Origin of the sequence: Flavobacterium sp. W22_SRS_FK3 (genome assembly GCF_052113665.1) — a bacterium.
GTDB lineage: Bacteria > Bacteroidota > Bacteroidia > Flavobacteriales > Flavobacteriaceae > Flavobacterium.
Window position 1 is genome coordinate 1 of sequence record NZ_JBGQOF010000003.1, and the last position, 230,686, is coordinate 230,686.

Genomic DNA, 230,686 nt, shown 5'->3' on the forward strand with positions numbered 1-230,686 from the left:
ATGCGAAAGTAGCTCAGTTGGTAGAGCTCCAGCCTTCCAAGCTGGTTGTCGCGAGTTCGAGCCTCGTCTTTCGCTCTTCAAAATCCTCAAACAATTTGTTTGAGGATTTTTTGTTTTATGGCTTATTTTAAATGACTCAAATCGCTTTCGGATTCTAATTCTTTTGGCTCTTGGTTCTGTTGAAATAAACGTGCTGATAAATTTCCTTTTAAAGTAATTTTTTCTCCTTTTACTTCAAGCCAGCTGCCTTCTCTTAATCCTATAACCGGGATAGTATTAAAAGCGTGGAATTCTTTTATTCTTGTTTCTCGGGTTTCTCCCATATGCTTAGATTGTAAGTCTGGATCTAAATAATGTGGATTGAGATTAAAAGAAATTAATCCTAAAGTTTGAAAACTAGGAGGGTAAATAATAGGCATGTCGTTTGTAGTCTGCATCGAAAGACCACAGATATTACTTCCGGCACTGGTTCCTAAATAGGGTGTTCCATTTTTTACCATTTCAGAAAGAAGCTGCATAATATTGTTTCTGTATAATTGTGTTACAAGTAAAAAAGTGTTTCCTCCACCGGTAAATATTCCATGGGCGTTTTTTAAAGCTGTTTCGGGATTTTCAAATTCGTGAATCCCTTTTACTGAAATATTGATGGTTTGAAAAGCGGAAGCTACTTTTTGAGTGTACTCATCGTGAGAAATTCCGCCTGGACGTGCATACGGGATAAATAAAATGCTCTTACAATTTTTAAAATGCGACTGCAAAATAGGTAATAAGTATCCTAAATAACTCCCTTCGTGCAAAGTAGAAGTACTTGCAATAATGATGTTTTTCATAAAGTTTAACTCATATTGTTCTGGTTAAAGGTATTAAAAAGCAAGTTTTGATGTTAAAACCTATTTTAAATTAACATATTTTTACCAAGCTGTTAGTATTAAATTTGGAACACATTAGGATATTTTTACATTTTTAAGAATAATTCTAATTTTTTGATTTTGATTAACAAGATTTTCTGTTTTTTTATGATGTTTTTGAGTCAGTTTGTATGGTCTCAGGACAATGAACGTAGTGTCTTAAATGGAAGAATTATTTCTAACACAAATGATTTAGAAGGGGTTTATGTAGTAAATGCACAAACTGAAGCAATGGTGTCGACTGGCACTGATGGATCTTTTTCTATTATGGCTAAACCTGGAGATGCGCTTGTTTTTTCTTCAATTCAATTCAAAGAAAACAGGATTTTGTTGGTATCTGAAAATTTTTCAGATCTAAATTTTATAGTGAAATTAAATCTTGTGATGCATCAGCTGCAGGAAGTAATTATAAAAAGATACGACAATATTAATGCTGTTGCATTAGGTATTGTTCCTGCCGGACAAAAAAGCTATACCGAAGCGGAGAGAAAATTACATACTGCCACAGCCTTAAACCCTACTGCAAATGCGGGAACAATGGCTGGAGGGTCTATTTCTGCGGATCCGTTATTTAATTTCTTTTCCGGACGTACAGCAATGTTGAAAAAAGAAGTTGCTGTAGAGAAAAAAGAGCTTTTTATGCGACTTTTGGATAATATGTTTACTTTGGAACATTTTGTTGAGAGGTTAAAAATTCCTCTTGAATATGTAAAAGGTTTTAAGTATTATGCGGTAGAAAATGATAAGTTTACGGTAATTTTAAATTCAAAGAATAAGACTTCGACAGAATTTTTGTTAGGGGAATTGGCTGTTAAATACAAAGAAATAATTGCAAGTGAAGCTAAATAAAACATTATATATCATCCTGTTTTTTGTTGTTCAGATTAGTATTGGTCAAAATAAGGTTTCGAAAGAAATTTTTGGACAAATTTTGGAGCAGTCTACTTCTGTAGCGGGTGTCAATATTATTAACAACAATACACAAGTCACAGCTGTTTCAGATGAAAGCGGAACGTTTTCTATTGTAGTAAAAGAAGGTGATGTTTTGGTCTTTTCTTCAGTAAATTTAGAACCTTTAAAACGTAGGATTACTCTTGAAGACTTGGCTTCAAATTCACTTACTATAAAAATGTCGGCTAAAGAAATTGAGCTGAAAGAAGTAATTGTAAACGAGAATGCCAATATCACAGCAGAAAATCTCGGAATTATTCCAAAAGGGCAAAAAAAATATACTCCTGCAGAAAGGAAGGTTTATACGGCAACATCAACTTCACTTGATAAAATATTAAATGGAATTTCCGGGAGAACTTCCATGCTTAAAAAGGAGATAAAAGTTGAGCAAAAAGAAACTCTTTTTAGAAAATTAGAATATCTTTTTGAAGAAGCTTATTATACAGATCGGCTTAAAATTCCGTCAGAACATATAAAAGGATTTCAGTTTTACTGTGTGGAAAGTCCTGAATTTGCTGTATCTTTGAATACAAAGAACAAAACCATGAGCATGTTTTTAATAACTGGTTTGGCTCAGGAATATCTAACAATTATAGAGCATGAAAAATAAATTAGGAATATTTGCAGTGTGTTTGTTTTGTCAATTTATAATGGCGCAAACCAATTCGAGAAAAGCATTGCATGGTCAGGTGGTTAACAGTTCTCTTCCTATAGAGACAGGAAATGTGATGAATATAAATGCTAATATTAGAACTTTTATTGGTTCAAACGGATTGTTTGATATTATGGCAAGACCTAAAGATACTTTGTTATTTACAGGTATGGCTTTTCAGTCTAAAAAAGTAGTATTAACAGAAAAAGATTGTGCAGAAGTACTTTTTTCAGTGCCTTTGAATTTAGTTAATATTGAATTGAAAGAGGTTTTAGTGCACAAAGAATTAAAAGTGAAGTCCTTGCAAGGCGGGTCACAGGGTATAGTTGATATGCAGTTTGAAGATGATCAGCAATCTACAGCAAAAAATAGTGCAATGTATTCTGATCAAACCATTAAATATGGAACCGATTTTGTCAGGATATTTAAGGATGTTAAAAAGCTTTTCCGCAAAGATGAGAGTGTCGAAGAGGAGACTATAAGTGATATTGCTTTTGTTGCCTATTCGAAGGAAAATTTTACTCCAGATTTTTTTTCAAAAACATTAGGTTTGAAAGATGATGAAATAGATTTGTTTTTGATGTATTGTTCTAACGATTCGGAATCTAAAAAACATTTAAAACCAGAAGAAAAGTTTGAATTAATGGACTTTATGATTAATAAAAATAAAGAGTTCAAAAAAGTTGAGATGAAACAGAAATGAAAAAGATTGTAGTTTATCCTTTAATTGGAATATTATTTTTGGCAGTGTCATCTTTTACCTTTCATAAATTCTATATGGGCGTTTTTCAGGTAAATTATGCTGCTGAAAAAAAAATGATTCAAATTACTTCAAGAATATTTGTTGATGATCTTAATAAGGGAATCGAAAAAAAATATAATAAAAAGACATTTATAGGAACTGACAAGGAAACGCCTGCGGATATTGATTTATTAAAAAAATACCTTTCTGAAAATTTCACTATAAAAGTAAATGGCCAGCTAAAACCTATTAGTTTCCTGTCTAAAGAACTTGAGGCCGATGATGTTTTGGTTTGTTATTCCAGAATTACAGCTATTGAAAAATTTAAAATATTAGAAATTTCAAACACTGTTTTGGTCGACTGGCATGTTGAACAGCAAAATATTACACATGTTACAGCATTCGGTACTAAAAAGAGTGTTCTTTTTACGGATTCTTCAAGGAAAGAAGTGTTAAAGTATTAACAAATAAACAAAATTATTGTTTTAATTGCTATTTTCACAGCCTCAAAAAAAACCAAAAACATTTTATGAAAAGACTTTCATTACTATTGCTTTTTCCTGCTATGCTGGTAGCTCAGGAGAAAAATACGTCTGTTGCCCCAAAACAACAAGGAAAGTACGATACGAACAAGTTTAGCCAGATGTATGATTTGATGGCTACGCCTAATATGTTCCGTACAGCATCGGGAGCACCAGGTCCTGCCTATTATCAGCAACAGGCAGATTATAAGATCGATGTTGAATTAGATGATAAAAATTCAAAATTAAGCGGATCTGAAACTATTACCTATTCAAACAATTCTCCTGATAGTTTAGAATATTTATGGATTCAATTAGATCAAAATCAGGCAAAAGCTAATACGCAATCGACTTTGGCTGAGAGCGAAAAAATTAATCAGGTATTGCCTTTAGAAGGTTTTTCCGGTAAATATTTAAAGAAAGATTTAGAGCGTGGTTTTAATATCGAATACGTAAAAGACGCTAAAGGAAATCCGATGTCTTATACCATCAACGAAACCATGATGCGTATTAATCTGGAAAAACCTTTAAAGCCAGGAGAAAAAATGTCACTTGCTATAAAATGGTGGTACAACATTAATAATTATAGAAAAGAAGGAGGACGTTCAGGTTATGAATTATTCGAAAAAGAAGGAAATAAATTGTATGTAATCGCTCAGTTTTATCCAAGAATGGCGGTTTATAATGATGTAGAAGGCTGGCAAAATATGCAGTTCTGGGGAAGCGGAGAGTTTGCACTCCCTTTTGGAAATTTTGATGTAAACATTACTGTTCCGGCAGATCACATCATAGACGCAACTGGAGAATTGACAAACAGAAGCGAAGTTTTTACTGCTGAACAGGTAAAACGTTACGAGCAGGCTCAAAAATCATTTGATAAACCTGTTGTCATTGTTACGCAGGCTGAAGCCGAAGAAGCTGAAAAAGGTTTCTCTGAAAAGAAAAAAACATGGAAATTCAGTGCAAAAAATGTACGTGATTTCGGAATTGCTTCTTCAAGAAAATTCATTTACGATGCAATGGCAGTGAAGATGGGAAATAGAGTAGTAATGGCAGAATCTGTTTATCCAAAAGAAGCCAATCCGCTTTGGGGAGAAACTTCTACAAAGGTTGTAGCTCATACTCTAAAAAGTTATTCTTCTCACACATTCGATTATCCTTATCCAAAAGCAGTATCCGTTTCAGCAGAAGATCAGGGAATGGAGTATCCAATGATTTGTTGGAATTTTGGGCGACCTGATGAAAATGGAGTAACAAGCAAAGAAGTGAAAAACGGAATGATTGGTGTTGTAATCCATGAAGTTGGTCACACTTTCTTTCCAATGATTGTAAATTCTGATGAGCGTCAATGGACATGGATGGACGAAGGTTTGAATTCATTTATGGAATATATGGCGGAACAGGAATTAGACCCAAACTTCCCTTCGAGACGCGGGCCGGCAAAAAATATTGTTCCTTACATGAGTGGAGATCAAAAGTTTTTAGAGCCAATTATGTCTAATTCTGAAACTATCATTCAGTTTGGAAATAATGCTTACGGAAAACCGGCTACAGGACTTAATATTTTAAGAGAAGTAGTAATGGGAAGAGAATTGTTTGATTATGCTTTTAAAACCTATGCAAACAGATGGAAATTCAAACACCCGACTCCCGAAGATTTCTTTAGAACAATGGAAGATGCTTCTGCAGTAGATTTGGATTGGTTTTTGAGAGGATGGTTTTACTCAACTGATTTTGTTGATATCGGAATCAAAGAAGTGAAACAATATTATGTTTCTGAAACTCCAACTACTGATATCAAAGACGTTAAGGTTAGAAAAGGACGTTTTGGTTTCGATAAAGGACCATTCGTTTATTTAGTAGCAGGTGAAAATTCAGAAGTAAGTAGTTCAAACAAAAAGCCCTTAAAAGTAGAAGAATTTAAAACACTTTCAGATTATGTAAATCAAACTTTTACTGCTGAAGAGAAAGCAAGTTTAAAAGCGCCTAAATATTTTTATGAAGTAGAATTTAATAAACCAGGCGGAATGATTATGCCAATTCTTGTTGAGATCACTTACGAAGATGGTTCAAAAGATAATTATCAGTATCCTGCGCAAATCTGGAGAAAAAATAATGAGACAGCTAAAAAGGTATATGCGACTGAAAAAGCAATCAAAAGCATTCAGATAGATCCAAAATTAATGACTGCCGATATTGATGTAACCAATAATTCCTGGCCAAAAACAGAACAAAAATCAAAATTTGATTAAATACAAACTGGAAAGACTCTGAAAAGGGTCTTTTTTTTTAAGTAAATTTTAAAACACATGGCTACAAAATTTAATACCTTTGTGACACAAAAAATAAAAGATATGTTTGGTATAGGAGGAGGAGAATTAGTTTTCATACTGTTTATAGTACTAATGCTTTTTGGTTCAGACAAAGTACCTGAAATTGCCCGTACAATGGGTAAAGCAATGGCACAGTTAAAAAATGCAACGAACGATATTAAAAGCGAGATTCAAAAAGGAGCCGAGGCAAACGGTCTTGATACAAAATCGCTTACAGATATGACAGGTAACATCAATGCACAGATTAATGATGCCAAATCGAATTTATTAGGAGATACAACCAATTTATTGGGCGATACTGCAACAGAAATTGACAAAGTAAAAGAAGATATTGATTCCATCTCAGGACCTGTAAAACGCCAAAGATAATATGCTTGAAAAAATACAAGAATTAGATAGTCAGCTGTTTGTGTATCTAAATAGTTTAGGATCTGAAACATATGATCAGCTTTGGTTGATTATTACCAAACAATTATACTGGACACCTTTTTTTTTATTAATGTTTTTTCTTATTTATAAAAAAATAGGTGGAAAACAAACTTTGTATTTATTACTTTTTATAGCAGTTTTAATTTCTTTTACAGATCAGATCTGCAATTTATCCAAAAATACTTTCCAGCGTTTAAGACCTTGCAATAATCCTGAAATCAATACCATAATCAGAGTTGTGCAATCTAGATCATCATACAGTTTTTTCTCAGGTCATGCTGCTAATACAATGGCGGTTGCCACCTTTTTATACCTCGTTTTTAAATGTCATTTCAAGTATTTAGGACTCTTGTTTCTATGGCCATTAATCTTCGCCTACAGCCGTATTTATTTAGGCCTACATTATCCTGGGGACATTCTTAGCGGTTATTTCTTCGGAGCACTTTTTGGTTTTGTAACTTTTAAAATTTATCAAAATTTAAAAACCAAATATTTTCCGGGATAATTTTCAGGAGCTATTTCCAGCTATCCGTTTCAATCTTTTATGCCGAAAACCGGCACAAAAGGATTTTCACTTCTATCTGGGCTAGGACAATCGCTTTCAAAAGAAATTTAATTTTAAAAAATTGTTTTTTCACTCCATTCTAACTCAGAAGGAAGTTCCTGATTACTAAACTCAATATGAATAACTCTTCGTCTTTCATTATTTGTAGTTTTGTTTGAAGCATGAAACAATAAAGGTTTCATAATCATGATGCCGCCTTTTTCAACTTCACAAATCGTTTCGTTTTTTGTTTCCAGATTTTCAACCCTGAAAATTCCTTTAGAATGTGAATTATTAATTATTTTCAAAGCACCATTTTCTTTAGTTGTTTTATCAATATGAATTCTAATGGTAAAATTCTTTTCTAAAATTGCTGTTGGAGGCTGAACAGCAAACTGATTTTGTTTTGTCGTCCAGTTTTCAAAATTTTCTACTTCTATTTTTTTGTCAACAGAAATAGTCAAGTCCTGATGATAGGCCACAAACCAATTTGATTTTTCAGGTTTGTCAAAATAAATTGATTTCGTAATAAAGTACCCTTTTCCAAAGGCAGACTCTACGATATACTGTAAATTCTGATTGAAAATAAAAGGTAGCGTTTCAGGAATTTCCTTGTGAAATTGCCTTATAGCAAATAAATCCTGAGATTTTCTAAATGTTGCCATTTTTGCCTTGTTTTTCGTAATGTTTTCAATTAACGAAATAAGCTTTTCAATTTCATTATCGGTATAAACATTATTTATAATTGTAAAACCTTCAGAGCTTATTTCTTTTAAAGAATTCATTTGAAATCAAACTTTATATATTATTGATAGAAAACCTGGCTTCATATCTTTAAAGCACTCGACTAACAGTCAGCCCATCACGAATTGGTAATAAAACTGTTTCAACCCTCGGGTCATTTTTTAAAAGTAAATTGTATTCTAAAAGCACTTTGGTGCTAACATCATTAGGATGAACCGGTTCCAGAATTTTACCGCTCCACAATACATTGTCAGACAAAATGATGCCGCCTTTGTTCATTTTCGGAACAATCATTTCCCAATAATTCAGGTAATTTTCTTTATCGGCATCAATAAAAACCAAATCAAATTTAACATCAAGAGAAGGAATAATGTCTATTGCTTCCCCCAAATGCTGAAAAATTTGTTTTCCCCAGGGAGATGCGTCAAAATATTTACGCTGAAAATCAACTAATTCTTCTTTAATATCAATTGTATGAAGTTGCCCGTTTTCCTGCATGCCTTCACACAGACATAAAGCAGCATAACCTGTATAAGTTCCAATTTCCAAAATATTCAATGGGCGAATCAATTTAGATAACATGCTTAGAACACGACCTTGAAAATGACCGCTTAACATTCTTGGCAAAAGAATTTTCTGGTATGTTTCCTTATTTAGTTTCGCTAATAATTCCGGTTCTTTTTCAGAATGTTGCTCAATGTAATCTTCTAAGTCTTGTGAAATAAAGTGCATCTTGTAGTATCTTCTAATTTGATTACAAAAGTACAAAAATATCAGCTTGCTTTTTTGCATAAAAAAACCATCCGTTGTGACGAATGGTTCTCTTCTAAGTTCTAAAAAAAATTATTTTTTCAATGCTTCATTAACGTCCTTAGCCGTCTGTACAGTTCCGTCTTTTGCAGCTTTTGCAGCAGCTTCTACTTTTTCAGCTCCTTTTTTAGTCGCATCTTTCACTTCTTCTACTGTTTGTTTTGTTTTTTCTTTTGCTTCCTCACTTGCCTCTTTTGCTTTTTCGGCTGCATTTTCAGCTTTGGCAACAGCGCTGTCTCTTACTTCTTCGATGTCTGATGTCAGAGAGTCAACTTTGTTTCCAAGAGTTAATTCGTTTTCTGGTTTCGTTTCTTTTTTGTCGAAACAAGATTGAACACTAAATGCTAATAAAGCGATAACGGCAAAACTTAAAATCTGTTTTTTCATGATTAAATTAATGTTTTAAAATTGATAAAATATAAAGGTTATAAAGCTGAAAAACTAAAAGTACAAATTTAAAATTAAGCGCTATTTCTAAGATTGTTTTTCTTTCGGATGCAAGACAATTCTCATGCCAAAAAAAAACAAATTTGAAAGATGCATCTAAAGTTTTTTCAGAATGAAAATGTTTCCATAAATACTTAGTAACTTTGCAGTATGCAAATTGAGAAAAAAGACATAAGAGCCTTATCAAAAGATCAGTTACGTGAGTTTTTTGTCGCAAACAACGACAAAGCTTTTCGTGGAAATCAGGTTTATGAATGGCTATGGAACAAAGGGGCGCACAGTTTTGAAGACATGACAAATGTAGCAAAACCTACAAGAGCCATGCTGGAAAATAATTTTGTTATTAATCACATTAAAGTTGATACCATGCAGCGAAGCAGTGACGGAACGGTGAAAAATGCTGTTCGTTTGCATGATGGTTTAGTGGTTGAATCGGTTTTGATTCCTACCGATACCAGAACTACTGCTTGTGTTTCTAGTCAGGTAGGCTGTAGTCTGGATTGTAATTTTTGTGCTACTTCTCGATTAAAGCGCATGCGAAATCTGGAGCCTGGAGAAATCTACGATCAGGTGATTGCGATTGATAAAGAAAGTCGTTTGTATCACAATCATGCGCTTTCGAATATTGTTTTTATGGGAATGGGAGAGCCTTTGATGAATTATAATAATGTCATTAAAGCCATTGATATGATTACTTCTCCGGAAGGATTAGGAATGTCTCCAAAACGTATTATGGTTTCGACTTCAGGAATTCCTAAAATGATTAAAAAAATGGCCGACGATGATGTAAAATTCAAATTGGCAGTTTCATTGCATTCGGCTATCGATGAAATTCGTGCCCGAATAATGCCTTTCAGTAAAAATTTTCCTTTAGCAGAACTGAGAGAATCATTGGAATATTGGTATAGAAAAACCAAAAACAAAATTTCCTACGAATATGTGGTCTGGAAAGGAATAAACGATGATAAAGCTTCAATTGATGCCTTAGTTAAGTTTTGTAAATATGTGCCTTGCAAAGTAAATCTAATTGAATACAACCCAATTGATGACGGTGAGTTTCAGCAAGCTTCAGAAGAATCTATTATGGCTTACATAAAAGCGTTGGAAAATATAGGGGTAGTAGTAAAAGTACGCCGAAGCCGTGGTAAAGATATTGATGCAGCTTGTGGACAATTAGCCAATAAAGAAGGTTGAAATTTTAGTTCTAAAAAAAATAAAAAGCATTAAAAATAAGATTCGTACTTAGTTTTAATGCTTTTCTTTTTGGGCAAAAAAGGCTATTTTTTTAGATCTTTTCCGATGCTAATACTATCTTTTTTAGAAGTTGCTGTTATTATTTCTTTGTTTGTTTTTTCATCAGAATTATAATTCATGAAAGAATCGAAAATGATGCATGTTCCAATTAATAAAAAATTTGTTTTCATAATAAAAAATTTAAGTTTTACTTTAATTAAAGAATTCAAATTAGAGATTGGAATTAGACTTTTTTGGTGTGTTTTTGAATTAGTGCACAAAATGTTGATATACTAACTTAAAATAAACAACGTTTTTTTATTTAAAATAGTATATTTGAAAGCGAAATGAATATTACTTCTCAAATAAAACAGCCCATTTTTAACGAAATGGAACTTTTTGAAAAAAAGTTCCATGAATCAATGACTTCAAAGGTTGCGTTACTAAATCGTATAACCTATTACATTGTAAATCGAAAGGGAAAACAAATGCGTCCTATGTTTGTTTTTCTAACTGCAAAAATGGTTTCAGAAGGGATTGTAAATGAAAGAACCTATCGTGGTGCTTCGGTAATTGAATTGATTCATACAGCAACTTTAGTACACGATGATGTGGTGGATGATAGTAATCGCCGTCGCGGATTTTTCTCTATCAATGCACTGTGGAAAAATAAAATTGCTGTTTTGGTGGGGGATTATTTATTGTCAAAAGGATTACTGCTTTCGATAGATAATGGCGATTTTGATTTGCTTCGAATTATTTCTGTTGCCGTTCGTGAAATGAGCGAAGGAGAATTACTTCAGATAGAAAAAGCCAGAAGACTCGATATCACCGAAGATATTTATTATGAAATCATTCGCAAAAAAACCGCTACACTTATTGCGGCTTGTTGTGCGCTTGGTGCAAAATCGGTAATTGAAGATGATATTCAGGTCGAAAATATGCGCAAATTCGGCGAGCTTATCGGAATGGCTTTTCAAATCAAAGACGACTTATTTGATTATAGTGAAGAGGCTATCGGTAAACCAACCGGAATTGATATTAAAGAGCAAAAAATGACGTTGCCTTTAATTCATGTTTTAAATACGTGTACTCCGCAAGAAAAAAAGTGGCTGATAAACTCCATCAAGAAACACAATAAAGACAAAAAACGAGTTAAAGAAGTAATTGCATTTGTAAAAAACCATAATGGTTTGGCTTACGCCGAAAATAAAATGCTAGAATTTCAGCAGGAAGCACTTTCGTTATTAGAGAATTACCCTGACTCTGAGTTTAAAGATGCTCTTGTGCTGATGGTGAACTACGTTATTGAGAGAAAAAAATAATTAGGAATTTACCAATTATAAAATTGTTTTTACTTAATTGTAAATCAGTTTTTTATGTGTTTTATTTTGGAATTTAGAACTTATTTTTTGAAATTTTTACAGCCCCATGCAACCATTTTGCAACCTTACTCGTCTATGCTAATAGAAGTCTTTTAGTAAAACAAAATCTGAACGCTTATTAATGAAAATTATTCATTTACATCAGGAAGAAAACAAGATCATAAAGCTGGCTGTCGAAAATAACCGACAGGCACAGCAGCAGATTTATAGTCGGTTTTCTTCGAAAATGCTGAGTGTTTGTCGTCAATATATAAAAGACATTCAATTGGCAGAAGATGTAATGATCACGGCTTTTATGAAAGTGTTTACCAACTTAAGCAAATTTGAACATAAGGGAAGTTTTGAAGGCTGGATTCGCCGAATTATGGTTAACGAATGTATTTCCTATTTAAGGGTTCAGAAAAAGGTAAAATTTGCTGAAGATGAAATTTATACTGAAGAAAGTTTTAATGCTATTGACAGTCAGTTTTCGATAGATCAGATTCAGTTTTTAATCGATGCTATGCCAGATGGATATAAAATGGTATTCAATTTATATGCTATCGAAGGTTATAAACACAATGAAATTGCAAAGATGTTAGGAATAAATGAAGGAACATCAAAATCACAATTATCGCACGCCAGAAAAATGCTGCAAACACAAATTAATATATTAAAAAAACAAGATAATGGAACCGAATAATTTTGAAAAGGATTTCCGTGAAAAACTAAACCAGCGTAAAATTGAACCAAGTAACAAAGCCTGGGATCGACTAGATGCGATGTTGAGTATTGCCGAAAATAAAAAACCAAAAAAGAAAAACAAATGGCTGTATATCGCAGCAAGCCTAGTTGGGTTTTTATTAGTTGGAACTTTCTTCTTTAATAAAAACAAAAACACAATCGAAACACCAAAGAATGCTATTGTGATTGAGGAAAATACGAAAGTTTCAGTTGAAAAAATAACTTTAAATGTGACAGATTCGGTTAAAATAGAAGTTGCAATTTCAGAAAAAGAATCAATTCAAAATTCAAATAAAAAAGAGATAAAACGAAACCCAAAACCTAATAAAACCATTAAAAATGAAAACAATCAAATAGCGGAGTCTTCAATCATCATCAAAAAAAATCAAGAAAAACAATCAATCAAAAATCAAACTTCAATTATCGAAACTTCAATTGTAGAAACTTCAAAAAATAAAAATGTAGATCAATTGCTGAATTCGGCTGAGAAAACAATTGTTGCAGAGAATTCGACTAAGCCAAAATTAAAAGTAAGGGTTAATGCTAATGATTTATTGAATCAGGTGGATGGCGAACTGGAACTTTCATTTAGAGAAAAAGTAATAGCAAAAGTCAATAAAAATTACCAAACGGTAAAAGTGGCCGTAGCGAATCGAAATCAGCAGGAATAAAGTAAATAGAAAAAAGAAGAAACAGTCAAGATTAGATAATTAACCAATAATAAATAATTAGAAAAAATCATCAATCATCAATAAATTAAAAAAAATCAATCATGAAAAATTTTACCATTTACCTTGTAGTTCTAATCTTTTTATTTGTCAGTAAAGTACTCGGTCAGGAAACTTTTGAGTCACGGGCTAAACAAATTGCGAATAAAATAGAGAAGATTACAAAAGAAGAAAAAGAGACGCTAAAAGAAGAAGTTGAAGCCGTAAACGTTCAATTATCTGAGGGAAAAATAACCAAAGAACAAGCTGATAAACGCAAAAAAGAATTAGCAGAAGCCAGAGCAGTAATTATCGAAGAAAAAGTGACTTTGGCGCAAGAAGAGCTGAATGATCTGGTACAGCAAAAGGTGGACGGAAAGATAAAAGAACAGGATTCAATAAAGAAAAACAGGTTCGTTATTTACTGGGATAAAAATGACTGGAATAATAAAAAAGGTAAAGATTCTATTCATGGAGAAAAAAGAACTACTTCGCAATTTGTATTTGCAATGGGACTAAATAATATGATGGTCGACGGCAAGCTTCAGGATTCGAATTACGGTTTTATAGGTTCGCATTTTTACGAATGGGGTTTTACCTATAATTCCAGATTAATGAAAAACGATAATCTGCTGCATGCTAAATATGGCCTTTCATTAATGTATAATAATATTCGACCAAGTGATAATCGCAGTTTTGTAGTTAACGGAGAACAGACAGACTTGGTTACTAATTCAGTAAATTTAAAAGAATCACGTTTTAGAAATGTATACTTAGTTTTACCTGTGCATTTAGAATTTGATTTTACCAAACCGCAAGAAAGCAACGGAAAAACGTATTTTAAAACACATAAAAGTTTTCGTTTTGGAATTGGAGGATACGCCGGAATCAACGTAAAATCAAAACAGATTTTAAAATTTGAAGATGACGATTTAAAATATAAAACGATAATAAAAGGGGATTATAATGTGAATAATTTTATTTACGGATTGAGTTCTTATATCGGTTACAAAGAATTGAGTTTGTATTTAAAGTACGATTTGAATCCTTTGTTTCAAGATAATTTAATCAAAGAAAATAATATTTCATTAGGGCTCCGTTTCGATTTTAATTAAGAATACAATTGGGTTAGTTAGTAGAAAAAGCGCTTCGAAAGAGGTGCTTTTTTTATGCAAAATCAGTAAATTTCAAGATGGATTTATGTACTTTTACAGGCTTTCAACTTTAAAAATATTTTACGTTTTGATCTCACAAAGTACAATTGATTCTGTTTTTGAAACTGCTCGTGTAGAGGAGGTTATTGGTGATTTTGTTAATTTAAAACGTGCCGGAAGTAACTTTAAAGGATTAAGTCCTTTCTCCGATGAGCGATCTCCGTCGTTTATGGTATCGCCTGCAAAAGGAATCTGGAAAGATTTTAGTACAGGAAAAGGAGGGAACTCTGTTAAATTTCTAATGGAGCACTCGCAATTCACTTATCCTGAAGCTATTCGTTATTTAGCCAAAAAATACAATATTGAGATTGAAGAAACCGAACAGACAGATGCCGAAAAAGCAATAACAGATGTTCGGGAAAGTATGTATCTGGTTTCGGAATTTGCAAAGGATTATTTTCATAAAACACTAATAAATTCTGAAGAAGGAAAAGCTATCGGGCTTTCCTATTTTAAAGAAAGAGGATTTACAAATGAAACCATCAAAAAGTTTAGTTTGGGATATTCTCCTGAAACTTGGGATGCTTTAACTAAAGAAGCTTTAGGTAAAGGATATAAACTGGAATTTTTGGAAAGTACAGGTTTGACAATTCCAAGGGATGACCGCCCTTTTGATCGTTTTAAAGGTCGTGTAATGTTTCCGATAGAAAGTATGTCGGGACGTGTTTTGGGATTTGGAGGACGCATTTTAACGAATGATAAAAAAGCGGCGAAGTATCTAAACTCGCCGGAAAGTGATATTTACCATAAAAGTAAAGTGCTTTACGGAATTTTTCAGGCCAAACAGTCCATTGCAAAACAAAATAATTGTTATTTGGTTGAAGGGTATACCGATGTGATTCAGTTTCATCAGGCCGGAATTGAGAATGTTGTGGCCTCTTCAGGAACCGCCTTAACGCCAGATCAGATTCGATTAGTCAATCGTCTTACCAGAAACATTACGGTGCTTTTTGATGGTGACGCTGCAGGGCTTCGTGCTTCTATCCGTGGAATCGATTTGATTTTAGAAGAAGGAATGAACGTACGTGTTTGTGCTTTTCCTGACGGAGAAGATCCGGACAGTTTTGCCCGAAAAAATTCTCACGATGATTTAGTCGCTTATTTAGAAGAAAATAGTAAAGATTTTATACAGTTTAAAGCTTCCCTTCTAATGAAAGAGGCTAAAAACGATCCTATAAAAAAGGCCGATTTGATTCGCGATATGGTTGTTAGTATTTCGAAAATTCCGGATCGTATTCAGCGTGAAGTTTATACCCAGGAATGCGCACGAATTATGGATATCTCTGAGCAGGTGCTTGTTAGTACGTTGGCGCAGTTGATTCAAAAAGATATTACAGAAGCTAATAAAAAGCAAAAGCAGGAACAAAAACCTTTTGAAGTTGTTAGAAATCAAAAAAGCTATTCAGGAGGAGATCCGGAAGATCCAAGAAATGGACCACAGGATGATTATTATCCAGGGGAGTCAGGATATCCGGGACAGCAACAAGCTGAAAAGGTTGATATATTATATCGACTAGAGCGAAAAGTAATTGAAATTCTATTGCTTTATGGTGATAAAACCGAAGAATTTGAAGATGTGCTTCTAAAAAATAATGAAGAAGGAGAAGTTGTAATGGTTTCTGAGAAGAGACAATACAAAGTTTTTCAGCGAATTTATTTGAGCTTGCAGGAAGATGAAGTAGAACTTTCGAATAATCTATTTCGGGATATTTTTACTGATTTAATTGGATTCTATCATCAAAATGAAAAGTTTAGTTTAGAGCAATATTTAATGCGTCTACAGCCAGATTTTGCTCAGGAAGTTACAGATATTTTAATGGAAGATGAAAGGTTAGCCTTGCACGATTGGGAGGGACAGAATATTTTCACAAAAGGGAAACACGAAACTATAGCGCAATATGTAACTGAAACGGTTATGTCTATGCGTTGGTTTTTGGTTGGAAAAATCATTGAGGAATTAAAAAGCTCTATACAACCTGATAATTCAGATAATACAGAGCTTTTGTCTATGGTAATGGATTATTCAACTTTAGTTAATTCTTTTTCGAAAAAACTCGGAAGAGTAATGTCACGATACCATTAAATAATTTCTAAAGTCTTTGCTTTGTTAACCAGGTCAACTAAGTTAGTGACATTTAGTTTTGTCAATAATCTTAATTTGTAAGTACTGATCGTTTTTTCGTTCAGGTTTAAAATTTTAGAAATTTCATTGTTTTTCTTACCGTCACTTAGGTAACGTAAAACTTCAATTTCACGGTTAGAAAGTTTTCTGTACAAACGTTCACTTTTGCTTTGTTTAGCAATAAGTGCCATGTTTTTACGAACCGTTTCATTGATGATAACTTTTCCTTCGTGTACTTTAATAATTGAAACGCCTAATGTTTCAAGTTTTTCTGTTTTGTGCACATACCCGGAAACTCCAGCTTTAATTGCATTAGGAGCGTACATTTGTTCTGCCAGATCGCTGAAAATTACAATTTTCGTTTTTGGAAAGTTTTTCAGAATCGACTTCACTTCAAAGATACTAGAAAGACCTTCTAATTCCAGATCCAGAATTAGGATGTCGATCTCCTTCGTTTGAAGAATGTCTCTTACCATTGAAAAATTACCTACGTTGGCGACAATCGAAATTTGGTCATGGTCTTTAAAATACGACTTAACGCCAAAGTGAGTCACAGGGTGGTTGTCTGCTAGACATACTTTAATCATAATTTTACCTTTTTAGAATTGTTCATTGTTTTTGGAGCTGTAAAATTAATAAATAAATTCTGTAATTAATCGCAGTCAAATGTTAAAAATGTTATTTTAACGTTTTTGGTATTTCACAAACGGGTATTGCTTCCATTTTATGTTTGTTGTTGGTATTTAAACGTTTATAAATTTCAAAGACAATTTTTTCACGTCCTTTCAAATCAGCTCCCGTATTTCCTGCTTCTTCTGCGAGCATAGCCCATTCAAGTTCGTCATAACTTGCCCCTAATTGGTCTTCATCAGTTCTGTTATCTCCAAATAAACCATCTGTAGGCGCAGCTGTTAAAATTGAACTCGGAATTGTTAAAAATTCTCCAAGTGCATATACATCAGATTTCATCAAATCGGCAATCGGGCTTAAATCAACTCCTCCGTCTCCGTATTTAGTATAAAAACCAACACCAAAATCTTCTACTTTGTTACCAGTTCCGGCAACCAAAAGGCCGTGAATTCCAGCTAGATAATATAAAGAGGTCATTCGTAAACGAGCACGTGTGTTTGCTAATGAAAGATTTACTTTTGCTTCATCATCAGATTTTGTGACAGTTGTTTTAAATGATTCAAATGTAGCCGTTAAATCAGTTACTGTGCTGGAGACATTCGGATAACGTTTTTTCAATTGTTCAATATGTTCCCTTCCTCTTGAAACCTGACTTTCTGCCTGATGAATAGGCATTTCAACACATAAAACCTTTAGACCTGTCTGAGCACATAAAGTAGAGGTGACTGCAGAATCAACTCCGCCGGAAATTCCAATTACAAAACCATTCACTTTTGCTTTATTCGCATAATTTTTCAACCACTCTACAATGTGGGCATTTACTTTTTCTGTCTGAATAGTGCTTTTTTTAGCCATAATAATTCAAGTTTTAAGATGTAGGGATGTATATTTGCACAAATATTTTTAAGTATATGTTTACTTAAGATAAGTAACACAAATCTAACTAAAATAAAATGAAAATATATCGCTTTTTAGTGCTTCTCTCTTTGTTTTTTTTATCATGTAATCAAAAAAACAAAGTAGAAAAAGCTGTTGAAGAAATTCCGGTTGATATTAAGGTAGAACGTTTTGATAAAGTCTTTTTTGAAGCAGAACCTGAGGATTTAGCAAAAATTAAAAAACAGTTCCCTTTCTTTTTCCCTGCAGGTAATGATGATAATGTTTGGTTAAGCAAAATGCAGGAGCCAATCTGGAGAGAGGTTTATACGGAAGTTCAAAAAAAATACTCCAATTTTGAGCCAGTTCGTCAGGAATTTAATACACTTTTTCAACATGTAAAGTATTATTTTCCAAAAACTAAGACACCTAAGGTTATTACAGTAATTGGAGAAATGGATTATAATGCCAAAGCTATTTATGCAGACAGTCTGGTTATAGTTGCGTTAGAATTGTACTTAGGTAAAGATCATAAATTTTATCAGTTTCCAAATTATCTGAAACAAAATTTCGTGCAAAAACAAATTATGCCGGATGTTGTATCCAGTTTTGCTTACAGAAATATTCCGGCCTATGCTGATAAAGATCTGGTTTCTCAAATGATTTTTGAAGGCAAACAATTATATGCTAAAGATTTGCTTTTACCAGAATATACAGATGCCGAAAAAATAGGATATACACCGGAACAGATAAAATGGTGTGAAGAAAATGAAGCATATATGTGGCGTTATTTTGTTGAAAAAGAAATGTTGTATAGCGTAGATCCTAAGCTTACAACCCGATTTATTTCTCCTGCGCCTTTTTCTAAATTTTATCTGGAAATAGATAATGACTCACCAGGAAGAGTTGGAGCCTGGATTGGATGGCAAATGGTACGTTCGTATATGAAAAATAATACTGTAACTTTGCCAGAATTATTAAAAACGAATGCAAAAGAAATTTTCGAAAAGTCAAAATACAAACCTAAGAAATAATGTCAGATACAATAAAATCAGAAATTAAATTTAATATAGAATTAGATGAAAACCGTGTTCCGGAAAAATTATCATGGACCGCTAAAGATGGGGGCGTAGAAGCTGAAGAAGCAAAAGCAATTATGCTTTCTATTTGGGACAGCAAAGCGAAAGAAAGCATGAGAATTGATTTGTGGACAAAAGATATGCCTGTTGATGAAATGAAAATTTTTTTCCACCAGACATTAGTAGCAATGTCTGATACTTTTAAACGTGCTACAGATGATGAAAAAATGGCAGATACAATGAAGGATTTTTGTGATTATTTTGCAGAAAAACTGGATTTGACGAAATAAGCCTTCTATAAAAATTTCAATAAAATCCCAAATTCCAACTTTAAATTGGCGTTTGGGATTTTTTGTTGTTCTTGCCATTGAAGTCGAAGGATTGAAATTTTTATTTCTTAATTGATCAATTTCTGATATTGGAATTTAAAACTGCGAGTTGTTTTTAAAAACTTCTTCATTTACTTCATCTATATAATTTAAAACATCATCTTTACCGGTTAATTCTGTAGCTGATGTTACAAAATAATGTGGCATTTCTTCCCAGTTATTGGCAAACATTTGTTTTTTGTACGCAGCAATATGTGAGTCAATTTTTGTTTTACTAATTTTGTCTGCTTTGGTAAAAATAATACAAAACGGAATTTCGCTTTCTCCCATGTAAGACATAAATTCAATGTCGATATTTTGGGCTTCATGACGAATATCGATCAAAACAAAAGCGCAAACAAGTTGTTCTCTGGTTTCAAAATAGTCTGTAATAAATTGCTGAAAAACTGACTTTGTTTTTTTAGATACTTTAGCATAACCATATCCGGGTAAATCGACCAAAAACCAATTGTTGTTAATCTTAAAGTGATTAATTAATTGTGTTTTTCCAGGTCTTCCCGAAGTTTTGGCTAAATTTTTATGATTGGTTAGCATGTTGATCAAAGACGACTTACCTACATTTGATCTTCCTATAAAAGCGTATTCCGGCAAAAAATCTGCTGGACATTTTGCCACTTCAGAATTACTAATAATGAATTCGGCAGTATTAATTTTCATGTTTTTTGGTTTTAAAACCTCCTTAAAGTCGAAAGTTAGTGCTATAAATTCTTTTCAGTAAGCCATTTTTCAAGAATTACATTAAATTCCTGAGGATGCTCCATCATAGCAGCGTGTCCACATTTGTCTATCCAATACAAAGTTGAATTAGGCAATAATTTATCAAATTCTTCAGCAACATTTGGAGGAGTAACAGCATCATTTTTACCCCAAATAATACAGGCCTCAACTGTCATTTTTGGCAAATCTTTTGCCATATTATGACGAATAGCACTTTTGGCAATTGTTAAAGTTTTTATAAGTTTAATACGGTCATTAACGGTGGCATATACTTCATCAATTAGTTCAGGAGTTGCAATTTTTGGGTCATAAAATACATCTTCAGCTTTTTTTCTAATGTACTCATAATCACCTCTTTTTGGGTAGCTGTCTCCCATTGCGCTTTCATAAAGCCCTGAGCTTCCTGTTATTACAAGTCCTGCTACTTTTTCAGGATACAACTTAGTATGGTAAAGGGCAATGTGTCCTCCTAAAGAATTCCCTAATAAAATTACCTTGTCAAAACCTTTAAATGTAATGAAATCTTTAACGTATTTCGCAAAGCTTTTTACGTTCGTTTTTAAAATGCTTTGAGTGTAAATTGGCAAATCAGGTATGACAACTTTGTATCCTTTCGTTGGAAAATATTCTGCTACAGCATCAAAGTTACTAAGGCCTCCCATTAAGCCATGTAAAATAACGATAGGAGTTCCTTCTCCAGCTTCATAATAGCTGTATTTGCCTTCTTTTTTGTAGTGTTTATCCATTTAATTTAATGCCAATTTCAATTTTGACAAATATAGGGTTTAATAAATAAAAATGGATTTTTGCTGCCATTTTTTAACTACATAATTTTTGTAGAAGATATAAGTGTTTAGAAATCAGGTTTTATACGGTGTTTTTGTAAATGTATCAAATGTTAAGAAACTAATATAATAGTTACTTTTTTAAGAAAAATGATGCGTATTTTTTTTGATTAATTAGTGTAATTTAGAATTCATTAATAATTGGTTAACATATTGATTTGCTATAAATTAAAGGTTCCTTAGTTAAAGTGGTTAAACTTATTAACAAAGTGGTATATTGTGGTAAAAAGTGGTAATATTTTTTATATTTTTGCTGTATAACATGTTAATGAATTTTTTTTGAACACAATTGTAGGAACATACGAGTGTAAAGTCGATGCTAAAGGGAGGCTAATGATGCCTGCGCCTTTAAAAAAGCAATTGACTTCATCTCTTCAAAACGGATTTGTTTTGAAGCGCTCTGTTTTTCAGCCGTGTTTAGAATTATATCCGATGGAAGAGTGGGACTTGATGATGCAAAAAATCAACAAGCTGAATCGATTTGTAAAAAAAAATAATGACTTCATTCGAAGATTTACTGCCGGAGTTAAAATGGTAGAGATTGATGCATTGGGAAGATTGTTGGTTCCGAAGGATTTGGTTGCATTTTCAAATATTTCGAAAGATGTGGTTTTTTCATCTGCGGTTAATATTGTTGAGATTTGGGATAAGGATTTATATGAAAAATCAATAAGCGGCGAAGATATGGATTTTGCAGATTTAGCCGAAGAAGTAATGGGAAATATTAATGACGACGACAATGGAATATCATAATCCGGTTTTGCTTCATCCTACAGTTGATGGTTTAAATATTAAACCTGACGGAATATATGTAGATGTAACGTTTGGAGGCGGCGGTCATTCAAAAGAAATTTTGAAACGATTGGGGCCAAATGGAAAGTTGTTTGCTTTTGATCAGGATGAAGATGCACTTGCGAATGCATTGCCGGATGAAAGATTTACCTTGATTAATGAAAACTTTAGATTCATAAAAAGATTTTTACGTTTTCATGGTGTAAAAAGTGTAGACGGAATTTTAGCAGATTTAGGTGTTTCATCACATCAGTTTGATGTTCCGGAAAGAGGTTTCTCAACCCGATTTGATGCCGAACTGGATATGCGTATGAGTCAAAAAAATGATTTGAACGCTTATCGGGTGGTTAACGAATATGATGATGCTAATTTAAGAAGAGTGTTTTTAGACTATGGTGAATTGAAAAATGCGCCAGTTTTAGCAAGAACAATTGTAGAAGCGAGAGAACACAGACCAATCAAAACTACTGATGAGTTGAAAGAAGTTTTGGCTAAATATTTACCGGAAAGAGTTCGAAATAAAATATTAGCTCAGATTTATCAGGCGATTCGTATTGAAGTGAATCAGGAAATGGATGTTTTAAAAGAGTTTATTGAACAATCATTGGAAATTTTGAATCCGGGCGGAAGATTTTCGGTAATCTCTTATCATTCATTAGAAGACAGACTGGTAAAAAGATTTATAAAAAACGGCATGTTTGAAGGAGAGCCGGAACGTGATTTTTATGGAAATTTTTCAGTTCCCTTTAAAACAATAGGAAAGCTGATTGTTCCGGATGATGCAGAGATCAAAATCAATAATAGAGCAAGAAGTGCAAAATTGAGAATTGCTGAAAAGATATAATATATAGGTAGAAAATGAAAAGTGGAGTATTTGGCATATTAAAAGCAAAATTTCTGATAAATGATGACGCTGTTAAAAACTGGCGGTTTATTGTTTTTATCATTATGCTTGCTATAATAATGATTGCCAATACACAGCGATACGAACAAAAGGTTTTTGAAATTGCAAAACTGAATAACCAAGTAAAAGAATTGCGATCAGAATTTGTGGATAGAAGATCAGAATTAATGAAACTGAAAATGGAATCGACAGTTTCTGAGAAGATGTTAGAAAAGCAAATTTATCCATCAACAGTTCCTCCAATAAAAATAGAAGTTAAAAGAGAAGAACAAAAAAGTTTCTTTAAAAGAATATGGCAGTAGACGATAAACATATATCCTACAGAATTTACCTCGTAGCAGTTTTCATCTTTTTGATGGCAATTGCTATTGTTGTTAAATTAACCAATATACAATGGGTTGAGGGTAATTATTATAGGAAATTAGCCAAACAGCGTACCGTACGTAATTTTGTAATTCCTGCTAATAAAGGAAATATTTATTCGGCTGATGGGAGTTTATTGGCAACATCTATCCCAAATTATGAAATTAGGTTTGATTCAAGAGCTTCAAAAAAAGAAAATTTTGAAAAATATATAAAGCCACTTTCAGATTCTTTGTCTGTTGTTTTTGGAAGACCAAGTGGTTTTTATCAAAATGAATTAAGAAAAGCCAGAGAAAATCAAAACCGATATTATTTGATTGCACGTAATTTGAGTTATACTGAATATGTGAGAATTAAGGGATTTCCGTTATTTAATTTAGGAGCTTTTAAAGGGGGAATTATCGTTGAACAAGAAACGGTGAGAAAACATCCGATAGGTAAAATTGCAGAAAGAACGATTGGTTACGATCGTGTAGATGCTGCAACAGGAGTTGAAGTTGGAAAAGGAATAGAATGGGCATTTAAAAATTATCTGAACGGAAAAGACGGTAAGATTTTAAAGCAAAAAATTGCCAAAGGGCAGTGGAAGCCAATTCGTGATTTAAACGAAGTCGATCCTATAGATGGTTACGATGTAATTTCTACAATTGACGTTTTTATACAGGATATTGCGCATCACGCTTTGTTGAAACAGTTAGAAGACTATGAGGCAGATCATGGTTGTGTAGTGGTTATGGAAACACAAACGGGTCATGTAAAAGCAATTTCTAATTTGGGAAGAGCAGAAGATGGATCGTATTATGAAACTACTAATTATGCTATAGCAGAATCTCATGAGCCGGGATCTACTTTTAAATTAGTGGATTTAATGGCAATTTTAGAAGATAAGGTTGCGGATACCAGTACTGTTTATGACAGTCATGACGGAGTAATAAAATATTATGGACGTTCGGTTCGTGATTCGCATAAAGGTGGTTACGGAAAAGTGTCATTAGCGAGAGGTTTTGAGCTTTCTTCAAATACAGTAATGGCTCAGGCAGTTTATGACAATTACAAAAATAATCCTAAAAAGTTTGTAGACCATATTAGAGATTTTGGATTAGATAAAGGATTAGGATTACACTTTAAAGGAGAAGGCAGGGCTTACATTCCTTATCCTGGCGAAAAAGGTTGGTCAGGAGTTTCACTTCCTTGGATGGCTTTTGGTTACGGAGTTTCGGTTACCCCAATGCAGACTTTGGCATTTTATAATTCAGTGGCCAATAATGGTGTAATGGTAAAACCTCAGTTTGTTTCTGAAATCAGAGAATGGAACAAATCTATCAAGAAATTTGATGTAGAAGTTTTAAATCCAAAAGTGTGTTCACAGGAAACCATTAAAAAATTAAAAGCAGTAATGCTCAATGTGGTTAAAAAGGGAACAGGTTCAAAGCTGTATTCGAAAGATTTTTCAATGGCAGGAAAAACAGGAACGGCTAAGGTAAATTATGGTAAAGGAGGTAAAGAAGATTTTTATTACGCATCTTCGTTTGTTGGATATTTTCCGGCTGATCATCCTAAATATTCGTGTATAGTGGTTGTTCATAAACCGAATACATCTAAAAATAATTATTATGGGGCAGACGTTGCGGGACCGGTTTTTAAAAGAATTGCCCAAAAAATATTTACAGATGCGCCTTCGACAAATAAAATTAAAAGACTGGATTCCAGAATTCCAAAACAAGATTCCAGTTATGATAAATATACTGTAGAGGTTAATAAAAAATCCAATAAAATTCCAAATTTAAAAGGAATGCCCGGAATGGATGCAGTGGCTTTACTGGAGAATCTTGATTTGAAGGTAAAAGTTATTGGAGTGGGAAAAGTAAAAAAACAATCTATTGAGCCCGGACAAAACATTAGTAAAAACACTATTATAGTATTAGAATTATCGTGAAAATACTGAAAGACATATTATATAAAGTAGCTATTGAGTCTGTAACAGGTTCGACAGAAATTGCTATTCATAAAATTGATTTTGATTCAAGAAAAATTGAAGAAAATGATGTTTTTATAGCTATTCGCGGATCACTTTCTGATGGGCATGATTACATCGGAAAAGCAATCCAGTTAGGTGCAACTGTGGTTATTTGTGATACGTTGCCAGAAAATATTGAAAAAGGGATTACATACATACAAGTAAAAGATACCAATACAGCATTGGCTTTTATGGCTGCCAATTATTTCGGTAATCCTTCTGAAAAACTGAAACTGGTTGGTGTTACAGGTACAAACGGAAAAACAACAATTGCTTCATTATTATTTCAATTATTTCAAAAAGCAGGTTTTAAAGTTGGTTTATTATCAACGGTAAAAATCATGGTTGATGAAACAGAATATAAAGCAACACATACTACTCCGGACTCCATTACTATTAATCACTATTTAAAAGAAATGATTGAAGATGGCGTGACACATTGTTTTATGGAAGTGAGTTCGCACGGAATTCATCAAAAACGTACAGAAGCTTTGCATTTTGTAGGTGGAATTTTCACGAATCTTTCACACGATCATTTAGATTATCATCCAACTTTTGCTGAATACAGAAATGTAAAAAAATCATTTTTTGATTCATTACCAAAAACTGCCTTTGCTTTATCAAATATCGATGATAAAAATGGCACTGTGATGCTGCAAAATACAGCGGCCAGGAAATTTACATATGCGTTAAAAACTTACGCAGATTTTAAAGCGCAGATTTTAGAAAGCCAATTATCAGGATTGTTGTTAAAAGTAAATGATAATGAAGTTTGGGTAAAGCTAATTGGAACTTTTAATGCTTACAATATATTAGCTATCTACGGCACTGCCATAGAGTTAGGATTAGATAGCCTTGAAGCGTTGCGTTTACTGTCTGATTTAGAAAGTGTTTCAGGTCGTTTTCAATATATCGTTTCAAAAGGAAATATCACAGCCATTGTTGATTATGCGCATACGCCGGATGCTTTAGAAAATGTTTTAAAAACAATTGAGGACATCCGTACAAAAAACGAAAAGTTGATTACTGTCGTGGGTTGTGGTGGAAACAGAGATAAGACAAAAAGACCCATTATGGCACAAATTGCTACAAATTTAAGTGATAAGGTTATTTTGACTTCTGATAATCCCAGAAACGAAGATCCGGAAGTAATTTTAAATGAAATGGAACAGGGAGTTGAGCCTCATAACTATAAAAAAATCCTCAGAATTACTGACAGGAAGCAAGCTATAAAAACAGCTTGTCAATTGGCTGAGTCTAATGATATAATATTGATTGCCGGTAAAGGACATGAAACGTATCAGGAAGTAAACGGTATTCGTCATCATTTTGATGATATGGAAACAGTTAAGGAAATTTTAGAACAACTAGGAAAATAAAGTTTAGCCGGTGAATTGATTATTCGTTTAACCGAATAATTATTAAATCAAAAAAAAACGAATAAACAAATCAACGATTAACCAAATAAACCAAGATATATGCTATACTATTTATTTGAATATTTAAACAAAATACTTGATGTTCCCGGAGCAGGAGTCTTTCAATACATTACTTTCAGGTCAGCTTTAGCTTTTATGCTTTCATTGCTTTTGTCAACTATTTATGGAAAGCGAGTGATCAATTTTTTGCGCAATCAGCAAGTTGGAGAAACTGTTCGTGAATTAGGTCTTGCTGGTCAAAATGAAAAGGCAGGTACTCCAACTATGGGAGGGCTGATTATTATTTTTGCAACTTTAATACCGGTTTTGTTATTTGCCCGTTTGCATAACATTTACATTGTATTGCTTATTGTTACTACGCTTTGGATGGGGACAATTGGGTTTGTGGATGATTATATTAAAATATTCAAAAAAGATAAAGAAGGACTTAAAGGAAAGTTTAAGGTCATTGGTCAGGTAGGTTTAGGATTAATTGTAGGTACTGTTCTTTATTTTAATCCAGCTGTTACAGTTAGAACCGATACCGGAAGAATGGATGTATTTAGAACAAATACTGTTAATACAACAGTAATAGTGCCTGCTCCAATCGAAGAAAAATCAACTGCTACGACAATTCCTTTTGTAAAAAATAATGAGTTTGATTATGCTGAAATTTTAGCATGGACAGGGGAAGGTTATGAAAAATGGGCTTGGTTGATTTTTATTCCGGTTGTTATTTTTATTATTACTGCTGTTTCTAACGGAGCAAATTTGACCGATGGAATTGATGGACTTGCGGCAGGTACATCAGCAATATCTGTACTGGCTCTTGGTATATTTACGTTTGTTTCTGGGAATATTATTTTTTCGAATTATCTCAATATCATGTATATCCCCAATTCGGGAGAAATGACTGTTTTTATATCTGCTTTTGTAGGGGCATTAATTGGCTTTCTCTGGTACAATTCCTATCCGGCATCAGTATTTATGGGAGATACTGGAAGCTTAACCATTGGGGGGATTATTGCAGTTTTGGCAATTGCGGTTCGTAAAGAAATATTGATTGTTTTATTCTGTGGAATTTTCCTTGCAGAAAGTGCTTCTGTAATTATTCAGGTCGCTTATTTTAAATATACAAAGAAACGTTTTGGTGAAGGTCGTAGAATCTTTCTGATGTCTCCACTACATCATCATTATCAGAAAAAGGGGTACCATGAGAGTAAAATTGTTACCCGATTCTGGATAGTTGCTATTATGCTGGCCATATTATCAATCGTTACTTTAAAATTAAGATAGATGAGATTGGTAGTTTTAGGAGGGGGAGAAAGTGGAGTAGGCACTGCAATCCTTGGAAAGAAAAAAGGTTACGATGTTTTTGTATCGGATTTTGGAAAGATAAAAGAAAGTTACAAAGAAGTTCTTATAATTAATGGAATTGCCTGGGAAGAGGAGCAACATACTGAAGACCTGATTTTAAATGCTGATGTAGTCATGAAAAGTCCTGGGATTCCAGAGAAATCTGTTATAGTAAAAAAGCTTGTTGCGGCTGGAGTTAAAGTGATTTCGGAAATTGAATTTGCTAAACCGTTTACAGAAGCTTTAACAATCGGAATAACAGGTAGTAATGGAAAAACTACCACTACAATGCTGACACATCATTTACTGAAATCGGCAGGGTTGAATGTAGGATTAGGAGGAAATATCGGAAAAAGTTTTGCATGGCAGGTAGCCGAAAATAAATATGATGCTTATGTACTGGAATTAAGCAGTTTTCAGCTTGATGGAATAGTTGAATACAGACCCGACATTGCTATAATAACAAACATTAGTCCGGATCATTTAGACAGATACGAATATAAATATGAAAATTACATTAATTCTAAATTTCGAATAACAATGAACCAGACTGAAACCGATTATCTCATTTACGATGCAGATGATGAGGCAATTGCAGAATGGTTAAAAAATAATAAAACAAAAGCAAAATTAATTCCTTTTTCATTGTCTGAAACATTCGATGAAGGGGCTTCTATAAACAACAACAAAATGGAAATAAAGATCAACCAGGAAGAGTTTACAATGGAAACAGAATACATTGCATTAGAAGGAAAACATAACATGAAAAACGCAATGGCAGCAAGCTCTGTAGCAAAATTGATGCAAATTAGAAATGCAACAATACGCGAAAGTTTATCAAATTTTCAAGGTGTTGAACACCGTTTAGAAAAAGTATTGAAAATTCAAAATGTACAATATATCAACGATTCAAAAGCAACAAATGTAAACGCTACTTTCTTTGCTTTAGACAGTATGAATGTTCCAACAGTTTGGATTGTGGGTGGTGTTGATAAAGGAAATGATTACAACGAATTGATGTCATTGGTTCGCGAAAAAGTAAAAGCAATTATTTGCTTAGGGGTTGATAATCATAAAATTATAGAGTCTTTTGGCAACGTAGTCGATATTATGGTAGAAGTAAATAACATGAGTGATGCTGTAAAGACAGCACAAAGATTAACAGAAAAAGGTGATGCCGTTTTATTATCTCCAGCCTGCGCAAGTTTCGATTTATTCGAAAACTATGAAGATCGTGGAAAGCAATTCAAGCAAGCGGTACATAACTTATAAAAAAATTTCAAGTTCGATAACGTGAAACTTAAAACAAATAAAACCTGAAACAAAAGATTATGAAAGAACTAGTAAACAAACTAAAAGGAGACAGAGTAATATGGTCATTTGTGGCTTTATTAGCATTGTTTTCGTTTATGCCTGTTTTTAGTGCAAGTAGTAATTTAGCATACATAGGTCACGGAACAGGAAATACTTTAGGGTATTTGGTAAAACATCTGGCTCATATCTGTATTGGTTTTTTGATTATTTATTGGGTTCATAAAGTGCCGTACCACTATTTTAGGGCTATTTCAAAAATAGCTTTACCTTTTGTTTGGTTTTTGCTGCTTTATACCTTGTTAAAAGGAACCGTAATTGCCGGAGCAAATGCGAGTCGTTGGATTCAGGTGCCTTTTATTGGTATTACATTTCAGACTTCGACTTTAGCATCTATTGTTCTGTTTATTTTTGTAGCACGTTATTTATCTAAAACTAAGGAAGAAAACGAACCTTTTCAGGTCTCATTAATACAGCTTTGGATTCCTGTTTTTATAACTCTGGCACTTATTTTACCTGCAAACTTTTCGACAACAGCTTTGATTTTTTCAATGGTAATTATGCTGACTTTTATTGGTAAATATCCATTAAAATATATCGGTTTTATTATAGGTTCTGGTGTTGCAATGCTGATGTTTTTTTTATTGGTAGCAAAAGCGTTTCCGGATTCAAGATTTTTTAGCAGGGTATCAACCTGGGAAAATCGTATTATGAATTTTACAACAGACAAACCTGACGAAGATGATTATCAAATTGAAAAAGCAAAAATTGCAATTGCATCAGGAAGATTAGGAGGATTAGGACCAGGGAAAAGTGTTCAGAAAAACTTTTTACCTCAATCATCTTCCGACTTTATTTATGCAATTGTTGTAGAAGAATATGGTCTTGTGGGCGGAGTTTCAATTTTGCTTTTGTATTTATTGCTTTTGTTCCGATTTGTAATTGCATCACATAAGGCAAATACTCTTTTTGGAAAATTAGTAGTCGTCGGACTCGGTTTTCCAATGATATTTCAGGCTATGATCAATATGGCGGTAGCTGTTGAGCTGTTGCCGGTAACGGGACAAACGCTTCCGTTAATAAGTAGTGGGGGTAGTTCAATCTGGATGACTTGTTTTTCTCTTGGAATCATTATTAGTGTAACTAAAAAAGACGAAGAAATTGTAGAAGAACAACAAGAAAAAGAAAGAAGAAAAGAAGCGCTTCAGAGGTTAATTGATAAAGAATTATCAGAAGAAGATTTACCTGCTGATGTAATATATCAAGAAGAGGGAATGTATTCAATCGAAGATAATTCAAGAAATCCGATGAATGCAGTATTAAATAAATAAAATTCAAAAGAGAATAGTTTTAAATGCTATAACCTTTAAAAAAAATATGACAAAGTATAAATTCATACTAAGCGGCGGTGGGACAGGAGGACATATTTATCCTGCAATTGCGATTGCTAATGAGTTAAAATTACAATTTCCTGATGCTGAATTTCTTTTTGTAGGTGCTAAAGATAAAATGGAAATGCAAAAAGTGCCTCAGGCTGGTTATGAGATAAAAGGACTTTGGATTGCGGGTTTACAAAGAAAATTAACCTTGCAAAACTTAATGTTTCCTTTAAAATTGGCAACAAGTTTATTAGAATCAAGAAGGATTATTAGGCAATTCAAGCCAAATGCAGTAATAGGAACAGGTGGTTTCGCAAGTGGGCCTTTATTACAAGCTGCAGGTCAGGCGGGAATTCCGACATTAATTCAGGAACAGAATTCATTTCCCGGAATTACCAATAAGTTGCTAAGCAAAAGAGCAAATGCAATTTGTGTCGCCTATGAGAATTTAGAGCGGTTTTTTCCAAAAGGAAAAATTGTTTTAACTGGAAATCCGGTTCGTCAGGATTTAATTGATATTGAAAGCAAACGTGACGAAGCAATAGCATTTTATGGCTTAGATCCGGATAAAAAAACATTGTTAGTTTTAGGAGGAAGTTTAGGTGCGAGAAGAGTCAATCAGTTAATTGAAAAAGAATTGCAAAATTTTCTTTCGCAGGATGTTCAAATATTATGGCAATGCGGGAAATTATATTTTGACGATTATAAAAAACACAATCAGCAAAGCGTAAGAGTAGTCGATTTTATTGAAAGAATGGATTTTGTTTACGCTGCAGCGGATGTGGTTATTTCACGTGCTGGAGCATCATCGGTTTCGGAATTATGCATTGTTGGAAAACCGGTAATTTTTGTTCCTTCTCCAAATGTAGCTGAAGATCATCAGACTAAAAACGCACAGGCAATTGTAGATGCAAAAGGTGCTATTTTATTGAAAGAATCAGAATTAGAAAGTCAGTTTAGCATTGTTTTTGAAGCTTTATTGAAAGATTTTGGAAAACAAAAGCAATTAAGTGAAAATATCAAAAAGTTAGCAAAACCAGACGCTGTAAAAGTTATTGTAGAGGAAATTAAAAAGTTGTTATAATATAACTTTTTACGAAAATTATAGAACAGAATAAAAAAATTAGAACGCTATTTTTAAGCGTTTTGAGTTATTAAAGTAAGAAAATTACAAAGGCTTAATTACTAGTTTTTTATGAAATGGATTGACGGGTAAATAGCTCAAAATTAAATAGAAATGAATTTAAATCAAATACAAAACGTTTATTTTATCGGTATCGGAGGCATCGGAATGAGTGCTTTGGCCCGTTATTTCAAATATATTGGAAAACAGGTTACAGGTTATGACAAAACGCCTTCAATGCTTACAAATGAATTGATAAAAAGTGGTATTGATATTCATTTTGAGGATAATATTAGCTTAATTCCAAGTGATTATTTCGTTGAAAATACGTTGGTTATTTTTACACCTGCTGTACCTATGACACATTCAGAGTGGAATTACTTTGTAGAAAGACAATACCAAGTAAAAAAGCGCGCTGAAGTTTTAGGAATCATCACAAAAGACACCTTTTGTTTTGCAGTTGCTGGAACACACGGAAAAACAACAACATCTAGTATTTTGGGACATATATTGCATGAAAGTGGTGCTGATGTGACCGCTTTTGTGGGAGGAATTGTAGAAAATTATAATTCAAATTTAATTGGAAGCGGAAAAACCGTAACGGTTGTAGAAGCAGACGAATTCGATAGGTCATTTTTACATTTGCATCCAAATATTGCCTGTGTAACATCGATGGATGCAGATCATTTGGATATTTATGGAACAAGTGATGCGATTGAAGCTTCGTTTGTAGACTTTGCCTCTAAAATTGAAGATAAAAAAAATCTCTTTATAACCAAAGAATTAGCTCTTGATGGAGTACAATGTGCTATAAATGAGGATGCTGATTATAAGGCTTTTAATGTTAGAATTGATAATGGGAGTTATGTTTTTGATGTGCTGACCCCATCAGAAATCATGAAAGATTTACGTTTTGGATTGCCCGGAAAGCATAATTTAATGAATGCATTGATGGCTATTGCAATGTCAAAAACTTTTGGAACACCAACATTTTCTATTGCAAAAGCGCTTGCTTCTTTCAACGGAATCAGAAGACGTTTTTCATATCAGATTAAATCTGAAAATTTAGTTTATATAGATGATTATGCACATCATCCAACTGAAATAAACGCTGTTCATCAGGCAGTTACAGAGTTGTATCCAGGAAGAAAAGTATTAGCTGTTTTTCAGCCGCATTTATTTAGCAGAACAAAAGATTTTGCAGATGGATTTGCAGAAAGTTTATCAGCTTTTGATGAAGTACTTTTAATGGATATTTATCCGGCGCGCGAGTTACCGATGGAAGGAATTACATCAGAATGGCTGTTGGGAAAAATGACAAATTCGAACAAAAAAATTGTTGCAAAAAATGATTTATTAGCGCAAATTAAAATCAGCGATGCGCCAATAATTGTAACAATTGGAGCTGGAGATATTGGAGAAATGGTTCCATCAATTAAAAAAATGCTAAATGAAAATATTTAATTGGACAAATATTCGATTGGTTCTCATTTTTGGGCTTGTTCTTTTTTTGTATTCGTTTGCTCAGCATCGTAACGGAGAAAGAAAATTGAAAAAATCCATGGTTGTTTTTGTAGGGGAAAATACGCTTTTCGTGAAGCCGGAAACGGTTAATAAATTGTTGATAGAAAATAAAAGTGACGCTTCCAGTATCCGAAAAGATGAGTTAGATTTGAATAAAATAGAAAAAAGCCTTGATACGCAAGACATGATTGAAAAGTCGGATGTTTTTGTAAGTATCGATGGAGTTCTCAAAGCGCGGGTAAAACAGAGAACACCAATAGTAAGAGTTTATGATGGTGTGAGCTCTTTCTATATTGACTATGAGGGAAATAAAATGCCTTTGTCAGACAATTTTACAGCGCGTGTTCCTCTTGTTTCGGGAACAATAAATAAAAAAAATAACGAAGATTTAGCTACTTTATTTCGCACAATTTATGACGATGCGTTTTTGAAAAAAAACATCATTGCAATAGAAATTATGCCTAATGGTAGCTTAAAAATGTTTAATAGAAATTATAATTACTTCATTGATTTTGGAAGGACAATGAATGTGGATGAAAAATTCAGGAATTATAAAGCCTTTTTTCAAAAAGCTGTTTTAGATAGTTCGTTATATAAATATAGTAAGATTGATCTCAGGTTTACGGAACAAGTAGTTTGCACAAAATAATAGAAAATGGAAAAAGATAATATTGCAGTAGGTCTAGATATTGGAACAACCAAAATAGTTGCCATGATAGGCAAGAAGAATGAGTATGGAAAATTGGAAATTTTGGGTATTGGTAAATCCAAAAGTTTGGGTGTTGCTAGAGGTGTTGTAAACAACATTACGCAAACTATTCAATCGATTCAGCAAGCTATTCTTGAAGCCGAAACTAACTCAGGTTACAAAATTAAAGATGTTGTTGTGGGCATTGCCGGCCAGCACATTAGAAGTATACAGCATACCGATTACATTAGCCGAAGCAATCCGGAAGAAGTAATTGGTGAAAAAGATATTCAGCTTTTGATTGACCAGGTAAATAAACTGGCCATGTTACCGGGAGAGGAAATTATTCATGTTTTGCCACAAGAGTTTAAAATTGACGGACAATCTGAAATAAAAGAGCCAATTGGAATGTACGGAGGAAGATTAGAATCCAGTTTTCACGTAGTTGTTGGTCAGGCTTCCTCTATCAGAAATGTTGGAAGATGTATTCAGAGTTCAGGAATTGAATTGTCCGGTTTGACATTAGAGCCATTGGCCTCTGCCGATGCCGTTTTAAGTCAGGAAGAAAAAGAAGCTGGTGTAGCCCTTATCGATATCGGTGGCGGAACAACAGATTTAGCCATTTTTAAAGATGGAATCATTCGTCATACAGCAGTAATTCCTTTCGGAGGAAATGTAATTACAGAAGATATTAAAGAAGGATGTTCTATTATTGAAAAACAGGCTGAGCTTTTAAAAATAAAATTTGGATCTGCATGGCCAGGAGAAAATAAAGACAACGAAATTGTTTCTATTCCGGGTTTAAGAGGAAGAGAACCAAAAGAAATTTCACTTAAGAACCTATCTAAAATTATTCACGCACGTGTTGTGGAAATTGTTGAACAGGTTTTTGCTGAAATTAAAGCTTATGGGCACGAAGATCCACGTAAAAAACTGATTGCAGGAATTGTGCTTACAGGTGGTGGTGCACAACTAAAACATATCAAACAATTAGTTGAATACATTACTGGTATGGATACCAGAATTGGATATCCTAATGAGCATTTAGCAGGTAACTCAAGTGAAGAAATTTCCAGTCCATTATTTGCAACTGCGGTTGGATTGGTAATGAATAGTATTGAAAACAGTACAGAAAGTGCTGTTAGAGTGGAGGTGGTAAACGAGCAGCCAAGAGTTGTTTACAAAAATGTTCCTCCTGTAACGAAACAGCGATACGAAGTTGAAGAAAACTACGTTGAAAGAGTTGAAACTTTTGAGCAATCAGGAGATGTTAAAAATAATGTTGCCGTTGAGGAATCTACAGAAGTAAAAATCAGAAGATCATTTTTTGACAGATATGTTGATAAAATCAAAGATTTTTTAGACAACGCAGAATAATATAGTGAGAGAAAAGGATTACTTTTTTGGCCCCAAGTCAAGAAGTAAAAAATGTATTAAATAAGAATTTCAAAAACCAAAAAGATGATGAGCAACTCAGAATTTGGAAGTATTTCATTTGATTTACCAAAAAACCAATCAAATGTAATCAAAGTAATAGGTGTAGGAGGAGGCGGAAGTAACGCTATTAACCACATGTTTCAACAAGGAATAAAGGGTGTGGATTTTATCGTTTGTAATACAGATTCACAAGCATTACAAAATAGTTCCGTGCCAAATAAAATTCAGTTAGGGGTAAATTTAACAGAAGGTCTGGGAGCAGGAGCAAATCCTGATGTTGGACAGCAATCTGCTATTGAAAGTATTGCTGACATTGAAAAAATGTTAGACCGTAATACTAAGATGGTATTTATTACCGCTGGTATGGGTGGAGGAACAGGTACAGGAGCAGCTCCGGTAATTGCGCAATTGGCAAAAGAAAGAGAAATTTTGACAGTTGGTATTGTAACAATTCCTTTTCAGTTTGAAGGCAAAGTACGTCAGGAACAAGCGCTTTTGGGTATCGAAAAGTTACGTAAGCAAGTAGATTCTCTAATCGTAATCAATAATAATAAGTTAAGAGAAGTATATGGAAATCTTGGTTTTAAAGCAGGATTTTCTAAAGCAGATGAAGTTTTAGCAACAGCCTCAAGAGGTATTGCTGAAGTAATTACGCACCACTATACTCAAAATATCGATTTACGTGATGCAAGAACTGTTTTGGCAAACAGTGGAACTGCGATCATGGGATCTTCTGTTTCTGAAGGTGAAAACAGAGCAAAAGATGCTATTATTTCAGCATTGGATTCTCCATTGTTAAACGACAATAAAATTACAGGAGCCAAAAACGTATTGTTGCTTATCGTTTCTGGATCAAATGAGATTACGCTTGATGAAATTGGAGAAATCAATGACCATATTCAGGCAGAGGCTGGTTACAACGCGAATATCATCATGGGAGTTGGTGAAGACGAAACTCTTGGTGAAGCTATTGCTGTAACGATCATCGCTACTGGTTTTGATGTTGAACAACAAAATGAGATCGTAAATACAGAGCCTAAAAAAATTATCCATACGTTAGAAGATGAGCAAAGAAGTGTTCATAATTTAACAAATAGATCAGTTACTTCTTTCGACTTAAATGCTGAAACACCTTCTGTAAAATCAGAGGAAAAAATTGTTTTCGATTTAATGGGGGATACAACAGCTCCGGTAGTGCCAAATTCTGTACCTCCAGTTGTGGTTTCCCCGACGATTAATCAGGAAGAATTGGTGGTAATGTCTGAGTTTATTAAAAATCTTGATGTTACTTTTGAAATCGTTTCGCCAATTACAGATATCGATTTTACTATTTCTACTCCGGAAGTGCAATCTTTTCAAGAGAGAAAACAAGTTGAACAAAGAATTTTTGAAAGAGAAGAGCAGACTACTTTTTCATTTGACTTACCTCTATTTAGAGCTGAACCGGAAGTAAAAAAAGAGCCTATTGTTGAGGATAATAAAATTTTATTCGAATTGACAAATGAAACCCGTAATATAAAAGTAAATGAACCGGTTTCATTTGTACCGGTGACAGAACTTTCTGAAAACGGAATCATCAAATATTCGTTAGAAGAATATATGGAGGTTGAGAATGATTTAATGGCATCGAAACCAGTTGAAAAAGTGATGGAAGATGTTGTTCCTGAGGAATTAAATATTACCTTGAAACCAAGAGTTGAATTTGCCAGCGAACCTGATGTTTCATCGACTTCAAATGCTTCTCCGATGGAATTGACAATCGAGGAAACTTTACGCTTAAGAGCGGAAGAAAGAAGAAAGAAATTAAAAGAATTTAATTATAAATTTCATAATAATGTTTCCAGAATTGATGAGCTTGAAAAAGAACCGGCTTATAAAAGATTAGGAATCGATTTATCGAATTCACAATCAAATAACACCAATTCAAGAATCTCAGTAGGAACAGACAGTAATAATGATTTGCAATTGCGTTCAAACAATTCTTTTTTGCACGACAACGTAGATTAATTGTACATTCATAATATTAGGATAACCCGAAAATTGGATTTAATTTTCGGGTTATTTTTTTTATCTTCGCACAGAATTTCAAAACCTAACATTTATATCTGGCTGATAAAATTAATTTTATTGTCAGTTCGAGAAGATTAGGAGCGAATTTTAAAATCTAAATAATTTTTAAGCATTGCTTATTTAAATAAAAAAATAAAATGAGTTTACAAACACTAATCATGGACGAGATTAAAACCGCCATGAGAGCAAAAGACACAGTTGCGTTAGAAGCATTAAGAGCTATTAAATCTGAAATGTTATTAGCCGCTACAGCTTCCGGCTCTAAAGAAGAATTAACAGAAGACGACGAAGTTAAATTGCTTCAAAGATTAGTAAAAACACGTAAAGAAAGTGCAAGAATTTTTACAGAACAAAATCGTCCTGACTTAGCTGAACCAGAATTGGCTCAGGTTGCTGTAATTGAAAAGTTTTTACCAGCTCAATTAAGTGAAGAAGAAGTAGAGGCAGTAGTAGCAAAAATCATTGCTGAAACTGGAGCTTCAGGAATTGCATCAATGGGAAAAGTCATGGGATTGGCTTCTGCACAATTAGGCGGAACAGCAGAAGGAAAAACTATTTCTGCAATTGTAAAGAAGCTTTTAGTATAAATTTGTAAATTAAATATTTTGACCGCGTAGTTCAACTGGATAGAATATCAGATTTCGGCTCTGAGGGTTGGGGGTTCGAACCCCTCCGCGGTCACTTTAAAGGACAAAGAAGAATTTCTCTTTTTTGTCTTTTTTTATTTAGAAACTATTTTCAGGCATCCGCTATATCTTTTCTTTTTATAAAAGAAGGCATTCAAAGAATGCTGCTTCTGTCTTGGTTTTGGCTTTTGGTTTTAAAAGGTTATCTATTCTTCAAAAACTTTTTCTGTATCAATGATATTACTTTCCTGATATAACTTTTTGCCAATTACACCTTTATCACCTAAAGCACGGCCTTTTATAAGCCAGGCTATTCCAAAAGCAAAAAGAGAAAGGGATTCAAAAACCAAAGTTGAATATGGAAACAGTTTTAGTTGTTCTGAAACAGGGACCATAATTATAAAAAACAATATGGAATAACCACAGAACCTGTAAATATTATTTTCGTTCAGTATGCTTTTTGGGTCTCTCGTTTCGTTTTCTTGTCCAATAGTAAAAACATTAATAGCCTGTAAAGCGAATAGTAAAAACAACAAAGCTGCAAATCCATAATGACACCAGCCAATCCATCTTTCGGTAAAAGGAATAAGGGTATATGTTTTATCGAGTTTGATCTCAGGATTTGTTGGAACTAATGCTACACCCAATGCCATAATTCCGGCAATATTGGTCAGCAGATTGTCGTTTTTCCAAATAGAAACATTACCATGACCTTTATAACAAATCAAAAATAAACCGACAGCACATAAAGTTCCGGTAAAAATTTCCCGGAGATTGGTATAATAATAATGACTAATAGAGGGTTGAACCGGAGTTTGAAAAAAGGCAATAAAAGATAAACATAATAAAAGTATCGGCAGGCTAATTCCTAGGTAACCAATGGCACGCCGAATTCTTCTGTATGTAAAAATATGATAACTCTCAATCTTAATTTCTTTATTATCCGTTTTCATTATTTTTTTTTTAAAATAAAGCTATCTCATAATATCGGTATCAACAGGAGTATACCCTAAATGCCTGCTTAATGATAAAATTTGTCCCTTGTGGTGGTATTCATGTGTAATGACATGGCTGAAAAGCCTGAACGGTTTTGTTGAACGTTTGATGTTTTGTATTTCATATGATATCTCGTTTTTAAAATAATTCATTTCTGAAATAAATTTAAACATGAAATCATCTATAGCCTCAAATAATATAATAACATCTTGTATGTTTTTGAAGTTTTCATATTCAGCATAGAGTATGTTGTTTTTAAAAGTAATATTGGCTATCCAGTATTCGTAAGTGTTTGCAATATGAACTAAAAGATTTCGTATGCTTCCTCCGCGGCCAAATGATGTATTTTCGTTAACGAAATCTTCAGGCGAGATTGTTTTACAAAATTCAAACAATACTTCTCGTGATTCTTTTACGAATTCATATTGTTCTTTAGAATATATTGATGAGCATTCCATAGCGAAATATTAAATGTTATCTCAAGAAGATTGTTTCTTAGAAAATAAATTTTCCACAACCCAGGCCGGTCCAATCATTAAAAACTGAAGGTCTTTTAAAAAAGAAGGTTTTTTGCCTTCAATTTTATGTCCATAGAATTGCCCGATCCAGGCGATGATAAATACGCCAACTGAGAATATCCATAAAGGTAAAACCTGCCCAATATAATAATTAGCAACCAAACAAATTGCCGAAAAAAAAGCAATTTTAATAGCCATGGCAACAGACAAACGGATGTAAAAAACAAGTACAAAAAGCAATACTGCTACAGCCCAATTTTCGATTATTGGGGCATTGAATTTTAAAACATTGGCAATAAGACCACTCGGAATACTCATTAATAATCCTACTATCGAAAAGTAAATGGCCGGAACACATATATAATGTATTGCTTTATTTTTTGGGTTTTGATGACTTACGGCATATTCATTAAACCATTGTTCTAATGTTCTCATGTTTTGGGTTTAAGTTAGTTTAGTAAATCTAATAAAAATTTTGAATTTTATACAGGTAAATTTTAAATAGTAATTTATTGAAAAATAGCCGTTTATGTTTGTTGTTATGACGAAATGTTTTGCTGGAAACAGTTCGATTTCTTTTTGTTTATTCAGCCTTTTTTGTAATTTTATTCCTTATATGTTAAAAGTCTGTAAAAAAGCAAATAATAGGTGATTTACACTTTTATTAAAAAAAATAAAATTTAAAGATATGAAATGGCTTAAGATCCTCTTATTATTAGTGTTGTTGTCGTCTTGTTCTTCTTCCAAAGTTATTGATTTAGGAGGCGCAACAGCAACAAAGGGTATAGACGTTTCGCAAAAAGCGCTAACCGTCTATTCGTCATTATTGGATCAGTCTGGTATTGATAAATCGCAACAGGACAAGATTAAAGTGCTTACAAATCCAAATCCTTCAACAATGAAATTGCCGGATACAAAAGCTTCGGATTTCTCAAATCAATTGCAGCCAAGAATAGAAGCGTATCAAAAATTATTAACCGTCTATACAGAGTTTAATCTGCTGACAGATAGTAAATTTTCCGATAGATCAAAAGAAGCTTTGATCTCTTTGGAGAATAGTTATAATGCAATAGCTAAAATACCTGATTTGCCGGAAGATATAAGAGGCAAACTCCCCAATATTTTTAGCATCATTACACAAACGGTTCAGGCCAAAGAAATAAAAAAGCATAACGAAATATTGTACAGTCTGTCTCAGGTTTATTTAGAGTTATGGAATGACGATAAACCCATCTGGGACGAATATCTGGATCTTGTATATAATTCTTATTCTGACGGATTAAGCACGGTTGATTCTAAACGATATGATGTAAATAAAATTTCTCAAAGCAGTATGGAACCTTATAGTGACAGTGCTACGATTATTTTAATGTACAGATTGAGTAACAGAGATGAAATAATGAAGCAGAAAAATGATTTGAAACAACAATTAACAGCTTTTGGAAAGGCGCTTCAAGAACTAAATAAAACCCATGCTGAAATGTCTAAGCAAGCCACGGATATTAGCAGCGTTATTTCATCATTAAACAAAATTGAAGAACTTCTAAAAGATAAGCAAGATGCAAACTGAACTAAAAAAATCATTGTCTGCCGCTATTAGTCAATTTAATAGCAAAAGAAGCCAGCTTTTGCAAACCGCCTATCAGGCAGGAGGAGAAGCTGCCGTCGAAAAACTGGAAGAAGAATATGACGCGCTTCGTGACTCTTATTTTAAAATTTTGCAACGAGAACTTGACGAAAACAATCATCGTTACATACAACTTACAACTGTTGCAAAAGAAGAAGCCGATAATTTAACCAAGAGTCTCAAAAAACTTAACAACGTTAATGAAATTGTGGATTTGACAACCTCAGTTATCAATCTGGTCGGGAGAATTTTAATTGTTCTCGCAATATAAAAGTCTTTTTGGTTGTTAATTAATGAGTTCCAAAACCAGAAAAAGTTCAGTGCTGGAAATCATCTCAAATTGTGAATATCTATTTTCTGAAATTCAGGTTTTTTCTGCTTTAAAATCTATCTTTGACTTCCTTAAAAAATAGAGAAAAATGAGCGCGATTTGGTACGAATGCAAAGTAAAATATAGAAAAACTGATGATATTGGATCACAAAAGGTTACAACAGAGCCTTATTTGGTAGATGCAATATCGTATACAGAAGCTGAAAGCAGAATTAATGAAGAAATGAAGGCTTATGTGAGTGAAGAGTTTAAAATCACGAATATAAAAGTGGCAAATTATGCTGAAATTCATCCTTTTGAAAATGCAGACCGTTGGTTTAAATCAAAAGTTTCTTTAATAGCCTTTGATGAGGAAAGCGGAAAAGAACGTAAAACAAATATGTACCTGCTGGTACAGGCAAATGATTTGAGAGAAGCTTATGATAATACTGTCAGTGTAATGAAAAACACTATGGGTGATTATACTATTCCGGCAATTTCAGAGTCGCCAATTATGGATGTATTTCCCTATTTTAGTGGTGAAGAAGAAGAATTGGAGCAGTTAGAAAGATTCAATACTCTGAAAGCATCTAAACCTGAATTGGTTTCTGCAGGAGAAGCAGGAGAGGATTTGATTGAAGCAGAGACTGAATAATTTCCAAATAGATAATATTTTAGATGGATAAAAAACGTATAAAAGAAAAAAGAGAACTTTAAAGTTCTCTTTTTTCTTTAGTAAGCATTTTATATTGTTTGGGGGACAATGTTAAAATGGTTTTTAACAAGAATGCATTGTAAACTACATAATTTATAGTTTCATCCATTTTTCCAAAACAAGAACAAAAATTGCAACTAAAAGAAATGAAATCCAGAGACTGAGAAGCATTTTTTTTGTCATAGTTTTGTTTTTTAAATTAAATATTTGTTAATTATATTTGAATAAATTTTTGTTTTAACTTTTATTTTAAATATCTTGTTGTTTAAATAGATAAAAAACGGAAATATTTTAGTTTAAAATCATTTTTTAATAAAAATTATTCATTTTTTTAACGAGTCAATATTACGAATTAAATCGATAAACTGCAAAATAAATCGATAAAATACACTATTTTTTTAAGTTAAGATTTTATTTGACCATATTACAAGTGTTTGCTAATGATGGCATAAGATTTAAGATGATTTATAGCAAAAAATAATGTGCAATCAAAACAATTGCACATGAGTTGAAAAGAACTTCAGAGAATTATCTTTGATTATAATCAAAGGCATTATCCCACAATTCATCAATTTGAATTAGTGCTTTCTCTAAGGGAATAACTTCCCATTTGCCATTGGATTCTATACCAAGGCCAATGTTTTTTAATTTCAATAGAGCATCTTTTACATCAAAATCAAGTTCTGTCTGTAGTTTAGTTTTAAACCAGGACTCAATTTGATTATCAATTTCTTCAGCTGTTAACGGATTTTTACTTTTGTGTAAAAAGGCATATGCTAAAATAGTTTCCTTAAGAACTTCTTCTTCAGATGAGTTTAAAAGAGAATAAAAAGCACCGCTATTATTTCCCAGATTTTTAAAGTACAGACTATCCGAAAGCATTTTTGAATATCTGATTTTCTTGTTTACAAAATTGTTGTACTGGCGAAAGCAATAAGCAGATAAAATACCCAATGCAATTAATCCCTGATTTAAGGAAGTTTTGCTGTTTAATAAATCAATAGCCTCGCCCGTTTCATAAGCTCCATACATATTTATTAAAGCCGGAATTACTTTTGCGCTCAATAATGAAATTCCACCAAAAATTCCAGGTACCCAAAGCAGCAGTTTATCAGTTGTGGACATTCTCGGAATCGCATTTGGAAAAATGGTTTCTAAGTCATTTTTGGGTACACGCTTAAAGATTTTTAGGACAATCGATCCCGGATCAACAGGCATCTTTCCTAATTTTACTTTTTCTTTTGAAAGATAATCAGCTTCATTATAATTCAGGTAAATCATAACTCGATCATAGTATTCAATCTCTATTTCTTTCTTCCAGAAAATATATTTGGTAACTTTTTCTTTTGCTTTGTGATGTCCGCGAACATACAATTCATATTCTTTGTAGGCATTAAAGTCTATCGAAAGTTTTAAACCAATTAAATCTGAATCATTAAGAGCTTTGTCTAAAGTTTCCTGATTTACAATACGATAGTTTCCATTTTCTAAAACTTTTTGAAGTGTTTGTTTAAATATTGAAAAATCACTTTTGCCCGTAAAACCTTCACGTTCTTTATCGCTTAAATCAGGATCGAATAAGGCGTAGTTTTGTTTTAGATTTCGATTAAGATTAAAAGCTTCATAATGATAATAATGTTCGATAATGTCGAATAATTTTTTAAAATTTTCTGCTTTTCTTTGATCTTCTCCAAAAGCAGCTATTTGTTGCTCGAGTAAGAATTCCTTGTTAAAGGGAATGTAATGTTCTCGTGTCATATTGATTTGGGCTTTTATTTGTCGCGGCATTTGAAAAGCAAAAATACCATCCGAAATTTGATTTAAGTGTGGAAATTAAGTATTTTTTTAAATGAAAAGATACGACCCTTTAGATTTAGGTAAATCAATTTTTAGGCAATGTTTTTAATACAAGGAGAGGATTGTTACAAGAGATTAGTAAATATGGAGATTACAAAACAATTTTATGAAAACAATGCAAAAGTTTATGAATTGTTATTGGTAAATTTGAGTAAGATTATTTGTTAATAAAATGTTCTAATTATATAAACAGCTGAAATGGAAAACATACAAACTACCAAAACTCAAAATTTCTTTAGAATATTGCTGGGAATCTTTATGATAACGGCCGCCATTGGTCACTTTACTTTTCAGAGAGCCGATTTTCAGGCACAAGTCCCAAATTGGGTTCCAATGAATAAAGATCTGGTTGTCATACTTTCCGGAATTGTAGAAATTACTTTGGGTCTTGGTATACTGTTTCTAAAAAAATATCGGGTATATTTCGGAATCGCACTGGCTGTATTTTACCTATTGGTTTTTCCGGGTAACATCGCGCAATATCTAAACGGAACATCTGCTTTTGGTCTCGATACAGATCAGGCTCGTTTGATTCGGTTGTTTTTTCAGCCTGTTTTGATTTTTCTTGCGTTGTGGTCTACCGGAGCGATTACTTTTTTAAAAGAAAAAATTTCTTAAAGGAGGCAATCAGTATCATGAAATTTCAAAGACTTAAAGTCTGTAATTTGAGTTTTATAATCATAATAAAAATACTAATCTGGCATAAGCCATTTCTATTAGTCTACCTTACACAAAAAAGATGGCGATAGAAGCGAAAGTTAAACAGGTTGAAGCATTATTTGATCGTCTTGAAATTGAAATTACTGCTTTTAAATCAGAGTCACGCCTATATTGTAACGCCGGCTGTGGAAAATGCTGTTCTACACCCAACATTGAAGCTTCGCCTTTAGAATTTTTGCCTTGGGCATTTCATTTGTTTTTGAATGGAAAAGCAGAAGGAACACTAGTTGAACTAAGAAATAATAACGAAAATAACTGTCATTTATATAAGTCAATTTCCCTATTTGAATATCAAAAAGGAAGTTGTAGCAATTATCGTTACCGAGGTTTAGTATGTCGCCTTTTTGGCTATGCAGCAAATACCGACAAGTTTGGCAAATTGCGATTAACTACTTGCAAAATAATAAAAGAGCAGCAAACTCAAAATTTTACCAAAACGGAAAAAATGATTAACAAAGAAATATATGTACCTATTTTCTCTGATTATTATATGCGACTGGCACAAATTGATCTTAGAATGGGAGTTATTCTATTACCCATAAACGAAGCATTAAAAATGGCGATTGAAGAAGTGTTATCGTATTATGCTTATCGACCTTTTCCAAGTGGATTAGCAAATATTGCTTAGAAGTTAATTTTACGAAATGATTTGATAAAATTGAGATACAATAATACTGCAGATTTACAATTTGTCGACGTTAAGTTTATTCTGGGTGTGAATTCCTCAAAGTTTATGGCTTCATCAAAATATGCTTTGAATTGGTTAGATAATTTTTTATTTTTAAATTTAATTATAGAGTATGAGCTCAAACGCTATAATTTCACTAACAGAATTTTGAAGCTGAAAATTTTCATTTTTCCAAGTTAAATTTCCTTCGCATAAGGCAAATCATTTTCATCAATTATGATTTCTTCATTTTTTGGGAAACCACAAACCAAAAGTCATAGTGGATTAAAATATAACTTTATTTAGAAATAACATGTGATGCACTAAATAAAGTTATTACTATTTTAAGTCAATATTAGAGATCGAACCATAAAAAAAATTAAAGGTAAATTTAGTTTAGGGCTGTATAGTTTCATCGTAATTGCCAAGACTTTCTATGTAAATAATATCCGTGAACGGAATGTTCATCATTTGGCCTTTTGCACAAATAGAAAGTGTTTTTCCGGTCATATTTTCTTCTTTTTTCACGTGTTTCTTTTCCCTTTTTCTATTACTTAGAGAATTTTTCGAAAGAAATAGGTTTTAGTAAATAATCCATCGCATCGTTTTGTTTATGCCGGAGCGCAAAATCAGAATAAGAGGTGGATACAATCTTTAAAGGTCTTTTGGGCTGTAATTCTATTAACTCAATACCGGAAATTACAGGCACATTAATTGTTTCATTTCTAAAACTATATTATTCCATATACTTTTTAATAAATATAATTTCTTCATCTAACAAAACGTAATACCTTTTGTAGTTTGAATTTGTTATGGAAGGATGTTATAAATGTTTTTTTATTTTATGCGCCATTATTTTCCTAAATTTGTGCCCTATGAAAAAAGCTTTACAACTCTTCGACTTTACTCAAAAAATCAATTACAAAAACGAAATTTTAGCAGGTTTAACTGTAGCAATGACTATGATTCCAGAATCCCTGTCGTTTGCTATTTTAGCAGGATTTCCACCTTTGGTTGGTTTGTACGCCGCTTTTATTGCAGGTTTGGTAACCGCTATTTTTGGAGGAAGACCCGGAATGATTTCCGGAGGTGCTGGAGCAACTGTTATTGTTTTAATTGCTTTAATGAAATCACACGGCATAGAATATGTTTTTGCAGCCGTCGCACTTGGCGGCATAGTCCAAATTTGTATTGGACTTTTTAAACTCGGTAAATTTATTCGATTAGTACCACAGCCCGTTATGTTTGGTTTTGTAAACGGCTTGGCAGTGATAATTTTCATGTCACAATTAGAACAATTTAAAACCATAATAAACGGACAGGTTTCGTGGTTACAGGGAGTTTCTTTATTTATAATGTTAGGTTTAGTAGCGCTTACAATTGGTATTGTGTTGCTTTTTCCTAAAATCACAAAAGCCGTACCGGCTTCTTTAGTCGCTATTATGGTAGTTTTTGCCATTGTGCTGATTTTTAATATAGACACCAAAACTGTCGAAGATATCGCTTCTGTTCAGGGAGGATTTCCTCCGTTTCATATTCCGAATATTCCAATTTCTTTTGAAACTTTAAAAGTGATATTTCCGTATTCTATAATTGTTGCCGCTGTTGGCTTGACAGAAGGTTTGCTTACACTGAATTTAGTTGATGAAATTACCGGAACGCGAGGAAACAGTAACAGAGAATGTATCGCTCAGGGAGGATCAAATATTCTGAACGGTTTCTTTTTTGGAATGGGAGGCTGCCCAATGATTGCACAGACTTTAGTAAATTTATCAGCTGGGTCAAGAGCCCGGCTTTCAGGAATTATTGCCGCTTTAACTATTTTGATAATTATACTTTTTGGTGCCCCTGTAATCGGAAAATTACCTATGGCTGCTTTGGTTGGTGTTATGATGATGGTAGCTATTACAACCTTTGAATGGTCAAGTTTCAGGATTATCAACAAAATGCCCAAACATGATATTTTCGTCGGAATCTTAGTAGCTGTTGTTACGATCTTGCTTCATAATTTGGCTTTGGCCGTATTAATTGGAGTGATAATTTCTGCATTGGTTTTTGCATGGGAAAGTGCGAAAAGAATTCGGGCCAGGCATTTTATTGATGAAGGAGGAGTAAAGCATTATGAAATTTACGGCCCATTGTTTTTTGGTTCGGTTACCGCTTTTACAGAAAAATTCGATTTACAAAACGACCCTTCTCATGTTATTATAGATTTTAAAGAAAGCCGTATAGCAGATATGTCGGCCATTGAAGCCTTAAATAATCTGACCAAAAAATACAGTCAGTTAAATAAAGTAATTGAACTAAAACACTTAAGCGAAGATTGCAGGGTTTTACTTAAAAATGCCGATGCTGTTATTGATGTGAATGTTATTGAAGATCCTACATATAAAGTTGTTTCTTAAATGTGGCAATTTGCTAATTAGGCAATTCTATAGATTGCTCATATTTATATAATGTTCAAATTTACTCTCGGTAATCCCGACAGGTTTATAAAATCTTTCGGGTTAGTTGTATACTGATAGTCCGTATAAGGCTCAAAACAGTGTGTCTATACAGATTTGCATTGGTTTATCTAAATAACTGCAGAAAATGATTTCATTATCAAATTAATACCTTATCTAATTGGAAATATTGATTTTTGTAACTTTACAAAATGAAACTCACAGAAACCTTAGAAGATTTTTATACTATTAAAGTGAACGGAATGCCCGAGAATCTTAAAAAAGAAATCGGACATTTTAATGTTTTTAAGTTGGATGATTTTGTTGGAAATATCTGTAAACCATTCCCTTATACCAGAAAAGACTTTTATAAAATCAGTTTAATCATCGGGAAAAATAAAGTGCATTATGCAGATAAAATTTCTGTGATTGAAGATCAGGCTTTGTTTTTTGCAAATCCGCAAATTCCATATAATTGGGAACAGGTCGATGAAAACCAAACAGGCTTTTTCTGCATTTTTACCGAAGCTTTTTTTAGTCAGTTTGGGAATTTAAAAGAATATCCTTTATTCCAGCCTGGTGGAAATCCAACAGTTCCGATTTCAATGGAATTAGCAGAATCTTTGAAAACAGTTTATTTAAAAATGTTTGATGAGATCAATTCCGATTACGCTTTTAAATATGATGTACTCCGAAATCTAGTTTTCGAAATTATTCATCTGGCTTTAAAAACGCAAACGATAACTACTTCATTATACAGTAAATCGAATGCAACGATTCGGGTTTCTTCTTTGTTCTTAGAATTATTAGAAAGACAATTTCCGATAGAATCAATATCACAACAAATTAATTTTCGATCGCCTTCAGAATTTGCAAGTCAGTTAAATGTGCATGTAAATCATCTCAATAAAGCGTTGAAAGAAACGACCGGAAAAACAACTTCGCAAATCATTTCTGAAAGAGTTGTTCAGGAAGCTATGATTTTGCTCAAACAAACCAATTGGAATATAAATGAAATTGCCTGGTGTCTGGGCTTCGAAGAATTATCTCATTTTATTAACTTTTTCAAGAAAAATGCGAAGGTTTCGCCAAAAAAATATCGATCGAATGAAATTGTTTGATTTTCGTAACTTCTTACTTGATTGCTTCAATATTTGACAAGTACTTCGCCAATACCTTTGTCCTGTAATTAAACGTAAAAATTTAAAATCATGGAAAATAACAAAGTTTGGTTTATCACAGGTGCTTCAAAAGGACTTGGATTGCAATTAACAAAAAAATTATTGTCAAAAGGGTATAAAGTAGCTGCAACATCAAGAAATGAAAAAGCATTAGTTGAGGTGGTTGGAAATCCATCAGCCAGTTTTCTTCCTTTGGAAATGGATTTAACTAATGAACAAAGTGTGAAAAATGCAGTTGAAGTAACCATAAGTCATTTTAAAACGATTGATGTTTTGGTAAACAATGCCGGTTACGGTTTATTAGGAGCATTAGAAGAATTAACAGATGCCGAAGCCAGAAAAAATTACGAGGTAAATGTTTTTGGATTATTGAATGTAATTAGAAATACAATGCCTTATTTGCGTGCCAACAGATCCGGACATATTTTTAATATTTCGTCTGTTGGAGGTTATTACGGAGGTTTTCCGGGCTGGGGAATTTACTGTTCAACAAAATTTGCGGTTGCAGGTTTAACAGAATCTTTAGCAGCAGAAATAAAACCTTTTGGAATTAATGCTACTATCGTTTATCCGGGTTATTTCAGAACCGATTTCTTAAAAGACAGTTCATTGTTATTGCCTCAGAACCCAATCGCAGATTATAAAGAAGTAAGGCAATCTGAAAATGCTCATAAAGAGGATATCAACGAAAATCAGCAAGGAGATCCTGAAAAATTAGCTGAAGTATTAATAAAAATGAGTCACGAACAAAATCCTGCACTGCATTTATTTTTAGGTGAAGATGCTTATAACATGGCAAACCAAAAAATTGAAAGTGTTCAAAAAGAATTAGCGCAATGGAAATCAGTTTCTGTTTCTACAGGGTTTTAATAATTAACTTAATATTTTTTGACGGTGCAATAAACCCCAGTAGTGCAATTCATTGAGGACATTCTCTAAGGACTTTCCATGCTCTGTAATTGAATATTCCACGGTGGGAGGAAAAGTATCATAGACAGTTCTTTTTATTAGTTGATTACTTTCTAAACTTTTCAGTTCTTTGGATAAAGTTTTGTCGGTAATTCCGCTAACAGCTTTGGATATTTCTGTAAAATGTTTGTTTTCTGTGGAGAGCGAAAATAAGATTAGCAATTTCCATCTCCCTTCAAGGGCTTCTAAAGCATCTTTGATAGAAAGTGCTGTTTTGGGACAACCACCTTTAATTAGCATTTGATCTGTTTTTGATTTAAATAGTATGTTACTTCCATTTTGGATAGCACTATCCAAAGAGGAAGTACTGTAAATAAGCACGTAAATATAAATATTTTTGAGGTCTAATTTAATAATTTATCTCAAAATGAAAGATCGTCAACATTCGAAATCTATTACTATTACGCTTTGGTTAACACAAATTATTTTAGCTGTTTGTTTTATTTAGGGAGCGGCAATGAAACTATTTTTGCCTATTGAAAAATTATCCGCTATGTGGCCTTGGACAACTGAAATTTCTATTTTATTAGTAAAGTCTACAGCAATATTGGATTTATTATTAGGTATTGGAATCATACTGCCCACATTATTTCGGATCTATCCCAAAACTGTTTTATTTACTGCTATTGGAACAATTATTCTGATGTTTTGTGCCAGTATTTTTCATATTTGCAGAGGAGAAGTTTCTCAAATAGGCATAAACATTTTCATTGCAGTTTTAGCAGCTTTTATAGTTTGGGTGAGAAATAATTTATAAAAAAAACGCCAAAAAGCAATTGCTTTTTGGCGTTTCAAATTTTAAGAAGTTAAGAACGATTACATCATTCCCGGCATACCGCCACCCATTGGCATACCGCCACCGGCATTTTCTTCTTTAATATCAATTAATGCACATTCTGTGGTAAGAATCATTCCGGAAACAGATGCAGCATTTTCTAATGCAACACGAGTTACTTTTTTAGGATCAATGATTCCAGCTTTAAGCATGTCTACATATTCGTCAGTTTTTGCATTATATCCAAAATCACCTGAGCCTTCAGATACTTTTGCTACAACAACAGAACCTTCAAGACCTGCATTTTCAACAATTGTTCTTAATGGAGACTCAATAGCGCGAGATACAATCTGAATTCCGGTTGCCTCGTCAGCGTTATCTGCTTTTAAGTCAGCTAAAGCAGCTTTTGCTCTCAATAAAGCAACACCACCACCGGCAACGATTCCTTCTTCAACAGCAGCACGAGTTGCGTGTAAAGCATCATCAACTCTGTCTTTTTTCTCTTTCATTTCAACTTCCGAAGCAGCACCCACATACAGAACAGCAACACCTCCGGCTAATTTAGCCAAACGTTCCTGCAGTTTTTCTTTATCATAATCAGATGTAGTAGTTTCCATCTGACCTTTAATTTGGTTTACTCTGTTTTTGATAATGTCAGCTTCACCAGCACCACTTACAATTGTAGTGTTGTCTTTATCGATAGAAACTCTTTTTGCAGTTCCTAACATTTCGATAGTTGTATTTTCAAGAGTATATCCTCTTTCTTCAGAAATTACGGTTCCACCAGTCAAGATTGCTATGTCCTCTAACATTGCTTTTCTTCTGTCTCCAAATCCAGGAGCTTTTACAGCAGCGATTTTAAGAGCTCCACGAAGTTTGTTTACTACTAATGTAGATAAAGCTTCTCCGTCAACATCTTCAGCAATAATTAATAATGGTTTTCCTGATTGAGCAACTGGCTCTAAAACTGGCAATAATTCTTTTAAAGAAGATACTTTTTTGTCGTATAATAAGATATATGGAGAGTCAAGTTCAACTTCCATTTTCTCTGGATTTGTTACGAAATAAGGAGAAAGATATCCTCTGTCAAACTGCATTCCTTCAACAACATCTACGAAAGTGTCAGTTCCTTTGGCTTCTTCAACAGTAATAACTCCTTCTTTTCCTACTTTAGCAAAAGCAGTAGCGATTAATTCACCAATAACTTCGTCATTATTTGCAGAGATAGAAGCAATTTGTTTGATTTTGTCAGAATCGCTTCCAACCACTTTAGCTTGTTTAGCCAAGTCAGCGACGATAGCCTCAACAGCTTTGTCGATACCGCGTTTCAAATCCATTGGGTTTGCACCTGCTGCAACGTTTTTCAAGCCTTCTTTTACGATAGCCTGTGCTAAAACGGTAGCAGTTGTAGTTCCGTCTCCCGCTAAATCATTGGTTTTAGAAGCAACTTCTTTAACCATTTGCGCGCCCATGTTTTCTAATGGGTCTTTTAATTCGATTTCTTTTGCAACCGAAACACCATCTTTAGTAACCGTTGGTCCACCAAATGATTTCCCGATAATTACGTTACGACCTTTTGGTCCAAGCGTTACTTTTACAGCATTTGCTAATGCATCAACACCACGTTTTAATCCGTCACGTGCTTCAATATCAAATTTTATATCTTTTGCCATTTTTTAATTTTGTTTAAAGTTTGTTTGTTTCAAGTTTGAAATATCTTAATTCGTAATACTCAGAACTTAATACTTGTATTTTTTTAGATTATCGCTAAGATATCATCTTCACGCATGATCAAATAATCAGTTCCTTCCAGTTTTAATTCTGTTCCGGCATATTTACCATAAAGAACAGTGTCGCCAACTTTTACGGTCATAGTATGGTCTTTAGATCCGTTTCCTACTGCAACAACAGTTCCTTTTTGTGGTTTTTCTTTGGCAGTATCCGGAATAAAAATCCCTGAGGCAGTTTTGGTTTCAGCTGCAACAGGCTCGATAAGTACGCGATCTGAAAGCGGTTTAATGTTTAAGGCCATGTTTTTATATTATTATAGTTATACGTTTTTTAATGTTCTATTTAGCTTTCAGAAATTGTGCCATGCTGTTTTAACTGACATTTTTTCCTAAAAAAAATGCCAGCTTTGACAGGCTGGCATTTTATATTTATATTAAAATTATTATTTAGCTGCTGGAGTTTGTGGAGCTGGAGTTTGTGGAGCAGGAGCTGCTGGTGTTGTAACGGGAGCTTCACTTTTTTCAATAATTTTAGAATCAGTATCACTTAATGATCCTGTAAAACTTAAGCTTGAAAGCAATATTAAAGAAATCAAAATAGTAGCTAATGTCCAGGTACTTTTGTCTAAAAAGTCAGTTGTTTTTTGTACTCCGCCTAACATTTGAGTTCCGCTTATAGTTGACGATAATCCGCCTCCTTTAGGATTTTGAACCATGATTACTACGATCAATAGAAAACAAACTATTGTGATTAAAACTAAAAAAATTGAAAATGTGCTCATTACTTAATTATTGTTATTGTTATTTTGTTGTAAAATCTTTATATCCGATATGCGGTCTGCAAAGAAAGTAATTTTTTCTGGATATTTCAAAATTAATATTTCATATGCTTGTATCGCCTTTGTATATTTTTTTTGCTCCAAATATACTCTGGCTAAAGTCTCTGTCATTAAATAAGAATTATCTTCCTTATAAGAGTCGGATTGGATTGCTGGAATTATAGGAGTTTGTTTTATAGGTGGAATTTTTGGGTTTGTTTCAATGAATTTATTGATGATTTCTAACTTTTTCTTTTTCTCTTCATCAAGCATTTCATTTTCGACTACATTATATACTTTTGCTTCAGTCTTTACTGTTTCTCTTAAATTTTCTTCACTATCTTCATTTGTTCGGTCAATTGGTTCTGGTCTTGCTAATTGCAGCCATTCCTGAAAAGAGTGTTTTTCATTAAAAGAAAAATCCAATGGTTTTCCTATTTCCAGATTTTCTTCGGCAGCTTTTACAGTTTCTGGAATTTCAATTTTTCCTTGTTCCTCAACTGCTGCAGGCGTTTCCTCAAAAACTACTGTTGATGCTTCTTGTAATGAAATGTATGTTGATTGTTCAATTGGTTCAACTTTTACTTCCGGAATTTCATCTTCAACAATTTCATCAAAAAAAGTTGGAGTTGTTTTAATAATAGGAGATTCTTCAATAGTTGGAGTTACTTGTTTAAAAGAGTCTAAAGTAGGTTGCTGCGTAATTGAATCAATTGGATTTTCTTGAATTTTTGCAGGCTCTTCAAAGGGAATGGTTGTCACTTCTTCAAAAGAATCTAAAATGGATTGCTCACTAACTGACTGAATTGGTTTTTCTTCAGTTTTTGGAGATTCTTCAAAAGTAGTGGTTGTTACTTCTTTAAAAGAGTCTAAAGTAGGTTGCTGCGTAATTGAATCAATTGGATTTTCTTCGATTTTTACAGGCTCTTCAAAAGTTACTACAGTTGTAGCTTCTTTAATCGAATCTAAAATTGATTTCTCAATAGGATCAATACGAATTTCACTCAGTTTTTTCTTTTCTTCTGCTAAGACAATTTCACTGTCAAAGACTGTTATATCTAAAAGATCTCTAAGTTTGCGATCATAATATTCTCCCTGAATAGAAGTGAAAGTTTCAGAAGTTATAAAATCAAACAAAACTGAACGGTCTGCTGTATGTGCAGCTGTAACTTTTAAAGCGTAATTATACTTAAAGCTGTTTTGATTATAAAGTCCTTTTAATCTTAATGCACGTGCACTTTGAAAATAAGGAAACTCATTCAAAACACCTCCTAATGCTTCTGTCTGCTTTTCTGTAATGGCATCAGGTTTATTAATTAGGTAAGTATAAGTTGTTACATTCATTGTTATTTGTTTAATCGTTTATTGTCTAATTGATTTATTAGTTAAATTAAACTACCATTTTGCCAATGACTCATTAAAGATGTCTTGCGTAATTCTTTCGAATATAACCTTGATAGCTTCGTTTAAAACAGTTCCAACAAGTTGTGATTGGGCAGGGTAATCATAATAAAATTCGAAGCTTTTCTCAAAATCATCAGTTTCTTTTTTTCTGTTTGAAAAGCGAACGTTTACACGAATTGTTAAACGGTTTTGCGAAGCCTGCTGATCAGCTGTGGCTGTCATTGGCGTAATTCTGTAATCTGTAATTTCACCTTCATAAAGCAAGTCACCATTAGAGCTGACTAAGTTTAAATTAGTCTGATTCATGATTAAATCCTGTAAAGCTAAAGTGAACTCTCTGTCGATTCCCGGTTCAATCAAATCAGCATTATTCTGGAAAAAGTTAACCTGAAATGTTTTTCCGTCAATAGCAGATGCCCCTGTGAAATTATATACAGAACAACCGCTAAATGTTGTTGCTATCAACAGAATAAAAATATATTTTAAGTTTTTCATTTTTTATTTTAAGAGTTGCTTCGTCAGTTCGCTGACGCTTGGGTCAAAGATATTTATTTTAGTTTAAAGCATTTTGTGTCTTAGTGGTAAAATTACAAATCAAATTGTTTAATTTTTCGATATAAAGTTCTTTCTGAAATACCTAATTCATCTGCTGCTGCTTTACGTTTTCCTTTGTTTTTTTCTAATGATTTTTTAATCATTTCGATTTCTTTTTGTTCTAAACGTAAAACCTCTTCTTCTTCAATGGTTTCGGCGTCCAAATAATTATTGTCATCTTGTATGTGATAATTATCCTCGCGGGTTGCCGGAGTCATTACTGCAGTTCTCGGTTCTTCTTCAAAGTCAATTTCGCTTTCATTTTCCTGTGAACCGTATATTTTCTGAATTAAATTCGGATTAATGTCCTGGACTTTTGAACTGCCATTTTTCATTAATTCTAAAGTGAGTTTTTTCAAATCATTCAAATCACTTTTCATATCAAAAAGCACCTTGTACAAAATGTCTCTTTCCGTGCTAAAGTCACTATCTTTTTTCTTGTCGCTAATTACAGACGGGAGATTGCTTCCTTCTGTTGGAAGGTAAGAAGATAAAGTAGCGGCTGAAATATCCCGGCTGGTTTCTAAAACCGAAATTTGCTCGGCCACATTTCGAAGTTGACGAATGTTTCCGTTCCATCTGAATTTTTGCAGAATATTTACAGCATTATCATCTAATTTTAACGGAGGCATTTTATATTTGTGCGCAAAATCGGCAACAAATTTTCTGAATAACAGGTGTATGTCTTCATTTCTTTCGCGTAAAGGCGGTAAAGTGATTTCAACTGTGGTCAAACGATAATACAAATCTTCACGGAATTTTCCTTTTTCAATTGCATTAAATAAATTCACATTCGTTGCAGCAACAATTCTCACATTCGTTTTCTGAACCTGAGATGAACCTACTTTTATAAATTCGCCGTTTTCAAGAACACGAAGTAAACGAACCTGAGTTGTTAATGGCAATTCTCCTACTTCATCAAGAAAAATAGTGCCTCCGTCAGCCACTTCAAAATAACCTTCACGAGTACTGGTAGCACCTGTAAAAGCTCCTTTTTCGTGTCCAAAAAGCTCACTGTCGATTGTTCCTTCCGGAATAGCTCCACAGTTTACAGCAATATATTTCCCATGTTTTCTGTGTGAAAGTGAGTGTATAATTCTCGGAATATTTTCTTTACCAACACCACTTTCTCCAGTTACCATTACTGAAATGTCAGTTGGAGCAACCTGAATGGCTTTTTCAATGGCGCGATTTAATTTTGGATCATTTCCAATAATTTCAAATCGTTGTTTTATTGCCTGAACTGTTTCCATGTAAAATTTTGTTTCAAGTTTTTATTTGTTTCAAGTTAAAGAAAGAACCTGAATTACTTAACTTTTTAAACTCTTTTTTATGTCAATCGAATTAAAAAGCTGTTTTAATTCGTTGTTTTGATTATCTGTTAAATCTTTTTTCTGTAAAATAATCGCTCTGTTTTTAGTTGTATAGAATAAAAACATGTCTTTTTTCTCAACAATTTTAAAAAGATTTTTCCAAAAATGCTTTACTTCAAATGTATCTCCTTTTTCCAGAAAACATTCATTATTAAAAATATACCGAATATCTTCTTTTAAACGTGGATTTTCATTTATTTGTTTCTTAGTGCCTCTGTATATTGAAAAGCTTAGAAAAAGTGGAAATAAAATAATGAATACAGCAAAAGTGGGAAAGCCATCATTTGTTTTGTCATAGTGACTGAATACGTTTAAATATGAATCCAAAAAATTAAAAACACCAACAATTAAAAGAAAACCCAGAAAAAAAATATACCATGGCTTTAAAAGAATATAAAATGTTCCCTTCATTGTACTACTAATGTTGAAACTTGGCTTTACAATAATCTCTTTTTCCATATCTTAATTTATAGGTTTAACTTAAATTTTGCTAATTTGGTTATGTATTTCAACTTATAAGTTTTTTTTAAAATTGAAATAATTTTCTTAATTCATGTGTGAATATCCCACAGCTTCACCTTTTAGTGTTCCACTGGTACAAGTTGTAATTTTTACATTTACGAAATCTCCAATTTTATAGTTTTCTTTTGGAAAAACAACCGTGATGCTTTGAGAATTTCTTCCTGAAAATTCAGCTGTCGACTTTTTTGAAACCTTCTCAACTAAAACTTCTACAACTTGTCCAACATATTCTTCGCTTCTAAACCAGGCATGTTTTTGTTGCAAGTCAACAATTTCCTGTAATCTTCGGGCTTTGGTTTCTTCGGGAACATCATCTTCCATCTTCCTTCCAGCCAAAGTTCCCGGACGTTCAGAATAGGAATACATATAACCAAAATTATATTTTACATATTCCATCAAACTCATAGTGTCCTGATGATCTTGTTCTGTTTCTGTTGGAAAACCGGCAATCATGTCTTGCGAAATCGAAGCATTCGGAATAATAGTCCTGATTTTATCAATCAAAGTGATGTATTCTTCACGAGTGTGCAGACGATTCATTTCTTTTAAAATTCTGTTGCTTCCAGACTGAACTGGTAAGTGAATGTGTTTACAGATGTTCGGATATTTCGCAATAACATGCAAAACACTTTCGTGCATATCCTGCGGGTTAGATGTAGAAAATCGAATACGCATTTTAGGAAATCCAACAGCAACCATTTCAAGCAATTGATCAAAATCGACCGCAGTTGCTTTTTGCATTTCAGAAGCATTTACGAAATCTTTTTTCAGACCGCCTCCGTACCACAGGTAACTGTCAACGTTTTGTCCTAAAAGCGTGATTTCTTTAAAGCCTTTATCCCATAAATCCTGAATTTCGCTCATAATACTTTGAGGTTCACGGCTTCGTTCGCGTCCGCGAGTAAAAGGCACTACGCAAAACGTACACATATTATCGCAGCCACGTGTGATCGAAACCAATGCGGTAATTCCATTACTCATCAAACGAACCGGCGAAATATCTCCGTACGTTTCTTCTTTCGATAAAATTACATTGATGGCGTCGCGTCCTTCCTCAACTTCTGCCAGCAAATTAGGCAAATCTTTGTAAGCATCAGGTCCAACAACAAGGTCGACTATTTTTTCTTCTTCGAGAAACTGACTTTTCAAACGCTCCGCCATACAGCCCAAAACTCCCACTTTCATTTTAGGATTAATCCTTTTTACCGCATTATATTTCTCCAAACGTTTACGAATAGTTTGTTCTGCCTTGTCCCGAATCGAGCAGGTGTTTACCAAAACTAAGTCCGCTTCTTCAAGAGTTTGGGTAGTGTTATATCCGTTGATCGATAAAATAGAAGCTACCACCTCGCTGTCCGAAAAATTCATCGCACAACCGTAACTTTCTATAAATAGTTTTTTAGTATTCTCGGGTTTATTTTCTAAAACAAGACTTTCGCCCTGCTTGCTTTCTTCAATAATCTTTTCCATTGTAAAATTTCAAAGTGCAAAGATAACGTAAAAGGTATAAAGATGACAAGATGTCAGATAAAGAATTAACAATGTTTTCAGAAAATGGTAAAAGTAATTTACAATTGAATTATAATTCACATTTAAGATGTAGCTATTTCCAGCTTTCCGTTTCAAGTCCTCATAAAAAAAGCTATTTTTCTATGCCATAAAACGAGCTTCCGCCTGGTCGCTGTTTTCCGGCAAGAAAAAATCAGCTTTTTTTACTGCGGGCTTTTCACTACAATCTGGGCTAGGGCTAATGGTTTTTAGAAGAAAAATTTTTGTCTAAAATTAAGTAGTTTGTAAGAACTAAGATTCAATTGTATTTTTGCAGATTACAAATAAATATAAAATGGGAGAAGTAAAAATGTTTAAGTATATGTTGAATTATAAGGAATGATTTCACGTTTAAATACTAGAAAAGAGCCACGAGATGCTCCCAGAGAAATAAATTTTTATAATATTAAATATAAGTCTTTAAGCGAATAGTTGCATCAAAAGTAAAGAACATTTCTTGGTCTTCAACCTTTAAAAATTATACCTATATATATAATCAATCTCTTTACAGATAAATCTGCAATTTTTAGAATCATAATATCAAAATACCTCAAAAATAAATTATCAGGGTTGATATTTAAAAAAAACTTCTACTTTTGTTGCAGAAAAAAAGAGCAATGGCAAAGAATTTAGTAATAGTGGAGTCACCTGCAAAGGCGAAAACAATCGAGAAATTTCTCGGGAGTGATTTTCAGGTGGAGTCAAGTTATGGTCACATAGCTGACTTACCATCAAAGGAAATAGGAGTAGATGTAGAAAATGGATTTAAACCTAAATACGAAGTTTCTCCTGATAAAAAAGCCCTGGTAAGTAAACTAAAGACCCTATCTAAAAATGCCGAAATGGTTTGGTTGGCAAGTGATGAGGACCGCGAAGGAGAAGCTATTTCATGGCACTTGGCGGAAGAATTAAAACTGGATACTAAAAAGACCAAAAGAATTGTTTTTCACGAGATTACTAAAACTGCGATACTTAAAGCAATCGACAATCCAAGAGAAATAGATTATAACTTAGTAAATGCACAGCAGGCACGTCGTGTTTTAGACCGTTTAGTAGGTTACGAATTATCTCCGGTTTTATGGAGAAAAATCAAAGGCGGACTTTCTGCAGGACGTGTACAATCTGTTTCTGTTCGTTTGATTGTAGAAAGAGAAAGGGAAATCCAGAATTTTAATGCAGTTGCAAGTTATTCTGTCGTAGCAGAATTTGTCAATGAAGCCGGAAAAACGTTCAAAGCCAAATTGCCAAAGAACTTCAATACTAAAAAAGAAGCCGAAGATTTCTTGAAACAAAATATCGGATCACAATATAAAGTAGGAGATTTAGAAACTAAGCCTACCAAAAAATCTCCAACAGCACCTTTTACAACTTCGACCCTACAGCAGGAAGCTGCGAGAAAATTGTATTTACCTGTAGGAATCACCATGCAGCTTGCACAACGTTTGTACGAAGCCGGACTTATTACATATATGAGAACGGATAGTGTAAATCTTTCTAAAGATGCAATGGATGCCGCTGAAGCTGAAATTATAAAATCGTACGGAAAAGAGTTTTCAAAACCTCGAACTTTTGCCAACAAGAGCAAAGGTGCACAGGAAGCGCACGAAGCAATTCGTCCGACAGATATGTCACGCCACACGGTAAACATAGATCGTGATCAGGCTCGGTTATATGATTTGATCTGGAAAAGAACATTAGCATCTCAAATGAGCGATGCACAACTGGAAAGAACAAATGTAAAAATTGAAGCGAGTAACCACAGTGAAATTTTTACAGCTTCTGGAGAAGTTTTACTTTTTGAAGGTTTCCTTAAAGTATACCTTGAAGGACATGATGATGATGAGGAAGAGCAAGAAGGAATGTTGCCAGCGTTAAAAGTAAACGAAAAACTGGCTAATAACTATATTACTGCTACAGAACGATATTCAAGACCGCCTGCTCGTTACACTGAAGCATCTTTGGTAAAAAAACTAGAAGAATTAGGAATTGGTCGTCCTTCTACCTACGCGCCTACTATTTCTACTATCATCAATAGAAATTATGTTGAAAAAGGAACGCTTGAAGGTCAGGAACGTAATTATACACAACTTACTTTGCAGGCTGATAAAGTAGGGGAGAAGTTGCTGAAAGAAAATACAGGTTCTGATAAAGGGAAATTAGTTCCTACAGATATAGGAACGATAGTTACAGATTTCTTAGTTAAAAATTTCGGAAATATCCTAGATTATAATTTCACTGCCAAAGTAGAACAGGATTTTGATGAAATTGCTGAAGGAAATATTGACTGGGCAACCATGATGCAGGAATTTTACGATAAGTTTCATCCTAATGTTAAAGATGTTGAAGCAAATGCTGAAAGAGAAAGCGGTGAAAGAATTCTGGGGAAAGATGCAGATGGAAGGCAGGTATCTGTTCGTTTAGGAAAATTTGGTCCTATGGCTCAAATTGGAGAAGCAGATGATGAAGATAAAAAGTTTGCCAGTTTAATGGCAGATCAAAATATTGGAAATATTACTTTAGAAGAAGCTTTGAATTTATTTTTATTACCTAAAAATTTAGGTGAGTATAAAGGAGAAGAAGTAGAAGTAAGTAATGGACGTTATGGGCCTTACGTGCGTCATGGAAGTGTTTTTATTTCATTACCAAGAGGCGAGGATCCGTTAGCAGTTACAAAAGAAAGAGCTCAGGAATTAATTGACGAAAAAGCACTTGCTGATGCACCAATTGCAGTTTACAAAGACGAAGCAGTTCAAAAAGGTGTGGGTCGTTTTGGTCCTTTTATCAAATGGAATGGTCTTTTTGTGAATGTAAGTAAAAAATACAATTTTGATAATTTATCGCAGGCTGATGTTGAAGAATTGATTGAAGATAAATTGCAAAAAAACATTGATAAAGTGCTTCACAATTGGGAAGAGGAGGGTATTTTGGTTGAAAAAGCGCGTTGGGGTCGTTCTGTTATCACAAAAGGAAAAATCAAAATTGAATTAAGTAAAGATGTTGATGCAACAAAATTGACTTTAGCACAGGTTCAGGAAATGATTGCGGCTAAAACGCCGGCGAAGAAGACAACTGCAAAAAAAGCAACAACCGCAAAGAAAGCTCCAGCTAAGAAAACAGCTGCTAAAAAGAAATAAAAAATGGAATTTGATTTTCTCGAACCAGTTAATGAAGCAGTTTTAAAATTTATTAATTCGTTGTCTTCTCAAGAATTGGGTAGTAAAATTGTTATGCATACTCAGGATCAGTTTCCTGATATAAGCAAAATTAATATTGCTATTGTTGGGGTTTTAGAGGATCGTAGAAATATTGATATTGTTAATGAAGTTAACCTGACAGCGGTTCGTAAAAAATTGTACAGCATGTTTCCTGGTAACTGGGATGCGTCAATTGCTGACTTAGGAGATATTTTGGCAGGCGAATCGGTAGAAGACACTTATTTTGCATTAAAAAAAGTAACTTCTTCATTAATAAAAAATAAAGTGATTCCGATAGTTCTGGGAGGTTCGCAGGATTTGACTTATGCTCTCTATCGTGCTTATGATGATTTAGAACAAATGGTTAATATGGTTTCTGTAGATAACAGATTTGACTTTGGTAAAGAAAATGAAACGGTATCATCTAATTCTTATTTGACAAAAATTATAATTGATGAACCAAATAATCTTTTTAACTATTGTAATATTGGTTATCAGACCTATTATAATTCTCAGGAGGAAATAGATTTAATAGAAAAGTTGTTCTTTGATGCGTATCGTTTAGGTGAAATTTCAAATAAAATAGCTTTGGCGGAGCCCGTTTTTAGAGATGCTGACTTGGTGAGTATCGATTTAAATTCGGTAAAATCTTCTGATTCAGGAAATAACGTTTCTTTTGAACCAAATGGTTTTAATGGAAAAGAAATTTGTTCTTTAGCACGTTATGCGGGAATTAGTGATAAGGTTTCATCATTTGGAATTTTTAATCATAATAGTACGATACATGAATCGGCTATGATTGCTCAAATAATTTGGTATTTTGTAGAAGGGTTTCATTATCGTTCTAAGGAATATCCTTTCGGAAGCAGAACAAATTATTTAAAATATATAGTTCCATTAGAAAATGAAGAATTGATTTTTTACAAAAGTGACAAAACAGATCGTTGGTGGATTGAAATTCCTTTTTTGTCAAATGGGAACAATAAATTAAAAAGGAATACGTTGTTACCTTGTTCTTACGATGAGTATTTGTGTGCTTGTAATCAGGAATTACCTGAAAGATGGTGGAAAGCACAACGAAAAAATGCTTTGTGATGAATATTTTTAGTTAAAAATCTTAAATTTTAGATTTTATTAAGATTTTTAAAGTTTTTTATTAGTAAGAATTTAGCTATAAAATATAAAATATAATGTTATACGTCGATTTTTTTTAACACTTTATCGATAAAATATTTTTTTTTTTATTTTTTTTAACATTAATTTTGACCAGTGAAATAAATATAGATATAGTATTGTTTTTTTAAAAAATAATAAATACGTTTACGACTTAAAATAATGAATAGAAATCCCAAATTTATATGAAGAAGTTTATTGCATTTGCGACAATGTTAACACTAGTAATTGGCTGCGGTAAATCCGGAGATAAAGGCGAATTAGTTGGTGTGCAAGGAGGAAAGTGGCATCCTGAAAAGCCGTATGGAATGACTTTGGTTCCTGGTGGATCTTTTATCATGGGTAAATCAGATGGTGATTTAGCTGCTGTAGAAGATGCTCCTACTAAAACAGTAACAGTTCGTTCTTTTTATATGGATGAAACAGAAATTACTAATTCGGAATACCGTCAGTTTGTAGAATGGGTAAAAGATTCTACAATGAGAGTTCGTTTAGCTATTTTGGCTGATGAAACGGGTCAGAAAGGTACAGGTGATGCTAAGGGCAAGAAAGCTGGAAGTATAGCTGATTATGCATTTAATGATTCAGAACCTGATAAAATGACAGCGTATGATAAGTATATGTATGATAATTATTATAGCGTAGGAACAAAAGACGATCCTTATGCTGGAAGAAAATTAAATAAAAAGGTTAAATTAATAAAAGATACAAAAGCTTATCCTGATGAGTATTATGCTGAGGTGATGGATTCTATGTATTTGCCAATTGAAGAATCATATAATGGTTTAAGAACAATTGATGTGAATAAATTGAAATTCCGTTATTCCTGGATGGATATTCAGGCTGCAGCAAAGGCCAAAGTTGGTAAGAGAAAAGATTTTGTGAAAACAGAAGAGGTGCCGATTTATCCTGATACTGCTGTTTGGATTAAAGATTTTTCTTATTCATATAATGAACCAATGCATAATGATTATTTCTGGCATAAAGCTTACGGAGATTATCCGGTAGTTGGTGTGACTTGGATACAAGCTAAAGCATTTTGTGCATGGAGAACTTTAAATAAAAACAGCTATATTAAATCCAAGAAAAAAGGACGTGACTTAGTTAATGCTTTCAGGTTGCCAACAGAGGCAGAATGGGAATATGCTGCAAGAGGAGGTCTTGAATCAGCAACTTATCCATGGGGAGGTCCATATACAAGAAGTGATAGAGGTTGTTTCATGGCTAATTTCAAACCAAGCAGAGGAGATTATGCTGCTGATGAAGCTTTATATACAGTTGAGGCTAAGTCATATGAAATGAATGGTTACGGATTATATAATATGGCAGGTAATGTTTCAGAGTGGACAGATTCAGCTTATAATCCAAATGCATATGAGTATGTTTCTACAATGAATCCAAACGTGATTGATGGGAAGAATCAAAGAAAAGTTGTGCGTGGAGGTTCTTGGAAAGATGTTGCTTACTTTTTACAAGTAGGAACTCGTGACCATGAATATGCAGATTCTGCAAGGAGTTACATTGGTTTCAGAACTGTACAGGATTATATGGGAACTCAGGCTACCGGAAGTAAAAAATAAAAATTAAATTCAATTCAAATAACCTAAATCTATTTTAAAACCTAAAAAAAATTATTATTATGGCATTATTAAGTAAAAAAGCAATGAATTTCGCTTATGGTATGGGAGCGGCAGTGGTAATCGTTGGAGCATTGTTCAAGATTACTCACTTTGAAATTGGACCGCTAACAGGTACAGTTATGTTGTCAGTTGGTTTGGTGACTGAAGCATTAATCTTTGCTCTTTCTGCTTTTGAACCAGTTGAAGATGAGTTGGATTGGACTCTTGTGTATCCTGAATTGGCTAATGGTCAGGCTAAAAAGAAAGTTGATAAAGTTGAAACGCCATCTGATGCTCAGGGATTGTTGTCTCAAAAATTAGATGTAATGCTTAAAGAAGCTAAAATTGACGGAGAATTAATGTCAAGTTTAGGTAACAGTATCAAAAATTTCGAAGGAGCTGCAAAAGCAATTTCTCCAACTGTAGATTCTATAGCAGGTCAAAAGAAATATGCAGAAGAAATGTCTATGGCAGCTGCACAAATGGAATCATTAAACAGTTTATATAAAGTACAATTAGAAAGTGCTTCAAGAAATGCACAAGCAAACAGTGAAATTGCTGAAAACGCTTCTAAATTAAAAGAGCAAATGCAATCTATGACTGCAAATATTGCTTCTTTAAATAGTGTTTATGGTGGTATGCTTTCTGCAATGAGTAACAAAGGATAATTAGTTTTTGACTATTATATTAAATTTATTAATAAGAACTAATTAGAAAAAAATGGCAGGAGGAAAATTAACCCCTAGACAGAAGATGATTAACCTGATGTATCTGGTTTTCATCGCAATGTTAGCAATGAACGTATCAAAAGAAGTTATTTCAGCTTTTGGTTTGATGAATGAAAAATTTGAAGCAGCAAACACTTCTTCTATTACAACAAACGAAGGTTTAATATCATCTATAGATCAAAAAGCTTCTGAAGCAAAAGGAGAGTTTATCAAAGCTGCTGAAACAGCCCACAAAGTTGAAGCAATTTCAAAAGAATTTTTCGATTATATTGGAACCTTAAAAGCTCAATCGATCAAAGGTTTTGAAGTAGAAAAAGAAACTGGAAAATTGCCTTATGAGGCTATGGACAGAGGAGATAATATTGACGACTGGTTTACGGGAGACGGTTACACTAAAAAAGGTAATGAAATTATCGCTAAAATTGAAAAATATAAAGCAGATATGAAAGTTGCTTTGACTGATCCTAAAAATAAATATGGCAATATCATTGCAGAAATTGAAAAGAAATTTGACGTTTCTGAAGTAAAAAACAAAGACGGTATAAAAGAAAAATACTTAGCTTACCACTTCAAAGGTTTCCCCGCAATTGCAACAGCTGCAAAACTTTCAGCTTGGCAAAATGATGTTAAAAAGGCTGAAACGGATGTTTATAACAGTGCTTTAGGAAAAGCTGCAGTTGCTGCTGCTTCTTATAGCAACTACCAAGCGATCGTTGTTTTAGATAAAAATGCTTACTTCCAAGGAGAAAAAGTAACAGGTAAGGTAGTTTTAGGTCGTTACGACGAAAATACAAAACCAACTTCATTCCAAGGTCCGGGGCAAATCGTTAACGGACAAGCTGTTATCTCATTAACTGCTGGAGGTGTAGGTGAACAGGATATTAATGGTCAGTTTACATTCTTAGAAGATGGAAAAAACATTCCACTTAAATTTGCAGGTAAATATGTTGTAGTTCCCAGACCAAATTCTGCTACAATCTCTGCAGATAAAATGAATGTTGTTTACAGAGGAGTTGTAAACCCAATTTCTGTTTCATTTGCTGGTGTTGATGCTAATAAAATTGTTGCAAGTGCACCAGGTTTAAATTCTGCAGGAAAACCAGGTAAATATAACATGAGTCCGGGTTCAGGAACAGAAACTACAATTTCTGTTACTGGAACATTACCAAACGGAGACAAAGTAACTGATAAGAAAACGTTCAGAATCAAGGGTATTCCTGGCCCAACAGGAACAATTAGGGGAGAAACAGGTGTTGTTAAAGGACCTAAATCTAACTTAGAAATTGCTTCTATTGGTGCTAAGTTAGAAGATTTCGATTTTGAAGTTGGTTTAGATGTTGTTGGATTTAATATGAAAATTGCTGGTCAGCCTACAGTTGTTGTAAGTGGTAACAGATTAAATGCACAATGTAAATCGGTTCTTGCTAAAGCAGGTAGAGGAGATCAGGTTACTATTTCTGAAATTAAAACTAAACTTGTTGGAGCCGGTAGTTATTTATTACCAAGAACTGCTCCGGTAATTTACGAAATACAATAATAAAGTAGGTCAAACTACGTTCAATATCTTATAATGATATCATGATGAAAGTAAGAAATTTTTTAATAGCTATTGTTTCTATCGCGGGAGCGTTTGCTTCAAATGCACAATCAAATTTGCTTAATGCAAAAACACCTGATCAGATAGGACTTAAAACTCCTGCACAGCTTATCTCAGACAATGACAAGCCTTTGGCTTATGGCTACGTAGATGATAGAGATGTATTAATGGGAAAGACTACTTGGGAAATTATTGATTTGAATGAAAAAATCAATTTTCCTTTATATTTTCCGGTAGATACAGCTAATATTGGTTCTGATAGACGTTCTCTTTATGACGTTTTGACGAAGGCTATGAAAAATGGCAAAATAACTGAAGTTTATGCTGATAGTTATTTTAATACTAAAAAATCTTTGAAAGACATCGAAGGATCATTGTCGCGTATTGATACTACAGATGCAGGTAGGGAACTAATTAACCAATATCCGGATGATTACCGAAGCCATGTTGTTAAGAAAAAAGTTGTTACTGGTACTGGTAAAAAGAAAGTTGTTACTTATGTTGATGAAGTAGTTGGTGCCACAAGAACGGTCCCTGCTGAATACATCTTGAAACAGGATCTTACTGCTGCAGATGTTTCTCAATATAAAATAAAAGGATATTGGTACTTTGACAAGCGCCAAAGTGAGTTGAAATATCGTTTACTTGGAATTTGCCCAATTACTCCTGATGTCTATACTATGAATAGTGATGAAAAGGATTATATTGAATTATTTTGGATATTTTTTCCAAACGCAAGAGCTGTTTTGCACGAAGCAAAAGCTTTTAACGACAGTAATTCAGCACTTCCAATTTCATTTGATCAAATCCTTAATTCCAGACGTTTTAACGCTGTAGTGTATAAAGAAGAGAATATGTACGGAGATCGTGAGATTAAAGAATATATGAAAGACAATGCACAAAATCAGTTGTTAGAATCTGAAAGAGTAAAAGAGAAGATTCGTAATTTTGAACAGGATATGTGGAACTACTAAGTATCTGAATTATAAAATAAAAAAAACTCTTACTACCTTTGTAGTAAGAGTTTTTTTTATTTTATATCTATCCTTCCTAAAAATGTCCTGTATGAGATATTCATTTTGCATTTTAATTTGAAATTAGTTTAGGCTCTTTTTCTAAGTTGTATTAAAAAAATCATACACTGAACTCTTAATTTTATTTTGAAGGATTAATAAAAAATAAAGAATTTATTAATTTATTATAAATAATATTATGATGAGAAGAAATTTTTTATTAGTTATTGTTTTTATTTCCGGATTTCTGAATGTAATTGCACAATCTAATCTGTTGAATGCAAGAACAGCTGATCAAATTGGTAAAAAGTCAGCTGCACAGCTAATGTTAGATAATGATAAACCTTTAGCTTATGGATATGTTAATGACAGAGATATTTTGATGGGAAAAACTATTTGGGAGATTATAGATTTGAATCAAAAAATTAATTTTCCTTTATATTTTCCTGTCGATACTGCAAATATTGGTTCTGATAGGCGTTCTCTTTATGATGTATTGATAAAAGCTATCAAAAGAGGTCAAATAACAGAGGTTTATGCGGATAGTTATTTTAATACTAAAAAAACTATGAAAGATATTGAAAGTTCACTATCTCGTATTGATACTACAGATGCAGGTAAAGAGTTAATTAATCAATATCCCGATGATTACAGGACTCATGTTGTTAAGAAAAAAGTAATTACGGGTACCGGTAAAAAGAAGGTAGTTACTTATATTGATGAGACTGTTGAACCAACTAGAACTGTTCCAGAAGAATATATTCTAAAGCAAGAACTTACCGCTGCTGATGTTTCACAGTATAAAATAAAAGGATATTGGTATTTTGATAAGCGGGAGAGTGAACTTAAATACCGTTTAATTGGAATTTGCCCTGTTACACCTGATGTTTATACAATGAATAGTGAGGAGAAAGATTATATAGAGTTATTCTGGGTTTTTTTTCCAGACGCGAGAGATGTTCTACATGAAGCAAAAGCTTTTAATGATAAAAATTCGGCAGCTCCCATTTCATTTGACCAGATTCTAAATTCTAGACATTTTAATTCGGTTATTTATAAAGAAGAAAATATATATGGAGATCGTGAAATAAAAGATTATATAAAAGATAATGCTCTATATCAATTATTAGAATCTGAAAGGATTAAAGAGAAAATTCGCAATTTTGAACAAGATATGTGGAGCTACTAATTTGCTATACCTAATTTTTATATAAACTCTTACTACATTTGTGCTAAGATTTAAAGAGATATTTCATGTTAGATTATATTATTATCGGTTCTGGATTGGCTGGGATTTCATTTGCTGAAGTTGCACTTAAAAATAATAAATCCATTTTAGTGATTGATGATAAATCTAAGGTATCATCCATAGTGGCTGGGGGATTGTATAATCCTGTGATTTTAAAGCGATTTAGTGAAGTCTGGAACGCTGAAGAACAGTTAGTTTTAATGGAAGAATTTTACAATCAAATTGAAACCAAGTTACAGGTAAAAGTCAATTTTAAACTGCCTATCTTAAGAAAGTTTTTCTCAATTGAAGAACAAAATAATTGGTTTTCAGCTTCTGATAAGCCTCTTTTATCACCGTTTCTTTCGACTAAATTAATCTTCAAAAAGTATTTCGGAATTGATTCTCCTTTTGATTATGGTGAAGTTTTGAATACTGGCTATGTTGATACGGCTCTTTTATTAGATAAATATCAGGAATACTTGATTGGACAAGAACAGTTACTTCAGGAATCTTTTCAATATGATAAATTAATTACAAATAATGATTTTGTTCAATATAAGGATTTCCAAGCTCGAAATGTAATTTTTGCAGAAGGGTTTGGTATGCATTCCAATCCTTTTTTCCAGAATTTACCACTTGATGGAACGAAAGGAGAGCTTTTTATTATTAAAGCACCAGAACTTGCTTTAGATGTAATTGTTAATACTAGTGTTTTTATTTTGCCTTTGGGAAATAACTTATTTAAAGTTGGAGCAACTTACAATTGGAAAGATAAAACAGATACTGTAACGGAAGAAGGCAAAACAGAATTAGTTGAACGTATCAAGGAAATTCTGAATTGTGATTTCGAAGTTGTTTCCCATTTTGGAGGTGTACGGCCAACAGTACGTGACCGAAGACCAATAATTGGAACGCATTATGAACATGAGTCACTACACTTGCTAAATGGATTAGGTACGCGTGGTGTAATGCTTGGACCTGCAATGGCTAAGGATTTATTTGATTTTATAGAAAATAAAAAACCTTTAGATCCAGTAATTGACATTCAGCGATTTTATAAAAAAAGAAAATAGGATTATTTTTTTCCGGCGTATGGATCATAAGAAACGAACATATTGATGTAAATGTTTCTTGATAATCTTAAAATAAAAGGAAGCAGAAGAATTAAGGTTACAATTATAGATATAAAAGCGTAACCGATACTGGCTCCAAAAAACACAAATGACACAATAAAAGCTGCAATTCCTACAGCGACATTTAGTCCGTAACTTACATACATGGCACCATAAAAAAATGAAGGTTCTAATTGGTATTTCAATCCGCAATGACTACAATTTTCGTTCATTTTGAGAACTTTACTCAGATGAAGCGGATTTTTGTCTGAATACATGCTCTCATTTTGACATTTTGGACAACTTCCTGTTAAAATACTATTTAGTTTGGATCCTTTTTTTAACATTTGCAAAAAAATTAGTTTACTATTATTTCGGTAGTACAAATTTACAATTTTCATTCTCTGTTTGAGGTTCAAAAACTTGAAACTTTAGAGGTTAAATCATAATTTAATGCTTAATATACACAATCTTTCGGTTTCTTTTGGTGGAACATATTTATTTGAAGAAGTTACTTTTCGTTTAGGTGCGGGAGACCGCGTTGGTCTTGTTGGTAAAAACGGAGCTGGTAAATCGACAATGCTTAAAATGTTAGCAAGAGATTTTGCTCCTGATTCAGGAGTTATTTCTCAGGAGAAAGATATCAGAATGGGATTTTTACGTCAGGATATTGATTTTGAACGTGGGAGAACGGTATTAGAGGAAGCTTATGAGGCTTTTACTGAAATTAAGATTGTAGAAAAAAAATTAGAAGAAATAAATCATCTATTGGTTACCAGAACCGATTATGAAAGTGAAGAATACGGACAGATTATAGAAGATTTATCTGATTACACGCATCGTTTTGAGCTTCTTGGAGGTTATAATTATGTGGGAGATACCGAAAAAATTCTTTTAGGTCTTGGATTTAAAAGAGAAGTTTTCAATAACCAGACTGAAACATTTTCTGGAGGCTGGAGAATGCGTATCGAGCTTGCTAAACTATTATTGCAATCAAATGATGTATTGCTTCTGGATGAGCCAACCAACCACTTAGATATCGAAAGTATTATATGGCTTGAGAGTTTTCTTCGTAATTATCCGGGAGTAGTTGTAATTGTATCGCATGATAAAATGTTTTTGGATAATGTTACCAATCGTACTATTGAAATTTCTTTAGGAAAAGCATACGATTTCAACAAACCGTATTCTCAATATTTAGAGTTGCGTCATGAAATTCGTGAAAAGCAATTAGCAACTCAAAAGAACCAGGCTAAGAAAATTGAGGAAACAGAAAAACTAATCGAGAAATTCCGTGCAAAAGCTTCAAAAGCTTCGATGGCACAATCGTTGATTAAAAAATTAGATAAAGTAGAACGAATTGAAGTTGATGAAGACGACAATTCGGTAATGAATATTTCTTTTCCAGTTTCAAAAGAACCTGGAAGAGTAGTGGTTGAAGCAGAAAATGTTACGAAAGCATATGGTGATAAGACCATTTTAAAAGATATTAGTCTATTGGTGGAACGCGGAAGCAAAATTGCTTTTGTGGGGCAAAATGGTCAGGGTAAATCAACTTTCATCAAAGCTATAGTAAACGAATTTGAATACGGAGGAACTATTAAATTAGGTCATAATGTTCAATTAGGGTATTTTGCTCAAAATCAGGCTGAATATCTGGATGGTGAAATCACGTTACTTCAAACTATGGAAGATGCTGCAATGGATACGAACCGCTCTAAAGTTCGTGACATGTTAGGATCATTTTTGTTCCGGGGCGATGATGTAGAGAAAAAAGTAAAAGTACTTTCAGGGGGAGAGCGTAACCGTTTAGCACTTTGTAAATTATTATTACAGCCAATCAACGTTTTGCTAATGGATGAACCTACGAATCACCTGGATATCAAATCTAAGAATGTGTTGAAAGCAGCGCTTCAAAAATTTGGCGGAACTTTATTATTGGTATCTCACGACAGGGATTTTCTTCAGGGAATGTCAAATATCGTTTATGAATTCAAAGATCAGAAAATCAAAGAATATTTAGGTGATATCAATTATTTCTTAGAGCAGCGTAATCTTGAAAATATGCGTGAAGTCGAGAAAAAAGATGTTGCTAAAGCGGCTGCTCCAAAAGAGACAAATAAAACTTCATACGAAGATCAGAAAAAAGGTAAAGCATTACAAAACCGATTGAGTAAAGTGGAAAGTCAGATTAAACAATTAGAAAAAGACATTCAGCACGACGATAAAATGCTGGCTTCAAATTACGATAAACATATCGAAGATGCTTCTTTTTTTACAGCCTATAACAAAAAGAAAGCAGATCTTGATCAATTACTTTTAGATTGGGAAATTGTTCAGGAAGAGATTGACAATTTCAACGCTTAAGATATTTTTCAGGAGCTATTTCCAGCTTTTCGTTACAAGTCCTCACAAAAAAAACTATTTTTCTATACCATAAAACGAGCTTTCGCTGGTCGCTGTTTTCCGGCAAGAAAAATTAGTTTTTTTAGTTCCGGGCTTTTCTCTTAATCTGGGCTATGACAATCGGTTTCAATTGAAATTTAGGCAGCAGGTTTTAGTCAACAGTTTTCTATAAGCAAAATAAGATCAGTTTTATCCGTGTTTCAATCTACACAGTCTCATACACAAAGGTATTCACGTAGCAGATCATTTAATAAGCCCAATAGACTTAGAATGCATAATGGCCTGACTGCTGTCTTTAAAATAGCAAACAGAAACTTCTAGATTTTCTAAGTTTTTAAGAATTTTTTTTATTGTTTCTTTCTGGTATTTTCCGGTTTGTCTAATGTAAACTGCTTTTACTGTTACAGGAAAAATTTTGCAGATTTGTTCGTACAAAAACGGATCATGTTGAGAATCATCTCCCAATAGAACATACTTAAGATTTGGATAAAATTCTAAAACATGCTTTATTTTATCAAATTTATGATTGTGATTGCCTCTTCCGCTCATGAAAAAATCAGTAATGCCACGTTTAATGTCTTTAAGTAAAATAACAGCTCTTGGTAACTGATGTATTTTAGTGAATTTTACAATAAACCGATACAGATTCCATTCACTGCTTGAGATGTAAAAAAAAGCGTTTTGTTCGTCCTTATTGTTTCTTCCAGCCGAGCTCAAAGCTTGATAATGCGGAACAACATCTTTAAAAACTTTCCTGTCATTTACATTTTTAAACAAAAGAATGTATAATTTTTTAAAGAAATTATGTGTGTGGGAAATTAAAAAAGTGTCGTCAATATCAGAGATTATTCCAAGATTTCCTTTGTGCGGTCTAATAAAACTGCCTTTGCTAGTTATGATTTCTGTTTCGTGTTTTATGCTGACTTCATATTCTTTCCATCCAAAATTAAATTCTTTTTCAAGCGGAATACAAAATTTAAAATAACCGTCATTCAGTGTTTTAGTGTGTATTTCCTGTCCTCCAAGGTTAAGATAAACATCAAAATTTTTAAGAGTTCTTATCCTAAATTGATTCACAATTGAGCGCGCGTTCCTTAAGTTTTTCTTCTGAAAATCATAATCATAATTTCTTTTAAAAACATGTCCCATTACAATTAATTCTTCTTCATTAGCATAACCTCGATATAATTGTAGGATTGGTTTCATTAATTGTGTATTTTTATAGGAGACTGTAAATTAATTATTTTAATTGACTTTAAAAATAAAATTTTGAAAAAGAATATCATATTCGTTGTAAACCCTATTTCAGGAGATCTTGATAAATCAGATTTAATTGAGGCCGTTCAGGAGTTTGCAGCTACAAATCATTTTGATCTTGAAGTGTATGAAACTATAGGAGGAAGTGATGAAAAAGAAATACAATCGCTTTATAATCAATATTTGCCAGAACGAATTATAGTTGCCGGAGGAGATGGAACTATAAAAATGGTAGCGGAAGCAATGGAGCAATTCGATGTAATTATCGGAATTCTGCCTGCCGGTTCTGCAAACGGTTTATCTGTTGATTTGAATTTACCCACAACAATTGAAGAAAATCTTAAAATTGCTTTTTTACATCATTATATTGAGATGGATATGATTTGTATTAATGGTAAAAAAAGTATCCATTTGAGTGATATTGGCCTTAATGCAGATTTGGTTAAAAATTATGAAGCAAGTAATTTGCGGGGATTTTGGGGCTATGCCTTGCAGGCTTACACAACTTTGGTAGATTCTAATGAACCATTTGTTGCAACAATCACGGCAAATAAAAAAACGGTCGAGCATACTGCGAGAATGATTGTAATTGCCAATTCTCAAAAATACGGAACCGGTGTAACCATTAACCCGAATGGGGCTACGAATGATGGTAAATTTGAATTGGTTATCCTAAAAAACCTTGATTTATTACTGATTGGAAAAATTATTACAGGTAATATGCCAATTGATACTGATGATGTTGTAATTATTTCAACAGACAAGGCTACGATAGAAACAGATTATCCTGTTAGTTTTCAGATTGATGGAGAATATTGTGGCGCTCAGACTTCACTGGAAATTCACATTCTGCACAAACAATTAAAAATTGCGATTCCTTAAAAATTAGTTTTTATTTGAAAGGATTTCGTTCCTGCCAGTCAGTTTTGGGTTCCAGATAATTAAAAAAGCGGGCAATATTATGATTGATCAGAGTATTGCTATGCGTAATTAGCCCATACATTTTAAGCGGTTTTGCACCTACAGAACTTTTAATTTCAAGAGCAGTTCTTGCGAAAACAATTTTCTGAAACCCTTTTTTGATAGAATACCCAATCATGTCATATAACATGTTTAAATATAACATTTTTTCACGTTGGATATTTTCGTCATAGCCTAAAAAATAAGTATCCATGACATCTCCATTTTTTATTAAGGTATTAAAACCGATTAGTTTCTCCTCTAAAAAATAACCGTACAGCAAAAAATCATCTTTCATGATTTCCTTAAAAAAGCTAAAATGATTACGGGCTAAGAAAAAAGTATTGAAAGGGGCATTTTTGGCTACGTTAAAATATAAATCATAAATAACATCTTCATATCTTTTAATATCTGATAAAGACATTTTTTGTTTTTTGATTCCTTCAGATTTTTTTCGTGAACGTTTGTATTGATCGCGGTATTTTTTGGATAGCGCATCAATATAATCCTGTTCTGTTTTCCAATTTTGATTTATTTCAAAAATCATATTGGGCTGTGTCGAAAATGTATAATTGTTTTTAAATTCAGCTTGTAAGGGTTCAATTTCTTTTTCTGTAAAATCTTTTATGCTGGTTATATGAACTTTTCTTCCTATAGCTTTCAGATCTTTTTTAAGCTGATTAATTGCTTTATGAAGTGTTTTAATTGCTTTTGATTGCTTTATGTTTTTATCAAAAGCAAAGGCATTTTGTCCTGTTAGCATGTTGTTACCAACGAATAATACGTGAGAAGCGAAATTTTTAAGGGCAAAATTTCGAACAGAAGTTTTTAAACACTGATCGCGTTCTCCAAAGGATTCCAGTTTTTCTGCAAATAAAAATTGGGTTATAACAATTCCAACGAGTTTCTTTTCTTCAAAAATTCCAATAAAATGGCAAATCATGTTTACCGGACAAGAATTTTCTAGCACTTCAAGATATTTTTTGGTCAAAAAAATGTTGTCAATAGCCAGTGAATTCCATTCTGAAGGAACTAATGAAGCATTTTTATATATTTGAAAAGAATAATTTGTATTCAAGAGATTTGAGCTAATTTCTTCAAAATTAGATAATATTTAGGATAACTTACTTTCTTTAAGTTATTATTAAGAAAATCCGTTTGAATTCCGGCTCAAACGGATTTAATTTATGTTTTTATGCAAATGCGCAGATAATACCTCCCATAAAAGTTAAGCATACAGTCCAAAAACCGGCATGAATTAAGATGTATTTCCATGACTTTCTTTCGAAAAGTGCATTGATTCCAATCATTGGAAAAGCAAAAAACAAACCAGACATAAATCCGTGAAGAGCTCCGTGTTTAAAGGTGCGATATGCCATTCCGTAATCAGCCATAAATGCAGAAAAAGATGGTTTTGCACTGTCGATTAGTGGTGGTCCCCCTACCATTCCAACTGCGCCTGACTGGTGAATTGTTAAGGACATCAGTGTCATGGTGATCATCAATGAAAACAGATAGGTCAATCCAAAAATTTTGAGCATATTTCCGGATTTAAGCTGATCCTGAGTAAGGTTGTTTTCTCTCATCCAGATAGTTCCAAATACTTTTGGATTATACCAGATAAATCCAACTACAAGTGTTACTAATGCAGCAAGCAGCAAAGCAATAAAATTAATTTCCATGATTATAAAGGTTTTAAAATTAGTTGATTCAAATTTAATTAAAATTTCAGAGTGAAATAGGTTTTTGTTTTTGAGCTTTAAATCCCTATTAACTTATTAACACTTTGTTAACATTTCTTGCCCTGTAATTATTAAACCTATAATTTTGAAACCGAAATTATTTGTGTAATATGAGAAAAACAGCCTTTTTTTTATTAATGCTTTTTTTATCACGTTCAGCATTTGCAGATACGGTTTCTGATAAAGAGAAAGCTGCTCTTGTTAAAATATATCATGCAACAAATGGGGCAGAATGGAAAGTAAAATGGGATTTAGCATTATCAGTAACTACCTGGTTTGGAGTTGAGACAAATAATGGTAAAGTTGTTGGACTGAATTTATCGGATAATAATTTGAAAGGTGAATTATCTGATGAGTTTTCGGATCTTGTAAATTTAAAAATTATAGATTTTTCAAATAATAAAATATCAGGTGAATTACCTTCTAATATTGGAAGTTTACAGCATCTGGAAGTTTTTTCTCTTTTTAATAATGAGATAGAAGGTTCATTGCCAGCTTCCTTATATGAGATCTCGACTTTGAAAGTACTTCTTTTAAACAATAATAAATTATCAGGGAATCTGAGTAATAAAATAAGAAATTTCAATTCTTTAGAGAACCTAAGTCTATTTGATAATAGTTTTACAGGAGAAATTCCAAAGGATTTGGAAAATCTTCAGCATTTATCTGAAATGAATGTTTCCTATAATCAATTTGAAGGAACGGTATCCAAAAAAATTGCTTTATTGGATTCTCTAAATATGACAATGCTTGATAAAAATGGAAATCCTTTTTTATTAGAAATAAATACAGAAAAAGAAATTATGCAATAGTTACAGAAAATTAATCGTGCTTATGAATGAATTTTACTCGTGAAAAAAGTTGATTAAATATATTTAGTTAATTGTGAAAAACCGTAATTTATTGCGGTTTTTTTTATGTAAAAAATTAATATCTGGAATTTCAGCTTTTTGTTTTTTTTTCATAATTTTAAATACTGAAACAGCAAACTAATTTAAGTCAAAAATAAATAAATTTTTAACCTTTAATAATAAAGTCATGGTAATACATTATCAGGGTAAACAACACGGACATACTACTAAATTTACAATCAGAATAATTGGTAATAACCTTTCGAAAAGCAGCTCAAATTATCAATTGGATTTGTTGGCAGGAGATAATCAATTACCATTATTTACATCAGAAATACATCAAAGCTTATCAAATTGCCTGAAAGAAATTTACTTATTCAAAAAGTACAACGGAATCAGTTTTGATGCCTCTTCAGAAAAAATAGAAACACTATTGGTACCTTATGACAAGGTGCTGTACGATTATAATAAGTATGCTTTGTTTAGGGCTTAACTGGTAATGAATTATAAAACTAAAAAAGACTGCCATTGTAAAACAGGCAGTCTTTTTTTTATACTTTTAATTGAGACCTAAATAATTTGTTTCTCTTTTCTGAAATTCATCCAGCCAAAAGAAATTAATAATAAATTGAAAAAAAGAAAAGGCACAAAAGCGTTAGTAAAATTAATATTTGATATATCGTTAAATGTTTCAACTTTAAAATTTGACCATTTTTCCTGATCAACAGCCGTATTATTAAATATCTTTGGATAAAAATGTAAACGCTTTTTTTCGTGAAATTCTTTCGTTTTCTGCATAAACAATAGTTGATTTCCTAAATCAGATTTTGCGATTTCATTGAGCTGAATCTGAGTATGTAAAGTGGGAATAAATTGAGCAATTGTCTGACTTGCTTTATTTCTCTGTTTCAGTTTTGTTTCTAATTCTTTTGATTGAATTGCCGATTCATCATCTCCCATTTGTTGCATAGCATAATACCAAAGCCAGCTGAATTCCTTATCAGGTAAAACATAATTTTTAAATTGCGGATAATGTTTGTAGAATTTGTCGAGTGTTGTTTGCTTGTCCATATCCCATTTTTCGTGATAGGCATTTCTCTGTTTCACGGTTAATTCTAAAGCCTCAGGAACGGGATATTTATTTACGATATATGTGTTGATTATTGCCGGCAAAATGATAATCAGAAATAGCCAGATCGTCAATAAAATAACAGCATTGAAGCTTGAATTTTTCTGCAATGAAACAATGTAGAAACAAACTGCAAACCAAAATAGAATGTACAAAACACTAATGGTGTAAAAGATAAATAGCGATTTGTCTAATGGAATATTGAGTAAGAAAACTGCAATTAAAATTACAATTGTCAGCATGGCAATTAAGCTTAAAACCCTAATGCAGAATAGTTTAATGATGTATGAAAAAGTATTTTTGGTTTGCGTAGCAACAATTTTCCAGGTGCCGCTTTCTTTTTCTTCAGAAACAATATTGTATGTAAAAGTGATAATCAAAAGCGGAAAAAGATAAACGAGAACAAAGCTAAAATCAATGTTTCCTAACAAAAGGTTACTCGGATTATTGAGTTCCGAATCATATTTCTGTGCTTCCAGGCCACGAATTGTAACACTTTGAATGGACGGATTTACATCGCGCTGCCCAATTGCCAAACTATTAATGGGCAGCGTTTTATTGATCAAAGAAAACTTTATGTAATAAAGTAAAAGTCCAATTTCATCTTTATGGTAAGAGGCATTTCTGGCAATATGTCCTTTTTGATAAACTGTTGCTTCTGTTATGTTTTTGGTTTGTTTTTCCTGAAATTGTTTTCCAATTAAAAGGCTTATGAATCCGATAATAAATAGAAACAATAATCCGATTTTTGTTCCTTTTGATCGAATGAAATTCTTAAATAATAATGCTAACATATTAAATGGCTTTAAGGTTTTTTGATGCTATTTTGATGAAAACAAATAGCAGACTAATCCAGAGGAAAAGGGAAATGATCGAAGTAATTTCATTTTTTAAAACAGCACAGATGCCTTTTGGATCATAATGAAATTCAGCTACTTCTGCCCAATGCTTTTTACCAATTACTGCCGGTTTATTTTTGTCATTGCTAATGTATTTAATTTGTAAAGCATTCATTTTTTGCGCCATATCATAACGATACGTTTCAGCTTGTTTCTGGAAATCGATATACGAATCATAATCGGTATTGGATAAAGCCATCGAGAGGTTTTTCATGGCGATATACGGATTTAAAAGTGACATGGCTCTTGAAAAACTGTTTTGCTTTTGGTAAACATGGAGCAAAGTATCCAAATGTCTGTTGTAAATATTCGAGCTTATTTTTTCGCCCCGTGTCATTACAAAACCGGAATAATTAAAAGGTAATTTCTGAACAGAATCTACTTTGTAAAGTTTGAGCAAAGAATCTTTTATCGCTTTGTAATGCACGTCATTCGGATTATGACTGTCACCTTGTTTGAGAATATCTTTTTCGACATTGCTGTTAAATAGAATTTTTGACGGCGCTTCATAAATATAAGCACCAACGGCCTGCGTCACTCTTGGTAAAATAATCGTAAAAAGCAACCAGATTCCGATAAGGGAAATCAGCGCTTTTTTTGAGGTTTTACTTAAAGCAGAAATCAGAACTGCGATTACGCAAAAGAACATCAGATACAGAAAATGAAACCCAATAAACAAGATCATTTTTAAAGTTTCATCTGAAGAAATAGTAAAATCCTGAAGCAATAACCAAATGAAAACCAAGATAATGATAGTTGGTAGAAACAATGTCATGATAACTGCAGCGATTCCCATGGTTTTTCCTAATAATAATTGTTTCCAATTAATTCCTTGGCTCAAAAGCAGTTTTAAAGTCCCGCTTTCTCTTTCGGTTGCGACCGAATTAAATCCGAAGAAAAAGATTAATAATGGTAATAAAATTTGTAAAACCATTGCAATACTGATTTCGCCAAAACGAAGCATACTATTTGAGAATCCGGCTTCAGAAAAATTGGCGGTATTTTGTTTGTGGGCTTCAAGGAAAATGGCATTTCCAAAAAACGGTTCCATTCCAAACTCAAAAACACTTAACGGCGTATTTTTGCGGAAAGCGAAATTGCCATAGTGCGCCATTCTGTGTGGATTTTTGTCCGGATTTTTTAACCAGTCTTCGCGGGATTCGTGCTGGTATTTTTCGCTGTTTTCGTTTTGACTTTTGTAATTTTTCCATCCGGAAAAAATGGCGTAAGCTAGCAAAATACCAATAAATAGGGTAATTATAAAAACAGCCGAATTCTTAAAAGCTGAATTTTTTAAGTGTTTTGCAATTAAAATTTCTACGTGTAAAGACATGGCTTTTTTAAAATTTATAAGTTAAAGTAAGCGTTGCATTTCGAGGCGCACCCGGAAATAAGCGCAGGTAATTTTGTGCCCCAAGCCAATAGGTTTTATTGAAAATATTACCCGCATTTAAGGCGATTTGCATATTGCCTTTGTTGGGTTTGTAATATACAGCTGCATCAAAAACGGTAAAATCAGGAAGTGTAAAATCTCGGGTAAACCATGGAATTTTGCTGCTTTGATACTGCATTCCCAAACCAACTCCAAAATCTTCTATAACAGAATCAGGATTGAAGTTGTAGCGTGTCCATAAATTAGCACTGTTTTTTGGCGTGTTTTGTTTTCTTGCGCCAATTAACGAAACGTCGCGATCGTTGACAATTTTAGCATCGATATAACTGTAAGAAGCGTTAATTTGCCAGTTAGAGGCAATATATCCTGCTAGATCACATTCGAAACCACGGCTTCTTTCAGCACCTCTTGTTACCAATAAATCAGGATTTGCAGGATCATTGGCATTCATCAGAATATTTCGCTGATTGATTTCGTAAACCGCTGCGTTAAAACTCATGGTGTTGTCAAAAAAGGTAGCTTTTAAACCTGCTTCTTTCAAATTACTTTCGAGCGGATCAAATAAACTTCCGGCTGGTAAAGAACCGGTTTGTGGCATTAAAGTAACGGTATTCGATTGTGGCTGATAGCCTTCGAGATAGGTTGTGTAAATATTAATATTTTGATTTATAGTATAAGTAAAGCCAACACGCGGTAACAAGACTTGTTTTTTTACAGTTATTTCGTTGTTGGTTTCATAATTGGTAATATCTTCAAACCATTCATTTCTTAAGCCTAATAAAAAAGTAAATCTTTCCCACTGAATCTGGTCCTGAATGTAAATTGCATTGGTTGTTGTTAATGCCGATGGAAGCGCCGTTCTCACATTCAAAGTATAATCTTCGGCACTTCGAACCGTATAAACTGGATTGTTTAAATTGAAGAAATTTACGTTGGGTTTTGGTAAAACAATGTCGTCAACCGTTATCGTTTGGTAATTTGAAGCGTTTGCAGGAATAAAAGTATTGGCAACACTTCCGTCGTTTAAAAGATACCCCCTTGCCGCATTTTGCCCGCCGCCTTTGGTTTTGTTCCAACTGCTTAAATCGTATCCGGTTAGTAATTTATGATTTAGTTTTCCGGTTTTAAATTCAAAATTTAAATAAGAGCTTAAATTGTCTACGTTCCAATATTGCTGACGCTGTACAAACTGCATCATCGCTAAACTTGTAACGGGCTGGTTGTTCAAATCGACCGCAAAAGCATTTGTAGTTCTGTGTTCCTGAAGATTTTCTGTCCAGGATTGCTTCATATACTGGGCGTTAAAACCAATTTTTGAAGTGAATTTATGCGCTAAATTGGTCATCAGAATTACTTCTCTCGACTTAAAAAAATCATTTGGCGCACCCAAATTTAAACTAATTGGTGTTTTGTTTAAATTGGTTACTCCGGCAACGGCGCCAAAAATTGGCTGTCCACGATCCAGAATTCCAGTCATATCACTTAAAATTAATTCGGCGTTAATGGCCGTTTTTTCATTGGGAATATAACTGAACGATGGAGAAACCAAAAACGATTTATTGCCTACTAAATCACGAAACGATTTGGCCTCCTGATAGGCACCGTTTACACGATACAAAATTGTTTGAGATTCGTTTAAAGGTCCCGTAAAATCCAAAGTTCCGCGGAAAGCACTAAAACTTCCAACGCTTAAATTCACTTCTTTTCGGTCTGTTTCCAAAGGTTTTTTGGTGACCAAATTGATACTTCCACCCGGATCTACAGATGAAAAAGTTGCACTCGACGGACCTTTTATTACTTCAACACGCTCGATATTATTCGTTAACGGTTGTAAAAAATAATATTGTCTAGTGCGCATTCCGTTAATGATTTGGCCTTCCTCATTTTGGCTGATTCCGCGAATCGTATATTGATTGTAATAACTTGCAGGGATTACGCTGCTTGTCATTTTTATGGCATCGGCTAGGTAAAAAGTGGCTTTATCTGCAATTAATTCTTTGGTTACTGTCGAGATAGACTGCGGAATATCTTTGTTTAATACCGCCGTTTTTGTGGCTGCAAACGAATAATCGCTGTTGTATTTTTTGGTAGGACGGCCTACAATTTCAACGGTTTGCAATTCATTTATTTTAGCCAGTTTTTTTATAGAATCTTTTGCGATGCTGTCATGAACTTTTTTATTAATTGTTTGTGATTGTACAAATTGCGAACTGATTAATAGTAGTACTATAAATATATGTTTCATTTTTATGTGGATGGAAATCTTTCCTTTTTAAACCGTTTGTAAATACAAATTTTCCAATTCATTGGCTGAGATTTTATCAGCTTCAATGATAGTTACAAGATTTCCCTGTTTCATAATTCCGATGTGCGAGGCCACTTCTCTGGCTCTGAAAATATCGTGTGTTGCCATTAAAATTGCGGTTCCGTCTGCTGAAAGTTCTTTTAGTATTTGAGAGAATTCGTTGGAAGCTTTAGGATCTAAACCACTTGTAGGTTCATCCAGTAATAAAACTTTTGCTTTTTTAGCGATTGCAATGGCAATACCTACTTTTTGGCGCATTCCTTTAGAATATCCTCCTAAATTTTGGTCGTGAGCTTTTGCCTGCAAACCTGCTTTGCTTAGAAAATAAGTTAGTTCTCCTGTTGAATATTTAAATCCGGCAAGAGAAGAAAAGAATTTCAGGTTTTCCAGACCCGTAAGATTTGGGTATAACATTACCATTTCCGGAATGTAGGCCACATCTTTTTTTGTTTTATCAGCATCTGTTACAACCGAAATATCATTTATTTTAATTTCGCCCTGCGAAGGTTTTATAAATCCTAAAAACAGATTGATTGTTGTGGTTTTTCCTGCGCCGTTTTGTCCTAAAAGAGCAAAGATTTCGCCTCTTTTAATGGTTAAATTTAAGGCGTTTAAAGCGATATGATCGCCATATTTTTTGGTCAGGTTTTCTGCTGTGAGCATAGTTATTATATTTAGTTTGGAATTATTTTTCTGAAAAAAAAATAAAAAAGACCTGTGCCAAAAACTTCTTTCAAAGCTTTGGTTAGGTAGATTTTATTTAAAAACCGGAAGTTTATTTACTAAGAAAACAACATTAAAAAAGATATAAAAGGCGTATGCTTTTGTCTTTATTTTACAATAAGACAAAAGATAATTTTGAATTTTTAATGATAAAATAGTAAACTAAAAAAGGGCAGGAGGTGCTCTTAAGGCAAAGAGGCTGCCTTTGAAAAAAGGTGACGTAACTGTTTTGTAGAAAAATACAGTTGAAGTTACCTGCTTTACTTTTTGAAAAGTTAAACTATGAAGTTGGTTTGAAATAAAGGTACTAAACGAAAAATGACAAACAGGACAATTATTTTCTACGCTATGAATGTGTGTAATTTGGTTTTTGTGAGCGCCATAGTTATGATCGCAATGTTTCTCGGTTAATTGCCTGTAAACATGCTCGTAAGAATGTATCGTTTGAAACAGCATGGCGAACAATACTGTCAACGACATCAAAAGGTTAATTATTAGAATTTTCTTTCTGCTCATTCTTGATTTTAGAAATCTTGTATCGCGATTTATTCTGTAATTAAACGCAACGTTGTTGCAAATATAGATATCTTATTTGAAAATGAAGCTAAAATTATTTTAGGACGACAAATTATTCTCTAGCGATTTCGTTTCTATATAAATTTCACCAGTCTTTTAATGTTGATATAACCATTTAGCTTGGATTTTTTTAAAGTATTTTTTATTTCTCAATAATCATTGTAATTCCTTGTCCGCCAGCTGCACAAATCGAAATAAACCCTCTTCCGGATCCTTTTTCGTTTAATAGTTTTGCCATTACACCAATAATTCTTCCTCCGGTGGCAGCAAAAGGGTGTGCTGCTGCCAAACTGCTTCCTTTTACATTTAGTTTTTCCCTGTCGATTGGCCCCAGAGCTTTTTTTAAACCAATTTGAGCACTCAGTTCAGGACTTTCCCAAATTTTCAGGGTTGCTAAAACCTGAGCAGCAAAAGCTTCATGAATTTCATAATAGTCAAAATCCTGTAAATTCAATCCTGTTTTTTCAAGCATTTTACTGGCAGCAAATAGCGGTGCTAATAAAAGATTTTGCTGGTTTTTGACGTATTCAATTGCGGCGACTTCTGCAAAAGTGATATAAGCTAAAATTGGAAGTCCTCGTTCTTTTGCCCATTCTTCACTAGCTAAAAGAATACATGAAGCTCCGTCTGTAAGTGGTGTTGAATTTCCAGCGGTTAATGTTCCGTTTGTTTTATCAAAAGCAGGATTTAGTCTGGCTAATTTTTCTATACTGGTGTCTTTTCTCAGATTATTGTCTCTCGCAAGTCCACTAAACGGAGTAATCATATCATCAAAAAAACCTTCCTCATACGCTTTTGCCATATTCAAATGACTTTTAAGCGCCAGATTATCCTGGTCTTCTCTGGATATTTTATAATATTTTGCGGTAATTTCAGTATGTCCACCCATAGAAAGTCCGGTTTGTGATTCTTCGTTTCGAGGAACTAATGGCGTTAAATCTTTAGGCCGAAGTTTCAAAAACAACTTGATTTTATCGCCTAGTGATTTCGCTTTTCTGGCGTTCAATAAAATTTTTCTGAGTTTTTCACTTACAGCAATCGGCATATCACTGATTGAATCAACACCTCCGGCAATTCCGGATTCGATTTGTCCGAGGGCAATTTTATTAGCAATATAAATGGCACTTTCTATTCCTGTATCGCAGGCTTGCTGTAAATCGCAGGCAGGAGTTGCAGGGTCAAGAGTTGTTTTCATGACACATTCCCGAATCAAATTATTGTCATAAGTATGTTTAATAACCGCACCGCCGGCCACTTCGCCTAACAGCTGGCCTTTTAAGTTATATTTGTCAATAAGGCCGTTTAAGGCAGCTGTCATCATTTCCTGATTTCCAACTTCGGCGTAGGCCGTATTTGCCCTTGCAAACGGAATTCGGTTATACCCCACAATGGCGACTTTTCTAATGACATTGGTTGTATTCATATCTGAGTTTTGTTTTATAAAATTTTCGAACAATAAAGATAAGAAGGAAATCTTAAATTTTATCACCTAATAAGTGTGAGATTATTTCAAGAAAAGCAGTAGAAAAACATATAATGGAATTTTGTAATCAAAACCGGAAAAATGGCATATTGTTAATGCTTCAGAATAATAATTTCAATCTTGGTTTTTTCTTTTTTCCGAATAATAAAAACAGGACGTTTTTTATTCTTTCTTCAAGCGATGAGCGCAAAATAGAAAATGCTTTTGTAATCTGTGCTTCTACTGTTTTGATCGATACATCAAGGTGTTCGGCAATTTCAATATTGCTCAGACCTTCTCTTTTGCTTAATATAAAAACCTCTTTGCATTTTGGCGGCAAACTTTCAATCTCTTTATTTACTACCTTTAATATGCGCTGAAAAGATTCATGGTCATCCTCAAGAACAACAGAGTTTAGAGCATCATGATACGTTTTTTCAAGAGAAAACAAAGATTGGTTTTTTCGATATAAATCAATAAACTCATTGTAAACTAATTTATACAGGAAGCTTTTGATGGCATGATCTGATTTTAATCGAGCTCGCTGCTCCCAAACTTTAATAAAAACATTTTGAACGATGTCTTCGGCACTATAAATATTCTTTACAAGGCTGTTGGCATAAACGCAAAGTTTATGGTGATAAGAGTCGATGAGATAGGTGTATGCTTTTTCATCTCCATTTTTAAGAGATTCAATTAGAGCATGGTTATCGCTGTAATCATCGGTTTTCATAAAAACAAATATATAAATTTATAATTTTTGAGGTCTAAATAATATGTCGTATTTCTTAAAAACATCTCATTTTTTGACTTTCTATTTGAATTTTATTACAAATAAGAAGAGATAAAAAAGACAAATATAAAGTCATAAACATATTAATTCTATAAAATAAATATGGTTTATAATTTTTCTGTTGAAAGAAAAACCGTGTAAAAAATAAAAAAAATCAGTAAAATGAAAAAAACTTTATCAAATTGTTAGGGTTTTGTTTTTTAGCTTCGTAATAATATTAAAAAGAGATAAAATGACAATAAAAAAGTCAGAACGATTAATTGTGAAATTTATCACAAATCAGGCAAGTCAGGATGAAATTGAAACGCTGACAGAATGGTTGAAAGATGAAGGAAATCAAATTGTATTTCGGGATTTTATAAAAACCAATTACGCAATTGATACAGCTGTAAATAGTTTTGATTCTGCAGAAGTTAAAAAGCAGATTTCAGAAAGGATTCAGAGAGAGAATACTGTTTTTTATAAAAGAAGATTTTCTTCTTATTATAAATATGCGGCGATTTTAGTGGTTGTTTTTGGCGGGTTCTATTTTTATAAAAATTCGAACGTAATTCAGCAAAGACAAAATGTCATTATTCCGAGGCAGGATGAAATTGTACTGCAATTAGAAAATAAATCAGAAGAAACAATTGATACTGCTGATACAAGAAATATAGCGGATAAGGATGGAAAGATAATTGGAAGACAGGAAAAAAACAGATTAGTATATAACAAAGCGTATGCTGAAGGAAAATTGACTTACAATACGATTAAAATTCCGTATGGTAAAAAATTTGAAGTACAGTTATCAGACGGTACTATTGTGCATCTAAACTCAGGAACTCAATTGACCTATCCGGTACAGTTCCTGAAAAGCCAAGGCAGAAAGGTACAATTGACAGGGGAAGCTTATTTTGATGTAGCGAAAGACAAGGCGCATCCGTTTACGGTAAATGCACAGGAAGTAAGTGTTGAGGTCTTGGGAACCAGGTTTAACGTAGATACTTATCTGGAGAATTCAAGTACTGATATTGTGTTGGTTGAAGGTAAAGTTTTACTTTACAAAGGTCAGAAAACAAATGAAAATCAGGTGTATTTAAAGCCGGGTTTAAGAGGCTCAAATGCTAAAGGAAAGTCTGCATTTACTATAGAAGAAGTCAATACAGATTATTATACGGCCTGGATAAAAGGAAGTTTGGTATTTAAAAATGCTTCATTTAGCGAAATTATCAAAAAACTGGAACGTCACTATAATCTGACTTTCATCAACAGAAATAAAATGCTAGGAAGAGAAATTTTTAATGCCCGTTTTGATAATGAACCAATTGAAGTTGTCCTGAAATATTTTAGTGACAGTTATAAAATTGATTATACGATCAACAGAGATAAAATTATTATAAATTAACAATTATTACGCCTATGTAACAAAAAATCCAAAATGAAGGATTGCTGTTTATAAAAAAACCGGAAAATGCGCCAACATTTCCCGGCAGTATGAATGCAATCAGTTTAAATAACCAATTACACTAAAAAACATTTTAAAAGTATGAAAAAACTCTTGAACAAAATCAGGTTCGATAAGCCTTTTTTGAAATTTGATTTAAAAATGAAATTAACCACATTATTTTTATTGACCACTTTATCTGTTATGCATGCGGGAGCTTCGTATTCTCAAAAAGCTATCGCTTCTTTCAGTGCTGATAATATGACCGTTGCGAAGGTTATAGAAAAGATTGAATATACTACAGATTACAGATTTGTATATAACGTGAGATCAGTTGATTTAGATCGTAAAGTTGATTTTCATGTAACGAATGTTTCTATGGAAGCAATACTGAATACGCTTTTTAATAACACGGGTACCGATTTTAAAATTAGTGGATCACATATTATTTTAACTCCAAAAAAAGCACCCATAGAAAAGCCAACTGTGGTAAAAGAAGATCAGGATTTTATTGTAAAAGGTAAAGTAACCGATGAAAATGGAAATCCACTGCCAGGAGCAGCTGTTTCGGATAATGGGTCGGGGAGAGGTGTGCAGACCGATTTTAACGGAGAATATCAGATTATTGCAGTAAATAGTGAAACTACATTAGCTTTTGCTTATCTGGGCTTTGTAAGACAGGAAGTAAAAGTTGCAGGCAGAAGTGTCATTAATATTACACTTAAAGAAGATACAGTTCAATTAGGTGAACTTGTATTAACAACTGGATATCAAGATATTAAAGCAGAGGAAGCTACAGGATCGTTCTCAAAATTAAAATCGGAGGATTTTAAAGAGCAACGCTTAAGTGGTTTAGATAAAATATTAGAAGGTCGTATAGTAGGATACCAGGACGGGAAGATTCGTGGAACCACTTCTATGAGCGGACTTACTACTCCTTTGTATGTTGTCGATGGTTTTCCGATAGAAAATACCAAGTATAATGCAACGTTTAATTTAGAAGAAAATCTTCCTAATTTAAATTTAGAAGATATTGAAACAATTACGGTTTTAAAAGATGCTGCGGCTTCTTCTATTTATGGTGCACGTGCTGCAAATGGCGTTGTAGTTATTACGACTAAAAAAGCGAAAGCGGGGAAAACAACTATTTCGTTTTCTAGCAATTTAACGGTAACACCCTACAGGAATTATACCGATAATCTTACGGATTCAGGAGATGTTATTGGGCTAGAAAGAGGTTGGGCTACCAATAATCCTAATTTGCAGGGAGCTAATGCAAGTACTTATGCACAATCGCTATTAAACAATGCAGCCTTTACTAGTTTAGGTATGCAAACTATTTTAAAGGGGTATTCTGGCGCAATTTCACAAACGGATGCAACAAATCAATTGAATCAATTGGCTGCTAATGGTTATAAATATTATGATGATGTGGCAAAGTATGCTAAGCGCGACCAGTTTTTTACGCAACACAATATTAGTTTGGGAACAGCAACGCAAAAGAATAGTTTCAATGCTTCCTTAACTTATAAAAACAATAAATTGGAAGATATTTATTCCGAAAATGAAACGGTTGGTATTAACCTTAAAAATTCAACAGAAATTAATAGTTGGTTGTCTTTAGATTTAGGTACGTACATCAATTTTGGTAAAGGCGATACACAAAGTTATAACCCTATTAATTCATCTTCAGGTACATTTAATGCTGGTTATAAACATCAGCCATATGACCAATTGGTTAATAATGATGGAACTTATTTCACCTCAACAGCTGCGTCACGTTACAATAATTTCACCCTTCAATCTATGCAGGACTATGGTCTTTATAGCATGGACATTACACCAATTGAAGAGTTGGGAAGAAACGTTAGCAATACCAAAAATTTCTTAAACAGATCTTTTGCTAAGTTTAATGTAAAATTCAGTAAAGCATTTACCTATACTGCCATGTTTCAATACGAGTATGGTTCAGATCGTACCAGTTATTTGAGAGAAAAAGAGTCGTTTAGTGTAAGAAGTCAGGTAAACGGTTTGGTAACTCTAGCCAATAATGCTGCAGTTTACAATTTACCTTATGGCGATATTTTAAAAGAAACCAATCAATTTACAAATGCCTACAATTTCCGTCAGCAGTTAAATTTTGAACAAAATTTTAAAGCAAAACATAATGTATCCGCTATTGCCGGTATGGAGGTGCGTCATAATAAAACAGAATACAGAGACGATACTCGTTACGGTTGGGATGAGCAAACCTTATCTTTCACTCCCATAAATCAAGCCAACTTATTGAAAGTCTACGGTAACGTGTTTAGTGGTTATATGAGCCAAAATGACTTCTCTGCAGAGAGAGAATTGGTCAACCGTTACATTTCGTTTTATGGTACGGGTGGCTATACTTATGATAAAAAATACATGGTAACCGGAAGTTTACGTTGGGACCGTTCTAACCTTTGGGGAACGGATAATAAATACCAAAGCAAACCTACATGGTCTGCTGGAGCTGCTTGGAATATCAATAAAGAATCTTTTTTTGATGTGGCTTGGGTAGCTATGCTTAAACTACGAGGATCCTATGGTATTGGGGGTAACGTAGCCAAAGATTCTGCTCCTTACTTAACTGCATATTACATTGCCAATCCTAATGTAGGAGGAGTACAGGGCAGTGTGAATTCAAGACCAAATCCAGAGTTGTCCTGGGAAAAAACCACTACAACCAATATAGGGTTGGATTTCTCCTTATTTAAAAATCGCTTGAATGGAACGTTTGATGTGTACAACAAAAAAGGCGAGGATTTGTTAGCAAGTAGTACTGGAGTTCCAACAGAAGGCTGGGGATATTCAACCTATAGAATCAATAATGGAGAAATGACCAACAAAGGTTTTGAGGTAAGTTTAAGCGGTACCATTATTAAAACGCCTTCGTTTGCCTGGGATGCTTCGGTTTTATATGCTAAAAATAAGAACGAAGTTACTTATGTCGATGTAGAGGCTCCTGTTTATTATCTCCAATTGGACTATGCTTCAGCTTATCCCAGAGTAGGTAAAAATTACAATTCCATTTATGGTTACAAGTGGGCAGGCTTGAGTAGTACTGGTTTGCCTCAGGTTTATGATGCTTCTGGAACAGCAGTAATTTATAACCCAGCGGATTTAGAGGCTATTGAAGATTATGGGACGACAGTACCTATCCAAAGCGGTTCTTTTCACACCTCTGTGAGTTATAAAAACTTCTCACTTTCTGCACTTTTTATTTATGAATTGGGACATAAAATGAGAAATACTTTTTTACCTATGTTGAACAATAATTATTCAAGTGCAATGGGAAGCTACGTAGCTGATATTACTGTTGTAAATAAGGACATAGTAAACCGTTGGCAACAACCTGGTGATGAGGTTTTTACGAGTATTCCGCGTGCGGTATATGAATATGAGGCAGATTTTAATTACGATTCCCGTAGTATTTATTCCTATGCTGATATTAATATTTTGGATGCATCCAATGTTCGTTTAAGTAACGTTTCATTAGGGTATCAGTTGCCTAAAAGTTTTATAAGTAAAGTGAAGTTAGAAAATATCCGCTTTAATTTAAATGCAGAAAATGTTTACACATGGGCGAAAAGTAGAGATGCAAAATACATGTTAGGTGGTTTCCAGTCTCCAAGTATTGTAATGGGTGTCAATATTAATTTTTAATTTAAAAGACTACACGATGAAAAAAATATATATAAAGATACTGTGCGTCCTGGTATTAGGATTAACTTTTACAGCTTGTGATGATTATTTGGATGAGGTACCAAAAGGATCAAAAGTTCCTACTACATTAGCCGACTATGAAGCTTTTATACGAGATGAATATGGTAATCAAATAGTAAATATTGAGCAGGCAATAAGTTTGTTGAACGACAGATATCAAACAGAAGCTAATTTAGCCTATTACCGTTTGACAAAAGCAAACTATATGTGGGATGAAACTGCGGATAGAATAGCGTTGAATCAGGCTGATGAAACGACGTATTATGGACAGTATGCAGGAATTTCAACATTCAATTTGATTATAGAGAATGCTTTAACCACCACTGAAGCTACCGAAACAGATCAAAGAAATCTTTGGGCACAAGCCAAAATATTGCGTGCCATGTCGTATTTTAATTTGGTTAATTTTTATGCCGATACGTATACTACGGCTAATGCTAGTAAATTGTCTGTCCCTTTAATAACAAGTGCTAGCATTAATGCGCCTAGTAAACAAGTTACGATTCAGGAATTGTATGATTTTATTTTAAAAGATGTGCAAGAAGCAATTCCTTATTTACCAAAGGTTTCCGTAACTGCTTTGCATCCCAATTTAGGAGCTGGTTATGCCTTTTATTCAAGAGTGTATTTACAAATGAATAATTATACTGAGGCTTTAAAATATGCAGATATGGCTTTGGGCGAAAATAATAAGTTGTATGATTGGGTAGGTTTTTATAATGACAATAAAGCATTAATTGAGGTGCCAAACTCTTACACAACAATAGCCTCTCCAATGGGATATAATTATAGTGAAAATTATACTTTTAGACATGGTTCCAGCCGTTCATTAGCTAGAGAATTAAGTATACCTGTAGAAAGAGCGCTACGTTTTGAGACCGGTGACGCTCGTTTTAAGTCGCGTTGGAAAATCAGAACCGTTGGGGCTGAAAGCTATTATTACTCCACTTTATCAGGTATGTATAATTTTGGAGGAATTACCACAGTGGAAGTATATTTAATAAAGGCAGAATGTTTGGCTCGTGCCGGACAGGTGGCCGAGGCTATGAACGTTTTAAACACAGTTCGTAAAACGCGTATTCTTGCAAGTGAATATACTGATGTTGTGACAGCTGATAAAACGACAGCTTTAAATGCTATTTTCAAGACCAAACGTAACGAGCTAATTTTAACAATCATGCCATTTGCCGATGCAAGACGTTTGAATGCTGAGGGAGAATATACCTTTAGTTTATCAAAAGTAGTAGATGGAACAACCTATACTTTGTCATCAGATTCTCATTTATGGACAATGCCTTTCCCCCAAGGAGCTACTAATAATCCAGGGAATGGTACTCTAACACAAAATGTAAATAAATAGCAAAGAACAAAAACTTCCTGATTAGTTTTTGCGAAAGGGAAGTTTATTTAAAACAAAAAAAAATGAAAAATAAGTTTTTAAAATCAGGTTTATTGGCTGTAACGCTTGCAGCATTAATTGTTTCTTGTTCTAAAAAAGAAGAGGGCTACACTATAAGCGGAAAATTTGTTGATGTAAAAGAAGGAATGGTTTATTTAGAATTCATGGATGGCGATAAAAAAATCATTGATTCAACTACAATTACTAACGGAAGTTTTACTTTTTCAGGAAAAGTAGAGGAACCGCTACTGTATACCATAAAATTGAAAGGAGCAGACTATGGAGCAGGTTTTTTATTAGATAATGAAAACATAACCTTCGAGGCTAAAAAGGATTCTATGTATCTGGCTAAAGTTTCGGGCGCAACTCAGGATTCAATTTATAAATCATTTTATAAAAATGAATTCAAAAAGATCTCTGGTTTAGCAGGTCCTATTTATAGAGTTTCCGATTCATTAAAGCAAGGAGGTAAAGTAAAGCTTACCCCGGAACAAAATGAAATGTTGGACAAACGTTGGGCAGATTTACAAGTTTTTGCAGATGATTTAACTGATAAATATATCAGAAGTCATCAAGATAAATTGGGAGCAGCATTGGTAATTGACGAGCGCATCGTAACATATGGAGCTCCTGAAAAAGTAAAAGAATATTATGCTATTTTGACTCCAGAAATTCAAAAATCTTTCTATGGTAAAAAGCTAAAAGAAACGATAGATCTTAATGCTAAAACAGCTGTAGGTTCACCCGCACCGGAATTTTCTCAAGCGGATGTGAATGGAAAAATGGTGAAATTGTCGGATTATAAAGGTAAATATGTTTTGGTTGATTTTTGGGCTTCATGGTGTGGTCCATGCCGAAAAGAAAATCCAAATGTAGTTTTAGCTTACAAAACATATCATGATAAAGGATTTGATGTTTTGGGAGTTTCATTGGATGATAAAAAGAATCTTTGGGAAAAAGCGATAGAAAAAGATGGTTTAACCTGGACTCATGTTTCAGATTTAAAAGGCTGGAAGAATGATGTTGCTGTTTTATACGGAGTAAAATTAGTTCCAACCAATTACTTGATTGGACCTGATGGAAAAATTGTGGCTAAAAATCTTAGAGAAGAGGCACTTCAGGTTAAATTGAAAGAAATTTTCAGTAAATCATAATTTTTTTTCAGTCTCAGTCTCAGTGAAAACTGAGACTGAGCACTGCAAACTTTAAATAATATCACAAAAAAATGAAAAAATACATCTTTCTGGGCTATTGCTCATTAGCTTTCTGTACGCTTATTTCAGCCCAAGATAAATCAGTCAATTTTAAGAAAATCAAAGAATTAGGTGGTATAGAAGAATATTTGTATCAGCCAAACGGAATGAATGTTTTGCTTTTACAGGACAATGCATCCCCAGTTGCAACGGTTCAAATTGTATATCGCGTAGGTTCTAAAAATGAAGTTTTAGGAAACACAGGTTCAACACATCTTTTAGAGCATTTAATGTTTAAAGGAACGCCAACGTTTAACAAAAAAAGCGGCACTACTATTACTGATGTACTTCAAAATACAGGAGCACAATTAAATGCCACAACCTGGTACGACCGAACCAATTATTTTGAAACACTGCCAAGTGACAAAATCGGCCTGGCCTTGCAGATTGAAGCCGACAGAATGCGCAATTCTTTATTGACAAAAGAAGATAAAGAAGCTGAAATGACAGTAGTTCGCAATGAATTTGAACGAGGCGAAAACAATCCGAATAGTTTACTGGATAAAGAAATCTGGGCATCGGCTTATATTGCGCATCCGTATCACCATTCTACAATTGGATGGAAATCGGATATTGAAAAAGCGCCAATTGAGGTGCTGCGTAATTTTTATAACACCTATTACTGGCCAGATAATGCAACTTTAACGATTATTGGAGATTTTAAAAAAGACACTATTTTTGAATTAATCGAAAAGTATTTTGGTGGAATTACAAAAGCGCCAAACCCAATGCCACAGCCTTATACCGAAGAACCTCAGCAATATGGGCCTCGCAAAATTATCGTAAAAAAACCGGGAGAATTAGGAGTAGTGAACAAAGCGTACAAAATTCCGGGAGCTTTACATGAAGATTTACCTGCTCTGAATATTTTAGGTGAAATTATCGGTTCCGGGCCTTCGGCAATTTTAAACAAAACTTTTGTTGATACTCGTATGGGAATTTATAGCTATGCAAGTGCTACAAATTTTAAAGAAGTTGGTCTTTTTACCATTGGTGTTGGTTTTCCAACTACTTCAAAACATGAAGATATAGACGCTAAAATAAGTGAAGTTGTTGCTAAAATTCAAAAAGAAGGTGTCACTCAGGATGAGGTAAATCGTGTTGTAGCCAAAATTAGCGCACAGACTATTTTAGGTCGTGATGGTTCTGGCGTAATTGCATCAGAATTGAATGAAGCGATTGCGGCAGGCGACTGGACAGATTTTGTTACAGGAGTTGACAGATTAAAAAAAGTAACTCCTGCAGATGTGCTTCGCGTTGCACAGAAATATTTAGTTGAAGATCAAAGTACAACCGGATATTTTATTCCGAAACAAAGCGGAGTACAAAGCCAGGATACAGCACAGGCAAATAATTTTATTCCTGAAAATGAGCCATTTTATTACAGACATCCGGAACATAACGATTTTGAAAAAGCTTTTGAATACACATCTTTTGAAGACGAAACGGTATTAACAACCGTTGCTATGGAAGATAAAAATACCTTTGAGAAAGAGTCTTCTGTATACAAAAGAGAAAAAGTAGCCGGAATTGATGTGGTTTCAGTAAAAACGTCTGCGAAGGATTTCGTAACCGTTGCTGCCAGTATTTCGTTAGGAAATTTTGTAAATGAAACCAAAAACCCGATGATTTCGTCTTTAACGGCTTCTATGCTGTCAAAAGGAACTACGCTTAATGACAAGTTTAAATTCTCTGAAAAACTTCAAAAATTAGGTGTGAACCTGAATGTAAATGCTTCTACAACCAAAATAAATATTGGTTTTAAATGTCTGAAAAAAGATTTAGATCAGGTTATTACATTATTGGCAGAAGCGTTAAGAAATCCATTATTTGATGCTAAAGAATTCGAAAACCTGAAACAACAGTTCATCGGAAACATGCAGCAAAACTTAAATGATCCAGGTGAAAGAGGCAGTATTGCTTTGTCTCAGGCAATTTATTCAAAAGGAAATCCAAATTACAGTTTGAGTGTTGAAGATAATTTAGCCAATATAAAAAATGCAGGTCTTGATGAGGTTAAGGCATTTCATAAAAAATATTTCGGTCCGCAATCCATGCATTTAGTAATTGTTGGAGATACAGAAGGAGATAATTTGAATACCTCTCTAAAAAAATCATTTAAAAATTGGAATGGAGGCGTTACAGAAACTTTAAAATTTGAGGAAGCTGTAAAAGCAGGTTCCAAAATCGAAGTTGTTACCATTGCAGAAAAACCAAGTGCAGAATTATATATTGGTCAATACACCGGTTTAAAAAGAGCTGATGCTGATTATATTCCATTTTATATTGCAAATTACACTTTAGGAGCCGGTTTTGCCGGTCGTTTGATGCAGACTGTTCGTGATAATGATGGTTTAACCTATAGTATTTCTTCCGGAATGGGTGGAAATATCACTACCGGAGGGTATTGGATGGTAAACGCTTCTTTCAACCCTAATTTATTTCAAAAAGGACTGGATGCCACCATGGTACAGGTAAATAAATGGGTAAATGATGGTATCACACAAACAGAATTAGAGAACAAAAAGACCAATTTAATTGGGAGTTTTAAAGTGGGTATGTCCACCACAAACGGTATGGCAAGAACGATTTTGAGTTTTGTAGAAAGAGGTTTAGAGCCAAATTACATCGAACAATACCCAAAAGATATTGAGAAAGTGACTTTACAACAAGTTAACAATGCGATAAAAAAATATATTCAGTTAGACAAAATGATTATCATCAAATCAGGTTCGCTTAATCAAAGTGGAAATCCGTTGAAATAATTTTATAAACACATAGAAACATAGGTTTTTATTTTTGGCTGAATATAAGAGAAACCATTCCTCAACACATAGCTCTGTGTTTTTGAATAAGTGAAACGACTTTTTAAGCTTGCAAAAAACTATGAATCTATGTGTTTAATAATTGGTAAAAAACAAATGCCAGTAATTTAAATCAATACTCTACAATAATTTTCATAATTGTCTTTCATTATTTCATTTTTAGAATCTGAATTAGTAAGCCATTTTCTATGAAAGACTTAAAGAGCTGTTTGCTGACAGCTCTTTTTTAAATATCAAATCAAAAAAATGAAAAATATCATAATTAGCTTAATGCTGCTGCTGAGTGTGGGCATGTCCGGTCAAATGTATAATCCTGTAAAATGGACAACTTCGGTAGAGAAAATTTCTGAAAAAGAATATATTTTAAAAGCTGAAGCTAAAATACAGTCGGGCTGGCATTTATACGGTCAGTATATCGAAGAAGGCGGACCATCGCCAACTGCTTTTAACTTTGAAAATGGACAAAAAAACTTCGAGTTAATTGGTAAAACTAAGGAGGGAAATGGACATGAAGTTGTGGATAAAATTTTCGACATGAAAATTAAATATTTTGAAGATAAGGCACTTTTTACACAAAAAATTAAATTCACTTCTGATGATGTTTACAATATAGCAACCGAAGTCGAATTTATGGTTTGTGATGATACCAATTGTTTACCACCTTCATCTGAAAAATTAACATTTAAGTTTCCAAATGCCAAAAAAATAGCTGAAAAGAAAACTACAATTGAAACAAAGCCATTAGATACAGATAAAAAATCATCTGCAAGAGGATTACTGAGCATTTTTATCATTGCCTTTTTATCAGGTTTTGCAGCTTTGCTGACACCTTGTGTTTTTCCGATGATTCCGATGACGGTAAGTTTTTTTACCAAACAAAGTAAAACCAAAGCAGCAGGGATTAGAAATGCATTAATTTACGGATTTTCTATTATCATTATTTATGTTTTATTGGGATCTATTGTAACAGCAGTTTTTGGTGCAGATTCGCTTAATGCGCTTTCAACGAATGTTTGGTTCAATTTAATATTCTTTGTTTTATTGGTGATTTTTGCCTGTTCCTTTTTGGGTGCTTTCGAAATTATGCTGCCAAGCACATTGGCCAACAAAGTCGATTCGCAGGCAGACAGGGGAGGATTAATTGGGATTTTCTTCATGGCTTTGGCTCTGGCGATTGTGTCATTCTCGTGTACTGGACCAATCGTTGGAACTTTATTGGTGGAAGCAGCTTCAAAAGGAGGCATTGCGCCAATTGTTGGAATGTTAGGATTTTCCATTGCGATTGCATTGCCGTTTTCATTATTTGCTGCTTTTCCGGGCTGGCTGAATGCCTTGCCAAAATCTGGCGGCTGGCTGAATACAGTAAAAGTTGTTCTGGGATTTTTAGAATTGGCTTTGGCTTTCAAATTTTTATCCAATGCCGATTTGGTTCTGCAATTACATTGGCTGGAAAGAGAGGTGTTTCTAACGATTTGGATTGCTGTTTTTGGTATTTTGGCCTTTTATTTATTTGGTAAAATTACGTTGCCTCATGATTCTCCAATAAATCATATTTCGGTAGGAAGATTAACTTTTGGACTACTTGTTTTGAGTTTCACCATTTATCTGATTCCGGGACTTTGGGGAGCACCTGTAAAATTAATCAGCGGTTTTCCTCCACCAATGCAGTACAGTGAATCTCCTGATGGATTTGGAGCTTCTAAAAGTTCGGGAGAAACAAAATCAGTTTTGCCGGAAGGAGCTGTATTTGGCCCACAGAATATCATTACGTTTCACGATTATAAAAAAGGAATGGAATTTGCCAAAAAAGCAGGAAAACCAGTGTTGTTGGACTTTACCGGATATGCCTGTGTTAACTGCCGCAAAATGGAAGAACTGGTTTGGTCTGACCCAAAAGTTCTAGGCGTTTTAAATAATGATGTGGTTTTGATTTCGCTGTATGTGGATGATAAAAAAGAACTTCCTGAAAGTGAGCAATATGTTTCTGAAACGACCGGTAAAAAAATTAAGACAATTGGTAACAAATGGAGTGATTTACAAATTAAAACGTACAAGGCAAATGCACAGCCGTTTTATGTAATGGTAGATCATAACAGTGCTAATTTGACAGCACCTTCTGCTTACAATCCTGATATTGAAGATTATTATAATTGGCTGAACACAGGAATTAAAAATTTTAAAAAATAAGCTCTTTTAAAAGAAATAAAGTAATGAATGCTATTCTAAACAAAACGGAGTTAACCCAATTAGAGCAACATTTTTCAAAGTTTAGGGAAAATATAATTGGATTGAATCATACTTTCGAATCGGTCTACGGGAAACAAAAATTATGTTACGCTGACTGGATTGCCAGCGGAAGATTGTATATTCCGATTGAAGATATTATGCTCAATAAAATAGGACCGATGATTGCCAATACGCATTCCTTTTCTAGTGAAACAGGTAAGGCATCAACTTATGCGTATCAACATGCAAGACATTTGATAAAGAAACATATTAACGCTAAGGAGTCGGATGTTTTGGTGACAACCGGAACCGGCATGACGGCTGCTTTAAATAAACTTCAGCGCATTATGGGTTTGCGCTCTGCAGATAATATTTACAATGTGAATCTGAAATATGATGATGAAAGACCGGTAGTTTTTATCACGCACATGGAGCATCATTCGAATCAGGTTCCGTGGTATGAAACCATTGCGGATGTAGTTGTTTTACCTGCTGGAAAAAACAATTTGGTTGATCCCAAAATTCTTTCAGCAGAACTAAAAAAATATTCAAATCGTTCTTTAAAAATTGGTTCTTTTACAGCTTGTTCAAATGTTACCGGAATCATTACACCGTATTATGAATTAGCCAAAATCATGCACCAAAACGACGGATTTTGTTTTGTCGATCTTGCAGCTTCCGCGCCTTATGTCAAAATCGATATGCATCCTGAAGATCCTGAACAGCAATTAGATGCAATTTTCTTTTCACCCCATAAATTTTTAGGAGGGCCGGGAACTTGCGGTGTTTTGGTTTTTAATGAGAAGTTATATAAATCCAATTTTCCTGATAACCCGGGTGGTGGAAATGTAAAATGCACGGATCCATGGGGTGGTTACCATTATAGTGATGTGATAGAAGTGAAGGAAGATGGTGGAACCCCAGGGTTTTTGCAGGTCATGAGAACCGCTTTGTGTCTGGAACTGAAAGAGCAAATGGGTATTGAGAATATAAAAAACAGAGATAGAGAGCTATTGGATATTTGTTATTCGGAACTTCAAAAAATCGAAGGTTTGTCAATTCTTGGAGATATTAAAACGGAGCGAATTGGCTGTGTTTCTTTCACTATAGAAAATATTCATTATAATTTAATTGTGCGACTTTTAAATGATCGTTTTGGAATCCAGGTTCGTGGCGGCTGGTCTTGTGCGAGTACGTATGCACATTATTTGTTTGATATTGATGAGCAGCAGTCTAAAAAAATTACAAGTGGAATTCTTCAAAAAAATCTAAGCAATAAACCGGGTTGGGTCCGTGTTTCATTACATCCGACAATGACTAATGATGAATTGTTTTTTATTTGTGATGCTATACAAAAAGTGGTTCTTCACTATGATGAATGGCAAAAAGCGTATGAATATAACCCTTTGAATAATGAATTTGAAAATATTTTAAAAGCAGAAACTATTTCTGAGGATGTTAAAGATTGGTTTTGTTTGGACTAACAATTATGATCTGGTAATCCTTTTCTGAATAAGAAAGAAAGCACTCTTTTTTTGGAGTGCTTTTTTAATTAAATTCAGATAAAAATCATTCTAACTTTGAATTGTTTAATAAAATAAATGCCGTGTGCCAGCACGGTTCAGGATAGTTATATAATTTGAATCGAATAAGTTTGTAATGAAATTGATTAAAAAAGCTTTTTAATTAAAAAAATTTGATTAGCAAATTGTCATTAATTTTTTATTAATTCAAAACGATTAGTTATGAATAAGGTCACAATTGATTGTGTTGTTTTTGGTTATGATGAAGGTATTCTTAAAGTACTGTTATCAAAAGAAAACAATAGCGTAGGAACTAAATGGAGTCTTATATCCGGAGCAGTAAAAAATGTAAAAAATGCTGATGATGCTGTCTTGGCTTTACTTAATGAATTTGGCAGCTATGAAAATGTTTTTTTAAAACAGTTGACACAAGGGGTAAATTTTAATTCTCAAGCTTTACGATATTACACGGTTATAAATATTGAAGATTACAGAGTGAAATTTGGTGTAATCGATTTATACCAAAGATGGTTTAAAATTACGGATATACCTGATTTGATTCAGGATCATAATCAAATATTAGATTATAGTTTGTATCAGTTGGAGATGTGTGTGCGTCAGTCACCTGCTGGTTTTAATCTTTTGCCTGAAAAGTTTACCATATCCGAATTGATGGATTTTTATCAGGGAATTTTGGGCATAGAAACGGACAAGGAGAACTTTAGAAGAAAATTTTTAAAAGAAAAAGTCTTAGTTGCTTTAAAAGAAAAAAAAGAGAATGTTTCTGAAAAAGCTGATAAACTTTATAAATTTAATGCTGCTTTTTTTTGATAAATCTATTTCAAAGGAGTTTGTTTTGGATTTTTGATCCTCAATCGTAATTTTTGATTAAGCTCTTTTTGAAAACAGCTGCCCTAGCCCAGACAGGAACGGCATCCTTTGACTGCTTTCTTAAAGCAGGCAAAGATATAGTGGATGGCTGGATTAGCTCCTTAAAAGCAAATAGCTCCAGATTTCTTCTGAAGCTATTTATATCTTTTTTTTTGAATGCAAGGCGCTATCTACCAATTAAAAGGCAAATACCAATTATTGACATTCATTAATTTAGAGCGTACTTCGTCTGCTTTGGTATTTCCTTCGCCTTTTAGTTTTTGGTATATTTTTTCAGCTAAAAAGGAAGGGTCATTACGGCGTAAAGAAACACGTACCAGATCTTCCCAGCGATTTCCTTCATACGCTAATTCTAAAGCAGCTTCATCAATGATATTATTTTCAATAGAAATCAAAATATCTCCAACAATTGGAGCTCTTTGAAGTCTTGCACGACCACGAATGCCAGCACCACGGTGCCAGGTTGCTCTATAAGAAGGGAAATCGCCCTGGCGGGCATCAAAATCATACGGAAATGCTTGTTTGGTTTGCATGATATCTGTTGCATCTCCTGTACTTAGATTATAACCTTCGGGGGTGTAGGCCTCTTTTATTCCAAAATTTAAAAGGGCATCAGCAATTTTATGTTGATTATCTCTGTTGGCCGCTTCTGCATAGCGCAAATGTAATTTGGCTGCACGATATAAAAACCAATCACCATCTGTTTTAAATGTATTCGCAGCAGCTTCATATTTATAAATATATTTCATAATTACAGGTTCTCCGCCAACCATTTTATAAGTGAATTTTTGTCCACGCGCATCATAAGGAAAGCCATTGCTTTGTGTATTGCTTTGCCAAAGATCCATTGCCCATTTAGATGGTTTTGCTAAATATTTTCCACCTGTTTTTGAAAAAATTTCAATAAAAGGATTACCAGGTGCAAAATCACTATCAAAAGGCAATGACCATATCCACTCTGTGTTCCATAATACATCTCTGTCTCTTCCAAAAATGGATCTCCATCCTTGTGTATTATTATCTACCAATGTGGTAGCATCCTGTTCATAATATCTTAAATAACCAACTGCTAAATCATTATTCGTAATAACTTCAGCAAATTTTATTCTATACATATCAACATCGTTTGTTGGAGTACCTGTTTCCATTACATTTTTGTAATGTGAAGCCGCTTCCAGATAATTCCCTTTCCAAAGTTGTAAATCGCCCAATAAACATTCTTTATTGATGAAAAATTTCTCTGTATTATAGCCGTCCACAGTTACTAATAAACTGCTGTCGGAATCGTATATTTTTTTATACTTTAATGCTTCAGTAAACCTAACCAGTTCATCAAGAAGTTCATTAAAGGAAAGTCTAGGAAACTTATTAATATTCTTAACGTCCTCAATATTTGCTAATGGCTCCGTAATGTAAGGCACAGTGCCATACTGAATTCCTAATTGTAAATAAATCCATGAACGAATGCAGGCAACATCTGCATAACGCTGTTCATATTGCGATTGCGTAAATTTCTTTTCAGCCACCATAATATCGAAATTTTTAAGGGCATCATTACAGTTTTGAATAACCAGATAGAAATCTTTTGGATTTACATATGGATTCTCAGCTGAAACATTTTGCTCAGAAAGTTCTTTTAGATAGGGATCAGAGTTATTTGTTGTTGTCATGAGATCTGCACGCATTTCATTCAGGATGACGTATTTCTTTGCAAGTCCCATAAATTTCCCATAAATCCCCATAACTGCAGCATCGGCATCATATACATTGCGATACATTTGTTCTTCGGCCACTTTATCCTGAGGTTCTACATCCAGATATTCCTCACAAGAGCTTAGGCTAAGTAATAGCACTGACATCCATAACAAGGCTTTGGCAGATTTTTTTGTTTTTGTTCTTATTGTTGTCATTGGTCTGTTCTCTATGTTGTAAAAATAATTTTAAAGTCCTAAACGTAATCCAAGTTGATAGTTTGCAAACTGAGGAACCAATCCTATATCTGTACCCTGACCATAAATAGATGATGTAGCACTAAATTCAGGATCGTATCCAAGATATTTGGTAAAAGTTACCAGGTTGTTGGCAGTAGCATACAATTGAATATATTTGATATGTTTACTATTATTTATCGGAATGTTATATCCTAACACTAACGTTTTCAGTCTCAGGTAAGAACCGTCTTCAATCCATCTGTCTGAAAATTCTGCATTGCCCATTGGATCTCCCCAGGCTGCTTTAGGCATATCTGTCTGCTGTCCTTCGGCTCTCCATCGGTTTGCAACGGCTATACTTTGATTTTCATATCCGCTCATTTTTTCAAGATTGTAGCGTACACTATTATAAAGATCATTACCTACTGAGAAATTAAACAAAGCTTCAAGGCTAAATCGTTTGTAAGTAAAATTGGTATTAAAACTTCCTATTACATCCGGATTTGGGTTGCCAATAACTACACGGTCCTTATCATCAATAACCTTATCTCCGTTAGTATCTGTAAAACGAATATCTCCGCCACCAAAAGGAACTAAGTCGCCATTTGTTAAACGTCTTGACAATCCGGCAGCATTGGCTTCTGCAGTTGTACTGTATACTCCATTACTGTCTAATCCGTAAAATAAGTTGGCATCATGTCCTACTGAAGTTAAGTAAGTTGCACCTCCAAATTGGGTAAGTATATCACCACTTGGTAAATTTTGTACTTTGTTTTTATAATGGCTTATTTTAAATCCAAAGTCAAAAATAAAATCCTGAATATTTATAACACGGGCATTCAGGGCAAATTCAGTTCCAAACGTACGCATTGCGCCACCGTTGGAAACAACATAATCAAATCCACTTTCAGCACTGATTGTTTCGTATGTAATCATGTTGGATGTTTTATTATGATAGTAGTCAACAGAAAGATTAATTCTTTCCTTAAACAAACTTAAATCCAATCCCAGATTTTTTTTCAAAACTGTTTCCCATTGCAAATCAGGATTTCCAATATTACCACGAACCAAACCTTGCATTCCAAGCAAATTTTGAGAAACATAATACGTCTGAGCAGTATAATTACCAATATCATCGTTTCCGCTTGTGCCAACCCCAACTCTAAGCTTCAGATAATCTATATCTTTTATATCTTTCATAAAATTTTCGGAAGAAACTAACCAGGCTCCTGAGATTGAAGTCATCAGTGCATATTTACTTTTTCCTGTTGAAGAATCATCTCCAAAACGGCTTGAACCATCTACAGCATAACTTGCGGTTAGAAAATATTTAGTACGGAAATTATAACTTCCATTAGCATACATATTCATCCAATGCGATTCTCCTAAAGATCCTCCTACTATACGTAACAAATTGGAACCTGCTCCTACGCTTGTAAAATCATCAGTTGAAGAATTGTATCCCAAACCTAAATCACTTTCTGTTTTATTACTTTGAGCCCTGAATCCAAAACGAACCTCTAAATTATGGTCATTATTAAAGTTTTTCATGTAATTGGCAAAAGTATCCGTATAAAGTCCATTATAAATCTGAACTTCACTTCCTGATTGATTTTTACCAATAGCAGTAGGCAAAATAAGATCTGCAACTCCTAAATCAGGAAGAAAAAAGGCTTCTCTTTCTTTGTTAAAACTCAAACCAGCTATTGAAGTAATATTCCATGCTTTATTTAAAGCATAATTAAATTTTAAGTTACCAAAAAAACGATAGTTGTTATTAGTAGCAAATCCGTTGGTCAAAATAGCATTAGGGTTACTTACATTGAAATAGTCCGTATCGGCAAGATTAGGAGAAATTTCACCGGCATCACTAACATCATGATAAGTTAAAAAAGGAGATTTCGTTAAGGCTAGATATAACGGACTTGTTTTATATGCTAAACCTTGGTTCCACTGATTTTGCTGGTTATTGATAAAAGAAAGGTTGGCATCTACAGTCAATTTTTCTGTTAATTTTAAAGCAGCATTTAAACGAACGCTATAACGTTTTGAATCTGTAGCTTTAATAATACCCTTGCTGTCTAAGTAACCAACAGACAAACCAAACTTTGCAATATCATCACCCCCACGAACTTTAAGAAAGTAATTTTGATTATAACTGGATTTAAAAACCTGATCCTGCCAATTGGTCTGGTTATGGTATTTGTAATATCCAACTGAACCTGCCTGATCATTCATATACGGTAAACTGGCAACTTCTTGCTGTGATAAACCGCGGCTGGATTCTAATTGGGAGATATGAGTACGATAGGCATCAGCACCCAGCAAAGGCAATTCGTCCGGGGTTTGATTGACTCCTCCATACATTGTGAAATCGATTTTAGTAGATAGCTCGTTAGCTCTTGTAGTGGTAATGTTTATGACCCCATTAGCTCCTTTGGTTCCGTATAACGAAGTACCGTCTTTAATAATAGTTACGTCTTCTATATCTTTAACATCAATATTGGTTAAAGGAGAAGAGCTGTTGTTTTGTATGATTCCGGAACCATAATCTTCATCGTCATAAATCATTCCGTCTACAACAATTAACGGTCTGTTGGTTGCATATAAAGAATTAAAACCTCTTAAAGCCAAATAACTTCCTGCATTTGGTGCACCGGAATTTCTAATACTATTTAACCCTGTTGCCTTACCCTGAAGAAATCCTGCTACAGATTCGGTTACAGAACTCGACCATTGATCTTTTTCGAAATCAACTACACTGGCAGCATTTGTATTATTATACTGCATGAGATCTCCAGATGGTAAATTAGCGATTTGGTAAGCAGTAGAGTAGTTGGCTTCATTTAATAATATCTCTAAACCAGTCTTTCTATTTTTAACAGCATACACTTTGGTTTGAAAATCCTGACCACTCACAGTAAGGATTGCCCCTAAATTGGGTACTCCAATTTCGAAACTACCGTCGTCATTTGTAATGGCTGCCGAAAATCCTTCGACAGAGACGTTGATTCCTGATAATCCCGTATTTGTTTTTGCGCTTTTAACAACACCCTGTACTAAAATTCCCTGTGCTTTTTTCTGAGGAGCTATTGCAGTTGAATCCTGAGCGTCCTGAGCATATAATTGATTTTCAAGACTACCCGCAAAAAAGAGGCTTAAAAGGCAGGTTAGTTTTATAATTTTTAACATAATTAATTTTGTATAAAATATTAATTTTTAACTTCAGGAACGAATCTCAAATAATCTAGGGTTAGGGCACTGGTTGCTTTTGTCCCGCCTATTAGAGAAATCAGTCCACTATCACCTGCGGTATTATATTGGAATTCTCCGATCTCCACCTCTTCATAATTATTAAGAGGCACTATAACCATTGGGAAGGTTTTCGTAATATTTTCAACAGGGAATCCTGTAGCAGTTAGATTGATTTCTCCGCCAATAGCCAATTGTTGTTCAAAAAGATTGGCTGTTCTGTCGTTTATTGCTCTCCAATAGATTTTGTATTTTGTGCTAAACATGTCATTTGCACGATAAAACAGGGTAAACTTAGCGAGGTTAGGAAGCTCTACCATAAGATCGTTGTAAAGCTGACCAGATGTTAGAAGTTCGCTTAGTGGCTCTTTTTTGTCTCGATAAAGCATTCTGCTTCGAAACCCATAGTATCCTCCATTATTTTTTTCTCCTTGTATTATGGTAGTAACCAAACGTTTTTCAAGCTCAACAGCTACTTTTTTCATAATGTAAACAATCCCGTTACTTAATACAATTGGCTCACCAACAATTTTTGTCTTGTCAACATCAAACTTAACACCAAATCGGGATGTTAATTCATCAGGGAGTTCCTCTTTTGTATACGCTTTTGGAAAAACCATGTCTCTTACTGTAAAATATTTTGAATAAATAGCAGTTGAGTCAATATCCGGATCATTTGTTGATTTATTTAAATACGGTTTCATTTTGATTACTTCGGCATCGTAGCCTTCATCTTCCATTAAGAAAAGTGTGTAAGAATTTTTCTCGTTGTTAAGATTGTAAACATTTTTTAAATACGAATTTGACAATGAATCTGCAAGAAATCCGGGAGTAGAGGTAAGTTTGGCATCAGCATCACTTTTGTAAATACTAAACGCTGTCAGGCTTACTAAATAATTACTCATTGACGAAGTGCCTGCCTGAGAATTAACATATTCCCAAATATTCAGTTTCGGAGCTTGTGCTTTATTAATGATATGATACACACCATTGGCTGCATAATGATCAGCAGTCACTATAGTTGCATCGCCTATTGTTGTACTTCCTTTGAATGTTAGATATTTATCACTCAGCATTTGGATTCTTTCTTCATCCGTATTTCGTACAGATGAAAAAGATGTTAATGCAATATGGTTTTCAACAAATTTCTTAAGTGCTTCAGGGTTATTCAATAAAGTTGTACTCACCGCTTTCATCGCTTCATTTGTGGGTACAAAAACAGTATAGGTTTTTGAGGCTGCTAATATTTTGTCATACCCGGTTTGACTTAGTAATTTACCAAATTCAGCTGTTTCCGGTGTAGTACTAATGGCTTCATTTAAGGTTACATTTAAATTTTCATCCCCAGTATTCTCTTTATCATCCCACGGACTGGAACAAGAAGCGAATCCTATTGCGAGAATGACAAAAAGGAGTTTTTTATATTTTAATTTTAATAAAGTCATTTTATACTTAATTAAGTTTTGAAATTAGATTTTTGATTTACCCTTGAATTATGGATTTGGTGGATAGTAAAAACCATCTCCGCCAGAATCAAACTGAGGATACAGCTGGTCCATATCTATCGGGCGAAACTCTGCCACATCAAACCAGGCCTGTGCTGAGAATGACGATTGGGATTGTAAGGTCAGTTTGTGTCTTCCTGTAGTGGTAATATCTACTGTACCCACTAATCTGCAATTCATTTTGGTAGTATGAGGGTAAACATGACGCTTGTAACCTTGTGACTCTAATACTCTTGGTTCTATGCTAGAGAATTTGTTTCCATTTTCCAGCAGATTTATTTGTCGGGACATTTCTACTCCATCCACAAACACTTTTACCAGTCCTACTTTTGTATCTTGTCCTCTGTAGGAAATCCATAATTTGTATTTTCCTTTAATAATAACCGGAGTATTAAAGGTGATATTTTGACAATTTCCATCTCTAAAGCGATTAATTTCAAGACAATCACCATGCCAGCCAAAGCCTACCGTTCCGCCTCTGGCAGCATCCTTGAAATACGTAATAGGATCATTTGAATCCCAGGTAACATCTTTAAATAAAGCTTTTGCCAAAGATGTTTTAGGGGCTGCTCCGGGTATTCTAAAAACAGAAGTTAACTGTCTAAATTCATTTTGATCACAAAAATCAAAATAAACAGGAGCTGGTAAACGTTTTTTGATTGAAAAATTTGCGGCTGCAAGATGCAATACACCGTTTGATGCAGTTACATCACTTTTTTCTCTAACAATTGCTACTCCTTTTTCCAATACGCCATTAAAAACCTCTTCGTTTAACAAAATCACATCTTTATCGAGTTTCGCACTGATAACCTCAAGTGGTGCTTTGGTTACCAGAGCCGGTGATACGGCTATATCTGCTAAATATTGTAATTTTGGTAAAATACGGTAACTCACAAATAAATTTAAGCTGTCTTTTAAATCTAGAGGATTATGTAAATGACTATATTTTTCTTTTAATTCGTCTATATTATTAATTCCTGCTGCTTTAAATGCATCATTAGTTTGGGCTAAAACGGTAAGATAGCTATCTATATCATTTGTTGTATAATCAATAGGTTTGTCGAGTACATCAAACCATCCAGTAATTTTTAAGGCTTCTGTAAACAAAGAGAGACTTTCATCTTGTTCAATAGTCTGTGCCAATGTTTTATCGGCAACACGCAATACTTTATCTATAACATGAATTACTCCATTTCCTACTTCAACATTAGACTTAAGGATACTGGCTGTTTTATTGACTGTTGTACTGGATTCGCCATTTTTATTTGTAGCTCCGGTTACTAAAAACTGACCATATAAACTTGGAGTAGCTATTTTTCCGTCGGTAAAAGAAGTTGTATTTATTTTTTGGTTTAAGATGTGAAGTTTAACAATATTCTGTAAATCTGCTAACGGAACATCTTTTAATGAATTGACACCTACATCGTTTAAATAGTCTTTTACCGCATTATTAGTGGGAAGAAATAAAGTATATGTTCCATACGTATTCATAAATGGAGCATAATTAGTAATCTCCAAAAGTTCTAAAAACATAGAATATTCTGGAGAATCTCTTAAATAATCGGTAATATTCAGCGTTTCATCTGTACTTTCCTTAATTTTTTGCTCAGTGCAATTTTGAAACACTAAAGCGATCAAAAACACTAAAGTAAATCTCAAGAGGATAGGTAATCTTAATAGTCTTTTCATGTCCTTATTATTTATTTATAAAATGGATTTTGTACAAGTGCTTTATTAGTATAAAGTTCATAAGTATTAATAGGCAAATAATGGCTGTTTGGGTCTTTTAATTTTGCCACAATGGATTGCTGTTGTTCAGCAGGTGCGCTTACAAGAGCAGCACTAATTAAAATATCCAATCGGGCGTAATTGTTTCTCCGGGCATTACGAAGCATATCAAACCAGCGTTTGCCTTCAAATGCAAGCTCACGTGCACGCTCGGCTAATATATAGTCAATAACTTCGTTTTTATTATCAGTACCAATCGACTCAGTTGTCAGTTCGATTGCTTCACGTTGTAATCGAATAGACTCAATAATTGCAAGGGCTTCCGGTCCTCTGTTTAATTCAGCAAGTGCCTCAGCCTGCATAAGCAACACATCAGCATAACGATATACAAACCAATGGGTATCGGCATCCTGCAATTCTTTTCTGGTATCGTTATCTAAGCCTACGTATTTGTAAATTTGATTACTTCCGGCTACCAGAGAAGTACGATCACCCCGAATGTCTTTATTGTTTGGATCATCAAAATCAACTCCAAAAACATCTTCTAAAACAGTAGCTGAAGCCAAAAACTGAGGTCTTTGGAAAAATATATTGTAAAATGGACCTAGATTTGTGGTAGTATATTGAAATTCAAAAATGCTTTCAATAGAATTTCCTTTGGCATAAACGGTATTAAACCATGTATTGTTTGAAACTTTGATCAAACCAAATTTACCTGGTGTAATTATTTTTTGAGAGGCATCAAAAGCTTCCTGAAAATTATCATTCCATAGATAAACATCTGCCTGCATCGCGTTAATAGCATAAACGGTTATACGTCCCTTGTCAGATGCTACATTACCATAAGTCAGCACGGCATATTCTTCGGCTAATTTAAGATCTTTGATTACCTGAGCAAATACATCTTTCTGTGGAGTAACAGGCAATTGAAAATTATCCTCATCGGTAAGTGTTGCTGTTAATTTTAAAGGTACATCTTTAAAAGTTCGAGCCAAAGTAAAATACAAATAGGCTCTTATTGCTAAAGCTTCTGAAAGATAATTATTTAGCTGAAGCTGAGTTAATGTTGGATCTTTTTCTTTTACAGCAGGTGCAAGATCAATTATGGTATTGCAATAATTGATGGTTCTGTAAAAAATTGCCCAATTTGTCAGACTATTTGAAGCCATAATATTAGAGTTCATAATGTCTCTTTGATCCTCAGTAACATTTGGACCAGCAGCAATCATATCACCTCTTAATTCTCCATACATGAATAAATATTGAGACATTGGTAAATCACTTACTCCGGGAGGCGAATTTAACAGAGAAGAGTACATCCCTATAACAGCGGCCTGGATGTCTTCTTTAGTTTTCCAAAATTCTTCACGAATTATTCCGTCCTGAGGTTTTAAATCTAAATAATCATCGCACGAAGTTGTAGAAATAAACACGATGAAGAGGGCTAGAATTGTTTTTATTTTAGTTTGCATAATTCAAATTTTATTATTAGAAACGAACTGAAGCTCCTAGTGTAATACGTTTTGTTGGAGGAGTACTTGAGTTATCTGTTGCGATAGCAAAAGGATCTCCGGATTTCATACTTACTTCAGGATCCTGACCTCTATATTTGGTAAAAGTGATTAAGTTATCTGCCGTTATGTAACAGCTTAAGTCTCCAAGCTTTAACCTTTTTATTAAATTTTTATTAAAATTATAACTGAAAGTAATAGAACGAAGACGGGCAAAGGAAGCATCTTCGACATAACGATCTGAACCTAGCCAGTTATAACCCGCTCCATAAACTGCTCTTGGCATATTGGTTACATCGCCAGGGTTACGCCATCTGGATAAAACAGCAGTACTTTGATTGCTGTATCCATACATATTAGTTGCTTTCATATCGGCACCATTCACTACTTCATATCCTAATCTATAGGTAAAATAAAGCAGCAGTCTGAATTGGTTATTAAAACTTACTGTGGGACCAAAACCGCCTGAAAATTTAGGATTACTGTTCCCTAAATACACTACATCACGGCTATCTATATTTCCATCATGGTTGATGTCTTCATAAATAGCATCTCCGGGTTGAAATACATAATCTGTGATTGGATAATTGAAACGCATAAATACCTCTTCACCATTAGGACCTACAATTGTATTTCCACTGGCATCTTTTGCTTTGGTTGCATCCAGATCTGTATAAACTCCTTTAAAACGGTACCCATAAAATGAACCAAAAGGATTGTTAACCTGAAGGAAACGCTTATATTCTCCATTTTTGTCTGTATTTCCACTCTCACTTGGATAATATTCAGAAATTTCTTTAACGGTATTTTCATTACTTGAAATATTGAAATTGAAATCAATTTTCCATTTATTTGACTTTAAAGGAGTTGTGTTAAGGGATATTTCGTATCCTCTGTTTTGTAATGTTCCAACGTTTTGATCGACACTATTGTAACCGGAAATACTGCTTAACTGAAGATTGTCAAAAATTAAGTCTTCGGTGGTGTTCTTGTACAAATCTACATCAAGTGAAACACGGTTTTTAAACAGTTGTAAGTTGAAGCCTAAGTTTAATCCTTTTAAGGTCTCCCAGCGCAAATTACTCAATTCAATATTAGAAGGAATAACACCATTGAGCCCTAAATACTGTGTACTATAGTTTGAGTACGTGTTAAAATATGTATAGTCTGATTTTGGAGCTCTGCCAGATTCTCCGTAACTAGCCCTGATACTCAATTCATTAATGAATGTAACGTTTTTCATAAAGGGTTCCCCGGAAACTCTCCAGCGGCTCGATATTGAAGGGAAATAACCATATCTGTTTTCCGGGCCAAATTTAGAGCTCCCGTCTACACGTATCCCTACATTAAGAATATAGCGATCCAGTAAGCCGTATTGTGTACTTATTAAGGCGCCAACGGTTCTGGCCTGCCCATTATTAGTGTATAAAAATAAATCCGAATTTTGAGTTCTTGACGGAACCGATGGATCTGTTAATACAGAGGAAGCCGTATTGGATGTCATTGAACGGTGAGTGGTATACATAAAATCATTGGTTTGCAATGATAATAAGGTTTGCAAAGTTTGTTTTTCTCCAATATTTGGTGTCCAGATAAAGTTTGTTTTGGTTACAATATTAGATTCATCACTATCAGCATCAGAGGCTCTGTTTACAGTAGTTTCAGTAAAAGGGCGGCCTGTTGCGTTTTGTGGCAAAAACGACTTAGTTTTGGTGCTTTTATAATCAAATTGTAAATCAAAAGTCGAAATGAATATTTTAGGTATAATATCCACATTTACATTAAAATGGGGAGTTATACGATCCTGTACCTGATCATTCATGGCAAATTCAGCCATTGCCAGTGGATTATAGGTTCCGGAATATGTACCCTGTATATTTTGAGCCGGCGAAAAATAATTTGGTGTAAGATTTCCCATTTCATCATATTCATAAATACTCATATTTGGCATTTTAATGAATGCAACACCACGCAAACGGTCACCATCTTTATCATCAAAACTATTCACATAGTTCCGTTCGGTTTTAGTATGTGTATAAGCAATATCAGTTCTAAATTTAATGCGGTCAGAAACGATATAATCCAAATTCAATCTGGCATTTAATCTTTCCAAACCAGTTCCTACAGTGACTCCTTTTTGTTTGTAATAACCAACAGAACTAAAATATCTCGCTTTCTCTCCTCCTCCTTGCAAAGAAAGGTTGTGCTCATGTGTTATACCTGTTTGTGAAATAGCACCTACCCAATCTGTATTTTGACCGTAATTATTAAAATTGTAAACATCAAGAGGGTCATATTGAAATTCTTTTACTTGCCAGGTATTCAAGGGTACTCCATTTCTATTCATATATTCTTCAGGAATCAGTTGAGAATACTGATCTCCACTTAACATCGGAATAGTTGAAGGTAATTTAGAATAAGTTGATTTATAGGTATAAGCAATTTTAGGCGCACTTACACCCCCGCGTTTGGTTGTGATTAATAAAACCCCACTGGCAGCACGTGATCCCCACATTGCAGTGGCGGCAGCATCTTTTAAAACAGTGATGCTTTCAATATCTGTAGGAGCAATATTCAATAAAGCAGAGTAACTTTCTGAATCTGCTGTACCAAAGTTAAAATCATCAGGAACGGCTGTCTCATAAGGCATTCCGTCAACTACAATTAAAGGATCTGAAGATCCGGAAATAGATGAAGTTCCTCTAATTCTGATTTGCATTCCTGCACCTGGATCACCACTGGTAGAGGTAATATCTACACCTGCCAAACGCCCTTGTAAGGCCTCATCGATTGTAGGTGCCTGTGTGTAAGCTAAATCTGCTGCATTTATGGTAACAGCACTTGTAGTTCTGTTTCTGTCATCAATTTTCAATAAACCATTGTCAGATTTTTTTGCACTGATAACAACTACCTCAGTAAGAGATTCTACCGTAGAAACGAGTGCAATTTTAATTGATTCTCTGCCTTTAATTTCAATGCGTTGGGATTTATATCCTATGGTAGAAATAAATAATTTGTTATTTGGATCTTTAACCCGAATGGCAAAATTTCCATCGATATCAGTGATTGCTCCTGAAACGGTACGATTTTCAGAATCCTGTTCTGCAATTGTTGCTCCGGGTATGCTTAGTTTATCGCTTGAGTCAATAACCTGGCCACGAACTAAAAAGGTTTTATTTCCTTGCTGTGCCAGAGCTGGAAAAGCAGCCATTATAATTAAGGCAAAAGTAAAACCGTAAAATATATTTGTAATTTTTTGTCTCATTTTATTGTTGATATGTAAGATAGTTATCTACTAAATGAATTAAGGATCTGTCTGCAAGGTTATTACTTTGGGAGGGGATGTAGTGAGCCCAGTTTAGATACGAATCCCTGAAAGATAAATTTCCGGGAGTACTCTCAACCAGCACATAGATTTTTTCTCCAAAGTCATCTTTTCTTTGAGTTTCAAATTCCCCCGTAGTCAATCCGTCATCAGAGGCTATTTTATTAACTATAATGTGCGCACGGATAAAGCCTGCAACCATTTCCTTTTCGTTTTGAGTTTGAAGACTTTGTAAAACAGATCCAGGCAAAACTTTTTTGGATACTGCCTTTGCAATTGCAGCATTATTAGGAATTATAAAAGTGTAAGATGTTCCTAAATCAACTCCCTGGATTTTACCTGTAACAGGATCATATATCGTAGAATTTTTAAGATAATCAAAAAAGGCAAGATATTCAGAATTAGGTTGTTCAGCTAAGCGTTTTATTTTTAACCCCTGCATTTCCTCACTATATTGAAGCAAATTATCAACATAATAGGTTCTTCCATTTTGCTGATCTTCGTAACCTGTAATTCCAACTGGCGTACCATCCGGTACTTCATTTCCGGCAGCATATAATTTATTATTTTTCCATTTTATATATTCTCCTGGAAGATCAAGATCTCCTGTTCGAATAATTCCGGAACCCGACAAATCATTTAATTCTCCGTTTGGGGTTAATACTATTCCATTATACAGTATACGCAATAAACGAGCCCTCGCAATAGCACTAGTAGCAGATGATCCGCCAACTGCGGGATCCACATATGTCCATAATGAAAGGGTCGAATTATATCCAAACCCCATTTCCATAAGCTTGGCATCCGAAGGTAAAAACAGGGTGTACCTTGTATTGATATTACTAATCATTTCCTTTAGCCCGGATCCATCATTCATTAATCTTGTAGCCATAGTGAACTTCGGATCTAAATAGGCTGAGGTATAAACGCTGTAAAATAAATTCGATTTTTGAACTTTATTACTGCCATAGAAGAATCCGTTACTTAGAATTTTAGCATCAACAATATCACTATTAAAATCAAATCTTAAATTTTCATTTAAAGCATTACTATTGGATGGTCCTTTTGATGGCCAAACAGCATTTTGAACCATGTGAGCATTGATGAAGTCACGAAAAATGTATTGGGGAAGCACATTAAGAGAAGGATAATTTTTAAGCAGCACATTATCAATAAATTCTTGTAGAACTCCATTTTCCGGAACAATCATGGAGTACAGATCACTTTGTCCATCATTATCAGCTTGTTTTAAATAATTCTCATTATTAGGAGAAAAGGATAATAGAGGGTCATAAAGCTTAATGTCTACATTGTCTGATTTACCTGTAAAATTATGGTAGGTATTTGTAGCATCCTGACTAAAAACGTATTTAACAAGCCCATAATTTTCGAGTAATTCGCGAAACTTACTGTATTGTGGTTTTTGTTCTAAATATTGATCAAGTGTAACTAAAGGAAGATTTACCTTATTAACCTCATGGATAATTCCGTTTTCAGCAACAATGTCAGCTTCAGTTACTTTTGAATCAAAGACATTAAATCCGGTATATTCAGCATTCGGATAGAAATAATTAAAGTCGGCAGCACTTAAGCTCTTTGCGGCAAAATACTCATCAGTAAAATAAGTGATGTATTTATTGTTATTATCCCCGGGAAGATAACCACCATTACGATTAGAACCCATGATCACTTTAGGCTGTCCATTGATTGTTTTAGTTACAAATCCATCATAATAGGCTGTTCTTCTTCTAAAAGCATTATCAACCACCCAACCCGTTTGCGATTGATAGTCTGAAAGCTGTTCTTGTCTAAAAGCATTGTAGACAAGAGCATATCGAACAATTTTTGCAGCAGTTTCACCATCAACTTTATTTACATCTGAAATTCCCTGCTCTTGAAAAAAATTAGTAAAGGCATCATCATTAGGAGCAAGCATAGTCCAATAACCAGCTTTACCCAATATATCCTTATATCCTGCTTTCTCAATTAAAACTAAAAGATTCTTAAAATTACCACGTGCTTCCAGTTGCTGGTAAATAGGAGGTTCCAAAGTTTCAGGTCGCGCATAGTAATCATCATAGGCATCCTTGCTGCAGCTGGACAGAAGCACTAGAAATGAAAAGACAAGTAAATGGTATATTTTTTTTTTCATTCTTGTTGAAATTTATATAATGGAAGAGGTTAATATTTTTTAACTTTTTTTTTGTAAAATATAATATATCAAACCTAAAGGGTTCTGTTACTAATTCTATCCTGCACTATCCTGTTTTTTTTTATATGTGTTTTTTTAAGTATTATTAAATACGAATAATATAATTTATATGTTAATGTTTTGTAAATGATTAAAATGCAGTATTTGTAAGGCTTTAAGCCTTAATTGGTTTTTATTAACATAAATGTTTTTGGAAACACTTGAAACAGATTTTTTTTAGAAATTTATCCAAAAGAATAACTAAGGCGTATTCATTTATAAAGGCAGAAGGTTTTTTTTTAAAGAAAAATGCTACATGTTTTTCTTATGAAATACAATTGTTTAAACAAAACTTTAAAAAAAAAGTATAGAAAGCCTTTTTCGGCAGATAAAAGATATGGTTTTTTGCTTTTGTAGCAAATTAAGTGATTGTGTATGTGTTAAATTATGATTTGGTGGTTTTTAATAAAAATACATAATGCTGAATAAGGTTTTTTTTAACATTTTTATGTTGATTTTATTTGACAAATGTTTAATAAAACGCCAATGTTTTCAGAAATCCAAAACCTTGATGATGTTTGGCAGAACAATTCAAACAACATCATTAAATCTGAAATCTTTTGATGATCTTACTAATTCAATTTCAAGATTTTCCGTGATTATTATCAAACTTCAGAATTTAGAGTAGCTGTATGTTACTTCTGAAAATCCTGACAGAGAATACCTTTTAGAACATGTTATTACTATGAAAGAAATACTGCCAAATTGTATATTATATATCAATTATGAAGTTATGAATAGAAATATATCTAAATAATTCTTTGTTAAATGATAATTTTATTTCTTGTTAATTTGTTATTAATATGTTGATAAATAATGTTTTGCGTGTTGTTTTAATCATTGTTTATAAACTTTTAATAATTATATTTGAATTGATTAACTGCTTATTAATTTAAAAATATTTATTATGGATAAAGCTATAAAACTAAAAGTTCGAAAGGAGCTAAATGGTCAGCAACAGGTAAATATAATTAGGTTAAAAGGGAGTTTAATTTCTAAAGGATATACAGAAATAATACATATTCTGGATCAGGATGACGAGTTTCATATCAATTCATTTGCTACGCCTGTTGAAACTACTAATGAAGTGCAGGAATATATTACAGCATTTATCAATAAAGAAAATTTAACTGATATGATAAGCTTGTATAAATAATTTTATAGTTGAGTTTTTTAATGTTACAATATTTTGATAATGATGTATTAGTGGTCGATTATTCCAGATAACATTTGTATGTAATAAGATAATTATATTAATATCGCAGAAAAATTAAAACAACCTTGGGTTTTTATTTTATAATGTCTTAAATCGAAAGAATGACTTCAAAACTACTTGGTTTTGCAGATGTGTTGGTAAATTAAATGCATGATAAAATATGGAAAAAAAAGTCGGATAATCAAAAATATATTTGTCCGTTTCATAAAAAAAAGAGGTGAAAATTATACTTATCTAGCTTACAAACCTTATGAGATGAAAGTATCGTTAAATTGACGAAAGAATTTTTTAGAAATATAGGTACAGCAAGAATGCTGAAAATATCAGCGATAACATTAATAAAAAGGAATCGTTTTTATCGCTCGAAATATCACCGAACCACTTATAATAACAGGAAACCGATGAAGTAGATGAATTTTACACTTATATACCACAAGATAAATTACATCTGGCTGGTTTGCCCAGATTTTTTAAGTCTACTTAAAGTTGTTGGAATGCGCTCTGCAAACATCTCTGCCTTTGCAGTTTCTTTAAAAGTTCTTGCAACGTGTAAAGGAGAATAAAAGTCTCCTGACTTTTTCTGTGAATATTTTTAGAATTAGCGAGGTTTTTTTATTACATCAAACTTATTTTAGCAGACTTTATAAAGGGTCAACTGTAGGTAAACATTCCTCGATCAATTTCTAAAAAAAAAGCTTCAGATTTCTCTGAAGCTTTTAACGTTGTAGCGGGAACAGGACTCGAACCTGTGACCTTCGGGTTATGAGCCCGACGAGCTGCCTACTGCTCTATCCCGCGATGTTTCGGGTGCAAAGATACGCCCATTTTTTAGAAATCCAACCAAAATATTAAAAAATGTTTTATTTTATGTATTGACTTGATATGACTACCTTTGCACAATAAATTAATACACAAATGTCACATAAAGCAGGTTTTGTAAACATCATCGGGAATCCAAACGTTGGAAAATCAACATTGATGAACGCCTTTGTTGGAGAAAGATTATCGATCATTACATCAAAAGCACAAACAACTCGCCACCGTATTCTTGGAATCGTCAATGGCGAAGATTTTCAACTTATATTATCGGATACTCCCGGAATCATCAAACCGGCTTACGAAATGCAGGAATCGATGATGAATTTTGTAAAATCGGCTTTTGAAGATGCTGATATTCTGGTTTACATGGTCGAAATAGGTGAGCAGGACTTAAAAGACGAAGCTTTCTTTAATAAAATCATTCACGCTAAAATTCCGGTTTTATTGTTGTTGAATAAAATCGACAATTCAAATCAGGAACAATTAGAAGAACAAGTGGCGTTTTGGACAGCAAAAGTCCCAAATGCAGAAATTTTCCCAATCTCGGCTTTACAGAATTTTAATGTACCGGAAGTTTTCAGTAGAATTATTTCTTTGTTGCCCGAATCGCCGGCGTATTACCCAAAAGATCAGCTGACAGATAAGCCAGAACGTTTTTTTGTAAACGAAACAATTCGTGAAAAAATCTTATTGAATTACAGCAAAGAGATTCCGTATGCAGTAGAAATCGTTACAGAAGAATTTTTTGAAGATGAAAAGATTATCCGTATCCGTTCGATCATTATGGTGGAACGCGAAACTCAAAAAGGAATTATCATCGGACATAAAGGTGCTGCTTTAAAAAAAGTAGGAACCGATGCTCGTGCTGATCTGGAGAAATTCTTCGGAAAACAAATTCATATTGAATTGGTCGTTAAAGTGAATAAAAACTGGAGAAGCAACGCCAATATGCTGAAACGCTTCGGTTATAATCAGTAATATAGTTTGGGCGTGTCCCTCCGGGCCGGGCTATTCGTTGCAATCTTTTGTTCCATTTCATTACACAAAAGGATTTTCACTGCTATCCCTCACGCAAACAGCACTAAAAAGAAAATTAAAAAATAAATAGGATATTGGGCAGGTTAAGAAAAGAGTAATAATTTAAAATTTTAAACTAAAATATTCTTGAACCCTTGAAGCCCTAGCCCAGATGGAAGCGACATCCTTTTTCTGGCTCCTTTAGCCAGGAAAAGATATAGCGGACAGCTGGAAATAGCTCCTAAAATAACCAGAAAAATAATAAAAAACTTAGGTACTTAGAAACTTAGCGACTTAGCCACTTTTTTACCTACCTTTGCAAAAAATTAAAATTAAGTATTTTGGACAACAAGTGATTAGGTTATTAGGGAACTAAAAATCTAAAACCTTGAATCTAGAATCTAAAATTCAAAAAAATGAATAACATTGTTGCGATAGTAGGAAGACCTAATGTAGGGAAATCAACCCTTTTTAATAGGCTGATACAAAGAAGAGAAGCTATTGTAGATTCAGTATCTGGGGTTACCCGTGATAGAAACTATGGTAAAAGCGAGTGGAACGGAAAAGAGTTTTCTGTAATTGATACCGGCGGATATATTCGCGGATCTGATGACGTATTTGAAGGTGAAATCCGCAAACAAGTAGAGCTTGCTATCGACGAGGCCGATGTTATTATTTTTGTAGTTGATGTAGAAGAAGGAATTACACCAATGGATGAAACAGTAGCTAAATTGTTGCGTAAAGTGACAAAACCGGTTTTACTGGCTGTAAATAAGGTTGATAACGCAATGCGTGAGAAAGATGCTGTTGAATTTTATAACCTTGGTTTAGGAGAATACTACACATTTGCCAGTATTTCAGGAAGTGGAACAGGAGATTTACTAGATGCTTTGATTGACTCTTTCCCAGAGAAACCAGAGCCGGTTCAGGAAGAGGTGGTTTTGCCTCGTTTTGCTGTGGTAGGTCGTCCAAATGCTGGTAAATCAAGTTTTATCAATGCCTTAATTGGTAAAGATCGTTTTATGGTAACTGATATTGCAGGAACTACTCGTGATGCTATTGATACAAAATTTGACCGTTTTGGTTTTGAATTTAACCTGGTTGATACAGCGGGAATCCGTCGTAAAGCTAAGGTGAAGGAAGATTTGGAATTTTATTCTGTAATGCGATCAGTTCGTGCGATTGAGCATGCAGATATTTGTATTTTGGTAATTGATGCAACCCGTGGATTTGAAGGACAGGATCAGAGTATTTTCTGGCTTGCTGAGAAAAACCGTAAAGGTGTTGTAATCTTAGTAAACAAATGGGATTTGGTAGAGAAAGATACCATGTCGACCCGTGATTACGAAGAGAAAATCAAAAAAGAATTAATGCCTTTTACAGATGTGCCAATTTTGTTCGTTTCGGCTTTAACGAAACAACGTTTGTTGAAAGCACTAGAAGCTACAGTTCAGGTTTTCGAAAATAGAAAACAAAGAATTTCTACTTCAAAATTCAATGAATTTATGTTGAAGGTGATTGAAGCATATCCGCCGCCAGCAACAAAAGGGAAATATGTGAAAATTAAATATTGTATGCAATTGCCAACTTTAACGCCTCAATTTGTGTTTTTTGCCAACATGCCACAATATGTTAAAGAACCTTATAAAAGATATCTGGAAAATAAGATTAGAGAAAATTGGGATTTCTCAGGAGTGCCAATCGATATTTATATCAGAGAAAAATAAAATTGAAATCCCCGCTGAGTCGGGGATTTTTTATGCCTTTTTTTAATTGAAAAATAAAACGCGTTCAACCATTCCCATCATATTTGAATAAATGTGAAACTCACAATTAAACCTTTTATTTTATTTACAGTCTTACTGCTTTAACCAACCATTTTATGACCAGATTATATTATTTTTCACTACTTTTTATTTTTGCTTATTCAGCTAATGCCCAAAATGACATTGTTCTTAAAGGAACTGTAGTTGATATTAATACGCAATTGCCACTTGAGCTGGCCACCGTTTATTTTACCACTGTTAAAGACTCTACTGTTATTGATTATACTACAACAGATAAAAACGGTTTATTTAGATTAACTACAAAAAAATATGATAAACCGGTTTTTCTAAAAGTGAATTACATGGGGTATCAAACGTATCTTGAAGAACAAAAAGAACTTTTAGAAAGTAAGGATTTTGGTAAATTATATTTGCTTGAAAGCGTAAATGCTTTAAATGATGTTGTGATTAAAAGCGAAGCGCCACCAATCCGAATGAAACAGGATACCTTAGAGTTTAATGCTGCCTCGTACAAAGTTCGTCCCGATTCAAACGTGGAAACATTGCTGAAACAATTACCGGGATTTGATATTGATGACGCTGGAAAAATCACGGTGAATGGCCGCGAAGTAAATCAGCTTTTAGTGAATGGAAAACCCTTTTTTGATAGAGATGGGGCCATAGCATTGAAAAATCTGCCTTCGGAAATTATACAAAAAGTTCAGGTTTCTGATTATAAAACCAAAAAAGAAGAATTATCCAAACAGGAATCTACTTCAGATTATTCGAGTATTAACCTGACTATTGATGAAAAGAAAAACAAAGGTTATTTTGGTAAAGTTCTTGCCGGATATGGTTCTGATGACCGCTATGAAAGCAGCCTTATTATGAATTTCTTCAATAATAAACAAAAAATAAGCATATTAGGATCTTCTAACAATATCAATTCGACCGGTTTTGCTCAGGATGAAGTATTTGATAATATGGGTGGTGGTAGAAATAGCAAAAGCGCTAGAACGACCGGAGGTAAAGGAATTACACAGTCTAACTTGCTTGGAGTCAATTATTCTGATGACTGGGCTGAGAAATTACTGGCATCGGGAAGTTATAATTTTGATAATAAAATTAATAATAACCAAAGTAAATCTAACGAATTGAGCATTTTGCCAACAGGAAATAACTATACTGTTGCAGATTCAAAAACCCGAAGCGAAAGCACCGGAAACAAAGCGAACTTTGAATTAGAATATAAAATAAATCCAACTACACGTCTTGTTGTTACTCCAAATGTAAGTCAAACTCGCTCTAACTCCAATTCAGATTCTCACAGTAAGACAACAGAGGATGATGAAAACGGACCGCTTTTAAATAATAGTGATGCAGAATCTTATAAAGAAAGTACAGCTACAAATTTTGCAAATACAATTGTTTTCAACAAAGCTTTCGAGAAAAAAGCCCGAAACATGAGTTTTGTTTTTTCGAATAATAATACTAACAATGATTCGGATGGACTTAATGATTCAAAAACCATTTTTACTCAGGAACCGGATAAAAATATTGATAGATATCAAAAAACAACCGGTCGAAATGTTTCAGACTCTTATTCGATGGATTTAGAATATACCGAACCAATTACAGATTCTTTGAGAGTGAGATTTGGTTCTGATTTTGATTGGCAAAATTCTTCAAATGACCAGAAAACTTATGATGTGGATCGGTTAACAAATGAAATTTTAGGATTGAATTCTTCATTAACAACATATACCACGTCTATGCAAAATGCGTTTACACCAAAAGTAGGTATTACGCTGCGAAAAAATAAATTTACATTAAATTTGGATTCAAAGACATCTATTATCAATTTTGATAACTATTCGTTGTATGCGGGCAATGATACACAGTTAAATAAAAAATACGCTTTGCCTTTTGGTTCTGCTCAATTGCGATATAAATTTAGCAGGTCTAAGAATTTGACATTAAAATACGATTATTCGAATGCTACACCTTCAGCAAATTATTTAATGCCAATCGCCAATTTAAATAATCCATTGAATAGTATAATTGGTAATCCGGATTTAGATCCGATTGAGAAAAATTCGATGAATTTCAATTTTAGAAATTTCGATTTTAGAACTCGTTCAGGTTATGCTTTTTCATTAAAAGGAGATTATTATAACAGTGATATTGTATCTACTTCTGTTTTTGATGAAAATGGAAAAAGAACCACAACTTATGTAAATATTTCAGGAAATTATTCCATTTCAGCTGGTGCAAACTGGAATCAGTCTATTAAAAAAGACGCACATGTTTTTCGATACGGAATTGGTTTAAATGGAGGTTATAATTTTGATAAAGGGTACACAAATGCTGTTTTGTATAATGCTAAATCAACTTCAATTTCACCAAAATTATATTTTACTTATGAATATGGTGAATTGCTGACCATATCTCCATCTTACGGTTTATCGTTTAATGAGACTCACTATGAAAATACTTCTGCAAGTTCAACATCAACTGTAGTACATAGAGCCAATTTACAAACGACAACCTATTGGCCAGAAAATTTAGTTTTTGGAAATGATTTTGGATACACCTACAATTCGAATATTTCAGATGATTTTAAAAAAGATTTTTACTTATGGAATACCAGTTTATCATATGGTTTCTTAGATAAAAAACTATATGCAAAAGTAAAAGTTTATGATGTTTTAAATCAGAACCAAAGTGCTGTCAGAACAATTTCGGCAACTTCTGTGCGTGATGAACAAAATACAGTTTTAAAGCGCTATATTATGTTTTCTGTAGCTTATAAAATTGGAAATTTCGCTGGCGAAAAAGGCTCGAAAAGAAAAGGGGGAGGAAGAGAAAGGGAAGAATAAGTTTTTTTTAGCAATAACTTATTTAGGAATCTAATAATTAATTATAAAAAATCCCAAATCACTTTAAAATCTGATTTGGGATTTTCTATACATCTAACATCTAACTTTTTACAATTTTACGATTAATTCTATGATAAACGGTAAAACGAATAATATTGCGATCATAAAAATCTACACCGCTTGCACGTCTCTGGAAGCTTTTTAAATACCCTAATTCTAAACCAATATTGGGATTTAAATTATAACGCAAAGCAGTATAAATGCGGTTTTGATCAAAAGTATTTCGCTTGTTGTCTTTTCCGTAATTCAGTAAAATTTCATCAGAAATAATTCCTTTTAAGCTTCTTTTTTCTTTTTCCAAAATTGTGAAAGTTGATTGTAAGCGATATCTGATTCGGAAAGAAAATGAAAAATCGTTTAATATTTCTGTTTTATTTACTTTTTGTATAAAACGTTCTTCGAGCTGAAAACGGTTATGAAAAGTAATTTTTACAATATCATTTATAAAAGTTATATCCTGTTGCGCTCTGTATTCAGGAACTGTAAAATCAGGATCAACGCGAGGAGTTTGTGTATTTACATTAAAAAAAGTAAATCCTCCGCCTAAATCTATATTCTGATTGACACGATATCTTCCCTGCATTCTTAGTAGCCATAAATTTTCGAGAACAGGTTTTACAAAGTTTCTATTGTCTAATTCTGAATGTAAAGCCCATTTTTCAGATAAAGGCAAAATGTTGTAATATCGAATCCAGGTTAAGGTTTGCTGTTCAATATTTTTTTCGCTTTGTGCTAAAGAAAACTGACTGAAAATAGCGAAAAAGAAAAGGAATCTGATAAACTTCATCAATACGGTATAAATTCAAGCAGCGAATATATACAAATGAGAGATGATTTTAAGAAAAGTATTGGGCTTTTAAATTTGTTTTAATTGCTATTTTGTGATTTATAAACAGTTGATTTATAAAAAAATGAGATACGCTTATTAAAAAACGCATCTCATTCAACCAAACTAATTTTACTCATTTATATTATAGAGAATATTTTAAAGTAACTCCGTAAGTTCTTTGATCTCCTAATACAGCAGCGTATTGTCCTGCATTTCCGCCAGCTGGCAATAATTGCTCATAGTAATCTTTGTTTAAAAGATTACGCCCCCAGAAGTGAACTGACAAACCTTGCGATGCCCGGAAACCGAAACGGGCATTAAAAATTGCATAACCCGGAACGATTAAGTATTTTGAAGCAGAAGGGCTTGATGAAAATTCAGAGCGCGCAAAAGAATCAAGACCTAAAAATATTTTTCCGCTATTGCCAAAGAATTTTGCATTATCAGAAAGCTCTCCGCCAAAAGATCCTGCCCATCTTGATGCACCCGGTAAATCTGTTCCTGAAACATCTTTAAAGGCTACTGTGGCTCCGGTTTCTTCTAATGGAAGTGGGGCATTTGTGAATCTTACATATTTACCATCTGTATATGTTGCTGCGGCATTTACAGTTAAGTGTTGGCTAAAAACAAAACTGGCATCCAATTCGGCACCTCTTACACGTACTTTATCAGCATTTGCTAGGTATCCACGGTTTACACCTAATTCTGCAGCCTGAACGTTCGTCTGAAAGTCTTTAATGTCTGTATTAAAGAATGTCAGGTTAAATATTGAATTTTTAAAAGGAGAAGTTTTTATTCCTACTTCATAATGATTTACTTCTTCTGGTTTAATTACGGCAAGTTCAAGAATTGGTTCACCAGCCAGAGTAGGTAATCCGGCAACATTTACACCAACCGGTTTATAACTTTTGGCAAAAGTAGCATATCCATTAATCTTATCAGAAGCTTTGTATGATACTGTTAAATTTCCTGAAAAATCGGTGTCATCTGTGTTTGATGTAAAAGCCTGATCTGTATAAACTAATTTTTTCAATGCAATTAATGCAGGATCGGCAGTCTGAAGTCCACCATATGTAGTACGTGAATAATCAGCATCTTTTTTATCGAAATTATATCGTAAACCTGGTAATACATGTAGACGTTCTGTAACTGCCCAGTCTAACTGTCCAAATACTGCAGCACTTGAAGCTCTGATTCTGGCATCAGTTTTTATTCCGTATCCTTCAAAAAGATCTGGGGTTTTCCATAAGTCACTTGTAGTGCTTTGAGAAAAACGCCATTGCGCATTTCCTGATTCTTCAGTACCATTCGTTTGTGAGGTCTGATCTATAAAAAATACACCTGCAACACCACTTATTTTAGAGGTAAGCTGACCAGCATAACGAACTTCCTGTGTTATTTGTGTTTGTCTTGTTGGATTTTGTGATTTTGCCAAAACTTGTAATCCTGTAAAATCCCTGTCGTTTGATGGATCCCAATTCCAAAAGCGCCAGGCTGTTGTTGAGGTTAAAGTTCCTCTTCCAATTTTTGTATCAATATTAAGAGAGACACCACCCATATCCTGATTTGATCTCCATGGCGTATCCTGGTCAATTTTACGATCGAATGCGTTTTTGCTTGGTAACTGGTAATTTAAATCGGCAATAATAGCATCAAACTGACGGTAAGAAGCTCTTTGTGTTGGCGCAACACCTGCAATTACCTGTGCGTATCCGTCAGGACGCTGCGTTGTGATATCAGTAGCGAAAATAATATTAGTATTTTCTGATGGAGTCCAAAGTAATTGTCCTCTGATTCCCTGATTGTTTAAGGTGTTTGTAGCTCTTCCTGTTGCTATATTGTCGATTAATCCATCACGTTGCGTGCCTGAAAAAGACAGTCGGCCTGCTATTTTTTTACCTAACGCACCTGTAACCGAAGCTTTGGCCTGAAGAAATGCATAATTTCCATAACTTACTTCAAAATCTGCTCCAGATGTAAAACTCGGTCTACGGGTAGTAATATTAAAAGCTCCTGAAGTGGTATTTTTACCAAATAAAGCTCCTTGCGGGCCACGCAAAACTTCAACTTGTTCTATGTCAATAAAGTCTAATGTTGTAGCAGCCGGCCGTGCATAGTAAACACCGTCGACATAAAAACCTACTCCCGGATCGATTCCATCATTGGTAAGACCAAAAGGAGAACCAAGGCTTCTAATGTTAATTCCGGTATTTCGTGGGTTGGAAGAATACAGTTGTACAGATGGTACCAGCTCTTTTATACGATTTACATTAAAAGCGCCTGTTTGTTCTGCTTGTTTACCAGTGATAACCGAAACAGCTATTGGAATATCCTGGACTTTTTCTATTCGGCGTCTTGAAGACACAACAACTTCTATAAGTTCATTTTCTTCTTTAAGTGGTATTTGTAATAGAGGTATTGGTAGTGAAGTGACTTCTATTTCTGCAGTTTTGTAACCTACATACTGAGCCAAAAGTGTGAAAGGTAGTTTTCCTTTTGAATCTATGGAGAATTTTCCGCTTGCATCTGTGATTGTATTAAATGTTGTTCCTTTTATAACCACATTAACTGCTTCCAAAGGAATATTTTCTGAAGTTGTTATTGTACCCTCAACGTTTTGTGCAAATGATAGCGAGAAGATTAAAAAGAAAAGTATTGTAAATATATTTTTTATTGATTTTTTCATTTTATAGTATGTATATGTAATTAGTAAAATTTAAATTAAAATTTTTTTACCAGCATATACACATTATAAAAGAATATCTTTTCACTGTTGTGAAATTCTTGCTTTCATTTTTTTGTAAAAGATTTTTTGTTACTCCTGACTTACTTAATTTTACTTTCATGGTTTAAATTTTGTAAATATTTGCTAATTATTTTCGGCAAATATACACAAGTTCTATAAATTTAGTAGAATTTAAAATATATTTTTTTATTTTTTTATTAGTGATGCGATAGTAATGTTCTGCATTGCTTTTAAAGTTTCGTCCCGAATGATCATTAAGCCATGGCGCAGACTGCATTCTTCTTCGGTTTTACAATCAGAACATGGCTCATAGAAATTTAATGATGCACAAGGCAAAAGTGCAATTGCACCGTCAAATAAACGGTGAATTTCTGCCAAAGTAATGTCATTTTTAGATTTTATCAGATAATATCCGCCAAATTTTCCCTGCTTACTGCTCACAAAACGTCCTCGTTTAAGATCCAGTAAAATTTGTTCTAAAAACTTTTTAGGAATATTAGCTCCATCAGCAATTTCTATTGTTTTAGAAATGTGATCCTGATCTTGCTCTGCTAGATAAAGTAAAGCCTTAAGGGCATATTTTGCTTTATGTGATAACATCTGTTTTTATTATGAATTGTAAATTATTAAACTTGAAACAAAAAAACGTAATTAAAGGACAGTTTACCAGCCTCCGCTCGAACCTCCACCAGAGAATCCGCCTCCACCAAAACCTCCGCCGAAGCCTCCGCCTCCAAAACCACCTCCGGATGATCCGCCTCCGAAACCTCCGCCTCCGCTTCTTCCAAGACTGCTTAAAAGAATGACATCCATCAGGCTTGGACCTCCACCATTACTGCCTGAATTTCCTCCGCCGCCTTTTTTATTTCGAGACAGTAAAATTAAAACAATTACAACAATTACAATAAAAGGCAGGATCGGAAAATCTTTTCCTTTGGTTTGTTTGCGCTCACCTTTAAATTTTCCTTTAAAGACATCAATTATGGCATCAGTTCCCTTATCAAGTCCGTTGTAAAAACTTCCGGCCTTGAATTCCGGAATAATAATATTTCTGATGATTGTTCCGCCAATTCCGGCTGTCAAACGATCCTCAACGCCGTATCCAGGATTAATGGCTATTTTCTTTTCGGCTTTAGCCAATAAAATAATTACACCGTTATCATCTTGCTTTGTTCCGCCAATTCCCCAAGTTTGCCCCCATTTTGTGGCCAACTGACTTACATCTTCGCCTTTTAAACTTTCAATTGTAATCACTACAATTTGAGTCGTGGTAGAATCTGAATAGCGAATTAGTTTTTCTTCGAGTTGTGTTTTTTCGGATGCGTTTAAAACATTAGCATAGTCATAAACAGAAGTTTGTTTTTGGGGTATTTTAGGTATTTCAAATTGTGCAAAAATACTATTACATATAAATAACGCTATTACCAAGAAGGAAAACTGAAAAAATCTGTTGTAATTTGATGTTTTATTTTTTGAAATCTTCATTATTTATCCTTTTGATATTTCGTTAGATAGTTCGTTGGTGTCATCTTCAGACCATGGAAAATATTTTTTCAATTGTTCACCGGCGTTCAAAATACCGTCAACAATGCCTTGCTTAAAGTTTCCTGATTTAAATTGTTCCACCATTTTGTCTTTGGTACAATCCCAAAAGTCGGTTTCTACAACATCGTTTATACCTTTGTCTCCACAAATAGCAAAGCTTTTATCCTCAATTGCAAAATAGAATAAAACACCATTCTGAAGTTGGGTTTCATTCATTTTTAATTCATAAAAAACTTCTAAAGCCCGGTCGAGAGGAATTTTAGAAGTTGTTTTTTCGATATGTACTCTAATTTCGCCAGAAGTATTTTTTTCAGCAACACGAATAGCTTCAACAATTGTTAGTTCTTCTTCCGGGGTTAAAAAATCTTCTACTTTTGACATTGAAATTGTTTTTAAATGAAGATTAACGATTTTAGACTCAGATTAATCTGCAATCAAAAATCGTTAATCTAAAATTTTGAATCTTTATTTAGAATTTTACTTCAACGGGTTTATCTGCACCTGTAACAGCTTCAAAGTATGGTTTTTCTTTATAATCTAAGAACCATTTGTTTGGGATAGAAAGTATATAGCCATTATATTCCTGAACAGCTTCATTAAAACGTGTTCTTGCTGTTAAAATTTGGTTTTCAGTACTTGCCAGTTCATCTTGTAATTTTAGAAAGTTTTCGTTTGCTTTTAGAGTAGGATACTGTTCTACAGATACTAATAATCTTGACAAAGATGAAGATACTCCGCTTTGCGCCTGATTAAACTGAGCTAATTGTTCTGGTGTTACATTACTTGGATCAATGGTTACAGCTGTAGCTTTTGCACGCGCTTCGATTACTGCTGTTAAAGTTGATTTCTCAAAATCTGCTGCTCCTTTTACTGTATTTACTAAGTTTCCAATAAGATCATTTCTTCTTTGGTAAGCTGTTTGTACATTTCCCCATTCTTTATTAACTGCCTGATTGTATTTTAAACCCGTATTTTTAATTCCAATTGACCAAAACGCAATAATAGCGATAAGCACTACAACAATTCCTACTGGGATTAACCATTTTTTCATATCTGTTTTATTTAAGTTTATTTATGATTTATTTTAATTACAATTCGTTTTTAATTTCTGTCAATTGTGTCTTTATGGTTTCTAATTTACGTATTATTTCGAATTTATCCAATGTTTTCTTTTGTCCTTCTTTCAAATGTGTTTTAGCTCCTTCAAGTGTAAAACCACGTTCTTTGACCAAATGATAGATTAATTGTAAATTCGTTATATCTTCTGGCGTAAACATTCTGTTGCCCTTAGCATTCTTTTTAGGTTTCAGGATGTCAAATTCGCTGTCCCAAAATCGTATCAAAGAAGCATTGACATTAAAAGCTCTGGCCACTTCGCCAATACTGAAATATCTTTTATCTTTAGAAAGCTCGATATGCATGCTCTTTATTTTTCTTTTTTATTCAAACTTACTACTTTTTACAGGATTAATCTAATGATTGGTTTTCCTGATTTGCTAAATGTGAAATCGCAACATATTCTACTGCCGAAATATTTCCGTAATAAAAATTTAACGGATTCACGACTTTACCATCTTTATGCACTTCGTAATGACAATGAGGACCTTCAGATCTTCCGGTACTCCCTACATATCCTATTACATCTCCACGTTTGACACGCTGTCCTGGTCTGCAGTTGTATTTGCTTAAATGCGCATACAAACTTTCGTATCCAAATCCATGCCTGATAACAATATGGTTTCCAAAACCGGATGCCGAATTGTCTGCCCTTGCAACCACACCGTCGCCGGTTGCATAAATCGGTGAACCTGTCTTGGCAGTAAAATCCATACCATTATGCATTTTTCGTACTTTCGTGAAAGGATCAATTCTGTATCCAAAACCGGAAGCCATTCGTTTTAAATTTTCATTTTGAACTGGCTGAATGGCAGGAATTGCCAATAATAGATTCTTTTTTGTACTTGCCAGCTTCAAAATATCATCTAAAGATTTCGACTGAATAGCCAATTCTTTCGAAAGCCTGTCAATACGTTTGGTTGTGTTTAATACCAATTGCGAATTATTATAGCCCTCTAAATTTTTATATCTGTCATTGTCTCTAAATCCTGATTTTCTGATAGAATCCGGTATTGCGTTTTTATTAAAATAGGTCCTGTAGATGTTATTGTCCCTGTCTTCTAATGCTTCAGTAACATTATCAATTTCGTCCAGCCTTTTGTTCAGAAGAGCATATTGTAATTTTAAATTTTCAATTTCTCGGGTCTGCAAACGATCTTTTGGTGTTTCAAAATAAGGGGTGTTAATTAAAAGTACAAATACTAAAAATCCGAAAAGTGCTGAAGCCAGTAAAAACAGTAAAGCATAACCAAATTTGATTCTTTTTTTTGTTTTAATTTTTGTATAAGCCAGATTTTCTGAATCGTAATAATATTTTACTTTCGCCATATTTTAAAATACCCTATTTTTGCAGCTTGTAAAAGAGTTAGTCGGACAAATTTAATAAATGTTTCAGTTGTTCGACCCTTTTTTCAAGTAAAAAACAATTAGATAATTAGATAATTTAGTCAATTAGATAATGTATTAGTTTAGTAATTTATTGTTAACAGAGATAATTTTTTAAGCAAAAATTATCTAATTCACATATTATCAAATTAGCACATCAATAAATTGTCACATTAATAAAAGATATATTTTCTTAATTAAATATGAAATCACAAGACGTACGTAAACAATTTTTAGACTTTTTTAAAAGCAATGGACACTTAATTGTTCCTTCGGCTCCAATCGTTCTTAAAGACGATCCAACTCTTATGTTCAATAACTCGGGTATGGCCCAGTTTAAAGAATATTTTTTAGGAAACGGAACGCCAAAAAGTAAAAGAATAGCCGATACGCAAAAATGTCTACGTGTTTCAGGAAAACATAATGATCTTGAAGATGTTGGTTTTGACACTTACCATCATACCATGTTCGAAATGTTAGGAAACTGGTCTTTTGGAGATTATTTCAAAAAAGAAGCCATCAATTGGGCTTGGCAGCTTTTGACTGAGGTATATAAAATTCCAAAAGAAAATTTGTATGTTTCTGTTTTTGAAGGAAGCAAAGAAGATAATGTGCCTTTTGATCAGGAAGCTTGGGATATCTGGAAAACATTAATCGATGAAGACCGAATTATTCTTGGAAATAAAAAAGACAATTTCTGGGAGATGGGAGATCAGGGACCATGCGGACCTTGTTCTGAAATTCACGTTGATTTACGTCCCGAATCTGAAAAAGCATTCGTTTCAGGAAAAAGTTTAGTTAATAATGATCATCCCCAAGTAGTTGAAATTTGGAATAATGTATTCATGGAGTTCAACCGTAAAGCTGATGGATCTCTTGAAAAACTTCCTGCACAGCATGTAGATACCGGAATGGGATTTGAGCGTTTGTGTATGGCTTTGCAAGGAAAAACATCCAATTATGATACCGATGTTTTTACACCGCTTATTGAAAAAGTAGAACAAATTACAGGCTTAAAATATACATCTGATGAGGAAAAAAATATCTCAGAGGAACAAAATAAAACCAATATTGCCATTCGGGTTGTGGTAGATCACGTTCGCGCGGTTGCTTTTGCCATTGCTGATGGACAATTACCATCAAACACAGGAGCAGGTTATGTAATTCGTAGAATTTTGCGTCGTGCTATTCGTTACGGATTTACATTTTTAGGTACAAAAGAGCCTTTTATCAATAAATTGGTAGAAGTTCTGGCAAACCAAATGGGAGAATTTTTCCCAGAAATCAAATCGCAGCAACAATTGGTTACCAATGTAATTCGCGAAGAAGAAGCTTCGTTTTTAAGAACTTTAGATCAAGGTTTGCAATTATTGGATAATGTTATTGCTCAAACTAAAGGAAATGAAGTTTCTGGAGCAAAAGCATTTGAGTTGTATGATACTTTTGGTTTCCCGAAAGATTTGACGGCTTTGATTTTGAAAGAAAAAAACATGTCTTTCAATGAAACAGAATTTGATGCCTCAATGCAGGAACAAAAAAACCGTTCGCGTGCAGCATCCGAAGTTTCAACAGAAGATTGGTCGGTTTTGATTCCAGGAAACGTAGAAACTTTTGTAGGCTATGATCAAACAGAAAACGAAGTAAAAATCACTAGAATTCGTAAAGTAGATTCTAAAAAAGATGGAATTTTATACCAAATTGTTTTAGATAATACGCCTTTTTATCCAGAAGGTGGAGGACAAGTGGGTGACAAAGGAACGTTGGTTTCTGCAAACGAGACCATCGAAATCATCGATACAAAAAAAGAAAACAACTTGATTTTGCATTTTGCAAAACAATTACCAGAAAATATACAAGCTGGTTTTGCTGCAAAAGTCAATACCGATTTAAGAAGTTCAACTTCTAAAAATCACTCGGCTACGCACTTAATGCATTTAGCTTTAAGAAGTATTTTAGGAACGCATGTGGAGCAAAAAGGATCGTTGGTAAATCCAAATTATTTGCGTTTTGACTTTTCTCATTTCAGCAAAGTTTCTGATGAAGAATTACGTCAGGTTGAAGCAAGTGTAAATGCGCAAATTGAAGCACAATTGCAATTGGTAGAACACAGAAACATTCCGATTAAAGAGGCATTGCACAAAGGTGCAATGGCTTTATTTGGAGAAAAATACGGTGATAATGTTCGTATGATTGAATTTGGAGAAAGTAAAGAACTTTGTGGTGGAATTCACGTAAAAAACACGGCAGAAATCTGGCATTTCAAAATCATTTCTGAAGGAGCAGTTGCAGCCGGCATTCGTCGTATTGAAGCAATTACTGGTGATGCGGTAAAAGACTTCTATCAGAATCAGGAGATTACTTTAGCTGAAATAAAAGAGACATTAAAAAATCCACAGGATATTTTAAAATCAGTGACTTCTTTACAGGACGATAATGCAAAACTGAAAAAACAAGTAGAGCAATTGTTAAAAGAAAAAGTAGGCGCTTTAAAAGCTGAATTAGAAAAAGATTTCCAAGAAGTAAAGGGCGTAAATTTCCTTGCCAAACAAGTTGATTTAAGCATGGCTTCGACAAAAGATTTAGCTTCAGCATTGGGAAGTTCAAAACCAGATTCATTCGTGTTTTTAGCTTCTGTAGAAGATGGATTGCCAAATATTCATTGTTACATCGCTAAAGAATTGGTTGCAAGCAAAAGCTTAAATGCAAATGCGGTTATCAAAGAATTAGGAAAATATATTGAAGGAAATGGAGGAGGTCAGCCTTTCTTCGCTTCTGGAAAAGGAAAGAATGCAAACGGAATTAAAGAAGCTTTGGTTCATGCAATTGATTTTGTGAAATAACAGCTGTTTTTAATCGCGCAAAGACTGAGAGTCGCAAAGTTTTTTAAGCTTTGCGATTTTTTTTTAGAAAGTTATATTTGTAACTCTATACTTTAGTTTTTTAAGTATGACTGAAAATGAAATTTCAGCTATTGTGGTTGATATCTGTTATAAAATGCATGTAAAACTTGGCACCGGCTTGTTGAAATCGGTTTGTAAAGCAATTTTATATTATGAATTAACTAAAAAAGGATTATTTGTAGAAAGACAAAAAACTCTGCCCGTTTTTTGGGATGAAATGAAACTTGATATTGGTTTTCGAACCGATTTAATAGTTGAAAATAAATTGATTTTAGAAATTAAATCAATTGAAAAAATAACAGAAGTTCATGCGAAACAAATTATGACCTATTTGAAAATTACCAAAATAAAATTAGGTTTGCTGATAAATTTTAATGTGCCTTTGATTAAGTTTGGTATTACAAGAATTGTTAATAATCTTTAGGTTATTCTTAAAAAATGAGTAAAAGTTCAAGTCAAAAACTTTGCGGCTCTGCACCTTTGCGCGATTTTTTTTTCTTTTTTCAAAATTAAAATCTTATGTAAAACAAAAAGTCGCAAAGCATTAAAAAAAAACTTTGCGACTCTGCGTCTTTGCGATATTAAAAAAAGCTCTTACTTTCTCTCTCCAATTTGCTGACGCCACATAGCGTAATACAAACCTTTTTCTAAAATTAAATCTTCGTGTTTTCCTTGCTCGATGATTTTACCTTGTTCCAAAACAAATATCTTATCTGCATGCATTACAGTTGATAAGCGATGTGCGATTAAAACCGTGATTCTGTTTTTATCTGAAATATTTCTGATTGTTGCGTTAATTTCTTCTTCGGTAATCGAATCTAAAGCGGAAGTAGCTTCATCAAAAATCAATAAATTTGGGTTTCTTAAAATTGCCCGGGCAATAGACAAACGCTGTTTTTCTCCGCCTGAAACTTTAATTCCACCTTCGCCAATAGTGGTATTTAATCCATCTTCGGCACGTATGAGTAATTTTTCACAGCTGGCTCTTTTTAAGGCATCATAAACTTCTTCATCGGTTGCATTTGGTTTTACAAACAATAAATTTTCACGAATTGTTCCGGAGAATAACTGGGCATCCTGGGTTACAAAACCTAATTGTTTTCTTAAATCCAATAAATCAATCTCGGCTGAATCAATATCATTATATAAAACCTGACCTTCTGCGGGAATGTATAATCCAACTAATAATTTAACCAAAGTTGTTTTCCCTGATCCCGAAGGGCCAACAAATGCGACAGTCTGCCCTTGTTTGATTTCGAAATTAATATTTTCAACCGCTTTAAATTTTGCTGTTTTATGTTTGAAACTTACATTCGAAAATAACAATGACTGAATTGCTCCCACATGTTTTGGGTTTTTTGGGCGGAATTCCTTCGGCGCACTCAGTAAAGTTTTGAAATTTTCCATCGACACTTTCGTCTCGTTGACTACAATAATAAAGTTTCCTAATTCCTGTAGAGGACCAAAAATGAAAAAAGTAAAAAATACCATGGTCAGTAAATCTCCCACAATAATTTTATTTCCAAATAAGAAATAGTACAAAGTAAAAACAACGCAGGTTCTTAAAAAATGAACCGTAGTTCCCTGAATAAAACTTAAACTTCTGATAAAACGGATTTTCTCCAATTCCAAATGCAGAATTTTAAAGGTATTTAAATTCAGACGTTTTTCTTCCTGATACGTTAATCCAAGACTTTTCACCAGTTCAATATTTCGTAAACTTTCTGTTGTTGAACCGGCCAAAGCATTGGTTTGATTGACGATTTTCTTGGAAACAATTTTAATCTTTTTACCCAAATACGAACTTACTAAAGCAATAATTGGAGCGGTAATTAAAAAGATAATCGAAATACGGTAATCAATTTGGGCAACATAAACGATTACAAATACAAATCCGATTACAGTTTGAAAAATCAAAGAAATCGAAAGTGTGATTAGTTTTTCAGAATCAGAACGTACTTTGGTTAATTTGCTCAAGGTTTCGCCACTGCGTTGGTCTTCAAATTCGGCAAAAGGCAAATCGAGAGATTTCTTGATTCCGTCTGTATACATTTGGGCGCCGGTTCGCTGAATAACAACATTGGTAAAATAATCCTGAAAGTTTTTGGTAATTCTCGAAATCATCGCGGCACCAAGTGAAAGTCCAAGCCAAAAGGATAAAGATTTGATAAAGCCCATTTCGTTTCCTTTGTATTTCGCCAGACCAACACCGCAGTCCTGCATTAATTTACCGGTAATAATTGAGTCTGATAAACTGAAACAAATGTTTATGGTAGCCATAATCAAAGCAAAAAATAAAAGCATTTTATGTTTGACTATATAGGAGTATAATAATTTCATAGATGAATTTAAATTTATGGAAGATGCAAAAGTAGTGAATTGTTTTAGTTCGTAAAGTTGATTTATGTTATTAAAAACCTAATATAATTTATTTTCGTAAAGCTTTGAATTTGGGTTGAATTTTACATAAAGATGCAGATTTAAAACTTTACCACTTTGTACGTTTTTTTTCTTTTTGTAAATTCTATTAAAGAGTCGTCAGTAATTTCTAAATTTGTTTAAAACTACATTTTATGCAATTCAGAACCCAAATACCAATTTCAAAAACCAATAATCCAATCGATTATAATTCGAAGATACTTTCTTTTGGTTCTTGTTTTGCAGAAAATATGGCGGGGAAATTTGATTATTTTAAGTTTCAAAATGTAACCAATCCGTTTGGGATAATTTTTAATCCGGTTTCGATTGAAAAAATAATAGAAAGAACCATTCAGGAAAAATGGTTTACAGAAAAAGACGTTTTCTTTCATAACGAACGCTGGCATTGTTTTGAAGTACATTCAGATTTAAGTAATTCAGACAGGGAAGAATTACTGGAAACTTTAAATAAAGCGATTTCAGAAACCCATAAAAAAATACAAGAAGCGACACATATAATTATTACGTATGGAACTTCGTGGATTTACAGAAATATTGAAAGTGATGAAGTAGTTGCCAACTGCCATAAAGTGCCTCAAAAACAATTTTCAAAAGAATTATTACCTGTGGATGTAATTCAGAAAAGCATTCAAAATACTATCGATTTAATTCAGGTTTTAAACCCAAACATACACTACATCTTTACGATTTCACCCGTACGTCATATCAAAGACGGTTTTACAGAAAATCAATTAAGCAAATCACATTTGTTTACTGCATTGCACAAAACCATCAACCATCAACTATCAACCATCAACTATTTTCCTTCTTACGAAATTATGATGGACGAGCTCCGTGATTATCGCTTTTATGCTCAAGATATGTTGCACCCAAATCAGGTAGCGATAGATTACATCTGGCATAAATTCAGTGAAAACTATATTGCCGAAAACAGCTTTTTGACGATGCAGGAAATTGAAGAAATACAAAAAAGTCTCCGCCACCGAAGCTTCAATCCGGAATCAGAGCAACATCAGAAATTTTTAGCTAAACTTCAGCAAAAAATTAACTTTTTAGAACAAAAGTGGCCTCATATTAAATTTTAAGCATTATAAAATAAGTAAGAAAATAATTATTTATACGTAAAATTTTAGAATAATTGCGTGTAATTATGTAAATTGTTAGAGTATAAATTTTCCAATTTTGTACACTGTAGAAATACAGCTTTGTAATAACGCAATCCTAATCTAACGTGTTTTATTGACGCATGAATACGAAAACAATTCATTTTTTTAAAAAAACACTACGTATACTGCTTTGGTGCGTGGGTTCGGTAATTGCACTTTTACTTCTTCTCATTATTTTAATTCAGGTTCCTTCGGTTCAGAATTTCGTTAAGGACAAAGCGATTACTTATCTGCATAAAAAGATTAAGACTAAAGTTTCATTAGATCATATTTCAATCAAATTCCCTAAAGATGTAGTGCTGGAAGGTTTCTATTTTGAAGATCAAAAAAGAGACACTTTACTGGCCGGAAAACGTTTAGAAGTTGATATAGATTTGTTTAAATTGGCAAGCAGTGAACTTGAAATTAACTCAGTTTCTTTAGAAAATACCACTGCAAATATTTCCAGAAATAAAGAAGGGGTTTTTAATTTCGACTATATCATAAATGCATTTGATTCGAATGAACCAAAAGATCCAAACGCTAAACCTTTCAAGATTTCAGTAGTAAAAGTTAATCTGGATAACATTCGATTCAATTTTAAAGATGATTTTGAAAGAAATGATATAGGTGTGAAACTGACCCATTTTGACACTAAATTCAATAATTTCGATTTGGATAAAATGAATTTTGATATTCCGAATATTAATTTAAATGGATTAAAATTAGTTTTAGATCAGGATGATGTAGAAAAAATTGCTGAAGTTTCTGTTGAAACAGTAGATACAATTTCTAAGAGGAAAGATTTCAAACTAAAATTAAACAAAATCAGTTTATCAAAAATTGATGTTTCTTATGACAACAAAGATTCAAAATTAGATTCCGGAATAAAGCTGGGATACTTAGATTTGACAGTGAATGAAATTGATCTGAACAAGCAGTTTTTAGATTTTGATTCTTTCGAATTAAAAAACTTAAAAGGAAATTTACGATTAGGTACCAAAGACAAACAAATTAAATCGCCAAGTTTAGATACCACTGCAATAAAACAATCGGGTTGGAAAGTAAAACTTAAAGATGTTGATATTCAAAATGTAGCTTTCAAATTTGATGATATGAAGTCCAAACCCATTCAAAAGGGAATTGATTACAGTCACTTAGATTTAAGTGCTATCAATCTTAAAGCCGAAAAAATATATTATGGAAACGATACCATTTTCGGAAATATAAAATCGCTTACCGCTAATGAAAAACGTGGACTTGAGATTCAGTCTTTGAAAACAAATTTCTTTTATAGCACTAAGAAGGCGTCACTTGAAAACTTATATGTCAGAACACCGCAAACGCTTCTTCAAAATAAAATTAAAGTCACTTATACTTCTCTTAGTTCACTAAAAAAAGATTTAGGAAATCTTTCTATAGATGCAAATTTAAAAGACTCTAAAGTTGGCTTTAAAGATGTTTTATTATTTGCACCTGATTTGCAGAAAACAAATCCCTTTAAAGATAATCCGAACGCTATTTTATATGTGAATACACGTGTAAACGGAAAAATAGAAGAGTTGACTATTCCGCAATTTGAAATGAGTGGAATTGGAACCACAAAAATTTCCCTTTCTGGCAAAATCAAAGGATTACCTGATGCTCAAAAAGCCTATTACGATTTAGATATCAAGAAACTTTCAAGCACTTCAAAAGATATTTATTCGTTTGTGCCGGCGGGAACAATTCCAAAAAATATTCAATTACCTTCTCAGTTGAGTCTGCAGGGAAAATTCAAAGGCTCGGTGCAGAATTTCAAAACGAACCTGGCTTTAAACAGCAGTTTTGGAAATGCAAAAGTCGATGCTTTATTTGATCAGCGTTTTAAAAAAAGAGAGAAATACGATGCAACCGTTTATTTATTAGATTTTGATTTAGGCCGATTAATCAAAAATGATTCGATTGGGAAAATTACGCTTAAAGCGAAAGTAAAAGGCAAAGGTTTAGATCCAAAAACGGCTCAGGCAGATTTTGATGGTTTGGTAAATAAAGCGGTTTTTAATAAATATACCTATAGAGATTTAGCTTTAAAAGGAAATATTGAAAACGGATCATTCGCAGTAAAATCAGGAATGAAAGACCCGAATTTAAATTTTGATTTAACAGCAAGCGGAAATACCAAAGAAAAATATCCGTCAATAAAATTAAAATTAAACCTTGACATTGCCGATTTAGAAAAATTACATCTCCACGCCGGGCCAATGAAATTACGCGGAAATGTTGATGCTGATATCGCCAATAGTAATCCCAATTTTTTAAACGGAAAAGTGTTTCTTTCAAATGTTCAGGTTTTACAGGATGCAGAACCAATTGTTTTAGATTCGGTTCGAGTAATTGCTTTTTCAGATGAAAGCAGAAATAATATCAAAATCTCTTCTCAATTTTTGAAAGCTGAAGTGGATGGAAAATACAAATTGACGACTTTAGTTTCAGCTATAAAAAAATCACTTTCTAAATACATCGATTTAAAAAACCCAAAGGTAAATGGAGAATCTGATGAGCAACGTTTGGCTTTCACGCTAATGGTTGATAACGATCCGATTCTCTTTAGACTGGTTCCAAAATTAACTGGTTTAGAGCCTGTTAAAATTGAAGGAAAATACAATAACGTAACCGATTCTTTAGAAATAAAAGGAACGATTCCGAGAATCGTGTATGCAGATAATACTATCTCAGATGGCAAAATTAATATTGAAGCCAAAGAAAATGCCTTGGAATACCAAATTTCTGTTGCGACAATTGAAAGCGGTTCTTTAAAAATTCCGTTCACGAGTTTATCAGGAAAAGTCGAAAATAATATTTTGGAATATGCATTAGAAGTAAAAGATGCCAAAGACAAACAACAGTATTTTATTGCAGGAGAATTTAAAGCCGAAGATTCTAAAAACATCTTTAAAATTGATGCAGAAAATTTCGTGCTGAATTATGACAAATGGAACATCGATCCTGAAAATGCCGTTGAATTTGGAGCAAAACAACTTTATATCAATAAATTTTTTTTAGAGAATTCTGGTAATGAACTTAAAATTCAATCACAAGGGAATCAGGATAATGCACCACTTCAGCTTGATTTTGTAAACTTCAAAATCGAGACCATTATGAATATTGTCAAAAAAGACAAATTATTGATGCAAGGTTTAATCAATGGAAGTGCCGTTGCTGAAAATGTAATGACAAAACCAACTTTAACAGCAGACATAAAAATAGATGATTTTGCCTTTAAAGGAGAGCCTGTTGGTGATATTGGGGTTAAAGTCGATAATAAAACGAATAATGTACTAAATGCTGATGTAGCGCTTACCGGAGAAGATAATGACGTTAAACTTACAGGAACGTACAGTATCGCTGATGGAAATATGGACTTTAATGTTGATTTGAATAAATTGAATATCAAAAGTGTTCAGGGATTTAGTATGGATAATATTAAAGAAGGAACAGGTTACTTATCCGGAAATTTTAAGATCACAGGGAATGCCAGCGCACCACAAGTGAATGGCGAATTGAATTTTAATGATGCTGGTTTCAGAGTAACTAAATTCAATTCGTATTTTAAAACAGGTGATGAAAAAATCACACTCCAAAATGATGTAATTACATTTAATAGTTTCACATTTAAAGACGAAAATGATAACGAACTAACAATAAACGGAACTATTAAATCGGCAGATTATACCAACTTTGATTTCGGTCTGACCGTTATAGCTGATGACTTCAGAGCGATACATTCTAAAGAAAAAGACAATGATTTATTTTATGGTGATTTAATTTTAGATACGAAACTGAATATTAAAGGAACACTTGAAAATCCTGTTATAGACGGAAATATTAAAATCAAAGACGAAACTAAATTCAGCGTTGTTTTACCGCAATCAGACCCTTCAATTGCAGACAGAGAAGGAATTGTCGAGTTTGTAGACGAAGATAATATGTATTTGAAACAAACGGTGGCGATGAAGGAAAAACTCAATCAATCTGAGTTGATTGGTATGGATGTAAGCGTAGCAATTTCAATTGATAAAGAAGCCGAACTTACTTTGGTAATAGATAAAGGAAATGGTGATTATCTGAATTTAAAAGGTGAGGCTGAACTTACCGGCGGAATTGATCCATCAGGAAAAACAACTTTAACTGGTAAATATGAATTTTCAGATGGCGCGTATGAAATGAATTTCAATATGATCCGAAGAAAATTTGATATTCAAAAAGGAAGCTACATCATCTGGAATGGCGAGCCAACCATGGCAAATTTAAATATTACAGCAATCTATAAAGTAGAAACAGCACCAATAGATTTATTAGGAAATCAGTTAGGTACACTGAGTCCAACAGAAAAAAACACCTTTAAGCAGAAGATTCCATTTCAGACCCATTTGAAAATGAATGGCGAATTATTAAAACCTGAAATCACCTTTGACATTATACTTCCTGAAGGTAATTATGGCGTTTCATCGAATATTGTTGATATGTCCCGAACAAAACTGGAACAATTGCGTCAGGAACCGGCTGAATTAAATAAACAGGTATTTGCCCTTTTATTGTTGAATCGATTTATTGGGGAAAACCCATTTGCTAGCGAGAGCGGCGGCACAAGTGCAGAATCATTAGCCAGACAAAGTGTAAGTAAAATTCTTTCACAGCAATTGAATGATTTAGCTGGAGAATTAATATCCGGAGTACAGTTAGAATTTGATTTGGAATCTACTGATGATTATACTACAGGAACCAGAGAAAACAGAACAGATCTGAATGTTGGTGTTTCTAAAAAACTTTTAGACGACCGTTTGAAGGTTACTGTTGGCAGCAGTTTTGCTGTGGAAGGCCAGGAGCGCGCAAATGAAGAAAGCAGTAACATTGCAGGTGATGTGGCAATAGATTATATGCTTACAAAAGATGGTCGTTATATGCTTCGTGCTTATCGAAAAAATGAATACCAGGTAGCAGTCGAAGGACAGGTAATCGAAACAGGTATTGCATTTATTATAACCATGAGTTATAATAAATTCAGAGAGCTTTTTCATCGAACAGAAGCAGAAAAAGAAATCATCAGGGAAGAGAAATTGCGTAAGGAAAGAAAAAAACTCAAAGAGCAAGAAGAAAAGGAGAAAGAAGAAAATAAAACCGAAGGAAATGATCAAAAAACATAGCCATATAAAAGAAGAAACTATCAGATATTTTATTGCGCTTTCCTTATTTTTTGTTTTTGGATGCAGTAACACAAAATATCTCCCAGAAGGTGAGTTATTGTACACAGGCAGTTCTGTTACGGTAAAAGATTCTGTGATTAAAAAGAAAGAAAGAAAAGAACTAGAGAACCAGCTGGAAGATTTATTGCGCCCAAAGCCAAATAAAAGAATTTTAGGATTACGTCCTAAATTATGGATTTATAATATTGCCGGGGAACCTAAAAAGGAAAAAGGAATTAGGTATTGGCTGCGTACAAAAGTAGGAGAACCACCTGTACTTTTTAGTAAAGTCGATTTAGATTATAATGCATCAGTACTGAGAAATTTTACGGAGAACAGAGGGTACTTTAAAACCCGTGTCAGTGCCGACTCTACCGCTAAAAATAAAAGAGCAACAGCCGAATATACAGTTGTACCAAAAAAGCAATATATAATTAAGAGTGTTACTTTTCCTGACGACTCTTTGGCAATATCGAAAATCATTGGCAGATCCAGCCGAAGAAGTTTATTAAAAGTGGGTAAACCTTATGATTTGGATATTATTAAAGCCGAGCGCGAACGTATAGATACAAGACTTAAAGAACGCGGCTATTATTACTTTAATCCGGACTATATTTTAGCGAAGGTAGACAGCAGTAAAGGGGATCACGAAGTAAGAATTAAACTGGTAATTAAAGATGATGCACCGCCAAAAGCACTAACAGCTTATAAAATTAATAAAATCATTGTGTATCCCAATTTTGCTATTTCAAAAGATAGTCTGAAATACAAACCTGAAGATATTGTGAAGTACAAAGATTTCACGATTATCGACACAGCAAATACTTTTAAACCGAGAGTTTTTGACAGAACAATTTATTTTAAAAAGGGAGATCTTTATAATAGAAAAGATCACAATTTGACATTGAATCGTTTTGTTAATTTAGGTACTTTTAGTTTTGTAAAAAATGAATTCAAGCCTTCAGACAGCTTACCGAAGACTTTGGATTCCTATTATTACTTAACACTTTTGCCTAAAAAATTTATTCGTGTTGAGGTTTTGGCAAAAACCAATTCTGCCAGTTATACCGGTACAGAAATTAACGTAAACTGGAATAACAGAAATTTATTTCGCGGAGCTGAATTACTTACGGTCTCCGTTTTTGGAGGTGCTGATTTCCAGCTTTCAGGAGCTAATAATGGAAAGAATATTTACAAATTAGGAACGGAAACCAGTTTAACCTGGCCAAGGTTTATCATACCTTTTTTACATTTGGAAGGCTCGAGTGAATATGTGCCAAGAACAAAAGCAACGGTCCGATACGAATATCAAAACAGAACGCAATTGTATGGTTTAAATTCGTTTAAAACATCGTTTGGCTATTTATGGAAAGAGAATATTCGAAAAGAACATCAATTAAACGTCATGGACATTACGTATGTGAGTCCAAATCATGTCACAGCAGAATATTTAGCTGATGCTGAAAACGATGAATCGTTAAAAAAGGTTATCGAGAAACAATTAATTTTTGGTCCCACTTACACTTATACTTACACCAATACGATGCAAAAGCGTAAAAAAAACACGTTTTATTTTAATGGAGAAGCAGATTTGGCAGGAAACTTAACGGGGTTAATTACGGGCGCTAATGTCAAAAAAAATGATACCATTAAAATATTTGATGTTCCATTTAGCCAATACGCTAAATTTAAAGGTGATTTCAGGCATTATTTAAAACTCGGGAAGGAAAGTCAATTAGCCAGCAGGATTATTGTAGGAGCTGGGATTCCTTATGGGAATTCAGGAGTCTTGCCAACATCAAAACAATTTGTAGTGGGAGGGACAAATAGTATTCGGGCCTTTAGAGCAAGGTCAATTGGTCCGGGAAGCTATATTAACACAGAGACAACAAACAATTATCTGCCAGATCAATCTGGAGATTTAAAATTAGAGTTTAGTACCGAATACAGAGCAAAACTTTTTAGCATTGTAAAAGGAGCAGCATTTATTGATGCTGGAAATATTTGGCTTTTAAATGCTGATCCAAATAAACCAGGAGCCGAAATATCCAAAGATTTTATGAAAGAAATTGCCGTAGGAGCAGGTGTTGGTTTACGATTCGATGTATCGTTTTTTATTTTAAGAACAGATTTGGCATTTCCTTTAAGAAAACCATATTTACCTGAAAATGAAAGATGGGTTATTGATGATATTAATTTTGGAAGCGGATCATGGAGAAAAGAAAATTTGATTCTAAATATTGCGATTGGGTATCCGTTCTAGTATTATCTAAGAAATAAAATGATTTTACTTTAAAAAGTCAGTATAAGCTTTAAATTTGCATTTTCGAAAGTTGTTTTTGAAAAGCTGCACTTAAATTATGAATCTTAAATATTAAATCAAATTGACATTTACTGCTATAGATTTTGAAACGGCAACAGCTTATCATCCTTGTTCCGTTGGAATCGTGACTGTAGAAAACGGAATTATTACAGATGAGTTTGTTACTTTAATCAAGCCGCCTAATAATGAATACAATCCTTTTACAATTCAGGTTCACGGAATATATCCTCAAAATACTGTAAATGCAAAATCTTTTTTGCAGGTGTATCCTGAAATAGAAAAACGTTTGAAAAATAGGGTAATAGTAGCTCACAACGAAAGTTTTGACCGTAATGTTTTGATTAAATCGATGGCACTTTACGGCTTAAATTACGATGATTTAAATATTGCCAATAGATGGGAATGTACCGTAAAAATCTACAAAGCTAAAGGTTTTAAACCTACTAAATTGAGTGATTGTTGCCGTGAAATGAAAATTCAGCTTAATCATCATGAAGCATTATCTGATGCCAGAGCTTGCGCAAAATTATATTTATTAAGATGATTTCTTATAATTTTTAAATGAATACATGTTAATTGTAATAATAATACTATTTTTTTTGTACTTTTAAATGTTGTAAAACTAATATAAAAGTATAAAAATGAAAGAAGATTTTCTTCATTATCTCTGGAGGTTTAAAAAATTTGACACACTAAATTTAAAAACTGTTAATCAGGAAGAGATTACGATTATAAATACAGGAAATTATTTAGAACTTGCGGGACCAGATTTTTTCAATGCACAAATAAAAATTGGAGATCAAAAGTGGGCAGGAAACGTTGAGATACATTTAAAAGCTTCTGACTGGTATTTGCATCTTCACGAAAAAGACGCTGCTTATGAAAATGTTATCTTGCATGTTGTGTGGGAATATGATGCCGATATCTACAGACAGAATAATGCAGAAATTCCGGTATTGATTTTAAAGAACTATGTGTCTTCAGAAACTATTTCAAATTATAATAATCTGAGATCTCCTAAATCTTGGATATATTGCGAAAAGCAAATTTCCAAAGTACCAGGTTTTGTTTTTAAAAACTGGCAAGAACGTTTGTTTTTTGAACGATTAGAAAGAAAATCACAATCTATTTATGGTTTGCTTAAAGAAACAAATCAGGATTGGGAAGCGGTTTTATTTTGTTTGTTAGCTAAAAATTTTGGTCTAAATGCCAATGGAAATTCATTTTTGCAACTGGCAAAGGCAATTCCGTTTTCAATTATCCGAAAAGAAAGTTTTGAAGTCGAAAATCTGGAAGCCTTATTTTTTGGAGCAGCAGGTTTATTAGATTCAGATAAAGAAGATGTTTATTTTAAAGATTTGAAATTTAGATATTTTTATCTGTTGCATAAATACCAGATTGAAAAAGTTTATACAGAACCCGTCCAGTTTTTTAAGCATCGTCCGGATAATTTTCCAACTATTCGTCTTTCACAATTAGCAGCTTTATATCATCGTCATCAAAATTTATTTTCTAAAATAATAGAACTGAAATCCGTTGACAGTATTTATAAAATATTTGATATTTCTTCCAGTTTATATTGGCAAAACCATTATCAATTTGACAAAGAAAGTACAAAAAAAACAAAATCATTATCCAATTCGTTCATAGATTTATTGGTAATAAATACAATTATTCCGTTACAATTTGCTTATGCTAAAACTGTAAATGAATCAATAGCTGAAGATTTAATCTCGATTCTGGATACTATTGATCCTGAAAAAAACTCAATTATTGAAAAATTTAAATTTTTTGGAATCTCTGCTGAAAATGCTTTTGAGACACAATCGTTATTACAGCTTAAAAGTCAATATTGTGATCTCAACGGCTGTATGAAATGTGCTGTTGGTATAGAATTATTAAAAAGCAATTAGAAATTAGAAAATGGGTCAATTAGAAAATTTTGTATTTTTGCTTATAATTCATAATCCATAAAAATGTCACTCATTTTACAACTAAAATTTTTTTTCGAAAAATATGGTTTTCATGTATCTTCCAGATTAGCTGATAAACTTGGAATGCGTGTAACCAGTGTTCGATTGTTTTTTATTTACATCTCTTTTGTTACTGCTGGTTTGGGTTTTGGAGTTTATCTTACTTTAGCATTCTGGATTCGTCTAAAAGATTTAATTAGGGCAAAAAGAACATCTGTCTTTGATTTATAAAATGATTTTCGATCATAATAAAAAAGGATTATAAAGCTTTAAAAACTTTACAATCCTTTTTTGTCTTAAAAAAAACTGTATTATTTATTTATCCGGGTTATTTAATTTACTGTTTTTCTTACCGTATGTAAAGTAAATTAAAATTCCTAAAGCCATCCAGATTACTAACCTTGCCCAACTCTCGTTAGGCAATGAATACATCAGTGCTAAACAGATAACTACACCTGCAATTGGTACAAAAGGAACCCATGGAGTTTTAAATTCTCTTGGAGCATCAGGCATTTTTTTACGCATTACCATCACACCAATACATACTAAAACGAATGCTAATAAAGTTCCAATACTTACCATGTGGCCTAAATCACTAACAGGAACAAGTCCTGCGAATAAGCTTACAAATACTAAAAAGAAAAGATTTGTTTTCCATGGAGTACGAAATTTTGGATGAATTTCACTAAAAAAAGAAGGTAGTAAGCCATCTTTACTCATAGTATAAAACACACGGCTTTGCCCCATTAACATTACAAGCATAACAGAAGTGTAACCTGCTAAAATAGCTACAATTAAACCTGTTTGTAGAAAGTCATAACCTGTTACGGCAAAAGCTGTTGCAGCTGGCTTCGCATCTCCTGCAAATTTATAATAAGGAACAAGGCCAGTCATGACGTGAGAAAATAATACATACAAAATAGTACATATCACAAGTGAACCCAAGATACCAATAGGCATTCCTTTTTGAGGGTTTTTAGCTTCTTGTGCTGCAGTAGAGACCGCATCAAAACCAATGAAAGCAAAAAACACTGTTCCGGCTCCGGCAGCAATTCCTGACCATCCAAATTTGCCAAAAACACCTGTATTTTCAGGGATATATGGGGTATAGTTATTAGTGTCAATAAATTGCCATCCTAAAACTATAAAAACAATTACTACAGCTACTTTTACAACAACTAAAAAGTTATTTAAAGAAGCTGATTCTTTAGTACCTCTAATTAATAATAAAGAAAGTATAAAAACAATAAATATTGCTGGTAAGTTTACAATTCCGCCATTAATAACAGTTCCGTTACTAAGTGTTAAGGTTTCCCAAGGAGAGCAAATTAAATCTGGTGGTAAGTGAATGCCATATTTTGCAAGCAGTTCAAGTAAATAGCGAGACCAGCTTACCCCTACGGTTGCTGCACCTAATGCATACTCCAAAACTAAATCCCATCCTATGATCCAGGCCATAAATTCTCCCATAGTTGCATAAGAATAGGTGTAAGCACTACCTGCTACCGGAATCATGGAAGCAAATTCAGCATAACACAATCCGGCGAAAGCACATCCTACGGCAGCTAAAATGAAAGAAATTGTTACTGCAGGCCCAGCATGATCAGCAGCAGCGATTCCGGTTAAAGAAAATAGCCCTGCACCAATGATGGCGCCAACTCCAAGTGCAACAAGTGAACGTGAAGATAAAGTTCTTTTTAAGCCTTTTTCGGATTCGGATGCTTCTCCAAGCAATACCGAAAGTGGTTTAGTTTTCCAAATTGACATATAATTATATTGGTTTATTGTTATTAAGCTCCAAATGTATTGCTTTTTATAAAAAATAAAAACAATTATATAGTTTTAAGTTATAAAATATTTATTTTTTACAGCTAAACTATAAGAAAAGTTAGCTGTCACATGAAATATATTACGTTATTGGTAAATAATAAGTATAGTGAAATATTTTTATTAAAAAATTATAAGCATTTTTCTTAATAAATTTATACTTTTATGAAATGTTAAAGAAATTTTAGTTTAGTATGAATTTTAAAAGTATATCTCCTTATTTTAAGTTTACAAATCATCAACGCAAAGGAATTTTTTCTCTTTTCATTATAATTATTGCATTGCAGTTCTTTTATTTTTTTTCTGATTTCAACCAAGCTGAAAAAAATTGTCCCGAAAAACAGGAATGGTTGGCTTTTCAATCTGAAATCGACTCGTTAAAAGCAATCAAATATAATGAGAAGCCAAAAGTTTATCTTTTTAATCCAAATTTTATTTCAGATTATAAAGGATATAAATTAGGAATGTCAATTCAGGAGATAGATAGATTGTTTGCGTATAGGAAAGAAAATAAATATGTCAATTCTCCAGAAGAGTTTCAGAAAGTGACAAAAATATCAGATTCCTTATTAAATGTAATTTCGCCTTATTTTAAATTTCCAAATTGGGCTCAGAACAAAAAAACTTTTAAAACTTATACAGCCAAGTCATTTTCTAAAAAGGAAAATTTTACAGTATTGGATATTAATGAGGCAAGTAAAGAAGATTTTATGAAAATCAATGGAGTTGGAGAAGGATTATCAACACGAATTCTAAATCAAAAAGAAAGTCTGGAGGCTTTTGTTTCGATGGAACAAATGAGTGATGTTTGGGGGCTTTCTTCAGAAGTTATAGATGAATTAAAAAAACATTTTAGAGTGTTGTCCTCTCCGAAAATTAAAAAAATACCCATAAATGATGCATCTTTAAAGGAGTTGGCCTTGTTTCCATATTTTAGATATGCATTGGCAAAACAAATCGTAACCTATAGAAGTATGAATGGGGATATTCGAAATATTGAGGATTTGATAAATATTAAAGGCTTTCCTGTTGAAAAAGCTAATATAATTGGTTTATATTTGGAGTTCTAAAAAAGATTACAAATGAATTTTGAATACAATGAAACGCAATCTATGATTGCCCAGTCGATAAGAGATTTTGCTGAAAAAAATATAAGACCATATATAATGGAATGGGATGAAGCTCAAATATTTCCAATTCCACTTTTTAAGGAATTGGGAGAAATGGGGTTTATGGGTGTTTTGGTTCCTGAGGAATATGGTGGTTCTGGTTTAGGATATCATGAATATGTTACTGTTATCGAAGAAATTTCAAAAGTTGATCCGTCGATAGGATTGTCGGTTGCAGCCCATAATTCGTTATGTACCAATCATATTTTGACTTTCGGAAATGAAGAGCAAAAGAAAAAATGGTTGCCCAAGTTAGCGACTGCCGAGCATATTGGTGCTTGGGGTTTAACGGAACATAATACAGGTTCTGATGCTGGAGGAATGAATACGACGGCAGTTAAGGATGGGGATTTTTGGATTGTAAACGGGGCAAAAAACTTTATAACGCATGCCGTTTCAGGAGATGTTGCTGTAGTCATTGTTCGTACCGGAGAAAAGGGAGACTCAAAAGGAATGACGGCTTTTGTGTTTGAAAAAGGAATGCCGGGGTTTACTTCAGGAAAAAAAGAAAATAAATTAGGAATGCGCGCCAGTGAAACTGCCGAATTGGTTTTTGATAATTGCCGCGTACCGGATGTGAACAGATTAGGTGAAGTAGGGCAAGGATTTGTTCAGGCAATGAAAATATTAGATGGAGGAAGAATTTCGATTGGAGCGTTGTCACTCGGAATAGCAAAAGGTGCTTACGAAGCTGCACTTAAATATTCAAAAGAAAGACATCAGTTTGGTCAGCCAATAAGTAGTTTTCAGGGGGTTTCATTCAAACTGGCTGATATGGCAACCGAAATCGAAGCTTCGGAATTGTTGCTCCACAAAGCGGCTTTCTTGAAACAACAGCATAAACCAGTAACTACATTAGGTGCTATGGCAAAGATGTATGCTTCTGAGGTCTGTGTGAAAGTGGCTAACGAAGCCGTTCAGATTCATGGAGGTTATGGGTATACAAAAGATTATCCGGTAGAAAAATTTTACAGAGACTCTAAACTATGTACAATTGGCGAAGGAACTACCGAAATTCAGAAATTGGTGATTTCCAGAAATTTATTGAAAGAATAAAGAATAAGGAAAAAAGCATGTTCTTAATTCTCTCTTTTTTTACGATCGGTTTCAGAGAAGTCTATTTTCTTTTTTCTATCTTCTATTTTCTTTAAAATAATTTAGAATTTATAACTCATAATTCATAATTAAATATTACTTTTGCATCCTTAACGAGAGGAGGTGTCAATATTATGTTAATTATACCAATTAAAGACGGAGAAAATATCGATAGAGCATTAAAGCGCTATAAAAGAAAATTTGATAAAACAGGAACTGTTCGTCAATTAAGAGCACGTACTGCTTTTATTAAGCCTTCTGTAATCAAAAGAGCTCAAATTCAAAAAGCTGCTTACATTCAAAACATGAAAGATGGTTTAGAAAGTTAGTAGATAGCTTTTCAAAATAATTACCGTTAGTCATCATAAAGTTATAACTTTGGTGCTAGCGGTTTTTTTGTGCCTGATTTTTAAAATATATATGATTAAGGTGCGGGGGTAATATTTAATTTTTTATGAAATCAAATAAAGAAGCTTTTCGAGATTATCTTCAGCTGGAAAAAAAATATTCGGCTCATACCGTTAATGCTTATTTAAAGGATATTGTGTTTTTTGAAACGTTCAATAAAGCCCATTTTGAACAGGATGATATTGATAAAGTAAATTATGGTCAGATTAGAAGCTGGATTGTTTCTTTGGTTGATGAAAATATTTCTAATGTTTCGGTAAATCGAAAAATGGCTTCTTTAAAAGCGTTTTATAAATTTCTTTTGAAGATAAAGCAAATCGAAGTAAATCCGATGTTGAAACATAAGGCATTAAAGGTACCTAAAATTATTCAGATTCCATTTTCTGAAAAAGAACTTGTTGATTTGATGCAGTTGGTCAATTCTCCGGTTGGTTTCGAGGAAATAAGAGATAAGTTAATCGTAGATCTTTTTTATACAACAGGGATGCGGAGAGCAGAGTTGATAAATCTAATGATGTGTAACGTTGATTTGTCTTCAAGTGTGATAAAGGTTTTGGGAAAGAGGAATAAAGAGCGTTTAATTCCGATTCTGCCAATTATTATCAAACAGTTTGATTCTTATCTAAGTGAGCGGGCTTCAATTGAGAATATAGTAGATTCGGGTTATTTTTTTATTTCAAAAAAAGGGTTAAAATTGAGCGAATCCTTTGTGTATCGTTTAATAAATTCATACTTTAGTAAAGTCTCTGAAAAGGTAAAGAAGAGTCCGCATGTACTTCGACATACGTTTGCGACTCATTTATTGAATAACGGGGCAGATTTGAATTCAGTTAAGGAATTATTAGGGCATTCGAGTTTAGCGTCTACGCAGGTTTATACTCATAATAGTTTATCAGAACTTAAAAAGGTATATACTAATGCGCATCCAAGAAACAAGTAATAGTTCTGAAATGTTTAACCCAAAAATTAGTATTATGAAGGTAGATGTTCATGCCGTTAACTTTGCTGTTGACAGAAAGTTGGTAGATTTTATTCAGGAAAGAATGGATAAATTAGAAAAATATTACGATCGGGTTGTCTCGGCAGATGTTTTTTTAAAGGTTGAAAGAACAAGTGATAAAGAGAATAAGGCTGTGGAGATTAAGATTAATGTTCCTGGTGATGATTTTTTAGTTAAAAAACAATGTAAGACTTTTGAGGAAGCAGTAGAGCTTTCTGCAGAATCTTTAGAACGTTTACTGGTAAAAAGGAAAGAAAAAATAAGAGCACACATATAATTCAAAAATTTTTTCAAAAAATGTTTTGATACAAAGATAAAATAGCTACATTTGCAGTCCGTTAGAAATAGCGGACTTTTTTATTGATATTGCCAGCGTAGCTCAGTTGGCTAGAGCAGCTGATTTGTAATCAGCAGGTCGTGGGTTCGAGTCCCTCCGCCGGCTCTAAATATTTCAAATGCGATTTGAAATTGTTCATGTAATTATTGATAAAAAGGGGAGATACTCAAGCGGCCAACGAGGGCAGACTGTAAATCTGCTGTGTGAACTTCGCAGGTTCGAATCCTGCTCTCCCCACAAGAATGAAGTTGAGGTTTTGGAATGTAAATTTCAGATCACAAACAGAACTCTCTGCCGACTTAGCTCAGAGGTAGAGTGCTTCCTTGGTAAGGAAGAGGTCACGGGTTCAATTCCCGTAGTTGGCTCAAGTAAGTAGGAAATTGAATTAATATATAACTAAGATTAAAAATTAAGTAAAATGGCAAAGGAGAATTTTAATCGTTCCAAACCGCACTTAAACATAGGTACAATTGGACACGTGGATCACGGAAAAACTACATTAACTGCAGCAATTACAAAAGTATTGTCTGATGCTGGTTACTGTCAAGCAAAATCGTTTGATCAAATCGATAACGCTCCAGAGGAGAAAGAAAGAGGTATTACTATTAATACATCACACGTAGAGTATGAAACAGCTAACCGTCACTACGCTCACGTTGACTGTCCAGGTCACGCGGATTACGTAAAGAACATGGTTACTGGTGCTGCTCAAATGGACGGAGCTATCTTAGTAGTTGCTGCTACAGATGGTCCAATGCCACAAACTCGTGAGCATATCCTTTTAGGTCGTCAGGTTGGTATTCCAAGAATCGTTGTTTTCATGAACAAAGTGGATATGGTTGATGATGCTGAATTGTTAGAGCTTGTTGAAATGGAAATTAGAGATTTATTGTCTTTCTACGAATATGATGGGGATAATGGTCCAGTTGTTCAAGGTTCTGCTTTAGGAGGATTGAATAATGATCCTGTTTGGGTACCAAAAATCATTGAATTGATGGAAGCTGTTGATGCTTGGATCGAAGAGCCAGTGCGTGATGTAGCTAAACCTTTCTTGATGCCGGTTGAAGATGTGTTTACAATTACTGGTCGTGGAACTGTTGCTACAGGTCGTATCGAAACAGGTATTGCTAATACAGGAGATCCAGTTGAAATTATTGGTATGGGAGCTGATAAATTGACTTCTACTATTACAGGAGTTGAGATGTTCCGTAAAATCCTTGATAGAGGTGAAGCTGGAGATAACGTAGGTTTATTGTTAAGAGGTATTGATAAAGAATCTATCAAAAGAGGAATGGTTATCATTAAGCCAGGATCAGTAAAACCACACGCTACTTTCAAAGCTGAGGTTTATATCTTGAAAAAAGAAGAAGGTGGGCGTCATACTCCATTCCATAATAACTACCGTCCACAGTTCTACGTACGTACAACTGACGTTACAGGAGTTATTACTTTACCAGAAGGAGTAGAGATGGTAATGCCTGGAGATAACTTAACTATCAATGTTGCTTTGTTAAGCCCAATCGCAATGAGTGTAGGTTTACGTTTTGCTATCCGTGAAGGAGGTAGAACAGTAGGAGCTGGTCAGGTTACTGAAATAGTAGGATAATCCTATAAATATTATAAGAAGCCAGTTGATTTTTCTTAACAGAAGTCACTGGCTTTTAATTACGGGCGTAGTTCAAGGGTAGAATAGCGGTCTCCAAAACCGTTGATGGGGGTTCGAATCCCTCCGCCCGTGCAATAAAAAATATATCAAATGACAAAAGTTACTAATTATTTATCAGAGGCTTTCGAAGAGTTAAAGTCAAATGTTACTTGGCCTGATTGGGCTGAGGTTCAAAAATTGACAATTGTTGTGGCTGTATTTTCGATTCTGTTCGCTTTGGCAACATGGGGAGTAGACGAATTTTTTGCAAAAGCTTTGGCTGGATTTTTTAACTGGTTAAAAGGATAATTTTTTTGTGATGACAGATAATAATGTGAAAAAATGGTATGTAGTTAGGGCAGTAAGCGGACAAGAAAATAAAGTTAAAGCTTACATCGAAACTGAAATTGCCAGATTAGGTATGGGTGATTATGTTTCCCAAGTTTTAGTGCCTACAGAAAAAGTAGTTACTGTAAAAGACGGAAAGAAAATGTCTAAGGATAAAGTTTATTTTCCTGGATATGTTATGATCGAAGCGAATTTAGTTGGTGAGATACCTCATATTATTAAGTCTATTACCAGTGTTATTGGATTTTTAGGTGAGATCAAAGGAGGAGAACCTGTTCCTTTGAGACTTTCCGAAGTAAATAGAATGTTAGGTAAAGTAGATGAGCTAGCTGTAAATACAGATACTCGTGCTATTCCTTTCAACTTAGGAGAAACTGTAAAGGTAATAGATGGTCCTTTTAATGGTTTTAATGGAACAGTTGAAAAAATCAATGAAGAGAAGCGTAAACTTGAGGTTATGGTTAAGATTTTCGGAAGAAAAACACCTTTGGAATTGAGTTTTATGCAAGTTGAAAAAGTATAATTTTTGTTACATCTATAATAACCACTGCAATTGCTTCCAATAATTGTGGTGTTAAATTTTTTAAAAATGGCTAAAGAAATTAGTAAGGTAGTTAAACTACAAGTTAAGGGAGGTGCTGCGAATCCGTCGCCACCGGTTGGACCTGCTTTAGGAGCTGCTGGGGTTAATATCATGGAGTTCTGTAAGCAGTTTAATGCTAGGACACAAGATAAACCTGGCAAAATATGCCCAGTACAAATTACTGTGTATAAAGACAAATCATTTGATTTTGTTATTAAGACTCCTCCAGCTGCTGTCCAATTATTGGAAGCTGCAAAGCTAAAGTCTGGATCAGGTGAACCAAATCGTAAAAAAGTAGCTAGCGTTACTTGGGATGTTATCAAAGCAATTGCTGAAGATAAAATGGTAGATTTAAATGCATTTACAATCGAATCTGCTATGAGTATGATCGCTGGAACTGCTAGGTCTATGGGTATAACTGTATCAGGAGACGCTCCTTTTTAATTAAAAGAAAGAAATGGCAAAATTGACAAAAAAGCAAAAAGAGGCTGCTTCAAAAATTGAAAAGAACAAACTATATACTTTGAAAGATGCTGCTGCATTAATTAAAGTTATAGCTTCTGCAAAATTTGATGAGTCTGTTGATATCGCAGTTCGTTTGGGCGTAGATCCAAGAAAAGCGAATCAAATGGTTAGAGGTGTAGTTACATTACCTCACGGAACTGGTAAAGACGTTAAAGTATTAGCATTGGTTACTCCGGATAAAGAAGCGGAAGCTAAAGAAGCTGGAGCTGATTATGTAGGTCTTGATGATTATTTACAAAAAATTAAAGATGGTTGGACAGATGTTGATGTTATCATCACTATGCCGGCTGTTATGGGTAAATTAGGTCCATTAGGTCGTATTTTAGGACCTAGAGGTTTAATGCCTAACCCTAAAACAGGTACAGTAACTATGGATGTTGCTAAAGCTGTTGCAGAGGTTAAAGCTGGTAAAATCGATTTTAAAGTTGATAAAACTGGTATTGTACATGCAGGAATTGGTAAAGTTTCATTTGGAGCTGAGCAAATTTATGACAATGCACACGAAATTATTCAAACATTAATCAAACTTAAACCAACTGCTGCTAAAGGTACCTATATTAAAGGTATTCACCTTACAAGCACTATGAGTCCTGCAATTGCATTGGATCCAAAAGCAGTATAATTGGTAGTTAATAATTTTTAGTATGACTAGAGAAGAAAAATCAATCGCGATTGAAGATTTAACTGCACAGTTAGCTGGTACAAATATTATTTATGTATCTGATATTTCTGGATTAAATGCAGAAACTACTTCAAGCTTGAGAAGAGCTTGCTTTAAAGCAGGTATAAAATTAGAGGTTGTAAAAAATACTTTGCTTGCAAAAGCAATGGAAGCTTCTGCTAATGACTATGGTGATTTACCTTCAGTATTGACTGGTAACAGTGCTATATTTATTTCGGATGTTGCAAATGCACCTGGAAAAATAATTAAAGATTTCAGAAAAAAATCAGCTAAGCCTGTATTAAAAGGAGCTTATATTAATTCTGAAATTTATATTGGAGATGATCAATTAGATGCATTAGCAACTATTAAATCTAAAGAAGAACTTCTTGGAGAACTTATTGGATTATTGCAATCACCAGCACAAAGAATTATTTCTGCTTTACAAAACAAATTCGCTGGTAGCGAAGAACAAGCTGAAGCATAATAATTCATGCAGGGAATTCTATTTCCTTGTGACTTAATTAGCGCACAATAAATAAATTATATTTTACAAATCATTTTAAACGATAGAAAAAATGGCAGATTTGAAACAATTCGCAGAACAATTAGTTAACTTAACAGTTAAAGAAGTTAACGAATTAGCAACAATATTAAAAGATGAGTACGGTATCGAGCCTGCTGCTGCAGCTGTAGTAGTTGCTGCTGGTGGTGGAGAAGGTGCTGCTGAAGAAGCACAAACTGAATTTACAGTTGTATTAAAAGAAGCTGGAGCTTCTAAATTAGCAGTTGTAAAATTAGTTAAAGAACTTACAGGTTTAGGTCTTAAAGAAGCTAAAGATGTAGTTGACGGTGCTCCAAGTAACGTTAAAGAAGGTGTTTCTAAAGAAGAGGCTGAAGGTCTTAAAAAATCATTAGAAGAAGCTGGAGCTGTAGTTGAGCTTAAATAATTCAACTCGGTTTTAAGAACTAGGTTTAGGTCTTGAGTTAACTCAATGACCTAAACCATTTTTCGTATAATAAAATATATCCAATTTTATTATCAAATAGTTTAAAATACGAAAAAGTTTTTGATCAATACGAAGAAAAAAAATAAACTAAATTTAATATTTATTTTTAAAGATGTATTGATTATAATAAGAAAGTATAGATTAAACAGTGTGTGTTTACACAAAAAATTACTTTTTTTTAATCAAAATTTTGTCCATTGATGATAACAAATCAGACTGAAAGATTGAATTTTGCCTCTACAAAAAATATACCGCAATATCCGGATTTTCTTGATGTTCAGGTAAAATCGTTTAAAGATTTTTTTCAATTAGAAACAAAATCTGACGAAAGAGGCGACGAAGGATTGTACAATACCTTCATGGAAAACTTTCCAATTACAGATACCAGAAACAACTTTGTATTGGAGTTCCTTGATTATTTTGTAGATCCGCCACGTTATACCATTCAAGAATGTATAGAGAGAGGTCTTACGTATAGTGTGCCTTTAAAAGCTAGGCTGAAATTATATTGTACAGATCCGGAACACGAAGATTTTGAAACTATTGTACAAGATGTTTATTTAGGTACAATTCCTTATATGACTCCAAGCGGTACCTTTGTAATCAATGGTGCTGAGCGTGTAGTAGTATCTCAACTACACCGTTCTCCTGGGGTTTTCTTTGGGCAATCATTCCATGCAAATGGAACTAAACTTTATTCTGCCAGAGTAATTCCTTTTAAAGGTTCCTGGATAGAATTTTCTACTGATATTAACAGCGTAATGTATGCTTATATCGATAGAAAGAAAAAATTACCGGTTACAACTTTATTCCGTGCAATTGGTTTTGAAAGAGACAAGGACATTCTTGAGATTTTTGACCTAGCAGAAGAAATAAAAGTTTCTAAAACTGGTATTAAGAAATATATTGGAAGAAGACTTGCTGCACGTGTATTGAACACTTGGCATGAGGATTTCGTTGATGAAGATACCGGAGAGGTAGTTTCTATCGAACGTAACGAAATCATCCTTGATAGAGATACTATTATCGACAAAGATAATGTTGAAGAAATCATCGATTCTAACGTTAAATCTATTTTGTTACACAAAGAGGATAATAATCAGGCTGATTATGCTATTATCCACAACACCTTACAAAAAGATCCAACAAACTCTGAAAAAGAAGCTGTAGAGCACATTTACCGTCAGTTGCGTAACGCTGAACCGCCTGATGAGGAAACTGCTCGCGGTATTATAGATAAATTGTTCTTCTCTGATCAACGTTATAACTTAGGTGAAGTTGGTCGTTACAGAATGAACAAAAAACTTGGTTTAGATATCCCAATGGAAAAGCAAGTACTTACCAAAGAAGATATCATTACCATTGTAAAATATTTGATCGAATTGATTAATTCTAAAGCAGAGATTGATGATATAGATCACTTATCAAACCGTCGTGTTAGAACAGTTGGTGAACAATTGTCTCAACAATTCGGTGTTGGTTTAGCACGTATGGCGAGAACTATTCGTGAGAGAATGAACGTTAGAGATAATGAGGTGTTTACACCAATCGATTTGATCAATGCTAAAACATTATCATCAGTTATCAACTCTTTCTTTGGTACTAACCAGTTGTCTCAATTTATGGATCAAACAAATCCATTAGCTGAGATTACACACAAAAGAAGGCTTTCTGCACTTGGACCTGGTGGACTTTCGAGAGAAAGAGCTGGTTTCGAGGTTCGTGACGTCCACTATACACACTATGGTCGTTTATGTCCGATTGAAACTCCTGAGGGACCAAACATTGGTTTGATTTCATCTCTTGGTGTTTATGCAAAAGTAAACGGAATGGGATTCATTGAAACTCCATACCGTAAAGTAACTAACGGTGTAGTTGATTTAGAAAGTACACCAATTTACTTAAGTGCTGAAGAAGAAGAAGGAAAAATGATTGCTCAGGCAAACATTGAAATGGATGAGACTGGTAAGATTACAGCTAGCAATGTTATTGCTCGTGAGGAAGGTGACTTCCCTGTTGTTGAACCATCTGTAGTTGATTACACTGATGTTGCTCCGAACCAGATTGCTTCGATTTCTGCTTCATTGATTCCTTTCCTAGAGCATGATGATGCGAACCGTGCGTTGATGGGATCGAACATGATGCGTCAAGCTGTACCATTAATTCGCCCAGAAGCTCCTATTGTGGGAACAGGTTTAGAGCGTCAGGTAGCTTCAGATTCAAGAGTATTAATCAATGCTGAAGGGCATGGAACTGTTGAATATGTTGATGCTAATATCATTACTATTAAATACGATCGTACAGAAGACGAGAGAATGGTTAGTTTTGATGCTGATGAAAAAACATACAACCTAATTAAATTTAGAAAAACCAATCAAGGTACAAGTATCAACTTGAAACCAATCGTAAGAAAAGGTGATAGAGTTATTCCCGGACAAGTATTGTCTGAAGGATATGCTACTCAAAATGGAGAATTAGCTTTAGGTAGAAACTTAAAAGTTGCGTTCATGCCATGGAAAGGGTATAACTTCGAGGATGCGATTGTAATTTCTGAAAAAGTAGTTCGTGATGATATTTTTACTTCTATCCACGTTGATGATTATTCATTAGAGGTTAGAGATACTAAGTTAGGAAATGAAGAGTTAACAAACGATATCCCTAACGTTTCTGAAGAAGCTACTAAAGATTTAGATGAAAATGGTATGATCAGAATTGGAGCAGAGGTTAAACCTGGCGACATTTTGATCGGAAAAATTACACCAAAAGGAGAATCAGATCCTACTCCGGAAGAGAAATTGCTTCGTGCAATCTTCGGGGATAAAGCAGGTGATGTAAAAGACGCTTCATTAAAAGCTTCTCCATCTTTACACGGTGTAGTTCTTGATAAAAAATTATTTGCTAGAGCCGTAAAAGATAAACGTAAACGTACTCAGGATAAAGATGCTTTAGGAGCTCTTGAAATGGAATTTGAAACTAAATTTGTCGAATTGAAAGACAGATTGGTTGAAAAATTATTCCTGATCGTTAACGGAAAAACATCTCAGGGTGTAATGAATGATTTGGGTGAAGAAGTTTTACCAAAAGGTAAAAAATATACTCAAAAAATGCTTTATGCAGTAGAAGATTTTGCTCACTTAAGCAAAGGTCAATGGGTTGCTGATGATGCTACTAATAAAATGGTTAATGATTTAATTCATAACTATAAAATTAAGCTAAACGACTTACAAGGATCTTTAAGAAGGGAAAAATTCACTATAACAGTTGGAGATGAATTGCCATCTGGAATCTTGAAATTAGCGAAAATTTACATCGCTAAAAAACGTAAACTGAAAGTAGGGGATAAAATGGCGGGACGTCACGGTAACAAAGGTATTGTTGCCAGAATCGTTCGTCATGAAGATATGCCTTTCCTTGAAGACGGAACACCAGTAGATATCGTATTGAATCCACTTGGGGTACCTTCACGTATGAACATTGGTCAGATTTATGAGACTGTTCTTGGATGGGCTGGTATGAATTTGGGTAGAAAATTTGCTACTCCAATTTTTGACGGTGCTTCTTTAGATCAAATTAATGAATTAACTGATGAAGCTGGAGTGCCACGTTTTGGACATACACATCTTTATGATGGTGGTACTGGAGAGCGTTTCCATCAAGCTGCAACTGTAGGTGTAATTTACATGCTTAAACTAGGACACATGGTTGATGATAAGATGCACGCACGTTCTATCGGACCATACTCGTTGATCACTCAACAGCCACTTGGAGGTAAAGCTCAATTTGGAGGTCAGCGTTTTGGAGAGATGGAGGTTTGGGCACTTGAGGCTTATGGAGCATCAAGTACACTACGTGAAATCTTAACAGTTAAGTCGGATGACGTTATTGGTAGAGCTAAAACTTACGAAGCTATCGTTAAGGGAGAGTCTATGCCAGAACCAGGATTACCAGAATCATTCAATGTATTAATGCATGAATTGAAAGGTCTTGGACTTGACATTCGTTTAGAAGAATAATAAGTATTAGACAGTAATCAGTCCCGATTTTATCGGGGCTGATTACTCATTTATAGAAGTTTTTAGGATTTATACCCGTAAACCGTTCCGATTTTTTATATAAACCCTAAGTGTTTTATAATTAGCACTTCAAAATAAAAAGGTTTGAAGTTTAGAGAAGTAATCCGAGGTAGTTTTTTAGTCATAAAGTCAAATGTCTTAAAGTGTTAAAGTCTTATCATGACTTTTGACTTCCGATTTTTAAACTTTCGACTAAAGCGAAATCAATTTTTAATTGCAAATAAATCAATAGTAAAAACTATGATGAATAATAGAAATAATAATAAAGATAAAAATCCTGTAAAAAGATTTAATAAAATCTCTATTGGATTGGCTTCACCAGAATCTATCTTGAAAGAATCAAGAGGTGAGGTGTTGAAACCAGAAACTATCAACTACAGAACTCACAAACCAGAGCGTGACGGACTTTTCTGCGAAAGAATCTTCGGACCTGTTAAGGATTTTGAGTGTGCTTGTGGTAAATATAAAAGAATTCGTTACAAAGGTATTATCTGTGACCGTTGCGGTGTCGAAGTTACGGAGAAAAAAGTACGTCGTGACAGAGTAGGGCACATCAACTTAGTTGTACCTATTGCTCATATCTGGTATTTCCGTTCTCTTCCAAACAAAATTGGTTATATCCTGGGTCTTCCTTCTAAGAAATTAGACATGATCATTTACTACGAGAGATACGTAGTAATCCAAGCAGGTATTGCTAAAAATGCAGATGGAGAATCATTACAAAGATTAGATTTCTTGACAGAAGAAGAATATTTGAATATTTTAGATACTCTTCCACAAGAAAACCAATATTTAGATGATATGGATCCTAATAAATTTGTTGCCAAAATGGGAGCAGAATGTATTATGGATTTATTAGCACGTATTGACTTAGATGAGTTGTCTTACCAATTGAGACACAGCGCTAACAACGAAACATCTAAACAACGTAAAACAGAAGCTTTAAAAAGATTACAAGTTGTTGAGTCTTTCCGTGAGTCTAACTTAAACCGCGAAAATCGTCCAGAATGGATGATTATGAAAGTAGTTCCTGTTATTCCACCAGAATTACGTCCGCTTGTGCCACTTGATGGAGGCCGTTTTGCCACGTCAGATTTAAATGACTTATATCGTCGTGTAATTATACGTAACAACCGTTTGAAAAGATTAATGGAGATCAAAGCTCCGGAAGTTATATTAAGAAACGAAAAACGTATGTTGCAGGAATCTGTAGATTCATTATTTGATAACACTCGTAAAGCTTCTGCTGTTAAAACAGAATCGAACAGACCATTAAAATCATTATCTGATTCCTTAAAAGGTAAGCAAGGACGTTTCCGTCAAAACTTACTTGGAAAACGTGTGGATTATTCTGCTCGTTCGGTAATTGTTGTTGGACCTGAATTGAAATTGTTTGAATGTGGATTGCCAAAAGATATGGCAGCTGAATTATACAAACCTTTTGTTATCCGTAAATTGATTGAAAGAGGTATTGTTAAAACAGTAAAATCTGCTAAGAAAATCATAGACAAAAAAGAGCCTGTAGTTTGGGATATCCTTGAAAATGTAATTAAAGGTCACCCAGTATTACTTAACCGTGCTCCTACGTTACACAGATTGGGTATTCAAGCTTTCCAACCAAAATTAATTGAAGGAAAAGCGATCCAATTGCACCCATTAGTATGTACGGCTTTCAACGCCGATTTTGATGGGGATCAGATGGCAGTTCACTTGCCATTAGGACCTGAGGCTATTTTAGAGGCACAATTATTAATGTTGGCTTCTCATAATATCCTGAATCCTGCAAATGGTGCTCCAATTACTGTACCTTCTCAGGATATGGTCTTGGGTCTATATTATATGACCAAAGAGCGTATCTCTACTCCAGAACACATAATTTTAGGTCAAGACTTAACTTTTTATTCTGCTGAAGAAGTAAACATTGCCTTAAACGAAGGAAGATTGGAATTGAATGCTCGTGTGAAAATTAGAGCAAAAGATTTTAATGAAGCTGGAGAATTAGTGTACAAAATTATTCAAACAACTGCAGGACGTGTGTTGTTTAACGAAGTAGTACCTGAAGCAGCTGGATATATCAATGATGTATTGACTAAGAAAAACCTTAGAGATATTATCGGACACATTTTAAGTGTGACTGATGTACCTACAACGGCAGCTTTCTTGGATAATATGAAAGATATGGGGTATAAATTTGCATTTAGAGGAGGATTATCATTCTCTTTAGGTGATATTAGAATTCCAGAACAAAAAACGAAGTTAATTGCAGATGCCAGAGAACAAGTTGAAGGTATCTCAACTAACTATAACATGGGTCTTATTACTAATAACGAGCGTTACAACCAGGTTATTGACGTATGGACTTCAGCAAATGCTCAGTTAACAGAATTAGCAATGAAAAATATTAGAGAAGACCAACAAGGTTTCAACTCTGTATATATGATGCTTGACTCTGGGGCGAGGGGTTCTAAAGAACAGATTCGTCAGTTAACTGGTATGCGTGGTTTGATGGCTAAGCCTAAAAAATCTACAGCTGGGGGTGGTGAGATTATTGAAAACCCGATTCTTTCTAACTTTAAAGAAGGTCTTTCGATTCTAGAGTACTTTATTTCTACTCACGGTGCTCGTAAAGGACTTGCAGATACGGCTCTTAAAACGGCTGATGCCGGATACTTGACAAGAAGACTTCATGACGTTTCTCAAGATGTTATTGTAAACATCGAAGATTGTGGAACATTAAGAGGTGTTGAAGTTTCTGCTTTGAAGAAAAATGAGGAAATTGTTGAGTCATTAGGAGAAAGAATTTTAGGACGTGTTGCATTGCAGGATGTTATAAACCCACTTACTAATGAAGTAATGGTTCAATCTGGTCAACAAATTACTGAGGCAATCATGAGAACTATTGAAGCTTCTCCGATTGAAAGAGTAGAAGTTAGATCTCCATTGACTTGTGAAGCTACAAAAGGTATTTGTGCAAAATGTTATGGTAGAAATCTAGCCACCGGAAAAATGACACAAAGAGGTGAAGCTGTTGGAGTTATCGCAGCTCAGTCTATTGGTGAGCCGGGAACACAGTTAACACTTCGTACATTCCACGTTGGAGGAGTTGCCGGAGGTATTTCTGAAGAGTCTAGTATTGTTACAAGATTCAATGGTAGACTTGAAATTGAAGATTTAAAAACGGTTAAAGGTGAGGACAGTGAAGGTAATGCAACAGATATTGTTGTATCTCGTTCTACTGAGTTAAAATTAGTTGATGAGAAAACTGGTATTGTCTTAAATACACATAATATTCCTTATGGATCCAGCATTTTTGTTAATGATGGAGATGTAGTTACTAAAGGAACTGTAATATGTAAATGGGATCCATATAATGGTGTAATTGTTTCAGAATTTACTGGTAAGATTGCTTATGAAGATTTAGAACAAGGGCAATCATTCATGGTTGAAATTGATGAGCAGACAGGATTCCAGGAAAAAGTAATTTCTGAGGCCAGAAATAAAAAATTAATTCCAACTTTATTAGTTTACGGTAAAGAAGGCGAATTGATTCGTTCTTATAACTTACCGGTTGGAGCCCACTTAATGGTTGAAAATGGTGAGAAAATTAAAGCGGGTAAAGTATTGGTTAAAATTCCACGTCGTTCTTCTAAATCTGGGGATATTACGGGAGGTTTACCAAGAATTACAGAGCTATTAGAAGCTCGTAATCCTTCGAATCCTGCTGTAGTTTCTGAAATTGATGGAGTAGTTTCTTTTGGAAAAATTAAAAGAGGTAACCGCGAGATTGTAATAGAATCTAAATTTGGTGACGTTAGAAAATACCTTGTTAAATTATCGAGCCAAATCCTGGTTCAGGAAAATGACTTTGTAAGAGCAGGTGTTCCATTGTCTGACGGAGCAATTACTCCGGATGATATTTTGAGAATTCAGGGACCGGCTGCTGTTCAACAGTATTTGGTAAATGAAATTCAGGAAGTATATCGTTTACAAGGGGTAAAAATCAACGACAAGCACTTTGAGGTAGTTATCCGTCAAATGATGCGTAAAGTAAGAGTTCAGGATCCGGGAGATACATTATTCTTGGAAGATCAATTAATTCATACTAAAGATTTTATCGTTCAAAATGATAAATTATATGGTATGAAAGTAGTTGAAGATTCTGGAGATTCTGCTGTGTTAAAACCAGGTCAGATTATTACACCTCGTGATTTACGTGATGAAAATTCATTACTTAAGCGTAATGATAAAAATTTAGTTGTAGCCAGAGATGTTATTACTGCCACGGCAACGCCAGTTTTACAAGGTATTACAAGAGCTTCGTTACAAACTAAATCATTCATTTCTGCTGCTTCATTCCAGGAGACAACTAAAGTACTTAACGAAGCTGCAGTAGCAGGTAAAGTTGATGATCTTGAAGGATTGAAAGAAAATGTAATTGTTGGACACAGAATTCCTGCTGGAACTGGAATGAGAGAATACGACAATACAATCGTAGGGTCTAAAGATGATTACAATGAAATGATGGCAAATAAAGAAGAATATATTTATTAATTCTTATCAATTCCCTCTTTTTCGAAGGAGGGAAATTGAAAAAATATTAAAATTATGAGTAATCCGAACAAACAAGAGCAAATTAATATTGAGCTAGATGAAACTATAGCTGAAGGAATTTATTCTAATCTAGCAATAATCAATCACTCATCATCTGAATTTGTATTAGATTTTGTAAATATTATGCCGGGTACTCCTAAAGCTAAGGTGAAATCAAGAATTGTCCTGACGCCACAACATGCTAAAAGATTATTGAGAGCAATTGGAGAAAATATTCAGCGATTTGAGGCTGCACATGGCGAAATCAAAGAAACTGAACAAGCACCAATTCCGCTTAATTTTGGTCCGGCAGGACAAGCATAAAATTTTAAAAGCTCCAGAAAAGGAGCTTTTTTTATAAAATAAATTAATGGAATTGTATTTAATCTGATTTAATTTACTTTCAACGAATATGTTTTAATTGGTTATTAATTAACCATACATTTGAATTAACATAAAATAAAGAAAATTAATTTTTCCATAAAAAAGGTTAATTTAATTCTTAAAAAAGCGACAACTTTCAAAGTTGTCGCTTTTTAATTTTGTATTAATAAGGAAGTATATTTATTCAAATTCCGAAGTAAAAAATAACTTGACATTGGGATATTTACTTTGTGTCATCTGAATTGTAAAATCAGAATCGGCTAAAAATACTAACTGTCCATATTTGTCATGAGCCAGAAACTTCTGTTTGATTCTTCTAAATTCTTTAAATTCATCACTTTTAGGATCGTTCGGCTTTACCCAACATGCTTTGTGAACCGGAAAGTTTTCATAAGTACATTTTGCTCCATATTCATGCTCTAAGCGATATTGAATAACTTCGTACTGCAAGGCACCAACAGTTCCGATAATTTTACGATTATTCATTTCTAAAGTAAATAACTGAGCAACTCCTTCATCCATTAACTGATCAATACCTTTGTCCAATTGTTTTGCTTTCATTGGATCTGCATTATTGATATATCTAAAGTGCTCAGGAGAAAAACTTGGTATCCCTTTGAAACTCATTAATTCTCCTTCGGTTAATGTATCCCCAATTTTAAAATTTCCTGTATCGTGTAAACCTACAATATCACCGGGATATGAAATATCAACAATTTCTTTTTTCTCGGCGAAGAATGCATTAGGACTTGAGAATTTTAAATTTTTCTTTTGACGAACGTGATAATAAGGCTTGTTTCTTTCAAAAGTTCCTGAAACAATTTTGATAAAAGCTAAACGGTCGCGATGTTTAGGATCCATATTAGCATGTATTTTAAATACAAAACCGGACATTTTTTCTTCAGTAGGATCTACCAAACGAGTTTCAGAGTCTTTTGGTCTGGGAGATGGTGCAATCTGAATGAAGCAATCTAATAATTCGCGAACCCCAAAATTATTTAAGGCAGAACCAAAAAATACAGGCTGAATTTTACCGTCTAAATAATCCTGACGATCAAATTTTGGATAAACTTCATCGATCAATTCTAATTCTTCACGAAGCTTGTCTGCCGGCTTTTGTCCAATAATTTTTTCTAATTCCGGATTTTGGACATCTGAGAAAGCAATTGTTTCTTCGATGTTTTTTCGGCTATCACCACTAAAAAGATTGATATTTTGTTCCCATAAATTATAAATTCCCTGAAAGTCATATCCCATTCCGATAGGAAAACTCAAAGGAGTAACTGTTAAACCCAGTTTTTGTTCTACTTCATCCATTAAGTCAAAAGCATCTTTTCCTTCACGGTCTAATTTATTGATAAAAACAATCATTGGAATGTTACGCATTCTACAAACTGCAACCAATTTTTCAGTTTGTTCCTCAACCCCTTTTGCAACGTCAATAACTACAATAACACTATCAACAGCGGTTAAGGTTCTAAAAGTATCTTCTGCAAAATCCTTGTGTCCAGGTGTATCAAGAATATTGATTTTTTTGTCTTTATAATTAAAAGCAAGTACAGATGTTGAAACCGAAATACCTCTTTGGCGTTCGATTTCCATGAAATCACTTGTTGCTCCTTTTTTTATTTTATTATTTTTTACGGCACCTGCTTCCTGAATTGCACCTCCAAAAAGTAATAATTTTTCTGTTAGTGTTGTTTTACCGGCATCGGGATGCGAGATAATTCCAAAAGTTCTTCTGCGTTGTATTTCTTTTAAAAAGCTCATATTTTGTATAAATAGGTTGCAAAAGTACTATTAATTACGGCTTAATAAAAATATTAACTTCTATAATTTAGAGTCATTATCTTAATTATAAAAACCTTTTAAATAAAAAAAGACTGCTCTTTTAGGACAGTCTTTAATGGTTGTTTGTAGGAATTATTGATTAATAGACCAAACTGAATATCCCTTTGGAGGACATTGAATTTTTAGCCATTTATCTGCTTGTGTAGTTGGATACCAAGCAGAGTTGCCTGTAAAATCTTTAATTTGAGTGTTAGCCCAATTTGTCTGTATCCATCTTTCCTGCCAGGATGTTGAGTTATTAATGTAAACTATCAATCCAGGATTTCCGTTATATCCATTTCTTCTTGCTACATATTCATCATTATCTGAATATAAAATGGATGTTGTTCCGGTTGCTTTGTTGTTATGAATCCAGATCAGATTGTTTAGTTTCGTTTTATCAAGCCATTCTTCGTAATCTCTGTAGAAAATTGTTGGATAGCCTTCATGTGTTAAGATGTATGAATAAGCTAATAATTTATTTGAAATCTCATCAGTATCATGATTTGTAACAAAGGTTACGGCTTTGTACGGATTTCTTTTCCACATCATATCATCATTTAAAAGAGCTAGATTATTTCCGTCAAAAGCGTCATTCATTTTGTAGTAACAAGCAAAATCAAACACAGAACTGTTTGCATTATTGGCCCAGTCATTTAATATGTTTACATTAGAATCCCACAATTCGCCAACAGAAAACCCACCTACATTTGCATTCCAGTCCTTTACCACCCATGCCCCAAAACCTTTTACATAGTCAAATCTCCAACCATCAAATTTCATAGTGTTTTTATAATATTTACCAACTCCATCAGCTCTTTTCCATAGCCAATCTTGCACGTATGGATCGGCATGACATAAATCTGGAAAACCTCCAAAAGAACCTTCGTCATTATTACCATAACTATTTTTATAAAAATTCACATAGGTACGTTTAAATTTTCCAGATGCAATTCCATTAAAATTAGTCCAGGTATTGGTTCCTGTAAACGGGTTTGCTTCTGATTGTCCTCCGCTGTTATGATTAATTACAATATCTGCATATACTTTCATGTTTTCAGTATGTGCTTTTGTAATCAGAGTTACTAATTCAGCTTTAGAACCAAATCTTGTTTCTGTAGTTCCATTTTGGTTGTAATCTCCAAAATCAAAATAATCAGTTGGATCGTATCCCATTGAAAAAGGACCATTTTGTGCTTTACAAGCAGGCGGGAGCCATATTGAACCAATTCCAGCGTTCGACCATGCAGTTACTTTGTCGGTTACAGTATTCCACCAATTTCCGCCTGCCGGAACATCCCAATAAAAGGCCTGCATCATAACTCCGCCACCAGGATTATCGACATATTTTCCTGTTAGGGATGATTTAATTTCTGTGCTAAAAGGCTTTCCATCATGATGTGTCACATTAATGATTTCAAACAGTTGACTTTCTTCTATTGAATTGGCTTCGAAGATTTTATCTGAAGAACAGGAACAAAAAAGTGCCAAGATTGCAGCTATTCCATAGATTTTTGCATTGTAGTTTTTCATAATTTGAATTGGTTAAGTTAATAAAGTTTTTAATTGATAATTTTGAAGCTTAAAAAAAAGATATTCTTAATTTAATAACCTAAAAATTGTTAATCATGCATCTAAAGTATAAGTTTTTCAATTTGATTCGTAATTACAAAAAAATAGTTATACAGCGAAAACGTTGTAGTGTTTAAAACTTTTTTTGATATTAACTATTTAAGCTTCTGAATTTTTACAAAAAGCTATTCACGAATTTTAAAGGTAGGTTTGGCTCTGCTTTAGTTAATAATTGGAAGGAAATGGGTTCAATTTGTGAAATCGAAATGCATCCCATATAATTTTTTGTTAATAGTATGGCTGATAGTTGTATTATGTGATTGAATTGTTATTTTTGTTCGTTATAAGTTAAAAAGAATTAAATCTTATTCGTTTAATGATTTTTAGTTTAAAAGGAAAATACGAAGGCAAGATCTTTACATTCAAATTAAATTTAAAATAATGTTATTAAAAAAATTACAGCTAAAAACTATTGATTACAAGTTGGTGCTAACAATATGTTTTTTACTTTTTTTCAATTCAATTATTTCTGCTCAGGAAATTATTAAAGATGTTGTAGCTGAAAAACCTGTTGAAACGAGTTCAATCAATAGACAAAAGATTGATGGTATTATTGCTACAGTTGGAGATTATATTGTTTTAGATTCAGATATTGATAAAGGTTTTCTTGAAATTACTGCTCAGGGAGGATCGGTAAAAGATGTTACCAGATGCCAGATGCTTGGTAAACTTTTAGAAGATAAACTATATGCCCATCAGGCGATTCAGGATAGTATTATCGTTAGTGATGCAGAAGTTAAAAGTATGATGGACGAAAGGCTTAATTATATGATGCGACAAACCGGAGGAGATATAAATAAAATTGTAGAATTTTATAAAAAAAGTTCGGTTGAAGAATTTAAAACTTATTTTGCAGATATATTAAAGGAGCAAAAATTATCTTCAGAAATGCAGAAAAAAATTGTTGATGCTGTAGAAATTACACCTGAAGAAGTTCGTAATTTCTTTAAAAAAATACCAAAAGATGAATTGCCAACTTTTGGAGCTGAGATGGAAGTGGCTCAAATTGTTGTAGAACCTAAAGTTTCAAAAGAAGATAAGCAAAAAGTAATTGACAGATTAAACTCCATTAGAAAAGATGTTTTAGAAGGTTCCAGTTTTGCTACAAAAGCAGTTTTATATTCTCAGGATCCAGGTTCTTCACCTGCCGGAGGATATTATAAAATGACCAGAAAAACTCCGTTTGTTAAAGAATTTAAAGATGTTGCTTTTAGTTTGGGTGAAGGTGAAATTTCAGAACCTTTTGAAACTACCTATGGCTACCATATTATTATGGTTGATAAAATAAAAGGCCAGGAAGTTGAATTGCGCCATATTTTAATTTCGCCAACTGTTTCTGAAGCAGCTTTAAAAGAAGCTAAGGAAAGAATTACAAACATTAGAAATAAGATTGTAAATAAAGAAATTTCTTTTGCTGATGCTGCAAGAACAGAATCTGATCAAAAAGAAACCAGAGCAAATGGAGGAACGTTGATTAATCCGAATACTCAGGATACACGTTTTGAGCTGACGAAGATGGATGCGGCATTATACAGTCAGGTTTCGAATTTAAAAGATGATGAAGTTTCTCAGCCACTTTTGGATACAGATGACAAAGGCAAAAAAACGTACAAATTAATTACTGTAACGAACAGGATTGATCAGCACATAGCTGATTATGCTAAAGATTATACCAAAATTAAAGATTTGGCATTAAAAGAAAAACAAATAAACGCTATTGGAAAATGGTTTGATACTAAAATAAAAGACACCTATATTAAAATTATTGGGGAATACAGAGATTGTGATTTTACAAACAATTGGTTGAAAAAATAATTTTTAAAAAATAGATAAAAAGAGTTAGTTTTATGAATTCATAGAACTAACTCTTTTTTAATTAAAAACCATATTTAAATGTCTGATGTAGCAGCAATTCATAATTTAGTTCAAAAACGTAATGAATTAAAAATAGAAATAGCAAAAATTATTGTAGGCCAGGATGCAGTTGTGGATCAAATTTTATTGTGCATATTTTCAGGAGGGCATGCACTTTTAATTGGCGTTCCCGGTTTGGCAAAAACGTTAATGATAAACACTTTATCTCAAGCTTTAGGTTTAGATTTTAAAAGAATTCAGTTTACTCCGGATTTAATGCCGTCAGATATTTTAGGAAGTGAAATTCTGGATGAAAACAGGCAATTTAAATTTATCAAAGGACCTATTTTTTCCAATATAATTTTAGCTGATGAAATCAATAGAACACCTCCTAAAACACAAGCGGCTTTGCTTGAAGCAATGCAGGAACGTTCTGTAACAATTGCGGGAGAAAATCATAAATTAGATTTGCCATATTTCGTATTGGCTACTCAAAATCCAATTGAACAAGAAGGAACTTATCCTTTACCAGAAGCCCAGTTAGATCGTTTTATGTTTGCGGTAAAACTAGAATATCCAAGTTTTCAGGAAGAAGTTCAGGTAGTAAAACAAACTACTTCTGATGTAAAAAAACAAATAAATCCATTGTTTTCAGCACAGGAAATTATTGATTTTCAAAATTTGATTCGTAGAATTCCTGTGGCAGATAATGTAATTGAATATGCTGTGACTTTAGTAAGTAAAACACGTCCAGACAATCCTTTGTCGAATGATTTTGTTAAGAATTATTTAGATTGGGGTGCAGGACCAAGAGCTTCTCAAAATTTAATTTTAGCAGCAAAAGCACATGCAGCATTTAATGGTAAATTTTCTCCGGATATTGAAGATGTAAAAGCAGTTGCAACGGGTATTTTGCGACACAGAATTATTAAAAATTACAAAGCTGACGCTGAAGGAATAACCGAAGAAATTATTATTCAGAAGTTGATGTAATAGTAGAATTCAAAAAAATATATGGTGTAGACCTAACAGACTTTAAAAGCCTGTTAGGTTTTTTTATTTTAAGGAAGTTTTCAGATAAATTCGGAATTGATTAATAGAATATTTTGAATTGAAAAAGAAAATTTCATTTTTTAATTGTAACTGCTTTACGTAAAAAACTATAACGATATAAATACTTATTTAGAAAAGTTCTTTCTTAAAAATAACATAAAAATCTCACTTCCTTTATAACATATAATTTCGACTTTGTTAAAGAAGAGATATTAAATTATTGATAATTTAATATTGAAGGCTTAAATTGGTTTATTAGCAAAGAATAATGGTGAAATTCAATATTTTGCAATAATAATTTTTCAAAAAGGGTCATCTATTATATTTTTTTTAATTGTCAGCTTTAATTCCTAAATTTGCGAACAAAAAAATAAAAATACCTAATTTACTATGGCTTTTGATAATACTGTTTATAAAGATTACCTTAAGGAAATTGAAGAGCGTAAAGAACAAGGGCTTAACCCGAAACCTATTGATGGTGCCGATTTGTTAAGTGTAATCATTGCTCAAATTAAGGATGTAAATAATGAATATAGAGAAGATTCTCTAAACTACTTTATTTATAATGTTGTACCCGGGACCACTCCGGCTGCTAATTTGAAAGCTAAGTTTTTAAAGGAAATTGTTCTAGGTCAATCAGTAGTTGTTGAAATTACGCCTGCTTTTGCTTTAGAATTATTGTCTCATATGAAAGGTGGAACTTCTATCGCCGTTTTACTTGATTTAGCTTTAGGTAATGATGTTGCAATAGCAAAAGATGCTTCGGAGGTTTTAAAGACACAGGTTTTTCTTTATGAAGCTGATACAGATCGTTTAGAAGCAGCTTTCAAAAGCGGTAACGAAATTGCTAAAGAAATTTTAGAGAGCTACGCTAAAGCTGAGTTCTTTACTAAATTACCTGAAATTGCAGAAGAAATAAAGGTAATTACCTATATTGCTGGTGAAGGAGATATTTCTACAGATTTACTTTCTCCAGGAAACCAGGCACACTCCCGTTCAGATCGTGAACTTCATGGAAAATGTTTAATTTCGCCAGAAGCACAAGCAGAAATCAAAGCATTGGCAACTGCTAATCCTGATAAGAGCGTGATGTTAATTGCTGAAAAAGGGACAATGGGTGTTGGTTCTTCCAGAATGTCAGGTGTAAACAACGTGGCACTCTGGACTGGAAAGCAAGCAAGTCCTTATGTTCCATTTATTAATATTGCCCCAATCGTTGCAGGAACAAATGGTATCTCTCCGATTTTCCTAACTACTGTTGATGTTACTGGTGGTATTGGTTTAGATCTTAAAAACTGGGTAAAAAAGCTTGACGAAAATGGAAAACCTCTTCTTAATGAAAGTGGCGATCCAATTTTGGAAGAAGTTTATTCTGTTGCTACGGGTACTGTTCTTACGATCAATACAAAAACTAAGAAACTTTACAACGGAGACAAAGAATTAATTGATATTTCTAAAGCTTTCACTCCTCAAAAAATAGAATTTATAAAAGCTGGTGGATCTTATGCTATTGTATTTGGAAAAAAATTACAAACATTTGCTTCAAAAACTTTAGGGATCGATATTGTTCCTGTATACGCACCATCAAAAGAGGTTTCTATAGAAGGACAAGGGCTTACAGCTGTTGAAAAAATATTTAATAAAAATGCAGTAGGAACAACTCCTGGTAAAGTGTTACACGCTGGTTCTGATGTTCGTGTTACTGTAAATATTGTTGGTTCGCAAGATACAACTGGATTGATGACTTCTCAGGAATTAGAGTCTATGGCTGCTACTGTGATTTCTCCAATTGTTGACGGTGCTTACCAATCAGGTTGTCATACTGCTTCAGTTTGGGATAGTAAATCTAAGGCAAATATTCCTAGATTGATGAAATTCATGAACGACTTCGGTTTGATCACAGCTCGTGACCCGAAAGGCGTTTACCATTCAATGACTGACGTTATCCATAAAGTGCTTAACGATATTACTGTAAACGAGTGGGCTATCATTATTGGTGGTGACTCTCATACAAGAATGTCTAAAGGTGTTGCTTTTGGTGCTGACTCAGGAACTGTTGCTTTAGCTTTGGCTACTGGTGAGGCTTCTATGCCAATTCCAGAATCTGTGAAAGTAACTTTCAAGGGAGATATGAAAGGGTATATGGATTTCCGTGATGTGGTTCATGCTACGCAAGCTCAAATGCTAAAAACATTTAGTGGAGAAAATGTATTCCAAGGAAGAATTATTGAGGTTCATTTAGGAACTCTTAATGCAGATCAAGCGTTCACGTTTACAGACTGGACTGCTGAAATGAAAGCAAAAGCATCTATCTGTATTTCTGAAGATTATACTTTGATTGAATCTCTAGAGATGGCAAAAGGTAGAATCCAGATCATGATCGATAAAGGTATGGATAACAAAAATCAAGTTCTTAAAGGATTGATTGCTATTGCTGATAAGAGAATCGCTGAAATTATTTCTGGTGAAAAACCAGCTTTAAGGCCAGATGCAAACGCTAAATATTATGCTGAAGTTGTTGTAGATCTTGATCAGATTGCTGAGCCAATGATTGCTGATCCAGACGTTAATAATGCAGATGTTTCTAAGAGATATACCCACGATACTATTAGACCTTTATCTTTCTATGGTGGAGTTAAAAAAGTAGATCTTGGATTTATCGGATCTTGTATGGTCCACAAAGGAGATATGAAAATTTTAGCACATATGCTTAAGAATATTGATGAACAAGAAGGTAAAGTAGAATTCAAAGCACCACTAGTTGTAGCTCCTCCTACTTATAATATTGTTGATGAATTAAAAGCAGAAGGTGACTGGGAAATTTTACAAAAATATTCTGGTTTCGAATTTGATGATAATGCTCCTAAAGGTACAGCACGTACTTCATATGAAAACATGTTGTATTTAGAGCGTCCTGGTTGTAACCTTTGTATGGGTAACCAAGAAAAGGCTGCTAAAGGAGATACAGTAATGGCAACATCTACTCGTCTTTTCCAAGGAAGAGTTGTAGAAGATACTGAGGGTAAAAAAGGAGAGTCATTGCTTTCTTCTACACCAGTTGTTGTTCTTTCGACTATTCTTGGTCGAACTCCTACCATAGAAGAATATGTAACGGCAGTAGAAGGTATTAATTTAACTACGTTTGCACCTTCTCATAAATTATTGGTGCAATAATCAAATTATAATTTAATCATAAAATTCTAAAGCCTGAGAGATAAACTCAGGCTTTTTTATTAGTAACTGCTCATTTTTTTGTACCTTAGAATGTTCAAAAAAAATAAATAAAAACAATTACACAATTATGGCATTTGATATAGAAATGATTAAAAGAGTGTACACAAACATGCCTGGTCGTGTTGATAAAGCACGAGAAATTGTTGGTCGTCCACTTACATTGACTGAGAAAATTTTGTACAATCACCTTTGGGATGGAAATCCATCTAAGGCGTTTGGAAGAGGATTAGATTATGTTGATTTTGCACCGGATCGCGTGGCATGTCAGGATGCTACAGCTCAGATGGCATTATTGCAATTTATGCACGCTGGAAAGAAAACAGTTGCAGTGCCTACAACGGTTCACTGTGATCACCTGATTCAGGCAAAAGTTGATGCTGCAACCGATTTAGCCAGAGCCAAAACACAGAGTAACGAAGTTTTCGATTTCCTATCGTCAGTTTCTAATAAATACGGAATTGGTTTCTGGAAACCGGGAGCCGGTATTATTCATCAGGTAGTACTTGAAAATTATGCTTTTCCTGGCGGAATGATGATTGGTACCGATTCTCATACTGTAAATGCAGGTGGTTTAGGAATGGTAGCCATTGGTGTTGGTGGAGCTGATGCTGTAGATGTGATGTCTGGTATGGCGTGGGAATTGAAATTTCCTAAATTAATCGGAGTAAAACTAACTGGTAAATTGTCAGGTTGGACTGCTCCTAAAGATGTTATTCTTAAAGTTGCCGGTATTTTAACCGTAAAAGGTGGTACAGGTGCAATTGTTGAATATTTTGGAGAAGGTGCAACTTCTATGTCTTGTACTGGTAAAGGTACAATTTGTAACATGGGTGCTGAAATTGGAGCTACCACTTCAACTTTTGGTTATGATGATTCCATGAGTCGTTATCTGCGTTCTACAAACAGAGCTGATGTTGCTGATGCTGCTGATAGAGTAGCTTCTTACTTAACAGGCGATCCTGAAGTATATGCGGACCCGGAAAAATATTTTGATCAGGTTATTGAAATCAATTTATCTGAATTAGAGCCGCATTTAAACGGTCCTTTTACACCAGATTTGGCTACTCCAATTTCTAAAATGAAAGAAGAAGCAATCAAAAACAACTGGCCATTACAAATTCAGGTTGGTTTAATTGGTTCTTGTACTAACTCTTCTTACGAAGATATTTCTCGTGCAGCCTCTTTGGCCAGACAAGTAAGTGCTAAAAACTTAAAAACAAAATCTGAATTTACAATTACTCCAGGTTCTGAAGTAGTGCGTTATACAATTGAAAGAGATGGATTTATAGATACCTTCGAAAAAATTGGAGCTACTGTTTTTGCTAATGCCTGCGGGCCATGTATTGGTATGTGGGATAGAGAAGGAGCTGAGAAAGAAGAAAGAAACACAATTGTTCACTCTTTCAACCGTAACTTTTCAAAGCGTGCAGATGGTAACCCGAATACTTTAGCCTTTGTAGGTTCTCCTGAATTGGTTACTGCTATGGCTATTGCAGGTGATTTAGGTTTTAATCCTTTAACAGATACTTTGATCAACGAAGATGGAGAAGAAGTAATGTTAGAAGCTCCAACAGGAGACGAATTGCCTCCAAAAGGATTTGATGTTAAAGACCCGGGATTTCAGGAACCGGCATTAGACGGTTCAGGAGTTCAGGTTGTTGTGAGTCCAACGTCAGAACGTTTGCAATTATTAGCTCCGTTTGATGCCTGGAATGGTAAAAATATTACGGGTGCAAAATTATTAATCAAAGCATTCGGGAAATGTACTACGGATCACATTTCTATGGCAGGGCCATGGTTGCGTTTCCGCGGACATTTAGATAATATTTCAAACAACATGCTGATTGGCGCCGTAAATGCATTCAACCAAAAAACAAATTCGGTTAAAAATCAATTAACAGGAATATACGATGCAGTTCCTGCTGTAGCACGTGCGTACAAAGCTGCTGGGATTCCGTCTATTGTTGTGGGTGATCATAATTATGGTGAAGGTTCTTCTCGTGAGCATGCCGCTATGGAGCCACGTTTCTTAGGAGTTAAAGCGGTATTGGTAAAATCATTTGCCCGTATACACGAAACTAACCTTAAAAAACAAGGCCTTTTGGGACTGACTTTCGCAAACGAAGCAGATTACGATAAAATTCAGGAAAACGATACTATTAACTTTATTGATTTAACTGAGTTCGCTCCGGGAAAACCACTAACATTAGAATTCGTTCATGCAGATGGTACTAAAGATGTCATTTTGGCTAACCATACCTACAACGAAGGTCAGATTGGCTGGTTCGTTGCGGGTTCTGCATTAAACTTAATTGCTGCGGGAAAAGCTTAGTTTTTAAGATTCAATTATAGTACTAAGCGCTCTGTGAATACAGGGCGTTTTTTGTTTAAGAGGTTATTTCCAACTGTCCGCTATATCCTTTTGTTTTTTTAAAGAAAAAAACAAAAGGATATAGCGCTTCCATCTGGGCTGGGCTTCAGTTTTCAATATTATCCATAACATAAATTTAATGTATTAAAATAAATATATAACTCACACAAAAACTTTAAGTTACACTTAAAAAATGTTCAGTGTTTGTCAATCCGGAATGAAATTGTTGTTAAAAAAAGTGTTTTTATTGCTTTAAAAAGTTAAATTCGCATTATTTGTAATATTGTTTTTTTTTGACGTTTATAATTAGGAACAAATAGTATATAAAATTCAAAATTTCCAAATAATGATTTTCAGGTTCGTCTTTATATTTTTGCTTTTTAGTGTTAGTGTTTTTTCTCAGGAAAATTATATCAAACATACGATCTCAAAAGGAGAAAATCTTACCATTATTGCAAAAAAATACGGCGTGAAAACCAAAGATATCTCTGATGCAAATCCTGATGCTCCTAAAATTTTAAAACTGAATTCAGTTTTATTAATTCCCAATAAAAATCATTCCACTGTAATAAAACCAAGCGAATCCATTACAGAAATAAATCCAGATTCGCATGAAGTTTTAGCAAAAGAAACACTTTGGGGAATATCAAAAAAATATAAAATTTCAGTAGAAGACTTAAAAAAGGCAAATCCATTATTAGAAACCGAAGGACTTAAAATAGGACAGCAAATTGTTATTCCATCAAATGGAAGTTCCGTTTTGCAAAAACCAGTTGAAAATATGCAAACATTGCTGGTTGAGGTTATAAGGGAAGTAATGCCGAAAGAAACTAAATATGCTATTGCTAAGGAATTCGAAATTAGTGTAGCCGAATTAGAAAAGCAAAATCCTGAAATTAAGACCACATTGCCTATTGGTTATAAATTAAAAATCCTCACTTCAAAAGAAAAAGCCGTAGCATATCAAAATATAAATTCTCAGGTTACTTCTCCGGAAAAATCGTTAGATAATCCAATTGTAAAATCGGAAACTTCAGTTGTTGTAGTAGATTCTGGAATAGTGAAATTTTCCAATCATTCAGAATTGATAGATCAATTGGTTTTTAATGCTACCGATAACATTGGTATTCGTTATCGTACTGGAGGAACATCAAAAGCAGGTTTTGATTGTTCCGGATTGATGTATACTTGTTTTGGGAATTTTGATATTAAATTACCCAGAACTTCACTGGAACAATCCAGAATAGGTATAAAAGTCAATACAGAAGAAGCGAAAAAAGGTGATTTGATTTTCTTTAAAACAAACGGAAGACACCAGATCAATCATGTTGGAATGGTGGTTGAAGTAACAGATGAGGAAATTAAATTTGTTCACGCCTCAACTCATGGCGGTGTTATGATTTCTTCAACTAAAGAAGGATATTACGAACGAACATTTTCGCAGGTAAATCGGGTGTTACAATGATTTTTGGGACAGTGTCTGTTTTTGCTTAAATAAATAGCTTTAAAATGTTCTGGTAGCATTTTATTAAATTTCAATCAATTGCAATTCATTATTAGAAATTCATTTAAAAGTTCCAACTACAAAATCCTTATTCTGTAAGGCTGTTTTTAATTCATTTCAATGACTATTGCAATCTATCTCAATCTGGTTTAGTAGCTTATAGACGGAATTTTCACGAATAAAACTTATTCATTTATCTTTAAATTAATATAGAAGAGAGTTTTATTATCCACTTCCTCAATTGACATTGAATGTGTGTTTCATGCAATTAAATGACAATGCAAATTCTAAGGATCTTTGGTTATAATTTTAATAAAACTAAAAAAAGTATATCTTTAACCAACTCAAAATCTAAAAACAATGCACGAAAATGACCAGGAAAATTTTAAGAGAGAACTCGGCTTACTAGACGGAACCATGCTTGTGGTAGGTTCTATGATTGGTTCGGGGATATTTATTGTGAGTGCCGATATTGCTAGACAGGTAGGTTCAGCAGGATGGCTGACATTGATTTGGCTGATTTCAGGATTAATTACGGTTATTGCTGCTGTAAGTTATGGCGAGTTGAGTGCTATGTTTCCAAAAGCAGGCGGGCAATATGTGTATCTCAAAGAAGCATATAATAAACTGATTGCTTTTTTGTATGGCTGGAGTTTTTTTGCGGTAATTCAGACCGGAACAATTGCGGCAGTTGGCGTGGCTTTCTCAAAATTTGCGGCCTATCTTTATGAACCTTTTAGCGACGAAAACATAGTATTTGAATTAGGATTTTTTAAACTCAATGCTGCTCAGATTGTTTCGATTATTACTATTGTTTTTCTTACCTATATCAATAGCAGAGGTGTAAAAAACGGAAAGATACTTCAGACTGTACTTACTATTATCAAGATTTTATCTTTATTAGGGTTGATCGTTTTTGGATTAATACTTGCAGCAAAAGCTTCTGTTTGGGATGCGAATTGGGCAGATGCCTGGACACCACGTTTATATAATGGAGATAATGATTCATGGTTGCCAATTAACGGAACTGCTTTAATAACAGGAATATCGGCTGCGATGGTAGGTTCCTTATTTTCAAGTGATGCCTGGAATGGTGTAACTTTTATTGCAGGGGAAATTAAAAATCCAAAGCGTAATGTGGGTTTAAGTCTGTTTCTGGGAACTTTTATCGTTACCATTATTTATGTGCTCACAAATCTGATGTATTTAGCTGTAGTTCCGTTTAACGAAATTGCAACAGCCAAATCAGATAGGGTAGCAGTAGTGGCTTCTCAGTATATTTTTGGTAATATAGGGACATTGGTTATCGCTGTCATGATTATGGTTTCGACTTTCGCCTGTAACAATGGATTGATTATGGCAGGCGCAAGAGTTTATTATACAATGGCAAATGATGGATTATTCTTTAAAAAAGCTGCCCTGCTTAATAAATTTAGTGTGCCCTCCTGGGCATTGTGGGCGCAATGTACTTGGGCTTCGATGTTATGTCTTACAGGAAAATATGGAGCTTTATTAGATTTTGTGATTATCATCGTTTTGATTTTTTACATCCTGACAATCTACGGAATTTTTATATTGCGCAAAAAAATGCCGGATACTGAAAGACCTTATAAAGCATTTGGTTATCCATTTTTACCAATGCTATATATTATCGTTGCTTCAGCGATTAGTGTTTCATTATTAATTACAAAATTTTCAACTTGTGGTTGGGGAATCTTAATTATGCTTATCGGAATTCCGGTGTATTATTTTACAAAACCAAAAGAGAACTAAATTTTAAGATTTAATAAATTTTCTAAAATAAATAACAAGATGCCTTGTAGTAGAATGGCATTTTGGTTTGTGTCTGTTTTTATGAATTACACTGAAGATAACGAATTTTAAAAAGTTTTTACAAAGCTTAATCCGTATTGATGACCATTATAAAAAGGCATTATCATAGAACTTGAATTACTTTCAGAAGATGATCTGAATATTTTTTTAGTAATATATGGATTCATCCAGTAAGCTAATTTCGTGCTTAGAATACCGATTCCCGCACCGGCAGCAACATCAGTTAGCCAATGGCGGTTATTATAAATTCTAAATAATCCGGTTCCGGTTGCTACGGCATAACCTGTAATTCCGTACCAAATTGATTTGTCTTTGTATTCCTGCCATAAAAATTCGGCACCTGCAAAAGCAGTTGCGGTATGTCCTGAAGGAAAAGAATTATTTGAACTTCCATCCGGCCTCTCTTCTTTGACAATCGATTTTAAACTCAAAACTGTTGAAGCCATAATGACATACGAAGTCACAAATATTACCGAACGGTCTCTCATAGTATTCTTGCCTTTTACACCGAACGCATTCAAAGCATAAACCGTTGCTGCAGGGGCATATTGTGAGAAATCATCAATTGTAATTTTTTCATCAATATCTTCTTTTACCTCATCCTTGATTTGAGAATTAAAACTTAAAAGCTGATCGCTTTCAAGACCAATTACGCCATAACTAATTAATGCTGTTGGAATAATTAATTGCTTGTAGTTAAACTTTAAATGACTTGAAGTACTGTCAATTTTAATAATGGAATCATTTTGCTGTGCACTTGTATTCCAGAAAGAAAATAAAAAAACTAGAGATATTACTTTGTAAACCATCTTAGGTTGTTATTATGAGATGCAAGAATAACGAATTTGTAGTCAAACTATTTTTGACTTAATGTAACCTTAAGTAAATATTAAATTTTTAGTTTTCAAATGATTACTAAAGTTACGAATGATTAGAAGGTTTTGAGTGTTTAAAACATTATAATTCTATTAACATCACATAATTTAGCTTTTGTTGCAAATGAAGTAATTTTGTAAAAAGACATTTATTACATGAAAGAACAAATTTCAATCTCCATATTAGAACTTGCTATTATTAATAATGATAGTAATGCCACAGAAACATTAAATAAAAGTAAAGAAATTGCACAGTTCACAGATCGCTTAGGATATAAGCGTTTTTGGCTAGCTGAGCATCATAATATGGCACACGTTGCCAGCACTGCAACAGTAGTTTTGATAGGCTATATAGCAAGTCAGACAAAAAATATAAGAGTAGGTTCAGGCGGAATTATGTTGCCGAATCATTCGCCTTTAATTATTGCAGAGCAATTTGGAACATTGGAAACACTATATCCAAACAGAATTGATCTTGGTTTAGGAAGAGCCCCCGGAACTGATCAGCCAACTGCTGAAGCTATTAGAAAAGATTTCTTCGAGCAGGCACAGCGATTTCCTCAAAACGTGTTGAAACTTCAGGATTATTTCTCAGAAGAAAATGCTACTGCAAAAGTGCGTGCTTTTCCTGCCGAAGGAACAAAAGTGCCTATTTGGATTTTGGGTTCAAGTATGGAGAGCGCTTCTTTGGCTGCTTCTTATGGTTTTCCGTATGCCTTTGCAGGACATTTTGCACCGCGTCAAATGTTGCAGGCCTTTGAATTTTATCGGGATAATTTTCAGCCTTCGTCCACTTTAGATAAACCGAAAACAATGGCCTGTGTCAATATTATTGCAGCGGATACAGATGAAGAAGCCGAAAAACTATCGACAAGTTTGTATCAGATGTTTCTGAATTTAATTCGAAATGATCGTAAAGGACTTCAACCACCAGTTGACTCTCTTGATGCTATTATGAGCGAAGAAGAACGTTTTCATGTCAATCAGATGACAGGCGGTTCTTTTGTAGGAAGCAAAAAGCAAATTGGGGCAGCTTTAAGAAAATTTATTGATTACGCCAAAATTGATGAACTGATGATCACAAGTCCTATTTTTGATCATCATGCTAAATTGAAGAGTCTGCAATTGACTAAAGAAGTGATAGATGAATTGAATCAAAAATAATCAGATTCTATTTTATATAAAAAATGCCTCAAAAGTTAAAACTTTGAGGCATTTTAATTTTGGAATATTCTTGGTTTATATTTTTAATTTTCCTTCAACACCAATATCTGCGTTATTTCCAAATATTGCTGAACCTGCCATTTTAATTAATGAAATTATTTTTCCATCTTTAGTATCCCAATAGTAAGCATCGGATGGTGTTACCTTTATAACAGTAACCTTTGGGTCTTTTTTACCTTCCTCAAACCATGCCTTAGCAACCGGAGTCCATAATTCATCTATTTTTTGCTGATCGCTGTAGATAGTAGCGTTTCCGTATATAGAAACATATTCTGAAGTCGATTTATTGGCAAAGAAAAGCTGAACCTGGCTGTCTTTTAAAATTTCAAAATTTTTATTGCTTGTAGCAGAACTAATAAACCATATATTTCCTTCATCATCTACGTCCTGAACGCTCATTGGTCTTGATTGAAGTGGTGTTTTGGTGAGTTCTGTACAAAAAATGGCTACATTAATACTTTTTACTAATGTTGTCAATTTTTCAACTGCTTCTTTATTATTTAAATTCTCTTGCATGATTGCTGTTTTTTAAATTAATCCAAATCGATTTTTTCTGCTGTCCAGTCAATTGCCAGTAAGTAGTCTTCTTTTTTAAAACCTTTAAATTCTCCCGGCATTATTTTATTAAAAACTTTGGTAAAATTGATCATTCTCTGGCAATCTGTTACAATTGCAGCACGTGTCCATTTGGTAATGTTTTTAAAACTTAACAAGGCTTCGTGTAACCAGGCGCCTAGAGTAAAATCAGTTGGTGAGTTGTCAAAAAACAACAAATAATTAAGCTTATGGGCGTCCTCGATTAAAAGTCTTACTTCAGAAGTAACAAAATCAACATCGCCTTTGATAATATGTCCGGCTGTTTTAAAACCAATCATATTTGGGGGTAATTCTTTAATTTTTTCAATCATGACATTTATTTTTTGCAGGTTAAATTTATTTTGTACAAAAATACTTTAAAGCCTGATTTTTCAGTTATGTAAAACATTGATAATCTTACATAATTCCAATGTTATGATTATTTTTAATAAAAAAATATAAAAGAAAGGTTTTAAAAAATACTTAAGAATTTTTATCAAAAAGAAGTAAATTAGCTATATCATTTATATTCTTAAATCGAAATTATGCTGAAAAGAATTTTAGTTGTTACCGGTATTATAATCGCAATATTCCTTGCTTTTAAATATTGCGAATTTAAAAAAGGGGATGACTCAACAATTGATTATAATACTAATCTAATACAGCAGCAAATTCTGAATGTAGGTAAATTGGTAGTTACTGAAGGGCATTTTTCTGAAGTTATTACTTATAAAAATCAACAAAAGTATTTAATGAATATGCTTTCTTTTGAAAAGAAAGCTCTTGTGGTTGTGAATGCAAATGTTACAGTTGCCTACGATTTACATAAAATAAAATATGATATTGATAAAAAAAACAGGACCATAACAATTCTCAATATTCCGAAAGAAGAGATTGCAATTAATCCTGATATTCAGTTTTATGATGTTGAGCAAAGTAAATTTAACCCATTTACAGGAGATGATTACAATAAAATCAATAAATCAGTAAAAGCCAATCTGGCAAAGAAAATCGAGAAATCTTCCTTAAAAACAAATGCTCAAAACAGATTGATTAGTGAATTGTCTAAGATTTTGATTCTGACTAATACTATGGGGTGGAAATTAAAATATGAAGGAAAAATGATTGAATCAGATAAAGATTTTAATCAGAATTTGAAACTTTAGTTAAATATTTAAACCACCTTCTTATCAAAAATCAAATCCAATCCTCCGGCAATTAAATGTGCCACTTCAGGACGTTTTTCTTTCAGTTGATCCAGATAAACCAAGACTTCCTGTAAAAGTTGTTTCTCGTTTGAATTTTTTATAAGTTCTGTGATTTCAACAGAAAGCAGCCAATCAGATGGATGATCGTTTTTTAATTTTTCAAAAACAGCTTTTAGTTCTGCTTTAGAATTTTTATTTTCTCTAATCGAGCGAACAGTTTGGTATAAAATTTCCAAATCATCACGTTCGTTTGTATGTTTTGCTTTGATGGTTGTCGTTTTTGGAACGTTATTAATCAGATCAAAACTATTTACATCGGCAGGGCCGGAAAATGCCGAAACTATTTTTTTTCCAATGGCCATGTCGTAATTTCCCCATTCAGGCTGAAACAAAATCGTTTCGCCATGCGTCACGGTACAGTTTCTAAAACTGATCAGAATAATTTCGCCGTGTAAGTTTCTAGAGCCTGTAATAATTTCTCCTTCTACAATAATGTTGCCTTCGAATTCCAGTTTAACGGTTTCGTTTTCAACAATGCTGTAGGCTTGTAAATCCATCGGACTCATATCTTCAATGGCTAAATTAAAGCCTTTTAGTTTTCCAATTGGACTTCCAAAACCTTCACGATGCGTTAAAGTTCCGTGTCCTACCAATTCTTTTTCACGATACGATAAAGCCGTTTTTCCGGTTGTTTGAATGTACACCGGTTTTCCTTCTTGTTCTAAAACATTGGTAAAAATACCTGAAATTTGTAAACCGGTACTCAATTCAATTGTTCCTAAAGCATTTGAATGAATCAGTTTTTGAATTCCCGAAAGACCTCCGGTTCGTAAAGCCATTTTATTAGCAAATTCTTCTAAAATTAAACTTAAATGCGAAAAAGTTGGCGTGACAAACAGTTGTGGCTGTAACTGTGTAATATCAAAATTTTGATTCGCAGCCGAAATATCATAAGGGATTTTCTTCACGTTATCTGTCATACACCACGCACTTTCTCCGATCGAGGAAAGCAGTCCGGCACCGTATATTTTTGGATTTTCAACAGTTCCAATCAAACCGTATTCTACTGTCCACCAATGTAAGTTTCGAATCTGGGCCATCTCTGATAATTCGCCCATATTATTTTGTAAATCAGCAACCGCTTTTTCGGCTTTGTCAATTTTTTCCTGAGGTGTATCTTCGGCTTCTTTTAAAATGGAAAGCAACCGAATCGCTTCATACATCTGATAATCTTTGTGTGATGAAATAGCTTTGCATCCAATCTCTCCAAAACGACGTAAATATTCTGCATATTCAGGATTGGCAATAATAGGAGCATGGCCGGCACCTTCGTGAATAATATCCGGAGCGGGAGTATATTCAATGTGTTCTAATTGACGAATGTCTGATGCGATAACTAAAACATTGTAAGCCTGAAATTCCATAAATGCATTTGGCGGAATAAATCCGTCAACAGCAACGGCAGCCCAGCCTATTTCGGTTAAAATACGGTTCATGCCATACATACTCGGAATAGAGTCAATTTCGATTCCGGTTTTTTTCAAACCATCCAAATACGAATGATGCGCCACTTTCGATAAATAATCTACATTTTTACGCATGACATAACGCCAAACGGCCTGATTAATTGGCGTATAATCGCTATAATCCTGAGGTTTAATGAATTGCTTTAAATGTTTTGGCAATTTTTCCAGTAATGGATTTGTTTCAATTCGTGCATTCATATCGGAATCGTTGTAGATTGTAAATGCGAATTTACGAATTTTAGGAGCTATTTCCTGCTATTCATTACAATCTTTTTAGGTAAAATCTTTTTTTATTGCACTTTCATGAGCTTCCGCTGGTCGCTCTCAAAAGTCCATAAAAAATAGATTTTCCGTAAAAAGGATTTTCATTGCTATCAGGGCTAGGGCTTTTGTTTTCAAAAGAAGCAATTTTTATTATTGATTCCCCAGATTTCTAAAATATTCAATTTTGTAATTAAACATATACGCCATATTTGCAGCACGTATTTTTGCTTCTTCGGCAAGTTTTCCAACAAATAAAGAATCAACTGTTGTAGTAAAAATTTCCATCCAGCGATCAAAATGAGATTGGTTTACAGGTAAGTGTTTGTGTGGAGGAAAAGGGCTTCCGGAATAGGTATGTTCTACTAAAAGTAATGTCTGCCAGAAGCGATACATTTTTTCCAGATGTTCAGGCCATCTGCCCATCATTTTTTCATTAAAAATAGGTCCGATTAAATCATCGTTCTGTACTTTTTCATAAAAAGTATTTACCAAAAGTTTGATGTCATCGAGGTTTAAAATATCTTGAGTTGCCATGTTTTTAAAATAAAATAAAGAAATTTTCTTTGCAAATCTTAGCAAAAAACTTTGTCAATCTCTATGGAAAAGCAATTATGCAAAGTTACACAAAGAACGCGCAGAGAGGCTCAAAGTTAAAGTCATTTTTACCCAATTAACTGCGTAAACAAATCCTGATTGTCATTTAAATATTGAAATTCAAAGCCATTTTTGGTCATATTAAGTTTGATAGCCATAATGTCTTTTTTGTTTTTTAATTCTAATCCCACTACAACAGAACCCATTTCACGACTCGTTTTTTTCGCAAATTGAAAATAAGTAATATCATCATCTGGTCCTAAAATGTTATTTACAAATTCTTTTAAAGCACCTGGACGCTGTGGAAACTGAATCATAAAATAATGCATCAGGCCTTCATAAAGTAAAGAACGTTCTTTTATTTCTGCGGTTCTTTCAATATCATTATTACTTCCGCTGACTACGCAAACTACAGTTTTGCCTTTTATTTTATCCTTATAAAAATCCAAGGCAGCAATTGTCAATGCGCCTGCAGGTTCAACTACCATGGCTTCTTCATTGTATAATCTTAAAATTGTAGTACAGACCTTTCCTTCTGGAACCAGAATGATATCTTCGAGATTATAACGGCAGATTTCAAAAGTTTTATCACCAACTTGCTTTACAGCTGCGCCATCCACAAATTTGTCTATTGTTTTTAAAGCTGTATTTTTATTTTCTTCAATAGCAGTTTTCATTGAAGGAGCACCTTTTGGCTCCACCCCAATGATTTTGGTATTAGGACTTAGATGTTTGAAAATTTCAGATAAACCAGAGGCGAGTCCGCCACCGCCAATTGGCACAAAAACATAATCAATAGGTTCTTTAAAACTTTCTAAAATTTCTAATCCAACGGTTCCCTGGCCTGCAATTACTTTTTCATCATCAAAGGGATGAATAAATATTTTATGATTTTTGATGGCGTCAGCAGTTGCAGAAGCGTATGCATCATCAAAAGTATCTCCAGTTAAAACAATTTCTACAAACGATTTTCCAAATAATTGTACTTGTTTTACTTTTTGTTTTGGAGTGGTTTTCGGCATATAAATTTTGCCTTTTATATGAAGCAGATTACAGGAATAAGCCACGCCCTGCGCATGATTTCCGGCACTTGCACAAACAATTCCAATTGCTTTTTCTGTTTCATTTAACGAAGAAATCTTGTTATAAGCTCCTCTTATTTTATAAGAACGGACAATTTGTAAATCTTCTCTTTTTAATAAAATAGTAGATTTAAATTCGTCCGACAGATTTAAATTTTGTGTGAGCGGAGTAGCTGCAACTACATTTTCGAGCTGCTTTTTGGCATTGAGTACTTCGTTGAATAAATTCATGAGTGTTCGTTTTTGTAAAATAAAAAAACCTCCCGATTTAGGAGGTTTAATAAATTATATTTGTTTACTTAATTTATATAACACCTCGCTATTACTGCTGAATTGCAATAATATTGATAGCGATAATAATGTTATTTAAGTTTGTCATTCTTGTCGTTTAAAATACAAAAGTATTAATTATTTTTTTACCTGAGGTGGATATTGAGCCAAAACTTTGCTAACGATTTCCTGCACTTTCGCATCTTTTTTGTCAACGTTTTTAGTTAAAGTTCCAATACCTTCACCTTGCCAGATCATTTCTTTCTTTTTTGCGTCAATTAAATCGATGTATAAAGTTCCTTCTGTAGAAGTTGAAACGGTAGTTTGTCCTCCGTACATCATGTAAGGATTCCATCCCCATCCCCAACCGTAGCCCCATCCGGCGCTAAATTGGTTTACATTTACTTGTTCTCTTGATTTCGTAAAAATATTTACTAATAAATCAGGGTTTTCGCTTTTGGTAAAACCTTTTGCCTGCAACTCAGTATCAATTGCGTGAAGAATTCGTCTTTTATCCAAATCAGAAATTTCAACCTTGTCAATTCCGGGCTTAAAGAAAGCATACGTTTTATATGGAGCAAAATCTACGTTTTTGTCGTAATCGGAATAAACGCTAACCGTGCTGCAAGAGGCTACTAGTAAAAGCAAAAAAACGGGTACTAATTTGAATGTTTTCATATAATTAAATTTTAATGTTCTCATTTTAAATAATAAGAAAACTTTAAACTAAAATAGATTTTCGTCGACTATATTAGGCAAAGTCACTTTTAATAAAGGCTGAATTTTCATGGCTCTTTTTATAGCAAAAATAGCTTCATTATTTCTAGCCCAGCTTCGTCTTGAAATCCCGTTGTTAACATCCCAGAAAAGCATTGATGTTAAACGCTTTGAAGCCTCTTTAGAACCATCAAGAACCATACCAAATCCGCCATTTATAACCTCTCCCCATCCAACCCCGCCACCATTATGAATTGATACCCAGGTTGCACCTCTAAAGCTGTCTCCAATCACGTTTTGAATCGCCATATCTGCCGTAAAACGAGATCCGTCATAGATATTTGAGGTTTCTCTGTAAGGAGAATCCGTTCCGGAAACATCATGATGATCGCGGCCTAAAACAACCATTCCAATTTCGCCTTTGGCAATCGCCTGATTAAAAGCTTCTGCAATTTTAATTCTTCCTTCGGCATCAGCGTAAAGAATTCTGGCTTGAGAACCAACCACCAATTTATTTTCCTGTGCGCCTTTGATCCATTTCATGTTATCCTGCATTTGCTGCTGAATTTCATTTGGAGCCGTTTTTGCCAATTCGTCTAAAACTGCACTGGCAATATTATCTGTTTTTTGCAGATCTTCTGGTTTTCCAGATGTACAAACCCATCTAAAAGGACCAAATCCGTAATCAAAACACATAGGTCCCATAATATCCTGAACGTAACTCGGATATTTAAAATCGATATTGTTTTCTGCCATTACATCTGCTCCGGCACGTGAAGCTTCTAATAAAAAAGCATTTCCGTAATCAAAAAAGTAAGTTCCTTTTGCAGTGTGTTTGTTGATTGCTTTAGCTTGACGACGCAAAGATTCCTGTACTTTTTCTTTGAATAATTCAGGATCATTGGACATCATTTCGTTGGCTTCATCAAACGAAATCCCAACCGGATAATAACCGCCCGCCCAGGGATTATGAAGCGAAGTCTGATCTGAGCCTAAATCAATTCTTATGTTTTCCTTGTCGAAACATTCCCAAACATCAACTACATTTCCTAAATAAGCAATCGACACCGCTTCTTTATTGGCTTTCGCCAAAGTGACTCTTTTAACCAATTCTTTTGTCGAAGTTACAATTTCATTAATCCATCCCTGTTCATGACGAATTTTAGTAATCTTCGGATTCACTTCAGCGCAGACTGTAATACAACCGGCAATATTTCCGGCTTTTGGCTGTGCTCCAGACATACCTCCAAGTCCTGAAGTTACGAATAAATTTCCTTCAGGATTTAGTTTTATTTTTCTGAAACCATTTAAAACGGTGATCGTAGTTCCGTGTACAATTCCCTGTGGACCAATGTACATATAACTTCCTGCTGTCATTTGTCCGTATTGCGAAACACCTAGAGCATTCATTTTTTCCCAATCATCCGGTTTAGAATAATTAGGGATTACCATTCCGTTGGTAACCACAACTCTCGGTGCTTCAGGATGCGAAGGAAATAATCCCATCGGATGCCCAGAATACATTGTTAAAGTCTGCTCATCTGTCATTTGAGACAAATATTGCATCGTTAGTAAATATTGAGCCCAGTTTTGAAAAACAGCTCCATTTCCGCCATAGGTAATCAATTCATGAGGATGCTGTGCCACAGCGTAATCCAGATTGTTCTGAATCATGTGCATTATAGCTTTTGCCTGCACAGATTTTCCAGGATATTCGTCAATTGGTCTTGCGTACATTCTATAATCCGGACGCAGACGATACATATAAATCCGGCCGTATTTTTCTAATTCTTCTGAAAATTCGGTAATTAATTGGGCGTGATGTTTTGGATCAAAATAACGCAATGCATTTTTTAAAGCCAGTTTTTTTTCTTCAGCCGAAAGAATATCTTTTCGTTTTGGCGCGTGGTTAATCGCTGCATCATACTCTTTTTTGGGAGGTAATATAGAAGGAATTCCTTGTTGTATTTGTTCTTTGAAAGTCATTTCTTTTAGATTTTTAGATGTTAGATTGTCAGACTTCTTAGATTTTTTTAAGTCTATTAAATAAACATCTCATTTTGCAAGTTTGTTTTAATGTAAAGACTTAAGAAAATTATCTAATTCTAATTAGCAAATTCTCGAATTAAAACTAGGGATAACGGATGTCCGACCTGTGATAGGATTTGTGGATTTTAATCCTAAATTTTCGTGAGCGAATATCCATTTATAATTTTGGAGTTTAGATTGTTGTTTCAGATTTTTTGAATTATCTAATTGTCACATTGAATGGACTATTTAGACTTCATAATTCTGCCAGTTTTTTTATCAAACCCATACGGACAATTACGGCAGCCACTTTTACAGCAATGTCCCCTTTTTAGATGATGTTTTTCGGTAAAGCACTTATAACCTTCCGGCGTATAATAAAAATCTTCGCCTTCGATTAATTTATTTTCATTACTTTGCTCTTTCATAAATCTGTTTTGGGTCAAATTTCAATTTCTTTACAATCAAAAACAACTCTTTGATTGTCATTTTAATGAAATCGAACAATTTTATATTTACAAATTTATAAATTTTACAGCCAATGTTTCTGATTGTTGCCAAATATTTAATTCCGAGAGGATATCGAGGAATGGCAGTATTTCCGTTTGTACTGGTGAAATATGATTTTGATAAAGTGAATAAGATTTTTGTCAATCATGAGAAGATTCATTTGAGACAGCAGTTAGAAATGCTGGTTTTGCCTTTTTTTATCTGGTATTTTTTTGAATATTTAATTCGGCTGTTTCAATATAAAAACAAAGATTTGGCTTATCGAAATATTAGTTTCGAAAGAGAAGCTTACGCAAAAGAAACCGATTATGTTTATCTGAAAAACCGATCTTTTTTTCAGTTTCTAAAATACATCACTTTAAAATAAAACCAATTTTGAACCAGGATATTCCTATCAATTACCCGAACGATATTTCTTTGGCCATAAAGCGCGAAGATTTGATTCATCCTTTTGTTTCTGGAAATAAGTTCCGGAAACTAAAATACAACTTGCTTCAGGCGAAAGCTGAAAATCATAAGAATATATTAACCTTTGGCGGCGCTTTTTCCAATCATATTGCGGCTGTGGCTTATGCAGGAAAAGAACAGGGTCTTACCACTATCGGAATTATTCGTGGTGATGAACTTTCAGAGAAAATCCAAGAAAATCCAACCCTAAAATTCGCACAGGAAAACGGAATGAAATTTGAGTTTGTTTCCAGAGAAGAGTATAGGTTAAAAGGTGAAATTTCCTTTATAGAAAAATTAAAAGAGAAATTTGGAGATTTTTATTTAGTTCCTGAAGGAGGTACAAACAAACTCGCTGTAAAAGGTTGTGAAGAGATTTTAACAAATGAAGATGCTGTTTTTAATTACGTTTGCTGCGCAGTTGGAACGGGCGGAACGATTTCCGGATTGATTAATAGCGCCCTGCCTCATCAGAAAATTTTAGGATTTCCTGCCTTAAAAGGTGACTTTTTACAAGATGAAATTCGTATTTTTGCCCAAAAAGAGAACTGGAATTTAATTTCAGACTATCATTTTGGAGGTTATGGCAAGGTAAAATTGGAATTAATTGAATTTATTAATGCTTTTTTTGATAAAAATAAAGTGCCTTTAGACCCAATTTATACAGGAAAGATGGTTTTTGGCGTTATAGATTTAATCAGCAAAAATTACTTTCCTGCACATTCAAAAATATTACTCATTCATACCGGCGGATTACAGGGAATTGAAGGAATGAATATGAAGCTGAAGCAGAAAAAATTACCAATACTAAAAAACAATGGTTAAAAAAATCGTATTGCTCTTTACCATACTAGTTCTGGCAAGCTGTTCTTCCAGTAAACCGACTATCGCAACCACTAAAAAACAAGCAGCAGTTCAGAGAAACAGAACAGTAGCCGCTAAAAAGCAGACTCCGGTTAAGCCAATCGGCAAAAATTATCCTACGACAAACAACACAACGGAGGTTATTCAATCTACTTCAAAAACAGTTGTAACCAGCAGTTTAATTAGTGATTATGTTTTGCAGTATAAAGATATTGCTGTGGGAAATATGCAGAAATACGGCATTCCCGCCAGTATTATTTTGGCTCAGGGAATTTTAGAGTCAGGGGCAGGAAGAGGAGATCTGGCAATTAATGCTAATAATCACTTCGGAATAAAATGTCATAAAGACTGGCTGGGCGAAAGTGTACGTCATGACGACGATGCATCTCAGGAATGTTTCAGAAAATATAAAGAAGCATCAGAATCATATAAAGATCATGCTTTGTTTTTAGTTGGGAAAAACAGATATGCTTCTTTGTTTACGTACGAAAAAGACGATTATAAAGCCTGGGCAAAAGGATTAAGAGCTTGCGGTTATGCAACAGATCCTAATTATCCGGATAAATTAATCAGTTATATTGAACGCTATAATTTACACCAGTACGATTGTCAGGTTACAGGGAAAACCTACAAACCTTTTGGTAATTCGGTTGCGGGTTCAAATTCAGATTATAATGATCCAAATTTATACGAAGTCCAAAAAGGTGATACTTTGTATTCCATTTCAAAAAAATTCAACTTATTGGTTGATGATTTAAAACAAAAAAATAATCTTTCAGATAATACGCTTTCCATAGGGCAGAAGTTGAAGGTGAAGTAATTAATTATCAATTGTTAATGAAAAAGAAGATCTTAATTGGAGTTTATATTTTTGCATCGGTTTTAAGTATCAGACTTTTTTGTGGAGTTTATAAGGATGATGAATTTGCAGAAAATAATCTTTTTATAAAACACCGGCCAACCTGGAAATGGATGTTTTATTCTCCACAAGGACAATCGGATATTAAATTAGAACAGCTTTCTAAACAAAGACAAATTGAGCAACAATATTTTAATGAGTTTATAAAAGATCAGGGTTTAAGCAGATAGTTTAAATTTAAGATCAAAAATTTAAGATCAAAAAATGATATATAAAAGAAGTAGTCAGCTTTTTGCTGAAGCAGAAAAAGTAATTCCGGGAGGCGTAAATTCACCAGTAAGAGCCTTTAAAGCAGTAGGTGGAACTCCTATTTTTGTAAAAAGTGCCAAAGGTGCTTATTTATATGATGAAGACGGAAACAAATTAATCGATTATATCAACTCCTGGGGACCAATGGTTTTGGGACATGCGTATCAACCCGTTGTTGATGCTGTAATCGAAAAGGCAAAACTGGGAACTTCTTTTGGAATGCCAACAGAATTAGAAACTGAAATCGCTGCTTTAGCTGTTTCTATGGTTCCTAATATAGATAAAATCAGATTTGTAAATTCCGGTACAGAAGCTTGTATGAGTGCGATTCGTCTGGCTCGCGGCTTTACAAAAAGAGATAAAATCATCAAATTTGCAGGCTGCTATCATGGACATTCTGATTCATTTTTGATTCAGGCCGGAAGTGGAGCTATAACTTTTGGTTCACCAAATAGCCCTGGAGTTACAGAAGGAACAGCAAAAGATACTTTATTGGCAAAATACAATGATTTAGATAATGTAAAAACGGTAATAGAAGCCAATAAAAAAGAAATTGCAGCCATAATTATTGAGCCGGTTGCCGGAAATATGGGCTGTATTCCACCTCAAAAAGGATTTCTAGAAGGTTTGCGAGATTTGTGTACGGCAAACGGAATTTTATTAATTTTTGATGAGGTAATGACAGGTTTTCGGTTGGCTCGTGGCGGAGTTCAGGAATTGTTTAATGTAAATGCAGATATTGTTTGTTTTGGAAAAGTAATTGGCGGCGGATTGCCGGTTGGTGCTTTTGCAGCACGTGCTGAAATCATGAATTATTTGGCACCACTTGGCCCCGTTTATCAGGCAGGAACATTATCAGGAAATCCCTTAGCAATGGCGGCTGGATTAGCGATGTTACAATCGTTAGATAATGATCGTGCTATTTTTGATCGTTTAGACAAAAAAACAGCATATTTAGAAGCTGGAATTGATAGAGTTCTTAAAGCTAATAATATTGTTTTTACCATCAATAGAGTAGGGTCAATGATTTCGGTACATTTTGATGCCAATCCGGTAGTTGATTTTAAAACGGCAGCAAAAGGTGATAATGAAACGTTTAAGAAATTTTTTCACGGATTATTACAAGAAGGTATTTATATTGCACCTTCAGCTTATGAAACATGGTTTATAACAGATGCTTTGACATATGAAGATTTAGACTTTACGATTAATGCGATTGATAAAGTTTCAAAGACATTTTAATTTAGAACTTAAAATACATTTAAATAGAGGCTTAACTTTTTAATTAAAGTTTAGCCTTTTTTATTGCTTCAGATTTTAATTCATATTAGTTAATAAAAAGTTAATAGATTAATGTTTGATTGTATAATTGTAATCTAAAATTATTTTTGTTTATCAAATAATCACTAAACCTACATTAAATGAAGAAATTATTCATTTTATCTACAATAGCAGCTTTTGTGCTATATCCAAACCATCAATTTGCCCAATCTAAAAAGAAAAAGTCTAAAAAAGAAGAGACTGTTGTTGTTGCTTCAGAGAAAAAATCAGATACAACAATTAAAGAATACAGTAAAGTAATTACGAAAGATGCTATATCTGACGAAGGACTTTTTACAGTTCATAAAGTTGATAAAAAGTATTATTTTGAAATTCCAAATAAGTATTTGAACAAGGACATGCTTTTAGTAAGTCGACTTTCTAAATTACCATCAAATTTAGGAGGAGGATATGTAAATGCAGGTTCTGAAACCAATGAACAATTAATTGTTTGGCAGCGCTTTCAAGATAAAATTCTTATCAAATCAAAATCCTATAATGCTGTTGCCAATGATAGTTTGCCAATTAGTATTTCGGTAAAATCAAATAATTACGAGCCCACATTATTCGCTTTTGATATTGTTGCTTTTAGTAAAGATTCAGCTAACACCGTCATCGATGTAACCAAATTTTATAGTACTGATGTAAAGGCAATAAGCGGTATATCTGCAGAAATGCGTGAAACATATAAAGTAAAAGGACTTGATGATTCGAGAAGTTTTATCAATACAGTCAAAAGTTTTCCAATGAATATCGAAGTCATTCAGGATATGACTTATAATGCTTCAAAACCATCAGTGTTAGAAGATACAGAATCGATTAGTATTCAAATGAATCAATCGATGATTTTATTACCGGAAGTCCTTATGAATCCTCGATTAGCAGATCCTAGAGTAGGCTTTTTTACGGTAAGCCAATATGATTACGGAAGTAATGAATTAAAATCAGATCTTAAAACGTATATCCGCCGCTGGAGATTAGAACCGAAGGATCCTGAAGCATATAACAGAGGGGAATTGGTTGAACCTATAAAACCAATTGTTTATTATTTAGATCCTGCAACTCCTGAGAAATTAAAAAAATACATCAAACAAGGAATTGAAGAATGGCAAAAACCTTTTGAAACGGCAGGGTTTAAAAATGCTATTATAGCAAAAGATGCACCAACAAAAGAAGAAGATCCAGATTTTAGTCCGGAAGATATTCGTTATTCAGTAATTCGTTATGTGGCCAGCACAACTAGAAATGCAGTAGGGCCAAGTGTTTCAGATCCAAGAACGGGTGAAATTATCGAAAGTGATGTTATATGGTATCACAATCATTTGCGTTCATACAGAAACCGATATTTGTTAGAAACCGGAGCTGCAAATCCGTCAGCCAGAACTTTGCAAACCAGCGAAGAAGAAATGGGTGAAATGATGCGAATGGTAATTGCTCACGAAGTGGGTCATGCATTAGGTTTTCCTCATAATATGGGAGCAAGCTCTTCTTTTGATTGTGAAAGCTATAGAAATGGCGATTTTACGCAAAAAAACGGAATTGCAGCCAGTATAATGGATTATGCGCGTTACAATTATATTGCTCAGCCTGGAGATCAAAATATTCGTTTTATTCGTAAAATGGGAGCATACGATCATTATGCTTTAAACTGGGGATACAGAGTGATTCCAGATGCAAAGTCTCCACAAGAAGAAAGGCCTGTTTTGGATAAATGGATTTTAGAAAAAGCTGGAAATCCAATTTATAAATTTGGAAAGCAAAGCAGTGCTTTCGATCCTTCTTCTCAAACAGAAGACATTAGCAATAACTCCATGAAAGCAAGTACATACGGACTTAAAAATCTGGAATATGTAGCTAATCATTTAAGTGAATGGACCAGTAATGTAACCAATAATTATGACGACTTAGAAGAATTATACAAAGAATTGTTAGATGTCTGGAGCCGATATGTAGGTCATGTAGTAACGAATATTGGTGGTGTTTATGAAAATGTTAAGAATCCAAATCAGCCTGGAAATGTTTATGAAGTAGTACCAAAAGCAAAACAAATAGAAGCAATGAATTGGCTTCAGACTAATGCATTTGTTTCTCCAACATGGATTGTAAATATAAATACTTTAAAAAATACAGATTTTGCAGGATATACAGAAAAGTTTAGAAATATTCAGGTTAGACAATTGAATAGTTTGTTGAGTTTAGGCCGAATAGGAAGATTAATGGATAATGAAATTCTTGGTGCAGATACTTATCAAGCTTTAGATTTATTTAAAGATACCCGAAAAGGAATTTGGAAAGAAGCTAATACTGCGACTAATGTTACAATCTACCGCAGAAATCTGCAAAGAGCGTACCTTGACACAATGGGATATCTAATGACAGAAGAAATTAAGCTTAACGACAGGTCGACCGTTTATTATAATGTATCTCAATCTGATCTGAGAGCTTTAGTTCGTGGCGAATTAACTGTTCTAAAAAAGTCACTTACAACAGCGAAAGCATTGGGATTAAATACAGAAACAAAATATCATTATGAAGATTGTATCAAAAGAATTGATTTGATCTTAAATCCGAAATAAAAAATACCAAAAAGAGGCTTTAAAGCTACCGTTTGGACACAAATATATTTTTAATTTTTTTTGATAAAAAGTGCAGACTAGATATTTTTAAAATTTAAAAGACAAGCGACTGTTGAATAGATGTAATTCTATTCTCAATCGCTTGTTTGCTAATAGTATTTATTCTATAAAATAATTAGCAGAAAGATACTCTGAAGCCAAAGCGATTTATCGATTTTTTGCAAAATGACAATGTCAGCGAGGCTGATATTATAAAAGATAATGTCGTTTAATTGTGTAAGCTGTGTTGTGGTTATATGTCCAGAGGTAGCTTTAAAGCCTCTTTGACACTACCCTTTTTGAATATCAATTACATTTTACCTTTTCGATGCTCTTTCATTTTGTTTTTATGCTCTTTTTGAATCGCAGTCCATTTTTTATATTGATCTGCATTCAAAATAGATTTCATTTTAGTATCGGCTGCTTTGTGATCTTCTTCCATTTGTTTTTTTATGGCTTTTTTATCAGCTTCGTTTGGTGTTACACCAGAATCTCTTCTGCTTTTTTTTAACATTGTCATTTTTGTACTTCTGTCAGATAAAAGTTCACCAACTTGTTTTTGCTGGTCTGCATTTAAGTTTAAATCTGTTGTTAATTTTTGCAAATGTGCCTGATCACGTTCTTGTGGGGTTTTATGATTTCCTCTTCCCTTATGATCTTTGTGGTCTTTTTGAAGTACAGTCCATTTTGTGTATTGATCCGCATTCAAAATAGCTTTCATTTTAGCATCGTTAGCTTGTTTTTTAGCTTTCATTTGTTTTTTAAAAGCTTCTTTTTCTTCAGCAGTAGGCTTTGTTTTATTATCTTTTCTAATAGTTTTAAATTTTTCTGTTTTTGATGTTCTTTCTGTTAAAAGTTGTTTTACCTGTTCTTGTTGTTTTTTATCTAAACTTAAATCAGCAGTTAGCTTTTGTAAATGTTTTTCAACACGTTGTTCAGGAGTCAGTTTTTCTCTCTGATCGTGTGAAGGCTTCTGATTGATCTCTTGTGCGAAACTTACTATTCCAACGAATAATAAAGTAGCCATAAATAATTTTTTCATAATTCGTTTTTTTAATGATTATGGTATTTAGATTAAAAAAACTTGATAAGGTTTAATTTAAATTCAATAATTATTATTTATTTAACATACTTATTATTAAATGTGTAAAATAAAAAAGAAGCTCGATGGCCTCTTTTTATAAACTGTATTAATTGTTTTCTTCTCTGTATTCTTTAACTCTTTCTCTCATTCTTTCTTTGTTTTCGTCCTGCATTGTTTTCCATTTTTTATATTGGTCTGCATTTAGGATTTCTTTCATTTTAGCATCATTAGCATCTTTTCCAGCCATTAATTCTTTTCTTAGAGCTTGCTTTTCAGCCATAGTTGGTTTAACATCGCTGTCTTTTTTTGCCTGGCGTGCTTCTTTAAATTTTTCGGCTTTTGCACTTCTTTCAGCTAATAATTGTTTTACTTGTGTCTGTTGATTAGTATCTAAACTTAAATCGACAGTAAGTTTTTGTAACTGCTTTTCATTACGCTGTTCAGGAGTTAATCTTTGTCTTTTTTGACTACCATCTTGTGCGAAGCCAGCAGCTCCAATAAAGAACAGAGCTACGATAAATAATTTTTTCATGATTTGTTTTTTAAAGGTTATTGCATTTAGACATTATTAAATTGAATAGGTTTAATCTGATAGGCAGAATTATTAATTATTTAATAAACTGGTGTTTTTTTTTAAAAAGACTATTGTCATTGTGATGAAATCACAGAATAATTTGCTTAATTTTAGGGTGTTAGGATTAGAGGTATTTAAAAAAAATATTATGAGTTCAGAAACAATAGCAGCTGAAAAAAAGATCGCTTTCTTTTCAACACAGCCTTACGATAAAACATTTTTTAATAAATATAATACCGATTTTGGTTTTGAATTGGATTTCTTTGAAACGCAGTTAAATCCTCAAACTGTAATTTTAATCGAAAACGCTGCAATTGTCTGTGTCTTTGTAAACGATATTGTAAACGAAGCTGTTATCAAAAAATTGGTTGAAAAAAAGGTCAGGATCATTGCGCTTCGCTGTGCCGGTTTTAATAATGTCGATTTAGAAGCAGCCAGAAAATACAATTTAAAAGTTTGTCGTGTCCCGGCGTATTCACCTCAGGCTGTTGCAGAACACGCCATGGCAATGATCTTAACTTTAAACAGAAAAACACACAAAGCTTACAACAGAGTCCGTGAGCAAAATTTCTCCTTAAACGGATTATTAGGTTTTGATTTATTCGGAAAAACAATTGGGATTATCGGAACAGGAAATATCGGAAAAGCTTTTGCAAAAATTGCATTAGGTTTTGGATGTAAAGTTTTGGCTTATGATATTGTGACAAATCCTGAAATGGAGAAGGATGGAGTTGAATTTGTGCCTTTAGAAACTATTTTTAAGTTAAGTGATATTATTTCACTTCACTGTCCGTTAAATGATCAAACCAAACATATCATTAACAAAAAATCAATTGATCTGATGAAAAAGCATGTCATGATTATCAATACAAGCAGAGGAGGATTAATAGAAACTGCCTGTGTGATTCAGGGATTAAAAGAAGAAAAAATTGGTTATCTCGGAATCGATGTTTACGAGCAGGAAGAAAAATTGTTTTTCAGGGATTTATCTGCAGATATTATTCAGGATGATGCAATTCAGCGTTTAATGAGCTTTCCAAATGTTTTGGTAACGGCGCATCAGGCCTTTTTTACCAATGAAGCCTTAACACAGATTGCTTTGGTAACTTTTAATAATATAAAATCATTATTAGTACAAAATGATATCGAAAACAAAGCCGCTTTGTTGGTTTAAAAGAATATAATGGGTAAAATAGATTTTGGTAAATGGGTTTTAGGTTTAAATAAAAAGAGTATTTTTAATAATCAATTGAATGATACGATTAAAAAAAATATTTTATCCGCAGAAACAAAACCCTAAATTAAATCAAATATGAGAAAATTAATCCTGACATTCACTCTTTTTTTAGTTTTGGTATCTTGTAAAAAAGAGCCGAATAAAACACATAAAAGTAAAAATCTGACAAGTGTGAATTTCAATAAAATGCTTGAGACATATTCTGAAGAAGAGTTAAAGTTAAAACCAATTGAAACAACTTTTAGAGGAGATGAAAGATATAATAATTCTTTTCCAAATTTTTTATCAGAGGAATATGAAAGTCAAAGTAAGACTCATTATACCAACTTTCTAAAGCAATTAAATGAATTTGACGATTCAGATTTAAGTGCTAGCGAAAAAATGAGTAAAGAGGTTTTAAAATGGGAATGCGAAATCAATTTAAAAGGTTTTGACTTTCGACAAGATTATTTACCATTGGATCAAATGTGGACTGTTAATCTAATAATGGGACAATTGGCAAGCGGAACATCTGCACAGCCTTTTAAATCCGTTAAAGATTACCAAAATTGGTTGCAACGCATTGACGAATATTTACTCTGGCTTTCAACTGCGAAAGAAAAAATGAATAAGGGAATGGCATTAGGATATGTTTTGCCTAAAGCATTAATTGTAAAGATGATTCCACAATTCGAAGCCATCGCAAAAGAAAATATAGCTTCTAATTTGTTTTATAGTCCAATAAAAGTGATGCCTAAGTCTTTTTCAGAAAAAGACAAAAAAGAATTAACAGCAGCATATACAAGTCAGATTCAGAATAAAATAATTCCTGCTTATAACAATATGTATTTATTCTTAAAGAATGATTATCTTAAAAAAGGAAGAACATCAAGCGGAATTAGTGCAATTCCTCATGGAAAAGAGTTTTATGATTATCAGATTAAAAAATATACTACAACCACGATGACTGCTGATGAAATTCATCAACTTGGATTAAATGAAGTGAAGCGAATTTTGTCAGAAATGGAAAAAATAAAAGCGGAAGTTGGTTTTAAAGGTGACTTAAAATCATTTTTTAATTATGTAAGAACAAAAAAAGAATTAATGCCTTTTACGAAACCACAGCAGGTAATTGATAATTTTTATGCGATTCAAAAAAGAATGAAACCACAATTAGAAAAATTATTTGATGTTGTACCAAAATCAAAATTTGAAGTAAAACGGACTGAAGCTTTTAGAGAAAATTCATCTAGTGCAGAATATAATTTAGGATCTATTGACGGAACGCGTCCAGGAATATTTTATGTGCCAATTCCAAATGTAAAAGCGTATAATACTTTTAGTGATGAAGCATTGTTTTTGCACGAAGCCATTCCTGGTCATCATTATCAATGTTCATTGCAACAAGAAAATCCTGATCTTCCTGAATTTAGAAAAACATTGTTTTATAGCGCTTATGGCGAAGGCTGGGGCTTATACTCAGAATCACTTGGTAAAGAGTTGGGTTTATATACAGATCCTTATCAGTATTTCGGAATGTTAAGCATGGAGATGCATCGTGCCATACGATTGGTTGTTGATACAGGATTGCACTCAAAAGGCTGGACAAGAGAACAAGCCATTCAATATTCGTTAGAAAATGAAGCCGAGAGTGAAGAAGGTATCACGTCTGAAGTGGAACGTTATATGGCTAATCCGGGACAAGCGCTTGCTTATAAAGTTGGACAATTAAAAATTATGGAACTTCGAGCAAAAGCAACAAAAGAATTAGGTAGTAAATTTGATATAAAGCAATTTCATAACCAAGTTTTGTCTACAGGATGTGTTCCTTTGTTTTTGTTAGAAGAGAAAATAAATAATTGGATTGAAATTTCTAAAAGTTAGTTTGAAGTTGAATTAAAAATCAAAATTATGAAGCGTAAAATTTTAATTACAGCAATAATTCTGGCATTATTTTCCTGTCAAAATAAAGAAAAACCAGAGTCAAGAAACATCATTAAAACAATTACCGAAGATACATTATCAAAAACTGTTGCAGGAACTGCAAATTTGAGCGAAGTTCCTGCTAAAGATGATAAAACAGTCGAATTGATTAGAAAACAACTTCTGGTTTTGCTTAAAAAGGATTTACCAGCCATGACAAAAGAAGATCGTTTTTTTTATTACGATGCTTTCGATTTAAATAATGATGGTAAAGACGAATATTTTGTTGGTTTTTCTAATTCCTATTTTTGCGGAAGCGGAGGATGCTCGGGTTATATTCTAAACAATGAAGGAATTGTAATCAACAAGTTTACTGTAACCGATTTTCCGATTTTGGTCACCACTTCATCCACTGAAAAATTTTATGATCTTCTATTTGAGACTGGAGGAAAATTTCATTTATTAAAATTCAAAAACGGAAAGTATCCTTCCAATCCATCTGTTCAAGAAAACTGGAAAGGAGATATTCCTGCAGCATCTCCGGTGGTTTTAGATATTTATGCTAAGAAATTGGAGAAGTATTCGTTTTAGAATTAAAATAAAAAACCCGACAAGTTTTTAAAATTTGTCGGGTTTGAAATTACACTTGAGAAAGCCATTCTAAATCTTCTTTATCTAAATCTTCCTGTGAAATAACGCTTCCGTACTTTAGATCTTCTTCACTTTCCTTAAGCATATCCAATTCATATTGTTCAAATTGATATAATTCGAAAGAATCGGCAGTTTTTAATAAAATCTTTATTTTTTCAAGCAGATAAACATCTTCGATATTTTTAACTTGTCAAATATTTCTAATTTTAACTCTAAAGTGCTCATAATAATATATTTTGGATGATAAAGTTATGTGAATTTAAACAAAAACCCGACAAGTTGTAAAAACCTGTCGGGTTTGAATATTATAAAATCTATTTTTGAATTTAGAATTTTCTAAAATTGGAATTTCAAAAAAAACTATCCCACCAATTCCACAAATTTAAACTCACCTTCAACAGCCACTTTAGTCAAACCATGTTTAGATAAATTTTTCATAGACGAATCCCATTTTTTACCACTTAAATTAGCAGTAATTTTTAATTGCTGAAGATCCATTTTATTTTCATTTCCTTTCAATAAATCTACAATAAATTTCTCTTCATCAGAAAGTTCTATTGACGCTTGTTTTTTCTCCGGACGCATTTGCGGGAACAATAATACTTCCTGAATAGATGCATTGTTTGTTAAATACATAATCAAACGATCCATACCAATTCCCATTCCTGATGTTGGCGGCATTCCGTATTCTAACGCTCTTAAGAAATCTTCGTCGATTACACCGTTTGCTTCATCGTCACCTTTTTCAGCCAGACGCATCTGGTCTTCAAAACGCTCACGCTGATCAATTGGGTCATTTAATTCAGAATACGCATTTGCAATTTCTTTACCGCAAACCATCAATTCAAAACGCTCCGTAAGTTCAGGATTATCCCTGTGCTCTTTACACAAAGGCGACATTTCTTTCGGATAATCAGTAATAAAAGTTGGCTGAATATAATTTCCTTCGCATTTAGCGCCAAAAATCTCATCAATCAATTTTCCTTTACCCATCGTTTTATCAACGTCAATTCCCATTCCTCTGGCAGCTTCAAACAATTCGTCTTCGCTTTTTCCGGAGATATCAAAACCAGTAAAATGTTTGATAGAATCGGTCATTGTAACACGAGCGTAAGGTGCTTTAAAGTTGATGGTGTGCTCACCAAAAGTCACTTCGCTGGTTCCGTTTACGGCAATCGCACAATGCTCAAGCAATCCTTCAGCAAATTCCATCATCCAGTTGTAGTCTTTGTACGCTACATATATTTCCATTGCGGTAAATTCAGGATTATGCGTTCTGTCCATTCCTTCATTTCTAAAGTTTTTAGAGAACTCATAAACACCTTCAAAACCACCAACAATTAATCTTTTCAAATACAATTCGTTTGCAATACGCATGTAAAGCGGAATATCAAGCGAATTGTGATGCGTAATAAAAGGTCTCGCCGCAGCACCACCCGGAATTGGCTGTAAAACCGGAGTTTCAACTTCCAAATACCCGGCATCGTTAAAATAGCCACGCATGGCGGTAAACAACTTTGTACGTTTGATAAAAGTATCTTTAACCTGTTGGTTCACCGTTAAATCCACGTAACGCATTCTGTAACGCAATTCAGGATCGTTAAACGCATCATGAACGTTTCCATCTTCATCCGTTTTTGGCAAAGGAAGCGGACGTAAAGTTTTACTCAAAAAAGTAAATCCGTCCACACGAATACATTGTGCACCTACTTTCGTCGTAAACAATTCCCCTTCAATACCAATAAAATCTCCTAAATCGGTTAATTTTTTAAAAACAGTGTTGTATAAAGTTTTATCATCACCAGTACACAAAACATCTCGATTTACGTACAATTGCAAACGGCCTTCGCTATCCTGCAATTCAGCAAAACAAGCTTTTCCCTGATCACGAACACTCATCAAACGTCCCGCAACGATCACCTTCTTACCTTCTTCAAATGATTCCTTCACTTGCTTTGAAGTATGATTTACAGGAAAAAGATTAGCCGGATAAGGATTGATTCCTAAGTTGCGTAAGTTTTGAAGTTTTTCTCTTCTGATGATTTCTTGTTCTGATAATGCCATTTTGTGCTCTTTTTTAAGTGTGCAAAGATAAAGAAAAGAATGTAGATTTTAGAATGAAGGTTTTAGATTTTTTGAAGCAGAAAATCATCGTATTTCAATCACTTTCAGTCCCGCTATACATTTCAATTTTTTATGCCGAACACCGGCACAAAAAGATTTCCATTTTTATCGGGGCTATGTTAGAAATTTAGTTTCAAAAGTCTTTTTAATTCGAATGTTTGCATGATCTTGTTATTCTAAATATTTGTAAAAAAGGATTGATTTTTCTGTAAGAAATTAAATAAAAACTTCAGTATATTAGCAACTTAGAACCTCATGACTTTAAAAAAAAATGAACTATATAAAAACCTTTTTACTCTTAATTTTATTGTCCAGCTGTCAAATTACCGAAACAATAAATATCAGTCCTGACGGAAGCGGAACTATTGAAGTTGTGCAGCTTCGGGATGAAAATGGCTATATGCAATTAGCTGGTGATCAATATGCAAAAGAAGAAGTATTTCAGGACACTGCTTATGTTTTTAAAGAATATATTCAAAAATATAATGAAACATTTTTAAAATATACACCTGCAGAACAGCAGTTATTTCAAAGTTATTCTAATGTAAAAGTACATCTGAAAAAGAGTTCTTTCGAAAAGGAATTCCGAAATGTTCTTTCGTTTACTTTCGGCAAAATATCAGAAATTCCAGATTTATACAAAACTGTAAATTATGCAGATGATATAAAGTATAATTACGCTTTAACGGCAGAGAATCATTACTATAAAATTGATTATCAGTTTGATGGAGAGGTTTTTAAACGTTTAGTTTCGATTACAAATCCGGTTATACTTCAAAAAACAAAAGAAGAATTTAAAAACGCTGACTCAAAATATACTTCTTTAAAATTGACACAATCGTATATACTGCGTTATCATTTTCCGGAAAAAATAAAATTAGTTTCAAACGAAAAAGCAATTCTCAGTTTAGATAAAAAATCTTTAACCTTGGAATTCCAGCTTTCAGAATGCTTGCAAAATCCAGAAATGACGAATCTTGAAGTTGTTTTTGAATGAAAAACAATTCAACGATTAAACAAATAAGCTATTAAACATTTCAAAATAGACTTCGTATCTTTGATAAAAAATTAAACATGATAAAATTATATAAAATACTTAGTTTTTCTTTTTTATTAGCAACACTTACAAGCTGCACATTTACAGAAAACATGTATGTTAATGATAACGGAGCCGGAAAATTTTCTGTAGACGTAGACGGTTCAGCTTTGATGCAAATGGCAGGAGATCAAATGGGAAGCCAAATGGGAGCAGATGCTAAAAAATCTATCGATTCTACTTTTACGTTCAAACAATTAATTTCTGAAAAGCAGGACAGTATTTCAAAATTATCCATGGAAGCTCAAAAAGAAATTAAAAAACTGGAGAATTTTGTTTTCAATATAAAAATGAACGCAGAGCAAAAACAGTTTTTAATGAATATTGCCACTGATTTTAAAAACGTAAATGAATTACAGGATGTATTGCAATCGATGGGTACTCTTCAAAAACTGGGAGGTGGAGCAAGTCCTTCCAATCCTTTTGCAAGTTTAGGAGATAATAAAAGTAAACTAAATTATACATACGACGGAAAGAAATTTACCCGTAAAGCAATAATTGACAAACAAAAACTGACTGAAAAAGCGGCTGATTCAACAGCAGCTATGTCTAAAATGATTTTCGCTTCATCAAATTACATTATAAAATATCATTTTCCTAAACGAATTAAAAAGGTGTCAAACCCCAATGCTTTGTTTAGCGACGATCGAAAAACAATTACAATTCAATACCCTTTTACGGATTATATGGAGAATCCTGACAAACTTAACTTTGATGTTGAGTTTGAAAAATAATTAAAATGAACAAAAAAATTCAACTTCAGGATTTAGGCAGTAAAGATTATAAAGCAACCTGGGAATATCAGGAAGAACTTTTTAAGGATATTGTCGACTTAAAAATCAAAAACAGAAGAGAAGAACTGGATCTGGAGACACCAAATTACTTGCTCTTTGTAGAACATCCGCATGTTTATACTTTAGGGAAAAGCGGAGATTTTGAAAACCTGTTATTAAACGAAAAGCAGCTCGAAGCTAAAGGAGCTACTTTTTATAAAATTAATCGTGGCGGTGATATTACCTACCACGGACCTGGACAAATTGTAGGTTATCCAATTCTGGATTTAGAAAATTTCTTTACAGATATTCATAAATACCTGCGTTTTCTCGAAGAAGCTATTATTCTTACCTTAAAGGAATACGGATTAGAATGTGGAAGGAGTGATGGAGAAACAGGAGTTTGGTTAGGAGTAGGGACGCCGTTTGCAAGGAAAATTTGCGCCATGGGTGTACGGGCATCACGCTGGGTAACCATGCACGGATTTGCTTTAAACGTGAATGTCGACTTAGGTTATTTTGATAATATTATTCCGTGCGGAATACGTGGCAAAGCAGTAACGTCATTACAGGTAGAACTGGGTGTAGAGAAAGTAGATGAATCCGAAGTGAAATCCAAAATTACAAAACATTTAGCCAATTTATTTGAAGCTGGGTTTGTTTAAATCTACAAATCTAAACAAAGCTGTTCCGGTAAGAGCCTGAAACTCATTCGGTGGTATTTAGTTGGTCCATATTTTCTTATAGCTTCCCGATGTTCTTTGGTTGGATATCCTTTGTTTTGTTTCCAGTTATACATCGGGAATTCTGTATGTATTTCGTTCATGAATTCATCCCGATAGGTTTTTGCCAAAACTGAAGCTGCAGCTATACTTAAAAATTTGCTGTCGCCTTTTATAATACTTTGGTTCGGAATTGATTTTAGCAGTTCAATTTCAGCTAAAGAAAATTGTTTTCCAAAAGCATTTTTCAAACCCAGTTTTGCATTTAAAGAACGATTTCCGTCAACAATAATAAATTCAGGAGTCTGTTTTAATTTCAAAATACATTCCTGCATGCCTTTCATGGAAGCATTCAGTATATTTATTTCGTCAATTTCATCGGGATATAAATGCGTTACGGCAAAGCAAACAGCATTTTCTTCAATAATAGGTTTCAAAAATCCTCTGATTTTCTCTGATAACTGTTTACTGTCATTTAAAAAAGAGTGCTCAAATTCAGCGGGTAAAATTACCGCTGCCGCAGTAACTGGACCTGCTAAGCATCCTCGACCGGCTTCATCTGTTCCGGTTTCGAAAATATGTCCTGAAAAATTTTTCTGAAGCATTTTCTGTTTTTTTTATTTTGATTGCAAATATTGTCATTTTTTTAGGCAATTTATTTTATTTTTTTAATAAAAAGTTTGGATTTATCAAAAATAAAAAAAAGTAAGTTTATTTAAAGATATTCTTAAGATTTGCATACTTTTTTTATCAGGCTAGTTTTTTTGTTTAAAAAAAAGTTAAAATTAAGTTAAGTGTTAAAATTACATAAATTTAAATTTTTGTCTAATTTTAACTAATTTTCCGTAAAAATTAGATGATTTTTCTTGTTTTATGATTTTTGTTGAAAAATAATCAATTATTTATGATAAAACCAAGTTAAAATGTTTTGGTTTTTTAAGAAATAATTAAGATGTTTGCGCCATACTAATTCAAAATAAATTAAAAAATGAAATTAAAATTACAATTGATTTTTACGCTTTTAGTAGCGTTGTCTATGCAGTTTTCTTTTGCTCAGGAGAGAACTGTTTCTGGAAAGGTCTCTGATAAAACAGGAGCTATTCCAGGAGTTAATGTCCTTGTGAAAGGAACAAAAGTTAATACAGCAACTGATTTTGACGGAAGTTATTCTGTAAAAGCCAAAACAGGAGATGTATTAATATTTTCGTATTTAGGTATGAATAACAAACAAGTTACTGTTGGAAGTTCAAATACAGTAAATATTGAATTAGAGTCAGAGGCTCAATTAATGGAAGAAGTTGTTGTTGTTGGTTATGGTGTTCAGAAAAGAAAAGAAGTAACAGGTTCTATTTCTAAAATTTCTGGAAATGACATCGAAAATCTTGTAACTCCAAGTTTCGAGGGAGTATTAGCAGGTAGAGCTACTGGTGTACAAGTTGTAACCAATAGTGGTATTATTGGTGTTGCTCCTAAAATCAGAATTAGAGGTATTGCTTCTGTGTCAAGTGGAACTGATCCTTTAATCGTTGTAGATGGTATGCCAATTCTTTCTGGAGATATTGGTGGAGTAGCAAGTACAAACGGATTGGCAGATATTAATCCTGATGATATTGAATCATTTGATATCTTAAAAGATGGTGCTGCTACTGCAATTTATGGTTCTCGTGCTGCAAATGGGGTAATCTTGATTACGACAAAAAGTGGTGCAAAAGGTACTTTAAAAGTGAATTACTCTACAAATTTTGCTGTAGCTAGTGCTGCAAAAAAATATGATCTATTACAAACTTCTGATTTCTTAGTTATTGCAAATGAGAAAAGAACTAACAGAGGTCAAGCTCCTTGGGCTGTCGGAAGTACTTATAATACTGACTGGCAAGGTGCAGTTTTAAGAAATGCTCCTCAAATTAATCATAATCTTTCTTTTAGTGGAGGTTCTGATAAAACTAAATATTATTTATCTCTTGGATATACAGATCAGGATGGTATCAACTTAGCAAATGATATGAAAAGATTTTCTGTTAGAGCTAATATTGATCAGGATATCAACAAATGGTTGAGTATAGGTACAAATTTAAGTATTACAAGAACTGAATACAATGGTTTGAATACGGGAGGAAGTTCTCTTTCAGGTAATATTTTTAATACGATCAGACAATTGCCTAACGTGCCAATTTATGATGCTACTAACCCAACAGGTTATAACTTATCTTTGCCATTATCATCAAATACGGTTGGAAGAGGAGAAAATACAGATCCTGTAGGAGATAACATTACAAACATTGTTTATGTTTTAGATCACAATAAATACTATTCTAAAGTAAACAGAACATTGATCAATGTTTTTGCTAATGCAAAAATTACATCAGATTTAACTTATAGATTACAAGTAAGTGGTGATAACTCAATCACAGGTGGATTTCAATACTGGAACCCAGTTCATGGTGACGGTCGCTCCAGAAACGGACTTTTATACAACGATAATACAGAGTATCTAAGATGGAACTGGCAAAATATTCTTAACTACAAAAAGACTTTTGCTGAAAATCATAATTTAGGTATTACAGCTGTAGCTGAATATCAAAAACAAAAATACCAAAACTTTTGGGGACAAGGAAGTGATATTATTAGTGATTTCTACAACAATAACCTGGTGACAAATTCCTATGTAACTAAAGATTCTGGTGGATCTATTACTGAAAACGGAATCATGTCTTACTTAGGTCGTTTTACGTATAATTATAAAGAGAAATACTTTCTTCAGGGGTCTATTAGAAGAGACGGTATCTCAAAATTAGATTCAGGACAAAGATGGACTAACTTTCCTGGAATTTCTGGAGGCTGGACAGTTTCTAAAGAAGATTTCATGCAGTCTATTACTAACACACTTTCTGATTTTAAACTAAGGGCATCTTACTCAAAAGTTGGAAATACTGAAATTGGTAACTATCCATACATGGATTTAACAGCTCCATCACCTTATGGACCTAATAATGGTATTGGATATTTTCAATTTGGAAATCCATTACTTCAATGGGAATCAAGTGAGAAAATTGATTTTGGTGCTGATTTAGGCTTATTCAATAACAGATTAACAATTGGTTTTGATTATTACAGAAACAACATTGACAAATTGATCTTAGCTGTACCGGTAGCTCCTTCATTAGGTATTCCGTTTAATACAACAAACAAAAACATTGGTAAATTGTACAATCAAGGTTATGAATTAGCTTTAGCTTTCAAAGCTATTAACAACCAAAAATTCAAATGGGATGTATCTACTAATTTAACATTATCTAAAAATGTTGTTACAGATTTAGTTGCTGGTCAAGATATTATTGGAGGGACTTCTACAGATACCAATATTGCACCTAACTTGATCCTTAGAGAAGGTGAGTCTATGAACTCATTGTACGGATTCAAATATTGGGGAGTTAACAAAACAAATGGTAACCCGGTTTACTACAAAGCTGACGGAAGTTTAGTTCAAGGAAATATAACTACATCTACTTATTTTGTTTATGATCCTAGCGATCCGGCTGCTCTAACTAAACCAGCTTCATTAAGTGCTGCTACAGATAAAGTAATTCTAGGAAATACATTACCTACTTATTATGGATCTTTTACTTCAAACATGAAATATAAAAATCTTGATTTTGGTTTTATGTTTAGATTCAGTGGAGGAAATAAAATTTTCAACTCGACAAGAAGAGAGTTAATGAACCAAAACTTTAATAACAACGGAACAGAAATTTTAGGAAGATGGCAAAGTGCTGAAAATCCTGGAGACGGATGGACTCCAAGATTATGGGCTAGTTCTAATACATTTACAAATCTTTCTGGAAATGCAAGTTCGCGTTTTGTTGAAGATGGTGATTTTATCTCACTTGATAATATTAGCTTAGGGTATTCTTTACCAAAATTAGTATTGGATAAAATAAATATGGATAACTTTAGAATCTATGTTCAAGCACAAAATATTTGGTTGATCTCTGATTACAAAGGTCTTAACCCTGAGATGGAAACATCTGGAGTAGATATTAACGGTACTCCTCGTTCTAAAGTTATATCAGTGGGTATTAATGTAAGTTTATAAAATGAAAAATATGAAAAATATAATAAAATCAATTGTACTTTCGGTAGTTGTCTTAGGGATGACTTCATGTACAGAAGACAAAATATTAGACCTTGTACCTGTAAATAATGTTCCTAATGATATCGCTTTTTCAACGCCTGCTTATATAGAAACTTATATGAATGGTGTATACAATGCAGCTGCTATTGGTACGTATAACAGTGGAACTACAAATGGTGGTAGAGGATATGTTTGGGGAGCTGCTTTTGTTGAGCAGGGAGAATGTATGGGAGAAGATGTTGTAAATAATGCTACTTTTTACCAGCTTACTTATACTCAAACTTATGATCCTACATCTGCAAATAACGTCTATTACTGGGTTGATGGTTATAGATTAATCAACAGATGTAATATTATGATCGAAGGAACAACGGATGCTGTTGCAAAAGGTGTCATTACTAAAGCGGTTGGTGATGACTATATTGGACAAGCTAAATTTTTAAGAGCAATTACTCATTTTGAATTGTTAAACTTTTTTGCAAGACCATATCAGGATACTCCTGGAGCAACTCATTTAGGAATTCCTTACAGAGAAATTGGTATCAATACACAAGCAGAAATTGATGCAGAAACTATAAAACCTAGAAATACGGTTGCAGAATGTTATACTAAAGTTCTTGCGGATTTGACAGATGCTGAAGCCTTAATTACTACTAAAACAATTGCAAAAGCATCTAAAAATGCTGCTATCGCTTTTAAAACAAGAGTTTATCTTCAAAAAAGAGAATGGGAAAATGTAATTGCTGAAGGTATTAAATTGAATGGTCAATTTACTTTAACTGCCAAGCCAGGGGATGTTTTTGTTCCTGCGAGTAACTTATCTAATACAGAGTCTATTTTTTCTATTCAACATTCCTCCACTGCTAACCCTGGTGTAAATGCTGGTTTAGCTAGTATTTTAAAAAACAGAGCTTTAGTTAATATTAGTCCAATTATCTGGAGAAATCCAAACTGGCTGGCTACAGATAAACGTAGAGAAGAAGGAGTTATGATTGTAACAGTAGCTGGTAGAAAGTATACTAACAAATACTCTGATGTTACAAACTTAACAGATGCTGCTCCGGTTATCAGATATGCAGAAGTATTGTTGAACATGGCTGAAGCTCAGGCTCGTTTAAACACACCTGCAAGTTTAACTACATCTTTAACATTATTAAATCAAGTTAGAAACAGAGCTTTAGATAATCCTACAACTCAGGCTTATACAGCTGCTACATTAAATACCCCTCAAACATTAGTTCCTGCAATTCTTATCGAAAGAAGAATTGAGTTTTTAATGGAAGGAAGAAGATGGGCTGATATTAAAAGATTACAAGGAGATGATATCGCTCCTATTGACGGAATTCCTGCAAAACTTGCTAACGCAGCTCCAGCTGCAGCATTATATACATTGGGTACTCCTTATACAGGTCCTTATGGTGTTCCTGCCCTTCCTTATAGCGATTATAAGTTTGTTTGGCCAATACCACAAATTGAAAGAACTGCAAATCCAGGGTTGGAACAAAATCCAATTTGGTAGTATAAAATAAATATTTTGATTTTTTTTTTGAAAACCCTCAATCACTTATCTGGTTGGGGGTTTTTGCTTGAATTATGATGATTGAAAAAAACGCTCAATAACAATGATTTGTTTTTTTATACATATTTATAATTTACCTTTGCTTTAGCATTTATCGAAATCATTATCTATAACGTTATCAAATGAGAATACTTTTTTTTCTATATCTATTAGTTGTACCATCTATATTGTTTGCTCAGAGGGAGACTCCTAAAAAGAATTTAGATATTAATTCGCAATATTCAAGTATTACTGATACTGTAAAAAAGAAAAAAGACCTCATAGCCAAGATTGAGCAATATCAAATTATTACGTTAGAACACGATACGACGATTGTTGATACTTCGTTGAGTTTAAAAAGTGTTTACAGGCAAAATTATCTGCGAAAAGACAATTTTGGACTTTTGCCTTTTTCTAATATCGGACAAACCTACAATACATTGCAGTATAGTCTCACAGATTTTTCTCCTTATCCTGATATCGGTTTTCAGGGAAAACTTTTTAATTTTTTAGATGCCAGCGAGATTAATTATTATCATGTCGCAACACCATTGACTGAATTGTTTTTTAATACAAGTATGGGTAAAGGTCAAAATGTAGATTCATTTATTACTTTAAACACATCAAAAAATCTTAACTTTTTTGCAGCTTATAGAGGTTTACGTTCAGAAGGGAAATATATTAATCAGCTTACCAGTATTGGGAATTTTAGGATTGGTGCAAGTTATAATACGACGGATAAACGTTATATTTTATATCTGCACTATACCTATCAGGATATTTTAAATGAAGAAAACGGCGGAATCACAACGCCGGAAGATTTTGAAAGTGGAGATCCGGACTTTGCAAATCGTCAAAAAATGGAAGTGTATCTGACAGATGCCGAATCTTTTTTAAAAGGGAAAAGACTATTTTTTGATCATGCTTTCAGAGTGAATCCTACAGAAGGAAACAATAATTTATACGTTACGCATCAATTTAATTTTGAAAATAAATTTTTTGAATACAAGCAGCCAACAGTTTTATCAACGGTAGGCAGCACTTTAGTGGAGCGATTTGGGGAGTCTTATGTTACCAGCAATATTAAGGACCAGACCCGTTTCGAAAAATTGTATAATAAAGTAGGATTGGCTTATGAAAATTCGCTACTGGGAAAATTTAATTTTTTCATTGATGATTACAGGTCAAATTATAAGTATAACCGTATCATAAGAAAAGATTTGCCAGATCATGATATTCTGGATAACTTATTTCAGCAGATTAATAATGTTGGTGCGCAATACGAATACCAGAAAAACAAATGGAATGGAAGATTTTTATTTTCAAGATCCATTACAAAAGAAGCTATATCAGATTTAGATGCCAAGCTGAGATATAATTTAAACGAAAAAATTCAATTTGATTTCCGTTATAGAAACATCAGCAAACTGCCAAATAACAACTATATCCTTTATCAAAGTAGTTATATACAGTACAATTGGTCAAATGAAAATGATTTTAAGAATGAAAAAATCAATTTACTTAGTGCCAAGATATATACTCCTTGGCTAAATGCTGAGGCTAGTTATACTGTTTTAAATGATCATTTGTATTTTGAAGATGTTTCGACTGACGAGCAAATTGCGGCTAAAACTCAAATTGTAAATCCTGCACAATACGGAAATACAATCAACTATTTGTCTGTAAAAGCAAACAAAGAATTTAAATTTGGCGATTTTGCCTTAGACAATACATTTTTATACCAAAAAGCAGATCAATCTGATTTGATTGTGAATGTTCCGGATTTTGTAACCAGAAATACGTTCTATTATTCGACCTATTTCTTTAAAAAAGCACTTTATATGCAAACGGGGATTATTTTTAATTACTTTACAAAGTATTATGGAAATGATTATAATCCCGTAATTGGAGAGTTTTTTGTTCAGGATGGTAAGAAAATAGGTGGTTATCCAACATTTGATTTTTTCCTGAACGGAAGAATTCGTCAGACCCGAATATATTTAAAGGCAGAACATTTTAACTCGGCTTTTGGAGAAAGCAATTATTATTCAGCTCCAAATAACCCATATCGTGATTTCGTTATTCGATTTGGTTTGGTTTGGAATTTCTTTCAATAAAACGGAATTTGTTTTATCTTAAAAAAGCAAAATTTAAACTTACATAAAAATGGACTTTTCAAATAATATTCTAGAAACCATTGGTAACACACCATTAGTAAAACTAAATAAGATTGTTGCCGAAATTGATGCCTTGGTATTAGCAAAAGTCGAAACTTTTAATCCAGGCAATTCTGTTAAGGACAGAATGGCTGTAAAAATGATTGAAGACGCTGAGGCTGATGGCCGTTTAAAACCAGGCGGTACCATCATCGAAGGAACTTCCGGAAATACCGGAATGGGATTAGCACTTGTAGCTATTATCAAAGGATATAAGTTGATTTGCGTGATTTCTGACAAACAATCGAAGGAGAAGATGGATATTTTACGCGCTGTTGGTGCCAAAGTAGTCGTTTGTCCTACCAATGTTGAGCCAACTGATCCCCGATCTTACTATTCGGTTTCAAAACGCCTTTCTGAAGAAACTCCAAATTCATGGTATGTAAATCAGTATGATAATTTATCAAACTCTTTGGCACATTATGAGCAGACCGGCCCTGAGATCTGGAAACAAACCGAGGGCAAAATTACCCATTTTGTTGTTGGAGTAGGAACGGGGGGAACTATTTCGGGTGTTGGTAAATATTTAAAAGAGAAAAATCCAAATATTAAAATCTGGGGAATCGATACTTACGGATCCGTTTTTAAAAAATACCACGAAACCGGAATCTTTGATGAAAACGAAATCTATTCGTATATAACAGAAGGAATTGGAGAAGATATTTTACCTAAAAATGTTGATTTTTCTTTAATCGATGGTTTTACAAAAGTAACCGATAAAGATGCGGCAGTTTACACCAGAAAAATTGCGTTGGAAGAAGCTATTTTTGTTGGAAACTCAGCTGGAGCCTGTATAAAAGGATTGTTGCAGTTAAAAGAACATTTCAAGCCCGAAGATGTTGTGGTAGTTTTATTTCATGACTCGGGAAGCCGTTATGTTGGCAAGATGTTTAATGATGACTGGATGCGGGAACGTGGTTTTCTGGATGAGAATGTTACAAAAGCAGAAGATGTTATTAAAGATCATATCGACAAGGAATTGATTGTGGTTCGTACCGAAGAATTGGTTTCGCACGCTATTGAACGAATGCGTAAATACAAAATTTCGCAAATTCCCGTAGTAGACATTAATGGATTTGTCGGTTCTGTTGATGAAACCGATTTGTTCAGAAGTTATGTAGCAGATAAAAATGTTGCCGAAAAACCTATCAAAGAAGTAATGGGAAAACCTTTTCCAATTGTAAGGTTAGGAACTTCAATCGAAGAAGTTTCTAAATTATTTACCAAGGAAAATGATGCCGTTTTAGTAGATTTAGAAAATGGGAATCATCATATTATCACTAAATATGATATTATTGGAGCAATAAAATAAGCAATTATAAAATTTAAAAACAAAAGGCATGCGAAGCAAAAAACTATGCCTTTTGTTTTTTAAATTTCTTATGCTATTGATCAGATTTTTTCTGATCAGAAATTGAATCTGAATTTTTCAAATTATTTTTAGATGGAAGACGATTCGGACTATCATCTATAAATTCTTCAACATTCTGTGTATTTTTATTTTTATCAGATTTTTTTTCTGAATATAAATTTTCAATTGTGTCTTTTTCAGGACAATTTTCGTTATCCGGATCATAATTTTTCTCGACCATGATTTTTTGATTTTAATTGTTTTTGTGTATTTTTTAATAGCAGTTACTAACTATTTGTATATTTATCTCTGTGGGTTTTAGGAACACTAGATATAGATCATTGTTTGATTTAAATAAAATAAAGTTAAAAAACGATTTGAATCTGCTTTTATAAAATTGTAATTTTCACTTATATAATTATCAGTATAAACGAATTAGAGTTTTTCGTATTTTTTATGTCAAAAAGGAGGTAAAATTAAAATAAATTCAATTGATTATTTGGACTTTGAGGTTTGTTTTGAGGTGGTTTTGCATCACCAAAAATAGTTCTTCCGCCATATTTGTAGGATTCATTACGTTCTTTCTGGATCAATGCATTAAAGTTTGAATTAGGGGTAAAGCTTTCTTCGGCTTTTCTAGAGATTTCAGATAGTTTTTTAATAGCATCTATTTTATCGCTATTGCCTATTTTAGCACGATTAATTGCTCTTTGCAAAGTGTCAATTGTCTCATCATATATTTTTATTGGAACAGGAAAAGGATGTCCGTCTTTTCCACCGTGGGCAAACGAAAAACGTGCAGGGTCTTCAAATCGGGTTGGAGTTCCGTAAATTACTTCACTTACTAAGGCTAGCGACTGTAAAGCTCTTGGTCCCATTCCTTTTAAAAGTAATAGTTCTTCAAAATCTTCCGGTTTATTCTCATGAGTAGCCCAAAGCATTGCACCGAGCCTTTTCATACTAACATCTTCCATTCGGACTTCATGATGCGCAGGCATTGAAAGGTGCTGCATCTCTTTCATTATTTTTGTTGGAGATTCTTTAGAAAGTTCTAAAATTCCTTCTCTGGATTTTGTAGCATTTTGTGCTGTAAGATTTAAAATAGAACCTTGGTTTTCGCCATATATAAAGGTATGAGGTTCATTTGTAAAAGATTTTAAATCTTGTGAATGCCAGTGATATCTTCTAGCAGTTTGAGAGTTAGGATTCATTCCTTGCTGAATAACGGCCCATTGCCCTTTATTATCCACTATAAAATTATGTTGGTATAATTGAAATCCGTCCTGAATCGCTGTATTATCAACCTTAGCAGTTAATCTGCTGCAATTCGCCAGATTATTACCGTCAAGTCCAGTTTTCTCACCAACAAATAAAAGTTCTTTCGGAGTTAGCATAGAATGTTTGCCCTTGCCTCCACAGATATAAATTCCTAATTCTTTTGAGTGTGGGTTGACTGATTTTTTTAAAGCACCTAACACAGAAGTGGTAATCCCTGATGAATGCCAGTCCATTCCCATAACGGCACCAAAACTCTGAAACCAAAAGGGATTGCTCAGCTTACTTATCACTTCTGAGGTTGAAAATTCCATTGCAATACTTTCAACAATAGAAAGACCCAGTTTAGACATACGTTCGGCTAGCCACAAAGGTACATGTCCATAATGTAATGGAAGATCAGCTGTTCCGGAACGTTTCATGATAGAAATTTTAATTATACAAAAATAAAAAAAAGTATTTTTTAATGTTTGATTTTAAAGAGTGTAGTAAAAATAAAGATGTTTCAGGTCTTAGAAAAATTTTGCAGGCTTGTTTTCAAATTTAAGAAGGTAGAAGTTTATAGTTTCTTTTTAAAATATATTTGATGTAGAAGATTTTTATTTTTTAGTAAATCCCTTTCTTGTCATTTCGCCCCATCCTTTGGTTCCCATAATTTTTTCTTTATATCCAATTAAAGCAGCGTATACTGTTAATGGATGAAAGTATATGGGTTCAATAAATGCAGCCAGTAAAAGTTTTAAAAAATCAGTTTGCTTTGGATACTTGTGATAGGTGCGTTCCTCGCTGTACAATGCAATAACTGAAAACATAACTGCAAAGAAATATACAAAAAGCAAAAGTAAAAGAAAAAAATGCCAGTTGAGTAAACCCAACACAACAAATAAGACTGTTATTATAAGGCCAATAAACTCTATAGCCGGAGCAAGGAATTCAAACAATGTCCAATACGGTACACTTAACATTCCTAATAATTTATATTTTGGATTCAGGAACATTTTCTTATGAAAGTCAAGGGTTTCAATTGTTCCTCGCATCCAGCGACTGCGCTGTTTTTTGAATATTTTAAAATCCTCAGGAGCTTCTGTCCAGCAAAGCGGATCAGGTATATAACTAACGGTGTAAGGTGTTTTGTTCTCAAGCATATAACGCCGCATACGTACGACAAGCTCCATGTCTTCACCAACTGTTTTAGTGTTGTATCCACCTGCCAATAAAGCTATTTCTTTGTCAAATGCACCAAATGCTCCGCTGATTAGTAGTAGTCCGTCGAGTCTTCCCCAAGCCATTCTGCCCAGAAGGAATGCTCTTAGATATTCTAAAACCTGTATTCTTGGCAGCATAGCATCCGGGATATTTACTTCGGTCAATCGACCGTTTTTAATGATACACTGGTTTGCTATCCTGACTACACCTCCGGTAGCAATAATACGCTTACCATAAGATTCAAGGAAAGGTTTTGCCAGCTTTAGGAGTGAATCTTTATCAAGGATACAATCTACATCAATGCAAACTACGTAGGGATTCTGTGCGATATTAAGACCTACATTAAGAGCATCTGCTTTACCTCCATTTTCTTTGTCAACTACTATAAGCTTTTTATAAGCAGCATTTCTGGATGTATAAATACCTTTGATTTTTTTAGTTTCAATTTTTGAATGAAAATCAAGTTCTGTCAAAAATAGATCATACTTTTTAATTAGGATTTCCATCGAATTGTCTTTACTGCCATCATTCACCAGAATTACCTGGTAATTATTGTAGTTTAATGAAAGTAAGGATTTTACATTTTCTTCAATTGTAAAACCTTCATTATAAGCGGGAGCAATTAATGATAAACTAGGGGCAAATTCGCTTGTAAGAAGTATATTGTAGTCTACAAAACTATTTTTTTTGAGGTATCCGGTAAGTTCTTTTGTTGAAAGATGTGCCAATATAAGATAAGAAGACATGATTAGTATCGCATAACCCAATATAAAGAAGAGATATATGTCAAAAAACAGCGTTATTTCATTATTTAAAAAAAACATCTTCTTATATTTTTAAAACATTAATGACCGTAATACGTTTTGAGCTTCAAACATTATTAATGTATTCGGAGCTTTAAATGTCAATTGCTCAACATAAGGAATTTTTTGTGTAAGTTTTAACTCTTTAATAAGCTTCAGCCCAAGTGAAATGACGGTTGTATTTTGTGATTCCAATAAAAGTTCTACACCTTTAGTATCACCTAAATCATGTTTTTTAAAAGCATTTATTATATTTATCTGCATCCAGTCATCAATAGGAAAAGGATGTTCTGTGAGGTATGTTATGCTTTTTGTACCCGCCAGTTTTATACAGGCATTTATTGAGGTGATTTTTAATGTTTTGTTCCTAGCCTTAGATATTTTTATTATAATGTCAAAGGCGCCTGTAATATTCATTTCTGCAAGTTCGGTTATTCCTTTACATTTGACTTCCCATTTTAAACTCTTTAGTTTTTTAAAAGAGTCATTTATTAATCCGGAATCATTGTAAAATTGTTCAAGTTTCTGTGCGTAATTGCCTTCGTAATTTTTATGCAGATCAATAATTGATTCTGTTAAAACAGCTCTGAAAAATGTAGAATTTAATGGCATCATCTCATGATTATCCTTAACGTCTGCAAAAGTAATATCCTGAAAAATTATTGATGATAGTAATTTTTCAATAAGTATAGCATATCCTATGCGCTTTAGTTCCTTTTTGATATTCTTACTGCGGCTTCTAATAATAAGGAAATACAGAATAAAAGATGTAGCTATAAATAAACTGATTGAAATGATTAGGAAGGGTTCTGTCCATTTACCATTTTTATAAAGTTCCAAAAAATTGATCATATCAAAATGTGTTAGTAATAATTAATTACACACGTGTTTTCAGTAATTTATTAATCCTCACTAAAAGTACAGCAGGGCTGATTGGTTTTGCAATAAATTCATTAGCACCTATATCAAAAGAATCCAACTCGGTTTGTTCAACACCAGAAGAAGTGAATATGATTATCGGAAGATCAGACATAATGGTTTGTCTTACATATTGCGTTATTTCCATTCCGCTTCTGCCTGGCATATTAATATCTGTCAGGATTAGGTCGTAAGTTTTTTTTTCAATAGCATCCAACGCATCCTGACCATCAGAGAACTGGTCGACTTCAAATCCGTTAGAAGTTAAGAAAAAAGATAATGATTTGCGTAGGATCTCATTATCTTCAGCTAAAACTATTTTCATTGGTTTAAATATTTATCTTAAAGCTAATTAACTTTATGAATCAGGGAAATATAGTAAAGCTATAGTATATTTCTCTTTTATCATAGTTCCTTTAAGTTTTTAACTACTTCAATGATTCCACAATGTAAAATATTCATTTTATCTGCACTTTCAGTGGTAAATTGCCCAAAATTAGCTTCTTGTTCAATAATGGACAAATAATTGGAAAAATCTTCCAGCATGAAAATATCAAAACTGGATCTCATATTATGAGTCAATTTCTTAACAGTATCAATATCATTATTATTAAATGCTTCTTCAAGCTGATCTATTTCATTAGGAATTTTTTGTATAAATAAACCGATCATATCCTGCTTAAAATTAACATCACCGCAAGACATTTCATCTAAAAAAGAAAAATCAATCTTCCTTTTTGAAGGAATTTTAATACCTTTATTCATAACTGTTTTTATAGCCTCTAGCAGCATTGCTTGTTTAAAGGGTTTAGGTACATAAGCATCCATTCCTACGTTGTAACAGCGTTCCTGCTCACCTACGAGAGAATGGGCAGTCATGGCTATGATTGGAATTGTCAGATTCATTTTATTTCTGATGTATTCTGTAGTCTGGTATCCGTCTTTAACAGGCATCTGAAGATCCATTAATACTAAATCATATTTGTTTTTTGACAACAGGTCTATTCCCTCTTCACCATTTTCGGCAATGTCTAATTCAAAGCCAAAATTAGAAATAACACTTTTTGTAAGTTTCTGATTTAAAACATTGTCTTCACAAAGAAGGATTTTTAATTTACCTGGGTGCTGTTCGAATCTTGTTTCAATTGGAGTATCAATGTGATTTGCTTTTTTATAAGTAAGTACAAAGAAAAATTCTGAACCGCGTCCTTCTTTGCTTTTTACATGAATTTCAGCATTTTGAAGTTCTACTAACTGTTTTACAATGTTAAGTCCAAGTCCTGTGCCTCCAAATCTTCTTGTCGTACTTTCTTCTGCTTGTGTAAATCGGTCAAATATTGTTTTAAGCTTCTCCTCATGTATTCCTATTCCGGTATCTTTAACTGAAAATCGAAGAGAATAATGGTCGGCAGTTTCGCTGATTTTTTTTACAGAAATTGTAACTTCGCCTTCTTCAGTAAATTTAAGTGCATTACCTGTAAGATTAACCAGTATCTGGTTTAATCTTCCCTGATCTCCTATTACAATTTCAGGTAATTCGGTGTCCACGAAGAGATTGAATTCAATAGCAGCGGGTGCTTTAACCTTTAGTAAATTATATGTATGTTTAAGTGTCTTTTTTAGGTTGAATGGCTGTGCATCAATAGTCAAATTGCCTGATTCTATTTTGGATAGGTCAAGAATATCATTTATAATTAACAGCAGATTTTCTCCTGCAATTTGTACACTATCAATATAATCCCTTTGCATAATATCTAAGTTTGTTTGGGCAAGAAGATCTGTAAAACCAATTATAGCATTCAGAGGTGTCCTGATTTCATGACTCATATTAGCCAAAAAACTATCTTTTACTAAAACAGCACGTTCGGCAATTTTTTTCTGAGTATCCAGTTCAATATTTTTTGTTGATAGTTCCAATTGATTTATTACGTGCTTTGCAATAATTGACAACGCATTTCTCTGGTTTTCGTTAAGTTCCTTTGTAACATGATCTATAGCACATATAGTTCCTATGTTATAACCATCAGGTGTTGTTAACGGAATTCCCGCATAAAACCTTACTTTAAATCCTCCCGTAACATTAGGATCTTCTTTAAATCTATCGTTTAAAAGCGTGTCTGGAATTTCTACCATTTTAGATTCCATAATGGTGTATTGGCAGAAACTAATTTCTCTGGGTATTTCTGACAGACCTATCCCGACTTCCGATTTAAACCATTGTCTATTTTCGTCAATGAATGAGATATGAGCTATTGGTACACCACATATATACGAAACAAGTTTTGTTGCATCATCAAAAGCATGGTCAGGCAGGGTATCAAGAATGTTATAACGTTTTAATGCTGCTAAACGTCCTTTTTCATTGTTTAATATTGGGAGTTTTATGTTTCTCATTTTTTATCAAAGGTAGAATATATAAATATAAATAATTTGGGCTAGAACTATACAACAAAAGTAGAAAATGAAGTTTTGTCATTTTTTTTCTATCCATTTTAACTAAATCAGTTTTTATAATTGATTAGAAATGAAGTTTTTTATGAAGTTAAACATTAATAAAATTTATTCAAAAGAAAAGTTTTTTAACCGCACTTTTAAAGCTTTGAAGGGCAGAAAAGGTGATGCTTATAAATATAATCAATTTTGATATTTTTTTAAATATTTTCACTTAACATTTATTTGCTAATGCTGTTGTTAATGTAGTTAATTACCTATATATGTTCGAACACATTTTGTTGGTTATTAGAAATGGTTAAATTGTATATAAGAAAAAAATTACAAATAACAATAAAACTAATTATTTTTTGTGTTCGAGCACATTTTTTTGGTTTTTTGTGTTGCCAATTAAAATTCATTATTTACATTCGTGGGAAATAAGTTACTTCTAGTTTGTTTTTATAAACGTAATGATTATTAAATCAATAACTTGATGGTCATAAAACATTTTGCTTTGACAAATTTAAACAGAAACTAAGCTTGTTTTTTTAGATTTAAATATTGCAATATTTAACTACAGATTTTTTTTAAGTGTTAATCCCAAATTTCAAAATTATGAAAATCAAAAAAATTACATTTATTATTTTATTTTGCTTTGTTCAGGGTTTTTCTCAGACATACGTATCAACAACAGGAAATGATGTTTCAGGAACAGGAACAGCTGCTTTGCCATTTAAGACCATTGTAAAAGGGGTTCAGGCAGCACCTTCAGGAGGAATCGTATTGGTTTTGTCAGGAACATATGCTGTAACAGGCCCAATTTATGTTGGAAAACCATTGACTATCCAGAAAAGTGGTTCGGCCGCTGTAGTAATTAACGCATCAGGCTGGACAAGTACAGATCCTTATGTTTTAGGTATTGTGAATACCAGTAATGTTACCATTGATGGTTTGACGATTTCAAACAAGATTGGGAATGGAAGTAAGGGAATATGGATTTTAGCAAATTCAGGAGCTACAGCTAATCTAAACAATATTACGGTCAAAAATTGTATTGTTAAAAACATTGGATGGATTAGTAATAACCTTTCTTCAATTCCTGCCAATAGCGGCATTGTAGCCAATGCTATTAAAGTAGATGGAGGAAATGGTACTTACGCCATTACCAATGTTAAAATTGATAATAATGAAGTAAATAATTGTGCTACAGGGTGGGGAGAAGCAGTGACCTTAACAGGAAATATAAATGGTTTTTCGGTTACAGGAAATACGGTATACGACATTGCAAACATAGGAATTGTTGCTGCAGGAAATTATACATCAACAGGAGCTGTAAGTAATAATCAGGCCCGTAATGGAATTATCGCTTCCAATGAAGTTTTTAATTGTATGAGTGCTGTTGCCAATAGCGCCGGTATTTACGTAGATGGCGCTTTAAATTGTACTGTACAGAGAAACGAAGTTTTTAATTGTGGAGTAGGAATTGCTGTTGGAGCTGAACAAAATACCACTACTGGAAACGGGGGGCAATCTAGCGGACATATCATAAATAATAATTCAGTTTATAACAATGTTGTAACCGGAGCTATTTTTGGTGGTGTTATTGGAAGTGGTTATACTACGAGTGTTGGAAATACTAAAATTTTTAATAATACCTTTTATAAAAACAGAACTGGGGCGGTTATCAATGGAGTTACTACTATTGCAGGGATTGCCGTAGGAACAATTGCTGATATTTATGGAGGTGAGGTTCATCTTCAAAACAGTTCGGGGATTACCTTCAAAAACAACATTCTTTACGCGACAACCAACAAAAAAGCACTTTTGGCTTCTTACGGTTACACGGTTTCGAGTTTTGTGTCTAATTATAATTTATTTTACAGAGAAGGAAATACTGATTTTATTATTGATTTAACAGGCGTAAGTTTTAACGGAAGTTCAGCAACAGGATCTTATAATCGTGCACAATTTACAACAGCAACAGGACAGGACGCAAATTCTGTAGTAGGTTCACCAGGATTTGTTAACGCAGCTGCTTTTAATTTTACCTTGGCTTCAGGAGCTTTTGCAGCAGATAAAGGAGATACCACTTACAATGCAACTTATTCAGGAACTCTGGATTTTGATGATGATATCCGTAAAAGAAATGGACGTATCGATATTGGCTGTTCTGAACTTCAAACAGGATCAACAGCAAAAATGGCTTCTACTATTGAAGCAACTGAAGAATTTGCTCCAAGCTTCTCTGTTTTTCCTAATCCGGCTTCAGATGTAATCAATGTCAATTTTGGAAAAGATATTGATTCAGCAAATGTTACTTTATTGGATCTGAATGGAAAAGTGCTATTAAATGAAACGTATAATAAAACAAATACAATAACTGTCAACGTTTCTAAATTAAAAAAATTACAGTTGGTTATCCTTCAGATTAATGCTGATACTAAAATAACGAACAGTAAAATATATCTGAAATAAATACCACCTATTTTAGGGAGCAAAGAGTTTTTCTTTTTGTTCCCTTTTTTTATTTAAAATTCCGTAACTTTTAAGTATGAAAAATTATAACGTCCATAGAATCGAAAAAAACATTTTGCAAGTAAGTGGTTTGGGGGATAATCCTTTTTGGACGAAAGCTGAAATTCTAACCGATTTTACTTCTCCCTGGAGCGATTTAGAAGAGGAAAAGATGGAGTTTCGATCTTTATGGGATACTGAAAATATCTTTTTTTGCTATACTGTCTATGATACCAATCTTCATATTGACAGAAAGGATGACTCAGTAGACAGCATTGGAGAATCGGATAGAGTTGAGATTTTTTTTAGAACAGATGAAACATTAAATCCTTACTATTGTTTAGAAATAGATCCAACGCCAAGATTAATGGATTTTAAAGCATCCCCTGCCAAAAAATTTGATTTTGACTGGAATTGGCCTGAAAATCATATTAATGTAAAATCATGTACAAAAAAAGATTGTTTTGTAGTCGAAATTGCCATCAGTATTCAGTCTTTAACTAATTTTAATTTAATTAAAGACAATAGTATCGAAGCCGGGATTTACAGAGCAAAATATAAAAAACAAGCAAATAATCTTTTTGAACCTACCTGGATTTCATGGGTAAATCCGAATACCGAAACACCCAATTTTCATGTTGCAAGTTCGTTTGGTAATTTGACTTTACTTTAATTATAAAAAATAATCTTTAGCATTTTCTGTATTGATAATATCAATAGGCAACAGTTTTTGCGTCCTAATT

General features: G+C 33.5%; 183 protein-coding genes, 7 tRNA genes and 1 pseudogene (1 of these 191 cut by a window edge). 117 read left to right on the forward strand and 74 right to left on the reverse strand.

Annotated elements, in window-relative coordinates; genetic code table 11:
- Positions 1–2 precede the first annotated feature (2 nt).
- Positions 3–75, forward strand: a tRNA-Gly gene (locus ACEN2I_RS03210).
- A gap of 47 nt (positions 76–122) precedes the next feature.
- On the opposite strand, the gene pepE is transcribed toward ACEN2I_RS03210, so the two are convergent.
- The gene (gene pepE / locus ACEN2I_RS03215; RefSeq protein WP_441764684.1) at positions 123–830 is read right to left on the reverse strand and encodes a dipeptidase PepE; all 708 of its coding nucleotides are present in this window, start codon (positions 828–830) and stop codon (positions 123–125) included.
- A 159-nt stretch (positions 831–989) separates the two neighbouring features.
- Here pepE and ACEN2I_RS03220 point away from each other — a divergent pair, with 159 nt between their 5' ends.
- From ACEN2I_RS03220 to ACEN2I_RS03250, 7 genes are all read left to right on the forward strand, one after another.
- Complete coding sequence (locus tag ACEN2I_RS03220) at positions 990–1,757, forward strand: hypothetical protein (protein ID WP_441764685.1); 768 nt, start codon at positions 990–992, stop codon at positions 1,755–1,757.
- Positions 1,744–2,469 (forward strand): carboxypeptidase-like regulatory domain-containing protein, encoded by a 726-nt coding sequence (locus ACEN2I_RS03225; protein WP_441764686.1) that lies wholly within the window; start codon positions 1,744–1,746, stop codon positions 2,467–2,469. Before ACEN2I_RS03220 ends, ACEN2I_RS03225 begins: the two co-directional genes overlap by 14 nt.
- Positions 2,459–3,214 (forward strand): hypothetical protein, encoded by a 756-nt coding sequence (locus tag ACEN2I_RS03230; RefSeq protein ID WP_441764687.1) that lies wholly within the window; start codon positions 2,459–2,461, stop codon positions 3,212–3,214. Before ACEN2I_RS03225 ends, ACEN2I_RS03230 begins: the two co-directional genes overlap by 11 nt.
- Positions 3,211–3,717 (forward strand): DUF6702 family protein, encoded by a 507-nt coding sequence (locus ACEN2I_RS03235; RefSeq protein WP_441764688.1) that lies wholly within the window; start codon positions 3,211–3,213, stop codon positions 3,715–3,717. Before ACEN2I_RS03230 ends, ACEN2I_RS03235 begins: the two co-directional genes overlap by 4 nt.
- A gap of 65 nt (positions 3,718–3,782) precedes the next feature.
- On the forward strand, positions 3,783–6,026 hold the full coding sequence (locus tag ACEN2I_RS03240; protein WP_441764689.1) for a M1 family metallopeptidase: 2,244 nt from the start codon (positions 3,783–3,785) through the stop codon (positions 6,024–6,026).
- A gap of 102 nt (positions 6,027–6,128) precedes the next feature.
- Positions 6,129–6,476, forward strand: coding sequence for a Sec-independent protein translocase subunit TatA/TatB (locus ACEN2I_RS03245; protein ID WP_441764935.1), 348 nt, complete (start codon positions 6,129–6,131; stop codon positions 6,474–6,476).
- Between the two features lies 1 nt (position 6,477).
- Entirely contained in the window at positions 6,478–7,041 is a 564-nt protein-coding gene (locus tag ACEN2I_RS03250; protein WP_441764690.1) for a phosphatase PAP2 family protein, read from the forward strand.
- A gap of 113 nt (positions 7,042–7,154) precedes the next feature.
- On the opposite strand, the gene ACEN2I_RS03255 is transcribed toward ACEN2I_RS03250, so the two are convergent.
- The 3 genes from ACEN2I_RS03255 to ACEN2I_RS03265 all read right to left on the reverse strand — a co-directional run bounded on the left by ACEN2I_RS03255 (position 7,155) and on the right by ACEN2I_RS03265 (position 9,021).
- The gene (locus ACEN2I_RS03255; protein ID WP_441764691.1) at positions 7,155–7,865 is read right to left on the reverse strand and encodes a phytanoyl-CoA dioxygenase family protein; all 711 of its coding nucleotides are present in this window, start codon (positions 7,863–7,865) and stop codon (positions 7,155–7,157) included.
- A 49-nt stretch (positions 7,866–7,914) separates the two neighbouring features.
- Positions 7,915–8,556: an O-methyltransferase gene (locus ACEN2I_RS03260; protein WP_441764692.1), complete on the reverse strand. Its 642-nt coding sequence runs from the start codon at positions 8,554–8,556 to the stop codon at positions 7,915–7,917.
- Positions 8,557–8,667: 111 nt separating this feature from the next.
- Complete coding sequence (locus ACEN2I_RS03265; protein ID WP_441764693.1) at positions 8,668–9,021, reverse strand: hypothetical protein; 354 nt, start codon at positions 9,019–9,021, stop codon at positions 8,668–8,670.
- Positions 9,022–9,231: 210 nt separating this feature from the next.
- On the opposite strand from ACEN2I_RS03265, the gene rlmN reads away from it, so the two are divergent.
- Positions 9,232–10,275 carry a 23S rRNA (adenine(2503)-C(2))-methyltransferase RlmN gene (gene rlmN, locus ACEN2I_RS03270; RefSeq protein WP_441764694.1) on the forward strand — a complete coding sequence of 348 codons (1,044 nt, stop codon included), beginning with the start codon at positions 9,232–9,234 and terminating at the stop codon, positions 10,273–10,275.
- Between the two features lie 83 nt (positions 10,276–10,358).
- Here rlmN and ACEN2I_RS03275 read toward each other — a convergent pair whose 3' ends face one another.
- Entirely contained in the window at positions 10,359–10,505 is a 147-nt protein-coding gene (locus tag ACEN2I_RS03275) for a hypothetical protein (protein WP_441764695.1), read from the reverse strand.
- A 156-nt stretch (positions 10,506–10,661) separates the two neighbouring features.
- On the opposite strand from ACEN2I_RS03275, the gene ACEN2I_RS03280 reads away from it, so the two are divergent.
- The 5 genes from ACEN2I_RS03280 (at position 10,662) to dnaG (ending at position 16,426) form a co-directional block, all read left to right on the forward strand.
- Entirely contained in the window at positions 10,662–11,639 is a 978-nt protein-coding gene (locus ACEN2I_RS03280; RefSeq protein ID WP_441764696.1) for a polyprenyl synthetase family protein, read from the forward strand.
- Positions 11,640–11,820: 181 nt separating this feature from the next.
- A complete protein-coding gene (locus ACEN2I_RS03285; RefSeq protein ID WP_441764697.1) occupies positions 11,821–12,381 on the forward strand; it encodes an RNA polymerase sigma factor in 561 nt (186 codons plus the stop codon).
- A complete protein-coding gene (locus ACEN2I_RS03290) occupies positions 12,368–13,093 on the forward strand; it encodes a hypothetical protein (protein ID WP_441764698.1) in 726 nt (241 codons plus the stop codon). Before ACEN2I_RS03285 ends, ACEN2I_RS03290 begins: the two co-directional genes overlap by 14 nt.
- A 101-nt stretch (positions 13,094–13,194) precedes the next feature.
- Positions 13,195–14,244 carry a hypothetical protein gene (locus tag ACEN2I_RS03295; RefSeq protein WP_441764699.1) on the forward strand — a complete coding sequence of 350 codons (1,050 nt, stop codon included), beginning with the start codon at positions 13,195–13,197 and terminating at the stop codon, positions 14,242–14,244.
- 127 nt (positions 14,245–14,371) lie between these two features.
- Positions 14,372–16,426: a DNA primase gene (gene dnaG, locus ACEN2I_RS03300; RefSeq protein ID WP_441764700.1), complete on the forward strand. Its 2,055-nt coding sequence runs from the start codon at positions 14,372–14,374 to the stop codon at positions 16,424–16,426.
- Here dnaG and ACEN2I_RS03305 read toward each other — a convergent pair.
- Entirely contained in the window at positions 16,423–17,052 is a 630-nt protein-coding gene (locus tag ACEN2I_RS03305; RefSeq protein WP_007810686.1) for a response regulator transcription factor, read from the reverse strand. The genes dnaG and ACEN2I_RS03305 overlap by 4 nt on opposite strands.
- 91 nt (positions 17,053–17,143) lie before the next feature.
- Complete coding sequence (gene nadE, locus ACEN2I_RS03310; protein ID WP_441764701.1) at positions 17,144–17,950, reverse strand: NAD(+) synthase; 807 nt, start codon at positions 17,948–17,950, stop codon at positions 17,144–17,146.
- 98 nt (positions 17,951–18,048) lie between these two features.
- Here nadE and gldB point away from each other — a divergent pair, with 98 nt between their 5' ends.
- Positions 18,049–19,005 carry a gliding motility lipoprotein GldB gene (gene gldB, locus ACEN2I_RS03315; protein WP_441764702.1) on the forward strand — a complete coding sequence of 319 codons (957 nt, stop codon included), beginning with the start codon at positions 18,049–18,051 and terminating at the stop codon, positions 19,003–19,005.
- The gene (gldC, locus tag ACEN2I_RS03320; protein ID WP_294922621.1) at positions 19,005–19,340 is read left to right on the forward strand and encodes a gliding motility protein GldC; all 336 of its coding nucleotides are present in this window, start codon (positions 19,005–19,007) and stop codon (positions 19,338–19,340) included. Before gldB ends, gldC begins: the two co-directional genes overlap by 1 nt.
- Before the next feature lie 135 nt (positions 19,341–19,475).
- On the opposite strand, the gene yihA is transcribed toward gldC, so the two are convergent.
- Positions 19,476–20,096, reverse strand: a complete 621-nt coding sequence (gene yihA / locus ACEN2I_RS03325; RefSeq protein WP_441764703.1) for a ribosome biogenesis GTP-binding protein YihA/YsxC — start codon at positions 20,094–20,096, stop codon at positions 19,476–19,478.
- Between the two features lie 41 nt (positions 20,097–20,137).
- Positions 20,138–20,902, reverse strand: a complete 765-nt coding sequence (locus ACEN2I_RS03330; RefSeq protein ID WP_441764704.1) for an alpha/beta fold hydrolase — start codon at positions 20,900–20,902, stop codon at positions 20,138–20,140.
- Between the two features lie 378 nt (positions 20,903–21,280).
- Between ACEN2I_RS03330 and mraZ the strand changes: the two genes are divergently transcribed.
- The 15 genes from mraZ to ACEN2I_RS03405 all read left to right on the forward strand — a co-directional run bounded on the left by mraZ (position 21,281) and on the right by ACEN2I_RS03405 (position 38,064).
- Positions 21,281–21,754 carry a division/cell wall cluster transcriptional repressor MraZ gene (gene mraZ / locus ACEN2I_RS03335; RefSeq protein ID WP_441764705.1) on the forward strand — a complete coding sequence of 158 codons (474 nt, stop codon included), beginning with the start codon at positions 21,281–21,283 and terminating at the stop codon, positions 21,752–21,754.
- Positions 21,729–22,637 (forward strand): 16S rRNA (cytosine(1402)-N(4))-methyltransferase RsmH, encoded by a 909-nt coding sequence (gene rsmH, locus ACEN2I_RS03340; RefSeq protein ID WP_441764706.1) that lies wholly within the window; start codon positions 21,729–21,731, stop codon positions 22,635–22,637. The genes mraZ and rsmH overlap by 26 nt, the downstream gene beginning before the upstream one ends.
- Positions 22,638–22,651: 14 nt before the next feature.
- Positions 22,652–22,999 carry an FtsL-like putative cell division protein gene (locus ACEN2I_RS03345; protein ID WP_441764707.1) on the forward strand — a complete coding sequence of 116 codons (348 nt, stop codon included), beginning with the start codon at positions 22,652–22,654 and terminating at the stop codon, positions 22,997–22,999.
- Positions 22,990–24,996, forward strand: coding sequence for a penicillin-binding protein (locus ACEN2I_RS03350; protein ID WP_441764708.1), 2,007 nt, complete (start codon positions 22,990–22,992; stop codon positions 24,994–24,996). Before ACEN2I_RS03345 ends, ACEN2I_RS03350 begins: the two co-directional genes overlap by 10 nt.
- On the forward strand, positions 24,993–26,456 hold the full coding sequence (locus tag ACEN2I_RS03355) for a UDP-N-acetylmuramoyl-L-alanyl-D-glutamate--2,6-diaminopimelate ligase (RefSeq protein ID WP_441764709.1): 1,464 nt from the start codon (positions 24,993–24,995) through the stop codon (positions 26,454–26,456). The genes ACEN2I_RS03350 and ACEN2I_RS03355 overlap by 4 nt, the downstream gene beginning before the upstream one ends.
- A 99-nt stretch (positions 26,457–26,555) precedes the next feature.
- Positions 26,556–27,791, forward strand: a complete 1,236-nt coding sequence (gene mraY, locus ACEN2I_RS03360; RefSeq protein WP_441764710.1) for a phospho-N-acetylmuramoyl-pentapeptide-transferase — start codon at positions 26,556–26,558, stop codon at positions 27,789–27,791.
- Positions 27,792–29,123 carry a UDP-N-acetylmuramoyl-L-alanine--D-glutamate ligase gene (gene murD, locus ACEN2I_RS03365; protein WP_441764711.1) on the forward strand — a complete coding sequence of 444 codons (1,332 nt, stop codon included), beginning with the start codon at positions 27,792–27,794 and terminating at the stop codon, positions 29,121–29,123. It begins immediately after the preceding gene.
- A gap of 59 nt (positions 29,124–29,182) precedes the next feature.
- Positions 29,183–30,493, forward strand: a complete 1,311-nt coding sequence (locus ACEN2I_RS03370) for an FtsW/RodA/SpoVE family cell cycle protein (RefSeq protein ID WP_441764712.1) — start codon at positions 29,183–29,185, stop codon at positions 30,491–30,493.
- 46 nt (positions 30,494–30,539) lie between these two features.
- Positions 30,540–31,625: an undecaprenyldiphospho-muramoylpentapeptide beta-N-acetylglucosaminyltransferase gene (murG, locus tag ACEN2I_RS03375; protein ID WP_441764713.1), complete on the forward strand. Its 1,086-nt coding sequence runs from the start codon at positions 30,540–30,542 to the stop codon at positions 31,623–31,625.
- A 153-nt stretch (positions 31,626–31,778) separates the two neighbouring features.
- On the forward strand, positions 31,779–33,128 hold the full coding sequence (gene murC, locus ACEN2I_RS03380) for a UDP-N-acetylmuramate--L-alanine ligase (RefSeq protein ID WP_441764714.1): 1,350 nt from the start codon (positions 31,779–31,781) through the stop codon (positions 33,126–33,128).
- On the forward strand, positions 33,115–33,837 hold the full coding sequence (locus tag ACEN2I_RS03385; protein ID WP_441764715.1) for a cell division protein FtsQ/DivIB: 723 nt from the start codon (positions 33,115–33,117) through the stop codon (positions 33,835–33,837). Before murC ends, ACEN2I_RS03385 begins: the two co-directional genes overlap by 14 nt.
- A gap of 6 nt (positions 33,838–33,843) precedes the next feature.
- Positions 33,844–35,253 carry a cell division protein FtsA gene (gene ftsA, locus ACEN2I_RS03390; protein WP_441764716.1) on the forward strand — a complete coding sequence of 470 codons (1,410 nt, stop codon included), beginning with the start codon at positions 33,844–33,846 and terminating at the stop codon, positions 35,251–35,253.
- A gap of 84 nt (positions 35,254–35,337) precedes the next feature.
- On the forward strand, positions 35,338–37,320 hold the full coding sequence (gene ftsZ, locus ACEN2I_RS03395) for a cell division protein FtsZ (protein WP_441764717.1): 1,983 nt from the start codon (positions 35,338–35,340) through the stop codon (positions 37,318–37,320).
- 200 nt (positions 37,321–37,520) lie between these two features.
- Positions 37,521–37,970: a GatB/YqeY domain-containing protein gene (locus ACEN2I_RS03400; protein WP_074659845.1), complete on the forward strand. Its 450-nt coding sequence runs from the start codon at positions 37,521–37,523 to the stop codon at positions 37,968–37,970.
- A gap of 20 nt (positions 37,971–37,990) precedes the next feature.
- Positions 37,991–38,064 (forward strand) — tRNA-Arg (locus tag ACEN2I_RS03405).
- 151 nt (positions 38,065–38,215) lie between these two features.
- Here ACEN2I_RS03405 and ACEN2I_RS03410 read toward each other — a convergent pair.
- Genes ACEN2I_RS03410 through ACEN2I_RS03420 form a run of 3 tightly spaced genes read right to left on the reverse strand, consistent with a single transcriptional unit; the run spans position 38,216 to position 39,958 of the window.
- On the reverse strand, positions 38,216–38,962 hold the full coding sequence (locus ACEN2I_RS03410) for a hypothetical protein (protein ID WP_441764718.1): 747 nt from the start codon (positions 38,960–38,962) through the stop codon (positions 38,216–38,218).
- Between the two features lie 21 nt (positions 38,963–38,983).
- Positions 38,984–39,463: a DinB family protein gene (locus ACEN2I_RS03415; RefSeq protein WP_441764719.1), complete on the reverse strand. Its 480-nt coding sequence runs from the start codon at positions 39,461–39,463 to the stop codon at positions 38,984–38,986.
- Between the two features lie 21 nt (positions 39,464–39,484).
- Positions 39,485–39,958, reverse strand: coding sequence for an Mpo1 family 2-hydroxy fatty acid dioxygenase (locus ACEN2I_RS03420; protein WP_441764720.1), 474 nt, complete (start codon positions 39,956–39,958; stop codon positions 39,485–39,487).
- 253 nt (positions 39,959–40,211) lie between these two features.
- Between ACEN2I_RS03420 and ACEN2I_RS03425 the strand changes: the two genes are divergently transcribed.
- The 3 genes from ACEN2I_RS03425 (at position 40,212) to ACEN2I_RS03435 (ending at position 42,115) form a co-directional block, all read left to right on the forward strand.
- On the forward strand, positions 40,212–41,093 hold the full coding sequence (locus tag ACEN2I_RS03425; protein WP_441764721.1) for a hypothetical protein: 882 nt from the start codon (positions 40,212–40,214) through the stop codon (positions 41,091–41,093).
- Positions 41,083–41,421: a hypothetical protein gene (locus ACEN2I_RS03430; RefSeq protein WP_441764722.1), complete on the forward strand. Its 339-nt coding sequence runs from the start codon at positions 41,083–41,085 to the stop codon at positions 41,419–41,421. Before ACEN2I_RS03425 ends, ACEN2I_RS03430 begins: the two co-directional genes overlap by 11 nt.
- A 148-nt stretch (positions 41,422–41,569) precedes the next feature.
- Positions 41,570–42,115: a DUF4494 domain-containing protein gene (locus tag ACEN2I_RS03435; protein ID WP_441764723.1), complete on the forward strand. Its 546-nt coding sequence runs from the start codon at positions 41,570–41,572 to the stop codon at positions 42,113–42,115.
- 588 nt (positions 42,116–42,703) lie between these two features.
- Here the strand turns inward: ACEN2I_RS03435 and ACEN2I_RS03440 are convergent.
- Positions 42,704–43,933 (reverse strand): TMEM143 family protein, encoded by a 1,230-nt coding sequence (locus tag ACEN2I_RS03440; protein ID WP_441764724.1) that lies wholly within the window; start codon positions 43,931–43,933, stop codon positions 42,704–42,706.
- A 297-nt stretch (positions 43,934–44,230) separates the two neighbouring features.
- On the opposite strand from ACEN2I_RS03440, the gene ACEN2I_RS03445 reads away from it, so the two are divergent.
- On the forward strand, positions 44,231–44,650 hold the full coding sequence (locus ACEN2I_RS03445; protein ID WP_441764725.1) for a DoxX family protein: 420 nt from the start codon (positions 44,231–44,233) through the stop codon (positions 44,648–44,650).
- 121 nt (positions 44,651–44,771) lie between these two features.
- Positions 44,772–45,380, forward strand: coding sequence for a YkgJ family cysteine cluster protein (locus ACEN2I_RS03450; protein ID WP_441764726.1), 609 nt, complete (start codon positions 44,772–44,774; stop codon positions 45,378–45,380).
- Between the two features lie 435 nt (positions 45,381–45,815).
- Here the strand turns inward: ACEN2I_RS03450 and ACEN2I_RS03455 are convergent, their stop codons facing one another.
- On the reverse strand, positions 45,816–45,947 hold the full coding sequence (locus tag ACEN2I_RS03455) for a hypothetical protein (RefSeq protein ID WP_441764727.1): 132 nt from the start codon (positions 45,945–45,947) through the stop codon (positions 45,816–45,818).
- Positions 45,948–46,294: 347 nt separating this feature from the next.
- Here ACEN2I_RS03455 and ACEN2I_RS03460 point away from each other — a divergent pair, with 347 nt between their 5' ends.
- From ACEN2I_RS03460 to ACEN2I_RS03470, 3 genes are all read left to right on the forward strand, one after another.
- Positions 46,295–47,824 (forward strand): SulP family inorganic anion transporter, encoded by a 1,530-nt coding sequence (locus ACEN2I_RS03460; RefSeq protein ID WP_441764728.1) that lies wholly within the window; start codon positions 46,295–46,297, stop codon positions 47,822–47,824.
- A 251-nt stretch (positions 47,825–48,075) separates the two neighbouring features.
- Complete coding sequence (locus tag ACEN2I_RS03465; RefSeq protein ID WP_441764729.1) at positions 48,076–48,984, forward strand: helix-turn-helix domain-containing protein; 909 nt, start codon at positions 48,076–48,078, stop codon at positions 48,982–48,984.
- A 90-nt stretch (positions 48,985–49,074) separates the two neighbouring features.
- Positions 49,075–49,914 carry an oxidoreductase gene (locus ACEN2I_RS03470; RefSeq protein WP_441764730.1) on the forward strand — a complete coding sequence of 280 codons (840 nt, stop codon included), beginning with the start codon at positions 49,075–49,077 and terminating at the stop codon, positions 49,912–49,914.
- 3 nt (positions 49,915–49,917) lie between these two features.
- Here ACEN2I_RS03470 and ACEN2I_RS03475 read toward each other — a convergent pair whose 3' ends face one another.
- Entirely contained in the window at positions 49,918–50,310 is a 393-nt protein-coding gene (locus tag ACEN2I_RS03475) for a winged helix-turn-helix transcriptional regulator (protein WP_441764731.1), read from the reverse strand.
- Between the two features lie 160 nt (positions 50,311–50,470).
- On the opposite strand from ACEN2I_RS03475, the gene ACEN2I_RS03480 reads away from it, so the two are divergent.
- Entirely contained in the window at positions 50,471–50,770 is a 300-nt protein-coding gene (locus ACEN2I_RS03480; protein WP_441764732.1) for a DoxX family protein, read from the forward strand.
- A gap of 59 nt (positions 50,771–50,829) precedes the next feature.
- Here ACEN2I_RS03480 and groL read toward each other — a convergent pair whose 3' ends face one another.
- The 8 genes and pseudogenes from groL to miaB form a co-directional block, all read right to left on the reverse strand.
- Positions 50,830–52,461: a chaperonin GroEL gene (gene groL / locus ACEN2I_RS03485; RefSeq protein WP_441764733.1), complete on the reverse strand. Its 1,632-nt coding sequence runs from the start codon at positions 52,459–52,461 to the stop codon at positions 50,830–50,832.
- 83 nt (positions 52,462–52,544) lie between these two features.
- Positions 52,545–52,820, reverse strand: a complete 276-nt coding sequence (locus ACEN2I_RS03490) for a co-chaperone GroES (RefSeq protein WP_012023920.1) — start codon at positions 52,818–52,820, stop codon at positions 52,545–52,547.
- Between the two features lie 141 nt (positions 52,821–52,961).
- A complete protein-coding gene (secG, locus tag ACEN2I_RS03495) occupies positions 52,962–53,300 on the reverse strand; it encodes a preprotein translocase subunit SecG (protein WP_441764734.1) in 339 nt (112 codons plus the stop codon).
- 3 nt (positions 53,301–53,303) lie between these two features.
- Positions 53,304–53,603 (reverse strand): annotated as a pseudogene (locus ACEN2I_RS03500) (tetratricopeptide repeat protein); the annotation flags it as partial.
- Positions 53,604–54,731: 1,128 nt separating this feature from the next.
- Positions 54,732–55,235, reverse strand: coding sequence for an LptE family protein (locus ACEN2I_RS03505; RefSeq protein ID WP_441764735.1), 504 nt, complete (start codon positions 55,233–55,235; stop codon positions 54,732–54,734).
- 92 nt (positions 55,236–55,327) lie between these two features.
- Positions 55,328–56,587 carry a sigma-54 interaction domain-containing protein gene (locus ACEN2I_RS03510; protein ID WP_441764736.1) on the reverse strand — a complete coding sequence of 420 codons (1,260 nt, stop codon included), beginning with the start codon at positions 56,585–56,587 and terminating at the stop codon, positions 55,328–55,330.
- 57 nt (positions 56,588–56,644) lie between these two features.
- Positions 56,645–57,166, reverse strand: coding sequence for a YcxB family protein (locus ACEN2I_RS03515; protein WP_441764737.1), 522 nt, complete (start codon positions 57,164–57,166; stop codon positions 56,645–56,647).
- 87 nt (positions 57,167–57,253) lie between these two features.
- Positions 57,254–58,699 (reverse strand): tRNA (N6-isopentenyl adenosine(37)-C2)-methylthiotransferase MiaB, encoded by a 1,446-nt coding sequence (gene miaB, locus ACEN2I_RS03520; protein ID WP_441764738.1) that lies wholly within the window; start codon positions 58,697–58,699, stop codon positions 57,254–57,256.
- Positions 58,700–59,394: 695 nt separating this feature from the next.
- Between miaB and topA the strand changes: the two genes are divergently transcribed.
- The 8 genes from topA (at position 59,395) to ACEN2I_RS03560 (ending at position 70,405) form a co-directional block, all read left to right on the forward strand.
- Positions 59,395–61,911, forward strand: a complete 2,517-nt coding sequence (gene topA, locus ACEN2I_RS03525; protein WP_441764739.1) for a type I DNA topoisomerase — start codon at positions 59,395–59,397, stop codon at positions 61,909–61,911.
- A gap of 3 nt (positions 61,912–61,914) precedes the next feature.
- On the forward strand, positions 61,915–63,066 hold the full coding sequence (locus ACEN2I_RS03530) for a formimidoylglutamase (RefSeq protein ID WP_441764740.1): 1,152 nt from the start codon (positions 61,915–61,917) through the stop codon (positions 63,064–63,066).
- A gap of 263 nt (positions 63,067–63,329) precedes the next feature.
- A complete protein-coding gene (gene gldK / locus ACEN2I_RS03535) occupies positions 63,330–64,724 on the forward strand; it encodes a gliding motility lipoprotein GldK (protein WP_441764741.1) in 1,395 nt (464 codons plus the stop codon).
- Positions 64,725–64,783: 59 nt separating this feature from the next.
- The gene (gene gldL, locus ACEN2I_RS03540; protein WP_441764742.1) at positions 64,784–65,431 is read left to right on the forward strand and encodes a gliding motility protein GldL; all 648 of its coding nucleotides are present in this window, start codon (positions 64,784–64,786) and stop codon (positions 65,429–65,431) included.
- 52 nt (positions 65,432–65,483) lie between these two features.
- Complete coding sequence (gene gldM / locus ACEN2I_RS03545; protein WP_441764743.1) at positions 65,484–67,028, forward strand: gliding motility protein GldM; 1,545 nt, start codon at positions 65,484–65,486, stop codon at positions 67,026–67,028.
- Between the two features lie 44 nt (positions 67,029–67,072).
- Complete coding sequence (gene gldN, locus ACEN2I_RS03550) at positions 67,073–68,062, forward strand: gliding motility protein GldN (protein ID WP_441764936.1); 990 nt, start codon at positions 67,073–67,075, stop codon at positions 68,060–68,062.
- A 238-nt stretch (positions 68,063–68,300) separates the two neighbouring features.
- Complete coding sequence (gene gldN / locus ACEN2I_RS03555) at positions 68,301–69,290, forward strand: gliding motility protein GldN (protein WP_441764744.1); 990 nt, start codon at positions 68,301–68,303, stop codon at positions 69,288–69,290.
- Positions 69,291–69,355: 65 nt separating this feature from the next.
- The gene (locus ACEN2I_RS03560; RefSeq protein WP_441764745.1) at positions 69,356–70,405 is read left to right on the forward strand and encodes an NAD(P)/FAD-dependent oxidoreductase; all 1,050 of its coding nucleotides are present in this window, start codon (positions 69,356–69,358) and stop codon (positions 70,403–70,405) included.
- Between the two features lie 2 nt (positions 70,406–70,407).
- Here ACEN2I_RS03560 and ACEN2I_RS03565 read toward each other — a convergent pair whose 3' ends face one another.
- Complete coding sequence (locus ACEN2I_RS03565; protein ID WP_441764746.1) at positions 70,408–70,791, reverse strand: DUF983 domain-containing protein; 384 nt, start codon at positions 70,789–70,791, stop codon at positions 70,408–70,410.
- Positions 70,792–70,897: 106 nt separating this feature from the next.
- Here ACEN2I_RS03565 and ACEN2I_RS03570 point away from each other — a divergent pair, with 106 nt between their 5' ends.
- Complete coding sequence (locus tag ACEN2I_RS03570; RefSeq protein ID WP_441764747.1) at positions 70,898–72,811, forward strand: ABC-F family ATP-binding cassette domain-containing protein; 1,914 nt, start codon at positions 70,898–70,900, stop codon at positions 72,809–72,811.
- Between the two features lie 282 nt (positions 72,812–73,093).
- On the opposite strand, the gene ACEN2I_RS03575 is transcribed toward ACEN2I_RS03570, so the two are convergent.
- Complete coding sequence (locus ACEN2I_RS03575; RefSeq protein ID WP_441764748.1) at positions 73,094–74,056, reverse strand: App1 family protein; 963 nt, start codon at positions 74,054–74,056, stop codon at positions 73,094–73,096.
- Between the two features lie 63 nt (positions 74,057–74,119).
- On the opposite strand from ACEN2I_RS03575, the gene ACEN2I_RS03580 reads away from it, so the two are divergent.
- Positions 74,120–74,989 (forward strand): diacylglycerol/lipid kinase family protein, encoded by an 870-nt coding sequence (locus ACEN2I_RS03580; protein WP_441764749.1) that lies wholly within the window; start codon positions 74,120–74,122, stop codon positions 74,987–74,989.
- A gap of 10 nt (positions 74,990–74,999) precedes the next feature.
- Here the strand turns inward: ACEN2I_RS03580 and ACEN2I_RS03585 are convergent, their stop codons facing one another.
- Complete coding sequence (locus ACEN2I_RS03585) at positions 75,000–76,145, reverse strand: peptidogalycan biosysnthesis protein (protein WP_441764750.1); 1,146 nt, start codon at positions 76,143–76,145, stop codon at positions 75,000–75,002.
- A 115-nt stretch (positions 76,146–76,260) separates the two neighbouring features.
- Entirely contained in the window at positions 76,261–76,749 is a 489-nt protein-coding gene (locus ACEN2I_RS03590) for a DUF1761 domain-containing protein (protein ID WP_441764751.1), read from the reverse strand.
- A 170-nt stretch (positions 76,750–76,919) separates the two neighbouring features.
- Between ACEN2I_RS03590 and ACEN2I_RS03595 the strand changes: the two genes are divergently transcribed.
- The gene (locus ACEN2I_RS03595) at positions 76,920–77,621 is read left to right on the forward strand and encodes a leucine-rich repeat domain-containing protein (RefSeq protein WP_441764752.1); all 702 of its coding nucleotides are present in this window, start codon (positions 76,920–76,922) and stop codon (positions 77,619–77,621) included.
- Between the two features lie 226 nt (positions 77,622–77,847).
- Positions 77,848–78,153 carry a hypothetical protein gene (locus tag ACEN2I_RS03600; protein WP_441764753.1) on the forward strand — a complete coding sequence of 102 codons (306 nt, stop codon included), beginning with the start codon at positions 77,848–77,850 and terminating at the stop codon, positions 78,151–78,153.
- 77 nt (positions 78,154–78,230) lie between these two features.
- Here ACEN2I_RS03600 and ACEN2I_RS03605 read toward each other — a convergent pair whose 3' ends face one another.
- From ACEN2I_RS03605 to ACEN2I_RS03635, 7 genes are all read right to left on the reverse strand, one after another.
- Positions 78,231–79,583 carry a DUF3526 domain-containing protein gene (locus ACEN2I_RS03605; protein WP_441764754.1) on the reverse strand — a complete coding sequence of 451 codons (1,353 nt, stop codon included), beginning with the start codon at positions 79,581–79,583 and terminating at the stop codon, positions 78,231–78,233.
- Position 79,584: 1 nt separating this feature from the next.
- Entirely contained in the window at positions 79,585–81,021 is a 1,437-nt protein-coding gene (locus ACEN2I_RS03610; RefSeq protein WP_441764755.1) for an ABC transporter permease, read from the reverse strand.
- Between the two features lie 7 nt (positions 81,022–81,028).
- The gene (locus ACEN2I_RS03615; protein ID WP_441764756.1) at positions 81,029–83,326 is read right to left on the reverse strand and encodes a TonB-dependent siderophore receptor; all 2,298 of its coding nucleotides are present in this window, start codon (positions 83,324–83,326) and stop codon (positions 81,029–81,031) included.
- Between the two features lie 27 nt (positions 83,327–83,353).
- Complete coding sequence (locus ACEN2I_RS03620; protein WP_441764757.1) at positions 83,354–84,049, reverse strand: ABC transporter ATP-binding protein; 696 nt, start codon at positions 84,047–84,049, stop codon at positions 83,354–83,356.
- Positions 84,050–84,271: 222 nt separating this feature from the next.
- Positions 84,272–84,625, reverse strand: a complete 354-nt coding sequence (locus tag ACEN2I_RS03625; protein ID WP_441764758.1) for a hypothetical protein — start codon at positions 84,623–84,625, stop codon at positions 84,272–84,274.
- A gap of 202 nt (positions 84,626–84,827) precedes the next feature.
- Positions 84,828–86,108 carry an acetyl-CoA C-acetyltransferase gene (locus ACEN2I_RS03630; protein WP_441764759.1) on the reverse strand — a complete coding sequence of 427 codons (1,281 nt, stop codon included), beginning with the start codon at positions 86,106–86,108 and terminating at the stop codon, positions 84,828–84,830.
- Between the two features lie 160 nt (positions 86,109–86,268).
- Positions 86,269–86,880, reverse strand: coding sequence for an RNA polymerase sigma factor (locus ACEN2I_RS03635; protein WP_441764760.1), 612 nt, complete (start codon positions 86,878–86,880; stop codon positions 86,269–86,271).
- Positions 86,881–87,172: 292 nt separating this feature from the next.
- Here ACEN2I_RS03635 and ACEN2I_RS03640 point away from each other — a divergent pair, with 292 nt between their 5' ends.
- From ACEN2I_RS03640 to ACEN2I_RS03675, 8 genes are all read left to right on the forward strand, one after another.
- Complete coding sequence (locus ACEN2I_RS03640) at positions 87,173–88,324, forward strand: FecR family protein (protein ID WP_441764761.1); 1,152 nt, start codon at positions 87,173–87,175, stop codon at positions 88,322–88,324.
- Positions 88,325–88,525: 201 nt separating this feature from the next.
- Positions 88,526–92,056 carry a SusC/RagA family TonB-linked outer membrane protein gene (locus ACEN2I_RS03645; RefSeq protein WP_441764762.1) on the forward strand — a complete coding sequence of 1,177 codons (3,531 nt, stop codon included), beginning with the start codon at positions 88,526–88,528 and terminating at the stop codon, positions 92,054–92,056.
- Positions 92,057–92,072: 16 nt separating this feature from the next.
- Complete coding sequence (locus ACEN2I_RS03650) at positions 92,073–93,476, forward strand: RagB/SusD family nutrient uptake outer membrane protein (RefSeq protein WP_441764763.1); 1,404 nt, start codon at positions 92,073–92,075, stop codon at positions 93,474–93,476.
- Between the two features lie 62 nt (positions 93,477–93,538).
- On the forward strand, positions 93,539–94,669 hold the full coding sequence (locus tag ACEN2I_RS03655; protein WP_441764764.1) for a redoxin domain-containing protein: 1,131 nt from the start codon (positions 93,539–93,541) through the stop codon (positions 94,667–94,669).
- A 71-nt stretch (positions 94,670–94,740) separates the two neighbouring features.
- Complete coding sequence (locus ACEN2I_RS03660) at positions 94,741–97,533, forward strand: M16 family metallopeptidase (RefSeq protein WP_441764765.1); 2,793 nt, start codon at positions 94,741–94,743, stop codon at positions 97,531–97,533.
- 306 nt (positions 97,534–97,839) lie between these two features.
- Complete coding sequence (locus ACEN2I_RS03665; protein WP_441764766.1) at positions 97,840–99,780, forward strand: cytochrome c biogenesis protein CcdA; 1,941 nt, start codon at positions 97,840–97,842, stop codon at positions 99,778–99,780.
- A 23-nt stretch (positions 99,781–99,803) separates the two neighbouring features.
- A complete protein-coding gene (locus tag ACEN2I_RS03670) occupies positions 99,804–101,303 on the forward strand; it encodes an aminotransferase class V-fold PLP-dependent enzyme (RefSeq protein WP_441764767.1) in 1,500 nt (499 codons plus the stop codon).
- 261 nt (positions 101,304–101,564) lie between these two features.
- Entirely contained in the window at positions 101,565–102,173 is a 609-nt protein-coding gene (locus ACEN2I_RS03675) for an NUDIX hydrolase (protein WP_441764768.1), read from the forward strand.
- A 230-nt stretch (positions 102,174–102,403) separates the two neighbouring features.
- On the opposite strand, the gene ACEN2I_RS03680 is transcribed toward ACEN2I_RS03675, so the two are convergent.
- The 7 genes from ACEN2I_RS03680 to ACEN2I_RS03710 are packed head-to-tail and all read right to left on the reverse strand — an operon-like array spanning position 102,404 to position 117,637.
- On the reverse strand, positions 102,404–104,143 hold the full coding sequence (locus tag ACEN2I_RS03680; RefSeq protein WP_441764769.1) for a RagB/SusD family nutrient uptake outer membrane protein: 1,740 nt from the start codon (positions 104,141–104,143) through the stop codon (positions 102,404–102,406).
- A 30-nt stretch (positions 104,144–104,173) separates the two neighbouring features.
- Positions 104,174–107,356 (reverse strand): SusC/RagA family TonB-linked outer membrane protein, encoded by a 3,183-nt coding sequence (locus ACEN2I_RS03685; protein WP_441764770.1) that lies wholly within the window; start codon positions 107,354–107,356, stop codon positions 104,174–104,176.
- A gap of 20 nt (positions 107,357–107,376) precedes the next feature.
- Positions 107,377–108,861 (reverse strand): fasciclin domain-containing protein, encoded by a 1,485-nt coding sequence (locus ACEN2I_RS03690; protein ID WP_441764771.1) that lies wholly within the window; start codon positions 108,859–108,861, stop codon positions 107,377–107,379.
- Between the two features lie 48 nt (positions 108,862–108,909).
- Positions 108,910–110,610: a fasciclin domain-containing protein gene (locus ACEN2I_RS03695; protein WP_441764772.1), complete on the reverse strand. Its 1,701-nt coding sequence runs from the start codon at positions 110,608–110,610 to the stop codon at positions 108,910–108,912.
- A gap of 11 nt (positions 110,611–110,621) precedes the next feature.
- Entirely contained in the window at positions 110,622–112,121 is a 1,500-nt protein-coding gene (locus tag ACEN2I_RS03700; protein ID WP_441764773.1) for a RagB/SusD family nutrient uptake outer membrane protein, read from the reverse strand.
- A 16-nt stretch (positions 112,122–112,137) separates the two neighbouring features.
- Positions 112,138–115,425 carry a SusC/RagA family TonB-linked outer membrane protein gene (locus ACEN2I_RS03705; RefSeq protein WP_441764774.1) on the reverse strand — a complete coding sequence of 1,096 codons (3,288 nt, stop codon included), beginning with the start codon at positions 115,423–115,425 and terminating at the stop codon, positions 112,138–112,140.
- Between the two features lies 1 nt (position 115,426).
- On the reverse strand, positions 115,427–117,637 hold the full coding sequence (locus ACEN2I_RS03710; protein ID WP_441764775.1) for a fasciclin domain-containing protein: 2,211 nt from the start codon (positions 117,635–117,637) through the stop codon (positions 115,427–115,429).
- Positions 117,638–118,643: 1,006 nt separating this feature from the next.
- Between ACEN2I_RS03710 and ACEN2I_RS03715 the strand changes: the two genes are divergently transcribed.
- The gene (locus tag ACEN2I_RS03715) at positions 118,644–118,892 is read left to right on the forward strand and encodes a hypothetical protein (protein ID WP_441764776.1); all 249 of its coding nucleotides are present in this window, start codon (positions 118,644–118,646) and stop codon (positions 118,890–118,892) included.
- Between the two features lie 785 nt (positions 118,893–119,677).
- On the opposite strand, the gene ACEN2I_RS03720 is transcribed toward ACEN2I_RS03715, so the two are convergent.
- Positions 119,678–119,750: transfer RNA gene (locus tag ACEN2I_RS03720), tRNA-Met, on the reverse strand.
- Positions 119,751–119,867: 117 nt separating this feature from the next.
- Here ACEN2I_RS03720 and era point away from each other — a divergent pair.
- The 3 genes from era to ACEN2I_RS03735 all read left to right on the forward strand — a co-directional run bounded on the left by era (position 119,868) and on the right by ACEN2I_RS03735 (position 125,433).
- Complete coding sequence (gene era / locus ACEN2I_RS03725) at positions 119,868–120,749, forward strand: GTPase Era (RefSeq protein ID WP_026985744.1); 882 nt, start codon at positions 119,868–119,870, stop codon at positions 120,747–120,749.
- A gap of 455 nt (positions 120,750–121,204) precedes the next feature.
- Positions 121,205–122,515: a ribosome biogenesis GTPase Der gene (gene der, locus ACEN2I_RS03730; RefSeq protein WP_441764777.1), complete on the forward strand. Its 1,311-nt coding sequence runs from the start codon at positions 121,205–121,207 to the stop codon at positions 122,513–122,515.
- Between the two features lie 155 nt (positions 122,516–122,670).
- Positions 122,671–125,433 (forward strand): outer membrane beta-barrel protein, encoded by a 2,763-nt coding sequence (locus ACEN2I_RS03735; RefSeq protein ID WP_441764778.1) that lies wholly within the window; start codon positions 122,671–122,673, stop codon positions 125,431–125,433.
- 100 nt (positions 125,434–125,533) lie between these two features.
- On the opposite strand, the gene ACEN2I_RS03740 is transcribed toward ACEN2I_RS03735, so the two are convergent.
- From ACEN2I_RS03740 to ACEN2I_RS03775, 8 genes are all read right to left on the reverse strand, one after another.
- A complete protein-coding gene (locus ACEN2I_RS03740) occupies positions 125,534–126,280 on the reverse strand; it encodes a DUF2490 domain-containing protein (protein WP_441764779.1) in 747 nt (248 codons plus the stop codon).
- Between the two features lie 184 nt (positions 126,281–126,464).
- The gene (locus ACEN2I_RS03745) at positions 126,465–129,008 is read right to left on the reverse strand and encodes a TonB-dependent receptor (RefSeq protein WP_441764780.1); all 2,544 of its coding nucleotides are present in this window, start codon (positions 129,006–129,008) and stop codon (positions 126,465–126,467) included.
- Between the two features lie 246 nt (positions 129,009–129,254).
- Entirely contained in the window at positions 129,255–129,668 is a 414-nt protein-coding gene (locus ACEN2I_RS03750) for an RrF2 family transcriptional regulator (RefSeq protein WP_441764781.1), read from the reverse strand.
- 63 nt (positions 129,669–129,731) lie between these two features.
- Entirely contained in the window at positions 129,732–130,553 is an 822-nt protein-coding gene (locus ACEN2I_RS03755; RefSeq protein WP_441764782.1) for a TPM domain-containing protein, read from the reverse strand.
- 3 nt (positions 130,554–130,556) lie between these two features.
- Positions 130,557–130,994, reverse strand: a complete 438-nt coding sequence (locus ACEN2I_RS03760; RefSeq protein WP_441764783.1) for a TPM domain-containing protein — start codon at positions 130,992–130,994, stop codon at positions 130,557–130,559.
- 88 nt (positions 130,995–131,082) lie between these two features.
- Complete coding sequence (locus ACEN2I_RS03765) at positions 131,083–131,664, reverse strand: LemA family protein (RefSeq protein ID WP_441764784.1); 582 nt, start codon at positions 131,662–131,664, stop codon at positions 131,083–131,085.
- 37 nt (positions 131,665–131,701) lie between these two features.
- Entirely contained in the window at positions 131,702–132,034 is a 333-nt protein-coding gene (locus ACEN2I_RS03770) for a MerR family transcriptional regulator (protein WP_110308615.1), read from the reverse strand.
- A gap of 46 nt (positions 132,035–132,080) precedes the next feature.
- Positions 132,081–133,058, reverse strand: a complete 978-nt coding sequence (locus ACEN2I_RS03775) for a M23 family metallopeptidase (RefSeq protein ID WP_441764785.1) — start codon at positions 133,056–133,058, stop codon at positions 132,081–132,083.
- Positions 133,059–133,318: 260 nt separating this feature from the next.
- Here ACEN2I_RS03775 and alaS point away from each other — a divergent pair, with 260 nt between their 5' ends.
- Entirely contained in the window at positions 133,319–135,955 is a 2,637-nt protein-coding gene (gene alaS / locus ACEN2I_RS03780) for an alanine--tRNA ligase (protein ID WP_441764786.1), read from the forward strand.
- 106 nt (positions 135,956–136,061) lie between these two features.
- Positions 136,062–136,439 carry a GxxExxY protein gene (locus tag ACEN2I_RS03785; protein WP_441764787.1) on the forward strand — a complete coding sequence of 126 codons (378 nt, stop codon included), beginning with the start codon at positions 136,062–136,064 and terminating at the stop codon, positions 136,437–136,439.
- A 170-nt stretch (positions 136,440–136,609) separates the two neighbouring features.
- Here the strand turns inward: ACEN2I_RS03785 and ACEN2I_RS03790 are convergent, their stop codons facing one another.
- The gene (locus ACEN2I_RS03790) at positions 136,610–138,355 is read right to left on the reverse strand and encodes an ABC transporter ATP-binding protein (RefSeq protein WP_441764788.1); all 1,746 of its coding nucleotides are present in this window, start codon (positions 138,353–138,355) and stop codon (positions 136,610–136,612) included.
- A gap of 233 nt (positions 138,356–138,588) precedes the next feature.
- On the opposite strand from ACEN2I_RS03790, the gene ACEN2I_RS03795 reads away from it, so the two are divergent.
- The 6 genes from ACEN2I_RS03795 (at position 138,589) to ACEN2I_RS03820 (ending at position 149,351) form a co-directional block, all read left to right on the forward strand.
- Positions 138,589–139,539, forward strand: coding sequence for a GSCFA domain-containing protein (locus tag ACEN2I_RS03795; protein ID WP_441764789.1), 951 nt, complete (start codon positions 138,589–138,591; stop codon positions 139,537–139,539).
- A 161-nt stretch (positions 139,540–139,700) separates the two neighbouring features.
- Positions 139,701–144,785, forward strand: a complete 5,085-nt coding sequence (locus ACEN2I_RS03800; protein WP_441764790.1) for a translocation/assembly module TamB domain-containing protein — start codon at positions 139,701–139,703, stop codon at positions 144,783–144,785.
- Complete coding sequence (tamL, locus tag ACEN2I_RS03805; protein ID WP_441764791.1) at positions 144,769–147,087, forward strand: translocation and assembly module lipoprotein TamL; 2,319 nt, start codon at positions 144,769–144,771, stop codon at positions 147,085–147,087. Before ACEN2I_RS03800 ends, tamL begins: the two co-directional genes overlap by 17 nt.
- 121 nt (positions 147,088–147,208) lie before the next feature.
- The gene (locus tag ACEN2I_RS03810; protein ID WP_441764792.1) at positions 147,209–147,691 is read left to right on the forward strand and encodes a 3'-5' exonuclease; all 483 of its coding nucleotides are present in this window, start codon (positions 147,209–147,211) and stop codon (positions 147,689–147,691) included.
- Positions 147,692–147,788: 97 nt separating this feature from the next.
- Positions 147,789–149,060, forward strand: a complete 1,272-nt coding sequence (locus tag ACEN2I_RS03815) for a DUF2851 family protein (RefSeq protein WP_441764793.1) — start codon at positions 147,789–147,791, stop codon at positions 149,058–149,060.
- Between the two features lie 63 nt (positions 149,061–149,123).
- Entirely contained in the window at positions 149,124–149,351 is a 228-nt protein-coding gene (locus ACEN2I_RS03820; RefSeq protein ID WP_441764794.1) for a PspC domain-containing protein, read from the forward strand.
- 84 nt (positions 149,352–149,435) lie between these two features.
- Here ACEN2I_RS03820 and ACEN2I_RS03825 read toward each other — a convergent pair whose 3' ends face one another.
- On the reverse strand, positions 149,436–150,887 hold the full coding sequence (locus ACEN2I_RS03825) for an amino acid permease (RefSeq protein WP_441764795.1): 1,452 nt from the start codon (positions 150,885–150,887) through the stop codon (positions 149,436–149,438).
- A 254-nt stretch (positions 150,888–151,141) separates the two neighbouring features.
- On the opposite strand from ACEN2I_RS03825, the gene ACEN2I_RS03830 reads away from it, so the two are divergent.
- The 19 genes from ACEN2I_RS03830 (at position 151,142) to ACEN2I_RS03920 (ending at position 168,715) form a co-directional block, all read left to right on the forward strand.
- On the forward strand, positions 151,142–152,017 hold the full coding sequence (locus ACEN2I_RS03830) for a ComEA family DNA-binding protein (protein WP_441764796.1): 876 nt from the start codon (positions 151,142–151,144) through the stop codon (positions 152,015–152,017).
- A gap of 12 nt (positions 152,018–152,029) precedes the next feature.
- Positions 152,030–153,172, forward strand: a complete 1,143-nt coding sequence (locus ACEN2I_RS03835; protein WP_441764797.1) for an acyl-CoA dehydrogenase family protein — start codon at positions 152,030–152,032, stop codon at positions 153,170–153,172.
- Positions 153,173–153,345: 173 nt separating this feature from the next.
- Positions 153,346–153,540 (forward strand): 30S ribosomal protein S21, encoded by a 195-nt coding sequence (gene rpsU, locus ACEN2I_RS03840; RefSeq protein ID WP_007807454.1) that lies wholly within the window; start codon positions 153,346–153,348, stop codon positions 153,538–153,540.
- Between the two features lie 125 nt (positions 153,541–153,665).
- Entirely contained in the window at positions 153,666–154,559 is an 894-nt protein-coding gene (locus tag ACEN2I_RS03845) for a tyrosine-type recombinase/integrase (protein ID WP_441764798.1), read from the forward strand.
- Between the two features lie 34 nt (positions 154,560–154,593).
- Positions 154,594–154,896 carry a ribosome hibernation-promoting factor, HPF/YfiA family gene (hpf, locus tag ACEN2I_RS03850; RefSeq protein ID WP_264523008.1) on the forward strand — a complete coding sequence of 101 codons (303 nt, stop codon included), beginning with the start codon at positions 154,594–154,596 and terminating at the stop codon, positions 154,894–154,896.
- 91 nt (positions 154,897–154,987) lie between these two features.
- Positions 154,988–155,061 (forward strand) — tRNA-Thr (locus ACEN2I_RS03855).
- 51 nt (positions 155,062–155,112) lie between these two features.
- Positions 155,113–155,193, forward strand: a tRNA-Tyr gene (locus ACEN2I_RS03860).
- Positions 155,194–155,249: 56 nt separating this feature from the next.
- Positions 155,250–155,321 (forward strand) — tRNA-Thr (locus tag ACEN2I_RS03865).
- A 53-nt stretch (positions 155,322–155,374) separates the two neighbouring features.
- Positions 155,375–156,562: an elongation factor Tu gene (gene tuf / locus ACEN2I_RS03870; protein WP_441764799.1), complete on the forward strand. Its 1,188-nt coding sequence runs from the start codon at positions 155,375–155,377 to the stop codon at positions 156,560–156,562.
- A gap of 61 nt (positions 156,563–156,623) precedes the next feature.
- Positions 156,624–156,694, forward strand: a tRNA-Trp gene (locus tag ACEN2I_RS03875).
- 18 nt (positions 156,695–156,712) lie between these two features.
- Complete coding sequence (gene secE, locus ACEN2I_RS03880) at positions 156,713–156,910, forward strand: preprotein translocase subunit SecE (protein WP_441764800.1); 198 nt, start codon at positions 156,713–156,715, stop codon at positions 156,908–156,910.
- A gap of 10 nt (positions 156,911–156,920) precedes the next feature.
- The gene (gene nusG / locus ACEN2I_RS03885) at positions 156,921–157,472 is read left to right on the forward strand and encodes a transcription termination/antitermination protein NusG (protein WP_441764801.1); all 552 of its coding nucleotides are present in this window, start codon (positions 156,921–156,923) and stop codon (positions 157,470–157,472) included.
- Between the two features lie 66 nt (positions 157,473–157,538).
- Positions 157,539–157,976, forward strand: a complete 438-nt coding sequence (gene rplK, locus ACEN2I_RS03890; RefSeq protein WP_441764802.1) for a 50S ribosomal protein L11 — start codon at positions 157,539–157,541, stop codon at positions 157,974–157,976.
- A gap of 13 nt (positions 157,977–157,989) precedes the next feature.
- Positions 157,990–158,679 (forward strand): 50S ribosomal protein L1, encoded by a 690-nt coding sequence (gene rplA, locus ACEN2I_RS03895; protein WP_031456760.1) that lies wholly within the window; start codon positions 157,990–157,992, stop codon positions 158,677–158,679.
- A 22-nt stretch (positions 158,680–158,701) separates the two neighbouring features.
- Positions 158,702–159,205 (forward strand): 50S ribosomal protein L10, encoded by a 504-nt coding sequence (gene rplJ / locus ACEN2I_RS03900; RefSeq protein ID WP_441764803.1) that lies wholly within the window; start codon positions 158,702–158,704, stop codon positions 159,203–159,205.
- Positions 159,206–159,296: 91 nt separating this feature from the next.
- The gene (gene rplL, locus ACEN2I_RS03905; protein WP_007807437.1) at positions 159,297–159,668 is read left to right on the forward strand and encodes a 50S ribosomal protein L7/L12; all 372 of its coding nucleotides are present in this window, start codon (positions 159,297–159,299) and stop codon (positions 159,666–159,668) included.
- Between the two features lie 260 nt (positions 159,669–159,928).
- Complete coding sequence (rpoB, locus tag ACEN2I_RS03910; RefSeq protein ID WP_441764804.1) at positions 159,929–163,741, forward strand: DNA-directed RNA polymerase subunit beta; 3,813 nt, start codon at positions 159,929–159,931, stop codon at positions 163,739–163,741.
- A gap of 300 nt (positions 163,742–164,041) precedes the next feature.
- Positions 164,042–168,352: a DNA-directed RNA polymerase subunit beta' gene (rpoC, locus tag ACEN2I_RS03915; RefSeq protein WP_441764805.1), complete on the forward strand. Its 4,311-nt coding sequence runs from the start codon at positions 164,042–164,044 to the stop codon at positions 168,350–168,352.
- 54 nt (positions 168,353–168,406) lie between these two features.
- Positions 168,407–168,715 (forward strand): DUF3467 domain-containing protein, encoded by a 309-nt coding sequence (locus tag ACEN2I_RS03920; protein ID WP_441764806.1) that lies wholly within the window; start codon positions 168,407–168,409, stop codon positions 168,713–168,715.
- Positions 168,716–168,955: 240 nt separating this feature from the next.
- Here ACEN2I_RS03920 and ACEN2I_RS03925 read toward each other — a convergent pair whose 3' ends face one another.
- Together ACEN2I_RS03925 and ACEN2I_RS03930 are read right to left on the reverse strand one after the other, a co-directional pair.
- Positions 168,956–170,545, reverse strand: a complete 1,590-nt coding sequence (locus ACEN2I_RS03925) for a peptide chain release factor 3 (RefSeq protein WP_441764807.1) — start codon at positions 170,543–170,545, stop codon at positions 168,956–168,958.
- A 153-nt stretch (positions 170,546–170,698) separates the two neighbouring features.
- Positions 170,699–172,138, reverse strand: a complete 1,440-nt coding sequence (locus ACEN2I_RS03930; RefSeq protein WP_441764808.1) for an alpha-amylase — start codon at positions 172,136–172,138, stop codon at positions 170,699–170,701.
- A 480-nt stretch (positions 172,139–172,618) separates the two neighbouring features.
- Here ACEN2I_RS03930 and ACEN2I_RS03935 point away from each other — a divergent pair, with 480 nt between their 5' ends.
- From ACEN2I_RS03935 to ACEN2I_RS03960, 6 genes are all read left to right on the forward strand, one after another.
- Positions 172,619–174,052, forward strand: coding sequence for a peptidylprolyl isomerase (locus ACEN2I_RS03935; protein ID WP_441764809.1), 1,434 nt, complete (start codon positions 172,619–172,621; stop codon positions 174,050–174,052).
- 78 nt (positions 174,053–174,130) lie between these two features.
- Positions 174,131–175,084, forward strand: a complete 954-nt coding sequence (locus tag ACEN2I_RS03940; protein WP_441764810.1) for an AAA family ATPase — start codon at positions 174,131–174,133, stop codon at positions 175,082–175,084.
- Between the two features lie 450 nt (positions 175,085–175,534).
- Positions 175,535–178,318, forward strand: coding sequence for a bifunctional aconitate hydratase 2/2-methylisocitrate dehydratase (locus ACEN2I_RS03945; protein WP_441764811.1), 2,784 nt, complete (start codon positions 175,535–175,537; stop codon positions 178,316–178,318).
- Positions 178,319–178,445: 127 nt separating this feature from the next.
- The gene (locus tag ACEN2I_RS03950; protein WP_441764812.1) at positions 178,446–180,710 is read left to right on the forward strand and encodes an aconitate hydratase; all 2,265 of its coding nucleotides are present in this window, start codon (positions 178,446–178,448) and stop codon (positions 180,708–180,710) included.
- Positions 180,711–181,095: 385 nt separating this feature from the next.
- Positions 181,096–182,214: a C40 family peptidase gene (locus ACEN2I_RS03955; RefSeq protein ID WP_441764813.1), complete on the forward strand. Its 1,119-nt coding sequence runs from the start codon at positions 181,096–181,098 to the stop codon at positions 182,212–182,214.
- A gap of 399 nt (positions 182,215–182,613) precedes the next feature.
- Positions 182,614–184,026: an APC family permease gene (locus ACEN2I_RS03960; protein ID WP_441764814.1), complete on the forward strand. Its 1,413-nt coding sequence runs from the start codon at positions 182,614–182,616 to the stop codon at positions 184,024–184,026.
- A gap of 107 nt (positions 184,027–184,133) precedes the next feature.
- Here the strand turns inward: ACEN2I_RS03960 and ACEN2I_RS03965 are convergent, their stop codons facing one another.
- On the reverse strand, positions 184,134–184,895 hold the full coding sequence (locus ACEN2I_RS03965) for a phosphatase PAP2 family protein (protein WP_441764815.1): 762 nt from the start codon (positions 184,893–184,895) through the stop codon (positions 184,134–184,136).
- Between the two features lie 222 nt (positions 184,896–185,117).
- On the opposite strand from ACEN2I_RS03965, the gene ACEN2I_RS03970 reads away from it, so the two are divergent.
- Positions 185,118–186,125: an LLM class flavin-dependent oxidoreductase gene (locus ACEN2I_RS03970; protein WP_441764816.1), complete on the forward strand. Its 1,008-nt coding sequence runs from the start codon at positions 185,118–185,120 to the stop codon at positions 186,123–186,125.
- A 75-nt stretch (positions 186,126–186,200) separates the two neighbouring features.
- On the opposite strand, the gene ACEN2I_RS03975 is transcribed toward ACEN2I_RS03970, so the two are convergent.
- Positions 186,201–186,701 carry a pyridoxamine 5'-phosphate oxidase family protein gene (locus ACEN2I_RS03975; RefSeq protein WP_441764817.1) on the reverse strand — a complete coding sequence of 167 codons (501 nt, stop codon included), beginning with the start codon at positions 186,699–186,701 and terminating at the stop codon, positions 186,201–186,203.
- A 17-nt stretch (positions 186,702–186,718) separates the two neighbouring features.
- Positions 186,719–187,093 carry an STAS/SEC14 domain-containing protein gene (locus ACEN2I_RS03980; protein ID WP_441764818.1) on the reverse strand — a complete coding sequence of 125 codons (375 nt, stop codon included), beginning with the start codon at positions 187,091–187,093 and terminating at the stop codon, positions 186,719–186,721.
- Between the two features lie 213 nt (positions 187,094–187,306).
- Between ACEN2I_RS03980 and ACEN2I_RS03985 the strand changes: the two genes are divergently transcribed.
- On the forward strand, positions 187,307–187,927 hold the full coding sequence (locus ACEN2I_RS03985) for a DUF4230 domain-containing protein (protein ID WP_441764819.1): 621 nt from the start codon (positions 187,307–187,309) through the stop codon (positions 187,925–187,927).
- Positions 187,928–187,935: 8 nt separating this feature from the next.
- Here ACEN2I_RS03985 and ACEN2I_RS03990 read toward each other — a convergent pair whose 3' ends face one another.
- From ACEN2I_RS03990 to ACEN2I_RS04015, 6 genes are all read right to left on the reverse strand, one after another.
- On the reverse strand, positions 187,936–189,693 hold the full coding sequence (locus ACEN2I_RS03990) for an aromatic amino acid hydroxylase (RefSeq protein ID WP_441764820.1): 1,758 nt from the start codon (positions 189,691–189,693) through the stop codon (positions 187,936–187,938).
- Positions 189,694–189,909: 216 nt separating this feature from the next.
- Positions 189,910–190,293, reverse strand: a complete 384-nt coding sequence (locus tag ACEN2I_RS03995) for a group III truncated hemoglobin (RefSeq protein WP_441764821.1) — start codon at positions 190,291–190,293, stop codon at positions 189,910–189,912.
- Positions 190,294–190,421: 128 nt separating this feature from the next.
- On the reverse strand, positions 190,422–191,666 hold the full coding sequence (gene ilvA, locus ACEN2I_RS04000; protein WP_441764822.1) for a threonine ammonia-lyase IlvA: 1,245 nt from the start codon (positions 191,664–191,666) through the stop codon (positions 190,422–190,424).
- Between the two features lie 177 nt (positions 191,667–191,843).
- Positions 191,844–192,383, reverse strand: coding sequence for a DUF4136 domain-containing protein (locus ACEN2I_RS04005; RefSeq protein WP_441764823.1), 540 nt, complete (start codon positions 192,381–192,383; stop codon positions 191,844–191,846).
- A 48-nt stretch (positions 192,384–192,431) separates the two neighbouring features.
- A complete protein-coding gene (locus ACEN2I_RS04010; protein WP_441764824.1) occupies positions 192,432–194,408 on the reverse strand; it encodes a urocanate hydratase in 1,977 nt (658 codons plus the stop codon).
- Between the two features lie 287 nt (positions 194,409–194,695).
- Positions 194,696–194,878 (reverse strand): DUF5522 domain-containing protein, encoded by a 183-nt coding sequence (locus tag ACEN2I_RS04015; RefSeq protein ID WP_441764825.1) that lies wholly within the window; start codon positions 194,876–194,878, stop codon positions 194,696–194,698.
- Positions 194,879–194,991: 113 nt separating this feature from the next.
- Between ACEN2I_RS04015 and ACEN2I_RS04020 the strand changes: the two genes are divergently transcribed.
- The 6 genes from ACEN2I_RS04020 (at position 194,992) to ACEN2I_RS04045 (ending at position 201,335) form a co-directional block, all read left to right on the forward strand.
- Positions 194,992–195,327, forward strand: a complete 336-nt coding sequence (locus tag ACEN2I_RS04020; RefSeq protein ID WP_441764826.1) for a hypothetical protein — start codon at positions 194,992–194,994, stop codon at positions 195,325–195,327.
- Positions 195,328–195,335: 8 nt separating this feature from the next.
- Positions 195,336–196,232, forward strand: coding sequence for a 1-aminocyclopropane-1-carboxylate deaminase/D-cysteine desulfhydrase (locus ACEN2I_RS04025; protein WP_441764827.1), 897 nt, complete (start codon positions 195,336–195,338; stop codon positions 196,230–196,232).
- Positions 196,225–197,091, forward strand: coding sequence for a glucosaminidase domain-containing protein (locus ACEN2I_RS04030; protein WP_441764828.1), 867 nt, complete (start codon positions 196,225–196,227; stop codon positions 197,089–197,091). Before ACEN2I_RS04025 ends, ACEN2I_RS04030 begins: the two co-directional genes overlap by 8 nt.
- Before the next feature lie 17 nt (positions 197,092–197,108).
- Positions 197,109–197,360, forward strand: a complete 252-nt coding sequence (locus ACEN2I_RS04035; RefSeq protein ID WP_441764829.1) for a hypothetical protein — start codon at positions 197,109–197,111, stop codon at positions 197,358–197,360.
- Positions 197,361–197,394: 34 nt separating this feature from the next.
- Positions 197,395–198,681, forward strand: a complete 1,287-nt coding sequence (gene hemL, locus ACEN2I_RS04040) for a glutamate-1-semialdehyde 2,1-aminomutase (protein WP_441764830.1) — start codon at positions 197,395–197,397, stop codon at positions 198,679–198,681.
- Positions 198,682–198,860: 179 nt separating this feature from the next.
- Positions 198,861–201,335: a zinc-dependent metalloprotease gene (locus ACEN2I_RS04045; protein ID WP_441764831.1), complete on the forward strand. Its 2,475-nt coding sequence runs from the start codon at positions 198,861–198,863 to the stop codon at positions 201,333–201,335.
- Positions 201,336–201,684: 349 nt separating this feature from the next.
- Here ACEN2I_RS04045 and ACEN2I_RS04050 read toward each other — a convergent pair whose 3' ends face one another.
- Entirely contained in the window at positions 201,685–202,416 is a 732-nt protein-coding gene (locus tag ACEN2I_RS04050; protein WP_441764832.1) for a hypothetical protein, read from the reverse strand.
- A gap of 148 nt (positions 202,417–202,564) precedes the next feature.
- Positions 202,565–202,990 carry a hypothetical protein gene (locus tag ACEN2I_RS04055; protein ID WP_441764833.1) on the reverse strand — a complete coding sequence of 142 codons (426 nt, stop codon included), beginning with the start codon at positions 202,988–202,990 and terminating at the stop codon, positions 202,565–202,567.
- A 190-nt stretch (positions 202,991–203,180) separates the two neighbouring features.
- Between ACEN2I_RS04055 and ACEN2I_RS04060 the strand changes: the two genes are divergently transcribed.
- The 3 genes from ACEN2I_RS04060 to ACEN2I_RS04070 all read left to right on the forward strand — a co-directional run bounded on the left by ACEN2I_RS04060 (position 203,181) and on the right by ACEN2I_RS04070 (position 206,762).
- Positions 203,181–204,206: a 2-hydroxyacid dehydrogenase gene (locus tag ACEN2I_RS04060; protein ID WP_441764834.1), complete on the forward strand. Its 1,026-nt coding sequence runs from the start codon at positions 203,181–203,183 to the stop codon at positions 204,204–204,206.
- 138 nt (positions 204,207–204,344) lie between these two features.
- Complete coding sequence (locus tag ACEN2I_RS04065; RefSeq protein WP_441764835.1) at positions 204,345–206,132, forward strand: DUF885 domain-containing protein; 1,788 nt, start codon at positions 204,345–204,347, stop codon at positions 206,130–206,132.
- Between the two features lie 27 nt (positions 206,133–206,159).
- Positions 206,160–206,762 (forward strand): hypothetical protein, encoded by a 603-nt coding sequence (locus ACEN2I_RS04070; RefSeq protein WP_441764836.1) that lies wholly within the window; start codon positions 206,160–206,162, stop codon positions 206,760–206,762.
- A 420-nt stretch (positions 206,763–207,182) separates the two neighbouring features.
- Here ACEN2I_RS04070 and lysS read toward each other — a convergent pair whose 3' ends face one another.
- Entirely contained in the window at positions 207,183–208,886 is a 1,704-nt protein-coding gene (gene lysS, locus ACEN2I_RS04075) for a lysine--tRNA ligase (protein ID WP_441764837.1), read from the reverse strand.
- Between the two features lie 331 nt (positions 208,887–209,217).
- Between lysS and ACEN2I_RS04080 the strand changes: the two genes are divergently transcribed.
- From ACEN2I_RS04080 to lipB, 3 genes are all read left to right on the forward strand, one after another.
- Positions 209,218–209,943, forward strand: coding sequence for a hypothetical protein (locus ACEN2I_RS04080; RefSeq protein ID WP_441764838.1), 726 nt, complete (start codon positions 209,218–209,220; stop codon positions 209,941–209,943).
- Positions 209,944–210,020: 77 nt separating this feature from the next.
- Positions 210,021–210,776 (forward strand): hypothetical protein, encoded by a 756-nt coding sequence (locus tag ACEN2I_RS04085; protein ID WP_441764839.1) that lies wholly within the window; start codon positions 210,021–210,023, stop codon positions 210,774–210,776.
- Between the two features lie 5 nt (positions 210,777–210,781).
- Positions 210,782–211,480, forward strand: coding sequence for a lipoyl(octanoyl) transferase LipB (gene lipB, locus ACEN2I_RS04090; protein WP_441764840.1), 699 nt, complete (start codon positions 210,782–210,784; stop codon positions 211,478–211,480).
- A 2-nt stretch (positions 211,481–211,482) separates the two neighbouring features.
- Here the strand turns inward: lipB and ACEN2I_RS04095 are convergent, their stop codons facing one another.
- Positions 211,483–212,142, reverse strand: coding sequence for a ribonuclease HII (locus ACEN2I_RS04095; RefSeq protein ID WP_441764841.1), 660 nt, complete (start codon positions 212,140–212,142; stop codon positions 211,483–211,485).
- Positions 212,143–212,525: 383 nt separating this feature from the next.
- On the opposite strand from ACEN2I_RS04095, the gene ACEN2I_RS04100 reads away from it, so the two are divergent.
- From ACEN2I_RS04100 to ACEN2I_RS04115, 4 genes are all read left to right on the forward strand, one after another.
- Positions 212,526–215,630: a SusC/RagA family TonB-linked outer membrane protein gene (locus ACEN2I_RS04100; RefSeq protein ID WP_441764842.1), complete on the forward strand. Its 3,105-nt coding sequence runs from the start codon at positions 212,526–212,528 to the stop codon at positions 215,628–215,630.
- Positions 215,631–215,640: 10 nt separating this feature from the next.
- Positions 215,641–217,188: a RagB/SusD family nutrient uptake outer membrane protein gene (locus ACEN2I_RS04105; RefSeq protein ID WP_441764843.1), complete on the forward strand. Its 1,548-nt coding sequence runs from the start codon at positions 215,641–215,643 to the stop codon at positions 217,186–217,188.
- 182 nt (positions 217,189–217,370) lie between these two features.
- Entirely contained in the window at positions 217,371–219,344 is a 1,974-nt protein-coding gene (locus ACEN2I_RS04110; protein WP_441764844.1) for a putative porin, read from the forward strand.
- Positions 219,345–219,393: 49 nt separating this feature from the next.
- On the forward strand, positions 219,394–220,755 hold the full coding sequence (locus ACEN2I_RS04115) for a pyridoxal-phosphate dependent enzyme (RefSeq protein ID WP_441764845.1): 1,362 nt from the start codon (positions 219,394–219,396) through the stop codon (positions 220,753–220,755).
- Between the two features lie 73 nt (positions 220,756–220,828).
- Here the strand turns inward: ACEN2I_RS04115 and ACEN2I_RS04120 are convergent, their stop codons facing one another.
- The 6 genes from ACEN2I_RS04120 to ACEN2I_RS04145 all read right to left on the reverse strand — a co-directional run bounded on the left by ACEN2I_RS04120 (position 220,829) and on the right by ACEN2I_RS04145 (position 227,390).
- The gene (locus tag ACEN2I_RS04120) at positions 220,829–221,035 is read right to left on the reverse strand and encodes a hypothetical protein (protein ID WP_441764846.1); all 207 of its coding nucleotides are present in this window, start codon (positions 221,033–221,035) and stop codon (positions 220,829–220,831) included.
- A 235-nt stretch (positions 221,036–221,270) separates the two neighbouring features.
- Complete coding sequence (locus tag ACEN2I_RS04125) at positions 221,271–222,491, reverse strand: DUF763 domain-containing protein (RefSeq protein WP_441764847.1); 1,221 nt, start codon at positions 222,489–222,491, stop codon at positions 221,271–221,273.
- A 177-nt stretch (positions 222,492–222,668) separates the two neighbouring features.
- Positions 222,669–224,099, reverse strand: coding sequence for a glycosyltransferase family 2 protein (locus ACEN2I_RS04130; protein WP_441764848.1), 1,431 nt, complete (start codon positions 224,097–224,099; stop codon positions 222,669–222,671).
- Positions 224,100–224,111: 12 nt separating this feature from the next.
- Positions 224,112–224,930, reverse strand: coding sequence for a hypothetical protein (locus ACEN2I_RS04135; RefSeq protein ID WP_441764849.1), 819 nt, complete (start codon positions 224,928–224,930; stop codon positions 224,112–224,114).
- Positions 224,931–224,955: 25 nt separating this feature from the next.
- A complete protein-coding gene (locus ACEN2I_RS04140) occupies positions 224,956–225,321 on the reverse strand; it encodes a response regulator transcription factor (protein WP_441764850.1) in 366 nt (121 codons plus the stop codon).
- Positions 225,322–225,401: 80 nt separating this feature from the next.
- Positions 225,402–227,390: an ATP-binding protein gene (locus tag ACEN2I_RS04145; protein WP_441764851.1), complete on the reverse strand. Its 1,989-nt coding sequence runs from the start codon at positions 227,388–227,390 to the stop codon at positions 225,402–225,404.
- Positions 227,391–228,044: 654 nt separating this feature from the next.
- Here ACEN2I_RS04145 and ACEN2I_RS04150 point away from each other — a divergent pair.
- Positions 228,045–229,904, forward strand: coding sequence for a T9SS type A sorting domain-containing protein (locus ACEN2I_RS04150; RefSeq protein ID WP_441764852.1), 1,860 nt, complete (start codon positions 228,045–228,047; stop codon positions 229,902–229,904).
- Positions 229,905–229,980: 76 nt separating this feature from the next.
- Positions 229,981–230,616, forward strand: a complete 636-nt coding sequence (locus ACEN2I_RS04155; RefSeq protein WP_441764853.1) for a sugar-binding protein — start codon at positions 229,981–229,983, stop codon at positions 230,614–230,616.
- On the opposite strand, the gene ACEN2I_RS04160 is transcribed toward ACEN2I_RS04155, so the two are convergent.
- On the reverse strand, positions 230,617–230,686 hold the final stretch of the coding sequence (locus ACEN2I_RS04160) for a LacI family DNA-binding transcriptional regulator (protein WP_441764854.1). 971 nt of this gene lie beyond the right edge of the window; only the last 70 of its 1,041 coding nucleotides appear in the window; the start codon falls outside the window, past its right edge; its stop codon occupies positions 230,617–230,619. It abuts the gene before it with no gap.

Bases quoted from the DNA above. Each gene is read 5' to 3' on its own strand.
- pepE (WP_441764684.1), bottom strand. From the start codon at position 830: ATGAAAAACATCATTATTGCAAGTACTTCTACTTTGCACGAAGGGAGT.
- ACEN2I_RS03230 (WP_441764687.1), top strand. From the start codon at position 2,459: ATGAAAAATAAATTAGGAATATTTGCAGTGTGTTTGTTTTGTCAATTT.
- ACEN2I_RS03235 (WP_441764688.1), top strand. From the start codon at position 3,211: ATGAAAAAGATTGTAGTTTATCCTTTAATTGGAATATTATTTTTGGCA.
- ACEN2I_RS03240 (WP_441764689.1), top strand. From the start codon at position 3,783: ATGAAAAGACTTTCATTACTATTGCTTTTTCCTGCTATGCTGGTAGCT.
- ACEN2I_RS03245 (WP_441764935.1), top strand. From the start codon at position 6,129: ATGTTTGGTATAGGAGGAGGAGAATTAGTTTTCATACTGTTTATAGTA.
- ACEN2I_RS03250 (WP_441764690.1), top strand. From the start codon at position 6,478: ATGCTTGAAAAAATACAAGAATTAGATAGTCAGCTGTTTGTGTATCTA.
- ACEN2I_RS03255 (WP_441764691.1), bottom strand. From the start codon at position 7,865: ATGAATTCTTTAAAAGAAATAAGCTCTGAAGGTTTTACAATTATAAAT.
- ACEN2I_RS03260 (WP_441764692.1), bottom strand. From the start codon at position 8,556: ATGCACTTTATTTCACAAGACTTAGAAGATTACATTGAGCAACATTCT.
- ACEN2I_RS03265 (WP_441764693.1), bottom strand. From the start codon at position 9,021: ATGAAAAAACAGATTTTAAGTTTTGCCGTTATCGCTTTATTAGCATTT.
- rlmN (WP_441764694.1), top strand. From the start codon at position 9,232: ATGCAAATTGAGAAAAAAGACATAAGAGCCTTATCAAAAGATCAGTTA.
- ACEN2I_RS03275 (WP_441764695.1), bottom strand. From the start codon at position 10,505: ATGAAAACAAATTTTTTATTAATTGGAACATGCATCATTTTCGATTCT.
- ACEN2I_RS03280 (WP_441764696.1), top strand. From the start codon at position 10,662: ATGAATATTACTTCTCAAATAAAACAGCCCATTTTTAACGAAATGGAA.
- ACEN2I_RS03285 (WP_441764697.1), top strand. From the start codon at position 11,821: ATGAAAATTATTCATTTACATCAGGAAGAAAACAAGATCATAAAGCTG.
- ACEN2I_RS03290 (WP_441764698.1), top strand. From the start codon at position 12,368: ATGGAACCGAATAATTTTGAAAAGGATTTCCGTGAAAAACTAAACCAG.
- ACEN2I_RS03295 (WP_441764699.1), top strand. From the start codon at position 13,195: ATGAAAAATTTTACCATTTACCTTGTAGTTCTAATCTTTTTATTTGTC.
- ACEN2I_RS03305 (WP_007810686.1), bottom strand. From the start codon at position 17,052: ATGATTAAAGTATGTCTAGCAGACAACCACCCTGTGACTCACTTTGGC.
- nadE (WP_441764701.1), bottom strand. From the start codon at position 17,950: ATGGCTAAAAAAAGCACTATTCAGACAGAAAAAGTAAATGCCCACATT.
- gldB (WP_441764702.1), top strand. From the start codon at position 18,049: ATGAAAATATATCGCTTTTTAGTGCTTCTCTCTTTGTTTTTTTTATCA.
- gldC (WP_294922621.1), top strand. From the start codon at position 19,005: ATGTCAGATACAATAAAATCAGAAATTAAATTTAATATAGAATTAGAT.
- yihA (WP_441764703.1), bottom strand. From the start codon at position 20,096: ATGAAAATTAATACTGCCGAATTCATTATTAGTAATTCTGAAGTGGCA.
- ACEN2I_RS03330 (WP_441764704.1), bottom strand. From the start codon at position 20,902: ATGGATAAACACTACAAAAAAGAAGGCAAATACAGCTATTATGAAGCT.
- rsmH (WP_441764706.1), top strand. From the start codon at position 21,729: ATGACGACGACAATGGAATATCATAATCCGGTTTTGCTTCATCCTACA.
- ACEN2I_RS03345 (WP_441764707.1), top strand. From the start codon at position 22,652: ATGAAAAGTGGAGTATTTGGCATATTAAAAGCAAAATTTCTGATAAAT.
- ACEN2I_RS03350 (WP_441764708.1), top strand. From the start codon at position 22,990: ATGGCAGTAGACGATAAACATATATCCTACAGAATTTACCTCGTAGCA.
- mraY (WP_441764710.1), top strand. From the start codon at position 26,556: ATGCTATACTATTTATTTGAATATTTAAACAAAATACTTGATGTTCCC.
- murD (WP_441764711.1), top strand. From the start codon at position 27,792: ATGAGATTGGTAGTTTTAGGAGGGGGAGAAAGTGGAGTAGGCACTGCA.
- ACEN2I_RS03370 (WP_441764712.1), top strand. From the start codon at position 29,183: ATGAAAGAACTAGTAAACAAACTAAAAGGAGACAGAGTAATATGGTCA.
- murG (WP_441764713.1), top strand. From the start codon at position 30,540: ATGACAAAGTATAAATTCATACTAAGCGGCGGTGGGACAGGAGGACAT.
- murC (WP_441764714.1), top strand. From the start codon at position 31,779: ATGAATTTAAATCAAATACAAAACGTTTATTTTATCGGTATCGGAGGC.
- ACEN2I_RS03385 (WP_441764715.1), top strand. From the start codon at position 33,115: ATGAAAATATTTAATTGGACAAATATTCGATTGGTTCTCATTTTTGGG.
- ftsA (WP_441764716.1), top strand. From the start codon at position 33,844: ATGGAAAAAGATAATATTGCAGTAGGTCTAGATATTGGAACAACCAAA.
- ftsZ (WP_441764717.1), top strand. From the start codon at position 35,338: ATGATGAGCAACTCAGAATTTGGAAGTATTTCATTTGATTTACCAAAA.
- ACEN2I_RS03400 (WP_074659845.1), top strand. From the start codon at position 37,521: ATGAGTTTACAAACACTAATCATGGACGAGATTAAAACCGCCATGAGA.
- ACEN2I_RS03410 (WP_441764718.1), bottom strand. From the start codon at position 38,962: ATGAAAACGGATAATAAAGAAATTAAGATTGAGAGTTATCATATTTTT.
- ACEN2I_RS03415 (WP_441764719.1), bottom strand. From the start codon at position 39,463: ATGGAATGCTCATCAATATATTCTAAAGAACAATATGAATTCGTAAAA.
- ACEN2I_RS03420 (WP_441764720.1), bottom strand. From the start codon at position 39,958: ATGAGAACATTAGAACAATGGTTTAATGAATATGCCGTAAGTCATCAA.
- ACEN2I_RS03425 (WP_441764721.1), top strand. From the start codon at position 40,212: ATGAAATGGCTTAAGATCCTCTTATTATTAGTGTTGTTGTCGTCTTGT.
- ACEN2I_RS03430 (WP_441764722.1), top strand. From the start codon at position 41,083: ATGCAAACTGAACTAAAAAAATCATTGTCTGCCGCTATTAGTCAATTT.
- ACEN2I_RS03435 (WP_441764723.1), top strand. From the start codon at position 41,570: ATGAGCGCGATTTGGTACGAATGCAAAGTAAAATATAGAAAAACTGAT.
- ACEN2I_RS03440 (WP_441764724.1), bottom strand. From the start codon at position 43,933: ATGACACGAGAACATTACATTCCCTTTAACAAGGAATTCTTACTCGAG.
- ACEN2I_RS03445 (WP_441764725.1), top strand. From the start codon at position 44,231: ATGGAAAACATACAAACTACCAAAACTCAAAATTTCTTTAGAATATTG.
- ACEN2I_RS03450 (WP_441764726.1), top strand. From the start codon at position 44,772: ATGGCGATAGAAGCGAAAGTTAAACAGGTTGAAGCATTATTTGATCGT.
- ACEN2I_RS03460 (WP_441764728.1), top strand. From the start codon at position 46,295: ATGAAAAAAGCTTTACAACTCTTCGACTTTACTCAAAAAATCAATTAC.
- ACEN2I_RS03465 (WP_441764729.1), top strand. From the start codon at position 48,076: ATGAAACTCACAGAAACCTTAGAAGATTTTTATACTATTAAAGTGAAC.
- ACEN2I_RS03470 (WP_441764730.1), top strand. From the start codon at position 49,075: ATGGAAAATAACAAAGTTTGGTTTATCACAGGTGCTTCAAAAGGACTT.
- ACEN2I_RS03480 (WP_441764732.1), top strand. From the start codon at position 50,471: ATGAAACTATTTTTGCCTATTGAAAAATTATCCGCTATGTGGCCTTGG.
- groL (WP_441764733.1), bottom strand. From the start codon at position 52,461: ATGGCAAAAGATATAAAATTTGATATTGAAGCACGTGACGGATTAAAA.
- ACEN2I_RS03490 (WP_012023920.1), bottom strand. From the start codon at position 52,820: ATGGCCTTAAACATTAAACCGCTTTCAGATCGCGTACTTATCGAGCCT.
- secG (WP_441764734.1), bottom strand. From the start codon at position 53,300: ATGAGCACATTTTCAATTTTTTTAGTTTTAATCACAATAGTTTGTTTT.
- ACEN2I_RS03505 (WP_441764735.1), bottom strand. From the start codon at position 55,235: ATGAAAAACTTAAAATATATTTTTATTCTGTTGATAGCAACAACATTT.
- ACEN2I_RS03510 (WP_441764736.1), bottom strand. From the start codon at position 56,587: ATGGAAACAGTTCAGGCAATAAAACAACGATTTGAAATTATTGGAAAT.
- ACEN2I_RS03515 (WP_441764737.1), bottom strand. From the start codon at position 57,166: ATGGAAAAAGAGATTATTGTAAAGCCAAGTTTCAACATTAGTAGTACA.
- miaB (WP_441764738.1), bottom strand. From the start codon at position 58,699: ATGGAAAAGATTATTGAAGAAAGCAAGCAGGGCGAAAGTCTTGTTTTA.
- topA (WP_441764739.1), top strand. From the start codon at position 59,395: ATGGCAAAGAATTTAGTAATAGTGGAGTCACCTGCAAAGGCGAAAACA.
- ACEN2I_RS03530 (WP_441764740.1), top strand. From the start codon at position 61,915: ATGGAATTTGATTTTCTCGAACCAGTTAATGAAGCAGTTTTAAAATTT.
- gldK (WP_441764741.1), top strand. From the start codon at position 63,330: ATGAAGAAGTTTATTGCATTTGCGACAATGTTAACACTAGTAATTGGC.
- gldL (WP_441764742.1), top strand. From the start codon at position 64,784: ATGGCATTATTAAGTAAAAAAGCAATGAATTTCGCTTATGGTATGGGA.
- gldM (WP_441764743.1), top strand. From the start codon at position 65,484: ATGGCAGGAGGAAAATTAACCCCTAGACAGAAGATGATTAACCTGATG.
- gldN (WP_441764936.1), top strand. From the start codon at position 67,073: ATGAAAGTAAGAAATTTTTTAATAGCTATTGTTTCTATCGCGGGAGCG.
- gldN (WP_441764744.1), top strand. From the start codon at position 68,301: ATGATGAGAAGAAATTTTTTATTAGTTATTGTTTTTATTTCCGGATTT.
- ACEN2I_RS03560 (WP_441764745.1), top strand. From the start codon at position 69,356: ATGTTAGATTATATTATTATCGGTTCTGGATTGGCTGGGATTTCATTT.
- ACEN2I_RS03565 (WP_441764746.1), bottom strand. From the start codon at position 70,791: ATGTTAAAAAAAGGATCCAAACTAAATAGTATTTTAACAGGAAGTTGT.
- ACEN2I_RS03570 (WP_441764747.1), top strand. From the start codon at position 70,898: ATGCTTAATATACACAATCTTTCGGTTTCTTTTGGTGGAACATATTTA.
- ACEN2I_RS03575 (WP_441764748.1), bottom strand. From the start codon at position 74,056: ATGAAACCAATCCTACAATTATATCGAGGTTATGCTAATGAAGAAGAA.
- ACEN2I_RS03590 (WP_441764751.1), bottom strand. From the start codon at position 76,749: ATGGAAATTAATTTTATTGCTTTGCTGCTTGCTGCATTAGTAACACTT.
- ACEN2I_RS03595 (WP_441764752.1), top strand. From the start codon at position 76,920: ATGAGAAAAACAGCCTTTTTTTTATTAATGCTTTTTTTATCACGTTCA.
- ACEN2I_RS03600 (WP_441764753.1), top strand. From the start codon at position 77,848: ATGGTAATACATTATCAGGGTAAACAACACGGACATACTACTAAATTT.
- ACEN2I_RS03605 (WP_441764754.1), bottom strand. From the start codon at position 79,583: ATGTTAGCATTATTATTTAAGAATTTCATTCGATCAAAAGGAACAAAA.
- ACEN2I_RS03610 (WP_441764755.1), bottom strand. From the start codon at position 81,021: ATGTCTTTACACGTAGAAATTTTAATTGCAAAACACTTAAAAAATTCA.
- ACEN2I_RS03615 (WP_441764756.1), bottom strand. From the start codon at position 83,326: ATGAAACATATATTTATAGTACTACTATTAATCAGTTCGCAATTTGTA.
- ACEN2I_RS03620 (WP_441764757.1), bottom strand. From the start codon at position 84,049: ATGCTCACAGCAGAAAACCTGACCAAAAAATATGGCGATCATATCGCT.
- ACEN2I_RS03625 (WP_441764758.1), bottom strand. From the start codon at position 84,625: ATGAGCAGAAAGAAAATTCTAATAATTAACCTTTTGATGTCGTTGACA.
- ACEN2I_RS03630 (WP_441764759.1), bottom strand. From the start codon at position 86,108: ATGAATACAACCAATGTCATTAGAAAAGTCGCCATTGTGGGGTATAAC.
- ACEN2I_RS03635 (WP_441764760.1), bottom strand. From the start codon at position 86,880: ATGAAAACCGATGATTACAGCGATAACCATGCTCTAATTGAATCTCTT.
- ACEN2I_RS03640 (WP_441764761.1), top strand. From the start codon at position 87,173: ATGACAATAAAAAAGTCAGAACGATTAATTGTGAAATTTATCACAAAT.
- ACEN2I_RS03645 (WP_441764762.1), top strand. From the start codon at position 88,526: ATGAAATTAACCACATTATTTTTATTGACCACTTTATCTGTTATGCAT.
- ACEN2I_RS03650 (WP_441764763.1), top strand. From the start codon at position 92,073: ATGAAAAAAATATATATAAAGATACTGTGCGTCCTGGTATTAGGATTA.
- ACEN2I_RS03655 (WP_441764764.1), top strand. From the start codon at position 93,539: ATGAAAAATAAGTTTTTAAAATCAGGTTTATTGGCTGTAACGCTTGCA.
- ACEN2I_RS03660 (WP_441764765.1), top strand. From the start codon at position 94,741: ATGAAAAAATACATCTTTCTGGGCTATTGCTCATTAGCTTTCTGTACG.
- ACEN2I_RS03665 (WP_441764766.1), top strand. From the start codon at position 97,840: ATGAAAAATATCATAATTAGCTTAATGCTGCTGCTGAGTGTGGGCATG.
- ACEN2I_RS03670 (WP_441764767.1), top strand. From the start codon at position 99,804: ATGAATGCTATTCTAAACAAAACGGAGTTAACCCAATTAGAGCAACAT.
- ACEN2I_RS03675 (WP_441764768.1), top strand. From the start codon at position 101,565: ATGAATAAGGTCACAATTGATTGTGTTGTTTTTGGTTATGATGAAGGT.
- ACEN2I_RS03680 (WP_441764769.1), bottom strand. From the start codon at position 104,143: ATGACAACAATAAGAACAAAAACAAAAAAATCTGCCAAAGCCTTGTTA.
- ACEN2I_RS03685 (WP_441764770.1), bottom strand. From the start codon at position 107,356: ATGTTAAAAATTATAAAACTAACCTGCCTTTTAAGCCTCTTTTTTGCG.
- ACEN2I_RS03690 (WP_441764771.1), bottom strand. From the start codon at position 108,861: ATGACTTTATTAAAATTAAAATATAAAAAACTCCTTTTTGTCATTCTC.
- ACEN2I_RS03695 (WP_441764772.1), bottom strand. From the start codon at position 110,610: ATGAAAAGACTATTAAGATTACCTATCCTCTTGAGATTTACTTTAGTG.
- ACEN2I_RS03700 (WP_441764773.1), bottom strand. From the start codon at position 112,121: ATGCAAACTAAAATAAAAACAATTCTAGCCCTCTTCATCGTGTTTATT.
- ACEN2I_RS03705 (WP_441764774.1), bottom strand. From the start codon at position 115,425: ATGAGACAAAAAATTACAAATATATTTTACGGTTTTACTTTTGCCTTA.
- ACEN2I_RS03710 (WP_441764775.1), bottom strand. From the start codon at position 117,637: ATGAAAAAAAAAATATACCATTTACTTGTCTTTTCATTTCTAGTGCTT.
- ACEN2I_RS03715 (WP_441764776.1), top strand. From the start codon at position 118,644: ATGGATAAAGCTATAAAACTAAAAGTTCGAAAGGAGCTAAATGGTCAG.
- era (WP_026985744.1), top strand. From the start codon at position 119,868: ATGTCACATAAAGCAGGTTTTGTAAACATCATCGGGAATCCAAACGTT.
- der (WP_441764777.1), top strand. From the start codon at position 121,205: ATGAATAACATTGTTGCGATAGTAGGAAGACCTAATGTAGGGAAATCA.
- ACEN2I_RS03735 (WP_441764778.1), top strand. From the start codon at position 122,671: ATGACCAGATTATATTATTTTTCACTACTTTTTATTTTTGCTTATTCA.
- ACEN2I_RS03740 (WP_441764779.1), bottom strand. From the start codon at position 126,280: ATGAAGTTTATCAGATTCCTTTTCTTTTTCGCTATTTTCAGTCAGTTT.
- ACEN2I_RS03745 (WP_441764780.1), bottom strand. From the start codon at position 129,008: ATGAAAAAATCAATAAAAAATATATTTACAATACTTTTCTTTTTAATC.
- ACEN2I_RS03750 (WP_441764781.1), bottom strand. From the start codon at position 129,668: ATGTTATCACATAAAGCAAAATATGCCCTTAAGGCTTTACTTTATCTA.
- ACEN2I_RS03755 (WP_441764782.1), bottom strand. From the start codon at position 130,553: ATGAAGATTTCAAAAAATAAAACATCAAATTACAACAGATTTTTTCAG.
- ACEN2I_RS03760 (WP_441764783.1), bottom strand. From the start codon at position 130,994: ATGTCAAAAGTAGAAGATTTTTTAACCCCGGAAGAAGAACTAACAATT.
- ACEN2I_RS03765 (WP_441764784.1), bottom strand. From the start codon at position 131,664: ATGAAAAAATGGTTAATCCCAGTAGGAATTGTTGTAGTGCTTATCGCT.
- ACEN2I_RS03770 (WP_110308615.1), bottom strand. From the start codon at position 132,034: ATGCATATCGAGCTTTCTAAAGATAAAAGATATTTCAGTATTGGCGAA.
- ACEN2I_RS03775 (WP_441764785.1), bottom strand. From the start codon at position 133,058: ATGGCGAAAGTAAAATATTATTACGATTCAGAAAATCTGGCTTATACA.
- alaS (WP_441764786.1), top strand. From the start codon at position 133,319: ATGAAATCACAAGACGTACGTAAACAATTTTTAGACTTTTTTAAAAGC.
- ACEN2I_RS03785 (WP_441764787.1), top strand. From the start codon at position 136,062: ATGACTGAAAATGAAATTTCAGCTATTGTGGTTGATATCTGTTATAAA.
- ACEN2I_RS03790 (WP_441764788.1), bottom strand. From the start codon at position 138,355: ATGAAATTATTATACTCCTATATAGTCAAACATAAAATGCTTTTATTT.
- ACEN2I_RS03795 (WP_441764789.1), top strand. From the start codon at position 138,589: ATGCAATTCAGAACCCAAATACCAATTTCAAAAACCAATAATCCAATC.
- ACEN2I_RS03800 (WP_441764790.1), top strand. From the start codon at position 139,701: ATGAATACGAAAACAATTCATTTTTTTAAAAAAACACTACGTATACTG.
- tamL (WP_441764791.1), top strand. From the start codon at position 144,769: ATGATCAAAAAACATAGCCATATAAAAGAAGAAACTATCAGATATTTT.
- ACEN2I_RS03815 (WP_441764793.1), top strand. From the start codon at position 147,789: ATGAAAGAAGATTTTCTTCATTATCTCTGGAGGTTTAAAAAATTTGAC.
- ACEN2I_RS03820 (WP_441764794.1), top strand. From the start codon at position 149,124: ATGTCACTCATTTTACAACTAAAATTTTTTTTCGAAAAATATGGTTTT.
- ACEN2I_RS03825 (WP_441764795.1), bottom strand. From the start codon at position 150,887: ATGTCAATTTGGAAAACTAAACCACTTTCGGTATTGCTTGGAGAAGCA.
- ACEN2I_RS03830 (WP_441764796.1), top strand. From the start codon at position 151,142: ATGAATTTTAAAAGTATATCTCCTTATTTTAAGTTTACAAATCATCAA.
- ACEN2I_RS03835 (WP_441764797.1), top strand. From the start codon at position 152,030: ATGAATTTTGAATACAATGAAACGCAATCTATGATTGCCCAGTCGATA.
- rpsU (WP_007807454.1), top strand. From the start codon at position 153,346: ATGTTAATTATACCAATTAAAGACGGAGAAAATATCGATAGAGCATTA.
- ACEN2I_RS03845 (WP_441764798.1), top strand. From the start codon at position 153,666: ATGAAATCAAATAAAGAAGCTTTTCGAGATTATCTTCAGCTGGAAAAA.
- hpf (WP_264523008.1), top strand. From the start codon at position 154,594: ATGAAGGTAGATGTTCATGCCGTTAACTTTGCTGTTGACAGAAAGTTG.
- tuf (WP_441764799.1), top strand. From the start codon at position 155,375: ATGGCAAAGGAGAATTTTAATCGTTCCAAACCGCACTTAAACATAGGT.
- secE (WP_441764800.1), top strand. From the start codon at position 156,713: ATGACAAAAGTTACTAATTATTTATCAGAGGCTTTCGAAGAGTTAAAG.
- nusG (WP_441764801.1), top strand. From the start codon at position 156,921: ATGACAGATAATAATGTGAAAAAATGGTATGTAGTTAGGGCAGTAAGC.
- rplK (WP_441764802.1), top strand. From the start codon at position 157,539: ATGGCTAAAGAAATTAGTAAGGTAGTTAAACTACAAGTTAAGGGAGGT.
- rplA (WP_031456760.1), top strand. From the start codon at position 157,990: ATGGCAAAATTGACAAAAAAGCAAAAAGAGGCTGCTTCAAAAATTGAA.
- rplJ (WP_441764803.1), top strand. From the start codon at position 158,702: ATGACTAGAGAAGAAAAATCAATCGCGATTGAAGATTTAACTGCACAG.
- rplL (WP_007807437.1), top strand. From the start codon at position 159,297: ATGGCAGATTTGAAACAATTCGCAGAACAATTAGTTAACTTAACAGTT.
- rpoB (WP_441764804.1), top strand. From the start codon at position 159,929: ATGATAACAAATCAGACTGAAAGATTGAATTTTGCCTCTACAAAAAAT.
- rpoC (WP_441764805.1), top strand. From the start codon at position 164,042: ATGATGAATAATAGAAATAATAATAAAGATAAAAATCCTGTAAAAAGA.
- ACEN2I_RS03920 (WP_441764806.1), top strand. From the start codon at position 168,407: ATGAGTAATCCGAACAAACAAGAGCAAATTAATATTGAGCTAGATGAA.
- ACEN2I_RS03925 (WP_441764807.1), bottom strand. From the start codon at position 170,545: ATGAGCTTTTTAAAAGAAATACAACGCAGAAGAACTTTTGGAATTATC.
- ACEN2I_RS03930 (WP_441764808.1), bottom strand. From the start codon at position 172,138: ATGAAAAACTACAATGCAAAAATCTATGGAATAGCTGCAATCTTGGCA.
- ACEN2I_RS03935 (WP_441764809.1), top strand. From the start codon at position 172,619: ATGTTATTAAAAAAATTACAGCTAAAAACTATTGATTACAAGTTGGTG.
- ACEN2I_RS03940 (WP_441764810.1), top strand. From the start codon at position 174,131: ATGTCTGATGTAGCAGCAATTCATAATTTAGTTCAAAAACGTAATGAA.
- ACEN2I_RS03945 (WP_441764811.1), top strand. From the start codon at position 175,535: ATGGCTTTTGATAATACTGTTTATAAAGATTACCTTAAGGAAATTGAA.
- ACEN2I_RS03950 (WP_441764812.1), top strand. From the start codon at position 178,446: ATGGCATTTGATATAGAAATGATTAAAAGAGTGTACACAAACATGCCT.
- ACEN2I_RS03955 (WP_441764813.1), top strand. From the start codon at position 181,096: ATGATTTTCAGGTTCGTCTTTATATTTTTGCTTTTTAGTGTTAGTGTT.
- ACEN2I_RS03960 (WP_441764814.1), top strand. From the start codon at position 182,614: ATGCACGAAAATGACCAGGAAAATTTTAAGAGAGAACTCGGCTTACTA.
- ACEN2I_RS03965 (WP_441764815.1), bottom strand. From the start codon at position 184,895: ATGGTTTACAAAGTAATATCTCTAGTTTTTTTATTTTCTTTCTGGAAT.
- ACEN2I_RS03970 (WP_441764816.1), top strand. From the start codon at position 185,118: ATGAAAGAACAAATTTCAATCTCCATATTAGAACTTGCTATTATTAAT.
- ACEN2I_RS03975 (WP_441764817.1), bottom strand. From the start codon at position 186,701: ATGCAAGAGAATTTAAATAATAAAGAAGCAGTTGAAAAATTGACAACA.
- ACEN2I_RS03980 (WP_441764818.1), bottom strand. From the start codon at position 187,093: ATGATTGAAAAAATTAAAGAATTACCCCCAAATATGATTGGTTTTAAA.
- ACEN2I_RS03985 (WP_441764819.1), top strand. From the start codon at position 187,307: ATGCTGAAAAGAATTTTAGTTGTTACCGGTATTATAATCGCAATATTC.
- ACEN2I_RS03990 (WP_441764820.1), bottom strand. From the start codon at position 189,693: ATGAATGCACGAATTGAAACAAATCCATTACTGGAAAAATTGCCAAAA.
- ACEN2I_RS03995 (WP_441764821.1), bottom strand. From the start codon at position 190,293: ATGGCAACTCAAGATATTTTAAACCTCGATGACATCAAACTTTTGGTA.
- ilvA (WP_441764822.1), bottom strand. From the start codon at position 191,666: ATGAATTTATTCAACGAAGTACTCAATGCCAAAAAGCAGCTCGAAAAT.
- ACEN2I_RS04005 (WP_441764823.1), bottom strand. From the start codon at position 192,383: ATGAAAACATTCAAATTAGTACCCGTTTTTTTGCTTTTACTAGTAGCC.
- ACEN2I_RS04010 (WP_441764824.1), bottom strand. From the start codon at position 194,408: ATGACTTTCAAAGAACAAATACAACAAGGAATTCCTTCTATATTACCT.
- ACEN2I_RS04015 (WP_441764825.1), bottom strand. From the start codon at position 194,878: ATGAAAGAGCAAAGTAATGAAAATAAATTAATCGAAGGCGAAGATTTT.
- ACEN2I_RS04020 (WP_441764826.1), top strand. From the start codon at position 194,992: ATGTTTCTGATTGTTGCCAAATATTTAATTCCGAGAGGATATCGAGGA.
- ACEN2I_RS04030 (WP_441764828.1), top strand. From the start codon at position 196,225: ATGGTTAAAAAAATCGTATTGCTCTTTACCATACTAGTTCTGGCAAGC.
- ACEN2I_RS04035 (WP_441764829.1), top strand. From the start codon at position 197,109: ATGAAAAAGAAGATCTTAATTGGAGTTTATATTTTTGCATCGGTTTTA.
- hemL (WP_441764830.1), top strand. From the start codon at position 197,395: ATGATATATAAAAGAAGTAGTCAGCTTTTTGCTGAAGCAGAAAAAGTA.
- ACEN2I_RS04045 (WP_441764831.1), top strand. From the start codon at position 198,861: ATGAAGAAATTATTCATTTTATCTACAATAGCAGCTTTTGTGCTATAT.
- ACEN2I_RS04050 (WP_441764832.1), bottom strand. From the start codon at position 202,416: ATGAAAAAATTATTTATGGCTACTTTATTATTCGTTGGAATAGTAAGT.
- ACEN2I_RS04055 (WP_441764833.1), bottom strand. From the start codon at position 202,990: ATGAAAAAATTATTTATCGTAGCTCTGTTCTTTATTGGAGCTGCTGGC.
- ACEN2I_RS04060 (WP_441764834.1), top strand. From the start codon at position 203,181: ATGAGTTCAGAAACAATAGCAGCTGAAAAAAAGATCGCTTTCTTTTCA.
- ACEN2I_RS04065 (WP_441764835.1), top strand. From the start codon at position 204,345: ATGAGAAAATTAATCCTGACATTCACTCTTTTTTTAGTTTTGGTATCT.
- ACEN2I_RS04070 (WP_441764836.1), top strand. From the start codon at position 206,160: ATGAAGCGTAAAATTTTAATTACAGCAATAATTCTGGCATTATTTTCC.
- lysS (WP_441764837.1), bottom strand. From the start codon at position 208,886: ATGGCATTATCAGAACAAGAAATCATCAGAAGAGAAAAACTTCAAAAC.
- ACEN2I_RS04080 (WP_441764838.1), top strand. From the start codon at position 209,218: ATGAACTATATAAAAACCTTTTTACTCTTAATTTTATTGTCCAGCTGT.
- ACEN2I_RS04085 (WP_441764839.1), top strand. From the start codon at position 210,021: ATGATAAAATTATATAAAATACTTAGTTTTTCTTTTTTATTAGCAACA.
- lipB (WP_441764840.1), top strand. From the start codon at position 210,782: ATGAACAAAAAAATTCAACTTCAGGATTTAGGCAGTAAAGATTATAAA.
- ACEN2I_RS04095 (WP_441764841.1), bottom strand. From the start codon at position 212,142: ATGCTTCAGAAAAATTTTTCAGGACATATTTTCGAAACCGGAACAGAT.
- ACEN2I_RS04100 (WP_441764842.1), top strand. From the start codon at position 212,526: ATGAAATTAAAATTACAATTGATTTTTACGCTTTTAGTAGCGTTGTCT.
- ACEN2I_RS04105 (WP_441764843.1), top strand. From the start codon at position 215,641: ATGAAAAATATAATAAAATCAATTGTACTTTCGGTAGTTGTCTTAGGG.
- ACEN2I_RS04110 (WP_441764844.1), top strand. From the start codon at position 217,371: ATGAGAATACTTTTTTTTCTATATCTATTAGTTGTACCATCTATATTG.
- ACEN2I_RS04115 (WP_441764845.1), top strand. From the start codon at position 219,394: ATGGACTTTTCAAATAATATTCTAGAAACCATTGGTAACACACCATTA.
- ACEN2I_RS04120 (WP_441764846.1), bottom strand. From the start codon at position 221,035: ATGGTCGAGAAAAATTATGATCCGGATAACGAAAATTGTCCTGAAAAA.
- ACEN2I_RS04125 (WP_441764847.1), bottom strand. From the start codon at position 222,491: ATGAAACGTTCCGGAACAGCTGATCTTCCATTACATTATGGACATGTA.
- ACEN2I_RS04130 (WP_441764848.1), bottom strand. From the start codon at position 224,099: ATGTTTTTTTTAAATAATGAAATAACGCTGTTTTTTGACATATATCTC.
- ACEN2I_RS04135 (WP_441764849.1), bottom strand. From the start codon at position 224,930: ATGATCAATTTTTTGGAACTTTATAAAAATGGTAAATGGACAGAACCC.
- ACEN2I_RS04140 (WP_441764850.1), bottom strand. From the start codon at position 225,321: ATGAAAATAGTTTTAGCTGAAGATAATGAGATCCTACGCAAATCATTA.
- ACEN2I_RS04145 (WP_441764851.1), bottom strand. From the start codon at position 227,390: ATGAGAAACATAAAACTCCCAATATTAAACAATGAAAAAGGACGTTTA.
- ACEN2I_RS04150 (WP_441764852.1), top strand. From the start codon at position 228,045: ATGAAAATCAAAAAAATTACATTTATTATTTTATTTTGCTTTGTTCAG.
- ACEN2I_RS04155 (WP_441764853.1), top strand. From the start codon at position 229,981: ATGAAAAATTATAACGTCCATAGAATCGAAAAAAACATTTTGCAAGTA.